This window comes from Enterobacter oligotrophicus (assembly GCF_009176645.1).
Classification (GTDB): Bacteria; Pseudomonadota; Gammaproteobacteria; order Enterobacterales; family Enterobacteriaceae; genus Enterobacter; species Enterobacter oligotrophicus.
The window spans coordinates 112,874-342,052 of sequence record NZ_AP019007.1; the positions used below are offsets into that span (position 1 = coordinate 112,874).

At 54.3% G+C, this 229,179-nt stretch carries 215 protein-coding genes and 1 pseudogene (2 of these 216 only partly in view); 121 read left to right on the forward strand and 95 right to left on the reverse strand.

Annotated elements, in window-relative coordinates; translation table 11 throughout:
• The 7 genes from clcB to EoCCA6_RS00605 form a co-directional block, all read right to left on the reverse strand.
• Positions 1–800: the 5' portion of a voltage-gated ClC-type chloride channel ClcB gene (gene clcB / locus EoCCA6_RS00575; RefSeq protein WP_152080979.1), read on the reverse strand. The gene continues 511 nt to the left of window position 1, outside the view; 800 of the gene's 1,311 nt are visible here — the first part of the coding sequence; its start codon is at positions 798–800; its stop codon lies off the left edge, out of view.
• Positions 801–903: 103 nt separating this feature from the next.
• Entirely contained in the window at positions 904–2,052 is a 1,149-nt protein-coding gene (osmV, locus tag EoCCA6_RS00580) for an osmoprotectant ABC transporter ATP-binding protein OsmV (protein ID WP_152080980.1), read from the reverse strand.
• Complete coding sequence (osmW, locus tag EoCCA6_RS00585) at positions 2,052–2,699, reverse strand: osmoprotectant ABC transporter permease OsmW (RefSeq protein WP_152080981.1); 648 nt, start codon at positions 2,697–2,699, stop codon at positions 2,052–2,054. Before osmW ends, osmV begins: the two co-directional genes overlap by 1 nt.
• 8 nt (positions 2,700–2,707) lie before the next feature.
• Positions 2,708–3,607, reverse strand: coding sequence for an osmoprotectant ABC transporter substrate-binding protein OsmX (gene osmX / locus EoCCA6_RS00590; RefSeq protein ID WP_152080982.1), 900 nt, complete (start codon positions 3,605–3,607; stop codon positions 2,708–2,710).
• Positions 3,608–3,625: 18 nt separating this feature from the next.
• On the reverse strand, positions 3,626–4,336 hold the full coding sequence (gene osmY / locus EoCCA6_RS00595; protein WP_152080983.1) for an osmoprotectant ABC transporter permease OsmY: 711 nt from the start codon (positions 4,334–4,336) through the stop codon (positions 3,626–3,628).
• A gap of 333 nt (positions 4,337–4,669) precedes the next feature.
• Entirely contained in the window at positions 4,670–5,863 is a 1,194-nt protein-coding gene (locus EoCCA6_RS00600; RefSeq protein WP_152080984.1) for an MFS transporter, read from the reverse strand.
• A gap of 60 nt (positions 5,864–5,923) precedes the next feature.
• Entirely contained in the window at positions 5,924–7,051 is a 1,128-nt protein-coding gene (locus tag EoCCA6_RS00605; RefSeq protein ID WP_152080985.1) for an alpha/beta hydrolase, read from the reverse strand.
• Positions 7,052–7,165: 114 nt separating this feature from the next.
• Here EoCCA6_RS00605 and EoCCA6_RS00610 point away from each other — a divergent pair, with 114 nt between their 5' ends.
• Positions 7,166–8,050: a LysR family transcriptional regulator gene (locus EoCCA6_RS00610; RefSeq protein WP_152084371.1), complete on the forward strand. Its 885-nt coding sequence runs from the start codon at positions 7,166–7,168 to the stop codon at positions 8,048–8,050.
• 109 nt (positions 8,051–8,159) lie between these two features.
• On the opposite strand, the gene EoCCA6_RS00615 is transcribed toward EoCCA6_RS00610, so the two are convergent.
• A complete protein-coding gene (locus tag EoCCA6_RS00615; protein WP_152084372.1) occupies positions 8,160–8,603 on the reverse strand; it encodes a cell envelope integrity TolA C-terminal domain-containing protein in 444 nt (147 codons plus the stop codon).
• A gap of 111 nt (positions 8,604–8,714) precedes the next feature.
• On the reverse strand, positions 8,715–9,383 hold the full coding sequence (locus tag EoCCA6_RS00620) for an epoxyqueuosine reductase QueH (RefSeq protein ID WP_152080986.1): 669 nt from the start codon (positions 9,381–9,383) through the stop codon (positions 8,715–8,717).
• Between the two features lie 192 nt (positions 9,384–9,575).
• Here EoCCA6_RS00620 and EoCCA6_RS00625 point away from each other — a divergent pair, with 192 nt between their 5' ends.
• Together EoCCA6_RS00625 and EoCCA6_RS00630 are read left to right on the forward strand one after the other, a co-directional pair.
• Positions 9,576–9,890, forward strand: a complete 315-nt coding sequence (locus EoCCA6_RS00625) for an ArsR/SmtB family transcription factor (protein ID WP_152080987.1) — start codon at positions 9,576–9,578, stop codon at positions 9,888–9,890.
• Positions 9,891–10,418 (forward strand): rhodanese family protein, encoded by a 528-nt coding sequence (locus EoCCA6_RS00630; protein WP_152080988.1) that lies wholly within the window; start codon positions 9,891–9,893, stop codon positions 10,416–10,418.
• A 150-nt stretch (positions 10,419–10,568) separates the two neighbouring features.
• Here the strand turns inward: EoCCA6_RS00630 and dmsD are convergent, their stop codons facing one another.
• The 5 genes from dmsD to EoCCA6_RS00655 all read right to left on the reverse strand — a co-directional run bounded on the left by dmsD (position 10,569) and on the right by EoCCA6_RS00655 (position 15,587).
• Positions 10,569–11,183 (reverse strand): Tat proofreading chaperone DmsD, encoded by a 615-nt coding sequence (gene dmsD, locus EoCCA6_RS00635; protein ID WP_152080989.1) that lies wholly within the window; start codon positions 11,181–11,183, stop codon positions 10,569–10,571.
• A 40-nt stretch (positions 11,184–11,223) separates the two neighbouring features.
• The gene (locus EoCCA6_RS00640) at positions 11,224–12,078 is read right to left on the reverse strand and encodes a dimethyl sulfoxide reductase anchor subunit family protein (protein WP_152080990.1); all 855 of its coding nucleotides are present in this window, start codon (positions 12,076–12,078) and stop codon (positions 11,224–11,226) included.
• A 1-nt stretch (position 12,079) separates the two neighbouring features.
• A complete protein-coding gene (locus EoCCA6_RS00645; RefSeq protein ID WP_152080991.1) occupies positions 12,080–12,697 on the reverse strand; it encodes a DMSO/selenate family reductase complex B subunit in 618 nt (205 codons plus the stop codon).
• Between the two features lie 10 nt (positions 12,698–12,707).
• Complete coding sequence (ynfE, locus tag EoCCA6_RS00650; protein WP_152080992.1) at positions 12,708–15,146, reverse strand: selenate/tellurate reductase subunit YnfE; 2,439 nt, start codon at positions 15,144–15,146, stop codon at positions 12,708–12,710.
• Between the two features lie 135 nt (positions 15,147–15,281).
• The gene (locus EoCCA6_RS00655; RefSeq protein ID WP_152080993.1) at positions 15,282–15,587 is read right to left on the reverse strand and encodes a DUF1161 domain-containing protein; all 306 of its coding nucleotides are present in this window, start codon (positions 15,585–15,587) and stop codon (positions 15,282–15,284) included.
• Positions 15,588–15,725: 138 nt separating this feature from the next.
• Here EoCCA6_RS00655 and EoCCA6_RS00660 point away from each other — a divergent pair, with 138 nt between their 5' ends.
• Complete coding sequence (locus EoCCA6_RS00660; RefSeq protein ID WP_420841613.1) at positions 15,726–16,403, forward strand: YnfC family lipoprotein; 678 nt, start codon at positions 15,726–15,728, stop codon at positions 16,401–16,403.
• Between the two features lie 16 nt (positions 16,404–16,419).
• On the opposite strand, the gene speG is transcribed toward EoCCA6_RS00660, so the two are convergent.
• On the reverse strand, positions 16,420–16,980 hold the full coding sequence (gene speG, locus EoCCA6_RS00665) for a spermidine N1-acetyltransferase (RefSeq protein WP_152080994.1): 561 nt from the start codon (positions 16,978–16,980) through the stop codon (positions 16,420–16,422).
• A gap of 15 nt (positions 16,981–16,995) precedes the next feature.
• Complete coding sequence (locus EoCCA6_RS00670; RefSeq protein ID WP_152080995.1) at positions 16,996–17,334, reverse strand: DUF1283 family protein; 339 nt, start codon at positions 17,332–17,334, stop codon at positions 16,996–16,998.
• Between the two features lie 153 nt (positions 17,335–17,487).
• On the opposite strand from EoCCA6_RS00670, the gene EoCCA6_RS00675 reads away from it, so the two are divergent.
• The 7 genes from EoCCA6_RS00675 (at position 17,488) to EoCCA6_RS00705 (ending at position 26,294) form a co-directional block, all read left to right on the forward strand.
• The gene (locus tag EoCCA6_RS00675; protein WP_152080996.1) at positions 17,488–17,814 is read left to right on the forward strand and encodes a YnfA family protein; all 327 of its coding nucleotides are present in this window, start codon (positions 17,488–17,490) and stop codon (positions 17,812–17,814) included.
• A gap of 111 nt (positions 17,815–17,925) precedes the next feature.
• Complete coding sequence (rspA, locus tag EoCCA6_RS00680) at positions 17,926–19,140, forward strand: starvation-sensing protein RspA (RefSeq protein ID WP_152080997.1); 1,215 nt, start codon at positions 17,926–17,928, stop codon at positions 19,138–19,140.
• Positions 19,141–19,152: 12 nt separating this feature from the next.
• Positions 19,153–20,169, forward strand: a complete 1,017-nt coding sequence (locus tag EoCCA6_RS00685; RefSeq protein WP_152080998.1) for a Zn-dependent oxidoreductase — start codon at positions 19,153–19,155, stop codon at positions 20,167–20,169.
• A 75-nt stretch (positions 20,170–20,244) separates the two neighbouring features.
• A complete protein-coding gene (locus tag EoCCA6_RS00690; protein WP_152080999.1) occupies positions 20,245–21,630 on the forward strand; it encodes an MFS transporter in 1,386 nt (461 codons plus the stop codon).
• Entirely contained in the window at positions 21,627–23,033 is a 1,407-nt protein-coding gene (gene uxaC / locus EoCCA6_RS00695; RefSeq protein WP_152081000.1) for a glucuronate isomerase, read from the forward strand. Before EoCCA6_RS00690 ends, uxaC begins: the two co-directional genes overlap by 4 nt.
• Before the next feature lie 28 nt (positions 23,034–23,061).
• On the forward strand, positions 23,062–24,606 hold the full coding sequence (locus EoCCA6_RS00700; protein WP_152081001.1) for an MFS transporter: 1,545 nt from the start codon (positions 23,062–23,064) through the stop codon (positions 24,604–24,606).
• A gap of 224 nt (positions 24,607–24,830) precedes the next feature.
• Positions 24,831–26,294, forward strand: a complete 1,464-nt coding sequence (locus tag EoCCA6_RS00705) for a mannitol dehydrogenase family protein (protein ID WP_152081002.1) — start codon at positions 24,831–24,833, stop codon at positions 26,292–26,294.
• A 42-nt stretch (positions 26,295–26,336) separates the two neighbouring features.
• Here EoCCA6_RS00705 and ydfZ read toward each other — a convergent pair whose 3' ends face one another.
• On the reverse strand, positions 26,337–26,540 hold the full coding sequence (gene ydfZ, locus EoCCA6_RS00710) for a putative selenium delivery protein YdfZ (RefSeq protein ID WP_152081003.1): 204 nt from the start codon (positions 26,538–26,540) through the stop codon (positions 26,337–26,339).
• Between the two features lie 289 nt (positions 26,541–26,829).
• Here ydfZ and EoCCA6_RS00715 point away from each other — a divergent pair, with 289 nt between their 5' ends.
• Positions 26,830–27,261, forward strand: a complete 432-nt coding sequence (locus EoCCA6_RS00715; RefSeq protein WP_152081004.1) for a universal stress protein — start codon at positions 26,830–26,832, stop codon at positions 27,259–27,261.
• Positions 27,262–27,294: 33 nt separating this feature from the next.
• Here EoCCA6_RS00715 and EoCCA6_RS00720 read toward each other — a convergent pair whose 3' ends face one another.
• Positions 27,295–27,981, reverse strand: coding sequence for a GntR family transcriptional regulator (locus tag EoCCA6_RS00720; RefSeq protein WP_152081005.1), 687 nt, complete (start codon positions 27,979–27,981; stop codon positions 27,295–27,297).
• A 90-nt stretch (positions 27,982–28,071) separates the two neighbouring features.
• Positions 28,072–28,818 (reverse strand): bifunctional NADP-dependent 3-hydroxy acid dehydrogenase/3-hydroxypropionate dehydrogenase YdfG, encoded by a 747-nt coding sequence (gene ydfG / locus EoCCA6_RS00725; RefSeq protein ID WP_152081006.1) that lies wholly within the window; start codon positions 28,816–28,818, stop codon positions 28,072–28,074.
• A gap of 143 nt (positions 28,819–28,961) precedes the next feature.
• Here ydfG and dcp point away from each other — a divergent pair, with 143 nt between their 5' ends.
• The 8 genes from dcp (at position 28,962) to EoCCA6_RS00765 (ending at position 39,598) form a co-directional block, all read left to right on the forward strand.
• Entirely contained in the window at positions 28,962–30,992 is a 2,031-nt protein-coding gene (gene dcp, locus EoCCA6_RS00730; RefSeq protein ID WP_152081007.1) for a peptidyl-dipeptidase Dcp, read from the forward strand.
• A gap of 238 nt (positions 30,993–31,230) precedes the next feature.
• On the forward strand, positions 31,231–33,729 hold the full coding sequence (locus EoCCA6_RS00735) for a type VI secretion system Vgr family protein (protein ID WP_152081008.1): 2,499 nt from the start codon (positions 31,231–31,233) through the stop codon (positions 33,727–33,729).
• Positions 33,726–35,864 carry a T6SS effector phospholipase Tle3 domain-containing protein gene (locus EoCCA6_RS00740; RefSeq protein WP_152081009.1) on the forward strand — a complete coding sequence of 713 codons (2,139 nt, stop codon included), beginning with the start codon at positions 33,726–33,728 and terminating at the stop codon, positions 35,862–35,864. The genes EoCCA6_RS00735 and EoCCA6_RS00740 overlap by 4 nt, the downstream gene beginning before the upstream one ends.
• Positions 35,865–35,872: 8 nt before the next feature.
• Positions 35,873–36,577: a T6SS immunity protein Tli3 family protein gene (locus tag EoCCA6_RS00745; RefSeq protein ID WP_167515517.1), complete on the forward strand. Its 705-nt coding sequence runs from the start codon at positions 35,873–35,875 to the stop codon at positions 36,575–36,577.
• Complete coding sequence (locus EoCCA6_RS00750) at positions 36,574–37,269, forward strand: T6SS immunity protein Tli3 family protein (RefSeq protein ID WP_420841607.1); 696 nt, start codon at positions 36,574–36,576, stop codon at positions 37,267–37,269. Before EoCCA6_RS00745 ends, EoCCA6_RS00750 begins: the two co-directional genes overlap by 4 nt.
• Entirely contained in the window at positions 37,266–37,964 is a 699-nt protein-coding gene (locus EoCCA6_RS00755; protein WP_167515518.1) for a T6SS immunity protein Tli3 family protein, read from the forward strand. The genes EoCCA6_RS00750 and EoCCA6_RS00755 overlap by 4 nt, the downstream gene beginning before the upstream one ends.
• Positions 37,965–37,973: 9 nt before the next feature.
• Positions 37,974–38,231: a PAAR domain-containing protein gene (locus EoCCA6_RS00760; RefSeq protein ID WP_152081012.1), complete on the forward strand. Its 258-nt coding sequence runs from the start codon at positions 37,974–37,976 to the stop codon at positions 38,229–38,231.
• On the forward strand, positions 38,231–39,598 hold the full coding sequence (locus EoCCA6_RS00765; RefSeq protein WP_152081013.1) for a hypothetical protein: 1,368 nt from the start codon (positions 38,231–38,233) through the stop codon (positions 39,596–39,598). The genes EoCCA6_RS00760 and EoCCA6_RS00765 overlap by 1 nt, the downstream gene beginning before the upstream one ends.
• Before the next feature lie 54 nt (positions 39,599–39,652).
• On the opposite strand, the gene EoCCA6_RS00770 is transcribed toward EoCCA6_RS00765, so the two are convergent.
• Complete coding sequence (locus EoCCA6_RS00770; RefSeq protein ID WP_152081014.1) at positions 39,653–40,642, reverse strand: 2-hydroxyacid dehydrogenase; 990 nt, start codon at positions 40,640–40,642, stop codon at positions 39,653–39,655.
• Positions 40,643–40,852: 210 nt separating this feature from the next.
• On the opposite strand from EoCCA6_RS00770, the gene EoCCA6_RS00775 reads away from it, so the two are divergent.
• From EoCCA6_RS00775 to EoCCA6_RS00785, 3 genes are read left to right on the forward strand one after another with little or no spacing between them, the layout of a single operon-like run.
• Positions 40,853–43,492: a YdbH family protein gene (locus tag EoCCA6_RS00775; RefSeq protein ID WP_152081015.1), complete on the forward strand. Its 2,640-nt coding sequence runs from the start codon at positions 40,853–40,855 to the stop codon at positions 43,490–43,492.
• Positions 43,489–43,680 (forward strand): YnbE family lipoprotein, encoded by a 192-nt coding sequence (locus tag EoCCA6_RS00780; RefSeq protein ID WP_152081016.1) that lies wholly within the window; start codon positions 43,489–43,491, stop codon positions 43,678–43,680. Before EoCCA6_RS00775 ends, EoCCA6_RS00780 begins: the two co-directional genes overlap by 4 nt.
• A 7-nt stretch (positions 43,681–43,687) precedes the next feature.
• On the forward strand, positions 43,688–44,011 hold the full coding sequence (locus EoCCA6_RS00785) for a YdbL family probable chaperone protein (protein WP_152081017.1): 324 nt from the start codon (positions 43,688–43,690) through the stop codon (positions 44,009–44,011).
• Here the strand turns inward: EoCCA6_RS00785 and feaR are convergent, their stop codons facing one another.
• Positions 44,012–44,923: a transcriptional regulator FeaR gene (gene feaR / locus EoCCA6_RS00790; protein WP_152081018.1), complete on the reverse strand. Its 912-nt coding sequence runs from the start codon at positions 44,921–44,923 to the stop codon at positions 44,012–44,014.
• Between the two features lie 241 nt (positions 44,924–45,164).
• Here feaR and EoCCA6_RS00795 point away from each other — a divergent pair, with 241 nt between their 5' ends.
• Positions 45,165–46,664 carry an aldehyde dehydrogenase family protein gene (locus EoCCA6_RS00795; protein ID WP_152081019.1) on the forward strand — a complete coding sequence of 500 codons (1,500 nt, stop codon included), beginning with the start codon at positions 45,165–45,167 and terminating at the stop codon, positions 46,662–46,664.
• Positions 46,665–46,700: 36 nt separating this feature from the next.
• Here EoCCA6_RS00795 and EoCCA6_RS00800 read toward each other — a convergent pair whose 3' ends face one another.
• From EoCCA6_RS00800 to paaZ, 5 genes are all read right to left on the reverse strand, one after another.
• The gene (locus EoCCA6_RS00800) at positions 46,701–47,807 is read right to left on the reverse strand and encodes a GGDEF domain-containing protein (RefSeq protein ID WP_152081020.1); all 1,107 of its coding nucleotides are present in this window, start codon (positions 47,805–47,807) and stop codon (positions 46,701–46,703) included.
• Positions 47,808–48,014: 207 nt separating this feature from the next.
• Positions 48,015–50,291 carry a primary-amine oxidase gene (gene tynA, locus EoCCA6_RS00805; protein WP_152081021.1) on the reverse strand — a complete coding sequence of 759 codons (2,277 nt, stop codon included), beginning with the start codon at positions 50,289–50,291 and terminating at the stop codon, positions 48,015–48,017.
• Between the two features lie 161 nt (positions 50,292–50,452).
• A complete protein-coding gene (locus EoCCA6_RS00810; protein ID WP_152081022.1) occupies positions 50,453–50,848 on the reverse strand; it encodes a hypothetical protein in 396 nt (131 codons plus the stop codon).
• Positions 50,826–51,272, reverse strand: a complete 447-nt coding sequence (gene tssD / locus EoCCA6_RS21705) for a type VI secretion system tube protein TssD (RefSeq protein ID WP_152084375.1) — start codon at positions 51,270–51,272, stop codon at positions 50,826–50,828. Before tssD ends, EoCCA6_RS00810 begins: the two co-directional genes overlap by 23 nt.
• 174 nt (positions 51,273–51,446) lie before the next feature.
• Entirely contained in the window at positions 51,447–53,486 is a 2,040-nt protein-coding gene (paaZ, locus tag EoCCA6_RS00820) for a phenylacetic acid degradation bifunctional protein PaaZ (RefSeq protein ID WP_152081023.1), read from the reverse strand.
• Between the two features lie 285 nt (positions 53,487–53,771).
• Here paaZ and paaA point away from each other — a divergent pair, with 285 nt between their 5' ends.
• The 14 genes from paaA (at position 53,772) to EoCCA6_RS21610 (ending at position 65,229) form a co-directional block, all read left to right on the forward strand.
• On the forward strand, positions 53,772–54,701 hold the full coding sequence (paaA, locus tag EoCCA6_RS00825; protein WP_152081024.1) for a 1,2-phenylacetyl-CoA epoxidase subunit PaaA: 930 nt from the start codon (positions 53,772–53,774) through the stop codon (positions 54,699–54,701).
• Between the two features lie 12 nt (positions 54,702–54,713).
• The gene (paaB, locus tag EoCCA6_RS00830; protein WP_003857353.1) at positions 54,714–55,001 is read left to right on the forward strand and encodes a 1,2-phenylacetyl-CoA epoxidase subunit PaaB; all 288 of its coding nucleotides are present in this window, start codon (positions 54,714–54,716) and stop codon (positions 54,999–55,001) included.
• A gap of 8 nt (positions 55,002–55,009) precedes the next feature.
• Positions 55,010–55,756, forward strand: coding sequence for a 1,2-phenylacetyl-CoA epoxidase subunit PaaC (paaC, locus tag EoCCA6_RS00835; protein WP_152081025.1), 747 nt, complete (start codon positions 55,010–55,012; stop codon positions 55,754–55,756).
• 14 nt (positions 55,757–55,770) lie between these two features.
• Positions 55,771–56,268, forward strand: a complete 498-nt coding sequence (paaD, locus tag EoCCA6_RS00840) for a 1,2-phenylacetyl-CoA epoxidase subunit PaaD (RefSeq protein ID WP_152081026.1) — start codon at positions 55,771–55,773, stop codon at positions 56,266–56,268.
• A 7-nt stretch (positions 56,269–56,275) separates the two neighbouring features.
• Entirely contained in the window at positions 56,276–57,346 is a 1,071-nt protein-coding gene (gene paaE / locus EoCCA6_RS00845; RefSeq protein ID WP_152081027.1) for a 1,2-phenylacetyl-CoA epoxidase subunit PaaE, read from the forward strand.
• Positions 57,343–58,110: a 2,3-dehydroadipyl-CoA hydratase PaaF gene (gene paaF / locus EoCCA6_RS00850; protein WP_152081028.1), complete on the forward strand. Its 768-nt coding sequence runs from the start codon at positions 57,343–57,345 to the stop codon at positions 58,108–58,110. Before paaE ends, paaF begins: the two co-directional genes overlap by 4 nt.
• A gap of 38 nt (positions 58,111–58,148) precedes the next feature.
• On the forward strand, positions 58,149–58,898 hold the full coding sequence (gene paaG, locus EoCCA6_RS00855) for a 2-(1,2-epoxy-1,2-dihydrophenyl)acetyl-CoA isomerase PaaG (protein ID WP_420841614.1): 750 nt from the start codon (positions 58,149–58,151) through the stop codon (positions 58,896–58,898).
• A gap of 1 nt (position 58,899) precedes the next feature.
• Positions 58,900–60,324, forward strand: coding sequence for a 3-hydroxyacyl-CoA dehydrogenase PaaH (paaH, locus tag EoCCA6_RS00860; RefSeq protein ID WP_152081030.1), 1,425 nt, complete (start codon positions 58,900–58,902; stop codon positions 60,322–60,324).
• Positions 60,314–60,736, forward strand: coding sequence for a hydroxyphenylacetyl-CoA thioesterase PaaI (paaI, locus tag EoCCA6_RS00865; RefSeq protein ID WP_152081031.1), 423 nt, complete (start codon positions 60,314–60,316; stop codon positions 60,734–60,736). Before paaH ends, paaI begins: the two co-directional genes overlap by 11 nt.
• Positions 60,736–61,941 carry a 3-oxoadipyl-CoA thiolase gene (pcaF, locus tag EoCCA6_RS00870; protein ID WP_152081032.1) on the forward strand — a complete coding sequence of 402 codons (1,206 nt, stop codon included), beginning with the start codon at positions 60,736–60,738 and terminating at the stop codon, positions 61,939–61,941. The genes paaI and pcaF overlap by 1 nt, the downstream gene beginning before the upstream one ends.
• Positions 61,942–61,967: 26 nt before the next feature.
• The gene (paaK, locus tag EoCCA6_RS00875; protein ID WP_152081033.1) at positions 61,968–63,284 is read left to right on the forward strand and encodes a phenylacetate--CoA ligase PaaK; all 1,317 of its coding nucleotides are present in this window, start codon (positions 61,968–61,970) and stop codon (positions 63,282–63,284) included.
• 91 nt (positions 63,285–63,375) lie between these two features.
• Positions 63,376–64,308: a phenylacetic acid degradation operon negative regulatory protein PaaX gene (gene paaX / locus EoCCA6_RS00880; protein ID WP_152081034.1), complete on the forward strand. Its 933-nt coding sequence runs from the start codon at positions 63,376–63,378 to the stop codon at positions 64,306–64,308.
• A gap of 9 nt (positions 64,309–64,317) precedes the next feature.
• Positions 64,318–64,911 carry a phenylacetic acid degradation protein PaaY gene (gene paaY / locus EoCCA6_RS00885; RefSeq protein ID WP_152081035.1) on the forward strand — a complete coding sequence of 198 codons (594 nt, stop codon included), beginning with the start codon at positions 64,318–64,320 and terminating at the stop codon, positions 64,909–64,911.
• A 153-nt stretch (positions 64,912–65,064) separates the two neighbouring features.
• A complete protein-coding gene (locus tag EoCCA6_RS21610) occupies positions 65,065–65,229 on the forward strand; it encodes a YnfU family zinc-binding protein (RefSeq protein ID WP_215722009.1) in 165 nt (54 codons plus the stop codon).
• 95 nt (positions 65,230–65,324) lie between these two features.
• On the opposite strand, the gene EoCCA6_RS00890 is transcribed toward EoCCA6_RS21610, so the two are convergent.
• The 4 genes from EoCCA6_RS00890 to EoCCA6_RS00905 form a co-directional block, all read right to left on the reverse strand.
• The gene (locus EoCCA6_RS00890) at positions 65,325–66,098 is read right to left on the reverse strand and encodes a hypothetical protein (RefSeq protein WP_152081036.1); all 774 of its coding nucleotides are present in this window, start codon (positions 66,096–66,098) and stop codon (positions 65,325–65,327) included.
• A gap of 1 nt (position 66,099) precedes the next feature.
• Entirely contained in the window at positions 66,100–66,297 is a 198-nt protein-coding gene (locus EoCCA6_RS00895; RefSeq protein WP_152081037.1) for a hypothetical protein, read from the reverse strand.
• 141 nt (positions 66,298–66,438) lie between these two features.
• A complete protein-coding gene (locus tag EoCCA6_RS00900; RefSeq protein WP_152081038.1) occupies positions 66,439–67,470 on the reverse strand; it encodes a methionine synthase in 1,032 nt (343 codons plus the stop codon).
• A gap of 24 nt (positions 67,471–67,494) precedes the next feature.
• Positions 67,495–68,478 carry a DUF1852 domain-containing protein gene (locus tag EoCCA6_RS00905; RefSeq protein ID WP_152081039.1) on the reverse strand — a complete coding sequence of 328 codons (984 nt, stop codon included), beginning with the start codon at positions 68,476–68,478 and terminating at the stop codon, positions 67,495–67,497.
• A gap of 172 nt (positions 68,479–68,650) precedes the next feature.
• On the opposite strand from EoCCA6_RS00905, the gene EoCCA6_RS00910 reads away from it, so the two are divergent.
• Complete coding sequence (locus EoCCA6_RS00910) at positions 68,651–69,190, forward strand: DUF2058 domain-containing protein (protein ID WP_152081040.1); 540 nt, start codon at positions 68,651–68,653, stop codon at positions 69,188–69,190.
• Positions 69,191–69,197: 7 nt separating this feature from the next.
• Here EoCCA6_RS00910 and EoCCA6_RS00915 read toward each other — a convergent pair whose 3' ends face one another.
• Together EoCCA6_RS00915 and azoR are read right to left on the reverse strand one after the other, a co-directional pair.
• Positions 69,198–69,884: an RluA family pseudouridine synthase gene (locus EoCCA6_RS00915; protein WP_152081041.1), complete on the reverse strand. Its 687-nt coding sequence runs from the start codon at positions 69,882–69,884 to the stop codon at positions 69,198–69,200.
• A gap of 89 nt (positions 69,885–69,973) precedes the next feature.
• Positions 69,974–70,579 (reverse strand): FMN-dependent NADH-azoreductase, encoded by a 606-nt coding sequence (gene azoR, locus EoCCA6_RS00920; RefSeq protein ID WP_152081042.1) that lies wholly within the window; start codon positions 70,577–70,579, stop codon positions 69,974–69,976.
• A 204-nt stretch (positions 70,580–70,783) separates the two neighbouring features.
• On the opposite strand from azoR, the gene hrpA reads away from it, so the two are divergent.
• Positions 70,784–74,686 (forward strand): ATP-dependent RNA helicase HrpA, encoded by a 3,903-nt coding sequence (hrpA, locus tag EoCCA6_RS00925; RefSeq protein ID WP_152081043.1) that lies wholly within the window; start codon positions 70,784–70,786, stop codon positions 74,684–74,686.
• Between the two features lie 82 nt (positions 74,687–74,768).
• Here hrpA and EoCCA6_RS00930 read toward each other — a convergent pair whose 3' ends face one another.
• The 4 genes from EoCCA6_RS00930 to EoCCA6_RS00945 all read right to left on the reverse strand — a co-directional run bounded on the left by EoCCA6_RS00930 (position 74,769) and on the right by EoCCA6_RS00945 (position 79,667).
• Complete coding sequence (locus tag EoCCA6_RS00930) at positions 74,769–75,428, reverse strand: O-methyltransferase (protein ID WP_152081044.1); 660 nt, start codon at positions 75,426–75,428, stop codon at positions 74,769–74,771.
• A 96-nt stretch (positions 75,429–75,524) separates the two neighbouring features.
• Positions 75,525–76,904: an efflux transporter outer membrane subunit gene (locus EoCCA6_RS00935; protein ID WP_152081045.1), complete on the reverse strand. Its 1,380-nt coding sequence runs from the start codon at positions 76,902–76,904 to the stop codon at positions 75,525–75,527.
• Positions 76,901–77,983, reverse strand: coding sequence for an HlyD family secretion protein (locus EoCCA6_RS00940; protein WP_152081046.1), 1,083 nt, complete (start codon positions 77,981–77,983; stop codon positions 76,901–76,903). The genes EoCCA6_RS00935 and EoCCA6_RS00940 overlap by 4 nt, the downstream gene beginning before the upstream one ends.
• 31 nt (positions 77,984–78,014) lie before the next feature.
• Positions 78,015–79,667 (reverse strand): MFS transporter, encoded by a 1,653-nt coding sequence (locus EoCCA6_RS00945; RefSeq protein WP_167515519.1) that lies wholly within the window; start codon positions 79,665–79,667, stop codon positions 78,015–78,017.
• Between the two features lie 220 nt (positions 79,668–79,887).
• Between EoCCA6_RS00945 and EoCCA6_RS00950 the strand changes: the two genes are divergently transcribed.
• Positions 79,888–80,682 carry a YdcF family protein gene (locus EoCCA6_RS00950; RefSeq protein WP_152081047.1) on the forward strand — a complete coding sequence of 265 codons (795 nt, stop codon included), beginning with the start codon at positions 79,888–79,890 and terminating at the stop codon, positions 80,680–80,682.
• 198 nt (positions 80,683–80,880) lie between these two features.
• A complete protein-coding gene (gene aldA, locus EoCCA6_RS00955; RefSeq protein ID WP_152081048.1) occupies positions 80,881–82,320 on the forward strand; it encodes an aldehyde dehydrogenase in 1,440 nt (479 codons plus the stop codon).
• Positions 82,321–82,357: 37 nt separating this feature from the next.
• On the opposite strand, the gene gap is transcribed toward aldA, so the two are convergent.
• A complete protein-coding gene (gene gap / locus EoCCA6_RS00960) occupies positions 82,358–83,359 on the reverse strand; it encodes a type I glyceraldehyde-3-phosphate dehydrogenase (protein WP_152081049.1) in 1,002 nt (333 codons plus the stop codon).
• Between the two features lie 190 nt (positions 83,360–83,549).
• Here gap and cybB point away from each other — a divergent pair, with 190 nt between their 5' ends.
• A complete protein-coding gene (gene cybB / locus EoCCA6_RS00965; RefSeq protein ID WP_152081050.1) occupies positions 83,550–84,080 on the forward strand; it encodes a cytochrome b561 in 531 nt (176 codons plus the stop codon).
• 44 nt (positions 84,081–84,124) lie between these two features.
• Here cybB and EoCCA6_RS00970 read toward each other — a convergent pair whose 3' ends face one another.
• From EoCCA6_RS00970 to ycgZ, 5 genes are all read right to left on the reverse strand, one after another.
• Complete coding sequence (locus EoCCA6_RS00970; RefSeq protein WP_152081051.1) at positions 84,125–85,198, reverse strand: oxidoreductase; 1,074 nt, start codon at positions 85,196–85,198, stop codon at positions 84,125–84,127.
• A 16-nt stretch (positions 85,199–85,214) separates the two neighbouring features.
• Complete coding sequence (locus EoCCA6_RS00975; protein ID WP_152081052.1) at positions 85,215–85,955, reverse strand: DeoR/GlpR family DNA-binding transcription regulator; 741 nt, start codon at positions 85,953–85,955, stop codon at positions 85,215–85,217.
• 185 nt (positions 85,956–86,140) lie between these two features.
• Entirely contained in the window at positions 86,141–86,419 is a 279-nt protein-coding gene (locus EoCCA6_RS00980) for a biofilm development regulator YmgB/AriR family protein (RefSeq protein WP_152081053.1), read from the reverse strand.
• 23 nt (positions 86,420–86,442) lie between these two features.
• Positions 86,443–86,742: a hypothetical protein gene (locus tag EoCCA6_RS00985; protein ID WP_152081054.1), complete on the reverse strand. Its 300-nt coding sequence runs from the start codon at positions 86,740–86,742 to the stop codon at positions 86,443–86,445.
• 121 nt (positions 86,743–86,863) lie between these two features.
• Positions 86,864–87,103, reverse strand: a complete 240-nt coding sequence (ycgZ, locus tag EoCCA6_RS00990; protein WP_152081055.1) for a regulatory protein YcgZ — start codon at positions 87,101–87,103, stop codon at positions 86,864–86,866.
• A gap of 181 nt (positions 87,104–87,284) precedes the next feature.
• On the opposite strand from ycgZ, the gene EoCCA6_RS00995 reads away from it, so the two are divergent.
• Positions 87,285–87,488: a hypothetical protein gene (locus EoCCA6_RS00995; protein WP_152081056.1), complete on the forward strand. Its 204-nt coding sequence runs from the start codon at positions 87,285–87,287 to the stop codon at positions 87,486–87,488.
• 43 nt (positions 87,489–87,531) lie between these two features.
• Here the strand turns inward: EoCCA6_RS00995 and EoCCA6_RS01000 are convergent, their stop codons facing one another.
• Positions 87,532–87,804 (reverse strand): CsbD family protein, encoded by a 273-nt coding sequence (locus EoCCA6_RS01000; protein WP_152081057.1) that lies wholly within the window; start codon positions 87,802–87,804, stop codon positions 87,532–87,534.
• 498 nt (positions 87,805–88,302) lie between these two features.
• On the opposite strand from EoCCA6_RS01000, the gene EoCCA6_RS01005 reads away from it, so the two are divergent.
• From EoCCA6_RS01005 to EoCCA6_RS01015, 3 genes are all read left to right on the forward strand, one after another.
• Positions 88,303–88,578 (forward strand): metal/formaldehyde-sensitive transcriptional repressor, encoded by a 276-nt coding sequence (locus EoCCA6_RS01005; protein ID WP_152081058.1) that lies wholly within the window; start codon positions 88,303–88,305, stop codon positions 88,576–88,578.
• Between the two features lie 30 nt (positions 88,579–88,608).
• Positions 88,609–89,727: an S-(hydroxymethyl)glutathione dehydrogenase/class III alcohol dehydrogenase gene (locus EoCCA6_RS01010; RefSeq protein WP_152081059.1), complete on the forward strand. Its 1,119-nt coding sequence runs from the start codon at positions 88,609–88,611 to the stop codon at positions 89,725–89,727.
• Between the two features lie 162 nt (positions 89,728–89,889).
• Positions 89,890–91,581, forward strand: a complete 1,692-nt coding sequence (locus tag EoCCA6_RS01015; RefSeq protein WP_152081060.1) for a methyl-accepting chemotaxis protein — start codon at positions 89,890–89,892, stop codon at positions 91,579–91,581.
• A 90-nt stretch (positions 91,582–91,671) separates the two neighbouring features.
• Here EoCCA6_RS01015 and EoCCA6_RS01020 read toward each other — a convergent pair whose 3' ends face one another.
• Complete coding sequence (locus EoCCA6_RS01020) at positions 91,672–94,056, reverse strand: glucose/quinate/shikimate family membrane-bound PQQ-dependent dehydrogenase (protein WP_152081061.1); 2,385 nt, start codon at positions 94,054–94,056, stop codon at positions 91,672–91,674.
• A gap of 284 nt (positions 94,057–94,340) precedes the next feature.
• Positions 94,341–95,264: a LysR substrate-binding domain-containing protein gene (locus tag EoCCA6_RS01025; RefSeq protein ID WP_152081062.1), complete on the reverse strand. Its 924-nt coding sequence runs from the start codon at positions 95,262–95,264 to the stop codon at positions 94,341–94,343.
• Positions 95,265–95,491: 227 nt separating this feature from the next.
• Between EoCCA6_RS01025 and hglS the strand changes: the two genes are divergently transcribed.
• Complete coding sequence (gene hglS / locus EoCCA6_RS01030; protein WP_152081063.1) at positions 95,492–96,835, forward strand: 2-oxoadipate dioxygenase/decarboxylase HglS; 1,344 nt, start codon at positions 95,492–95,494, stop codon at positions 96,833–96,835.
• A gap of 42 nt (positions 96,836–96,877) precedes the next feature.
• Entirely contained in the window at positions 96,878–98,383 is a 1,506-nt protein-coding gene (locus tag EoCCA6_RS01035; protein ID WP_152081064.1) for a carboxylesterase/lipase family protein, read from the forward strand.
• Here EoCCA6_RS01035 and EoCCA6_RS01040 read toward each other — a convergent pair.
• Positions 98,370–99,212 (reverse strand): LysR family transcriptional regulator, encoded by an 843-nt coding sequence (locus EoCCA6_RS01040; RefSeq protein WP_152081065.1) that lies wholly within the window; start codon positions 99,210–99,212, stop codon positions 98,370–98,372. The genes EoCCA6_RS01035 and EoCCA6_RS01040 overlap by 14 nt on opposite strands.
• 112 nt (positions 99,213–99,324) lie before the next feature.
• On the opposite strand from EoCCA6_RS01040, the gene EoCCA6_RS01045 reads away from it, so the two are divergent.
• The 3 genes from EoCCA6_RS01045 (at position 99,325) to EoCCA6_RS01055 (ending at position 103,165) form a co-directional block, all read left to right on the forward strand.
• Positions 99,325–100,494, forward strand: coding sequence for a pyridoxal phosphate-dependent aminotransferase (locus EoCCA6_RS01045; RefSeq protein WP_152081066.1), 1,170 nt, complete (start codon positions 99,325–99,327; stop codon positions 100,492–100,494).
• Positions 100,495–100,504: 10 nt separating this feature from the next.
• Complete coding sequence (locus EoCCA6_RS01050; protein ID WP_152081067.1) at positions 100,505–101,278, forward strand: ABC transporter substrate-binding protein; 774 nt, start codon at positions 100,505–100,507, stop codon at positions 101,276–101,278.
• 231 nt (positions 101,279–101,509) lie between these two features.
• Entirely contained in the window at positions 101,510–103,165 is a 1,656-nt protein-coding gene (locus tag EoCCA6_RS01055) for a glucan biosynthesis protein D (protein WP_152081068.1), read from the forward strand.
• Between the two features lie 67 nt (positions 103,166–103,232).
• Here the strand turns inward: EoCCA6_RS01055 and ydcK are convergent, their stop codons facing one another.
• Complete coding sequence (ydcK, locus tag EoCCA6_RS01060; RefSeq protein ID WP_152081069.1) at positions 103,233–104,213, reverse strand: YdcK family protein; 981 nt, start codon at positions 104,211–104,213, stop codon at positions 103,233–103,235.
• 122 nt (positions 104,214–104,335) lie between these two features.
• On the opposite strand from ydcK, the gene tehA reads away from it, so the two are divergent.
• Positions 104,336–105,337 carry a dicarboxylate transporter/tellurite-resistance protein TehA gene (gene tehA / locus EoCCA6_RS01065; RefSeq protein ID WP_152081070.1) on the forward strand — a complete coding sequence of 334 codons (1,002 nt, stop codon included), beginning with the start codon at positions 104,336–104,338 and terminating at the stop codon, positions 105,335–105,337.
• Entirely contained in the window at positions 105,337–105,930 is a 594-nt protein-coding gene (gene tehB, locus EoCCA6_RS01070) for a tellurite resistance methyltransferase TehB (protein WP_152081071.1), read from the forward strand. Before tehA ends, tehB begins: the two co-directional genes overlap by 1 nt.
• On the opposite strand, the gene pepT is transcribed toward tehB, so the two are convergent.
• A complete protein-coding gene (gene pepT, locus EoCCA6_RS01075; protein ID WP_152081072.1) occupies positions 105,927–107,156 on the reverse strand; it encodes a peptidase T in 1,230 nt (409 codons plus the stop codon). The two genes, tehB and pepT, sit on opposite strands and share 4 nt — an antisense overlap.
• A gap of 111 nt (positions 107,157–107,267) precedes the next feature.
• Here pepT and EoCCA6_RS01080 point away from each other — a divergent pair, with 111 nt between their 5' ends.
• Together EoCCA6_RS01080 and EoCCA6_RS01085 are read left to right on the forward strand one after the other, a co-directional pair.
• Entirely contained in the window at positions 107,268–108,860 is a 1,593-nt protein-coding gene (locus tag EoCCA6_RS01080; RefSeq protein WP_152081073.1) for an ABC transporter substrate-binding protein, read from the forward strand.
• A 138-nt stretch (positions 108,861–108,998) separates the two neighbouring features.
• Positions 108,999–109,673 (forward strand): DUF3313 domain-containing protein, encoded by a 675-nt coding sequence (locus tag EoCCA6_RS01085; RefSeq protein ID WP_152081074.1) that lies wholly within the window; start codon positions 108,999–109,001, stop codon positions 109,671–109,673.
• A 33-nt stretch (positions 109,674–109,706) separates the two neighbouring features.
• On the opposite strand, the gene EoCCA6_RS01090 is transcribed toward EoCCA6_RS01085, so the two are convergent.
• Positions 109,707–110,603 (reverse strand): DMT family transporter, encoded by an 897-nt coding sequence (locus EoCCA6_RS01090; RefSeq protein WP_152081075.1) that lies wholly within the window; start codon positions 110,601–110,603, stop codon positions 109,707–109,709.
• 173 nt (positions 110,604–110,776) lie between these two features.
• On the opposite strand from EoCCA6_RS01090, the gene EoCCA6_RS01095 reads away from it, so the two are divergent.
• Positions 110,777–111,649 carry a helix-turn-helix domain-containing protein gene (locus tag EoCCA6_RS01095; RefSeq protein ID WP_152081076.1) on the forward strand — a complete coding sequence of 291 codons (873 nt, stop codon included), beginning with the start codon at positions 110,777–110,779 and terminating at the stop codon, positions 111,647–111,649.
• Here the strand turns inward: EoCCA6_RS01095 and EoCCA6_RS01100 are convergent.
• Entirely contained in the window at positions 111,629–112,795 is a 1,167-nt protein-coding gene (locus tag EoCCA6_RS01100) for a benzoate/H(+) symporter BenE family transporter (RefSeq protein WP_232623266.1), read from the reverse strand. The genes EoCCA6_RS01095 and EoCCA6_RS01100 overlap by 21 nt on opposite strands.
• 91 nt (positions 112,796–112,886) lie before the next feature.
• Here EoCCA6_RS01100 and EoCCA6_RS01105 point away from each other — a divergent pair, with 91 nt between their 5' ends.
• Together EoCCA6_RS01105 and EoCCA6_RS01110 are read left to right on the forward strand one after the other, a co-directional pair.
• Positions 112,887–113,414, forward strand: coding sequence for a helix-turn-helix domain-containing protein (locus EoCCA6_RS01105; protein WP_152081078.1), 528 nt, complete (start codon positions 112,887–112,889; stop codon positions 113,412–113,414).
• A gap of 80 nt (positions 113,415–113,494) precedes the next feature.
• Positions 113,495–115,459, forward strand: coding sequence for a peptidase U32 family protein (locus EoCCA6_RS01110; RefSeq protein ID WP_152081079.1), 1,965 nt, complete (start codon positions 113,495–113,497; stop codon positions 115,457–115,459).
• On the opposite strand, the gene EoCCA6_RS01115 is transcribed toward EoCCA6_RS01110, so the two are convergent.
• Entirely contained in the window at positions 115,460–115,690 is a 231-nt protein-coding gene (locus EoCCA6_RS01115; protein WP_152081080.1) for a DUF2554 family protein, read from the reverse strand.
• 246 nt (positions 115,691–115,936) lie between these two features.
• Between EoCCA6_RS01115 and EoCCA6_RS01120 the strand changes: the two genes are divergently transcribed.
• The gene (locus EoCCA6_RS01120; RefSeq protein ID WP_152081081.1) at positions 115,937–116,299 is read left to right on the forward strand and encodes a hypothetical protein; all 363 of its coding nucleotides are present in this window, start codon (positions 115,937–115,939) and stop codon (positions 116,297–116,299) included.
• A gap of 149 nt (positions 116,300–116,448) precedes the next feature.
• On the opposite strand, the gene ftrA is transcribed toward EoCCA6_RS01120, so the two are convergent.
• Complete coding sequence (gene ftrA, locus EoCCA6_RS01125) at positions 116,449–117,450, reverse strand: transcriptional regulator FtrA (RefSeq protein WP_152081082.1); 1,002 nt, start codon at positions 117,448–117,450, stop codon at positions 116,449–116,451.
• A gap of 73 nt (positions 117,451–117,523) precedes the next feature.
• Here ftrA and EoCCA6_RS01130 point away from each other — a divergent pair, with 73 nt between their 5' ends.
• The 8 genes from EoCCA6_RS01130 (at position 117,524) to zinT (ending at position 125,543) form a co-directional block, all read left to right on the forward strand.
• Entirely contained in the window at positions 117,524–117,937 is a 414-nt protein-coding gene (locus tag EoCCA6_RS01130; protein ID WP_152081083.1) for a rhodanese-like domain-containing protein, read from the forward strand.
• 156 nt (positions 117,938–118,093) lie between these two features.
• The gene (locus tag EoCCA6_RS01135; protein ID WP_152081084.1) at positions 118,094–119,197 is read left to right on the forward strand and encodes a cobalamin-independent methionine synthase II family protein; all 1,104 of its coding nucleotides are present in this window, start codon (positions 118,094–118,096) and stop codon (positions 119,195–119,197) included.
• A gap of 203 nt (positions 119,198–119,400) precedes the next feature.
• Complete coding sequence (urtA, locus tag EoCCA6_RS01140) at positions 119,401–120,672, forward strand: urea ABC transporter substrate-binding protein (RefSeq protein ID WP_152081085.1); 1,272 nt, start codon at positions 119,401–119,403, stop codon at positions 120,670–120,672.
• Between the two features lie 24 nt (positions 120,673–120,696).
• Positions 120,697–122,271: an urea ABC transporter permease subunit UrtB gene (gene urtB / locus EoCCA6_RS01145; protein ID WP_152081086.1), complete on the forward strand. Its 1,575-nt coding sequence runs from the start codon at positions 120,697–120,699 to the stop codon at positions 122,269–122,271.
• Positions 122,271–123,344: an urea ABC transporter permease subunit UrtC gene (gene urtC / locus EoCCA6_RS01150; protein WP_152081087.1), complete on the forward strand. Its 1,074-nt coding sequence runs from the start codon at positions 122,271–122,273 to the stop codon at positions 123,342–123,344. The genes urtB and urtC overlap by 1 nt, the downstream gene beginning before the upstream one ends.
• Positions 123,344–124,141 (forward strand): urea ABC transporter ATP-binding protein UrtD, encoded by a 798-nt coding sequence (gene urtD / locus EoCCA6_RS01155; protein WP_152081088.1) that lies wholly within the window; start codon positions 123,344–123,346, stop codon positions 124,139–124,141. The genes urtC and urtD overlap by 1 nt, the downstream gene beginning before the upstream one ends.
• A 9-nt stretch (positions 124,142–124,150) precedes the next feature.
• Positions 124,151–124,849 carry an urea ABC transporter ATP-binding subunit UrtE gene (gene urtE / locus EoCCA6_RS01160; RefSeq protein ID WP_152081089.1) on the forward strand — a complete coding sequence of 233 codons (699 nt, stop codon included), beginning with the start codon at positions 124,151–124,153 and terminating at the stop codon, positions 124,847–124,849.
• 52 nt (positions 124,850–124,901) lie between these two features.
• A complete protein-coding gene (gene zinT, locus EoCCA6_RS01165) occupies positions 124,902–125,543 on the forward strand; it encodes a metal-binding protein ZinT (protein ID WP_152081090.1) in 642 nt (213 codons plus the stop codon).
• An 85-nt stretch (positions 125,544–125,628) separates the two neighbouring features.
• Here the strand turns inward: zinT and ydeE are convergent, their stop codons facing one another.
• Positions 125,629–126,822, reverse strand: a complete 1,194-nt coding sequence (ydeE, locus tag EoCCA6_RS01170; RefSeq protein ID WP_152081091.1) for an efflux MFS transporter YdeE — start codon at positions 126,820–126,822, stop codon at positions 125,629–125,631.
• Between the two features lie 189 nt (positions 126,823–127,011).
• Between ydeE and eamA the strand changes: the two genes are divergently transcribed.
• Positions 127,012–127,911 (forward strand): O-acetylserine/cysteine exporter, encoded by a 900-nt coding sequence (gene eamA, locus EoCCA6_RS01175; RefSeq protein ID WP_152081092.1) that lies wholly within the window; start codon positions 127,012–127,014, stop codon positions 127,909–127,911.
• Positions 127,912–127,949: 38 nt separating this feature from the next.
• Here the strand turns inward: eamA and marB are convergent, their stop codons facing one another.
• The 3 genes from marB to marR are packed head-to-tail and all read right to left on the reverse strand — an operon-like array spanning position 127,950 to position 129,036.
• Entirely contained in the window at positions 127,950–128,168 is a 219-nt protein-coding gene (marB, locus tag EoCCA6_RS01180) for a multiple antibiotic resistance protein MarB (RefSeq protein ID WP_152081093.1), read from the reverse strand.
• Between the two features lie 32 nt (positions 128,169–128,200).
• Positions 128,201–128,581 carry an MDR efflux pump AcrAB transcriptional activator MarA gene (gene marA, locus EoCCA6_RS01185; protein WP_001303241.1) on the reverse strand — a complete coding sequence of 127 codons (381 nt, stop codon included), beginning with the start codon at positions 128,579–128,581 and terminating at the stop codon, positions 128,201–128,203.
• A gap of 20 nt (positions 128,582–128,601) precedes the next feature.
• A complete protein-coding gene (gene marR / locus EoCCA6_RS01190; RefSeq protein ID WP_020884159.1) occupies positions 128,602–129,036 on the reverse strand; it encodes a multiple antibiotic resistance transcriptional regulator MarR in 435 nt (144 codons plus the stop codon).
• A gap of 256 nt (positions 129,037–129,292) precedes the next feature.
• Between marR and EoCCA6_RS01195 the strand changes: the two genes are divergently transcribed.
• Entirely contained in the window at positions 129,293–129,958 is a 666-nt protein-coding gene (locus EoCCA6_RS01195) for a MarC family NAAT transporter (protein WP_152081094.1), read from the forward strand.
• A gap of 40 nt (positions 129,959–129,998) precedes the next feature.
• Here EoCCA6_RS01195 and EoCCA6_RS01200 read toward each other — a convergent pair whose 3' ends face one another.
• On the reverse strand, positions 129,999–131,195 hold the full coding sequence (locus EoCCA6_RS01200) for a sugar transporter (protein ID WP_152081095.1): 1,197 nt from the start codon (positions 131,193–131,195) through the stop codon (positions 129,999–130,001).
• A 176-nt stretch (positions 131,196–131,371) separates the two neighbouring features.
• Here EoCCA6_RS01200 and EoCCA6_RS01205 point away from each other — a divergent pair, with 176 nt between their 5' ends.
• Entirely contained in the window at positions 131,372–132,163 is a 792-nt protein-coding gene (locus EoCCA6_RS01205) for a PhzF family phenazine biosynthesis protein (protein ID WP_152081096.1), read from the forward strand.
• A 3-nt stretch (positions 132,164–132,166) separates the two neighbouring features.
• On the opposite strand, the gene ptrR is transcribed toward EoCCA6_RS01205, so the two are convergent.
• The gene (gene ptrR / locus EoCCA6_RS01210) at positions 132,167–133,045 is read right to left on the reverse strand and encodes a putrescine utilization regulator PtrR (RefSeq protein WP_152081097.1); all 879 of its coding nucleotides are present in this window, start codon (positions 133,043–133,045) and stop codon (positions 132,167–132,169) included.
• 99 nt (positions 133,046–133,144) lie between these two features.
• On the opposite strand from ptrR, the gene sad reads away from it, so the two are divergent.
• From sad to EoCCA6_RS01260, 10 genes are all read left to right on the forward strand, one after another.
• Positions 133,145–134,524, forward strand: coding sequence for a succinate-semialdehyde dehydrogenase (sad, locus tag EoCCA6_RS01215; RefSeq protein WP_152081098.1), 1,380 nt, complete (start codon positions 133,145–133,147; stop codon positions 134,522–134,524).
• Between the two features lie 108 nt (positions 134,525–134,632).
• Positions 134,633–136,222 (forward strand): methyl-accepting chemotaxis protein, encoded by a 1,590-nt coding sequence (locus EoCCA6_RS01220; protein ID WP_152081099.1) that lies wholly within the window; start codon positions 134,633–134,635, stop codon positions 136,220–136,222.
• 86 nt (positions 136,223–136,308) lie between these two features.
• On the forward strand, positions 136,309–137,211 hold the full coding sequence (glsB, locus tag EoCCA6_RS01225) for a glutaminase B (protein ID WP_225903377.1): 903 nt from the start codon (positions 136,309–136,311) through the stop codon (positions 137,209–137,211).
• Entirely contained in the window at positions 137,211–137,567 is a 357-nt protein-coding gene (locus EoCCA6_RS01230; RefSeq protein WP_152081101.1) for a DUF4186 domain-containing protein, read from the forward strand. Before glsB ends, EoCCA6_RS01230 begins: the two co-directional genes overlap by 1 nt.
• Before the next feature lie 114 nt (positions 137,568–137,681).
• Positions 137,682–139,121 carry a GGDEF domain-containing protein gene (locus EoCCA6_RS01235; protein ID WP_152081102.1) on the forward strand — a complete coding sequence of 480 codons (1,440 nt, stop codon included), beginning with the start codon at positions 137,682–137,684 and terminating at the stop codon, positions 139,119–139,121.
• 190 nt (positions 139,122–139,311) lie between these two features.
• The gene (locus EoCCA6_RS01240; protein WP_152084377.1) at positions 139,312–140,304 is read left to right on the forward strand and encodes a sensor domain-containing diguanylate cyclase; all 993 of its coding nucleotides are present in this window, start codon (positions 139,312–139,314) and stop codon (positions 140,302–140,304) included.
• 52 nt (positions 140,305–140,356) lie between these two features.
• Positions 140,357–141,322 (forward strand): sensor domain-containing diguanylate cyclase, encoded by a 966-nt coding sequence (locus EoCCA6_RS01245; protein WP_152081103.1) that lies wholly within the window; start codon positions 140,357–140,359, stop codon positions 141,320–141,322.
• Between the two features lie 81 nt (positions 141,323–141,403).
• Complete coding sequence (locus EoCCA6_RS01250) at positions 141,404–141,931, forward strand: GNAT family N-acetyltransferase (protein ID WP_152081104.1); 528 nt, start codon at positions 141,404–141,406, stop codon at positions 141,929–141,931.
• A 117-nt stretch (positions 141,932–142,048) separates the two neighbouring features.
• On the forward strand, positions 142,049–143,500 hold the full coding sequence (locus tag EoCCA6_RS01255) for a tagaturonate reductase (protein ID WP_152081105.1): 1,452 nt from the start codon (positions 142,049–142,051) through the stop codon (positions 143,498–143,500).
• Positions 143,501–143,700: 200 nt separating this feature from the next.
• Entirely contained in the window at positions 143,701–144,615 is a 915-nt protein-coding gene (locus tag EoCCA6_RS01260; RefSeq protein WP_152081106.1) for a bestrophin family protein, read from the forward strand.
• On the opposite strand, the gene EoCCA6_RS01265 is transcribed toward EoCCA6_RS01260, so the two are convergent.
• On the reverse strand, positions 144,603–145,151 hold the full coding sequence (locus tag EoCCA6_RS01265) for a GNAT family N-acetyltransferase (RefSeq protein WP_152081107.1): 549 nt from the start codon (positions 145,149–145,151) through the stop codon (positions 144,603–144,605). The two genes, EoCCA6_RS01260 and EoCCA6_RS01265, sit on opposite strands and share 13 nt — an antisense overlap.
• Positions 145,152–145,267: 116 nt before the next feature.
• Between EoCCA6_RS01265 and EoCCA6_RS01270 the strand changes: the two genes are divergently transcribed.
• From EoCCA6_RS01270 to EoCCA6_RS01290, 5 genes are all read left to right on the forward strand, one after another.
• Positions 145,268–145,708: a GNAT family N-acetyltransferase gene (locus EoCCA6_RS01270; protein ID WP_152081108.1), complete on the forward strand. Its 441-nt coding sequence runs from the start codon at positions 145,268–145,270 to the stop codon at positions 145,706–145,708.
• A gap of 145 nt (positions 145,709–145,853) precedes the next feature.
• Positions 145,854–146,849 (forward strand): alpha/beta fold hydrolase, encoded by a 996-nt coding sequence (locus EoCCA6_RS01275; protein ID WP_152081109.1) that lies wholly within the window; start codon positions 145,854–145,856, stop codon positions 146,847–146,849.
• A 44-nt stretch (positions 146,850–146,893) separates the two neighbouring features.
• Complete coding sequence (locus EoCCA6_RS01280; protein ID WP_152081110.1) at positions 146,894–147,634, forward strand: response regulator; 741 nt, start codon at positions 146,894–146,896, stop codon at positions 147,632–147,634.
• Entirely contained in the window at positions 147,631–148,929 is a 1,299-nt protein-coding gene (locus EoCCA6_RS01285; RefSeq protein ID WP_152081111.1) for an ATP-binding protein, read from the forward strand. Before EoCCA6_RS01280 ends, EoCCA6_RS01285 begins: the two co-directional genes overlap by 4 nt.
• 136 nt (positions 148,930–149,065) lie before the next feature.
• Positions 149,066–150,256, forward strand: coding sequence for a cytochrome c biogenesis protein/redoxin (locus EoCCA6_RS01290; RefSeq protein ID WP_152081112.1), 1,191 nt, complete (start codon positions 149,066–149,068; stop codon positions 150,254–150,256).
• 8 nt (positions 150,257–150,264) lie between these two features.
• Here the strand turns inward: EoCCA6_RS01290 and tam are convergent, their stop codons facing one another.
• Entirely contained in the window at positions 150,265–151,023 is a 759-nt protein-coding gene (gene tam, locus EoCCA6_RS01295; protein ID WP_152081113.1) for a trans-aconitate 2-methyltransferase, read from the reverse strand.
• A 177-nt stretch (positions 151,024–151,200) separates the two neighbouring features.
• Here tam and EoCCA6_RS01300 point away from each other — a divergent pair, with 177 nt between their 5' ends.
• Positions 151,201–152,493, forward strand: coding sequence for a glycoside hydrolase family 28 protein (locus EoCCA6_RS01300; RefSeq protein ID WP_152081114.1), 1,293 nt, complete (start codon positions 151,201–151,203; stop codon positions 152,491–152,493).
• A 136-nt stretch (positions 152,494–152,629) separates the two neighbouring features.
• On the opposite strand, the gene EoCCA6_RS01305 is transcribed toward EoCCA6_RS01300, so the two are convergent.
• The 5 genes from EoCCA6_RS01305 to EoCCA6_RS01325 form a co-directional block, all read right to left on the reverse strand.
• A complete protein-coding gene (locus EoCCA6_RS01305) occupies positions 152,630–152,935 on the reverse strand; it encodes a hypothetical protein (RefSeq protein ID WP_232623267.1) in 306 nt (101 codons plus the stop codon).
• A 312-nt stretch (positions 152,936–153,247) separates the two neighbouring features.
• On the reverse strand, positions 153,248–153,541 hold the full coding sequence (locus EoCCA6_RS01310) for a helix-turn-helix domain-containing protein (RefSeq protein WP_152081116.1): 294 nt from the start codon (positions 153,539–153,541) through the stop codon (positions 153,248–153,250).
• A 181-nt stretch (positions 153,542–153,722) separates the two neighbouring features.
• Positions 153,723–154,718 (reverse strand): DUF2891 domain-containing protein, encoded by a 996-nt coding sequence (locus tag EoCCA6_RS01315; RefSeq protein ID WP_152081117.1) that lies wholly within the window; start codon positions 154,716–154,718, stop codon positions 153,723–153,725.
• Positions 154,719–154,744: 26 nt separating this feature from the next.
• A complete protein-coding gene (locus tag EoCCA6_RS01320) occupies positions 154,745–155,731 on the reverse strand; it encodes a DUF979 domain-containing protein (protein ID WP_152081118.1) in 987 nt (328 codons plus the stop codon).
• Positions 155,728–156,450: a DUF969 domain-containing protein gene (locus EoCCA6_RS01325; protein WP_152081119.1), complete on the reverse strand. Its 723-nt coding sequence runs from the start codon at positions 156,448–156,450 to the stop codon at positions 155,728–155,730. Before EoCCA6_RS01325 ends, EoCCA6_RS01320 begins: the two co-directional genes overlap by 4 nt.
• Positions 156,451–156,696: 246 nt before the next feature.
• Between EoCCA6_RS01325 and EoCCA6_RS01330 the strand changes: the two genes are divergently transcribed.
• Entirely contained in the window at positions 156,697–157,245 is a 549-nt protein-coding gene (locus EoCCA6_RS01330; RefSeq protein WP_152081120.1) for a winged helix DNA-binding protein, read from the forward strand.
• 2 nt (positions 157,246–157,247) lie between these two features.
• On the opposite strand, the gene glgX is transcribed toward EoCCA6_RS01330, so the two are convergent.
• Genes glgX through treZ form a run of 3 tightly spaced genes read right to left on the reverse strand, consistent with a single transcriptional unit; the run spans position 157,248 to position 163,591 of the window.
• Entirely contained in the window at positions 157,248–159,323 is a 2,076-nt protein-coding gene (glgX, locus tag EoCCA6_RS01335) for a glycogen debranching protein GlgX (RefSeq protein ID WP_152081121.1), read from the reverse strand.
• Positions 159,324–159,338: 15 nt separating this feature from the next.
• Complete coding sequence (gene treY, locus EoCCA6_RS01340) at positions 159,339–161,807, reverse strand: malto-oligosyltrehalose synthase (protein ID WP_152081122.1); 2,469 nt, start codon at positions 161,805–161,807, stop codon at positions 159,339–159,341.
• Positions 161,804–163,591: a malto-oligosyltrehalose trehalohydrolase gene (gene treZ, locus EoCCA6_RS01345; protein ID WP_152081123.1), complete on the reverse strand. Its 1,788-nt coding sequence runs from the start codon at positions 163,589–163,591 to the stop codon at positions 161,804–161,806. The genes treY and treZ overlap by 4 nt, the downstream gene beginning before the upstream one ends.
• A gap of 173 nt (positions 163,592–163,764) precedes the next feature.
• Between treZ and EoCCA6_RS01350 the strand changes: the two genes are divergently transcribed.
• The 3 genes from EoCCA6_RS01350 (at position 163,765) to EoCCA6_RS01360 (ending at position 166,373) form a co-directional block, all read left to right on the forward strand.
• A complete protein-coding gene (locus tag EoCCA6_RS01350; RefSeq protein ID WP_152081124.1) occupies positions 163,765–164,649 on the forward strand; it encodes an SDR family oxidoreductase in 885 nt (294 codons plus the stop codon).
• A 136-nt stretch (positions 164,650–164,785) separates the two neighbouring features.
• A complete protein-coding gene (locus tag EoCCA6_RS01355) occupies positions 164,786–165,073 on the forward strand; it encodes a VF530 family protein (protein ID WP_152081125.1) in 288 nt (95 codons plus the stop codon).
• Between the two features lie 7 nt (positions 165,074–165,080).
• The gene (locus tag EoCCA6_RS01360; RefSeq protein WP_152081126.1) at positions 165,081–166,373 is read left to right on the forward strand and encodes a glycoside hydrolase family 10-like protein; all 1,293 of its coding nucleotides are present in this window, start codon (positions 165,081–165,083) and stop codon (positions 166,371–166,373) included.
• A 44-nt stretch (positions 166,374–166,417) separates the two neighbouring features.
• Here the strand turns inward: EoCCA6_RS01360 and dsbG are convergent, their stop codons facing one another.
• From dsbG to EoCCA6_RS01380, 4 genes are all read right to left on the reverse strand, one after another.
• Positions 166,418–167,176, reverse strand: coding sequence for a thiol:disulfide interchange protein DsbG (gene dsbG, locus EoCCA6_RS01365; RefSeq protein ID WP_152081127.1), 759 nt, complete (start codon positions 167,174–167,176; stop codon positions 166,418–166,420).
• A 48-nt stretch (positions 167,177–167,224) separates the two neighbouring features.
• Positions 167,225–168,775, reverse strand: coding sequence for a methyl-accepting chemotaxis protein (locus EoCCA6_RS01370; RefSeq protein WP_152081128.1), 1,551 nt, complete (start codon positions 168,773–168,775; stop codon positions 167,225–167,227).
• A gap of 92 nt (positions 168,776–168,867) precedes the next feature.
• Positions 168,868–170,079: a diguanylate phosphodiesterase gene (locus EoCCA6_RS01375; protein ID WP_152081129.1), complete on the reverse strand. Its 1,212-nt coding sequence runs from the start codon at positions 170,077–170,079 to the stop codon at positions 168,868–168,870.
• A gap of 94 nt (positions 170,080–170,173) precedes the next feature.
• Positions 170,174–171,655 carry an alpha/beta hydrolase gene (locus EoCCA6_RS01380; RefSeq protein WP_152081130.1) on the reverse strand — a complete coding sequence of 494 codons (1,482 nt, stop codon included), beginning with the start codon at positions 171,653–171,655 and terminating at the stop codon, positions 170,174–170,176.
• A gap of 266 nt (positions 171,656–171,921) precedes the next feature.
• On the opposite strand from EoCCA6_RS01380, the gene EoCCA6_RS01385 reads away from it, so the two are divergent.
• The 7 genes from EoCCA6_RS01385 to EoCCA6_RS01415 are packed head-to-tail and all read left to right on the forward strand — an operon-like array spanning position 171,922 to position 178,759.
• Positions 171,922–172,776 (forward strand): MurR/RpiR family transcriptional regulator, encoded by an 855-nt coding sequence (locus tag EoCCA6_RS01385; protein WP_152081131.1) that lies wholly within the window; start codon positions 171,922–171,924, stop codon positions 172,774–172,776.
• Positions 172,777–172,788: 12 nt separating this feature from the next.
• Positions 172,789–173,364 carry a D-alanyl-D-alanine dipeptidase gene (ddpX, locus tag EoCCA6_RS01390; protein WP_152081132.1) on the forward strand — a complete coding sequence of 192 codons (576 nt, stop codon included), beginning with the start codon at positions 172,789–172,791 and terminating at the stop codon, positions 173,362–173,364.
• A gap of 15 nt (positions 173,365–173,379) precedes the next feature.
• A complete protein-coding gene (locus tag EoCCA6_RS01395; protein WP_152081133.1) occupies positions 173,380–174,912 on the forward strand; it encodes an ABC transporter substrate-binding protein in 1,533 nt (510 codons plus the stop codon).
• 23 nt (positions 174,913–174,935) lie between these two features.
• Positions 174,936–175,958: an ABC transporter permease gene (locus tag EoCCA6_RS01400; RefSeq protein WP_152081134.1), complete on the forward strand. Its 1,023-nt coding sequence runs from the start codon at positions 174,936–174,938 to the stop codon at positions 175,956–175,958.
• Positions 175,955–176,848, forward strand: a complete 894-nt coding sequence (gene ddpC, locus EoCCA6_RS01405; protein ID WP_152081135.1) for a D,D-dipeptide ABC transporter permease — start codon at positions 175,955–175,957, stop codon at positions 176,846–176,848. The genes EoCCA6_RS01400 and ddpC overlap by 4 nt, the downstream gene beginning before the upstream one ends.
• Positions 176,848–177,834: an ABC transporter ATP-binding protein gene (locus EoCCA6_RS01410; protein WP_152081136.1), complete on the forward strand. Its 987-nt coding sequence runs from the start codon at positions 176,848–176,850 to the stop codon at positions 177,832–177,834. Before ddpC ends, EoCCA6_RS01410 begins: the two co-directional genes overlap by 1 nt.
• A complete protein-coding gene (locus EoCCA6_RS01415) occupies positions 177,827–178,759 on the forward strand; it encodes an ABC transporter ATP-binding protein (protein ID WP_152081137.1) in 933 nt (310 codons plus the stop codon). Before EoCCA6_RS01410 ends, EoCCA6_RS01415 begins: the two co-directional genes overlap by 8 nt.
• Positions 178,760–178,782: 23 nt before the next feature.
• Here EoCCA6_RS01415 and EoCCA6_RS01420 read toward each other — a convergent pair whose 3' ends face one another.
• Together EoCCA6_RS01420 and EoCCA6_RS01425 are read right to left on the reverse strand one after the other, a co-directional pair.
• On the reverse strand, positions 178,783–179,211 hold the full coding sequence (locus tag EoCCA6_RS01420; protein ID WP_152081138.1) for an OsmC family protein: 429 nt from the start codon (positions 179,209–179,211) through the stop codon (positions 178,783–178,785).
• Positions 179,212–179,286: 75 nt separating this feature from the next.
• Positions 179,287–180,168 carry a LysR family transcriptional regulator gene (locus EoCCA6_RS01425; RefSeq protein WP_232623268.1) on the reverse strand — a complete coding sequence of 294 codons (882 nt, stop codon included), beginning with the start codon at positions 180,166–180,168 and terminating at the stop codon, positions 179,287–179,289.
• 111 nt (positions 180,169–180,279) lie between these two features.
• Here EoCCA6_RS01425 and EoCCA6_RS01430 point away from each other — a divergent pair, with 111 nt between their 5' ends.
• From EoCCA6_RS01430 to adhP, 6 genes are all read left to right on the forward strand, one after another.
• Positions 180,280–181,131: a Vmh family MBL fold metallo-hydrolase gene (locus EoCCA6_RS01430; RefSeq protein WP_152081140.1), complete on the forward strand. Its 852-nt coding sequence runs from the start codon at positions 180,280–180,282 to the stop codon at positions 181,129–181,131.
• Between the two features lie 370 nt (positions 181,132–181,501).
• Positions 181,502–181,717, forward strand: coding sequence for a biofilm-dependent modulation protein (gene bdm, locus EoCCA6_RS01435; protein WP_152081141.1), 216 nt, complete (start codon positions 181,502–181,504; stop codon positions 181,715–181,717).
• Positions 181,718–181,812: 95 nt separating this feature from the next.
• Positions 181,813–181,950 (forward strand): stationary-phase-induced ribosome-associated protein, encoded by a 138-nt coding sequence (gene sra / locus EoCCA6_RS01440; protein WP_013096533.1) that lies wholly within the window; start codon positions 181,813–181,815, stop codon positions 181,948–181,950.
• A 175-nt stretch (positions 181,951–182,125) separates the two neighbouring features.
• Complete coding sequence (locus EoCCA6_RS01445; RefSeq protein WP_152081142.1) at positions 182,126–183,823, forward strand: NAD-dependent malic enzyme; 1,698 nt, start codon at positions 182,126–182,128, stop codon at positions 183,821–183,823.
• Positions 183,824–184,453: 630 nt separating this feature from the next.
• Positions 184,454–186,163, forward strand: coding sequence for an ABC-F family ATP-binding cassette domain-containing protein (locus EoCCA6_RS01450; RefSeq protein WP_152081143.1), 1,710 nt, complete (start codon positions 184,454–184,456; stop codon positions 186,161–186,163).
• Between the two features lie 219 nt (positions 186,164–186,382).
• On the forward strand, positions 186,383–187,393 hold the full coding sequence (gene adhP, locus EoCCA6_RS01455) for an alcohol dehydrogenase AdhP (protein ID WP_152081144.1): 1,011 nt from the start codon (positions 186,383–186,385) through the stop codon (positions 187,391–187,393).
• Between the two features lie 40 nt (positions 187,394–187,433).
• Here adhP and EoCCA6_RS01460 read toward each other — a convergent pair whose 3' ends face one another.
• Positions 187,434–187,943 (reverse strand): RrF2 family transcriptional regulator, encoded by a 510-nt coding sequence (locus tag EoCCA6_RS01460; protein ID WP_152081145.1) that lies wholly within the window; start codon positions 187,941–187,943, stop codon positions 187,434–187,436.
• A 132-nt stretch (positions 187,944–188,075) separates the two neighbouring features.
• Here EoCCA6_RS01460 and EoCCA6_RS01465 point away from each other — a divergent pair, with 132 nt between their 5' ends.
• On the forward strand, positions 188,076–189,278 hold the full coding sequence (locus EoCCA6_RS01465; RefSeq protein ID WP_152081146.1) for an NAD(P)/FAD-dependent oxidoreductase: 1,203 nt from the start codon (positions 188,076–188,078) through the stop codon (positions 189,276–189,278).
• 40 nt (positions 189,279–189,318) lie between these two features.
• Here the strand turns inward: EoCCA6_RS01465 and araJ are convergent, their stop codons facing one another.
• Entirely contained in the window at positions 189,319–190,491 is a 1,173-nt protein-coding gene (gene araJ, locus EoCCA6_RS01470) for an MFS transporter AraJ (RefSeq protein WP_152081147.1), read from the reverse strand.
• A 333-nt stretch (positions 190,492–190,824) separates the two neighbouring features.
• Between araJ and EoCCA6_RS01475 the strand changes: the two genes are divergently transcribed.
• Complete coding sequence (locus EoCCA6_RS01475) at positions 190,825–191,013, forward strand: type II toxin-antitoxin system CcdA family antitoxin (protein WP_152081148.1); 189 nt, start codon at positions 190,825–190,827, stop codon at positions 191,011–191,013.
• Entirely contained in the window at positions 191,013–191,336 is a 324-nt protein-coding gene (locus tag EoCCA6_RS01480; protein WP_152081149.1) for a CcdB family protein, read from the forward strand. Before EoCCA6_RS01475 ends, EoCCA6_RS01480 begins: the two co-directional genes overlap by 1 nt.
• A gap of 68 nt (positions 191,337–191,404) precedes the next feature.
• Here EoCCA6_RS01480 and fdnI read toward each other — a convergent pair whose 3' ends face one another.
• The 3 genes from fdnI to fdnG are packed head-to-tail and all read right to left on the reverse strand — an operon-like array spanning position 191,405 to position 195,997.
• Positions 191,405–192,061, reverse strand: a complete 657-nt coding sequence (gene fdnI, locus EoCCA6_RS01485) for a formate dehydrogenase-N subunit gamma (RefSeq protein ID WP_152081150.1) — start codon at positions 192,059–192,061, stop codon at positions 191,405–191,407.
• A complete protein-coding gene (gene fdxH / locus EoCCA6_RS01490; protein ID WP_152081151.1) occupies positions 192,054–192,938 on the reverse strand; it encodes a formate dehydrogenase subunit beta in 885 nt (294 codons plus the stop codon). The genes fdnI and fdxH overlap by 8 nt, the downstream gene beginning before the upstream one ends.
• An 11-nt stretch (positions 192,939–192,949) precedes the next feature.
• Entirely contained in the window at positions 192,950–195,997 is a 3,048-nt protein-coding gene (fdnG, locus tag EoCCA6_RS01495) for a formate dehydrogenase-N subunit alpha (protein ID WP_152081152.1), read from the reverse strand.
• Between the two features lie 221 nt (positions 195,998–196,218).
• On the opposite strand from fdnG, the gene yddG reads away from it, so the two are divergent.
• Positions 196,219–197,097, forward strand: a complete 879-nt coding sequence (gene yddG / locus EoCCA6_RS01500; RefSeq protein WP_152081153.1) for an aromatic amino acid DMT transporter YddG — start codon at positions 196,219–196,221, stop codon at positions 197,095–197,097.
• 30 nt (positions 197,098–197,127) lie between these two features.
• Here the strand turns inward: yddG and EoCCA6_RS01505 are convergent, their stop codons facing one another.
• A complete protein-coding gene (locus tag EoCCA6_RS01505) occupies positions 197,128–198,615 on the reverse strand; it encodes an MFS transporter (protein ID WP_152081154.1) in 1,488 nt (495 codons plus the stop codon).
• A 116-nt stretch (positions 198,616–198,731) separates the two neighbouring features.
• Between EoCCA6_RS01505 and EoCCA6_RS01510 the strand changes: the two genes are divergently transcribed.
• The 6 genes from EoCCA6_RS01510 (at position 198,732) to narI (ending at position 207,587) form a co-directional block, all read left to right on the forward strand.
• The gene (locus tag EoCCA6_RS01510; protein WP_152081155.1) at positions 198,732–199,307 is read left to right on the forward strand and encodes a TetR family transcriptional regulator; all 576 of its coding nucleotides are present in this window, start codon (positions 198,732–198,734) and stop codon (positions 199,305–199,307) included.
• Between the two features lie 210 nt (positions 199,308–199,517).
• Positions 199,518–200,903, forward strand: coding sequence for a NarK family nitrate/nitrite MFS transporter (locus EoCCA6_RS01515; RefSeq protein WP_152081156.1), 1,386 nt, complete (start codon positions 199,518–199,520; stop codon positions 200,901–200,903).
• Between the two features lie 30 nt (positions 200,904–200,933).
• Entirely contained in the window at positions 200,934–204,674 is a 3,741-nt protein-coding gene (locus EoCCA6_RS01520) for a nitrate reductase subunit alpha (protein WP_152081157.1), read from the forward strand.
• Positions 204,671–206,215, forward strand: coding sequence for a nitrate reductase subunit beta (gene narH / locus EoCCA6_RS01525; protein ID WP_152081158.1), 1,545 nt, complete (start codon positions 204,671–204,673; stop codon positions 206,213–206,215). The genes EoCCA6_RS01520 and narH overlap by 4 nt, the downstream gene beginning before the upstream one ends.
• Positions 206,215–206,910, forward strand: coding sequence for a nitrate reductase molybdenum cofactor assembly chaperone (narW, locus tag EoCCA6_RS01530; protein ID WP_152081159.1), 696 nt, complete (start codon positions 206,215–206,217; stop codon positions 206,908–206,910). The genes narH and narW overlap by 1 nt, the downstream gene beginning before the upstream one ends.
• Positions 206,907–207,587: a respiratory nitrate reductase subunit gamma gene (gene narI, locus EoCCA6_RS01535; RefSeq protein WP_152081160.1), complete on the forward strand. Its 681-nt coding sequence runs from the start codon at positions 206,907–206,909 to the stop codon at positions 207,585–207,587. The genes narW and narI overlap by 4 nt, the downstream gene beginning before the upstream one ends.
• 77 nt (positions 207,588–207,664) lie before the next feature.
• On the opposite strand, the gene nhoA is transcribed toward narI, so the two are convergent.
• The 4 genes from nhoA to EoCCA6_RS01555 form a co-directional block, all read right to left on the reverse strand.
• Positions 207,665–208,510 carry an N-hydroxyarylamine O-acetyltransferase gene (gene nhoA, locus EoCCA6_RS01540; protein WP_152081161.1) on the reverse strand — a complete coding sequence of 282 codons (846 nt, stop codon included), beginning with the start codon at positions 208,508–208,510 and terminating at the stop codon, positions 207,665–207,667.
• A 72-nt stretch (positions 208,511–208,582) separates the two neighbouring features.
• Positions 208,583–210,238, reverse strand: a complete 1,656-nt coding sequence (locus tag EoCCA6_RS01545; RefSeq protein ID WP_152081162.1) for an ABC transporter permease — start codon at positions 210,236–210,238, stop codon at positions 208,583–208,585.
• Between the two features lie 39 nt (positions 210,239–210,277).
• Positions 210,278–211,246: an ABC transporter substrate-binding protein gene (locus EoCCA6_RS01550; protein WP_152081163.1), complete on the reverse strand. Its 969-nt coding sequence runs from the start codon at positions 211,244–211,246 to the stop codon at positions 210,278–210,280.
• Entirely contained in the window at positions 211,243–211,935 is a 693-nt protein-coding gene (locus tag EoCCA6_RS01555) for an ABC transporter ATP-binding protein (RefSeq protein WP_152081164.1), read from the reverse strand. Before EoCCA6_RS01555 ends, EoCCA6_RS01550 begins: the two co-directional genes overlap by 4 nt.
• A gap of 136 nt (positions 211,936–212,071) precedes the next feature.
• Here EoCCA6_RS01555 and EoCCA6_RS01560 point away from each other — a divergent pair, with 136 nt between their 5' ends.
• From EoCCA6_RS01560 to EoCCA6_RS01570, 3 genes are all read left to right on the forward strand, one after another.
• The gene (locus EoCCA6_RS01560) at positions 212,072–212,644 is read left to right on the forward strand and encodes a flavin reductase family protein (RefSeq protein WP_152081165.1); all 573 of its coding nucleotides are present in this window, start codon (positions 212,072–212,074) and stop codon (positions 212,642–212,644) included.
• 126 nt (positions 212,645–212,770) lie between these two features.
• The gene (locus tag EoCCA6_RS01565; RefSeq protein WP_152081166.1) at positions 212,771–213,133 is read left to right on the forward strand and encodes a CHAP domain-containing protein; all 363 of its coding nucleotides are present in this window, start codon (positions 212,771–212,773) and stop codon (positions 213,131–213,133) included.
• Positions 213,133–213,585 carry a DUF3828 domain-containing protein gene (locus EoCCA6_RS01570; RefSeq protein ID WP_152081167.1) on the forward strand — a complete coding sequence of 151 codons (453 nt, stop codon included), beginning with the start codon at positions 213,133–213,135 and terminating at the stop codon, positions 213,583–213,585. The genes EoCCA6_RS01565 and EoCCA6_RS01570 overlap by 1 nt, the downstream gene beginning before the upstream one ends.
• A gap of 89 nt (positions 213,586–213,674) precedes the next feature.
• Here the strand turns inward: EoCCA6_RS01570 and fusA are convergent, their stop codons facing one another.
• Positions 213,675–215,777 carry an elongation factor G gene (fusA, locus tag EoCCA6_RS01575; RefSeq protein WP_152081168.1) on the reverse strand — a complete coding sequence of 701 codons (2,103 nt, stop codon included), beginning with the start codon at positions 215,775–215,777 and terminating at the stop codon, positions 213,675–213,677.
• Between the two features lie 160 nt (positions 215,778–215,937).
• On the opposite strand from fusA, the gene EoCCA6_RS01580 reads away from it, so the two are divergent.
• Positions 215,938–216,237 (forward strand): ArsR/SmtB family transcription factor, encoded by a 300-nt coding sequence (locus tag EoCCA6_RS01580; RefSeq protein ID WP_152081169.1) that lies wholly within the window; start codon positions 215,938–215,940, stop codon positions 216,235–216,237.
• A gap of 42 nt (positions 216,238–216,279) precedes the next feature.
• Here EoCCA6_RS01580 and pptA read toward each other — a convergent pair whose 3' ends face one another.
• The 9 genes and pseudogenes from pptA to EoCCA6_RS01630 all read right to left on the reverse strand — a co-directional run bounded on the left by pptA (position 216,280) and on the right by EoCCA6_RS01630 (position 224,715).
• Positions 216,280–216,510, reverse strand: coding sequence for a tautomerase PptA (pptA, locus tag EoCCA6_RS01585; protein WP_152081170.1), 231 nt, complete (start codon positions 216,508–216,510; stop codon positions 216,280–216,282).
• Positions 216,511–216,547: 37 nt separating this feature from the next.
• Positions 216,548–217,165: a glutathione S-transferase family protein gene (locus tag EoCCA6_RS01590; protein WP_152081171.1), complete on the reverse strand. Its 618-nt coding sequence runs from the start codon at positions 217,163–217,165 to the stop codon at positions 216,548–216,550.
• A 41-nt stretch (positions 217,166–217,206) separates the two neighbouring features.
• Positions 217,207–218,094, reverse strand: a complete 888-nt coding sequence (locus tag EoCCA6_RS01595; RefSeq protein ID WP_152081172.1) for an ABC transporter substrate-binding protein — start codon at positions 218,092–218,094, stop codon at positions 217,207–217,209.
• A gap of 9 nt (positions 218,095–218,103) precedes the next feature.
• Positions 218,104–218,877, reverse strand: a complete 774-nt coding sequence (locus EoCCA6_RS01600; protein WP_152081173.1) for an amino acid ABC transporter ATP-binding protein — start codon at positions 218,875–218,877, stop codon at positions 218,104–218,106.
• The gene (locus tag EoCCA6_RS01605; protein WP_152081174.1) at positions 218,861–219,787 is read right to left on the reverse strand and encodes an amino acid ABC transporter permease; all 927 of its coding nucleotides are present in this window, start codon (positions 219,785–219,787) and stop codon (positions 218,861–218,863) included. Before EoCCA6_RS01605 ends, EoCCA6_RS01600 begins: the two co-directional genes overlap by 17 nt.
• Positions 219,788–219,796: 9 nt before the next feature.
• Positions 219,797–220,306, reverse strand: a complete 510-nt coding sequence (locus EoCCA6_RS01610; protein WP_152081175.1) for a GNAT family N-acetyltransferase — start codon at positions 220,304–220,306, stop codon at positions 219,797–219,799.
• 9 nt (positions 220,307–220,315) lie between these two features.
• Positions 220,316–222,579, reverse strand: a pseudogene (locus EoCCA6_RS21615) (NtaA/DmoA family FMN-dependent monooxygenase).
• Positions 222,580–222,595: 16 nt separating this feature from the next.
• Positions 222,596–223,717 carry an amidohydrolase gene (locus tag EoCCA6_RS01625; RefSeq protein ID WP_152081178.1) on the reverse strand — a complete coding sequence of 374 codons (1,122 nt, stop codon included), beginning with the start codon at positions 223,715–223,717 and terminating at the stop codon, positions 222,596–222,598.
• Positions 223,714–224,715 (reverse strand): MsnO8 family LLM class oxidoreductase, encoded by a 1,002-nt coding sequence (locus EoCCA6_RS01630; protein WP_152081179.1) that lies wholly within the window; start codon positions 224,713–224,715, stop codon positions 223,714–223,716. The genes EoCCA6_RS01625 and EoCCA6_RS01630 overlap by 4 nt, the downstream gene beginning before the upstream one ends.
• A 432-nt stretch (positions 224,716–225,147) precedes the next feature.
• On the opposite strand from EoCCA6_RS01630, the gene EoCCA6_RS01635 reads away from it, so the two are divergent.
• Positions 225,148–226,683 carry a methyl-accepting chemotaxis protein gene (locus EoCCA6_RS01635; protein ID WP_152081180.1) on the forward strand — a complete coding sequence of 512 codons (1,536 nt, stop codon included), beginning with the start codon at positions 225,148–225,150 and terminating at the stop codon, positions 226,681–226,683.
• Here the strand turns inward: EoCCA6_RS01635 and EoCCA6_RS01640 are convergent.
• Positions 226,680–227,078 (reverse strand): (R)-mandelonitrile lyase, encoded by a 399-nt coding sequence (locus EoCCA6_RS01640; RefSeq protein ID WP_152081181.1) that lies wholly within the window; start codon positions 227,076–227,078, stop codon positions 226,680–226,682. The two genes, EoCCA6_RS01635 and EoCCA6_RS01640, sit on opposite strands and share 4 nt — an antisense overlap.
• A gap of 113 nt (positions 227,079–227,191) precedes the next feature.
• Here EoCCA6_RS01640 and EoCCA6_RS01645 point away from each other — a divergent pair, with 113 nt between their 5' ends.
• Both EoCCA6_RS01645 and ansP read left to right on the forward strand, forming a co-directional pair.
• On the forward strand, positions 227,192–228,082 hold the full coding sequence (locus EoCCA6_RS01645) for a LysR family transcriptional regulator (RefSeq protein ID WP_152081182.1): 891 nt from the start codon (positions 227,192–227,194) through the stop codon (positions 228,080–228,082).
• A 387-nt stretch (positions 228,083–228,469) separates the two neighbouring features.
• A protein-coding gene (gene ansP, locus EoCCA6_RS01650; protein ID WP_152081183.1) for an L-asparagine permease crosses the window boundary here: on the forward strand, positions 228,470–229,179 show its 5' end (the start). The gene runs 787 nt beyond the window's last position; only the first 710 of its 1,497 coding nucleotides appear in the window; its start codon is at positions 228,470–228,472; its stop codon lies beyond the right edge, outside the window.

Consider the following 229,179-nt stretch of genomic DNA (forward strand, 5'->3'; position numbering starts at 1 on the left):
AGTTTAAGACGCAGAAACAGGGAGTGGCTGGAGGTCATCAGCCACATCAATAGCGGGCCGCACAGCCCGGCCAGAAGGCCCATGCCGACTATCAGGGAATAATCCACTGCGGTGAGGAGCTCGCTGAGCTGGACTTGATAAAGGGTGTTTGCGCCGGGGCTGAGCAGACGTGTTGTGAGTAACGCCACCACCGCAGCAATCACCACCGGACCGAGCGAAGCCAGCATCAGCGTGCCAAAGAGGATCTCAGCGATAAAGAGGCTTCCGGCCAATGGCGCGTGGTAGGCGCTGGCCATCCCCGCGGCAGCTCCGCAGGCTATCCACAATTTCCATTCCGCTTTTGGTGTGAAGCGTCGGGCGAACAGGGAGGCGGCGAGGGCAGCAAGCAGGATCATCGCCCCTTCGCGTCCGATGGCGCTCCCGCTGGCGACCACCAGCAGTGACGCGAGTGATTTTACCAGGCTGGCCCCGTAGTCAAACTGTCCATCTTCCGTCTCCAGCGCTTCCATATAGTCGGTTGGGGCATGGGGGCGTTGCGCGTTAAATCGTTGCCATCCCCAGAGCAATAACCCGGCGGCCATGCCGCCCAGCGCGGGGGTTAGCGCCCGTCGCCAGGGCGCTAATGCGGCGGCGGCATTAACCAGGCTGCCGCTGTCGTTGCTGAGAAACAGCCATTCGAGCAGATACATGGCATGACGAAATACCGCAACGGCTAACGCCGCCAGCACGCCGGTAACGGTGGCGATCAGGAGGCGGCGAAACATTGCGCGAATGTCGGGGTAAGCGTGAAGACGTTGCATGGGTCGCGATTAAACGGGAAAGATACAATATTGTGGCGGGAAATCGCGGGGTTAGCAAAAGGTATGCGTGCGAAAAAAAGCCGGGCGAACCCGGCTGAGAGAATTAACTGTCACTATGAATATTCAGCGCCCGACGTGTACGGCCAGAACTCAAATACTCCGCAATATAGTCCTGCGAAATTTCGCCATTGTAACGCCCGTCCTCATCCACAATCGGCATCCAGCTGGTGTTGCTCTCATACAGGCGGGAGAGCACCACGCGCAGGTTGTCTTCGGCTTTTCCGGTCATGCGGAACGGGTGAAGGATATCGGCACAGACGCCGCTGGCGTTACGCGCTTCCCGACGCTTCACAAAGCCCAGTGGTTTACCGTGTTCATCGACCACGGTGATGGCGCGGATATCGTTATCGTCCATCGTGACAAACGCCTCCGGTAGCGGAGTAGACGCCCGAACCGTAATCGTGGGCTGTTGATCGGTCACGTCGCCCGCCGATACCAGCAGCAAGCGCTTCAGGGTGCGGTCCTGGCCGACAAACGAGCCAACAAACTCATTGGCCGGTTTAGCCAGCAGTTCGTCCGGGCTGGCACACTGGACGATGCGTCCCTGGCGGAAAACGGCGATACGGTCACCCAGTTTCAGAGCTTCATCAATATCGTGGCTCACCAGCATTACCGTTTTTTTCAGCTTGCGTTGCATCTCAAGGAACTGGTTCTGGATCACTTCACGGTTGATCGGGTCGACCGCGCCGAAGGGTTCATCCATCAGCAGTACCGGAGGATCGGCCGCCAGGGCGCGGATCACGCCAATACGCTGCTGCTGCCCGCCAGACATCTCGCGCGGGTAGCGGCTGAGGAACTTGTGCGGGTCCATCGCCACCATATCCATCAGCTCTTCCGCACGGGTTTTACAGCGCGCTTTATCCCAGCCCAGCATGCGTGGCACAACGGTAATGTTCTCTTCAATGGTCATGTTCGGGAACAGGCCAATCTGTTGGATCACGTAGCCGATGTTGCGGCGCAGCGTCACCGTATCCATTCCGCTGGTGTCTTCGCCGTTAATCAGGATCGTTCCGCTGCTCGGTGTGATCAGGCGGTTAATCATTTTAAGGGTGGTGGTCTTGCCGCAGCCGGATGGACCAAGCAGGACGCACATTTCCCCTTCAGGTACATTCAGGTTGACGTTGTCCACGGCCTTAAAGGTCTGGCCGTGCTTCTGTGAAAATTGTTTGGTGAGGTTTTCCAGTTTTATCATTATCGAATCCCCTTTGGAGTCAGAACGACCTGCAGACGGTGCAATAACCAGTCGAGCACAATCGCTAAAAGGCAAATCATCAGCGCGCCAGCAATCAACATACGAATATCGCTTCCGCCAATGCCGTTAAGCAGCAGCAGGCCCAGGCCGCCCGCACCAATGACGGCGGCAATCGCCATCACGCCGATATTCATCACCACGGCGGTACGGATGCCGCCAAAAATCACCGGAAGCGCCATTGGAATTTCAACCCAACGCAGACGCTGCCAGAAGGTCATGCCGATGCCGCGTCCGGCCTCACGCAGGCCCGGCGGCAGGCTGTCGAGCGCCGTGTGTGTGTTACGCACAATGGGTAACAGAGAGTAAAGAAAGACGGCGGTGATGGCGGGTAGCGCGCCAATACCCTGACCGATCAGCGAAAAGAGCGGGATCATCAGCCCAAACAGGGCAATGGATGGGATAGTCAACACGATGGTGGCAATCCCCAGCACCGGCGTTGCCAGCCATTTGTGGCGAACAATCAAAATACCCAACGGCACGCCGATAATAATGGCTAAGCCCACGGCCAGTGCTACCAGCCACAGGTGCTGCAGCGTCAGGGTTAACAGGTAATCCCAGTTATCAATAATGTAGTGAATCGTCTCCATAGCGCCTCCTACAGCAACTGTTTGCTACGCAGGAAATCACGGGCGACCTGCTGCGGTGACTGATGGTCGATATCCACCTTCTTGTTCAGTTCGGTGATAACGTCGTTGTTGAGCTGAGAGGAGAGCGTGTTGAGTGCCTCTTCCAGACCGGGATTCGCCTCCAGCGTGTCTTTGCGTACCACCGGCGTCACCGCATAGCTAGGGAAGAAGCCTTTATCATCTTCCAGAACCTTCAGGTCGAAGCCCTTCACGCGGCCATCGGTGGTGTAGATCAGTCCGGCATCAACGAATCCGTCGCGCACCGCGTTGTAAACCAGTCCGGGGTCCATCTGGCGGATCTGCGGACGATCCAGCTCCATGTTGTACGCCGCCTGCAGCGGCTTCATGCCGTCACTGCGCCCGGCAAATTCCAGGTCTAAACCCAGCAACCAGTTGTTGTCCGGGTCGGTTTTGCGGATCTGTTCTATTTTCGCCACCATCTCCGACATGGTGTTGATATGCTCCGCTTCGGCACGCTTGCGCTGCATAGCAAAGGCATAGGTATTGTTCATATCCGCAGGCTTAAGCCATACAAGACCGAGCTTCGCATCCAGGCGTTTTACTGTTTCGTAAGACTCCTGCGGCGACATGCGTTTGTTAATGTGGTTAAAGATGATTAATGACGTACCGGTGTACTCCCAGGTCATATCAATCTGCTTGTTGATCATCGCGTTACGGGAGATGACCGTCGCAATATTGGTCTGCGGCTGCACCTGAAACCCTTTCTTTTGCAGGTACTGCACGGTCATGGCCGAGAGAATATGCTGTTCGGTAAAGCTCTTGGTCGCCAGAATCAGCGGGGCAGCCAGCGTCTGGCTGGTAAAGAGCGCGGCGGCGAACAGTGCCATCAGGCCGGAAAACAGTCTCATAAAAGCTCCTTGTTATTGTTATCGAGCGAGATGCGGGCTCATCACGCGACCCAGCGCTGCCAGCAAGGTATCCAGAATCAGCGCAAACAGGGCGGTGGCCGCCGCGCCCAGGATCAGCGTCGGGAAGTCGTTCAGGTAAATACCGGGGAAAATCAGCTCGCCATAGCTGCTGGCACCAATCAGAAACGCCAGCGGTGCGGTTCCCACGTTAATGGCGGTGGCGATGCGAATACCGGAGAGCATCACCGGCCAGGCGTTGGGAATTTCGACCTGGCGCAAACGCTGCCATTTGGTCATGCCGATGCCGTTGGCGGCCTCCAGTAATGACGGCGGGACGGAGCACAGCCCTGCGTAGGTGTTACGCACAATCGGCAGTAACGAGGCGAGGAAGAGCGCAATAATGGCGGGTTTATCACCAATACCGATGACCACCATCGCCAGCGCCAGCACGGCAAGCGGTGGCAGCGTATTGCCGACGTTAAAGATTTGCATCACATATTCGGCAATACCGCGCGCGGCCGGACGGCTCAGCAGAATTCCGCTCGGAATACCGACCAGCAGGGCAAAGAACATGGAGGAGAAAACCAAAATCAGATGCTGTTGCCCAAGATAGATCAGGTCAACCTGGCGTGCTTTGATTGTCTCAAGTCCAATTCCCCAGATGAGGAGGGCGAGAACCACGATAATCGCGCCGATAAAAAGCAGCGAACGTTTAAGTAATGGGTGCATTGCGGTGTGTCTCCCTGTGCGCATGCGTTATAGCAACCAACGGTTGCCTGTTGTTATGCCATGTTTCGGCAGGGGTCATTGAGCTATAGCAAGGGATTGGGAAGGGTTCCAGCAAAGGATAAAAATCAATAACCTTATGAAAGTAGTGAAGACCTTGTGTTAAGCCTTATGGAGTAAGGGCTGACTGCAGGGCAGGCAGAATAGTCCTAAAGACGATTCAGTCAAGTGACACTGTCACATGCTTTTTGATGAAATTCAGAGTGTGGAAGGGGGACGTTCCGTGCGCAGTGATATTGCGCTGCCCACCTTCCTGGCGCGTGGCCCTTCTTCCGACTACTGCGCGTTGGCCCGGTGACGCGATGTGACACCGGTCAGCACTACGGCACACAGGAGCAATATGCCACTCAAGGCAAACGTGCTTTGCCAGCCAAGCGAGTCGAATACGATGCCGCCCGCCGTTGATCCAAGCGCAATGGAGAGTTGGATCACTGCGACCATTAACCCGCCGCCTGCCTCGGCATCCTCTGGCAGAGCACGCGCAAGCCACGTCCACCATCCCGTCGGTGCTGCTGTTGCCAGCATGCCCCAGAAACCTAACAGCAAAGCAACGATCCACACGCTATGCCCGGCCAGGATTAACATCCCGGCGATGGCAGCCATCAGCAGTGGGATCATCATTAACGTCAGGAAAAACGCGGTGTTCAGGAACAGGGCGACGATCAGAGTGCCAGCAAAACCGGCGATACCGATGGTCAATAAAATCAGCGATAAGCCGGAGGCGCTGACAGATGTAACGGTTTCCAGAAACGGACGGACATAGGTAAACAGCGCAAACTGCCCCATAAAGAACAGTCCGCAGGCCGTCAGACCAACGGAAACCGCAGAGTGACGGAACAACCGCAGTACGCTCCTGCGCGGTGATGAGTGAGGGTTCCTGTGCATATCAGGCAAGCTAAAACACTGCCAGATGAAGGCCGCTATTGCCACCGGGACCAGGCACAAGAAGGCTCCGCGCCATCCGATGGTTGCGCCAAGATAGCTGCCAAGCGGGGCGGCCACCACCGTCGCCAGCGCGTTGCCGCCGTTGAATATCGCCAGCGCGCGGGATACCTGATGTTCAGGCACCAGGCGAATGGCCGTTGCGGCAGACATAGACCAAAATCCACCAATTGCGATACCGATTAACGCGCGGCCTGCCATATAGACCAGATAGCTGGATGCAAAGGCAATGACGATCCCCGATATCGCCATTACCAGGGTCATTCCCAGCAGGAGATGTTTACGATTCATATTCCCGGCAAGCTGAGAAAGACACAGACTGGTCAGGACCGCCAGCACGCCGGAGATGGCAATCCCCTGGCCTGCAAGCCCTTCCGGGACGCCCAAATCGCTGGCCAGAGGGGTTAGCAGGCTGACAGGCATAAATTCAGAGGCAATCAGGACAAATACGCACAAGGTCATGGCAAAAATACCGCTCCAGTGTGCATGGCCGGTATTCTGTGGTGGGGTATGGCTCAATGCAGGCATAATCAGATTTCACAAAAACGAGAAGCGAAGCCACCCGTAAAACACAGGTGGCTGAGAGGATTATTTCAGGCTGGTTTTGAAGAACTGTTCAAACTGTGCAAAAGGGATCTTCCCGGCGACGTTGTCGTATAAGTCGACATGGTTTGCGCCTGGGACAATCACCAGTTCTTTCTGTTTGCTGCCGACAGCGTTATAGGCATCTTCCGCAAAATAGCGGGAGTGGGCTTTTTCACCGGTCACGATAAGCGTCGGGATGGTGATCTCTTTGGCATAACTCAGCAGTGGCATGTTCATGAATGATAACGGCATTGTCGCGGTCCATGCGCCTGTAGAGTTAACGGAACGCGCATGGAAGCCTCGCGGCATCCGGTAATAATCAAAGAACTCCTTCAGCACCGGATTCGGGTTTGCCGGTAATGCTTCTGGCAGAATACGCTCAGCGGCGGTCACTTTGCCGTTCTCATCGACATAAATATCATGACCACCATGCGCAACGGTTCCACTTTCGGCGTCTTTCCAGCGCTGCTCGTTCAGATAGTGTAAAACCGCGCGGCGGTCAGCTGTTGAATAACGGTCTTTCCCGTCGCCGACGCCATGGCCCATTGCCCGGCTCATGTCATACATCACGCTGGTCGCGACTGCTTTCACGCGGGTGTCCATGGAGGCCGCGTTCAGCGCCATGCCGCCCCAGCCGCAGATGCCGAGGATACCGATACGATTACGGTCGACTTCCTTTTGTAAACCCAGGAAATCCACCGCTGCGCTAAAGTCCTCGGTGTTGATATCCGGAGAGGCGACGTTGCGCGGTTGACCGCCACTTTCGCCCGTGTAGGAAGGGTCGAATGCCAGCGTCACAAATCCTTGTTCAGCCATTGTTTGCGCGTAAAGACCACTGGATTGCTCTTTAACCGCGCCAAACGGTCCGCTTATGGCAATCGCTGCCAGTTTGCGCGCTCCACGGTCTTTTGGCAGGTAAAGATCGCCCACCAGGGTGATCCCGTACCGGTTCTGGAATGACACCTTACGGTGATCAACCTTGTCACTCTCCGCGAAGGTTTTGTCCCAGGTGGTAACCATTGAAACCGGCGCGTTCGGGTTGGTTGTTTCTGCATAACTCATTGTCGTCACTCCACTTAATGATGTGCATAACAGCATCGCAACTGTCAGTTTTTGGGTGAATATTTTCATAAGAGGTACCGTGTGTTGTTGTGATGGGGCCAGTATAGTTAGCAGGAATAGTGCTGATTAGAGGGCGAAAGCTGCTAAGATTCATAGCATATTGTTATAAATAGCGGAGCCATGATGGCGAAACGGGAAAACTATAATGAGCTGTACCTGTTTATGCAGGTGGTGCGGGAGGGCAGTTTCACTGCAGCAGCGCAACGGCTCGGGCTGGCGCAATCCGGGATCAGCCGTTCGGTGCGCGAGCTGGAAGAGCGGCTTGGCGTCCAGCTTCTGGTCCGCACCACGCGAAAACTGTCGCTGACTCACGCGGGGGAGCAGCTCTACAAGACAGCAGAGTCGGGATTTGATGCGCTCGATACGGGTCTGGCGACCCTGGCACATTATCGCCAGACACCGGCCGGCACGGTTCGCATTAATGCCAGCCAGCACGCTATTGATAAATGCCTCCTGCCAAAGCTCGCAATTTTCAAACAGCGTTACCCTGACATCCGGCTGGAGCTGATGAATGAGAGCCGCTTTGTCGACATTATTGCTGAGCGCTTCGATGCGGGTGTCCGGCTGGGACCAGAGGTAGGCCAGGGCATGATCGCGGTGCGCATCACGCCCGACATGGAGATGGCCGTAGTTGCCACTCCGGATCACTTTCGACGCTACGGTTTCCCGCAAACGCCTGCAGATTTAGTGGCTCATCCCTGCATTGCCTATCAGTTTGCCGACGGCAGTTTCTATCAGTGGGAACTCGTTCAGGACGGTAAGAAAATAACCCATCGGCCAGAAGGACAATGGGCCCTGTCTGACAGCTATATGGAAGCCGAAGCCGCCCGGCAGGGGTTGGGGCTGGCTTATGTTCCGGTGGAGCTGGTGGCGGATGATTTAGAACGTGGAGCGCTGATCAGAGTGTTGCAGCGCTATAGCCTGCGCATGGATGGATTGTACTTGTATTATCCGCACCGCAACGTGTCGCCAGCCCTGAGAGCGGTGATTGATACGCTGAAAATTTAGGGTAAGTCCCGGCATGAAGTGCTGATTTTCTGGGACGTGGCGTTGAATGAAAAAGGAAGTTGATCGCGTTTATGTGATTGCGATGAGCGAGGAGGTGACATTTAGATAGCTAACCGCGCATGTCGAAGCCGGATTGTTGAAAATCTCTATAGACTTCCGGATTGTTGAAGGCCGGGAATTTGGCTTTATGGGCTGCTGATTTGATCGCTTCGCAATAGGCTTTATTGCCGTTGCTGGTTGATATTTTTAAAGCCGTGCCATCCTGAGAAAATTCCATATGCAACCTGCATTTTTTCCCTTTCCAGTTTTGTGGATCATCAAGTTTGGCATTTATTGCTGCCCTGATTGCCCGCGCTTGCGCACCCCATTCATCCTGATCATCCCAGCGTCCTGAACTGCAATTACCCGTTGCCGTGGTCTTATGGCAGCCGGAAGGATGTAACGGAGCGCATCCCGCGGCCAGGCTGACCGCAATGGTCAGCAGAACGATTTTCCTTACTGTCTCAGACGATCCCACTTCTTGCCTCTCAATCCATTTGAACCTCAGCAACATTGGCATATTCTTCCGTCATTCCTGCCATATTTTCAACCACTAATTATCTGCATCAACGGGATGTTCCGAATGGGTTTTCTGAATATGTAGAGGAAATAAACGCCTCTCGTATTATTGCCCTTCATCTTCCTTACCGTAGTAAAGTTGACCGAGTTTGATGAGCGGCCTGCCTTGCGATTTACGGTGCATATTAGTATCGCGCAGTGAATAGACGCAGCCACAATACTCCTGCTGGTAAAACTGTTCGCGCTTGCTGATCTCAATCATGCGCGATGACCCTCCCTGTTTACGCCAGTTGTAATCCCAGTACACCATTCCCGGATAATGTGAGGCAGCGCGTTGTCCGCAGTCGTTAATCTGCTGCATATTCTTCCAGCGGGAAATCCCGAGCGAACTGCTGATCACGCTGAACCCATTTTCTGCGGCATACAGCGCTGTGCGCTCAAAGCGCATATCAAAGCACATGGTGCACCGAACGCCGCGCTCAGGCTCCCACTCCATTCCTTTCGCGCGATCAAACCAGTTGTCGGTGTCATAATCTGCATCGACAAAAGGCACACCATGTTTCTTGGCGAAACGAATATTCTCCTCCTTACGGATGAGATATTCTTTCTGCGGATGAATGTTCGGATTGTAGAAGTAAATGGTGTAATCAATGCCCGACGCCTGGATGGCTTCCATTACCTCACCGGAACAGGGGGCGCAACACGAGTGCAACAACAATTTATCTGCGCCGTTTGGAAGTTGTAGTTTCGGTCGTTCAAATTTAGCTATAGCCATCAGTCATTTTATTCAGGAAAAGTATGGTTGCAGAAATTGTAGCATTTAAAAGAGTGCTGTAAGAAATGCGATAAGTATCAGGAAGGTCCGCTGTGAGCGAACAGTAAACATCCTGAGACCCTAAATTTTTTGATTGCGTGTGTACCCTCTTTGATTTAGGGTATTCTAAATTTAGATAAATCTAAAATTAAGATGAAAGAGACTCAACTTTTCCAATTACAAGAAGGCGCTTCACAGGCAACAACGTTGCTTAAGTCGATGAGTAACAGCAATCGTCTGCTAATTCTTTGTGTTCTCATTGATAAACCAGGTACTTCATCGGGTGAGTTAGGGCAACTGACCGGCCTTACGCCTTCCGCAACCTCTCAACATCTGGCGAAAATGAAAGAAGATGGTTTGGTTGAGTCAAAAAGAGTGGCGCAAAGAGTGAACTACTTCATCAAAAACGATGCGGTGGAAAAAATTATCTCCACTTTGAAAGACATTTACTGTCCTGAGGGTTTTTAAATGACATCAGAATCAGTATCTCCACAAGAGGCCCAAAGACTTATTGAGCAAGGCGCTGTGCTCATTGATATCCGAGACCGCGCTGAATACTTGCGTGAGCACATACCCTATGCGCTCTCACTTCCACTCGCTGATATTACAGCGGATAAAACGGTAGTAAGTGCAGAGCGCCAGCCTGTCATTTTTCATTGCCTGACAGGAATGCGTACAGCTCAAAATGCCCATGTACTCACGAAAGCAGCTAGCCCTGCGCCGGTTTTACTGATGGCAGGAGGTATTAATGCGTGGAAGAGCGCCGGCCTCCCTACTATTGAAGACAAAAAGCAACCGTTGCCTGTCATGAGGCAAGTTCAGATTGTTGCGGGCACCCTTATTCTTACGGGGGTTGTTTTGGGGTACACCATTGATAGCAGGCTATTTCTTCTGTCAGGCTTTGTAGGTGCAGGATTACTTTTTGCAGGGTTGAGTGGTCTATGTGGGATGGCGAGTTTGTTGTTAAAAATGCCATGGAACAGACCTGCGAAATAGAAATTAATTTAAGTCACTGTAATAAATTTTATGCTCGCTGTTGGCTGTGAGTTCAACTGGTCGATGTAATGCCACCAGAGTGCAAAAGTTTTCGGTATTCAGTAGCTGGAAGGCCTGGCTTGCCCACCATCAGTGGGCAAACCAGGGTGATTAACGGTATAACGGCTTATCCGCAACCGGAATAAACAAGGTGGATTGCCAGTCCGCGAGCGTGAGCTGCGCGAGTTTGCCAAGCGCCGTGTAGAACGGATGAGCGGCATTTTCGACAAAGACTGAAAGAAAACGCGTGCTCCACGGCAGTAAATGCCAGGCCAGAAGCTGGTCACGTTCTGTATGGTGACCATTTTCCGCAAGCCATGCAGCCAGCAGCAGTAACGTACCAAAGTGATCTTCCGGCTCGTTCTGCTGCATTTCAAAAGCAATATTGTTTTCGCGCATCCACTGGCGTAGCGCCAGAGTGGAGTCGCCAAACAGGACAGATTCGCGGTCTAACCAGACGGAGCCCCACGGCGGCGCGGGCAGGGCGTAGGGGCCAATAAACAGACGTTGCCAGGCGTCTGTCAGCGTTTCACTGGCAGGGGTTTTAAAACCTTCCGCAACGGGGTGCAGCACTTCCTGTGCCAGTGGCCAGTCCTGCACCCAGTCACCGTGGGTAAGGGCATTTACCAGCGGTGCGGTTTGCTCGCTGGTCGGGGAAAAATAAAAAAGCGCACCCAGCACCCTGGCGCTGAAAGCGAACAACTCACGATCTGATACTTCATTCATTACAACGTTCCTTACTCACGCACGGCTTGCCGCGCGTATGTTAACCCGCAATTGCCACACCTGTGGTCATGTGCAGTCCATAGAATAGCCCACGGCCAATCAGCTCACCCAGCACCACCAGTACCACACCTGCACAAAGGCCGAGGGTTTTTGGCTCCTGACGACGAATAAGCGGGCACAGCCAGCAGCCTAATCCGGCGGCGACCAGCACGAGACGCCAGATCTGCAATGAACCATAATCAGGTAGCAGGGCGCTTGCCTGCTGAACCGAGCTGTGGATCGTCGCCAGATCGTTACTTTGCAGCACAATGACAGCCACGCTGATTAACAACGCCAGCGCGCTTAGCGCTGCGGTACGTGTGCCTTTAAAACTCGCTCCGGCGACGCGAAGTAACAGAGCGGCAAACAGCGGCCCTCCCAGAACCAGCGTCAGGAAGAAGGCCAGCGTGGTGTAACCTGTATACCAGGTTGGCACGGTATCGATTTGATACACACGGGTCATGGCCCAGACAAAGACAATCCCCAGAACCTGGCTGACGATCATCCAGATTTTCCCCAGAGCTGCGGGCATTTTACCGATGACGGAGACCAGCCACCAGAATCCGCCGACGGCAAAGAAAACGGAACCTGCGGCGATCTCATTACTGAGCGCTGAGGCACCGACGCGGTTCAGGGAGTTAAATGCGCGTAGCGGCGAACCGAGATGCAGCACCGAGGCCAAAAAGCCAATCGCCATCACCACCCAGAGAAAGAACATGCTACGTACAATGCGTAATTTTATCGCCTCGTCTTTTTCTTTGAACCAGGCAAAGCCGCTTACGATTAACGCGCCGGCCACGCATTGCCCAAAGACGGTGAAGATCACCAGCGGCCATTCATGCCATCCACTTCCCATCTCACACCTCCTTCGGGTTTGCCAGATAGCCGGTGGTGTCACCCGTCGGGCGGCTGTTGGCGTTAGGTTTAATCACAATGCCCGGCTTCGTGAAGTGCGCGGACGGCAGCGGTGCCACCGCAGCAAGCTGGCCGTGTTTTTTGCGCAGTTCGTCTATCGGGCCAAAGTCCAGCGCACGCAGCGGGCAGGATTCCACGCAGATCGGCTTTTTACCGTCCGCCACGCGGGTGTGGCAGCCATCGCACTTGGTCATATGCCCTTTGGCGGCATTGTACTGCGGCGCGCCGTACGGGCAGGCCATATGGCAGTAGCGACAGCCGATGCAGACATCTTCATCCACCACCACAAAACCGTCGTCGCGCTTGTGCATCGCACCGCTCGGGCAGACTTTGGTACACGCCGGATCTTCGCAGTGGTTACAGGCAATCGACAGGTAATAGGCAAAGACGTTCTGATGCCAGACGCCGTTGTCCTCCTGCCAGTCACCGCCCGCGTATTCATAAATACGACGGAAACTGACATCCGGCGTTAAGTCTTTGTAATCTTTACAGGCCAGCTCGCAGGTTTTGCAACCGGTACAACGGCTGGAATCAATGAAAAATCCATACTGGGTTGTCATCGGTTACTCCTTACACCTTCTCGATCTGCACCAGGTTCGTGTGCTGCGGGTTGCCTTTCGCCAGCGGTGACGGGCGGTGCGTGGTTAACGTGTTGATGCACGAACCGTGATCAATGCGATCGCCGTTCATGTCAGCGTCGTGCCAGGCTCCCTGGCCCATCGCACTCACGCCGGGCATGATGCGTGGCGTAACTTTCGCCGGAATACGCACCTCGCCGCGATCGTTAAAGACGCGGACCATATCACCGTTCTTAATGCCGCGTTTGTCGGCATCAAGCGGGTTAAGCCAGACTTCCTGGCGGCAGGCGGCCTGAAGGACATCGACATTGCCGTAGCTGGAATGCGTGCGGGCCTTGAAGTGGAAACCGAACATCTGTAGCGGGAATTTGCTGCGCTCAGGGGCATCCCAGCCGTCAAAGGTGGAGGCATAAACGGGCAGTGGGGTGATCGTTTCATCTTTTTCCAGCTCCCAGGTGGCAGCGATAGTTGCCAGCTTGCTGGAGTAAATCTCAATCTTACCCGACGGGGTTTTTAATGGATTCGCGTCCGGGTCATCGCGGAATTTCTTATAAGCCACAAAGTGTCCAGCCGGATCTTTGCGCTTGTAGATGCCCATTTTTTTCAGCGCGTCATAGGACGGCAGTTGCGGATCTTTTTCGAGCATTTTGGCGTACAGATACTGCAACCACTGTTCCTGAGTCCGGCCTTCGGTGAAACGCTGGTGGATATCCGGCCCGAGGCGTTTCGCCACCTCGCTCATGATCCAGTAGATTGGTTTACGCTCAAACTTCGGCGCGGTAACGGGCTGCAGGAAAATCAGATAGCCCATATTGCCTGCATAATCGTTAGGAATGATGTCTTCCTGCTCAACGGTCATTAAATCCGGCAGCAGAATATCGGCATATTTTGCCGATGAGGTCATGAAGTTGTCGATCACCACGATCATTTCGCACTTGCTCTCGTCCTGCAAAATGTCGTGAGTTTTATTGATATCGGAGTGCTGGTTAATGATGGTGTTACCGGCGTAGTTCCAGATGAACTTGATCGGCACATCCAGCTTGTCTTTGCCGCGCACACCATCGCGCAGGGCGGTCATTTCCGGGCCACGGGCGATGGCATCTGTCCAGCTAAAACAGGAGATCTGCGTTTTCACCGGGTTATCCGGTAACGGCATACGTTCGATGGTGATGGTGTAGGTGGATTCACGCGCGCCGCTGTTCCCGCCGTTGATCCCCACATTACCGGTGAGGATCGGCAGCATTGCGATGGCGCGAGAGGTTTGCTCACCGTTGGCCTGGCGCTGTGGACCCCAGCCCTGGCAAATGTAGGCCGGTTTAGCGGAGCCGATTTCGCGAGCCAGCTTAATGATTCTGTCTGCAGGAATGCCGGTAATGCGGGCGGCCCACTCCGGCGTTTTGGCCGTGTTGTCATCACCCTGACCGAGGACCCAGGCTTTGTAGTGTCCGTTTGCTGGCGCACCTTCCGGCAGCGTTTTTTCATCGTAGCCGACGCAGTATTTATCGAGGAAAGGCTGGTCGACAAGGTTTTCGGTGATCAAGACCCACGCAAGCGCGCTTACCAGCGCGGCGTCCGTCCCCGGACGGATAGGTATCCACTCGTCCTCACGGCCTGCGGCAGTGTCGGTATAGCGTGGATCGATAACAATCATCCGCGCATTAGAACGTTCACGCGCCTGTTCAAGGTAATAGGTAATCCCGCCGCCGCTCATACGCGTTTCCGCCGGATTGTTGCCGAACATCACCACCAGTTTTGTGTTTTCGATATCCGAGGTGCTGTTGCCCTCATTACTGCCGTAGGTGTAAGGCATCGCGCAGGCGATTTGCGCGGTACTGTAGGTTCCATAGTGGCTTAAAAAACCGCCGTAGCAATTCATCAGACGTGCCACCAGCGAAGCATAAGGGGAGGAGCGGGTGATATTGCCGCCAACAATTCCGGATGAGTAGTTAATGTAGACCGCTTCGTTGCCGTATTTGTCTACCACACCTTTCAGGCTGTGGGCGATCGTATCCAGCGCTTCTTCCCAGGAGATGCGCTCGAACTTACCTTCACCCCGTTTCCCCACGCGCTTCATCGGGTAGTTCAGACGGTCCGGGTGGTTGATGCGGCGGCGAATGGAACGACCGCGCAGGCAGGCGCGCACCTGGTGGTTGCCGTAAATATCATCACCGGTATTGTCGGTTTCGACCCAGTATACTTCGTCATCACGCACGTGAAGGCGCAGCGCGCAACGGCTCCCGCAGTTTACAGAGCAGGCACCCCAGACGACTTTATCTTCAGCCGGTTGCATGGCGTTTTGCACCGCGGCAGCGGCACTTTTCAAACCAAACGGTAATGACAGCCCTCCGGCGGCAAGCGCCAGTGAACTTATTGCGGTGGATTTAACCAGAGTTCGACGGCTAATCCCGCCGTGATGTTCAACATCGGACATGACTCACCCCATCATTGTTATTACGTATTATTTTCACCCGTGATTACAACCGGGCTAATGATGGGGTGAATGTTACTTATTTGGGGGTATTAAATATTAATCCTCGTCAACTGAAAGGGTATTGAGTCGAGAAAATCATTGTGGTTCAGCGGGGGCGTTATCCTGAGTACCCGCGCCGCTGACCGGATAGTTACCGCTACTTGTGCGGGTGTACAAAATTTTGAAGGTATCATTGGCACAATGCCCAACCACCTGTGCATCAGGCTGATCGGCCTGATCGTTAGGGACGATGTTGAGCGTAAAGCCGGACTCCGGCACGCCGTTGTTAATGATCTTCTGCTGGATGTCGCTTTTCACGCGCTCGCAGGAATCGGGGGCAGCCAGTACGGCCGGTGATGCACTCAACATCAGCAGGGCGGTAATCCAGGTTAACCGTTTCATCTGTAGCTCCTTTTCTCTGTGTGTAGATTAATTTTAGCAGGGTTCGTGTAAACATCTGTATTTGCTAATATGATTGGGAATAATCTTTCTGTATCGGTAAATGATGTGAAGAAATACGCAGCAATAGCGCTTTTGACGATGGTACTGGTGGGATGTGATAACAATTCCGCGCCGTTGTCATTTACGCCGGAAATGGCCAGCTTCTCAAACGAATTTGACTTTGATCCTCTGCGCGGACCGGTCAAAGACTTTACCCAGACCCTGTTTAACGACAAGGGGGAGGTCTCAAAACGCGTGACCGGCACCCTGTCGACGGAAGGGTGTTTCGATACCCTGGAGCTGCACGATCTGGAGGCCAATACCGGCGTCGCACTGGTACTGGATGCGAACTATTATCTTGATGCTGAAACCCAGCAGCAGAAAGTGAAGCTGCAGGGGAAATGCCAGCTTGCGGAATTACCTTCAGCGGGTGTGACGTGGGACACCGACGACAATGGCTTCGTGGTGGCGGCGCACGGTAAAGAGATGGAAGTCAAATATCGCTACGACACCGACGGCTATCCGCTGGGCAAAACGACCGTATCCGGAGATCAACACTTATCCGTCCAGTCGACGCCATCAAAGGATCTGCGTAAACGAATGGATTACACGGCGGTGAGTGTGCTGAACGATAAACCAATGGGCAATGTGAAGCAGAGCTGCGACTACGACAGGCATAACAACCCGGTGAGCTGCGATCTGGTGATCGTCGATGACAGCGTAAAACCTGCCATTGAGCGCAAATACACCATTAAAAACAGCATTGATTACTATTGAGTAAGAGCCGCGCAGATTACTGCGCGGTCGGTTTCAGCAGGCTGGCACCTGACGATTTATGCCCGGCCAGATGTTGATGCTGGAAGATGCACATGCGAATGGTGTTGCGATACTCGCCATTGATAAAGAACTCATGGATCAGTTCGCCCTCTACCATAAAGCCCAGTTTACGGTAAATGTGGATCGCTTTTTCGTTCTCTTTATCCACGATGAGGTAGAGCTTGTAGAGATTCAGGACGTTAAATCCGTAATCCATCGCCAGCTTTGCCGCCCGTGTGGCGAGACCTTTTCCCTGATGTTCCGGGGAAATAATGATCTGGAACTCTGCCCGACGATGAACGTGGTTAATCTCAACCAGTTCGACCAGACCGGCTTTTTCACCTTCGCACTCCACCACAAAACGACGTTCGCTTTGATCGTGAATGTGTTTGTCATAAAGATCGGACAGCTCGACAAACGCCTCGTAAGGCTCTTCGAACCAGTAGCGCATCACACTGGCATTGTTGTCGAGCTGGTGGACGAAGCGCAGATCCTCGCGCTCCAGCGGACGAAGTTTAACGTCTGATATATCAGCCATTTTCACTCCGCGAGATTAAGGTGCAACCGTGCGGCCGGTACGACGATCCAGGCAGCGCAGGGTGTTTGGCTCCCAGTAGGCATTGACGTTAGCACTTTGCTGGCACTTATCACGCGCATCAAAGGCGACATCTTCTTTATCCCACTCTTTTTCAGCACGTTTGTTCACTTTCTGACGAAGGCTGCGGGTGTCATTCCATTGTTCTTTGTCCATGGCGGCGTTCTGACGGCTTTGCGCACTGTCACCAGATTCAATAATGAGCTTGCTGGTTTCGGCAGTCGCTGCTGCGGCAAAGGTGAACGTTGACAGCGCGAGCAGCGCTGTCAGACAAAGGCGTTTGCTTAATGTAGTCATAGCGTGTTCCTTTAAAAACGATGCAGATATGCGGTATACCCAATCCGAATTCTACACCAAACCGAAATGTCGGCATACCCGCGCCGCAGGTATGGAAAAGTAAAGGCTATTATCGGGTATGATGTTTAAATCAATCCTCACATAACCTCAAACATGTTCAAAACGACACTGTTATTTTTTGCCACCGCGCTGTGTGAAATCATCGGTTGCTTTTTACCCTGGCTCTGGCTGAAGAAGGGGGGAACGGTGCTGCTGCTTGTCCCGGCGGGTGTGGCTCTGGCGCTGTTTGTCTGGCTGTTAACGCTGCATCCGGCCGCCAGCGGGCGGGTCTATGCTGCTTATGGCGGCGTGTATGTCTGCACAGCGCTGCTATGGCTGCGCGTGGTCGATGGCGTCAAACTTAGCGTATACGACTGGGCTGGTGCAGGGGTTGCGCTGTGCGGCATGCTGATCATTGTGGCAGGCTGGGGGCGCGCTTAAGCGCCCTCGTTTTGTGATCGCTCGCTGATTTTATGATCATTATACTTGTATGGTAGTAGTGTAGTTGCGTAAATTTCCTGCATCACAACGAACGATGTAAGGAACTGGATTATGAAGATTGTCGGGGCTGAAGTTTTTGTTACCTGCCCAGGGCGTAACTTTGTCACCCTAAAAATCACCACCGACGAGGGGATCGTCGGTCTTGGTGATGCCACACTGAACGGACGTGAACTCTCCGTTGCCTCTTACCTGAAAGACCACCTCTGCCCGCAGCTGATTGGCCGCGATGCGCACCGTATCGAAGATATCTGGCAGTTCTTCTACAAAGGCGCTTACTGGCGTCGCGGCCCGGTCACTATGTCGGCGATCTCCGCTGTGGATATGGCGCTGTGGGATATCAAAGCGAAAGCCGCCAACATGCCGCTGTACCAGCTTTTGGGCGGCGCATCCCGCGAAGGGGTGATGGTCTATTGCCACACAACCGGCCACACCATTGATGACGTGCTGGAAGATTACGCCCGTCACAAAGAGATGGGCTTTAAGGCTATCCGTGTTCAGTGCGGTGTGCCAGGGATGAAAACCACCTACGGCATGTCCAAAGGGAAAGGGCTGGCCTATGAGCCTGCCACCAAAGGTAACTGGCCGGAAGAGCAGCTCTGGTCTACTGAGAAGTACCTCGACTTCACGCCGAAACTGTTTGATGCGGTGCGCAGCAAATTTGGTTTCCATGAACATTTGCTACACGACATGCACCACCGCCTGACGCCTATCGAAGCGGCGCGCTTTGGTAAAAGCATTGAAGAGTTCCGCATGTTCTGGATGGAAGATCCAACCCCTGCGGAAAACCAGGAATGTTTCCGTCTCATCCGCCAGCACACCGTTACGCCGATCGCCGTGGGCGAGGTGTTCAACAGCATCTGGGACTGCAAACAGCTTATCGAAGAACAGCTTATCGACTACATCCGCACCACCATTACTCATGCGGGCGGCATCACGGGGATGCGTCGTATTGCGGACTTCGCCTCACTCTACCAGGTGCGTACCGGTTCACACGGCCCGTCAGATCTGTCGCCGATTTGCCACGCTGCCGCGCTGCATTTCGACCTGTGGGTGCCGAACTTTGGCGTACAGGAATATATGGGCTACTCCGAGCAGATGCTGGAAGTCTTCCCGCACAGCTGGAGCTTCGACAACGGCTATATGCACCCAGGCGATAAACCAGGGCTGGGCATTGAGTTTGACGAAAAACTGGCGGCGAAATATCCATACGACCCGGCTTACCTGCCCGTAGCTCGCCTTGAAGATGGCACCCTGTGGAACTGGTAAAAGGAGTGAACGATGAAAAGCGTAGTCATTCAACAGCCGAACGAACTGGCAATTGAAGAACGCCCGCTCCCTGAGCCTGCCGCCGGGGACGTGCGCGTCAAAATCACGCTGGCGGGGATCTGCGGTTCAGACAGCCATATTTACCGTGGTCATAACCCGTTTGCCAAATACCCGCGCGTCATCGGCCATGAGTTCTTCGGCGTGATTGATGCCGTAGGCGAGGGCGTTGAGCGTTCCCGCCTGGGCCAGCGCGTTTCGGTCGATCCGGTGATCAGCTGCGGCCACTGTTACCCATGCTCGGTGGGTAAACCCAACGTCTGTACCTCGCTGGTGGTGCTGGGTGTTCACCGTGACGGCGGTTTCAGCGAATATGCCGTGGTTCCGGCAAAAAACGCCTGGCCTATTCCGGATGCTATTTCAGACAAACACGCCGTAATGGTGGAGCCGTTTACCATTGCTGCGAACGTGACGGGCCAGGCAAAGCCAACGGAGCAGGATGTTGCGCTGATCTACGGCGCAGGTCCGATGGGGCTGGTCACCGTACAGGCGCTGAAAGGCGTCTACAAGGTGAAGCAGGTTATCGTGGTCGACCGGATTGACGAGCGGCTGGCGATGGCGCAGCGCAGCGGCGCGGATTGGGTATTTAACAATGGCGAACAGCCGTTACAGGCTGCCCTGGAAGAAAAAGGGATCAAACCGACGTTAATTATTGATGCCGCCTGTCATCCGTCGATTCTGCAGGAGGCGATCGCGCTGGCTTCGCCGGCGGCACGTATCGTGCTGATGGGCTTTTCCAGTGACTCAAGCCAGATTGTCCAGCAGGGGATCACCGGGAAAGAGCTGTCGATATTCTCCTCGCGCCTGAACGCCAACAAATTCCCGGTCGTTATCGACTGGCTGGAAAAGGGGCTGATCGACCCGGAAAAACTGATTACCCATACCTTTGACTATCACCACGTAACAGACGCAATCGAACTGTTTGAAAAAGACCAGCGGCAGTGCTGCAAAGTCTTGCTCACGTTCGGCTAATAAAAACACAGCGGTTAAGAGCCTGCATAGACAGGCTCTGAGTGGTACGCATCTTACCTTTCAGAGATAGCTATTATGACTCAAGCACAACCTCAAAGAACGACTTCAGATCTGGTGAAAGCCGCCGTTTCTGGCTGGCTGGGCACCGCTCTGGAGTTTATGGATTTCCAGCTCTACTCGCTGGGCGCTGCTTTGGTATTCCATGAAATCTTCTTCCCTGAACAGTCAGCTGCAATGGCGCTGATTCTGGCGATGGGGACCTACGGCGCGGGCTATATTGCGCGTATCGTCGGAGCCTTTATTTTCGGCAGAATGGGCGACAGTATCGGTCGTAAGAAGGTGCTGTTTATCACCATTACCATGATGGGGATCTGTACCACGCTGATCGGTGTGCTGCCGACCTATGCGCAGATTGGGATTTTCGCGCCGGTGCTACTGGTGACGCTGCGTATTATTCAGGGGCTGGGTGCAGGGGCGGAAATCTCCGGTGCGGGAACCATGCTGGCGGAGTATGCGCCGAAAGGGAAACGCGGCATCATCTCGTCGCTGGTGGCGATGGGGACTAACTGCGGGACGCTGAGCGCGACGGCGATTTGGGCGGTTATGTTTTTTGCCCTCGATCGTGAAGAGCTGGTTGCCTGGGGCTGGCGTGTGCCTTTCCTCGCAAGCGTGGTGGTGATGATTTTTGCCATCTGGCTGCGAATGAACCTCAAAGAGAGCCCGGTATTTGAAAAGGTGAACGATGCTGACGCGGCGACACCAGCGGTTGCGCAGGAGACATCCCTGGGGGCAATGTTCAGAAGCAAATCCTTCTGGCTGGCGACCGGCTTGCGCTTTGGTCAGGCGGGCAATTCAGGTTTGATCCAGACGTTTCTTGCCGGTTATCTGGTGCAGTCATTACTGTTCGATAAAGCAATTCCTACCGACGCGCTGATGATCAGTTCCATCCTCGGCTTTATCTCTATCCCGCTGTTGGGCTGGCTGTCTGACAAAGTCGGGCGTCGTCTGCCGTACATCATTCTCAACATCTCCGCCATTATTCTGGCCTACCCGATGCTGTCGATTATCGTTGATAAAAGCTATGCGCCGGGTGTGATCATGATGTCCATCATCGTTATCCATAACGTTGCGGTGCTGGGGTTATTCGCGCTGGAAAATATCACTATGGCGGAAATGTTTGGCTCACGTAATCGCTTTACCCGCATGGCTATCTCGAAAGAGGCGGGGGGGCTTGTGGCGGTCGGCTTTGGCCCGGTGCTGGCGGGGATCTTCTGCAATATGACCGGTTCCTGGTGGCCCATTGTTGCGATGCTGGTGGCGTACTCGCTGATTGGGTTGATCTCTGCGGTGTTAATGCCGGAAGTACGTGACCGCGATTTGAGCGAGGCGGAAGATGCGGCTGAAGCAAAAGCTCACAAAGGCAAGGCCGGAGAGAATCAAAAATATGGAGCGCTGTTATGAGTTTTATTAACGATAATTTTATGATTGGCAATGCAACGGGCTTACGCTTATATCAAAACGTTGCCAAAAACTTACCCATTATCGACTATCACTGCCATCTTGATGCCAAAGAGATATTCGAGAATAAAAACGCAGAGAATATGACTCAGCTCTGGCTGGGTGGCGATCACTATAAATGGCGAGCGATGCGTGCGAACGGTATTGATGAAAAATACATTACCGGAAATGCCTCACCGGAGGAAAAGTTCGCTGCATGGGCGGAAACGGTAGAAGCCAGTTTTGGTAATCCGCTTTATCACTGGACGCATTTAGAACTGAGTCATTACTTCTTCTGTGACGAGCAGCTTGGTAGCCATAACTGGCGCGACATTATGGAGCACTGCAATCGTTTATTGCAACGCCCCGATTTTGCGCCTCGGGAGCTGATTAACCGTTCAAACGTCGAAGTGATCTGTACCACAGATTCACCGCTGGACACATTGCACTACCACCAGCTATTACGTGACGACGAAACATTTTTAGTGAAGGTGCTGCCTACGTTCCGTCCGGATGATGTTTTTGCAGAAAGTCCGGCGCAGTTTGCCACCTTTGTTGAACGATTATCCGCGCTGACAGGGGTAAATATTCATTCGTTTTCTGATTTCTCTACCGCGCTCGGAATGCGTATTGATTATTTCCATGAAATGGGATGCCGTATTTCGGATCACGGCCCGGTCGAAATACATTATCAGGCTGCCGATGAACAATCGGTTGAAGCCATTTTTGCGCGCAAATGCAAAGGGGAGGGGATTAATCATCTGGATAATGCGGTTCTGGACAGTGCCATATTTATTATGCTGGCAAAGCACTATAAACAGCACAACTGGGCGATGCAAATTCACTTTGGTGCGATTCGCAATAATAATACCCGGATGTACCAGACGTTGGGGCTGAATACCGGGTTCGATTCCATAACCGATCAGTCTCATCTGGCTTCAAGCCTGAACGGGCTTTTAGATGCCATGTCACAGAATGGAGGGCTACCCAAAACAATACTCTATAACCTTAATGCCAGTTATAACGATATCGTTGCCTCTACCATTGCCAATTTCCAGTCTGCTGAACTCGGCGTGAAGTCGCCGATGCAGTTTGGTTCCGGTTGGTGGTTTAACGACACGCGGCGGGGGATGGAAAATCAACTTAACAGTCTTGCCGACCAGGGTTTGTTAATGAATTTTGTCGGTATGCTCACAGATTCAAGAAGTCTGGTTTCTTATACCCGGCATGATTATTTTCGCAGGATCTTGTGTAATTTAATTGGCGGTTGGGTAGAAAAAGGGGAAGTCCCCGATAATAACAAGATACTCACAAAAATGATAAGCAATATTTGCCACGATAACGCTCATAACTATTTTAAATTTTAAATAACTACTCTTAGAGTGGGGATAGAACATGTTACGCAAAAATAAAAATGTAACCATCCCGGTCAGTATTGGGTATGGATTAACAGACATTATGGGCGGTGGTGCATTTACCGTCATTGGTGCCTGGCTACTGTTTTTTTATACGACATTTGTGGGTTTGTCACCTGTCGAAGCGGCATCGATAGTTGCTATTGCCAGGATTGTCGATGCTGTCGTCAGTCTTTTTATGGGGAGTTATACCGATCACTTTTATAAGAATTATTTCGGGAAGAAATTCGGTCGCCGTCGTTTCTTCTTGCTGATCGGGGCACCGCTGATGCTGGTGTATGCCTTGCTCTGGCTTGATGGCATGACGTATGGTTTTTATCTTGCAGTCTACCTGGCGTTTGAAATTATTGCCGCGATGGTCTTGATCCCCTGGGAAACATTACCTTCGGAGATGACCAAAGATTTTAACCAGAGAACGAAGCTGTCAACCTGTCGCATGTTTCTCTCTGCATCTGGAACATTTCTGGCAACGTTTATTCCAGGCTTACTCATTGGCTACTTTGGTGAAAAAAGTGCCGAAGCCTATCTTATTAACGGTGTGATCTTTGCCGTGTTGTTTATGATTTGCGTATTTATCTCCTGGAAAGTGACATGGGAACGCGAACTGACTCCTGAAATGCTGGCTGAGCTTGAAAAAACCGAGCGGCAAAAAACGCTGGCTGAAAAGTTAGCTGCATTTGGACGTCTGTTTAAAGATTATGGTTCCACCCTTAAAATTCGTGCATTCAGAAAACATCTGGCGATATACCTGCTCTCTTTTACCGGAAAGGATGTTTACAACACCGTATTCGTCTTCTTCTGTGTTTATTGCCTGAATGTTTCTTCTTCGCTGGCAGGCAGCCTGCTGTCGATGAGTATCGTCGGGTTGCCGGTTACCCTGATTGCCGGTATCGGGATCATTAAGTTTGGCCCGTCGAAACTGTATGTCTTTGCCTACTCTCTGATGATGCTCTGCCTGGGCGGGTTCTTTGCTGTGTACCAGATCCCGGCACTGAATACTGTCGCGACGCTGGTTATTCTGGCGGGTTTGTATCAGGTTGGGCGCTGCGTACTGGAATTTACGCCGTGGAACGTATTCCCGTTTATTCCAGACATCGACGAAATGGTAAGCCACCAGCGTCGGGAAGGGCTGTTTGCCGCCGTGATGACCTTCTCCCGCAAAACCACCGTTGCTATCGCCACCTTTATTGTTGGCCTCCTGCTGCAAAACGGTGGGTTCGTGAAAGGAAGCCAGACGCAACCGCCGGAAGCTATTCACACTATCGCTATGTTGATGTTTATCGGCACTGCGGGGCTGCTGATCCTTGCTCTGTGGCAGGCATTAACATTCCATTTGAACAAACGCACGCATAAAATTTTTGTTGATGAACTGGACCGACTGAAAGCAAAAGGTTCACCGCAGCATGCCACACCTGAGGCACGTCGCGTGGTGGAAGATCTTACTGGCTATTCCTACGATTCGTTGTGCCGTGAGCCTGAGCATGCAGAAGATAGCGTGGCAGTCCGGTCGTCGTCAGTGAGCTAACATGGTTTACATCTATTGCCTTAGATGTCACACAACTTGAAGTTTGTATCACACCAATTAGAAGAAAGTTAACGTAAATCAATATTCAGACCAGCACATTCAGTATGGTTACGGGTAAAGAAATAACGCATTAACTACCATTCTAGTTGGTGTAGTCAGCAGGTCGAGCGGTAACGTGGCCGCGGCGGCAAAACGATCCTCAATTACATTTACGAGTCACAATCATGGAAAACCGATTATTACAGGCGAAGGCGACACTTCCTCATTACGACCGTGAGCGTCTCAACGCACGTATTGTGCATTTAGGATTTGGTGCGTTTCACCGTGCGCATCAGGCAGTCTATACCGATATCCTTGCTGCTGAACACGGCAGCGACTGGGGCTACTGCGAAGTAAACCTGATTGGCGGCGAGCAACAGATTGCCGATCTTAAGGCGCAGGACAACCTCTATACCGTGGCGGAAATGTCAGCCGATGCCTGGACTTCACGCGTAGTCGGCGTGGTGAAAAATGCGCTGCACGCGCAGGTTGACGGGCTGGAGAGCGTGCTGGCGGCGATGTGTGAACCGCAGGTGGCGATTGTATCACTGACTATCACAGAGAAAGGTTACTGCCACTCACCGGCCACCGGGCAATTAATGCTCGATCACCCGTTTATCGCTGCTGATTTGCAAAATCCGCACCAGCCTAAATCTGCGCCGGGCGTTGTGGTTGAAGCACTGGCGCGTCGTAAAGCGGCGGGTTTGCCAGCCTTCAGCGTGATGTCCTGCGACAATATGCCGGAAAACGGTCACGTCATGCGAAACGTCACCTGTGCTTATGCACGCGCTGTGGACGGTGAGCTGGCAGACTGGATTGAAGCCAATGTGACCTTCCCGTCAACGATGGTGGATCGTATTGTTCCGGCGGTGACTGCGGAAACGCTGGATAAAATCGAACAGCTGACCGGCGTGCGTGATCCGGCAGGTGTGGCCTGTGAACCGTTCCGTCAGTGGGTGGTAGAAGATAATTTTGTCGCCGGACGACCAGAGTGGGAAAAAGCCGGTGCTGAACTGGTGTCTGACGTTATTCCGTTTGAGGAAATGAAGTTGCGTATGCTCAACGGCAGCCACTCTTTCCTGGCGTACCTTGGGTATCTGGCTGGTTATCAGCACATTAACGACTGCATGGAAGACGCGAACTACCGTACAGCCGCGCACGCGCTAATGCTGAAAGAGCAGGCCCCTACGCTCAAAGTGAAAGGGGTCGATTTAGGTCACTATGCCGATCTGCTGATCGCGCGCTACAGCAACCCGGCTCTGCGTCACCGGACATGGCAGATTGCGATGGATGGCAGCCAAAAGCTCCCGCAGCGTATGCTCGATTCCGTGCGCTGGCACCTGGTGCACCAGAAAGACTTCCCGCTGCTGGCACTTGGTGTGGCGGGGTGGATGCGCTATGTCGGTGGCGTGGACGAGCAGGGGAACGCCATTGAAGTGAGCGATCCGCAGCTGGCGGTGATCCAGGCAGCCGTAAACGGCAGTGCAGAAGGTGAAAGCCGCGTGAAGGCGCTGTTGGATATCGAGGCTATCTTTGGAACAGAATTACCGAAGGAAGCGGTGTTTGTTGACGCGGTGATGGCGGCATACCAGACATTACTTCAGAAAGGCGCGAAAGCAACGGTTGCGCAGTACGCGGCGCAGCTGTAACCCATCACATGCCGCCGTTCACGGCGGCATGATTTGCACGTTTTAGTGCATTCCCAGGCGAATCAGTTCGATCGGTTCAAACTTACCTTCGCATCCTTCCACTTCAACCGTTTTGCTGCGACGCACCTGTGCGGCATCAAGGCCGTTGCTGTGAATCGCTTTAATTACACCAGTGTGTCCTGTGCCGTTGATCATGACCCGGCTGCCGGTCGTAATTGCGTTGCGGTTTCGGTCGTATGTCATCATGGTATTTTCTCCTCTCTAACGTATCCGTTACGGCGCTATTCTGGTTTTGCCGTTCACGGGGCACTATAAATACGCCTGTCTGCACTTCGTTTTTTTGTTTTTGATCAAACTCACACTTTTTTCTCAATATTGGTGGCTGCTGACAGTTCAGGGCAGCAATTTACAAACTGGACAGTTATTTTCGCAGAATGATAGTTTCTGCAGGTAAGTGTTGAGGCTTCGTTTATATTGCAGATGTCAAACTTAGATCAGGAAATAATCCTTTCACTGGAATAAGGGAGTCAGGCTTATGTACAAAAAGATTTTGATGCCTGTTGATGTGTTTGAAATGGACTTGAGCGACAAAGCGGTACGCCACGCGGCTAATCTGGCAAAGACGGAAGGTGCGTCGATTACGCTGGTTAATATTCTGCCGGGCAGCAGCCGGTCATTGTTACGTGGATTTAATGCCGATATCAGAAAGTTTGAAGCGTATATGACCGCCGAGTCCGAAAAAAAGATGACGGACCTCAAGCGGTTATTCGATATTGCCCCGGAAGATATTCACTGCGTAGTACGCTTCGGTAATGTGCGCGATGAAATAATCAAGCTAAGCAAAGAAGGGGAATATGATGTTATCGTCATCGGATCAAAAAATCCGAGTATCACCACCCATCTGCTCGGCTCGAACGCCGAATCCATCTTGCGCTATGCCAGCATCCCGGTATTAGTCGTTCGTTAATCACCACGCCGCAACCGAAAGGGGGCGGCGAATTTAGTCTTCGCTGAACCAGTCGCTATTTTCCTGACGAATTAACTGCACAGATTCGCTAATTTCCTGCAGGTGCAGCGTCATGGCTTTTTCAACAGCGTCGGTGTCACGCTTTTCCAGCGCATTAAAAATATCATGGTGTTGTCGAAGTAACATTTCCGGTGGTGAGACATGATCAAGGCTCATGTAGCGCACGCGGTCAATGGTGGCTTTGATATTTTCAATGGTATCCCAGGCCAGCTGACAATCAGCGATTTGGGCCAGCTTCTGGTGAAACTCATCATCAAGCTGGAAAAAGTCGTTCAATTGCTTACGGTCGATGGCGATGCGCTGCTGATGAAGATTCTGTTCCAGCAGGTAACACTGGTTGTCATTAATCAGCGAGGCGGCGCGGCGTACCACTGCGCACTCAATCGCCTGACGGACAAAACAGCCGTTTCGCACCTGAGAAAGGGAAATTTTATTTACATAGCTGCCGCGTTGCGGGCGGATCTGAATCAGACCGTTCTCTGCAAGTTTAATGAATGCTTCGCGCACAGGCTGACGAGAGACATCAAAACGGACGGATACCTCTTTCTCAGAGAGCGGCGTTCCTGGCGGGATCAGGCAGTGAACGATATCACGTCGCAGAATGCGATAGATTTGCTGATTAACAGGCTGGGTAGGATTGAGTTGCGATTCAGCGGCCATGTGTTGTGGTTTCTCAGAGAGTTAACCTGCACATACTACCATTCTTTTGTCTGTCATCACATCCCCGGCCCGCAGGCCGGGAAGGGTAAATTAACCACGATGGACGCTAAGTCCGGCAAAACTCTGGCTGACAGGCATCATTTCAACGGTGTTGATATTAACGTGTTTTGGCAAGGTCGCGACCCACCAGACGGTCTCGGTAACATCTTCCGGCGTCAGCGCATTGGCATTTTCGTAGGTTTTATCCGCTTTTGCGTCGTCGCCTTTGAAACGGACGTTAGAGAACTCCGTACCACCAACCAGACCAGGCTCGATATCGGTCACGCGAATCGCAGTGCCGTGCAGGTCGGTGCGCAGATTCAGGCTGAACTGGCGTACAAACGCTTTGGTCGCACCATAGACGTTACCCCCCGCGTAAGGCCAACTGCCCGCGGTTGAACCGATGTTGATGATATGGCCGCGATTGCGTTCAACCATGCCAGGCAACACGGCGCGGGTCATATACACCAGCCCTTTATTGTTGGTGTCGATCATATTTTCCCAGTCTTCCACGCTGGCTTTATGGGCAGGTTCCATACCCAACGCCAGACCGGCATTGTTCACCAGCACGTCGATGTCACGCCATTCGGCAGGCAGGTTAGCTATCATCTCTTCAATGGCGGCACGGTTACGCACGTCCAGCTGTGCGGTCAAAATGCTGTCACCCAGCTCATCTTTCAGCTCCTGCAGACGTTCCTGACGACGGCCTGTCGCAATCACTTTATGACCGTTGGCGACGAAGCGGCGCGTGATGCATTCACCAAAACCTGCTGTCGCCCCGGTAACTAAAATAATCATCTCACTGTTCCTCAACGCTTTTTGTGTTTTACTACCATAGCACGCTCTCAGGTACCCCGTTAAGGCAACATTTGTATGACGGCATTGCAGGGCGCGGCGGCCTGGCCTACTCTGGGGAGATATACCGTTCTCAGGAGTAAACGATGTCGGTCAACAATCCTTTCTTTGAAATCAGCCCGTTACCTTATCAGGCTCCTCGTTTCGACGAGATTACCGATAGCCACTATCGCCCGGCATTTGACGAAGCCATGCGCCAGAAACGCGCGGAAATCGACGCTATCGTCGCGCAAACGACAGAACCGGACTTTAAAAACACCGTGCTGGCGCTGGAAAAAAGCGGGGCCATGATGTCCCGCGTCAGCAGCGTGTTCTTCGCGATGACTTCCGCGCATACCAATGATGTTTTACAAGCGCTGGACGAACAGTTCTCGACGGAACTGGCAGCGCTCGCGAACGACATCTGGCTTAACGAGTTGCTTTTCTCCCGCGTGGAGGCTGTCTGGCGGGAGCGCGCGGCGCTGGATGCCGAGTCCCGCCGTCTGGCAGAAGAGACGTATCAGCACTTTGTTCTGGCGGGGGCTCGTCTGAATGATGCAGAAAAAGCGGAGCTGAAGGCGTTAAATACCGAGTCGGCTTCCCTGACGAGCCAGTTTAACCAGCGACTTCTGGCGGCAAATAAAGCGGGCGGGCTGGTTGTGGACTATGTTCACCAGCTTGATGGACTCAGCGCCGATGAGATTGCAACGGCGGCGCAGGCCGCGGCAGAAAAAGGGCTGAACGATCGGTGGCTGATCCCCTTGCTTAATACCACGCAGCAGCCCGCGCTCTCTGCACTTCGCGATCGTCAGACCCGCGAAAATTTATTCAACGCGGGCTGGGTACGTACGCAGAAGGGTGATGAAAATGATACCCGTGCGTTGATCCGCCGTCTCACGGCATTACGCGCGCGTCAGGCGCAACTGCTCGGCTTCGAAAACTATGCCAGCTGGAGCATTGCCGATCAGATGGCGAAAACGCCAGCCGCGGCGCTGGCGTTTATGCGGGGTATTGTTCCTGCGGCGCGCTCGCGCGCAGAGCGTGAGCAGGCCGACATTCAGAAAGTGATTGACGATGAGCAGGGCGGATTTACGGTTCAGGCATGGGACTGGGCGTTTTATGCTGAGCGCGTGCGTCTGGGGCAATATGCGCTGGATGAGTCGCAAATAAAACCGTACTTTGCGCTCAATACCGTGCTGCATGACGGCGTATTCTGGGCCGCGAACCAGTTGTTTGGGATCAGTTTCGTGGAGCGTTTTGACATTCCTGTCTATCACCCGGACGTTCGCGTATGGGAAATCTTTGACCACACCGGCGAAGGAATGGCGCTGTTCTACGGTGATTTCTTCGCCCGCGACTCCAAAAGCGGCGGTGCGTGGATGGGGAATTTCGTTGAGCAGTCATACGAATTTTCCGCGCGTCCGGTCATATACAACGTGTGTAATTACCAAAAGCCGGCGCAGGGGCAGACAGCGCTCCTCTCCTGGGATGACGTCATCACCTTGTTCCATGAATTCGGACATACGCTGCACGGCCTGTTTGCAACCCAGCGGTACGCCACGCTCTCCGGTACTAACACGCCGCGCGATTTTGTAGAGTTTCCGTCGCAAATTAACGAGCACTGGGCCAGCCATCCGCAGGTATTTGCGCATTATGCGCGTCACTATGAAACCAACGAACCAATGCCGGACACGCTACGGGATAAGATGCTTAGCGCGACCCAGTTCAACAAAGGCTACGACATGACGGAGCTGCTGAGCGCCGCGCTGCTGGATATGAACTGGCACGAGATCAGCGAGCCAGTGGAGGATGTTGAGGCTTTTGAAGCGCATGCACTGAAAAAAGAGGGGCTGGATCTCCCCGCCGTACCGCCTCGCTATCGCAGCAGCTATTTCGCCCATATTTTTGGTGGCGGCTATGCAGCAGGGTACTACGCGTACCTTTGGACGCAAATGCTCGCGGACGATGGCTATCAGTGGTTTGTTGAGCAGGGCGGCCTGACGCGAGAAAACGGGCAAACGTTCCGCGAGGCGATTTTATCACGCGGGAACAGCAGCGATCTGGAAGCACTATACCGCGACTGGCGCGGGCACGATCCGAAGCTGGAGCCGATGTTGAAGAATCGTGGGTTAAGTTAACGAGTTAACGCTTTCACTTTGCCTCTCTCCCACAAGGAGAGGGGCGTCTGAATTAAAAAAGCGAAAAGAGTTAGATATAATATAAAAAGCCCCCCTGTAATTAATATATTTAATTTTTATTGTTGGGGGTAAATTTATTCTTTTGATAAATGTATTGAATTAATAGTAGATGAAAACGTATTTCTCTCCGGGAAAAGTGGTCGTATAATTTTTGCGGCTTACTTAAACGGATGTTCCTATGAAAGAGCAATTTCCCCTACAACAGCAGGACACATTAAACAGGTATCTCCTTTTTTTTTATAGTAAGGATGTGATAGCCGATGTCCATTCCTTTATAGCAACGGAAGCGCTTAGTACCCCTTATCGTTACACGATACGTTTCACCTCTAAAGAATCAAATATCCCGGTAGAAAGAATACTCAATCATTGTGCAGAATTTCATATTCGCGAGCCTAACCCTAAAGCCGCCTGGCATGGACAAACCCCCTGGCTTCCTGTCAGACGGGTAAATGGCACCATCACCTCGTTGGCGCGTATCAAATCATCGGCTGATGAAGCGTTTTATGAATGTGTTCTGGAACACGAACTTTCGTTACTGAACAGAAATTATCGCTCCGCTGTTTATATGAATTTGTCTGTACCGGAACTGGTTAAAAAATTAATGACAGACAGTGGCTACTTTGAAGGGTTTAACATCGATTTTGATAAGCTCAGCCACCATTACCCTCGGCGCGAAATGGTCATCCAATGGAAAGAGACGGATCTCCAGTTTATTCAACGTTTACTGGCCGAAGTAGGGATCTTTTTCCGTTTTGAAAATCACGAAAAAGTGCAAAGCGAAGTTGTCGTCATTTTTGGTGATTCCTCCGGCCAGTATGTGTTTTGTGACCGGGCTATCCCTTATGTACGCCGTTCAGGCATGACTAGCTACAACGAATATATTACCGACCTGGAAGAAAAACATACTCTGGTTTCCGGAAGCGCATTGGTCCGAAGCTATAACTACCGAATTCCCTTTTCACCGCAAAAAAATAAAGCAATAGCCTCTCATGACATACCAGAGGGAATTACTTGCGGACAGGAATACCACTATGCCGATCCCTTCAGGGAAGAAGGTGATTTGTTTGGCGATGAAACCGAAACCGCCGCATTCTACGCACGCGTCCGGCATGAGCGACTCCTTAACGAGCAGTGCCTCCTGAGCGCAACCACCAGCGATCCTGTTCTAATTCCAGGCACTGTGTTTACGCCTGGCGGCCCTGTACCTCAATCGTTCACACGGGGCCTGGTGGTGACAAGGCTGACAATTACAGGCAGTCGCTCAGAATATTATCAGAGTGTCATCAACGGCATACCCTACGTTGACGGTTATAGCTATCGTCCAGCTTATTCTTCCCGCCCTGTGATTACCGGAACCGTACCTGCACGCATAGCCTCCCTGGGCAGCAATAAAACCTATGCAGGGATAGACGCTCAGGGCCGCTACCGGGTGAAGTTTGATTTTGATTTAGCTGAAAAGCGTGAAGGGTTTGAAAGCGCATTGATACGGTTAGGCCGTCCTTATGGGGGCGAGACTTACGGTTTTCATTTCCCGCTACTCAATGGCACCGAAGTGGCTGTTTCGTTTGAGGGAGGCGATCCGGACAGGCCGTTTATCGCGCATGTTTTGCATAATGGCAGAGCGCCGGACCTGGTGACAAACAGTAACAACACCCGCAACGTTATTCGCACTGCTGGCCTGAATAAAATCCGGCTTGAAGACAAGCGGGGGCAGGAACATATCAAGATTTCCACAGAGCACGGGAAAAGCCAGTTAAGCGTAGGCAATCTCGTCGATGCGCAAGGGAAACCGCGCGGAGAAGGTATTGAGGGGCGTACTGATGACCGCATAGCGCTACGTGGCGGTAAAGGCGTTTTAATTACAACAGAGCCTCAGCCTCGCGCGCAGGGCAAGCAACTGGATATGGCCGCTGCCATTACGCAGCTTGAGAAAGCGTTAAGCATCGCAAATACGCTTCAACAATGCGCCGCCGCGGCCGGAGCCAGTGAGACGGAGACGGCGTCACAACATGAACTAAAGGCCATGCTTGATAAGCTGACGGGAGCGGGGCTTCTGAGCTATGCCGACCAGGGGCAAGCGCACGTAACTCCACAAACTCTGCAGCTTTCAGCGGGTAACGATTTGGTTGCCACGGCGGGGAATAACGGCAGTGTGAATATTGTCAAAAAACTGTCGGTTGCCGCAGGCGAAAAATTCTCTTTATTTGTGCGCAAACTTGGCATTCAGTTGATCGCCAGCAAAGGCGATATCACTACTCAGGCACAACGCGGCGCAGTACATCTGTTTTCACAGCAGGATTTCACGCTGATGAGTTCAGAAGGGCGGATGAACGGCAGCGCGAAAAAAGGGATTCAACTTAGCTGTGGCGGTGGCGGGATTCGTATTAATCCCAATGGGCTTGTAGAAATATTTTCGCCGACAGGCGTAGAAATAAAAGCCCCTGGCTTTAAATACGATGGCCCTGAAAGCGTTCAGGTGCAAGCGCCGGCATTTAAAGAGGGGACTTTCCAGAAACGCTATCAACTGCAGACGGACGGGCAACCCATTGCGAATCAAAAATTTAAACTGACAAGTTCCTCCGGCCAGGTCACGGAAGGTATGACTGACAGTAACGGCAATTCGCCGCTACTTGATGCCACAGACTTAGATACCTACATCATGGAGTTAGTTGAATGACGGAACAGAATAAAAGCCCTTATCGGCCTCGTGTTGTTTCTCAGGGGGATATTCCGGCACATAAAGGTGCCGGACTTGCAGCCTGTACCACCGTCGTGAGTATCCCTCGTCCTATGCCAGGGATCGTCATCCTTATTCATGGTGTGAATGATGTAGGTGAAGCCTATCAGAATCAGGAAAAAGGTATTATTGCCGGATTATCGAAGCGGCTGAATCGCGATGATATGTATCCTCATGGATGGAATCATTTTCAGATTTCAGACGCTGGCGAAAATTGTGCAAAAATCTGTAAGCCGGGCAGAAGCCCCGTTATTCCTTTTTATTGGGGATATAAACCCGTCACATATGCAGACTGGAAAACAGACCAGCAACGCTACCGTGATGAAGTGGGTAAACTTTCCGGAGATGCCAGGCTGCCTTATGACGCTTATCAGGAGTTTGACCCTGAGAAAAAAGCCGCCGCGGGTAATGATGGTAAAGGACCATTTAAATTTCAAAATGATAACTTTGCTAACGCACTTGATGAGAACTATGCCAAAGGCGGTGGTGTGTTCGCCAATGCGACAACCTGCATTCCGGATATGTTAGGCCCTGGTTCCGCTGGGTTAAGTTATGATTTGGTAGCGAAAATGTCTCGTAATCCCTCAGACGGGGATTACACCCATGCGATGTATTCCAACCCGCACCGGATATACCAGTTTTTTGCGGCGCAACGGCTTGCTGATTTAATACTCCAGATTAGACGTGAGCCCGTAACCAAAGATGATGTAATTAATATAGTTGCCCATAGCCAGGGGACAATCATTACTATGCTGGCGAATATGCTTGTTAAAAAAGAGGGGGTAGATCCCGTTAACTGTGTCATTTTGAACCACTCCCCTTATTCACTGGAAAGCCGGATTCTGGAGGATGCCTCACCGGGTTACCAGCAAGATGAAGACGCCAGAGTCCAGACCTTTAAAAATTTTTGCGCACTTATGCAGACAATGTACAAAGGTGATTATTTTTCAGACGCTGAATTACTGGCGATGGAAAGCACTATCACACTGCGGAAACCGTCTGACAATCCATTGCGTAAGGATGAAAAGTTCAGGCGAAATAACAGTGGCAAAGTCTATAACTATTTTTGTCCTCAGGATGGCACAGTATCACTTCTGCCAGTTCAGGGTTTCGGCTGGCGTGGGATACCGCACGCTATTGCAGATGGAATTCCCAACTTACGGCAACGGGTATTTTGCCAGCACCACAAAGTCGGTGTTAAAGAGACTGAAATGTTTAAAATGCCGCCTGAGCAGGAGAATGATTTTTCTTATTCCATTGCGAAAAATGCCGCCTATAAATTTAATGACATCAGGATAAACGGAGAGGAATTACCTGAACCGTTTGATTTTGAATTGCAGGGCCAGGGGAATCATAAGGATAACGATCCAAAAACGAGCGATAAGCCCTATACCGCCTATATCGATCCGGACAGCCCGGATGCTTATATCTCTTATTCTGCCAAAGCCTACGCGCTTAAACGTACCGAATCTGCAACCTATTCCGTTAACAGTTATCAGAGTATTGGCTGGTTCCCCGGTCATGTGCTGTCAAAAGAAGAACTGGCAGTGGAGAGCATCAGCCACAAGAAAACAATGATCCACGGCATTGTGACCGGGACCAGAGATTTCCAGAATCTCCGACTGACGTGGATGAAATCAGAGGAAGACCTACGTAAGGAATGGCAGAGGACCGACCCGGTGGGTTACAGCCAGCATTCATCGATTGTTATGAGCAAATATGCACCATCTCACGCAATAGCCTACGACCTGGCAATTGGTCAATGTAAAGCATTCGATTACAGGGCTGGAAAGTTTTGGGAAGATTTATTGCATCGTGCTGACTGGCGGGATCATCAGAATAAAAATCCGCAAGCGAGAGAGTATTTCCTTACGGGAAGGTTAAATGCAGCACTAACCAAAGATTTCATGAATAAACCTGATGGTGCTTTACCCGTAGGTAAATATGGTGTAGTGAACTCCTTCAAAGGTGGTAAAAAAGTTATCCCGTCACGTGATCTCGCCGCCGGGAATCAGGAGGTGTCGATCCTACAATGGGATATGCCAGAACCAAAAAGTGACAGTGAATTAATCTAAGGAAAGATATGAAAAAATTAACCAATGTGCTAATCCTTGCGGCTAGTATGCTGGCAATGAACAGCCAGGCCAGACAATTACAGGAGCCGCCTACACAGGTTATTTATCGGTTCGACGATCACCGCTATCTTGAATTGAAAGGCTGGGATTGTGAGGGAGAACTCTGGTTTACCGATACAAAAAGAAATATACATTCACAAATTTATTATCAGTTTTACCGGATATTTACACGAAATTTCGTACATCCGTCCGAGCGTTATTTAGCAGTCACTGGCTGGGGGGGAGGAGCATTTCGGGTTTCTAAGGATTATGGAAAAACATGGCAACTCGTACAGTTTTCACCCGGTGAAAATGAACCGAATGGAGATTCATCCCCACCCTACGACGATATTATTTCGTTCACGGTGGTAAACGATCAGGGATTTTTACAGACAAAACACAGTCTTTATATGTCCTCAAAACCATTTGATGATCCTCGTCTGGCTGCTGGCGGACCAGGGATAACTTATACGCTTGATGACGGGGATGTATATCATATCGATCCGCGTTCACCGGGACCTGCCTGGGGACTGGATTACATTACAAAACGCGCATTAAAAAACGATATAGCGAAATATCATACCAATTATCAGAACTTGCCAGATAAAACTCCGGAAGTGAAAAACTACACCGGGTGGGATCATATGCGCTGCGATATGGATGCGGGCCGATGATAAAAAGACTACTTTCCGGACTGATACTTATGGTCGCAGTGAACAGCCAGGCCAGACAACTACAGGAGCCGCCGACACAGATCGTCTATCGGTTTGACGATCACCGCTACCTTGAATTAAAAGGCTGGGATTGTGAGGGGGAACTCTGGTTTACAGATACAAAACGAGGCATACATAGTCAGGTATGGAGTCAGTTTTATCGGATATTCACTAAGAGATTCGTTCATCCATCAGAACGCTATATTGCCATATCCGCATGGGGAGGAGGGTTTACAGTATCAAAGGACTATGGACGAACCTGGAGCGGTGCTCATTATTCTCCCGGAGAAAATGAACCAGACGGAATGAACTTACCACCTTACGACGATATTATTTCGTTCACGGTAGTAAACGATCAGGGATTTTTACAGACAAAACACAGCCTTTATATGTCCTCAAAACCATTTGATGATCCTCGTCTGGCGGCAGGCGGACCAGGGATAACTTATACGCTTGATGACGGAGATGTATATCATATCGATCCGCGTTCACCGGGACCTGCCTGGGGACTGGATTACATTACAAAACGCGCATTAAAAAACGATATAGCGAAATATCATACCAATTATCAGAACTTGCCAGATAAAACCCCGGAAGTGAAAAACTACACCGGGTGGGATCATATGCGCTGCGATATGGATGCGGGCCGATGATAAAAAGACTACTTTCCGGACTGATAGTTATGGTTGCAGTGAACAGCCAGGCCAGACAATTACAGGAGCCGCCGACACAGGTTATTTATCGGTTCGACGATCACCGCTATCTTGAATTAAAAGGCTGGGATTGTGAGGGCGAGCTTTGGTATATCGATACGCAACGAGGAATTCGTTCTGAACCAGTGAGCCAATTTTACCGAATATTCACGAAAAAATTCGTCCATCCGTCTGAGCGCTATATTACCATTACTGGATGGGGGGCTGGTGGTTTTATGGCATCAAAGGATTATGGAAAAACCTGGCAGCTTGTACAGTTCTCCCCTGGAGAAAATGAACCAAATGGTGATAACCATGCGCCTTACGACGATATTATTTCGTTCACGGTGGTAAACAATCAGGGATTTTTACAGACAAAGCACAGCCTTTATATGTCCTCAAAACCATTTGATGATCCACGCGTTGTAACTGGTGGACCGGGAATACCTTACACAGCCTCAGATGGCTCCGTTGGTCGCTTAGAGCCCGGCTCTGCTGGTGAAGCATGGGGAATGGTATATATGACGAAACGAGCGCTGGTGAACAGTATCCATCAGTTTAAATCCAACTATCAGAATATGCCTGATGCAGTCCCGAAAGTAATAAACTACACCGGGTGGGATCATATGCGCTGCGATATGGATGCAGGGAAATAAGGATAAAAAATGAAAGGTGTTATTAGATTAGGTGATCCGCTGGTAAGCGGTGGAAAAGTTATCAACGCATCCGGTGCTGATTTTATGGGTAAACCTGTCGCGCTTAAAGACGATTTAGTCGAGTGTCCTCTTCATAAGGGAACATTTGCAATATCTGAATGTGATCCTTCCTGGACAATGCACGGTCGCGGAGTCGTGATTGATAAATGCAAGGCTGAATGCGGTTGCGAAATAATATCAACCTTACCCGTTGCAGGAGTTGTCTGATGAAATGGTGGCTTTACCCTGAACAACCGGAACCGAATCGTAACGGGCTTCCATTGCTCGTTACCGGCACTGTTATGTTAGTTGTTATCATTATCTGTATTGGCATTCAGGCTGTTGTCTGGCCTGAAAATAAGCATGTGGATCTGTCATTTTTCTTGCGACCTGTGGTTTTTCCTTTTTTCCTTATGCTTGCATTGATCAATTTTGTATTGATATTTGAGAATACGGTCAGGCATTACTACGAAACAAGAGTTTACAACGAGAAAGTACGCGAGTATGGACTCAAACAATATGCCCATATGCGGTTGTTTCTGGCCGGATGGTCGACGTTAAGTACGCTCGATGAACCCGCGTTGAATATGCTTAAACTTGAGGGCGAGTTTCCTCTTTCACCGAAAACTCCTTTAACAATTCCACTGGAAGAGACGTTTGAGCTTACCCGCAATCAGCAGATTTTTAATCAACTGTTAACGCCACTGGTGGATAAATTAAAAGCATCCTGTAATGGCTTCAGGGCCTGTCTCTGGGTCCGCGGCGGGAATGAAAGCTGTAGTGAAGAATTAAAATATTCCTTAGAAAAGCTCAATATCCCGGCAACGGAAATCTCTTATCTGGCTGAATGTCCCGGCTACACGTTGTTAAATGAATGGATGAGGAGTGATTATGTAATCAAACGCCTGCTCATCATCATTGATATGCATGAGGAAGATAAACCGTCAAAATCGATGGAGAATGCAACGGCATTATTATTGACAAACAGTTATGGGAAAGTAGAAGGCGAAAAGACGATATATATTTTTCGTCCGATAACTGACATAACCGATCCGGAAGAAACGATACCTGTTTACCTTAAAACCGAGCAGGTGAAGGAACCAAAGACGTTATGGTATACCGGTTTAACTAAATCGCAAAAATATCCGCTGTTGAAGATATTAGACGACTGGAAAATGGCAACAAACAGGCTGGAGCTGGAAGGATCATTCGGTTCGTCAACGGAAGGTTATCGGTGGTTTGCGCTGGCTCTGGCGGCAGATGGCGTAAAATATGCTCAGGGCCCGCAATTCATTGCGGCGTCAACAGATAATAAACTATCACTGGTTGCCTTATCCTCAAAAATCCCCAAGGCATTAATAACAAAAGTTAATACCAGCTATCGTAGCCCGTGGGAAGCAGGGGGAATGTTTGGAGTTTGCACTATGGTGACTATTTTAATTGGGTTAGCAGCATTTGCTCCACAGGTTGTAGAGCATATGTCAGGATGGCTTTTTATATTTATTATCGTTCTGCCCTTATTTGTTGGGCTTACAACAGGAGCAGTATTGACATCGATCGCAGATAATAAAGCAGATCAAGATATGTGGTTATAACCAATGGCAGATAATATTGCAAAACGGCAACCCTCGGTTGCCGTTTATGTTTACCTACGCAATTGCGTTAGGGCACTCTTCACCGCTTTCCAGCTGCTGCAAATTCCCCAGTGTCGTTTCGGAAATGCTGATCAGCGCTTCGGCGGTCAGGAAGGCCTGATGACCGGTAAACAGCACATTATGACAGGCGGACAGACGACGGAACACGTCATCCTGAATTACGTCATTAGACTTATCTTCAAAGAACAGATCGCGTTCATTCTCATACACGTCCATGCCCAGTGCGCCAATTTTCTGCGTTTTCAGTGCTTCGATGGCGGCCTGAGAATCAATCAACCCCCCACGGCTGGTATTGATGATCATCACACCATCTTTCATCTGGTCAAATGCGGTCTGGTTGAGCAGATGATAGTTTTCCGGCGTCAGCGGGCAGTGCAGTGAGATCACGTCTGACTGGGAGAACAAGGTTGGCAGGTCGACATACTCTACGCCGAGATCCAGCGCAGCAGCGCTTGGGTAGGGATCAAATGCCAGCAGACGCATGCCAAAGCCTTTCAGAATGCGAAGGGCGGCCACACCGATTTTACCCGTACCGATAACGCCAGCAGTTTTACCGTACATGGTAAAGCCGGTCAGACCTTCCAGAGAAAAGTTGGCATCGCGGGTACGCTGATAAGCGCGGTGAATACGACGATTCAACGACATCATCATACCGATGGCGTGTTCGGCCACCGCTTCAGGCGAGTATGCCGGAACACGAACGACCTTCAGACCCAGCTCTTTCGCTGCGTCAAGATCCACGTTGTTGAAACCTGCACAACGCAGGGCAATATACTTCACCCCGTGTTTTTTCAACTCTTCCAGCACCGGGCGGCTACCGTCATCGTTCACAAAGATACAGACGCCTTCACAGCCGTGCGCCGTTTTGGCGGTTTTTTCGGTCAGCAGAAAGTCGAAAAATTCGAGATCGAATCCGTAATCCTCGTTAACATGTTGCAGATACTTTTTATCGTACTGCTTTGTGCTATATACCGCGAGTTTCATAAGACTTTCTCCAGTGATTTTGCATTCACGTTAGCATGATTAAAATAATCTTACAATTTATAAAATATTATTGAATTCAATAAGTTCTATGAATCATTGTAGAGCATCTATCCTTAAAAATGGCGTTCACTTCAACTGACTGGCTAAACATGCGACAATGATCGGCAATGTCGGCTTATTTTTCTCGCTAAATCAGGATATTAACCGCCCATGAAGGGTAAATACAAAGCCGCGATTGCGCTCTTACTGCTGTTGATACTCGTGCCGCTGACGCTGCTGATGACGCTTGCCCAGTGGGTGCCCACGCTTGCCGGGATCTGGCTGCCGGTGGGAACGCGTATCGCCTTTGAAAAAAGTCCCCGTCTGACGCGTCACTCCCTCCAGATCCCCGATCTCCGTTATCTGGTGGAAGACTGCGAAATTGCCCGAATCGACAATATCACCTTATCGCATCCCAGCCGTTGGAATCTCGATATTGGTGCGCTTGAGCTTAACTCGGCGTGCCTGAGTCAATTGCCCCAATCTGCGCCGTCAACCGTCGCGCCAAAAACGCTGGCGCAGTGGCAGGCCATTCTGCCCAACACCTGGCTGACTATTCATCGTCTGACGCTTGCGCCCTGGCAGCAGTGGCAGGGAGAACTGCGAGCCTCGTTGACGCCTGCCAGTCAGTCGCTGAGCTACAAAGGCGAGCAGGTGAGCATCAAAGGTCAACTGCGCGGTCAGATGCTCTCCATCAGTCAGTTTGATGTGCAACTTCCGAATCAACCTCAGCCGCTGAAACTGGTGGGTGAGTTTACAATGCCGCTCGTACCGGACGGTGTGCCGGTCAAAGGCCATGCGCTGGCAACCTTTAACGTGCCACAGATCGATTCGCTGGTCGATGCCGAACTGGACTGGGAGAACAGCCAGGGGCAACTGGTGGTCATGGCGCGGGATAATCCCGATCCGCTGCTCGATCTGCCGTGGCAAATCACCGCGCAGCAACTGACTATTAGCGATGGGCGCTGGAGCTGGCAACAGTCCGGGATGCCGCTGAGTGGACGCCTGGGCCTTAAGATCGACAACTGGCAACACGGGCTGGAGAAGGCCACTTTCGCCGGACGACTGAACGTATTAACCGAGGGCGATGCCGGTAAAGGTAACGCCGTTCTGAATATCGGGCCCGGCACGCTGAGCATGGAAAACAGCAACATGCCGCTGCATCTGAGCGGTGAAGCCAAACAAAACGATCTGATCCTCTATGCAAAACTCCCGGCCAGGCTGACGGGAAGCCTTAACGAGCCGCTGCTCACTTTCGAGCCAGGGGCGCTGCTGCGCTCGCGTGGTCGCATTATTAACTCGCTGGATATCGATGAAATACGCTGGCCGCTGGCAGGTGTAAAGCTGACGCAGAAGGGAGTGGATGGCCGTCTGCAGGCCATTTTACGGGCGCATGAAAACGAGATGGGGGATTTTGAACTTCATCTGGACGGCCAGGCCAGCGATTTTTTACCGGATAACGGCCTGTGGCAGTGGCGCTATTGGGGGAAAGGGAACTTCACGCCAATGAACGCGCGCTGGGATGTGGCGGGTAAAGGGGAGTGGCGTGATAACGTTATTGAGTTGACGGATCTCTCTACCGGCTTCGATAAACTCCAGTATGGCACCATGCTGGTCAGCAAACCGCGCCTGGCGCTGGACACGCCGGTGCGCTGGTATCGCGACCCTGACAGCCCGACATTTAGCGGCGCGTTATCGCTCAATGCCGGGCAAACGACATTTTCCGGCGGAAGCGTGCTACCTCCATCGGTACTGACTTTTCGCGTTGACGGCACTGACCCGACGATCTTCCAGTTCAAAGGCGATCTCCATGCCGATAAAATCGGGCCAGTGCGGGTGAATGGACGCTGGGATGGCGAGCGTCTGCGCGGGCAGGCCTGGTGGCCGAAACAGTCTCTCACCGTTTTCCAGCCTTTGCTTCCACCGGACTGGAAAATGACGTTGCGTGAAGGTTCGCTGTACGCGCAGGTGGCGTTCTCAGCGGCGGCGGAACAAGGTTTTGAAGCGGGTGGCCACGGCGTGCTGCAATCCGGCAGTGTGTGGATGCCCGATAACCAAATCAACGGCGTCGATTTTGTTCTGCCGTTCCGCTTTAGCGAGGGCACCTGGTCGCTGGGCACGCGTGGCCCCGTGACCTTACGCATTGGTGAAGTGCAAAACCTGGTAACCGCGCGCAATATCACGGCGGATTTGCAGGGTGATTATCCATGGTCAGAGAACCATCCTCTGTTGCTCTCCAACGTGAAGGTCGAGACGCTCGGCGGGAAGATCACTCTGCAGCAATTGCGTATGCCACAGCACGATCCGGCACTACTGCGCGTAGACAATATCTCCTCCAGCGAGCTTATCAGCGCCATCAATCCGAAGCAGTTCACTCTGTCTGGTCCGGTGAGCGGGGCGCTGCCATTCTGGCTGGACAATGAAAAATGGATCATCAAAGATGGCTGGTTAACCAACCCAGGGCCAATGACGCTGCGTATCGACAAAGACACGGCAGATGCCATTGTGAATGATAATATGGTGGCGGGGGCGGCGATTAACTGGCTACGCTATATGGAAATTTCCCGGTCATGGACGAAAATCAATCTGGATAATCTGGGTGAATTAACGATGCAGTCGACCCTTAAGGGAACCAGCCGCGTGGAAGGTAAAAGCGGCTCCGTGAACCTTAACTACACTCACGAAGAGAATGTTTTTACGCTCTGGCGCAGCCTGCGCTTTGGGGACAATCTGCAAACCTGGTTTGAGCAACATGCGACGATACCCGGTATCCGCAGTTCGGCTGGCAAGGAAAGTGAGGAACAACAATGAAAAAGAGGGCTGGTGTACTCACCGTCGCCGTTGTCGGGTTGCTGACAGGCTGTACGCCGCGCATTGAAGTCGCAGCGCCGAAAGAACCGATAACCATCAATATGAATGTCAAAATCGAACACGAGATCCATATCAAGGTCGATAAAGACGTTGAAGCCCTGCTGAAATCACGCAGCGATCTGTTCTGAGGACGCCATGAAACGACTCGCTTTAGCTTTGATTCTACTGGCGCTGGGGATGAACGTGCAGGCTGCAACGCTCACGCTGAACGACGCCCGTGCCCAGGGGCGTGTTGGCGAAACCCTGAGCGGCTATATCGCGCCGATTAAGCAGGATGCAGAAACGCTGGCGCTGGTGAAGCGTATTAACGCGGCACGCACGGAGAGCTACCAGCAACTGGCCGACAGCAATAATCTGCCTGTTGATGAAGTGGCGAAAATGGCGGGGCAAAAGCTGGTGGCACGCGCACAGCCGGGCGAATACGTGAAGGGTATTAACGGTAAGTGGCTGAAAAAATAGTTAGCGAAAACGCTTACGATATTCGCCAGGTGAGACGCCAAAACGTTGCTTAAAGGCCGTCGAAAAATGGCTGTGGTCAGAAAAACCCCAGCTAAAACCAATTCCCGCCAGTTTTTCGTCATCGCTGGCGGTGCGCAGTACCTGAGCGCACAGGTCGAGACGACGATTCTTAATGTACTGGGCGACCACCAGACCTTTATCGGCAAACATACGGTATAAGCTGCGCACCGACATGCCGCTCTCCGCGGCAATCCACTCCGGGCGCAATGCTTCAGACTGGATATGGTCATCAATCAGAGCAAGCACGTTGCGGAACTGACGCTCCTTGCGCGGCGGCTGCGCGGGCTCACGTTGCACAAACGCCGGACGCAGCAGACAGACCATCGCTGCCAGCGCGGCTTCGCTCTCAAGATCGCTCAAATCAGGATTTCCCATACTCTCCTGCAACAGTCGGTGGCTCAGTTGCACGGTAGGTAATGTGCGTGGGAGGGGCAGCGCACAGTGCACCTCCTGGAAACGGTATTGTTGCTCAACAATCTGGCGGGGCAGCAGAAGTGAAATCTGGCGCGATTTGTCGTGCCAGGATATCGAGCAGGGGCGCGATGCGTCGAGAAGGGTAATGTCACCGGTTTTAAGAATGGCGCGACGGTCGTCCTGTTCAATTTCCGCGCTTCCTTCCAGCTGGAACACGGTATAGAACCAGGCATCATTGCCGTTTTTAATCTCATGGCGGCTACGGAACAGGTTTACGCCAGCGGTGGTCACGGTGCTTAACTTCAGACTACGGGCGTAGCTGGTCTCCAGTTCGCCAATAAACTTACCCTCCAGCGGACGGGCCGCAAAGCGTCCACACACCTGGTTTATTTGCGCCAGCCACTGTTGATATTTTTCCTGTTCGCTTGCACACGCCATTGTTTATCCCGATGCATCGTCAATGTTTTTGCATTGTTGCATTTATGTTGCAATTTGTCAGAGCCATGAGGCTGACTATAGGAAAGAACACTCACTGGTAACAGCGTAATAAGCGGGAATTATCACGAATTGCGGAGCCTGTCACAGGTGGCAAAGCGAATGTCACACAGACAAAAGCGGGAATGCGAAAGCCCTCGTAGACTGCATTAACACCCTGCGAAGAATAACAAAGGAGTTCCCGATGTCTGAATCACAGGTAGCCGTCCTGCCTGCCGTACAGCAGTTTTTAGACCGACACCACGGCCTGTGGATTGAAGGCCGCCAGGTGGCGTCAGAGAGCGAGAAGCGCCTGAATATCTTCAACCCGGCCACGGGCGAGGTTATTGCGTCGACGGCGGATGCGAGCGTGGACGATGTGGATCGCGCTGTGATGTCTGGCTGGCGTGCCTTTGTGGCCCGAAGCTGGGCGGGAAAATTACCGGCGGAGCGTGAGCGCATCCTGCTGCGTTTTGCCGATCTGCTGGAACAGCACAGCGAAGAACTGGCGCAGCTTGAAACGCTGGAGCAGGGGAAATCCATTAACATTTCCCGCGCCTTTGAAGTGGGCTGTACCCTGAACTGGATGCGTTATACCGCCGGGCTAACCACCAAAATTGCGGGCAAAACCCTCGATCTTTCGATTCCCCTGCCGCAGGGCGCGCGCTACCAGGCGTGGACACGAAAAGAGCCGGTTGGCGTGGTGGCCGGAATTGTGCCGTGGAATTTCCCCCTGATGATCGGCATGTGGAAAGTCATGCCTGCGCTGGCGGCTGGCTGCTCCATTGTGATTAAACCGTCTGAAACCACGCCGCTGACCATGTTGCGCGTGGCGGAGCTGGCAAGTGAAGCCGGTGTACCGGACGGTGTATTCAATGTTGTTACCGGCAGTGGTGCCGTCTGCGGCGCGGCGCTGACCTCGCACCCGCGCATTGCCAAAGTGAGCTTTACCGGTTCGACCGCCACGGGCAAGCAGATTGCACGAACGGCGGCGGATACATTAACGGGCGTAACGCTGGAGCTGGGAGGTAAAAACCCGGCGATCGTGCTGAAAGATGCCGATCCCGCGTGGGTCATTGAAGGGCTGATGACCGGAAGTTTCCTCAATCAGGGGCAGGTATGCGCGGCCAGTTCCCGTATCTATATTGAAGCGCCGTTGTTCGATACGCTGGTGAGCGGGTTTGAACAGGCAGTGAAATCCCTGAGCGTCGGGCCGGGCATGTCGCCGCAGGCGTTTATTAACCCGCTGGTTTCCCGTGCCCACTGCGACAAAGTGCAGACTTTCCTTGATGAGGCGACGTCGCGCAATGCGGAGCTGATCACCGGTAATAAAGGGCCGGAAGGGAACGGTTATTACGTCTCGCCGACGCTGGTGGTGAACCCGAATGCCAGTCTGCGACTGACCCGCGAAGAGGTGTTCGGCCCGGTGGTTAACCTGGTGCGCGTGGCCGACGGGGAAGAGGCGCTGGCACTGGCGAACGATACCGAATACGGGCTGACGGCCAGCGTCTGGACGCAAAATATCAGCAAAGCGCTGGAGTACACCGACAGGCTGCAGGCCGGAACGGTGTGGGTGAACAGCCACACGCTGATCGACGCTAACCTGCCATTCGGCGGTATGAAGCAGTCCGGCACCGGGCGCGACTTCGGCCCGGACTGGCTGGACGGCTGGTGTGAAACCAAATCGGTATGTGTTCGCTACTGATATCTGGCCGGGTCGCGCTTTGTTGACCCGGCAGGCTTATCGTGACCAGCGATCCCGTCCGGCCTCTTTCGCCCGATAAAGCGCCGCATCGGCGCGGGCGATAATCTCTGTACCAGCCAGACCTTCGGCCATTTCCGCAATTCCCATGCTGACAGTGACATAATCGCTGACCTTTGAGGCAACATGTGGCACTGCCGCTTTGCGTAGACTTTCCTGAATACGTGCAGCAATCTGCTCGGCCATTTTCGCCGGACAATCAAAGAGGATCACCACAAACTCTTCGCCGCCGTAGCGGGAAACGACATCATCAGGCGTCCGCACCGACGTTTTTAGCACCTGCGCCACGCGCGTCAGACACTCGTCTCCCGATTGATGGCCATATGTGTCGTTGTAGAGTTTGAAGTAATCGACATCCAGCATAATCAGTGAGAACTTTTTTTTCTGCTCGACGGCATTTTCCAGCACCAGTTCCATCGATCGGCGGTTCGCGGTTTTGGTCAACGGGTCCTGATGGGCCAGCGCATCCAGGCGCGAAATCAACAGCTGATTCTGCTGGTTACGTCGCCAGGCCTCTTCAAACCAGCTTAAGAGTATAAAGCGGCCGCAGATAAGGATGAGGGTAAAAACACCCCAGACGCCAGCAAACCGAATATTAACCCCATGGTTCAGCGTCATGCTGGCGATTGGCAGTGAGAGCCAGAGGGGGAGAATAAAACACAGCAGTCCCGCCGGGTAAAAATAGAGTGCGGTCATTCCCGCCATCAATAATGTGATAAACATCGGCCACGCATGGGGAAGCTGTAATTCGGTAATAAACCAATAGCAACAGACTGACCAGATCAGGCTGCATAAGAACAGAACAACGCTAATACCGGGGATGTGCCGCCAGATCATGATGATTAAGGCGACGGACAGCACAATGATCCCCAGCATTGATGCATCGACAACCAGAATAAGTTGCTGACGTACACGCAAAAGGGTGTCGATATCACCGAACAACATATTGCGCAGCAAGAGCATGAGGGCAAAGCTGACGTTCACAAACGCCAGCCATGGGAGGTTCATCACCAGCCCGTGCAGTACCATTGATTTGCGCGTGGGCCAGGTGGCCAGCTCTGGTGCCGTTGTGTGTCGTTTTTCCATAAAAATTGTTTTCCTGAAACGGGCGGAAGATCCGCCCGTAAATACGCGTTACGGTGTCACAATGTGGTCGCCAAAAAACTTCTCTGGTGTCCTGGCTGAAAATGTTTCAAGAGATGCAAAGGGAATACGCGAGGTAAAATAACTATAATCTGGATGCGGTATACAGCAAGTCAGCCGATGAAAACCGGGCATTGCGCCCGGTCTGTTTTATTTCTGTTCGTCTTTCTTCTTGCCGAGCGTTGGTGTCTCGTCAAAGAAGTTCCACGGTTTGAGCAGGGTATGAACCCACTCCGTTGGCATGATAGGCCACTCTTCGGCGCGGGCGACGTGGGTTGTTCCCGTTGTCATCCAGACGACGTCGTCCTGGTCGTTCAGCGACTCGTTATCCTTGCTGTACTGGCCTAGCCCCGTGTCATGCGTCGAACGGTTCGGGAATTTCCCTTCCGGGTACAGCTCATTCTGATGATAACGCGTCACCCACAGTTGCTTATCCATAAAGCTCAGACGGTGGTAAATCCATTCGTCCGGGGCGAATTTCGCGCCGGTGGCGACCGGATGTGTCCCCCCTGCATACGGGATAATCTGATACGAAACCGGGTTACCCATGCGGTTCTCTTTGCTGGTGTTGCTCAGCAGGCGAATCGTGCCGGGGTCAAATTTCTGCGCTGCCTGCTGCTCGGTATCAATGTCGTACTGATTGACCTGCATGGTACTGGTACGTGGGCCGCCCGCCGTGTTTGGCTTCACTTCAGGGTCCATCGCCACCAGTTTGTTGTTAATACCATCCACGTCCAGATCCAGGCGGAAGTTATAGATATGCTGGTGCGTGGTGCCCACAATATTATGGTCGATCAGTGTTCCGTATCGGGTGTCATCTTTGGCGGTGGCATCGTGCATGGTTTTTGCCATAACGCCTTTTACCGCTTCAATACCGGTTGCACCGGCATCAATGCCAATGGTGCCATTTTCGTGGAACACCCAGTCGAAGATATAGTCGTAATTACCCACGGTGCTTACCCAGCGCACCACCAGTTCGCGACGTTCGGTGCTGACGTTTGGCTGGCCCATCTCCTGGTGCTTATACTCCGGCCCGGCATAGCGCTCGAAGATAGCGATCGCGCGAGGGATTTCCATCGGCGTGCCGGTGTAATCCGGGATGGTTTCATTGAGCAGCACGGCGTTAGACGGCACATCTTTGCCGCGTACCAGCGGGGAGGTCAGGGTGCCCATGCCGTAGTCGCCGGAATCCAGATAGGCTTTGAAATACCAGCCCACGTCCGGATCGCCGTAGGGAACGATCATCCCGCCAAGCGATCCCTGATACATAATCTGCCGCTTTTTGCCGTTGTCGTTGTAGGTTACGGTAGAAATCATCGGGCCGACGCGGGAGTCCAGGCTCAGGTGGAAATCCCAGTTCTGCCAGTGCACCATATCACCGGTGATCGTGTAGTTCTTGCCTTCTGGTTCGATGATCTCCAGCGGTTTTTTCGCCGTTTCTACGCGATCGCGGCCGTCATAAGGCCGCGGGGTGAGCGGAACCGGCACCACCGGACCTTCTTCAATTTTCTGGATTTTTTTCTGCTCCAGATCAACCACGGCGACCAGGTTTTCAATCGGATGCGCCCAGTAGTTACCGTCGCCCACATCCAGATAGCTCACCACTTTCAGCAGGCGATCTTCCTGCCTGAGACCGTCTTTGCCGTCAAAGTAGCCGACGGTCAGCGGCGTGGTGATCACTTTCTTCGTGTCGGTAATACCGCGTTTTTTCAGCACGTCGGCAAACTCTGTGCTCTCGTTAATGATCTGCTGAACGGCGGTAAAATCATCCAGCAGCACCATGCCATGTGCGTCTTTGACGGGCTCCTGGCGCAGGATTTTTTTCTCTTTCAGATCCACGAGGCTTTCAATTACATGTTTGCCATCCAGCATGGTGATATTCGCCTGACGTGGAGCGTCAACAGCGGTGCCGTTCAGCACGAAGTCCCAGACTTTGGTTTTTTCCGGCTCGGCAAGGGCGATCTGGGTAAAGCGGGTATTCGGTTTAAAATCCGCAGAGGCTTTTACAATCTCTACGGCCTGCTTAATTTCGTCAGCCGTCAGTGCGTTTAACGGGTGAGGGCGTTTTTCCACCTGAAATGTCTGGTCGAGACCGGACTGAAAAACATCGTTGATGAAGGTCTCAGAGATAAAGGCTTTTTTGTTTTTCATCACCACCGGCACCTGTAGCGTCAGGGGCTTGCCGTTGACGATCGCGGTTTTCGCGCCCGGTTTGACCTTCACAAAGGCACCGTCTTTGGCGATGGTGAACATCTGAGCGTAATCATCCCACTGCACGTCCGCGCCAAATTCCTGCAGCGTTTTGTCCATCGGAACCATATGCGCTTCGCCGCCGTGGGCGAAAACAGGGGATTGCCAGGCGCAACACAGCGCAACGGCCATAGCCAGTGCCGTTCTACGGGCAGAAAAAGAAGAATTGCTTCCCATCGCAGACCTCATCTTGTTGTGTTTATTGTGTTGTGACAGCCTTATCCTGACAGGAGCCCACGCAAAACGTTTGCCTGCATCTGCCAGGTTGTTTGTCAGTCTTGCCAGGTTAAAAAAAGACCGGGAGTGGATCACATCCCGGTTAACGTGAAATGTCGTGTTCAGTGCGGTGAGCTATCAAGATGTATGCGTACGTCATAACCAACTGTTGTGAAAGAGTACACATTGCCGTGAACGCGTAGATAAATCTCTCCGTCTGTTGCTGTGGCCGTGGCCTTTTCATCATTGGTGATCATGACAGGTTTGATGTCTTTAACGTGAGACATGAACTCTTCGGTGCTTTTTCTCGCATCATAGAGATAAAAGTGAAATGTATCCCTGGATAGTGAGCTAGCCTCTACCTGGGTGATGTACAGGGTTAATTGATCATTAACTTTAATCTCCCCCCGTAAATTTTCATACACGGTAAACAGATCGCGGAACGGGTATACAATAAAACCCAGGAAAATCAAAAAAAGCAGCCCGACTCGCCAGTTAAAATCCCGACTTTCGCGCATAATCTATTCCCGTCCTTATCCATAACTGATCAACCGGATCATCGCCGTATGAATTACCATCCTGGTATTTTGCGAATTCTACCGGATCGCTTGTGCCAGCGAGAATCTGTGCGGTACCCGCACCACGTAACAATACTCCATCTGGAATGCCCGCAGCCGCACCGACAGCACCGTAATTAAGTGTTTGTCCAGTCGCTACGGCTTTCATCAAATAAGGGGAAGAGGAGTCAATCTCTTTTTGAAAAATGACAGGAGCGTGGCTGCGTTTACTGGTAATTTTTCCAGTCAATGGATCTGTTGGCTGGCGTAGGTTATGAGTAAAACCAGATACTTCAATGCTCCCCTCACGGCCACGGACATCTACCGAGCCTGTGATTTTTGCGCCGCCATCGTCAGTTAAGAAAAGATAAACAGGAATTGCCATATATCTATCATCCATGTGATTTCACCGGGGAACATTCCCGGACGCAAATCATATCCCTGCATTCTGTATGGTCAATTTCTGTAGTGTTTCTGGTTGTAAGTTAAACAAGTTGTTCAGTCTGGATGGTTTGGTTACCCAAAGCCATCCAGACCATCTTTCTCTCTTATACTTGCCTTACAAGTCACCCTGCTGGCGTGCCACCAGCGTCAGAATGGAGTAGAGCGCAACCGCCTGGTGATGCTGGTTGAAGATCTCCACGGACCACTCCACCACGCCGGTCGGTTTCTCGTCGGCGCTGCGCTGTTTCTTCAGCGTTTTACGTTTACAGGTCAGGCGTACCTGAATGGTGTCGCCCGGTTTAACCGGCTCGATGAAGCGCAGGTTTTCCATGCCGTAGTTGGCGATCACAGGCCCCACGCCCGCATCGACAAACAGCCCGGCGGCAGCGGAAATCAGGAAGTAACCGTGTACCACGCGCTCGCCAAAGATCGACTCAGCCGCACCAATCTTGTCCATGTGAGCGTAGAAATGGTCTCCGCTCAGGCAGGCAAAATTAACGATATCCGCTTCCGTCAGGGTTCGCCGCGGCGTCAGCAGGCTGTCGCCAGGCTGCAGCTCCTCGAAGTATTTGCGGAACGGATGAACGCGATCTTCCTGCACCTTTGCGCCCCGTACCCACTGCTTGCCGATGGCGGCCAGCATTGTCGGACTGCCCTGAATGGCGGTGCGCTGGAGGTAGTGCTTCACGGCGCGCAGCCCGCCCAGCTCCTCACCACCGCCCGCACGTCCCGGACCACCGTGTACCAGCTGCGGCAGAGGAGAACCGTGCCCGGTCGACTCTTTGGACGATTCTTCGTTGAGGATCTGAATACGTCCGTGTGAACGCGCAGCCCCGGCAATAAACTGGCGAGCAGTCCCCGGATCAGCCGTCACCAGCGTTCCCGCCAGACTACCGCCGCCCGCGCGGGCAAGCTGCAACGCGTGGTCTGCGTTGCGATACGGCATCAGCGTGGCGACGGGGCCGAAGGCTTCGGTAGCATGCACGGCTGGCGTTTCGTCCGGCTGTGGACAGAAAAGCAGCGTTGGCGGGAAGAATGCACCGGCCGCCCGCAAATCCGCTTTGCCACCCAGACGGATCTGGCAGCCTGCGGCAACCAGAGAGTCCACTTTTTCCTGTACGTCGGCGCGCTGATCGCTGTTGACCAGTGCGCCCATCTTCACACCGTCCTGTGCCGGATCGCCCATTACCACCTTTTCCAGCCGCGCAATCAGCGCCTGGCTGACGGCTTCCGTCTGGCTTTGCGGAACGATGATGCGGCGAATGGCGGTACATTTTTGTCCGGCTTTGGCGGTCATCTCGCGCACCACTTCGCGGATAAACAGGGCAAATTCCGGTTGCTCTGGCGTAACGTCTTCACCCAGCACGCAGCAGTTCAGGGAGTCGGCCTCCATGGTGAAGGGAATGGCGTTCGCCACAATATTCGGGTGAATGCGCAGGCTCTGGCCGGTGGAGGCGGAGCCGGTGAAGGTCACCACGTCCTGGCTGTCGAGATGGCTCAGCAGATCGCCCGCACCGCCGCAGATCAGACTGATGGCACCGTCCGGCACCAGACCGCTTTCCACGATGGATTTCACCATCGCTTGGGTCACCTGCGCGGTAGCGGTCGCGGGTTTGATAATGGCGGACATCCCGGCAAGCCAGGTCGGTGCCAGTTTTTCCAGCATGCCCCAGCAGGGGAAGTTAAAGGCGTTGATATGCACCGCCACGCCGGATTTTGAGGTTAATACGTGGCGTGCCGCAAAGCCGCCTTCTTTCGACAGGGGGATCAGCTCGTCTTCCGGCCACAGCGTGTCGTCCGGCAGTTCACGGCTGCCGAGGCTGGCGTAGGTGAAAAGCGTACCGATCCCGCCTTCGATATCCACCCAGCTATCGGCCCTGGTTGCCCCGGTCTGGGCAGACAGCGCGTAAAACTGTTCTTTCTGGCTGAGCAGATGTTTCGCCACCGCCTTCAGCATGGCGGCGCGTTCAATAAAACTCATTGCACGAAGTGCTTCACCGCCGTGTTCAATGGCGTAACGGCGAGCGGCTGCCATATCCAGCCCTTCGCTGGTCACGGTCCATAAGGCTTCGCCGCTAATGGCGTGATGAATGTTGCGTTCGCGGCCCCGGCCAGACTGCCAGGCACCGGACAAGAAGCTGGCTAACTGCTGCATCGCTTATCTCCAGATGTTACGTGATTTCACTATAGATAGTTTAATCATGAATCATAAAAATCAAGCTGAGTTTTAATGAATTGTTAACATTGTGATCTGGCTTGTTGGGATGAAACCGCCAACACTCCAGAATTCAAGGCATTTGCGAAAAGCCTTGCGAGCGACATCACAAAATAAACAAACACTCCTTGGGGTTATGTTTAACCTTTGTGTAACTTTTACGAAACAAAGTGATTCGTATTGTCGCGATGTTAAATGTTTTGGTGAATCATAAAGGGTGAGGGTGTGATGCAAGAACAACGCTTTGAGCAGCGCATAGCGCAGGAGACGGCCATTGAGCCTCAGGACTGGATGCCGGATGCCTACCGCAAAACGCTGATCCGCCAGATCGGTCAGCATGCACACTCCGAAATTGTCGGCATGCTGCCGGAAGGAAACTGGATCACCCGTGCGCCAACGCTCAGGCGTAAAGCGATCCTGCTGGCAAAAGTGCAGGACGAAGCCGGACACGGCCTGTATCTCTACAGCGCAGCAGAAACGCTCGGCTGCGCGCGGGAAGACATCTACCAGAAGATGCTCGACGGCAAGATGAAATACTCCTCCATCTTCAATTACCCGACGCTCAGTTGGGCCGATATCGGGGTGATTGGCTGGCTGGTGGACGGCGCGGCCATCGTCAACCAGGTGGCGCTGTGCCGCACCTCCTACGGCCCGTATGCCCGCGCGATGGTGAAAATCTGCAAAGAGGAGAGTTTCCACCAGCGGCAGGGCTTTGAAGCCTGTATGGCGCTGGCGCAGGGCAGTGAATCCCAGCGTCAGATGCTGCAGGACGCCATCAACCGTTTCTGGTGGCCCGCGCTGATGATGTTCGGGCCAAACGATGACAACTCGCCAAACAGCGCTCGCAGCCTGGCCTGGAAAATCAAACGCTTTGGTAACGATGAGCTTCGTCAGCGTTTTGTGGATAACACCGTCCCACAGGTGGAAATGCTCGGCATGACCGTGCCGGACGCGGATCTGCGTTTCGACGAAGAGAGCGGACACTACCGCTTCGGTGAGATCGACTGGCACGAATTTGAGGAAGTGATTAACGGGCGCGGCATCTGTAACCACGAACGTCTGGCGGCGAAACGTAAAGCCTGGGACGACGGGGCGTGGGTACGCGAAGCCGCCCTGGCTCACGCAGAAAAACAACGTGCCCGTCAGGCCGCATAAGAGGAAAGAGCAATGAGCAATGTCTACTGGCCGTTATATGAAGTTTTTGTGCGATCCAAACAGGGTTTGTCCCATCGTCATGTGGGCAGCCTGCATGCTGCTGACGATCGCATGGCGCTGGAGAACGCGCGAGACGCCTACACCCGTCGCAGCGAAGGCTGTTCCATCTGGGTAGTGAAGGCGAGCGAAATCGTGGCTTCACAACCGGAAGAGAGCGGTGAATTCTTCGACCCGGCGGAAAGCAAGGTTTATCGCCATCCGACGTTTTACACCATCCCTGATGGCATCGAGCACATGTGAGGTTGGGGATGAAAACAGTATCTGCATATGCCCTGCGTCTGGGCGACAACGGTCTGGTGCTCTCCCAGCGTCTGGGGGCCTGGTGTGGCCACGCGCCGGAGCTGGAAATTGATCTCGCGCTCGCCAATATCGGCCTCGACCTGCTGGGGCAGGCGCGCAATTTCCTGACCTATGCCGCCGAACAGGAAGGCAAGGGCGACGAAGACACGCTGGCCTTTGGCCGCGATGAGCGGCAGTTCCACAATCTACTGCTGGTGGAGCAGCCAAACGGCAGCTTCGCCGACACCATCGCCCGCCAGTATTTCATGGACGCCTGGAACGTCGCGCTGTACGAGCGCCTGATCCACAGCAGCGACAGCCAGATTGCCGCCATCGCTGCAAAAGCGATTAAAGAGGCGCGCTATCACCTGCGCTTTAGCCGCGGCTGGCTGGTGCGTCTGGGGGACGGCACCGAAGCCTCCTCGCTAAAAATGCAGCAGGCGGTAGACAACCTGTGGCGCTTTACGGCCGAGCTGTTCGAGGCCGATGACGTTGAGCTGGAACTGATTGCCTCCGGCGTGGCGGTTGACCCGCGCACCCTGCGCCAGCCGTGGGAAAACGAAGTGTTTGCCGGTCTGAATGACGCCACCCTGAATGTGCCTTCTGAAGTGGCGTATCGCACGGGTGGCAAGAAAGGGCTGCATACCGAACATCTGGGGCCGATGCTGGCAGAGATGCAATATCTCCAGCGCGTCTACCCAGGCCAGCAGTGGTAAGTGCGGAGGTCGCAATGCAACGTTTTGCTGAGATTGCCCCTGCGGAGATCCCGCAGATCTGGTCGCTGTTAAGCCAGATCCCGGACCCGGAAGTCCCCGTGCTGACCATTACCGATCTGGGCATGGTGCGCAGCGTGAAAGCGCAGGGCGAGGGCTGGGTTATCGGCTTCACACCAACCTATTCAGGCTGTCCGGCCACGGAACATCTGCTGGGTGCCATTCGTGAAACGATGACCGCGCATGGCTTTGCCCCGGTGCATATCGTGCTGCAGCTTGATCCCGCGTGGACCACCGACTGGATGACTGCCGATGCCCGTGAACGTCTGCGCCAGTATGGCATCAGCCCGCCCGTGGGCCATAGCTGCCACGCGCATGCACCTGCAGAGGTGAGCTGCCCGCGCTGTGCCAGCACCGATACCTCGCTTATCAGTGAATTTGGCTCAACGGCCTGCAAAGCGCTCTATCGCTGCAATACCTGCCGTGAGCCCTTCGACTATTTCAAATGCATCTGAGGCTGCCATGACAACGTTTCATTCATTAACAGTGGCAAAGGTGGAACCCGAAACCCGCGACGCGGTGACCATTACTTTTGCGGTGCCACAGGCTTTGCAGGAGGCGTACCGCTTCCGCCCAGGGCAACACCTGACTCTGAAAGCCACGCTTGACGGTGATGAACTGCGCCGCTGCTACTCCATCTGCCGAAGCGCCGCGCCGGGTGAGATCAGCGTGGCGGTTAAAGCCATCGAAGACGGGCGTTTCTCCCGCTATGCCCGTGATGAAATTACACAAGGTATGGCGCTGGAGGTGATGGTTCCGCAGGGGCATTTCGGCTACCAGCCGCAGGCCGACCGGGAAGGCCACTATCTGGCGATTGCCGCAGGCTCCGGGATCACGCCGATGCTGGCGATTATCTCCGCCACGCTCGCCACCGAACCGAACAGCCATTTCACGCTGATTTACGGCAACCGCAGCAGCCAGAGCATGATGTTTCGTGGCGCGCTGGCAGACCTGAAAGACAAATACCCGCAGCGGCTGCAACTGGTCTCCATCTTCAGCCAGGAGCGGCTTGACAGCGATCTGCTTTATGGCCGCATCGACGGTGAAAAACTGCAGGCGCTGGCAAAAACGCTGATCAACTTCCGCCAGTACGACGAAGCCTTTATTTGCGGCCCGTCGGCGATGATGGATGACGCGGAAGCGACACTGAAAGCACTGGGTTTGCCGGAAAAAGCGATTCACCTTGAGCGCTTCAACACGCCGGGTGCTGGTGTTAAACGCGCGGTGAGCGTACAGGCCGAAGGACAGAAAGTCACCGTGCGCCAGGACGGACGCGACCGCGAAATCACCCTGACCGCGGATGACGAAAGCATTCTTGACGCAGCCCTTCGCCAGGGCGCGGATCTGCCGTATGCCTGCAAAGGCGGCGTCTGCGCCACCTGTAAATGCAAAGTGCTGCGCGGCAAGGTGGACATGGCCACCAACTACAGCCTGGAGCCGGACGAACTGGCCGCCGGGTATGTGCTGAGCTGTCAGGCGCTGCCGTTAACCGCCGACGTGATGGTTGATTTTGATGCGAAGGGGATGGCATGAGCGAACTGATTGTCACCCGTCATGGCCGCGTGCTGCAACTGACGCTGAATCGTCCGGCGGCACGTAATGCACTCAACAATGCGCTGTTATTGCAGATTGCCGACGCGCTGGAAGCCGCTGCAGTGGATAGCGAAATCTCCGTCTGTGTGATCCACGGCAGCGAGCGCTGCTTTGCTGCCGGGGCAGATCTCAACGAAATGGCGGAAAAAGATCTGCCCGCCACCCTGAATGACATTCGCCCTCAACTGTGGACGCGGATCAACGCCTTTAACAAACCGCTGATCGCCGCCGTGAACGGCTTCGCACTGGGAGCCGGGTGCGAACTTGCGCTTTTGTGTGACGTGGTGATTGCTGGGGATAACGCCCGTTTCGGCCTGCCGGAAATTACCCTCGGCATTATGTCGGGCGCAGGCGGCACTCAGCGTCTTATCCGCTGCGTCGGTAAATCCCTTGCCAGCAAAATGATCCTCACGGGGGAAAGCATTACCGCGCAGCAGGCGCAGAACGCCGGTCTGGTCAGCGATGTTTTCCCACCCGCCCTGACGCTGGAATATGCCCTGAAACAGGCGGCACTGATGGCGCGTCACTCTCCGCTGGCGCTTCAGGTGGCGAAACAGGCGCTGCGTCAGTCTCAGGAAGTCCCGCTGCAGGCGGGGCTGGCTCAGGAGCGGCAACTGTTTACGCTGCTCTCAGCGACCGACGATCGCCGGGAAGGCATCGACGCCTTCTTACAAAAACGCACCCCCGACTTTAAAGGACGCTAACTGTGGAATGTATTCTGAGTCATGTAGAGCAAGGCGTGATGACCCTTACGCTGAACCGTCCGGACCGTCTGAACAGCTTTAACGATGTGATGCACCAGCAGCTTGCTGAGTGCCTGAAACAGGCCGAGTGCGATGACACTATCCGCTGCCTGCTGATCACCGGCGCGGGGCGCGGCTTCTGCGCAGGGCAGGATCTTAACGACCGCAACGTAGACCCGAATGGTCCTGCACCGGATCTGGGCATGTCCGTTGAAACCTTCTACAACCCGCTGGTGCGTCGCCTGGCAAAACTGCCGAAACCGGTGATTTGTGCCGTCAATGGCGTGGCGGCCGGAGCCGGTGCCACGCTGGCGCTCGGCTGCGACATGGTGATTGCGGCCCGCTCAGCCAGCTTCGTGATGGCCTTCAGTAAACTGGGCCTGGTGCCGGACTGTGGCGGGACCTGGCTGCTGCCGCGCGTTGCCGGACGCGCCCGCGCCATGGGGCTGGCGCTGCTCGGTGACAAACTCAGCGCGGAGCAGGCACAGGCCTGGGGGATGATCTGGCAGGTGGTGGATGACGAGCAACTTTCCGCTACGGCACAGCAGATGGCGCTGCACTTTGCGTCGCAGCCCACCTTTGGACTGGGGCTGATCAAACAGGCGATCAATGCTGCTGAAACCAACACCCTGGATGCCCAGCTTGACCTGGAGCGCGACTACCAACGCCTGGCCGGGCGCAGCGACGACTACCGCGAGGGCGTTAGCGCGTTCCTCGCGAAGCGCGCGCCGAACTTTACGGGGAAATAAGATGCTGAACATAGGTACTGTCGCCGTGATTGGCAGCGGCACGATGGGGGCGGGTATCGCTGAAGTGGCCGCAAGTCATGGGCACCAGGTGCTGGTTTATGACATCGCCGCAGAGGCGATTTCTCGTGCCATTGACGGTATTCGCCAGCGCCTGACGTCGCGTGTGGCGCGCGGAAAATTGTCTGCCGATGCCAGCGAACAGATCCTTGCACGTTTGCTCCCGGTAACGGATATCCAGGCCCTGGCCGCAGCGGATCTGATCATTGAGGCTGCTTCTGAGCGTCTTGAGGTGAAAAAAGCGCTGTTTGCGAAACTGGCCGCTATCTGCCCGCCGCAGACGCTGCTCACCAGCAACACCTCATCTATTTCTGTTACTGCTATCGCGGCAGACATTCACCATCCTGAGCGTGTCGCCGGGCTGCATTTCTTCAACCCGGCACCGGTAATGAAGCTGGTGGAAGTGGTCAGCGGGCTGGCGACGTCGCCAGAAGTGGCAGACGCGCTGTGCGAGCTGGCGATGAACTGGGGTAAACAGCCGGTGCGCTGCCAGTCGACGCCCGGTTTTATCGTCAACCGCGTGGCGCGACCATTTTATTCCGAAGCCTGGCGTGCGCTGGAGGAGCAGGTGGCAACACCTGAAGTGATTGACGCTGCGCTGCGCGAAGGCGGTGGCTTCCCGATGGGGCCGCTGGAGCTGACGGACCTGATTGGTCAGGACGTTAATTTTGCGGTGACCTGTTCCGTGTTTAATGCCTTCTGGCAGGAGCGTCGTTTTCTGCCGTCGCTGGTGCAACAGGAGCTGGTGCTGGCGGGGCGGATGGGTAAAAAAAGCGGGAAAGGCGTTTACGACTGGCAGGGCGATAAGCCTGAAGTCGGATGGTCAGAGACGGTCAGCAAGCGCTTTAGCCCGATCCACGTGGAACGAATAAGTGACGGTGTCACGGAAATTGACGACGTGCTGTTGATTGAAACGCAGGGGGAGACGGCACAATCGCTGGCGCTGCGTCATCAGCGTCCGGTTGTGGTGGTGGATCGGATGGAGCGTGAGGTCGCCGTTATCGCGGTGGCGTCCAGTAATCCAGATGCGGCCACGCAAAAAGCCATCTGTTACCTGCAACAGCAGGGAAAACGGGTGGTGCAGATAGCGGATTACCCTGGTCTGCTGGTCTGGCGCACGCTGGCGATGATTGCCAACGAAGCGCTGGACGCCCTGCAAAAAGGGGTTGCCAGCGAGAAGGATATCGATACCGCCATGCGTCTCGGCGTGAATTACCCGAACGGTCCGATCGCCTGGGGCGAACGCCTGGGCTGGCAACGCCTGTTAACGCTGCTGGAAAACCTGCAACGTCACTACGGCGAAGAACGTTATCGCCCCTGTTCACTGCTGCGCCAGCGTGCGCTTCTGGAGAGTAGCTATGAGTCATAACGCCTGGCACAACGCCCGCACCATGTATGAACAGGACGCCTGTGCGCAGGCGCTCGGCATCGACATTATCGACATGGACGAAGGCTATGCGGTGGTAACCATGACCATCACCCCGCAGATGCTCAACGGCCATAAAACCTGTCACGGCGGACAACTGTTCTCGCTGGCCGATACCGCGTTTGCCTACGCCTGCAACAGCCAGGGTCTGGCGGCGGTGGCCTCTGGCTGCGCGATTGATTTTCTGCGTCCGGGCTTTGCCGGTGACACGCTGACCGCCACTGCGCGGGTGAAGCACCAGGGCAAACTGACCGGCGTGTACGACATTGAAATTCAAAATCAACAACAGAAAACCGTCGCTCTCTTTCGCGGAAAATCTCACCGCACTGGCGGCAGTCTGACAGGAGGAGCCTGATGCGTGACGCATTTATTTGTGATGGTGTTCGTACCCCGGTCGGTCGTTATGGCGGGGCGTTATCGGGAGTGCGCGCAGACGATCTTGGCGCGGTGCCACTGCGTGCGCTTTTGGCGCGCTACCCACAGCTGGATGCGGAGCGCATTGATGATGTGATCTTCGGCTGCGCTAACCAGGCCGGGGAGGACAACCGCAACGTGGCACGCATGTCGGCGCTGCTGGCCGGACTGCCGCAGACGGTTTCCGGTACCACCATTAACCGTCTGTGTGGGTCGGGTCTCGATGCGATTGGTTTTGCGGCACGCGCTATCAAGGCGGGGGATGGTGACCTGCTGATCGCGGGCGGCGTGGAGTCGATGTCCCGCGCGCCGTTTGTGATGGGCAAAGCTACCACCGCGTTTCAGCGTCAGGCGGAGCTTTTCGATACCACCATCGGCTGGCGATTTGTGAATCCGCTCATGCATCGGCACTTCGGAACTGACAGCATGCCAGAAACGGCAGAGAATGTAGCTGAATTGTTAAATATCAGCCGAGCCGATCAGGACGCCTTCGCGTTGCGCAGTCAGCAACGTACCGCGCAGGCGCAGCAAAACGGCATTCTGGCGCAGGAGATCGTGCCGGTGAGCATCACGGGTAAGAAAGGGGCCGTCAGCGAGGTTTCTGTGGATGAGCATCCGCGCGCCGATACCACGCTGGAACAACTCGCCGCGCTGAAAACGCCATTTCGTCAGAACGGTGTGGTCACGGCGGGGAACGCCTCCGGCGTGAACGACGGCGCAGCGGCGCTGATTATCGCCAGCGAGCAGATGGCGCGTGCGCAAGGGTTAGTCCCGCGCACGCGTATCGTGGCGATGGCGACGGCAGGCGTTGAACCGCGTCTGATGGGATTAGGCCCGGTGCCCGCCACCCGCAAAGTGCTGGAGCGCGCCGGACTCAGCATGACTGATATGGACGTCATTGAGCTTAACGAAGCCTTCGCTTCGCAGGCGCTGGGTGTGCTACGCCAGCTGGGCTTGCCGGATGATGCCGCACACGTCAATCCGAACGGGGGGGCCATTGCGCTGGGCCATCCGCTGGGAATGAGCGGTGCCAGGCTGGCGCTGGCCGCGAGCAATGAATTGCATCGACGCAACGGACGCTATGCGCTGTGTACGATGTGCATCGGTGTGGGTCAGGGCATTGCCATGATCCTTGAGCGTGTTTGAGCGAATAACAATGTGAGTACCCTGCAATGACAAATACAACAACGGTAGATCCGATCGAAACCGCGTCCATTGATGAATTACAGGCTCTGCAGACCGCGCGCCTGAAGTGGACGCTGCACCACGCTTATAACAATGTCCCGATGTACAAACGCAAGTTTGATGCCGCGGGCGTTCACCCCGACGATTTTAAAGAGCTTGCCGACCTGCAAAAATTCCCGTGCACCACTAAACAGGATCTGCGCGATAACTATCCGTTCGACACCTTTGCCGTACCGATGGAGCAGGTGGTGCGTATCCACGCGTCATCCGGCACCACCGGAAAACCGACCGTGGTGGGTTACACGCAAAATGACATCGACAACTGGGCCAATATCGTTGCCCGTTCCCTGCGTGCTGCAGGCGGCAGCCCGAAAGATAAAATTCATGTGGCTTATGGCTACGGCCTGTTTACCGGCGGGCTGGGTGCGCACTACGGTGCAGAGCGTTTAGGGGCAACAGTGATCCCGATGTCCGGCGGCCAGACCGAAAAACAGGCGCAGTTAATTCGCGATTTCCAGCCGGATATGATCATGGTGACGCCGTCTTATTGCCTGAACCTGATTGAGGAGCTGGAGCGCCAGATGGGTGGCGATGCCAGCCAGTGTTCACTGCGCGTCGGTGTGTTCGGTGCAGAGCCGTGGACGCAGGCGATGCGCCGCGAGATCGAAAAACGCTTAGGCATTACGGCGCTGGATATCTATGGCCTGTCCGAAGTGATGGGGCCGGGTGTGGCGATGGAGTGTCTGGAAACCGCCGACGGCCCGACCATCTGGGAAGATCATTTCTACCCGGAAATCGTTAACCCGAACGATGGCACGGTGCTGAGCGACGGCGAGCAGGGCGAACTGCTGTTCACCACCCTGACCAAAGAGGCGCTGCCGGTGATCCGTTATCGCACCCGCGACCTGACGCGTCTGCTGCCGGGAACCGCGCGCACCATGCGCCGTATGGACAGGATCAGCGGGCGCAGCGACGATATGTTGATCATTCGCGGCGTGAACGTCTTCCCGTCGCAGCTGGAAGAGGAGATCGTCAAGTTCGAACACCTGTCCCCGCATTATCAGCTGGAAGTGAATCGCCGTGGACATCTTGATTCGCTTTCTGTGAAGGTTGAGCTGAAAGAGAGCAGCTTAACGCTGACGCACGAACAGCGCTGCCAGGTGTGCCATCAGCTTCGCCATCGCATTAAATCAATGGTCGGGATCTCTACCGACGTGATGATCGTCAACTGTGGCAGCATACCGCGCTCCGAGGGGAAAGCCTGCCGGGTGTTTGATTTGCGAAAAGTGGCGGCTAACGGTTGAATTTTCCCCTCACCCCGTGGGAGTGCGCCGGGGTGAGGGTATACCTCTGATTCCTATGCTATGATTCATCCAGGACAAAAAATACAACAGAATGAATCACATGAAACTTGATGCCTTTATCCAGCATGCTGTCAGCTCTGTTCCCATCAGTGGAACCTCGCTCATCGCGTCTTTATACGGTGATGCACTTTCCCATCGCGGCGGCGAGATCTGGCTTGGTAGCCTGGCGGCGCTGCTGGAAGGGATGGGATTTGGCGAACGTTTTGTACGTACTGCGTTGTTTCGCCTGAACAAAGAAGGCTGGCTGGATGTCTCCCGCATTGGTCGGCGCAGCTTTTATCGTCTGAGCGATAAAGGGCTGCGTTTAACCCGTCGTGCGGAGAGTAAAATCTACCGCGCGGAACTGCCCGCGTGGGACGGAAAATGGCTGCTGCTGCTGTCTGAAGGCCTGGATAAAACCACGCTCGCGGACGTTAAAAAACAGCTAGTCTGGCAAGGGTTTGGTACATTAGCGCCGAGCCTGATGGCCTCGCCGTCACAGAATCTGGCGGATGTGCAATCGCTGCTTCACGATGCAGGCGTGGCGGAAAATGTCATCTTCTTCGAAGCGCATTCTCCGCTGGCGCTGTCGCGCGCCGCGCTGCGCTCGCGGGTTGAAGAGTGCTGGCAACTGACCGAACAAAACACCCTGTACGAAACGTTTATTGATTCATTCCGTCCGCTACTGCCATTACTGAAAGAGGCCGCGCCGGACGATCTTACGCCGGCGCGCTGCTTCCAGATCCAGCTGTTATTGATTCATTTTTACCGCCGCGTGGTGCTGAAAGATCCGCTCCTGCCGGAGGAGTTGCTCCCTGCGCACTGGGCGGGGCAAAGCGCGCGGCAGTTGTGTATCAACATCTACCAGCGCGTTGCGCCGGGAGCGCTGGCGTTTGTCAGCGAAAAAGGTGAAACCTCTGTCGGGGAACTGCCTTCGCCCGGCACGCTCTATTATCAGCGTTTTGGTGGTCTGAATATCGCATAAGGAGAAGGTATGCCTGTTTATCAAATTGACGGCCTGACGCCGGTGGTGCCTGAAGAGAGCTATGTTCACCCGACGGCGGTACTGATTGGCGACGTGATTCTGGGCAAAGGCGTTTATATTGGCCCCAACGCCAGCCTGCGCGGTGATTTTGGCCGTATCGTGGTGAAAGATGGGGCGAACGTCCAGGATAACTGCGTGATGCATGGTTTTCCGGATCAGGATACAGTAGTGGAAGAGGACGGGCACATTGGTCACAGCGCCATTCTGCACGGGTGTATTATCCGCCGTAATGCGCTGGTGGGGATGAACGCGGTGGTGATGGATGGCGCAGTGATCGGTGAAAACAGTATTGTCGGTGCGGCGGCGTTTGTTAAGGCGAAAGCGGAAATGCCGGCCAACCATTTGATCATTGGCAGCCCGGCGAAAGCGATTCGTGAGCTGAGCGAGCAGGAGCTGGCATGGAAGCAGCAGGGCACGCGGGAGTATCAGATGCTGGTGGAGCGTTGTAAACGAACGATGCACCAGGTGGAGCCGTTGCGAGAGATCGAGCCAGAGCGTAAGCGGCCAACGTTTAGTGAGAATTTAAAACCGAAGTCTTCCTGAACGGGCAGGTAAGCGGGCGCATAACGTCAACCGGATGCCGGAAAGAAAAAGGCAGGGGGTATTTTGGCCCTGTTGTACGTTATGGCGTAACAAATACAAGCAACATTCTCATGAAACGTGTATGGTGGCAGTCCCTTAAATCAGGAGATGCCTATGTCTGGACGTAAAAATACACAAGCTCGTCGAAATCACTTAGTTAAATGCCCATGCCCGAACTGCTCAAAAGATTCTGAACATAGTTTTAGCCGTGTCCAAAAAGGATCTCAACTTGTCTGCCCGTACTGCAGCACTCTCTTTAAATCAACACAACGACTCTAAAAAGCCCGTACTTGCCAGATGATGATGTGAATAAATTCAGGAACCGACTCATTTGGCAACGAACAAATAGATCGTTGCTCTCGTCGGGCTGAGATTTAGCGCTTCAGATTTTCCCCGCGTTGCGCCATCGATAATGCGCTGGCACTCGCCGGATCAAACAGTGAAAGACTCTCGATTTGATCCAGCATAATCACTTTTCTGAAGGCCATTGCACTTTGTGGCTCGGAATCAAGCGTAATATCATGTTCGGCGTACCACTTACTGTAATTATGCTCAATGCACAGGTTCATGGTTTTTCCGTCACGGTAGCCACTGAGCATCGGAATGAGCACAATATTGGCTGTCTTTTCATATTCCAGCGTCGCGGTATGGATCATGCCGACATATATTCGCCTCGACTTAAGCGTTACCTGCGCCAGTTCACCTTCCTCCATGCACTGATAAAGCAGTTGTTCGATACCGCTCGACTGTGCCAGGCGCTTATACAGCTTTTTTCTGCCTTCACCATCCAGCCTGGCGCTGCCAGCCCAGTTAGAACGGTAGAGGCAAAACAGTATGGCGAACGCCAGCATCACGACCACCGGAGCCTGGATACCCAGAAAACTCCAGTTCATAAAGTCAATTTGCCAGTCGGCATACTTTTGAGACGTCAGATGGAAAGTATTGTCCGCAGCGGAAAGCGCGAGCAGCAGTAGCCAGAGCAGGCCGGTTGCGAGCACGCCCTGCAGAACGAAAATACAGCCATACAGCGCGACGAGAAAATAAACATCCCATCCGAAGGAACGCTTGATTTTGAAGCGGGTGGAGAGATCGCGGCTGGTGTACCAGTAACCACACACCATCAGCACCATAAATATCGCCGTTCCCATATTACGCCCTCTTCAGTGCGTTAACATGGCGCAGGAAGTCTTGTCGCACGTCGTTGCTTTTATAGTTAACGGAGGCGTTACCGTCCTGGTCAATAATAATACGGTCACCATCCTCCACGGCTTCAATGATTTCCTGCTGGCTCATCACCTGTAGCAACGATTCCGGGCTTGAAAACAGTGCTAAAAATATACGTCTCATCGTGAGGCATCCTTATGAACAAAAAGGATAAGCCTGGTAGATAAATGATAAAGTTGCACTAAGGTAATGCTGAAAGGTTATCCGTTCATGGACTGATAACCTGCCTCAGCATTAACCTTGTGCGGCACTTAAATCGCCGTGTTATTGCGACGAGAGTTCCCTGCGGATAATGTCAGCGCCTGCGCTTAGCGCGTTGAGCTTGCCATTGGCAACCTGACGAGATAACGGTGCCATACCGCAGTTTGTGGAAGGATAGAGCTTATCGGCATCGACAAACTGAAGTGCTTTTCGCAATGTATCCGCGACTTCCTCTGGCGTTTCAATGCTATTTGTGGCGACGTCGATAGCTCCAACCATCACTTTTTTACCGCGGATCAGTTCAAGCAGATCCATGGGAACGCGGGAGTTATGGCACTCCAGTGAGATGATGTCGATATTCGAGGTTTGCAGCTTCGGGAAGGCCTCTTCATATTGTCGCCACTCTGAACCCAGCGTTTTTTTCCAGTCGGTATTGGCTTTAATGCCATAGCCATAGCAGATATGTACCGCGGTTTCACATTTAAGTCCTTCAATGGCCCTTTCTAATGCGGCGATGCCCCAGTCATTGACCTCATCAAAAAAGACATTAAAGGCGGGTTCGTCAAACTGGATGATATCGACGCCTGCCGCTTCTAACTCTCTGGCTTCCTGGTTAAGGATTTTGGCGAATTCCCAGGCCAGCTTTTCGCGGCTTTTATAATGGGCATCGTACAGCGTATCGATCATCGTCATTGGGCCCGGCAATGCCCACTTTATCGGCTGCCGGGTAAGCTGACGTAAATATTTTGCATCGTCAACGAAAACGGGTTTTTGACGCGCCACGGCGTCAACCACGGTGGGGACACTCGCATCATAGCGATTACGAATTCGCACGGTCTGACGGTTTTCAAAATCAACACCGCTGAGGTGTTCGATGAATGTTGTCACGAAGTGCTGGCGGGTTTGCTCGCCGTCACTGACAATGTCGATACCCGCGCGTAGCTGGTCATCCAGGGACAGACGCAGAGCATCCTGTTTGCCTTCAGTTAATATTTCATCGTGCAATTTCCAGGGTGACCAGAGTGTCTCTGGCTGAGCAAGCCAGGACGGCTTCGGTAAACTGCCGGCCGTTGAGGTGGGGAGCAATGTTTTCATAATAAAAGACCTTGGATAAGTGAATTAAAGCGGGTAGTTATTAGACCACTGCTCAAGAATATGTTTATAAGGTTTGATAAAGCACTCTTCAGTGAATTTACCCTGTTCAATGGCTAACCGGCTGCGTTCTTCCCGGTCATACACAATTTTGGTTAATGAGTGATCCTGGTGGTTCAGATCTGGCTGATAATAATAACCCGCTGTCGAGTTCGCATTATAAATTTCAGGACGATAAATCTTCTGGAATGTCTCCATCGTGCTGATAGCGCCGATCAGTTCAAGATTGGTATAATCGCTCAGCAAGTCGCCGGTAAAATAAAAGGCAAACGGCGCGGCACTGTTTTCAGGCATAAAATAACGAACCTGCAGCCCCATTTTACCGAAGTATTGCTCAGTCAACGATGTGCCCTCTGGCTTATACTCAATGCCCAGTATAGGGTGCAGGTTTCCTGTGCGACGGTAGATGTCTTTACTCGAAACGCTCAGGCAGATCACCGGCATTTTTTTAAAGTTCTCTTTATATTCACTGGAGTGAATGAAATGCCTGAAGATGTTGCCATGCAATTTACCGAAATCGTCCGGAATGCTGAAGCCGGATTGGCCCTTATTGTGTTCTGGCAGAACAACACTGAAGTCATAATCCCGTACATAGGAAGAGAAATTATTTCCTGTTATGCCTGCAATACGCGAATCGGTTTTTTTATCTACGATGTAGGTTTGCAATATTTCGATTGCCGGAAAAGAATGGTGACCGCCCTCATGCGCAATGTTAAGATCAACAGAAATGATTTCAAGCTCAACAGAATAACGATCGGATTTTGGGTTATCCCAGCAGGCTAATGCATTAAAACGATTGTTAATCATTGCAAGCGTATTGCGCAAATTTTCCTGCCGCTTTTCCCCTCTGGCAAGATTGGCAAAATTAGTCGTCGTACGCGTTCTTTCTGACGGATTATAATTCTCATCAAAGCCGCTTCGCTTCAGCGTAAATGTAAAAGCGTTACTCATCGTGATCGTGTATCCTGGGTTTTCATGTTACTAAAGAGTTAATAATGCACATTTATGCCTGAGTCACCGGGGGAGGGGAAGTGACTTAATTTCACTGCAACATGAGCTATCTTCATGAACGGCTCAGTTCCAGGTATAATCCTTAAAATTTCCAACCGGTTTAGAAACGATCATGACAAAACTCACCCTACAAGAGCAGATGCTGAAAGCAGGCTTAGTCAGCAGCAAGAAAATGGCTAAAGTGCAGCGCACGGCGAAAAAATCACGCGTACAGGCGCGTGAGGCCAGAGAGGCGGTAGAAGAGAACAAAAAAGCGCAGATTGAGCGTGACAAACAACTGAGCGAACAGCAAAAACAGGCTGTGCTGGCGAAAGAGTTTAAAGCGCAGGTGAAGCAGCTGATTGAGATGAACCGCATTACCATTTCAAAAGGCAGCATCACGTTTAACTTCACCGACGGTAATCTTATCAAAAAGATCGAGGTGGATAAGCAGACTCAGGCACAGCTGATCAACGGCCGTCTGGCGATTGCGCGTCTGGTGATGAATGCCAACGGTGATTGTGACTATGCGATTATTCCGGCGGTAGTGGCCGATAAAATAGCCCAGCGCGATGCCGACAGCATTGTGTTAAACAGTGCGCTAAGCCAGGAAGAGCAGGACGAAGACGATCCTTACGCGGATTTTAAAATCCCTGACGATTTAATGTGGTAAACCCGTTTTAAAACGGGGCGGCGTGACGGGCGTTGATCGCCTGTCCGCTGACAGGGTGGACAAAATCCAGCTCGCTGGCATGCAGCATCAGCCGCGGCGTCTTTTCGGTGCCGGGCCACGCAAGACCGCCATACAGATCGCAGCCTAAAATAGCGTGACCCAACTGCTGGCAGTGAATGCGCAACTGGTGAGTACGCCCCGTCTCCGGAATCAGTTTCACCCGCGTCAGCGGCAGTTCCGTTCCCTGATAACACCGCACTACCACCTGATAACGGGAGCGGGCAGGTTTACCGTTGATGGCGCAAATCGACATCAGCGGGAACAGCGCCGGGTCTTTGGCAATCGGCGCATCGATGATCCCTTCGTCCTGTTTCACATGCCCGCAAAGCAGGGCGGTATAGATCTTTTTCACGGTGCGCTGGCTAAACTGGTGACATAGCGCGGCATTTATCGTTTTATTACGGGCAATCACCATCAGCCCGGATGTACCAAAATCAAGACGATGCACCAGCGCGCAGCCAGGAAAGGTTTGCACCAGACGGTGATGGACGGAATCGAGATTTTGCGGGTTCTTACCCGACAGGCTTAGCAGGCCGGAAGGCTTATTGATCAGCAGCAGATGCTCGTCCTGCCAGAGAACGTCGATCTCATCAGGACAAGGTGGGGCAATAAAGGTATCGACAATGACTGACATCAGGCTGCCCGGCTGGAGAGTGGGAGCGGATGATAACGAAATACAGGGAAAAGAAAAACCCTCCCACCGGGCGGTGAGAGGGGAAAATCTTATGCTGCAACCAGGCTGTCGATTGCCGCTTTAGCATCGGTCTGCGCTTTGGTCGCCACTTCAGGACCGTAAGCGATACCTTCCGCGAACACAAAGTTCACGTCGGTAATGCCGATGAAGCCCAGGAACAGGCTCAGGTACGGAGCCACCAGATCCGTTGGGGTGTCTTTGTGAATACCGCCGCGGCTGGTCAGCACAATCGCACGTTTACCCTTCACCAGACCTTCCGGGCCGTTCTCGGTGTAACGGAAGGTTACGCCAGCACGTGCCACCAGGTCGAAGTAGTTCTTCAACTGGGTAGGGATGTTGAAGTTGTACATTGGCGCGTTGATGACGATAACGTCATGCGCCTGCAGTTCAGCAATCAGCTCGTCAGAGAGCGCCAGGGCTTCCTGCTGACGTGGCGTCAGCGGCGCATCGCTCGGACGCAGCGCACCAACCAGTTCGCCATCCAGTACAGGAATCGGGTTCGCCGCCAGATCACGGACGGTGATTTCGTCAGCGGAATGCTGCTCACGCCACTGTTCAACAAAATAGTCGGACAACTGACCAGACTGTGAGTACCCTGCCAGAATACTGGATTTCAACACTAATACTTTGCTCATGGGTGATTCCTGTTTTGTATTTGATTGAAGGGGGTTGCCCCGTTGCTTGTTGACACTCTATTCACAATCCTGCCACAGGGATAGCGCAATATATCGAATTCTATGTTCGAAATTTTTGAATAAGGCGCTAAAAGCGCCGATGTGGTACTCTATATCAATCATTAAAAAGAGAATTTATCCGGCAGTGCACTGCCCGTTAACGCTATGACAGATCAACAAAAATTCACCTTCCCGATGCTCCTGCAACAGCTTGATTCCCTGATGCTGCGCGACAAACAGCGGTTTGCGCGCCGTCTGCACGGCGTTAAGAAGGTTAAAAATCCTGATGCACAACAGGCCATTTACCAGGAGATGGCGAAAGAGATAGCTCAGGCGGCAGGGAAGGTTGTGCTGCGCGAAGCCGCACGTCCGGCGATCGCCTACCCGGAAAACCTGCCTGTCAGCCAGAAGAAACAGGACATTCTCGACGCCGTGCGCGATCACCAGGTGGTGATTGTCGCGGGGGAAACCGGGTCGGGGAAAACCACGCAGCTACCGAAGATTTGTATGGAGCTGGGGCGCGGGGTGAAAGGGCTGATTGGCCACACCCAGCCGCGTCGTCTGGCGGCGCGTACCGTGGCGAACCGCATTGCCGAGGAGTTGCAAACGGAGCCGGGTGGCTGCATCGGGTATAAGGTGCGCTTCAGCGATCACGTCAGTGATAACACCATGGTCAAGCTGATGACCGACGGTATTCTGTTGGCGGAAATCCAGCAGGATCGCCTGCTGATGCAGTATGACACCATTATCATCGATGAAGCGCATGAGCGCAGCCTGAACATCGATTTCCTGCTCGGCTACCTGAAAGAACTGCTGCCGCGTCGCCCGGATCTGAAAATCATCATTACCTCCGCGACCATCGACCCGGAACGCTTCTCGAAGCATTTCAACAATGCGCCGATTATTGAGGTGTCAGGACGCACGTATCCGGTCGAAGTGCGCTATCGCCCGATAGTCGAAGAGGCGGACGATACCGAGCGCGATCAGCTACAAGCCATTTTTGATGCCGTCGACGAGCTGGGTAACGAAAGTGCGGGTGACATTCTGATCTTTATGAGCGGTGAACGGGAAATCCGCGATACCGCCGATGCGCTCAGCAAGCGCGACCTGCGCCATACCGAGATCCTGCCGCTGTATGCCCGCCTGTCGAACAGCGAACAAAACCGTGTGTTCCAGCCCCACAGCGGGCGTCGCATTGTACTGGCGACCAACGTGGCGGAAACCTCGCTTACCGTGCCGGGCATAAAATATGTGATTGACCCTGGTACGGCGCGTATCAGCCGCTACAGCTACCGCACCAAAGTCCAGCGTCTGCCGATTGAGCCGGTTTCACAGGCTTCAGCGAACCAGCGTAAAGGCCGCTGCGGTCGTGTGTCGGAAGGGATCTGTATCCGTCTCTACTCCGAGGATGATTTCCTGTCGCGCCCGGAATTTACCGACCCGGAAATTCTGCGTACTAACCTGGCGTCCGTTATCCTGCAGATGACTGCGCTGGGGCTGGGCGATATTGCCGCGTTCCCGTTCGTCGAAGCGCCGGACAAGCGCAACATCCAGGACGGTGTGCGTCTGCTGGAGGAACTCGGTGCGATCACGACTGACGAGCAGGCGACGGCCTACAAACTGACGCCGCTGGGCCGTCAGCTCAGCCAGCTTCCGGTCGATCCGCGTCTGGCGCGGATGGTGCTGGAGGCGCAGAAACACGGCTGCGTGCGTGAGGCGATGATCATCACCTCGGCGCTCTCGATTCAGGACCCGCGTGAACGTCCGATGGACAAACAGCAGGCATCTGACGAGAAACACCGTCGCTTCCACGACAAAGAGTCCGATTTCCTCGCCTTCGTGAACCTGTGGAACTACCTCGGCGAGCAGCAGAAAGCGCTCTCCTCGAACCAGTTCCGCCGTCAGTGCCGCGTGGATTTCCTCAACTACCTGCGCGTGCGTGAGTGGCAGGATATTTACACTCAACTGCGTCAGGTGGTGAAAGAGCTGGGGATTCCGGTCAACAGCGAACCGGCGGAGTACCGCGAAATTCATATCGCGCTGCTGACCGGCCTGTTGTCCCATATCGGGATGAAAGATGCCGACAAGCAGGAATTTACCGGCGCGCGTAACGCCCGTTTCTCGATTTTCCCTGGATCGGGCTTATTCAAAAAACCACCGAAATGGACAATGGTTGCCGAGCTGGTGGAAACCAGCCGCCTGTGGGGGCGTATTGCGGCGCGTATCGATCCTGAGTGGGTTGAGCCTGTCGCACAGCACCTGCTGAAACGCTCGTACAGTGAACCGCACTGGGAGCGGTCGCAGGGCGCGGTGATGGCAACAGAAAAGGTGACCGTTTATGGCCTGCCGGTGGTGGCCGCGCGTAAGGTCAACTACAGTCAGATCGATCCGGCCCTGTGTCGCGAGCTGTTTATCCGTCATGCGCTGGTGGAGGGCGACTGGCAGACGCGTCACGCGTTCTTCCGTGAAAACCTCAAACTGCGCGCCGAAGTGGAAGAGCTTGAGCATAAATCCCGCCGCCGCGACATTCTGGTGGATGACGACGCGCTGTTTGAGTTTTACGACCAGCGCATCAGCCACGATGTCATTTCCGCCCGCCATTTCGACAGCTGGTGGAAGAAAGCCAGCAAAGAGACGCCGGACCTGCTCAACTTTGAAAAGAGCATGTTGATCAAAGAGGGCGCGGAGTCGGTCAGCAAGCTCGACTACCCGAACTTCTGGCATCAGGGCAACCTCAAGCTGCGGCTGACTTATCAGTTTGAACCGGGCGCAGATGCGGATGGCGTGACGGTACACATCCCGCTGCCGCTGCTAAACCAGGTGGAAGAGAGCGGGTTCGAGTGGCAAATTCCCGGCCTGCGTCGCGAGCTGGTGATTGCGCTGATTAAATCGCTGCCTAAACCGGTGCGCCGTAACTTTGTGCCCGCGCCAAACTATGCGGAAGCGTTTTTAGGCCGCGTGACGCCGCTGGAACTGCCGCTGCTGGACGCGCTGGAGCGTGAATTCCGGCGCATGACCGGCACCACCATCGACCGCGACGACTGGAACTGGGATCAGGTGCCCGATCACCTGAAAATCAGCTTCCGCGTGGTGGACGATAAAAATAAAAAACTGCAGGAAGGCCGTTCGCTGACTGAACTTAAAGACGCCCTGAAGGGCAAAGTGCAGGAGACGCTCTCTGCCGTGGCGGATGACGGCATTGAGCAGAGCGGCTTGCATATCTGGAGCTTTGGTCAGCTTCCAGAAAGCTACGAGCAGAAACGCGGCAACTACAAGGTGAAAGCCTGGCCAGCGCTGGTGGATGAACGCGACAGCGTGGCGATCAAACTCTTTGATAACCCGCAGGAGCAGCAGCAGATGATGTGGCGCGGGCTGCGTCGCTTACTGCTGCTGAACATCCCGTCGCCGATTAAGTATCTGCATGAGAAGTTACCGAACAAAGCCAAGCTGGGTCTCTACTTCAACCCTTACGGGAAAGTGCTGGATTTGATTGACGACTGCATCTCCTGCGGCGTGGACAAGCTGATCCACGAGGCGGGCGGTCCTGTCTGGACGGAAGAGGGTTTTGCGAAGCTGCATGACAAAGTGCGCGCCGGGCTGAACGACACCGTGGTGGATATCGCCAGACAGGTCGAGCAGATCCTCACCGCCGTATTCAATATCAATAAACGCCTGAAAGGGCGTGTGGATATGACCATGGCGCTGGGGCTGTCTGACGTGAAGGCACAGATGGCGGGGCTGGTGTACCGTGGGTTTGTCACCGGCAACGGCTTCAAACGCCTCGGCGATACGCTGCGTTATCTGCAGGCGATTGAAAAACGTCTGGAGAAAATGGCTATCGATCCGCATCGGGATCGTGCGCAGATGCTGAAAGTGGAAAACGTGCAGCAGGCGTGGCAGCAGTGGCTGAACAAACTGCCTCCGGCGCGCCGCGATGATGAGGACGTGCGGGAGATCCGCTGGATGATTGAGGAGCTACGCGTCAGCTTCTTCGCTCAGCAACTGGGTACACCGTATCCGATTTCGGATAAGCGTATTTTGCAGGCGATGGAGCAGATTTCCGGTTAAAACCCTTGCCCGGTGGCGCTGCGCTTACCGGGCCTACGGAAGAAAATGTAGGTCGGGTAAGGCGTAGCCGCCACCCGGCTGGTTATCGTTCCACCATTGCCAGCGTAAACCCGTCCCAACCCTTAACCCCCACCGTTTGCAATGCGGTGGCGGTTAAACGCGGATTATCCCCAGTCATCTCGATAAACCGTCGCACCCCCTGCACGCGCGGGTCGTCGCTTTGCCCGTTAATCACTTCGCCATCGCGCACCACGTTATCGCCGATAATCACCGTGCCGGGGCGGGAATAGTACAGCGCCCATTCCAGATAACCGGGGTTGTTCGGCTTATCTGCATCGATAAAAATCAGATCAAACGGAGGAATATCGCCAAGTTGCTCCAGCGATTTGAGCGCTGCGCCTTCAATTAACTCTATACGATCGTTCAACCCCGCCAGGCTGATATTCTGGCGTGCAACCTCGGCATGCGTGGGGTCAGCTTCAAGCGTAATCAGCTTACCGTCCGGTGGCAGGGCGCGCGCCATCCAGATTGAACTGTAGGCACCGAGCGTACCGATCTCCAGAACACGCCTTGCCTGAGTCATACGAACAAACAATGCCAGCAGTTGCCCCTGATTGGCGGCAACATCGTGCTCAGGCAAACCAGCGCGTTTGTTGTTTTCAAGAACCTGCTGGAGTACCTCATCCTCAGGGATAAGCGAAGAAATCATGTAATTATCTACTGCAGACCACGGTTGTTGCATAGATTGACTCCTTAGGGGAAATTGCCGGGTGCCGGTTTTCTCCCTCTCCCATTGGGAGAGGGGCGGGGTGAGGGGCGGGGTGAGAACACTTCTGATTCACGCGTTCTTCCATCCGCCGCCCAGCGCTTTATATAAATCAATCTGCGCCAGCAGCAGGTTATTTTTCACTTGTACCACGCTGGTCTGCACCGAGAACAGCGTGCGCTGGGCATCCAGTACATCCAGATAAGACGAGTAGCCATTGCGATAGCGGTTCTGCGCAATGCGCAGCGTCTCCTGCGCCACATCCTGCTGCGCCAGCAGCTCCGTCAGTTGTTCCTGATAGCGCGTAATGGCGTCGAGACTGTCGTTCACCTCAGCAAACGCATTGCGCACGGTTTTTTCATAGCTGTAGAGCGCCTGATTGCGCTGGGACTGGGAAATATCCACCTGTGCGTTCAGCGCCTGACGGTTCAGCAGTGGGGCGAGAATACTGCCACCCACGCTCCAGAGCTGCAGCGGGTTATCCAGTAAACCGGAGAGCGTGCGATCCTGTATCGATCCCGTTGCCGTCAGGTTGATCGACGGCAGCAGGCTGGCGCGCGATGCCGCAAGTGTGGCATCTGCCGCAATCAACTGCCGTTCGGCCTGAACGATATCCGGACGACGGTTAAGCAGCGTGGAAGGTAATTGCGAAGGGAGTTTCAAGGGCGTCAGTGAGTCGAAATGTTTACTGCGTACCACGTCGCCGGGGTTACTGCCCAGCAGCAGGCTCAGGGCGTTCTCCTGCTGCGCAATCTGGTGCTGCAGCAGAGGAACCTGCGCCCGCGTGGCGCGTAACTCAGAATCTGACTGCATCAATTCCAGGCGTGAGCTGTAGCCCGTTTCAAACTGACGTTTGGCGAGATTGAACGCCTCTTCGCGGGATTTCAGCGTGGATTCAGTAACGCGAAGCTGTTCATCCAGCGAAAGCAGGGTGACATACCCGGAGGCCACCGAGGATGCGACGGTCAAATCAGCCGCGACCGCCGCCGCTTTTTGTGCCTCCAGCGACGCTTCGGCGGCATTAGCGGTGCTACGGTTTACGCCCCAGATATCGACGTCATAGCTTGCGGTCAGGCTACCTTTGTACAGCGTACCGTATACAGGCAGCCCGGTGGCGGCAGATTGTGAACGAGCGCGCGAGCCCGTCACACCGGCATCCAGCGACGGAAACAGGCTGCCGTCAGCAGCGTACACCCGTGCCTGATACTCATTGATACGTTCGCGGGCAATCAGCACGTCGCTGTTGTTCTTAAGCGCCTGATCCACGTAGCGGTTAAGGTCGTTGTCGTGAAAATTGCGCCACCAGAGTTGCTCCGCCGGGCTGGTCGGCCCGGTAGCCGCACGCCACTGGGCGGGGATTTGCAGGGACGGTTGCACAGGTTTAACGTCGACCGACTGGCATCCGGCCAGCGTTACGGCGATTATCAGGCCAGCTATCGGGCGAAGCGTCATTGTTGCGCCTCGCGTGTGTCAATGGTCACCTGCACTGACATACCGGGGCGGAGCCGCGCTGACTCTTCGGGTTTACCCAGCACTTCGATGCGCACCGGAATGCGCTGGGCGATTTTCACAAAGTTGCCTGTGGCATTATCTGGCGAAATGGCGCTGAATTCGACGCCGGTTGCCGGAGAGATACTTTCTACCCGGCCAGTGTAGGCTTTATCGTTTAACGCATCGACGGTGAAGGTTACCGGCTGGCCGACGCGTAAATTCGCGAGCTGCGTCTCTTTAATATTGGCGATCACCCAGTGCTGCGGCGGTACAAGTGTGGTGAGGTGAGTACCCGCGGTGACGTAAGCTCCGAGGCGGACGGCAATCTGACCAAGCTGGCCGTCACGCGGGGCGACAATTCGGGTGTTTTGCAGGTCAATCTGCGCCAGTTCCAGCGCCGCTTTAGCGTTTTCAACATCCGCCTCCAGCGAACCGCGATTCACAATGACCGTCTGCAGATCCTGACGCGACATCTCAAGCGTGGCTTTGGCCTGGTCGATATCAGCATTGCCCTGAGCGGCACTTGCCAGTGCGGCGTCGCGCTCACGAACGGAGAGTGAGCCGTCTGCTGTCAGATCTTTTACGCGCTTTAAATCCGCCTGGGTTTTCAGACTCTGGGCGCGGGCATTTTTCAACGCCGCCTCGTTTCTGGCGATGACGGCTTCAGCGCTTTTACGTTGCTGGAGATTGTTATTAAGCGCGGCAATTTTCATTGCCAACTGGGCTTCGGCCTGATGCACGCGCTGGCGATAGATGCGGTCATCAATCTGCAGCAGCAGGTCACCTTTTTTAACCTGCACAAAATCCTTCACCTTCACCTCGGTGATATAGCCATTAACCTGCGGACTGATAAACGTCGTCTGGCCGCGCACGTAGGCGTTATCGGTAAACTGCGCGTGCCGGGTGAAGGGCGGTAGCTGCCAGGCGTAAAGGATCACCAGCACGCCGACAATCCCGATTGCCGCTGCGGTGAAAACAGAAACAATGCGCACATTTTTGCGGGTATTGGCCTGCTCTTTGGCGGCATCCTGCTGACTCATAACATCTCCAGAGAAATCATTGTAATATCCATCATTTATTGCCAGTAGCCTTCTTCAGGGCCATACGGGCGGTGATGCGCAGGCGCAGCAAGCGCCATAAAATCCACACCAGCGTGGCGGCGGCAATGGCTGCCGTCAGAAGGTAAGTATCGTTGTAAGCCAGAATGTTTGCCTCAAGGGTTGTGACCGTCTGAAGCTGAGTGATGGCCTGCGTGCTGAGCAGCGAGCTGTCACCAATCAGGCTCCGGTACAGCTGGGTGTAAGCCTGAATCCGCTCATTCACCAGCGGGTTCAGCGTTGTGAGTTGATCCGCCAGCAGGCTGGAGTGGTATTTTTCGCGCCAGGTCTGGAACGTGCCCAGAACGGCTGAGCCGAGAAGCCCGCCGATATTCTGACTCATGCCGAACAGCACAGAGAAACTGACCAGATTACGCGGGTCGGCAATCACGCCACCAATGCCGGCCAGCATCGCCGGGGCGAGGAAGAACGCGCTACCGAAGCCGAGCAGGAACTGGCTGAGCATCAGTTGATCCGGGCGGGTGAGATTGCTGGAATGGCTGTCCAGCAGCGAGGCGATAATCATGAGCAGCAGCGAAGTGACTATAGGCCACGCCAGTTTCGTCGGTTTTATCGTGAGACAGCTGGCGACGATACCGCAGACGATCCCGGCGAAAATCGACCATGCCAGGTGGGTCATCTGCTCATTTTGCAGCCCGACAAACTGTAGCCAGCCAATCACACCGGTGTTCTGTTCCGCCAGGACGATGCGGATCAGCAGCATAATCAGCCCCAGGCGCACGATACTGCCGCTCGACAGCCAGCGGGTATTGAGCAGGGGATTGCTGCGGTTATGCTCAAACACAATGGCGGAGACAATTAAGACCAGCGAGAGCGCCAGCGACCAGCCAATCCACGGCGCTTCAAACCACCAGTCAAGGCGGCCTAGCGACAGCACCGCGCACAGGAGCGCCATCCCCGGAGCCAGCAGAAAGAAGGTAATGAAATCTTTTTTCTCGAATACCTTGCGCCTGTCACCCGGCGGCAGCTTCAGCGCCATCACGCAGGCCAGCGATATCAGCGCCAGGCCCAGCTCAAAGAAGTACAGCCCGCGCCACTCGTCAAGCTGCAACAGTTCGGTGGAAAACAGCCGGGCCAGGGGGATAGCAAGAGATGAGCCGGTGATGCCGATGGTCAGTGCCTTCAGGCGGTGCTTCGCGGGCCAGGCCTGAATTTGATAGTAGATGCCCAGCGAACTAAGCGCGGCGGCCACCATGCCGTGCGCCGCGCGGACCATCAGGGCGGAGCTAAGATCGTTCACAAACAGGTGGAAAAAGGTCACCAGCACATACAGCACCAGAAAACCTTCGGTAAACGCCCGCAGACCGTATTGCTGGCGAAACTTCACCAGTAAAAGGTTAATCGAGACGTTAGTCATCACATAGACAGCAGGCAACCAGGCGATCTCGGTAGACCACGCCGCAAAAGTGCCCTGCAGATTTTGCAGATTGGCGGTGACCACCGCGTTCCCCAGCGCACCCGTCAGGCACACCAGTAAACCGACGACGCCATAGGCAACCCGTTTCGGCGTGCTGTGCACCGGCGTGGAAGGCGAACCGAGCAGAGCGGGTTTTTCATGTGGCTGCCACTCGCGAGGAGCATAAGGATCGCGTTGGGGCAGGCGCATAACGTCGTTTACCTTTGAAAAATGGAATAGTTAGTGGGCTAATGATTCTACGTCTGACGCAAATCATAATTCAAGTGAATATGATTATGACATGTTACGCCATTGAAGCAGAAAAATGAGAGAATAGCGGTATGACGGGCGCGCTGGCTTTCAGAGAGATCTCCTTTTCAGCGCTAATGAATGCGGTACGCTTTTCCCTGAAAGCTGTAAGGAGGTAACGATGATACCGACAATTTTCCCTTGTCTCCCGGATGCGACGCTCAGCGCCGTTAATACGGTGGGGCAGTGGCTGGCGCAGGATGACCTGCAAAGCGATCGGCCTGTGGATGTGGTCATTCTGACAGGTAACGCCGTGATCCCAACTATAGACGCGGCCTGCAGAGTGTCGGCAGAACAGAATGTGCCGCTACTCATAAGCGGTGGGATTGGGCATTCCACTACCTTCCTGTATGCCGCCATTGCGAAGCATCCCCGCTATAACACGCTTCCGACCACAGGCCGCGCTGAGGCAGCGATCCTGGCGGATATCGCAACGCGTTTCTGGAAAATCCCGGCGGAGCGGGTGCTGGTAGAAGATCAGTCCACCAACTGCGGCGAGAATGCACGCTTTAGCTGGGATATGATCAAACACCGCGGGTTGGAAGCTGAGCGTGTGCTGGTGGTGCAGGACCCAACCATGCAACGCCGCACGATGGCGACCTTTGCGCGCGTATGTCAGGACGAACCGGCCTCTCCGACGTGGGTGAGCCATCCGGGGCTGACACCCGTGCTGCAAAATGGCGATAACGGTCTGCGGTTTAGCGGCGTGAATAAAGGACTGTGGCCCGTTGAACGCTATTTGTCGCTGGTACTGGGTGAACTCCCGCGTCTGCGGGATGACATTAACGGCTATGGTCCCGCGGGGCGCGATTTTATTACCCATGTGGATATTCCTGCCGATGTTGATGCCGCGTGGCATGTTTTGCGTAATGACGTCATTCTCACCGACGCGCTGGCAAGCCGTTCTCTGCTTTAATCTGTTGCCCGTTTGCGCTCTCTTTTTCGCAAACGGGCACTTTATGTTGCCGGTTTGTAACTTAAATATTCGGCTGACCCGATTCTTCTATGAGATATCTCACAAAAACAGCCTGATAGAGTAGGAATGTGACGCTGTAATTGTAGTTTTTAACAATGAATTTACTTGTTGAAAACAGCGTAATTACAGGAGCAGGTCATGACAGTACCCGTACAACATCCTATGTATATCGACGGACAGTTTGTTGCCTGGCAGGGTGATGCCTGGATTGATGTGATCAATCCGGCCACCGAAGAGGTCATTTCCCGTATTCCCGATGGTTGTGCCGACGATGCGCGCAAAGCGATTGACGCGGCCGAGCGCGCGCAGGCTGGCTGGGAAGCGCTGCCCGCCATCGAACGTGCTCACTGGTTGCGTAAAATCTCTGCCGGGATACGTGAGCGCGTCAGTGAGATCAGCGCCTTAATTGTGGCCGAAGGCGGCAAAATTCAGCAACTGGCGGAAGTCGAAGTGAATTTTACCGCCGACTACATCGACTACATGGCCGAGTGGGCGCGCCGTTACGAAGGGGAGATTATCCAGAGCGATCGTCCTGGCGAAAATATCCTGGTCTTTAAACGTGCGCTCGGCGTCACTACCGGCATTCTGCCGTGGAACTTCCCGTTCTTCCTGATTGCCCGCAAGCTCGCTCCGGCACTGCTGACCGGCAATACCATCGTCATCAAACCGAGCGAATTTACGCCGAACAACGCCATTGCGTTCGCCAAAATTGTTGACGACATCGGGCTGCCGAAAGGGGTCTTTAACCTGGTGCTGGGGCGCGGTGAAACCGTGGGGCAGGAACTGGCAGGTAACCCGAAAGTGGCGATGGTGAGCATGACCGGTAGCGTCGTTGCGGGCGAAAAGATTATGGCGGCGGCAGCAAAGAATATCACCAAAGTGGGTCTGGAACTGGGGGGGAAAGCACCGGCGATTGTGATGGACGATGCCGACCTTGAGCTGGCGGTGAAAGCCATTGTTGATTCCCGTATGATCAACACAGGGCAGGTGTGTAACTGCGCTGAACGCGTTTATGTGCAAAAGGGGATTTACGATCGCTTTGTGAACCGTCTGGGCGAGGCGATGAAAGCCGTACAATTTGGCAACCCGGCTGAGCGCACCGATATCGCTATGGGGCCGCTGATCAACGCTGCTGCACTTGAGCGCGTCGAGCAGAAAGTGGCGCGCGCGGTACAGGAGGGGGCGAAAGTGGTGCTCGGCGGTAAAGCGGTTGAGGGGAAAGGGTACTTCTATCCGCCAACGCTGTTGCTGGACGTGCGTCAGGATATGGCGATCATGCATGAAGAGACGTTTGGCCCGGTTCTGCCGGTGGTCGCCTTTGACACGCTGGAAGAGGCACTGAAGATGGCCAACGACAGCGATTACGGTTTAACCTCTTCTGTTTATACGCAGGATCTTAACGTTGCCATGAAAGCGATTAAGGGGCTGAAGTTCGGTGAAACCTACATTAACCGCGAGAACTTTGAAGCGATGCAAGGGTTCCACGCCGGCTGGCGTAAATCCGGTATTGGTGGCGCGGACGGAAAGCACGGGCTGAATGAGTACCTGCAGACGCAGGTGGTCTATTTGCAGTCTTAATCAGATGATCCCCTCTCCGGTGAGAGGGGATCGCGAATTATAGCGCGGCGTATTTATCCAGCGTGCGCACCAGTTGCGTCACAAAGCCGTATTCGTTGTCGTACCACGCGACGGTTTTCACCAGCTGGATCTCTCCGGCCTCGGTCACTTCGGTTTGCGTCGCGTCAAATACGGAGCCAAAGTGCGAGCCGATCACATCAGACGAGACAATTTCTTCATCGGTGTAGCCAAATGAGTGATTGCCCTGAGTCGCTTTTTTCAGGGCATCATGGATCTCATCTACCGTCACTTTTTTCTCCAGGATCGCCACCAGTTCGGTCACAGAACCGGTTTTCACCGGCACGCGCTGCGCGTGGCCTTTCAGTTTGCCGCTAAGCGCCGGGATCACCAGCCCAATCGCTTTTGCCGCCCCGGTAGTATGCGGAATAATGTTTTCTGCCGCCGCGCGTGAGGCGCGAAGATCCTTCCCGCGTGGGCCATCCACCAGCGCCTGCGTACCGGTATAGGCATGAATGGTGGTCATCGTCCCCGCTTTAATACCAAACGCGTCATGCAGGGCTTTTGCCAGCGGTGCTAAGCAGTTAGTGGTGCAGGAGGCCACGGAGATAATGGTGTCACTGCTGTCAATGGTGTCGTCATTTACGTTGAACACAATGGTTTTCATCTCGCCCGCCGGGGCCGAGATCAGCACTTTTTTCGCGCCTGCATCCAGATGCGCGCGGGACTTCTCTTCCGAGGTATAAAAACCGGTACATTCCACAACGATATCCACGCCTGCCGCTTTCCACGGGATGTGTTTGGCCTCTTTTTCGGCGTACACCGAGATTGTTTTACCGTCGACAATCAGTGCGTCTTCGGTGAAATCCACGCTCCACGGAAAACCACCGTAGTTTGAATCGTGTTTGAGCAGATAGGCGAGCACTTTGGGGGAGGTGAGGTCATTGATGGCGACGACGGTGTTGCTGTCCTGGGTTTCAAGAAGACGACGTAATACAAGGCGTCCAATGCGTCCAAATCCGTTAATGCCAATTTTACTCATGATTTGCTCCTGTTGAACGTGTCGATACGACAGTTTGAACTTATCCAGGCTTAGACCATGACGGGGAGTGCGGCAATTGAAGATGCTTCATGCCAGGCGAAGTAATTGAAAAACCATACAGAAAAGTTAATGAATTTTTAAGGAAAGCTGGTTATGTTGGCGCTGTATTTGTCTTTTATCAGGAAACCATATGCGCACTAAATATACAGGCCTGCAAATTGGCATTCACTGGCTGGTGTTTCTGTTAGTTATCGTGGCCTATTGCGCCATGGAGTTCAGGGGCTATTTCCCGCGTAGCGACCGCCCGCTGATTAATATGATCCACGTTTCATGCGGTATCTCTGTCCTGGTACTGATGGTTGCGCGTTTGCTTATCCGTCTTAAGTTCCCGGCACCGCCTATTACGCCAAAACCGAAAGCGATGATCACCGGCTTGTCGCACCTCGGGCATCTTATTATCTACCTGCTGTTTATTGCGCTGCCCGTGATTGGCGTGGTGATGATGTATAACCGCGGCAATAACTGGTTTGCCTTCGGTATGGTGATGCCCCATGCGGCGGAAGGGAATTTTGACCTGGTGGATGTGCTGAAAGAGTGGCACGTCACGCTGGCAAACCTGGGCTATTTTGTGATTGGTCTGCACGCACTGGCAGCGCTGATGCATCACTATTTCTGGAAAGACAACACGCTGCTGCGCATGATGCCAAAAAAACGTCAGTAGCGGTCAACCTGTGCCGGGCAAGCGCAGCGCCACCCGGCATTTTTTTATTGCAGCAGAGCACGCTCTTCAGCGCTTAATTCCAGCGCCTGGGTTGACCCCGTTTCAGAAGACTTCACCGCTGCCTCCAGTACCGCCATCACCGCCAGGGCTTCGACCGGGTGTACCGGATTCTCGCTCTTCCCGGTCAGTGCATCATGTACGTTGAGGTAATACTGACGTTGATCGCCCTTCGGGGTTTTAACGCGCGAGGTTTCGCCGTTGGCATCAAACAGCACCATGTCGTCGCTGTCTTCCCCCCAGTGCTCACTGCCCGGAATCACACCTGCCAGTAACTGCACTTCCTGTTGATCGATGCGCCCTTTGAGCACGCTGGCTTTGTCGCCATGAACAGTGAAGCGGGATGTTCCGCCAGCAACCAGCATACTGCAGTGCAGAACGACTTTGTGTTCCGGATAATTCAGGACCACATGCGCCCAGTCGTTAATTTCCGCGCCGTCGCGCAGCGTGGCGATATTGCCCTGCACAGACTGCGGCAGGCCAAAAAGCTGTAGCGTCTGGTCAATCAGGTGTGGCCCCAGATCAAACCACAGGCCGCTACCGGGGACGTTTTGCTCCCTCCAGCGCACACGGACTTCCGGGCGGAAACGGTCAATATGTGACTCAAAATGTTTAACGTTGCCCAGCGTCCCTTGTTCGATAACCTGCTTAATGCCGAGAAAATCGCTGTCCCAGCGGCGGTTGTGAAAGACAGACAGCAACAGCTGCTTTTCTTTTGCCAGAGCAATCAGATCGCGCGCTTCCTGCATATCAAGGGTGAAGGGTTTATCCACCACCACATGTTTGCCCGAATGTAGCGCCAGCGTTGCCAGCGGCGCATGGGTGGCGTTAGGGGAGGCAATGACCACCAGGTCAATGTCCGGATGCTGAATGGCCTCTTCAGGCGTCCCAACGACGATGACGTCGGGAATATCACGTTTGACCTTTTCTTCATCACGAGAAGAAACCACCGCCAGCTTAAGCCCGTCGACGGACTGGATAAGTGGGGCATGGAAGGTTTTGCCCACAAAACCATACCCGATCAGCGCAACGTTAATTGTCTTACCGCTAACTTTATTCATGACTTTCTCCACGTTATTACGCGCAAACAGTGACGTGCAATGCGCTGTTGTCCCCAAGCTCTGCCCACGGACGATCTAAAAACAGTTGATGAATCCCGGATAATCCGGAAACCAGATAGGGCTCGCAATGGTTCAGTTTCAGATGATCGGCAACGATCCAGTGTTCATGGCTTGCCGCCAGCATCGCCCGTTTGACTTCCGCATCGGCCTCTTTGCTGGCGCTTAGGCCAAGCTGCGCATGAATGGCGCAGGCTCCGAGGATCGCGATATCCGCCCGGTAGCGGGAGAGCAGCGACAGCGTGGCGCTTCCGGCGAACAAGCGTTGCTTCTGGTCCCATCTCCCACCGAGCAGGATGAGCTCAATATCATCGCGATCGCTAACGTGTTGGGCGATATCCAGCGAGGTGGTGATCACCGTCAGCGGCCCTTTAAGAAAGCGTGCGACGGCCATTACCGTGCTGCCCGCGTCCAGAAATAGCGTTGAACCGGCTGGAACGCGTTCCGCCACCTGTTGACCAAGACGCTGTTTGGTTTGCGGCAGTAACGTGTTTCTGCTTTGACGATTCATAGCGGAAAGATTCAGTGCGATAGCGCCACCGTGGTTCTTTTGCGCCAGTCCCTGTTTTTCCAGCTCGGTGAGATCGCGGCGGATGGTATCAGCAGAAACCTGCAACTTCTCTGCAAGCTCCGTAATGCTGGCCTGGCCTTTCTCACTAATGATATCAAGCACATAATTTTGTCTGGCGGTTTTGTGCATGGGGGCTGAAATCCTGCAAAATGTCGCAATAAATTGCATATTACAGCATTTGTCAGAAAAAGGAATCGTTCATGGCAGGGGATATAAAGGAAGGCTTAAGGACAGCCTGAACGCTGGTGGCGATTGAAAATATCCACCAACGCCTTAACTGAATCGGTTGGTTTGGCTGGCTTTCCCGTCGGGCGTTAAATGTCGTCTCGGGTATAGCCGACAACAATTTCAAGGGTATTACGAATGACATCACAGGCTTCAGGCTCTTTTGTGATTTCGAGAGCATGAATCAATTGCAAAATAAGTTCTTTATTGGTGAGGTTATCCCCGCAGAGCATAATACAGCGTATCGCGGAGCCTAATACTTCTGCCTCATCATTGAGATGACTTCCCGCGTTGAGAAAATGTTCGGCCAGTCCTTTATCCTGTAGCGCTTCAAAAATGTTATTCTGCTGTCTCATGGCCTTACTCATGATTATCACCATATCCGTATTAATTAGTGTTTCTTGTCCGGGGGAATCAGGGTCTCTTTTTTGAACAGAGAGCGAATTCTTCCGACGTTATAATCGCCAATAACGCTTCCGCGATCGTGCGGGACGCCAGCGATCCTCTGGCGAACTTCATCTTCAGCCGCAATCAATGCATTTTTACGTTCATGATTCGATTCAACATTTGCCATCGTATGCAGTCGATTAGCCAGAGATGTAAAGGTGATTGGCCCGTGCTCTTTCAGTATCAATAATACGGCTTCACCAATTAAGTCATCTTTCAGTCGTTCAAACTTAGTTCTGTGCATAGCTTCAGTCTCACTCTGCTACACCCTGCAGGCTGTAACATTGGGTTAGTTAGCGCGTAATGGTGAATATATTCTCTTTCTCTGCGTAACCAACTTAGTAAGTTAAAAATCAGTATTCAAGTTAACGCTCGAAGAAGAGTGCGATGAGACCGTTATAGTGCGCCTTTTCAACCTCACAGGATGACTCTTCAATGCGACGCAACAGCTTTGTACAAATTGTCATTCTGCTCAATTGTACATTTTCTTTGATGATTTCACTGACGAGCAGCCCCAGCGTCTCCTGCTGAGTGGGTAAATTATTTTTGTTAAAATATAAGTTGATAGCGTTCTCTGCAGAAGAGGGAGCCTGATTGCGACGCATGATTAAACCACCGTTATCGAACATTTCATTAACATTGTTGTGATTGAATCTATACCATGAACAGAAATCTGTACAGTTAAATTGTACAAGTTTTTTTCGGGCAGGAGAAAAGATCCCGGCCTCGTCACATATTTTCTGGATCTCTGCAATACTTTAACCATGCCATAAAGGAGGGTATGCCATGCAAGACGGTTACTATTGGATTAAGTTCAGAGGCATTGTTCAGAAAGCCTATTATTCAGACGTTCTTATTACCGACGTTGAAAATGGTGGAACGTCGCGGGGAGTCTGGCACTTGCTGGGCGAAGAGATCGACGTCTGCTCGGGTGCGGAGGCCGTTATTTTGTCCGGTCTGATAGGTACAGGTGTTTCTGGTCAGCGGTGATCCTGCAGGGAGCGTAAAGAATAAGGCCCCGCGGGGCCTGATATTATTTGCGACCCAGTAACAGCCCCAGAACCACACCAACTGCACCTGCAGCAATTAACCCTGACAGAGGGTTATTTCTGACGGCTTCAGTTACATCGGAAACGGCGTCACTGGCCTGTGCAGCGTATTTTTTAGCCGCACCTTTAACCTGATGTTTTGGTGAATCAACAAATTCGCCAAACTGCTGTTGCGCAGAGCCTGCCAGTTCGTCGAGTTTATTTTCCGCTTTATCACCTGCGTATTTAGCATGTTTATCAGCTTCGAAATCAGACATTGTTACCTCCTTTTGTTAATACATTCTTTTGTTAATACACTAAGGATAGACTCTCTTTGCTGAACGGGGAGGCTGAACGTTGAAATCCATCCTTTTTAGGATATGTCTCCATCGCAATGCTGGCTGACGACGCACGTGTTCACAGGGGACGACCCTTTTCTGAGGGAATCAGTATGTCATGAAGTGACGACCTGATTATTTTTTTGCATAAGCAAATATATGGCTGTACTGAAAAAAACGTACAAAACAAAATCCATAATTAATTCGTCTCTATATATTTCAAAATTGCTCAGCAATAGCATACTGCGTGTCAGGCGGAATAACTTTATAGAGTGTGAGTAGTGACAGAAATACGACCGCACACCATAGAAGTGCCATCTTCATTAATAAACCCGCACAACGCCATGAGCGATCGTATCGTTTCCCAGGTACTGTTCGGCTTTACATCAGGACTATAAAAAATTACTATACCCCCCTATAGTATATAAAGGAGTGCATATGCCGCATTCACCGCAGGATAAAAAACGCATCCTGACTCGCGTCCGCCGCATTCGGGGCCAGGTTGATGCCCTCGAACGTGCGCTGGAATCCGGCGATCCCTGTCTGGCCATCCTGCAGCAAATTGCCGCCGTGCGCGGGGCTGCCAATGGTCTGATGGGCGAAATGGTCGAAATTCACCTCAAAGATGAGCTGGTGACGGGGGAGACAACTCCCGATCAGCGGGGAGTACGAATGGCAGAAGTCGGCCATTTGCTGCGCTCTTATCTAAAATAAACCCACAGACATCACATAAGGGAAGTCATTATGAAATCTCGCGCAGCTGTCGCATTTGGCCCAGGCCAGCCGCTTAAAATCGTTGAAATCGACGTTGCACCGCCAAAAAAAGGCGAAGTGCTGATCAAAATCACCCACACCGGCGTATGTCATACCGATGCGTTTACCCTGTCAGGTGATGACCCTGAAGGCGTGTTCCCGGCGGTGCTCGGCCATGAAGGGGGCGGTATCGTGGTGGAAGTGGGTGAGGGCGTCACCAGCCTGAAACCGGGCGACCATGTTATTCCGCTCTACACCGCTGAATGTGGCGAGTGTAAGTTCTGTAAATCCGGCAAAACCAACCTCTGCCAGGCGGTGCGCGCCACGCAGGGGAAAGGCCTGATGCCAGACGGCACCACCCGTTTCTCTTATAACGGTGAGCCAATCTACCACTACATGGGCACCAGCACCTTTAGCGAATACACCGTTTGCGCGGAGATCTCGCTGGCGAAGGTCAACCCACAGGCACCGCTGGATAAAGTCTGTCTGCTGGGCTGTGGCGTGACCACCGGTATTGGCGCGGTGCATAACACCGCGAAGGTTAAAGAAGGTGATACCGTTGCGGTATTCGGTCTGGGCGGGATTGGCCTGGCGGTGATCCAGGGCGCGGTACAGGCAAAAGCCGGTCGTATCATCGCAGTGGATACCAACCCGGAGAAATTCAAACTGGCTGGCGAAATGGGCGCGACCGATTTCGTGAACCCGAAAGATTACGATAAACCGGTTCAGGACGTGATTGTTGAACTGACCGACGGCGGCGTTGACTTCAGTTTTGAATGTATTGGTAACGTCAATGTGATGCGTTCTGCGCTGGAATGCTGCCATAAAGGCTGGGGCGAGAGCATTATCATTGGCGTGGCGGGGGCAGGCCAGGAGATCAAAACCCGTCCGTTCCAGCTGGTGACAGGGCGCGTATGGCGCGGGTCGGCATTCGGGGGCGTGAAAGGTCGTACCCAGTTGCCGGGTATGGTTGAAGAGGCGATGGCCGGGAAAATCCAGCTCGATCCTTTCATCACTCACCGCCTGCCGCTGGATCAGATCAATGAGGCGTTCGACCTGATGCACGAAGGCAAATCCATTCGTACCGTTATCCATTTCGGTGACAACTGATTATTCTGCCAGCGGTTTTTTTACCGCTGGCTTTTCTTTAATAATCTTCTCTAAAGTGTGACCTGTCTGGCGCTTTTAGCCGTAATCTAATTTCCCGTTGTGCCGATGACTATTTCACAGGCGTGTTTTTACGCATCTTACCTATAAAGAGAGTCGACGGTCATGGACAACACAACATCGGTGCAGGCGCAGCACAAGCTGAGCTTCCTGCATCATATCAGGCTGGTTCCGCTGTTTTCCTCCATTCTCGGTGGCATCATTCTTCTGTTTGCTTTGAGCGCTGGTCTGGCAGGATATTTCCTGTTACAGGCCGATAACGATCAGCAGGATGTCACATCTGAAATCCAGGTGCGTATGGGGCTATCGAATAGCTCGAACCATTTGCGTACCGCACGCATCAATATGATCCACGCAGGTGCTGCGAGTCGTATTGCTGAAATGGACGCAATGAAGAAGAACATCAGCGAGGCAGAAACCCGCATTAAGCAATCGCAGGACGGTTTTGCCACGTACATGAATCGCAGTGTTCGTAGCCCTGCGGACGAAGCGCTGGATGCCGACCTGAAAGCGCGTTACGAGGCGTATATCGCGGGTCTTCAGCCGATGCTGAAATTCGCCAAAAACGGCATGTTTGAAGCCATCATCAACCACGAAAATGAAACCGCACGTCCGCTGGATGATGCCTACAATGACGTGCTGATGAAAGCCATTAAAATCCGCACCGACCGCGCTAACGCCCTCACGAAACAGGCTCATACCCGTACACAACTGGGCCTGATGTTTATGGTGGGGGCTTTCGCGCTGGCGCTGGTGCTGACGGCAATGACCTTTATCGTACTGCGCCGCACGGTGATTAACCCACTGCAACGCGCCGCCACGCGCATCGCGAACATTGCGAAGGGTGATCTGACGATGCCGGATGACGCGGCAGGACGCAGTGAAATCGGCCGTCTGACGCGTGATCTGCAAACCATGCAGCATTCACTGGTGACGACGGTAGGCACTGTGCGTCAGGGGGCGGAAGAGATCTATCGCGGTACCAGCGAGATTTCAGCCGGGAATACCGATCTCTCATCACGAACCGAGCAACAGGCCGCCGCCATTGAGCAGACGGCTGCGAGCATGGAACAGCTGACGGCCACCGTGAAGCAGAACGCCGATAACGCTCACCATGCCAGCAAACTGGCGGAAGATGCGTCCGGCAAAGCCAGCCGTGGCGGTCAGATGGTGTCTGGCGTGGTGAAAACGATGGGGAACATCTCCACCAGTTCGAAGAAAATTTCTGAAATCACGGCGGTTATCAACAGCATCGCCTTCCAGACCAATATTCTGGCGCTTAACGCGGCGGTAGAAGCAGCGCGAGCCGGTGAGCAAGGTCGTGGTTTTGCGGTGGTGGCGAGTGAAGTGCGCACCCTGGCAAGCCGCAGTGCGAATGCGGCAAAAGAGATTGAAAGCCTGATCAATGAATCCGTCTCGCTGATTGACCAGGGTTCCGGTGAAGTCGTGGCGGCGGGTAACACCATGAATGAAATCGTCGAGGCGGTTAAACGCGTCACCGATATCATGCTGGAAATTGCCGCTGCGTCTGATGAGCAGAGCCGTGGAATCGTGCAGGTCAGCCAGGCGATTTCAGAGATGGATAAAGTCACCCAGCAGAACGCCTCGCTGGTGGAGGAAGCCTCCGCCGCCGCCGCGTCACTGGAAGAACAGGGCGCACGACTGACCGAGGCGGTCGGGGCGTTTCGTCTTAACGGGGCGAAGACTGGCCGCACGGTGACGTCTGCGCCAGTGGCAATGAGCGCGCCATTGCGCCCGGCGACGACGGTTTCCGGGGATAACTGGGAGACGTTCTGAGTGGCGTGTTGTGTCGGGTGGCGGCTTCGCCTTACCCGACCTACATACCGGCCTACAAAAAAGGGACCTCTCGGTCCCTTTTGTCATCTGTTACTTCTTATCCGGTAACGCATACGCAATCACATAATCACCCCGATCCGGGGACTGGCGCGCGCCGCCCGCATTAATGATGATGTACTGTTTGCCGGTTTTCGGTGAAACGTAGGTCATCGGGCCGGACTGGCTGCCCACAGGCAGGCGGTCTTTCCAGATCTCTTTCCCGGTTGCGGTATCAAACGCACGCAGGTAGAAGTCCTGAGTCCCGGCAAAGAACAGCAGGCCAGACTGCGTCGACAGTGACGCGCCCAGTGTCGGCATCCCGATTGGGATCGGCATATGCATGCGAATGCCGAGCGGACCGGTATCTTCCACGGTGCCGACCGGAACCTGCCACACCAGCTTGCCTGATTTGAGGTCAACCGCTGACAGGGTGCCAAACGGTGGCTTCTGACACGGAATACCCAGTGGCGACAGGAAACGCTCGCGCATTGCGCCGAACGGCGTGCCGTCCATTGGTACAATCCCCATCTCAATGCCGCTGGCGTTTTTCGCGACGTTCGCGCGTGGCACCATATAGTTTGCCAGCCCCAGACGCATATCATTAACGAACATCAGGCTATTGTTCGGATCAACCGACACGCTGCCCCAGTTCATACCGCCGAGCGAGCCAGGGAACTGCAGGGAGCGGTCCAGCCCAGGCGGCGTAAAGACACCCTGGTGACGCATCTCTTTAAACTGAATGCGGCACAGCAGCAGGTCGACAGGCGTGGCACCCCACATGTCGGACTCCGTCAGCGTCTGGTTACCAATCATCGGCATACCAACAGAGTAAGGCTGAGTGGGTGAGTAGCGCTCACCCTCAACGTTACCGGCAGGAACAGGGCGCTCTTCCACTTTGGCAACCGGCTTACCGGTTTCACGGTTGAGCATAAAGATCATGCCCTGCTTACTGGTCTGCACCAGCACAGGCGTTGTGCCACCTTTACCGTCTGGCAGATCGTACAGCAGCGGCTGAGAAGGCAGGTCAAAGTCCCACAGATCGTGATGGGTGGTCTGGAAATGCCAGCGCACCTGACCGGTCGTTGCGTCAACCGCAACAATGGACGAACTGTATTTATCATCCAGCGCAGTACGTTCACCCGCCCAGAAGTCTGGCGTGGCATTTCCGGTCGGCAGATAGATCAGATTCAGCTTTGCGTCGTATGCCATAGCAGACCAGACGTTCGGCGTACCACGCGTCCAGGTCTGGCCTTCCGGCGGCAGGCCGGTCAGCGCGGGATTGCCTGGGTCCCACGCCCATGCCAGCTTACCGGTATGCACGTCATAAGCTCGCACCACGCCCGGCGGTTCACCGGTGGAGAAGTTATCCGCCACGCGTCCGCCGATCACCACCACGTTCCCCGCCACCAGTGGCGTAGACGTCTGCTGGTAATAGCCCGGTTTGATTTCACCCATGCCCACGCTCAGGTCAACGGTGCCGTGGTCGCCAAAATCGTCACAAAGGTTGCCGTTGTCGGCATTGATGGCAATCAGGCGTGCATCGGTCGTCGGGAGGAACAAACGACGGGAACAGGCCGCAGGCTTTGTTTCTGTTTGTGACGTTGTCACGGTTGAGCGATCTTCGAAATAGCCCAGGCCACGGCAGCGCTGCCAGTTAGGAGCCGTGGCTTTTGAATCGTAACGCCATTTCTCTTTACCGGAGTCCACATCCAGCGCCAGCACTTTACTGTATGGCGTACAAACATACAGAGTGTCGCCAACCTGTAACGGGGTGTTCTGGTCTTCCGCGCCGGAGCCGTTGCTCTGTGGAATGTCACCCGTGTGGGCAACCCAGGCCACTTTCAGTTCGCTGACGTTCTGTTTGTTGATTTGATCCAGTGCGGCGAAGCGATCGCCGTGGGTGGTGTTGCCCCAGTGTTCCCAGTTTTTTTGCTGTTCACCGGGCGCAACCGGTTTTACCGGAACCGGCTCGTTAGCCGCCACAAGCGTTTGTGGTTTAAACATCCAGCCAAGGCTCACCAGCATCGCCACGGCCAGCACGGCGGCTATGCTAAATGCAGGGGCTTTGTTGATCGGTGTACTGCTGTTTGCTGCCCGCAGGAAAGGCCAGACAATGGCGCACAGCAGGGCGAGAACGGCGAAGGTAAACAGGCGCGAGAAGAGCGGCCAGAAATCCCAGCCCGCATCGCTCACCGCCCAGAATAGTGATGCAATAAACGCAATTGCGTAGAGAATGATCCCGCTAATCCGACTGGCGAAAATCAGGATAGCAGCAATCACCATCACCACGCCCATGATCAGGAAGTACCTACTTCCGCCTGCTGTGGCGAGCCTGAAGCCCAGCCCGCCAACTGCCAGACCGATGAGCGCCATCAGTCCGGCAAGAAGCCACTGCAGGATACGAGGTATCCCACGCGGCGCGTTGCCAAAAGCCATTTCTGTCTCCTTAAATACTCCCACCTCTTCAGGTTTATGCTGTGCGGCATCTGTACCAGTTGGATAACTGAAGGCGAGAGTTACGATGGTTTACGGTTGAAAACCGTTTAAATAGCGTAGGAATTCACGACTAAAAAATCACATGCGAACCATTTGGTGAATTCGCCGCTATGATAAAACTGTTAAATTGTTTTGCGCAATTGTTAATGAAAGATTTCGCATTATTTGATTAAAGGGCAGATATACCCGCCGTGGCGGCGGGCGAAGGAAGGATGAAGCGATGATCAGGCTGGCATGGACTTGCGGATGGCGCTGAGTAGCGTCTGCGCGCCTGAGGAGAGCGGGGCATCCACACGGGTCAGGACCCCAATTGGTTCACCTGCGCCAGGGGAAGTAACCGGCAAGGCGGTGAGCGTACCACGGCGTAAATCGTCTTTGACTGCACCGGATGGCACGAACCAGACGTAGTCATAATCCACGGTAAGCTGACGAGAAAGGGAAGCCGACAGGGTTTCAATGCACCCGGCAGGTAGCGAACAGCCCTGCATTTGCAGCAACGCCTCGGCATTCTGACGCGGCACTGTTCCTTTTGGTGATACCACAACAGGCCACTCCATTACTCGGCTTAACGTGACGGTATCATGTAAAAGCGGATGATTGGGACGCACGACCAGCTTCAGCGATTCCAGGAACAAAAGTTCATAGTTAAGCCCGCTCATCAGTTCAGGATCGGACATCCGGCCGATACCGAGATCCAGCTCTCCTGATTTTAGCCCCGCAAGCAGCATGGTGTTATTCATGGTTGCGACCTGAAGCGTGGCGTGCTTTTGCTGCTTGTGGAACTGACCAATTACAGCAGGCAAAATGCCCAGCGCCGCCGTCGGGAGAGCCCCCACACGCACAATATCGCTGGCCGGCTCCTCTTTGCGGTTTAACGCCTGACCCGCCGTATTAAGCGCATCGAGAACTTTCACCGCGTGCGTCAGAAATTGCTCGCCCACAAGCGTAAGTTGCGCGCCAAGGCGACCACGATCGAACAATCGGGTTCCGGTAAGCTGTTCCAGCTCGTTCAGTGTTTTCGACAACGCGGGCTGACTGAGGTTAAGGGTTTCAGCCGCTCGCCCCAGCGTTCCCTGTTGAGCGACGGCCACAAATGTATGTAAATGGCGCAAGCGTATGCGCTGACTGAACAGACCATTTTTTTCCATAGGCGATGTTAAAAACAGAGCGATGCGGGTGACAAGTTAAGTTGTTTAATTTTGATAACTTGATAGCAAAATATTTTTAACATTTGATCTGTTTGAGTTACAACCTGTTTTCGACAACGCGCAGGCTTTGACCACTCGCCTGCCTGGATCACAATTCGTAAATTCTTCCCGCCAGTGAGGGCGGGCTTCTCTACACTCCAGGTAATATTCACTGGAGGCATGACATCATGGCGAACACCATCACGGCTGATGATATTCGGGAACACTTTTCGCAGGCTATGTCGGCGATGTACCAGCAGGAAGTTCCGCAGTACGGCACGTTGCTGGAACTGGTGGCGGACGTGAACCTGGCGGTTCTGGAAAATAATCCGCAGTTACATGAACAACTGGCGAACGCCGATGAACTGGCGCGGCTGAATGTTGAACGTCACGGAGCCATTCGCGTGGGCACCGCGCAGGAACTCTCCACCTTACGCCGGATGTTCGCGATTATGGGCATGTATCCGGTCAGCTATTACGATCTCTCGCAGGCCGGTGTTCCTGTTCACTCAACAGCGTTTCGTCCGATTGATGATGCGGCTCTGTGCCGCAATCCGTTTCGTATTTTTACCTCGCTGCTGCGTCTGGAGTTGATTGATAACGCCGACCTGCGCCAGCGTGCGGCTGATATTCTCTCCCGGCGTAACATCTTTACCCCGCGTTGTCTTGAACTGATCGCACTGCACGAGTCAGAAGGGCAATTTACCGAAACGCAGGCGCGCGAGTTTGTTCATGAAGCGCTGGAAACGTTCCGCTGGCACCGCCATGCAACGGTCGATCAGGATACGTACCTGGCCCTGAGCAATGAGCACCGCCTGATTGCCGATGTGGTCTGCTTCCCCGGCTGCCACATTAACCATCTTACGCCGCGCACGCTGGATATCGACCGGGTGCAGGAACTGATGCCGAAGTACGGCATTGAGCCGAAAATTCTGATTGAAGGGCCACCGCGTCGTGAAGTGCCTATTTTGCTGCGCCAGACCAGCTTTAAGGCGCTGGAGGAGCCGGTACTTTTTTCCGGCGAACATAAAGGCACGCACACGGCGCGTTTCGGTGAGATTGAACAGCGGGGAGTGGCACTCACGCCAAAAGGCCGTGAGCTGTACGACAGCCTGCTCGGACAGGCCGGGACGGGCAAAGACAACCTGACGCACCAGCTTCACCTGCGGGACATGTTCAGTGCCTTCCCGGACAGCGAGATGTTTCTGCGCCGACAGGAACTGGCCTATTTCCGTTATCGTCTGACACCTGCAGGCGAGGCGCACCGTCACGCCTTTCGTCCTGGCGACGATCCGCAACCGCTGATCGAGCGGGGCTGGGTGGTGGCGCAGCCGATCACGTATGAAGATTTTCTGCCCGTCAGCGCGGCAGGGATTTTCCAGTCAAATCTCGGCAACGAAACCCAGGCACGCAGCCACGGCAATGCCAGCCGCGAGGCTTTCGAAGCGGCGCTGGGCCGCCCGGTGCATGACGAGTTCACGCTCTACCAGGAGGCGGAAACCCGCAGCAAACAGCGTTGCGGTTTGCTCTGAAATCGTTACTCTTCAGGGGTGTGATGGAAAAAGAAGGCCGGTATGCAAAATCCCTCCGCCCCTGTGGTTGAAACGCGCCAGGGCGCACTGATTGGTTTCACTGATGACGATGTGTATGCGTGGTATGGCATCCCTTATGCCGCACCGCCTGTTGGTCAATGGCGCTGGCGCGCTCCGCGGCCGCCCGAAAACCGGGAGGGCGTGCGCCAGGCGACGGCATTTTCTGCATCAAGCTGGCAAAACAGCGAATATTGCCAGGAACTGGGGGGCGGCGATCCCGGCCAGTTCTCCGAAGATTGTCTTTACCTTAACGTCTGGTCGCCCGTCTCGCGTGCTTCTCCACTGCCGGTGATGGTCTGGCTGCACGGCGGAGGGTTTACCATCGGCGCGGGTGGCCTGCCTCCCTATCACGGCAGGGCGCTGGCAAAGCGTAATGTGATCGTGGTGACGATCAATTACCGGCTCGGCCATCTCGGTTTTTTTGCGCATCCTGCACTGGAAGGTGAAGACGATCGCGTGGTGCATAACTTTGCACTGCTTGACCAAATCGCGGCCCTTAACTGGGTGCGAGACAACATTGCAGCGTTTGGTGGCGATCCTGACAACATCACGCTGTTTGGGGAATCTGCCGGTGCGCGCAGCGTGCTCTCGCTGCTGGCATCCCCTCTGGCGGAAGGATTGTTCCACAAAGCCATTGTGCAGAGCGGGTATACCTTGCCGGATACGCCGCGTGAACAGGCGCTGAAACAAGGGGAAGCGCTGGCCCGCCATTTTGGGCTTGAGAATGCCACTGCAGAACAGCTACGCGCCATTCCTGCTGACGCGTTCTGGCCGCTTGAGTCACCGCTGAATATCGCCCCGGCTCCCATTGTGGGGGATTGCGTTCTGCCGGAGGCCATGCTTGATGTCTTCTTTGCTGCCCGCCAGCATCCTGTTCCGGTGATGATCGGTTCGAACAGCGATGAGGCGAGCGTGATGGCGGTGTTCGGCGTTGATCTCGCCGGGCAGATTCAAAAACTTCGCCGCGAAAGACGTTTTGGTCTGGGGCTGATTAAGCTGCTTTATCCTGGCGTGAAGGGGGATGAAGAACTGGGGCGGCAGGTTTGCCGGGATATGGCTTTTACCACTATGGGCTACGTTGTCATGCAGGCGCAGCAGCGCGTTGGCGGGCTGTGCTGGCGCTACTGGTTTGACTATGTGGCAGAAGCCGAACACGCGACCTACATTAACGGTGCCTGGCACGGCAACGAAGTGCCTTATGTGTTTGACACACTCGGTGAAGTGGAGCCTTCGCGCCACTATGTGAACGAACGCGACCGCCAGTTTTCTGCCCAGGTCGCGGATTATTGGGTGAACTTCGCACGTGAAGCAGGGACTCGCGATATCTTACCGGGGCCAACGCACTGGCCTGCGTGCCGTAAAGGACGTGACGTTCTGTTACGTATAGGTGTGAATAAACATGCAGGTTTCAGGCTTGAAAACCGTTTTATGCGCGCCCGAATGAGCCTTTTCAAACGGGTAATGAAACACCACGTCAGTCTCGACTAAGCAGGCAGTCGCGAAACGCAATAAGGCCATTCTCGTCGCTTTGCGTGTCGCGCATTACCAGGCGGTAACTGGCACCCGTTTTAATGCTTGAGTCAAAAGGCCGCGACAGCCGTCCGGCGCGGATATCTTCCGCCACCAGCGTTTCATCGGCAATGGCCACGCCCAGTCCCTGGATGGCGGCCGTAATGGCGAGATCCATCGTATCGAAGTGTTGATTTTTGTGCATGGTAAAAGTCGGTATCGCCTGTTTTGCTAGCCACAGCGACCAGTCGGTCTTATCCCTTGTGGGATGCAGGAAGGTGAGCGACTCCAGCGCCACGCCCGACCGCAGCGGGCTAATTACCGGCGTTAACGCCTCTTCAAACAGCAGATCGCCCGCACTCATATGTGTGCCAAAGACAATGGCCGCGTCATAGGACTCCGTTTTGAAATTGACGTTATGATCGGTCGTTGTAGTGAGTGCAATTTGCAGGTCCGGCTGCTCACGCTCCACCTTTAACAGACGCGGCACCAGCCAGCGCATGGCGCAGGTCGGCGCTTTCAGGCGAATCACGGTCTGGTGAGCGCGGGCCCGGTCGGCGATGGTCAGCAGGTGCTCAAAGGCTGATTGCAGCTCCGGCAGCAGGGCGCTGCCCTGAGAAGAGAGGCGTAAACCGCGCGCGTGGCGTTCAAAGAGCGGAAACCCGAACCACGCTTCAAGAGAGGCAATTTTACGGCTCACGGCCCCCTGCGTCAGACACAATTCTCCGGCGGCATGGGTGAGATTCAGATGCCGCGCAGTGACTAAAAATGCGTCTACGGCATTGAGCGGGAATGAACGGCGCGACATAAACACCTCAGGTATGCATTTTTCTCATGGCTATTATGACAACAATTCGATTGTCCCGACAACTGACTTGTTGTTTGAATAGTTATGCAATATTCATGAGAAGGGATAGAGGATGACTTTACGAACGCCGGTGCAGACACGTTCAAAACTGCCTGATGTGGGTACGACCATTTTTACCGTTATCGGCCAGCTTTCCGCGCAGCATAACGCCATCAACCTTTCTCAGGGCGCGCCTAATTTTTCCTGCGATCCAAAACTGGTGGCCGGCGTGACCCGAGCCATGGAAGCCGGGCACAACCAGTACGCGGCGATGACCGGCCTGCAGCCACTGAAAGAACGTATCGCAGAAAAAATTGCTACGCTCTACGGCACGCAGTATGACCCGGCCAGTGAAGTGCTGGTGACCGCCAGCGCCAGTGAAGGGCTTTACTCGGCCATCAGCGGGCTGGTGCATCCGGGCGATGAGGTGATTTACTTTGAGCCGTCGTTTGACAGCTATGCGCCGATTGTCCGCCTGCAGGGCGCAACGCCCGTAGCGATCAAACTGACGGTGCCGGATTTTGCCGTCAACTGGGATGAAGTGCGCGCGGCGATCACGCCAAAAACGCGGATGATCATCATCAATACGCCACATAACCCGAGCGGCCAGGTCTTCTCTGCGAATGACCTGCAACAGCTGGCGGCGCTGACGCGCAACACCGATATCATTATTTTGTCTGACGAAGTGTATGAACACGTGGTATTTGATGGCGAGCCGCACCACGGAATGGCGACGCATCCCCAACTGGCGGAGCGTAGCGTTATTATCTCATCTTTCGGAAAAACCTATCACGTGACCGGCTGGCGTGTGGGGTATTGTGTTGCACCAGCAGACCTGATGGACGAGATTTGCAAGGTCCATCAATTTTTGATGTTTTCTGCCGATACCCCAATGCAGTACGCGTTTGCCGAGCATATGACCGATCCGCAAACCTGGCTGTCCCTGGCGGCGTTTTATCAGCGCAAGCGCGATCTGCTGCAAAATCTGCTGACGGATTCACCGTTTAAGCTGTTGCCGAGCGCCGGATCGTTCTTCCTGCTGGCAGATTACAGCCACTTCAGCGATGAGCGTGACAGCGACATGGTGAAACGGCTGATTATCGAGTGCGGCGTTGCCACGATACCGCTGTCGGCGTTTTATGCGGATGGCACAGACAATAAATTCATTCGTCTCTCTTTTGCGAAAGATGAGGCGACGTTACGGGCAGGTGCCCAGGCCCTGTGTCGGGTTAAACCACGCTAAGGAGTTTGAGATGAAATTACGCGCGTTAGTTGTCGGCATGGGACTGCTGTGTGCATTTTCTTCGTTCGCTGCCACCGAGTTACGTTACGGCCTGGAAGCTGAATACCCGCCGTTTGAGAGCCGCAACGCCTCCGGCGAACTGGAAGGGTTCGACATTGAGCTGGGTAATGCGATTTGTAAAGCTGCAGCTCTGAAATGCACCTGGGTTGAAACGTCGTTTGATGCACTGATCCCAGGTCTGGTGGCGAAGAAATTCGATGCCATTAATTCGGCGATGAACATCACCGAGCAACGTCGTCAGAGTATTGATTTTACGCAGCCTGTCTACCGTATTCCGTCACAGTTAGTGGGTAAAGTTGGTACGGCGGTAGAGGCGACGCCTGAAGGGCTGAAAGGTAAAACCATCGGCGTTCTGCAGGGTTCCATTCAGGAAACCTATGCAAAAGAGCACTGGGAAAAGCACGGTGTCACCGTGGTGTCTTATAAAGATCAGAATATGGCCTGGGGAGACTTGCTGAATGGCCGTATTGATGCCTCGCTGGTAATGTCAGCGGCCGGGCAGGCGGGTTTCCTGAGCAAGCCGCAGGGGAAAGGGTTTGGCTTTATCGGCAAACCCGTGTCTGACGACACGATCCTCGGCAGTGGTATCGGCTTTGGGTTGCGTAAGGGGGATGAGGCCACCAAAAAGCAACTTGATGCCGCAATAGATAAAGTACGTGCCGACGGCACGATCGCTAAACTCGCTGATAAGTACTTTCCGGGTATCGATGTCAGCGTAAAATAACCGCCTCGTTTGGCCCCAGTTACTGATGTCTGACTGGGGCTTTTTTATACCTTTCTTTACACCACTTTCAGGCCGTTCTGGTCGACATAAAATATTTCTTAGTTTGTGCATATAATCGCCGGTCAACAATTGGATTCTTAACCGTTTTTGTTTAGGCTGTGCGTTCTTTCTTGCCGTCATTTCGCCGGGCGCGAAACTCATTCACACGACCATAAGGACGTTTTCTCAGGCATGAATCGCAGACGTTTTCTAAAAGGCTCGCTGGCAATGGCTGCCCTGAGCGGCACTTCTGGCCTCGCTTCACTGTTTTCCCAGGCAGCATATGCTGCTGATTCCGACATCGCCGACGGTCAGAGCCGTCGTTTTGACTTCTCCGTGCTGCAATCCATGGCTCACGACCTGGCGAAAACTCCGTGGGGAGGTGCGCCGCGTCCGCTGCCGGAAACCCTGGCGACTATGACGCCACAGGCTTATAACGCCATTCGGTACGATGAGAAACAGTCGCTGTGGAACAACATTGAAGGCCGTCAGCTGGACGTGCAGTTCTTCCATATGGGAATGGGGTTCCGCCGCCGCGTGCGCATGTTCTCCCTGGATCAGGCGACCTCCCAGGCGCGTGAGATCCATTTCCGGCCGGAGCTGTTCAGCTATGGCGATACGGGTGTTGATACCCGGCAACTGGAAGGGCAAAGCGATCTCGGTTTTGCGGGCTTCCGCGCCTTTAAAGCGCCTGAACTGGCGCGTCGCGATATCGTCTCTTTCCTGGGGGCAAGCTATTTCCGTGCTGTGGATGATACTTACCAGTACGGCCTGTCTGCGCGTGGTCTGGCGGTAGATACCTTTACCGACACGCCGGAAGAGTTCCCGGATTTCACCGCATTCTGGTTTGAAACCGTCAAGCCAGGCGACACGACCTTTACCGTTTATACGCTGCTGGACAGCCCGAGTATCACCGGTGCCTATAAGTTTGTGATCCACTGCGAGAAGAACCAGGTGATCATGGAGGTGGAAAACCATCTCTATGCGCGTAAAGACATCAAACAGTTGGGCATCGCGCCGATGACCAGTATGTTTAGCTGCGGCAATAACGAACGCCGCATGTGCGACACCATTCACCCGCAAATCCACGATTCTGACCGCCTGGCCATGTGGCGCGGTAATGGCGAGTGGATCTGCCGCCCGCTGAACAATCCGCAGAAACTGCAGTTCAATGCTTACATGGACAAGAACCCGAAAGGCTTTGGTCTGCTGCAGCTTGACCGCGATTTCTCGCACTATCAGGACATCATGGGCTGGTATAACAAGCGTCCAAGCCTGTGGGTGGAGCCGCGCAACAACTGGGGGAAAGGCTCTGTGGGTCTGATGGAGATCCCGACCACCGGTGAAACACTCGATAACGTGGTGTGCTTCTGGCAGCCGGAAAAAACGGTGGAAGCGGGTGATGAGCTTAACTTCAAATATCGCCTCTACTGGAGCGCGCAGCCTCCGGTCCGTTCACCGCTGGCAAATGTCTACGCCACACGCACCGGTATGGGTGGGTTCCCGGAAGGGTGGGCACCGGGTGAAAATTACCCGAAAGTGTGGGCTCGTCGTTTTGCCATTGATTTTGTCGGTGGCGATCTGAAGGCGGCGGCACCGAAGGGGATTGAACCGGTGATCACCCTCTCCAGCGGCGAAGCGAAGCAGGTTGAGATCCTCTACGTTGAGCCATTTGACGGGTATCGTATTCTGTTTGACTGGTATCCAACGTCGGATTCAACGGAGCCGGTAGATATGCGCATGTTCCTGCGCTGTCAGGGTGATGCCATCAGTGAAACATGGCTGTATCAGTATTTCCCGCCCGCACCGGACAAACGTAACTACGTTGACGATCGCATCATGCGTTAATCTCGTGAAATGTGCCGGGTAAAGGCTTCGCCATACCCGGCCTGAATGAGGTTAGCGTCGACAGGCGTTATAGCGCGCCCAGCAGGGGCGTGCGGGTGATCCGCTGAGTCCCATTGATCACCTTTTCCCCGCGAAGATGAATGCTTTCTCCCGCAAAGGCTTCGATAACCGCATCATCGGTGATTTCAACCCGATGCTCGATCAACACGTTGCCGAAGATGCGCGCGCGCCCCTGAATAACGACTTTATCGTCAATCAAAATGGGCCCTCCGCGTAGCCACGCCTGTCCGCCAATCAGTACATGATGTTTGATCACGCAGTTACCCTCGATAACGGCGTTTTCCGCCACCTGAGAGCTGTAGCGCAGGGTGGGGATAGCGTCATCGTCCTGGCCTGCAATCAGACGCGCATTGCCATAAACTTTGGCACAGTCGCAAACCCAGACGTTATTGAGATCGTTTCCGTCGAGAACCGCGCGATCAAACACCTCTGCGCGGTGCTCAATAAAGGCATAATTCACCATGGCGTCGCCGTAGATTTGCGCCTGATGTACAACACGGGACTGGCTCACCGTGGCGTTATCGTAAATCTTAAGGATCTGTTCGTGGTCGGGCGTAAGCCCTTTCGCCGCGATGACCTGGCTGTGATGAAGAATGCGGGCGTTGCCATAAATGTGGCACTCGCCGCGGATAGCGGATTGCTGTATAGTGACGTTGTCACTTATTTTTGCACCGTGGCTGACCTGCGCGGCATCCAGCCAGCTATTGCCGCCAACCTCAGCATGATGGCTGATCACGCAGGGCTGGGTGAGACGGGCATTATCGACGATTTTTGCCCCGGCAAAAACCACGCTGTTTTCATCGTATATCCAGCAGTTTCCGTCCTGTGCGAGGGCGCTCTCATCCTCGATCCAGCCGCCTTTCGTCCCGCTGACGATATCGTTAAAATCAGCCGTGGCAATAATCTGCCTGAGCGTGGCCGTTGATACTGTCTCGCCGTTTTGCCAGTGCCAGAGACGAGTTTCCTCGCTGAGTCGGTACTTTTTCATTATGTGATCTCTGATAAGCGTCTTAACTAAACGTAGCAAAGATTAGGGTTTTCGAAGTGCTGGCATCCACTGTCGAAACCCCTTAAAATGGCATTTAAAATACATTTTAAACTTTAAAATAAATGCATAAATCTAACAATCCTCAACAGGTCCTTAACATGCCCGCAGGCTACTTTGGCATGGTGTTGGGGATCATCGGGATGGGCTTCGCCTGGCGCTATGCCAGCACGCTCTGGCCAGTCACTCGCTGGCCAGGGGATGTTCTGGTTGGGCTGGCGGTGGCCGTCTGGTTTTTGCTGACGGTGGCGTTTATCAGCCGTGCGGTGCGTTTTCCGCATAGTGTCATGGCAGAAATGCGTCATCCGGTGATGAGCAGTTTTGTGAGTCTTTTTCCGGCCACGACAATGCTGGTCGCGATCGGTTTTGTGCCCTGGTGTCGTGCCATTTCTCTGGTGCTGTTCGGCACTGGCGTGGTGATACAACTGAGCTATTCCGCCTGGCAAAGCGCCGGACTCTGGCGTGGCAAGCACCCGGAGGAGGCCACCACGCCGGGCTTGTATCTGCCGACCGTGGCAAACAACTTTATCAGCGCAATGGCCTGCGGTGCGTTAGGGTTCAGGGATGCCGGTCTGGTATTTCTGGGGGCAGGCGTCTTTTCCTGGCTCAGCCTTGAGCCGGTGATTTTGCAGCGCCTGCGCAGCGCCGGAGAACTGCCTCCAGCCCTGCGCACTTCATTGGGCATTCAACTGGCCCCCGCGTTGGTGGCCTGTAGCGCCTGGTTTAGCGTCAACGGTGGTGAGGCCGATACCTTTGCCAAAATGCTGTTCGGCTATGGTTTGTTGCAACTGCTGTTTATGCTGCGCCTGATGCCGTGGTATTTGTCGCAGCCGTTTAATGCTTCGTTCTGGAGCTTCTCGTTCGGTGTATCAGCCCTGGCAACCACCGGCCTGCATCTGGGACAGAGCAGCCCGTCGGGTTTCTTCCATGCGATAGCGATCCCGCTGTTTATTTTCACCAACATCATCATTGCGATGTTGTTGGTTCGTACATTTATCTTGCTGATGCAGGGCAAACTCCTGGTGCGCACTGATAAAGCACTGCTTATGCAATCTGAGGAAAAATAATGACTGTTGATGAAAGCTACTTCACCGATAAGTATGGTCTGACGCGTACCCATTCAGAGGTGCTGTACAGCGCGGAGATCGTTAAACCGGGCAAAACCCTCGATCTGGGCTGCGGAAATGGCCGTAACAGCCTCTACCTCGCGGCTAACGGTTACGATGTGACGGCGTGGGACAAAAACCCGATGAGCATCGATAACATCGAGCGCATTAAAGCGGCGGAAGGCATTACCAGTCTGCAAACGGCGATTAAAGATCTCAACAGCCTGAGTTTTGACGGCGAGTATGATTTTATTCTCTCCACCGTGGTGCTGATGTTCCTGGAAGCAAAGACCATCCCTGGTCTTATTGCCAATATGCAGCGTTGCACCAAACCGGGCGGCTATAACCTGATTGTCGCCGCGATGGATACGCCGGATTACCCGTGCACCGTGGGCTTCCCGTTCGCCTTCAAACCTCAGGAACTGAGCCACTACTATGAAGGCTGGTCGTTGCTGAAATACAACGAAGAGGTCGGTGAACTGCACCGCACCGACGAGAACGGTAACCGCATCAAGCTGCGTTTTGCCACCATGCTGGCGCGTAAGCCCGCTTAACGGGCGGCCAGCAGGCAAAGCTGCAGGGCGGTGTGGTAAGACGCCTCGAACGACGACAGCGGTAAAAACTCAAACTTCGAATGGAAGTTGTGCGCGCCGGTGAAGAAGTTCGGGGTGAGCAGCCCTTTAGCTGAAAGTGCGGCTCCGTCTGTGCCTCCGCGCATCGGCGTTGGTTTCGGGGTGATCCCGAGCGTTTTCATTGCCTCAAACATCAGGTCGATAGCGCGGCGGTCTTCGCCAATGGCATTGCTGATATTGCTGTAGGTATCCTCAATGTGGTATTCCACTTTGGCTGTTGGATACTGTGCGGCGATCGCCGCTGCGACATCGGCAATGTGCTGCTTGCGGGCAGCAAATTGCGTTTTATCAAAATCACGAATATTCGCTTTCAGCACGGCCTCGTTTTGCCCCGCCTGGATGCCGTTAAACCAGATATAGCCTTCACGCCCTTCGGTGCACTCAGGCGTTTGCTGTCGGTCGAAATGGCTGATGAAGTCAGTTGCCATGAGCAGTGGATTCACCAGCACGCCTTTGGCGGACATCGGGTGCGCCGTCACGCCGGTAAAGCGTACTTCGGCGGCTGCCGCGTTAAAGTTTTCGTAAACAATTTCCCCCCGCTCGCAGCAGTCAATTGTCCAGGCAAAATCGACGTCGAAGCGTTTCAGATCCAGCGCCTTTGCGCCGCAGAGGCCGATCTCTTCATCCGGCACAAACGCGACCACAATATCGCCATGCCGATCTTCCGGCGTCAGGTTTTCCAGCAGGGTCATTACCACGGTTACCGCCGCTTTATTATCTGCGCCTAATACGCTGGTCCCGTCGCTGAAAATAATCTCTTCGTTGGGATAGGCCAGAATTTCCGGGTGCTCTTTCACCCGCAGCCAGATCGCTTTCTCTTTATTCAGACAGAGGTCTTCACCGGTGAACGTTAATATTTGTGGATGAATATCCGGTGATAAACCGACGTCAACCGTATCGATATGGGTAATAAAACCAATACGCGGCGCGCCCGCAACATTGCCTTTTTTTACGGCCGTTACCGTGGCAAATTCATCAATCACAATGTCGTCTAAACCCAGCTGTGCCAGCTCTTTCGCCAGCTCTCGCGCCATGTCGTGTTGGCCTGGCGTTGAGGGAAGGGTTTTCACTTTCGCATCGCTCTGGCTGGTGATGGCGAGATAGCGGAAAAAGCGGTGCGTTAATTGTCTGGAAAGTGCGGAGCGCATAGTGATTCTCTCTTTTTTGTTTTATCAGGTGTTTGCATTCTCACTTTAATGTTATTTATGAAATGGCAAAAGAATTAATTAGCCGTCGAATTAAAAAGACAGGAATAAACGATGAAAAGCAAACTGACAACATTCACGCTGGCGCTTGCTGCACTGACGGTCAGTTCCACCGTCGCCGCAAAAACGCTGGTGTATTGCTCCGAAGGGTCACCGGAAAATTTCAATCCTCAACTGTATACCTCTGGCACCAGCGTGGATGCCAGCGCGGTGCCGGTCTATAACCGTCTGGTGGATTTTAAACCGGGAACCACGGAGCTGGTGCCGAGCCTGGCGGAACGCTGGGAGGTAAGCGAGGATGGCAAGGTTTATACCTTCCATCTGCGCAAGGGCGTGAAATTCCAGAGCAACAAAGCCTTTAAACCGACGCGCGACTTTAACGCTGACGATGTGATCTTCTCCTTCATGCGTCAGAAAGACGTCAACCACCCGTACCATAACGTCTCCAACGGCAGCTATTCCAACTTCGAAAGTCTGGAGTTTGGCAGCCTGATTACCGCCATCGACAAGGTAGATGACCACACCGTGCGCTTTACGCTGGCACACCCGGAAGCGCCGTTCGTGGCGGATCTGGCCTGGTATTTTGCCTCGATACTCTCAGCAGAGTACGCCGACGCGATGCTGAAAGCCGGAACGCCGGAAAAGGTCGATATGGAGCCGATTGGCACCGGACCATTTAAGCTGGCACAGTACCAGAAGGATTCCCGTATCCTGTTTACTGCCTTCCCGGACTACTGGCAGGGCAAATCAAAACTGGATCGCCTGGTGTTTACCATTACGCCCGATGCGTCAGTGCGTTTTGCGAAAGTGGAGAAAAATGAGTGTCAGGTTATGCCGTTCCCGAACCCGGCCGATCTGCCGCGTATGAAGGCGAACAAAGACATCAACCTGATGAGTAAGGACGGGTTGAATACCGGTTTCCTTGCGTTCAATACCCAGAAGCCGCCGCTGGATAACGTCAACGTTCGCCAGGCACTGGCTATGGCGATCAATAAACCGGCCATTATTGACGCGGTGTTCCACGGCACGGGGACAGCGGCGAAGAACCTGCTGCCGCCGGGCGTCTGGAGTGCGGACAGCGAACTGAAGGATTACGACTACGATCCTGAAAAAGCAAAAGCCCTGCTAAAAGAGGCCGGATTTGCTGACGGCGTGAGTATCGATTTATGGGCAATGCCAGTTCAGCGCCCGTATAACCCGAACGCCAAACGTATGGCCGAGATGATTCAGGCAGACTGGGCGAAAATCGGCGTCCACGCGAAGATTGTCACTTACGAGTGGGGTGAATACCTCAAACGCGTGAAAGGCGGTGAACACCAGGCAGCCCTGATGGGATGGACAACGGCGACAGGCGACCCGGATAACTTCTTCGGCCCACTCTTTACCTGTACCTCTGCGAATGGCGGCTCGAACTCATCGAAATGGTGCTATAAGCCGTTTGATAAGATTATCGCCGAGGCAAAATCGATAACCGATCATGATAAACGTGTGGCGCTATACAAAGAGGCGCAGCAGATGATGCACGATCAAATGCCCGCGGTGATGATTGCCCATTCGACGATTTTCGAACCGGTGCGCAAAGAGGTCACAGGCTATGAAATCGATCCGTTTGGCAAACATCTGTTCTGGCAGGTGGATATAAAATAGTCGTTTTTCACTGCCCGGCACATGGCCGGGCACTCTTTTCGCAATTTGTGCTGCCATCGTCATTTTTTGCCACAACAAGTCCTCCTCGTTTTTGCTATAACTTCAAATGCATACTTGCAGATAACATGGAATTCCATCATGCGTACCCACACTTTTTTTAAAGTTGCAGTGCTTTCTGGTCTGTTGGCGTTAGCGGGTTGTTCATCAAAAGTCGCGGCTCCCGAACAGTATTCAGGCTTTTTAAAAGATTATTCCGGCTTGCAGCAAACAACGTCTGCGACAGGTAAACCGACCCTGCGTTGGGTAGATCCTTCCTATAACGAAGCAAATTACGACAGTATTATCTGGACGCCGATTACCTACTATCCGGTGCCAAAACCGACCACCCAGATTGGTCAAAAAACGCTGGATGAGCTTCTGGCGTACACCAATACCAAAATGAAAACAGCGATTGGCCAGCGTAAGCCGATTGTGACGACGCCGGGTAAACATAGCCTGATTTTCCGTGGGGCTATCACCGGGGTGAGTTCGCAGAAAGAGGGGCTGCAGTTCTATGAAGTGGTTCCCGTCGCGTTAGTTGTTGCGGGGACGCAGATGGCAACCGGTCACCGCACGATGGATACCCATCTCTTCTTTGAGGGGGAACTGATTGACGCCGCAACCAACAAGCCCGTCATGAAAGTGGTGCGTAAAGGCGAAGGTAAAGAGCTGGCGAACGAAAATACGCCGATGGGCTTCGCCACGCTGAAACAGGTTGTTGACGACCTGGCGACCGATGCCACCATGTTTGATCTGCATAAAACGGCACAATAATAAAAAGGGCCTGCAATATTGCAGGCCCTTTTTTTACGCCATACGAAGGCGTCTGAACCAGGTTTCTGGTTTCGTAAACATCACCATATTTCCGCCCAGAATCAGCAATAACCCAATAATCCCGTTTATATGCCACACATAGCCTTCATAAACCGTTGAGATAGAGAGTGCCACTAACGGGAACAGCAGGGTGCTGTAGGCGGCTTTGCCGGGGCCAATACGGCCTACCAGCGTAAAGTACGCGCCAAAGGCGATCACGGAGCCAAACAAGGCAAGGTACAACAGCGCGCCAATGTAGCTCACGGTCCATTCCGGCATAAAGCTGTCGCCTCTGACGAGCGCGATCGCGCCCATTACGGCTGTCCCGTAGAGCATCGCCCAGGCGTTGGTGGTCATCGTCTCCAGCCCGTTGCGCTGGTGGCGCATGCTGATCATATTCCCCAGCGAGAAGCCATAAGTGCCGAGGGCAGAAAGGCCAATTCCCGTCAGTAGCGAGGCACTCCAGCCGCTTGCCAGCAGATCGTCCCAGAAGAGGGTGATGATCCCAATGAGACCCAGCGCTGCCGCCGTCCAGAACCGCGCAGGAGGGCGCTGGCCGAAGAAGATAAAGCTATTGATGGCGTTATAGAGTACAGCCATGGAAAAAATGACCGATTCCAGCCCGGTATTGATGTGTGCGGCGGCAGTATAAAAACACCAGAAGTTAAAGCAGAACACGCAGCAGCCCTGAAGCATACAGAAGAGATGATCCCTGAACGCTAGCCTGCGCAAGCGGCGGAGAGCAACTAAGACTATCATCATCGCGGCGCTGGCGACGGCGAAGCGCCAGAAAATGGAGACCGGTGCGGCAACGGGGCCCTGCTGGAGGAAAATGGCGATCCAGGTGGTTCCCCAGATAACGACGACCAGACCATAAAGTAATGCGTTCATTGTTTCTCTCTTTTCACACGGCGAAAACCCTATTGTGGCGAGAGGACAGGTGCCTGGCTTTCACCCGTTTGCGGTGGACTTGCAAAATCTTGCGCTTTTTTATTCCGGGAGATCTGGCAACGCGCAGCAACACTTCTTAGACTGACAGTCTGATTAATCACTTGTTAACGGCTATGTCTCGCGCTTACGACACCTTTGAAACGTTACGCCAACAGAATGCGGTGCTCCGGGAAACCGTCGCGCTTAACTCAGGCATCCAGCTGGCGGCGTGGTACAACAAGCACGATACAATAACGGTTAAAAGCAACCATCATACCCTGAGCCTGTATGTGGCAGACGGCTATGAGAGCTATCAAAAGACACCGGGTGGCTGGAAGAACGGTGGCGGGCCCGATCGTTTTTGTCTGATGCCAAAAGAGAGCGAATCCACGTGGGATATTCGTGATGACCTGTCGTTTGTCCATCTTTACTGTACTGATGAACATCTGCGGGATGTCGGGGAAAAGATCTGGGACAAGCGCCCGCTGTCGCTGACCCTGGATGAAAAAATCTTTGGCAGTGATGCGAAAATTACCGCGCTGTATCGTCAGTTTCTGCTTGGCTGTGACTGGCAGCAAAAGGCCAACCAGCTCACCCTGAGCACGGCCTCTACGCTACTGCTGACGCATTTGTTGCAGAATTACTCCAGCGTGCAGTGGAAGCTGCCGGTGGTCACCGGCGGGTTATCGCCGTTTGTACTGCGCAACGTGCTGGCTTTCATTGAGGAGAACCTTGCGCAGCCGCTGACGCTGGCGGAACTGGCCGATCAGGCTGCGCTCAGTGAGTACCACTTCGCCAGAATGTTTCGTCAGTCGATCGGGCTGGCACCCCACCAGTATGTGATGCAGCGGCGGATGGAGAAAGCCAAATCGCTGGTGCAGAATACGTCGATGCCGCTAACCGACATTGCGCTCGCCTGCGGGTTTAATTCTGCCAGCCACTTCAGCAACCGCTTTCGCAGCGTCATAGGTATCACACCTTCCCGGTTACGTGCGGCGAACGCGTAAAAGCACGGCGTAGCACAACCCTCCCAGCACCAGCCCCCAGAATGCCGAACCGATGCCCAGTAGCGTGATGCCGCTGGCAGTCATCAGGAAGGTGACGATTGCCGCATCGCGTTCCGCTTCGTGATGCAATGCCTGATATAAACTCCCGCTGATGGTGCCGAGAAGCGCCAGCCCTGCCAGTGTCTGGACTCCGCTCAGCGGCAGGGCGGACATCAACGCAGTGATTGACCCCCCGAACAGCCCCGCCAGCAGATAAAACACGCCCGCTGCAGCGGCAGCCAGCCAGCGCTTGCTGGCATCCGGATGCGCGTCCGGGCTCTGGCAAATCGCAGCGGTGATAGCGGCGATACAGATGGAATAGACGCCGAAGGGCGATAACAGCAGCGCCAGCCCGCCGGTAAAGATCATCAGCGGCGAAACGGGTAAGGGAAAGCCTGAGGCTTTCATCGTGGCAAAGCCGGGCGCATTCTGCGAGGCCATCGTGACCAGAAAGAAGGGCAGACCAATGCTCACCAGGCTGGTGAGGGTGAACGTGGGGGCGATAAATTCTGGCATAACGACAGTCAGGGTGAGATTTTTAGTGACAACGTCACCTGCCGCCCATGCCACCATACCGCCAGCCAACAGGGTGGCAACCATGGCGTAACGGGGTGCAAACGCCTTTGCCATCAGCCAGGCCATCAGCATACTGCCACACAGCAGAAGATTTCCTTCAAGATGGCTAAACGCCTGCAGACCAAACCGCAGGAGCACGCCTGCCAGCATGGCAGCGGCAAGCGAATGGGGGATCAGCTTCATCAGGCGAGCAAATAACCCGGTTACGCCACAAAACAGAATGAGTGCGTTGGCAAAAATAAAGACGCCGATAGTTTCAGCAAGCGTGACACCGTGCAGGCTGGTGGCAAGCAGCGCTGCCCCTGGCGTAGACCAGGCGGTGAGCACCGGGGCTTTATACCACCATGACAGGGCGAGCGTACTCAGGCCCATTCCGAGCCCGAGGGCGGTCATCCACCCGGCGATCTGTTGCGCGCTGGCACCCGCTGCGGCAGCCGCTTGCCAGATAATGGCGGCAGAGCTGGCGTATCCCACCAGGACGGCAACAAACCCGGCAAGCACGGCGGGAAAGAGATGCGTTGAGGTGCGCATGAAAACTCCATTGTGCGTTATAACGTCCACGCTAAGGTAACACTGTGCGTTATAGCGTACAAGTGGTATGCTTACCACAACGGGAGGCTCCATGGATATTACACAACACCTTGCATACACGCTGAAATCACTGCGCCAGGCGCGTGGGTGGAGTCTGTCGAAGCTGGCGGAAGAGACGGGCGTGTCAAAAGCGATGCTTGGACAAATTGAGCGCAACGAATCCAGCCCGACGGTCTCGACGCTGTGGAAAATCGCTACCGGGCTGAATGTGCCGTTTTCCGCGTTTATCACGCCGGAAACCGATCCGCAGGCGGTGTTTGATCCCCAGCAGCAGGCAATGGTGGTGAAACCCTTGTTTCCCTGGGACGATGCGCTGAAGTTCGACCATTTCTCTATTACGCTGGCACCTGGCGCGTTCAGTGAGTCGACACCGCATGAGGCGGGGGTCATTGAGCATGTGGTGGTGATAAGCGGTGAGCTTGAGATGAATATTGAGGGAAGCTGGCGCACGCTTTACGCCGATTCCGGGGTCCGTTTCGCAGGCGATAAACCGCACGCATACCGCAACAGCGGCACCCGGACGGTACATTTTCACTCCCTTATCCATTATCCCCGCTGAAGGCACGCAAAACTGTTTCGCTGACGCAGACTTCTGAATACAATAGCCGCCATTTTGACCATAACGGATAACGACGAAGTATGCGCCTGCACGCCCATCATCTTGAACTTTTGAGTCCGGCCCGCGACGCCGACATTGCCCGTGAAGCGATCCTTCACGGTGCTGATGCCGTCTATATCGGTGGCCCAGGCTTCGGTGCCCGCCATAACGCCAGTAACAGCCTGCGCGACATAGCCGGGCTTGTGCCGTTCGCCCACCGCTTTGGGGCGAAAGTGTTCGTCACCCTGAACACCATTCTTCATGATGATGAACTGGAGCCTGCGCAGCGTCTGATCACCGATCTCTACCAGACCGGTGTTGATGCCCTGATCGTACAGGACATGGGCGTACTGGAGCTGGATATCCCGCCAATTGAACTGCATGCCAGTACCCAGTGCGATATCCGTACCGTGGAAAAGGCGAAGTTTCTTTCCGACGTGGGTTTTTCTCAGATTGTGCTGGCGCGTGAACTGAACCTGAACCAGATCCGCGATATACACCAGGCGACCGACGCGACCATTGAGTTCTTTATCCACGGTGCGCTGTGTGTGGCCTATTCCGGACAGTGCAACATCTCCCATGCGCAGACAGGCCGCAGTGCCAACCGCGGCGATTGCTCGCAGGCCTGTCGTCTGCCGTATACCCTGAAAGACGATCAGGGCCGCGTCGTGGCGTTCGAAAAACACCTGCTTTCCATGAAGGACAACGATCAGACCGCCAACCTCGGTGCGCTTATCGACGCAGGCGTGCGCTCCTTCAAGATTGAAGGGCGTTACAAGGACATGAGCTATGTGAAGAACATCACCGCGCACTATCGCCAGATGCTGGATGCCATCATTGAAGATCGTGGCGACCTGGCGCGCGCATCTGCCGGGCGCACCGAACACTTCTTTATCCCGTCAACAGACAAAACCTTCCATCGCGGCAGCACGGACTACTTTGTGAATGCCCGTAAAGGCGATATTGGTGCGTTTGATTCGCCGAAGTTTATCGGTCTGCCCGTCGGTGAAGTGCTGAAAGTGGCGAAAGATTATCTGGACGTGGAAGTGACGGAGCCGCTGGCAAACGGCGATGGCCTGAACGTGATGATCAAACGCGAAGTGGTGGGTTTCCGTGCCAATACAGTGGAAAAAACCGGCGAAAATCGTTACCGCGTGTGGCCAAATGAAATGCCTGCCGATCTCTTTAAGGCGCGCCCGAACGCCGCGCTGAACCGCAACCTTGACCACAACTGGCAGCAGGCGCTGCTGAAAACCTCCAGTGAGCGCCGTATCGCGGTGGATATCGAGCTTGGCGGCTGGGAAGAGCAGTTGATCCTCACCCTGACCTGCGAAGATGGTATCAGCGTAACGCATACGCTTGACGGTCAGTTTGAGGTGGCAAACAATGCCGAAAAAGCGCTTAACAACCTGAAAGACGGCGTGGCAAAGCTGGGTCAGACGATCTATTACCCGCGCACTATTGAGGTGAATCTGCCTGATGCGCTGTTTATTCCGAACAGCCTGCTGAACCAGTTCCGCCGTGAAACGGCAGAGATGCTGGATAACGCTCGCCTGGCAAACTATCCGCGCGGCAGCCGTAAAGCCGAAGCGGTGCCTGCACCGGTTTATCCTGACACGCATTTATCCTTCCTGGCGAATGTTTACAACCATAAAGCGCGTGAATTCTATCATCGGCACGGCGTGCAGCTGATCGACGCGGCCTATGAGGCGCATGAAGAGAAGGGCGATGTGCCGGTGATGATCACCAAGCACTGTCTGCGTTTTGCGTTCAACCTTTGCCCAAAGCAGGCCAAAGGGAATATCAAGAGCTGGAAAGCAACGCCGATGCAGCTGGTGAATGGGGACGAGGTGTTGACCCTGAAATTTGACTGCCGCCCGTGTGAGATGCACGTGATAGGCAAAATGAAAAATCATATCTTCAAAATGCCGCCGCCAGGCAGCATTGTGGCCTCTGTCAGTCCTGAAGATTTGCTGAAAACATTGCCAAAACGCAAAGGCAATTAATCAGCGAATGTGAGTGTCTGGTTTGCGCGACTTCTGCCAGTGGTGATGTTCGCGTAAACCCTCTGCAGACTCCTCTGCGGCGTTACGTATTTCGTCACTGTCGGCTTCATGACGAAGCTGATGGTCGACGTTTTGTACCCATAAATATTCATGCCCTTTATGCCCCGCCATCAGCTGCCCGGAAAATAACGCGCAGATCAGCAGAATAAGCGTTAATCCTTTTCTCAACATGATTTCACCCGTGAATGATAATTCCCCGCTATCATGCAGATAATTTCCTTGAGTTATTATTCGAAATTTCAAATTAGCGCAAAGGGATTGTCAGAAACTGTGGTACAGGCTTAACCGTTATTAAGATAATTCCTAATTTAATTGGTTGGGTCTGTAAACAACCATATTTAGTACATTTTCAGTCATTAGATTTAAAGATAAATCCTATATAATGGCGTTTTCTGGCAAAGGAATGGGTCGAATTCAATGAAGAAAGTATTCACTGCTGCGCTTCTGATTGTTGCCGCAGGAGCAACCGCCTGTGTGAGTTACAGCTTGAATGATAAACCGGACTATATTCAGTCTGCTGAAGTGCGGGTCGGTTCATATTTAACCAGTTATTACGGCAAAGTGGCGTGTAATAGCGCAAAAGTTACTGAACAGCGCTGGGAATTAGGTTGTACCAGTCGCGCGAAAGGCAAAACGTTCCAGTATGCCGTCTATTCAGCCGACCAGGCCCCGTATTCTGTGTCGCGTTCGTTCTACCTGGAAGCCATTAATGATGAGGCCAGACAGAGCGCAAAGCAGGGATTAATGCAATATCTGCAAATTAATACCAAAGCGGGTTAAAGGGTTTGTTTAACTGCCGTTGATAATATGGGTGTTAGGTTATCAGGGTTCCGCTGCCCGGCATGACGTGTCGGGAACGTAGAGACGAAAATACAAATCTATCCATGCAAGCATTTACCGCCAGTTAATGGCGGTATTTTTTTGCCTGTTTATCGGGGTGTTGCCGCAAACTGTTTACGATACCGGGCAGGAGAAAGGGCAAAATGCTGGCGGAAGTGGTGACGCAATGTTGCTGCCTGGCCAAATCCCGTTTGTTCGGCAATGCTATCGATACTTAACCGACTGTTTTCCAGATAATCTTTGGCCCGCAGCAGACGTTCATTCAGCAGCCAGCGCGCGGGGGTTGTACCGGTGGCATCCCGAAAGCGTCGTAAAAACGTTCGCTGACTCATACCCACCCGATGAGCCAGCGAATCAACGGTATGCGTTTTAGCCAGATGCTGGTGCAGAAAATCAAACAGCTGGCCCAGTCGCTGGCTTTCCCGCAGCTGTGCTACCGGACGGCTAAGCTGCTGCGTTTGTGAACCGTCCCGGTGTGGCGGGATAACCAGACGACGAGCGACGCAGTTCGCCGCCTCCATGCCGTAATCCCGGCGCACGATATGCAGACACAAATCGATTCCGGCCGCACTGCCTGCGGAAGTCAGAATATCGCCTTCGTCCTGATACAAAACATCGTCAACCACGTTGATGGCCGGGAAGCGCGTTTTAAGTGCCTCAATGTAGCGCCAGTGAGTGGTGGCTTTACGGCCGTTAAGCAGGCCGGAGGCGGCCAGCACAAAAACGCCAGAGCAGATAGAAAGTAGCTGGCAGCCACGGGCACTGGCCTGCCGTAATGCCTCGCAAAGCGCGTCCGGTACGGGTTCATCCAGCCCGCGCCAGCCGGGGACAACAATCAAATCCGCAGCGTCAAGCAGGCTAAGATGGCCATCGGTCAAAATGCGAACGCCTCCCGTTGCCCGCAGTTCACCGTCCTCGATACCCGCTACGGCAAACCGATACCACGCGTCGCCCATTTCCGGACGCGGAAGGCCGAAGATCTCTACCGCCACGCCAAACTCAAAGGTACATAAGCCGTCATATGCCAGCACAACCACGCGCGGGGGAGCGCCGTGTCGTAACGTTGTCATCTTTTTGCTGTTTTCTGGCATAAGCAGGCGCATTCACTGGCTGAATTTATAGATAGAGTAGTGTTAACACAAACACAACAGATGAGGAAGGATCATGAGCTATGTTACTGAATTCCCGGCAGCAGAACCGCAGGAAGCCGTTGCGTATTTTCTGCGTCGCCTGAGTGTCGAGACGGACTGTGCTGATGTGCATCACGCGCTGACGAACAATGAACAGGATTTTGTTTTATTGCATGTGGTCGGGAATATCGAGCAGTTTGCGCGTCGTCATGTTCCCGGTGCGTTGCACCTGCCCTGGAGCCAGATCACAGCGGAGCGGATGGCACAGTGGCCTGCGGACACGCTGTTTGTGGTGTACTGCGCCGGTCCGCACTGTAACGGCGCGGACCGGGCCGCGTTGAAGCTGGCGCGCCTGGGGTTACCGGTAAAAATTATGCTCGGTGGGATCACCGGCTGGGAAGATGAACGCTTTGATTTTGCCGGGCAGGTTTCATCGCTGACGTCGTGAAGATGAATTTTTTTCAACACACGTGAATTTTTCTCGTTTGTCGTCATCGGCCAGGTATGACATCTTTTTTGGACATTTAGACATCCAGAAGTCTAAAAGTTCAAATAATGAATTATCACTGTTGGCAATTATCGCCAGCAGACAGAGGAGATTTCGATGCAACGACAACACACCCCGTACCGCGCCGATGTAGTAGGCAGTTTCTTACGCCCGGATGCCATCAAGCAGGCTCGCCTGAAATTCGCCAGCGGCGAGATTGATGCCGGGCAGCTTCGCGCCGTGGAAGATGAGGCTATCCGCCATGTTGTCGAACAGCAGTGTGCCTGCGGTTTGCACGTGGTAACCGACGGTGAGTTTCGTCGCGCCTGGTGGCATTTCGATTTCTTCGATGGCCTGCAGGGCGTCGAGCGTTACGATTCACAGCAGGGGATTCAGTTCAACGGTGTTCAGACCAAAGCTCACGGCGTGCGCGTCACGGGTAAACTGGGCTTTGGCGATCACCCGATGCTGGAAGACTTCCGTTATCTGAAAAGCATTAGCGGTAACGCTCAACCGAAGATGACCATTCCGAGCCCGAGCGTGCTGCATTTCCGCGGCGGTCGCAAAGACATTGATGCGACGGTTTACCCGGATCTGAATGCGTATTTTGACGATCTGGCCACCACATGGCGTGATGCGATTCGGGCCTTTTACGATGCTGGTTGCCGCTACCTGCAACTGGATGACACCGTCTGGGCGTACCTTTGCTCGGACGACCAGCGTCGTCAAATCCGCGAGCGTGGCGATGACGCAGATGAACTGGCGCGTATCTATGCCCGCGTGCTGAATAAAGCACTGGAAGGCAAACCGGACGACCTGACCATCGGCCTGCATGTTTGTCGCGGTAACTTCCGCTCAACCTGGATTTCAGAGGGTGGCTATGAGCCGGTCGCGGAAGTGTTGTTCGGCACCGTTAACGTCGACGCCTTCTTCCTGGAGTATGACAACGACCGTAGCGGGGATTTCGCGCCGCTGCGTTTTGTCCGCCCCGGCAAGCAGCAGGTGGTGCTCGGTCTTATCACCACGAAAAACGGTGAACTGGAAAACCCGGACGGCGTGAAAGCGCGTCTGGAAGAGGCGGCGAAATATGTTGCCAAAGAGCAGATCTGTTTAAGCCCGCAGTGTGGTTTTGCCTCAACTGAAGAGGGCAACAGCCTGAGTGAAGCTCAGCAGTGGGATAAAGTGCGTCTGGTGACGCAAATCGCCAGCGAAGTCTGGTAAACCCAGGGCACAGCGCTGCATTATTTAAGTGCAACGCTGTGCCATTCTGAGTCGTTCCCGCCCGATCCGCGTCTCCATCCCCCGAAAATCCGCTCTCCCCATTCTGGCATCCTTTTTGCTCTCCTTAAGCTGACACTCGTTTATTTTCTGCGTCCACGCCGTAACGGACGTATTCGCACAGCTTACTTTTCAGGAGTGAAAATATGCACCGTCGTACCTTATTAAAAGCCTTTGCGCTATCAGCCTCGGTTGTTGCCATGGGGATGAGCTTTGGCGTGCAGGCGGCTGATACCATCAAAGTGGGGATCATGCACTCGCTGTCCGGCACCATGGCCATTTCTGAAACACCGCTGAAAGATGTTGCTCTGATGACGATCGACGAGATCAATGCCAAAGGGGGCGTGCTGGGGAAAAAGCTGGAACCCGTGGTCGTTGATCCGGCCTCAAACTGGCCGCTGTTCGCGGAGAAAGCGCGTCAGCTTCTGAGCCAGGATCACGTGGCTGTGGTATTTGGCTGCTGGACGTCGGTATCTCGCAAATCGGTTCTGCCTGTGTTCGAAGAGCTTAACGGGCTGCTGTTCTATCCGGTGCAATACGAAGGTGAAGAGATGTCGCCTAACGTCTTCTATACCGGCGCGGCACCAAACCAGCAGGCGATCCCGGCGGTGGAGTACCTGATGAGCGAAGACGGCGGCAGTGCCAAACGCTTCTTCCTGCTGGGGACGGACTACGTCTATCCGCGTACCACCAACAAGATCCTGCGCGCTTTCCTGCATTCGAAAGGGGTGGCCGATAAAGACATTGAAGAGGTCTATACCCCGTTCGGCCATAGCGACTACCAAACGATTGTTGCCAATATCAAAAAATTCTCCGCTGGCGGTAAAACGGCCGTGGTCTCAACGATCAACGGCGATTCTAACGTGCCGTTCTATAAAGAGCTGGCGAATCAGGGGCTGAAAGCGACCGATGTACCGGTAGTGGCGTTCTCCGTGGGTGAGGAAGAACTGCGTGGGATCGACACCAAACCGCTGGTCGGCAACCTTGCGGCATGGAACTACTTTGAGTCCGTCGATAACCCAACCAACCAGGCGTTTGTGGCGGATTACAAGGCGTATGCCAAAGCACACAAGCTGCCGAACGCCGATACCGTTGTCACGAACGATCCTATGGAAGCGACCTATGTAGGCATTCATATGTGGGCGCAGGCGGTGGAAAAAGCGGGTACGACTGATGTGGATAAAGTCCGCGCGGCAATGGCCGGGCAATCCTTTAAGGCACCGTCGGGCTTTACCCTCACCATGGACGCCACCAACCACCACCTGCATAAGCCAGTCATGATTGGCGAAATTGAAGGCAACGGCCAGTTCAACGTGGTCTGGCAGACTGAACAGCCGGTTCGCGCCCAGCCGTGGAGCCCGTTCATCGACGGGAATGACAAAAAACCCGATCAGCCGATGAAAACCGCCAGCAACTAAGCCATTACCGCAGGGAGAAAAGTCATGAACGCCATGCGCATGATCATCGCTATTGTGTGGCTTACCGGACTGCTGCCAGGGATGGCGCAGGCATCGGATGCCGATAATTTTGTTGCCGCGAATCGCAGCCAGCAGGCAGCGATGTTGACACAATGGGCGGCATCGCCGGAACCGGCGCGGCTGGCATTGCTACACGCGCTGCAAACCGAAAACCTGTTTATCGACAGTCAAAAACATGCCTTTACGCGCAGCCAGGGCCACATGCTCGCGCTGGGCGACGCAAAAGCGGCAGCAGGGCAAACTAAAGCGGTACGCCTGACCAACCGGCTACGCGTTTTGTCTGCCACCGCATTGGCAACTCATCAACTTGTCAGTGACAACGTCACGGAAAGACGCGCAGCAGCGAAACAACTTCAGCGCGATGCCCAGCCAGAAATGCTCGATTTCCTGCAAAAGCGGGCAAACAGCGAGACGGACGACGTTGCGCGACAGTCGCTTCTGCTGGCACTGGCGAACCTGCAGGTAAACAACCCTCAGGCAGAGGTGCGCCGCAAGGCCGTTGAACTGCTCGGCCAGTCCGACGACCCGGACGTTCAGTCCCGGCTGATGCCCTTTACCCAGCCACAAAACGAACCGGATGCCAGCGTGCGTGCGGCTGCCGAAGAGAGCCTGAAGCATATTAAGTACCGTCTGATGTGGGGCGATCTGCTGGGGCAGGCGTTTATGGGCCTTTCGCTGGGGTCGGTGTTGCTGCTGGCAGCGCTCGGGCTGGCGATCACCTACGGCTTGCTGGGTGTCATCAACATGGCGCACGGCGAGATGCTGATGCTGGGAGCCTATGCCACCTGGATGGTGCAACAGATGATGGCGCAACTGGCACCGCAGTGGCTGGCGCTCTATCCCGTGGTGGCGCTGCCAGTCGCGTTTATTCTGACCGCATCCATTGGGATGGTGCTGGAACGCACGGTGATCCGCCATCTGTACGGTCGACCACTGGAAACGCTGCTGGCCACCTGGGGGATCAGCCTGATGCTGATCCAACTGGTGCGCATGACCTTTGGCGCACAGAACCTTGAGGTTGCCAACCCAGCCTGGCTTTCGGGTGGCGTACAGGTATTCGCCAACCTGACGTTGCCGTGGAACCGTATCGTGGTGCTGGGTTTTGTGTTGCTGGTGCTGTTCTTCACCTGGCTCATTCTGAATAAAACCCGTCTTGGCCTTAACGTGCGCGCGGTTACGCAAAACCGCAGCATGGCCGCCTGCTGCGGCGTACCGACGGGGCGTATTGATATGCTGGCCTTTGGTCTTGGCTCAGGGATTGCGGGTTTAGGCGGCGTGGCGTTATCCCAGTTAGGTAATGTCGGGCCGGAACTGGGTCAGGGCTACATTATCGATTCGTTCCTGGTGGTGGTGCTGGGCGGCGTAGGCCAGCTGGCAGGAAGCGTGGCTGCGGCATTTGGCCTGGGGATTTTCAACAAAATTCTGGAGCCACAGATGGGCGCGGTTCTTGGCAAAATCCTGATTCTGGTGGCGATCATTCTGTTTATTCAGAAACGCCCGCAGGGGTTGTTTGCACTCAAAGGGAGGGTTACTGATTAATGAGCCAGCCACTGACCTTAACGCTGGCGCGTAGCGCGCCACGGACCACGCAAATTATTGGCAGCCTGCTGGTGGCGATCCTGCTGGTATTACCGTTTCTCGCCTTGCTGCCCGCCAGCCACCCGCTGGCACTCTCGACCTGGATGCTAACGCTCCTGGGTAAGATCCTCTGTTACGCCATCGTGGCCGTCGCGCTCGACCTTGTCTGGGGATATGCGGGCATGTTGTCTCTGGGGCACGGTATTTTCTTCGCGCTGGGCGGCTATGCAATGGGAATGTATCTGATGCGCCAGGCGGCGGGTGACGGTCTGCCTGCGTTTATGTCGTTTCTTTCATGGAGTGAACTGCCCTGGTTCTGGTGGGGAACGCAACACTTTGCCTGGGCGCAGGTGTTGATTGTGATGGTTCCCGGCCTGCTGGCGCTGGTCTTCGGCTGGTTTGCCTTTCGCTCGAAGATCAAAGGGGTCTATTTCTCCATCATGACTCAGGCGTTGACCTACGCGGGCATGTTGCTGTTCTTTCGCAATGAAACCGGCTTCGGTGGAAATAACGGCTTTACCGGCTTTACCACGCTGCTCGGTTTTTCCGTAACGGCAACGACTACGCGCATAGCGCTGTTTCTGGCGACCGTGCTGTTGTTGCTACTGGCACTGGGCATCGGTTTTGCGCTGGCGAAGAGCAAGTTTGGCCGCATTCTGACGGCCGTTCGCGATGCTGAAAACCGCCTGACATTTTGCGGCTACGATCCACGCGGATTCAAACTGCTGGTCTGGACGCTTTCTGCCGTGCTGTGTGGCCTGGCGGGGGCACTGTATGTTCCGCAGGTCGGCATCATTAACCCCGGCGAAATGTCGCCGACTAACTCGATAGAAGCGGCGATCTGGGTGGCGCTGGGCGGGCGTGGCACGCTGGCAGGGCCGGTGATTGGCGCGGCGCTGGTGAACGGGGCGAAAAGCGTGTTTACCGTCACAATGCCGGAATACTGGCAGCTGTTTCTGGGGCTGATATTTATCGCGGTCACGCTGTTTTTACCGCGCGGCGTCTACGGTCTGTTGCGTAAGGGAGAGAAATAATGCAGCCAGCAGAAGGATTGTTTACCCGCCAGTTGCCCGGCGACCGCTATCGCGACCAGACCGATCCGGTGCTGCAACTGGAGGCCATCAACGTGAATTTCGATGGATTTCAGGCGCTGACGGACCTTTCACTGAATATCGGCGTCGGCGAGCTGCGCTGCGTGATTGGGCCAAACGGTGCAGGGAAAACCACGTTAATGGATGTCATCACCGGTAAAACCCGGCCAAAAAGCGGGAAAGCCATTTACGACCAGTCTACCGACCTGACCACGCTGGAGCCCGCCGCCATTGCCCGACAGGGGATCGGGCGAAAATTTCAGAAACCGACGGTGTTTGAAGCGTTAACGGTGTGGGAAAACCTCGAAATTGCGATGAAAACCGACAAGTCTGTCTGGGCGAGCCTGCGGGCTAAACTCACTGGTGAGCAACGCGATCGTATCGATGAGATGCTGGTTTTGCTGCGCTTGACCACAGAACGTGACCGCCGCGCGGGGCTGCTTTCTCACGGGCAGAAGCAGTTCCTGGAGATTGGCATGCTGCTGGTGCAAGACCCGCATCTGTTACTGCTGGATGAGCCTGCCGCCGGGATGACCGACGCGGAGACTGAATATACGGCTGAACTTTTCAGAACGCTGGCGGGCAAGCATTCCCTGATGGTGGTTGAGCACGATATGGGCTTTGTGGAAACCATTGCCGATCACGTTACGGTACTGCATCAGGGACGCGTACTGGCGGAAGGATCGCTTCGCGAGGTGCAGGCCAACGAGCAGGTGATTGAAGTCTATCTGGGACGCTAAGGAGCCGCGATGTTACAGGTTAATGAACTGAATCAGTATTACGGCGGAAGCCATATTCTGCGCGGTGTGAGCTTTGAGGCTGTTACCGGTGAGGTGACCTGCCTGCTGGGACGCAACGGTGTCGGGAAAACCACGCTGCTGAAGTGTCTGATGGGGCTGATCCCCGCCAGAACAGGTGATATCGTCTGGCAGGGCAAAAAGATCACCCACAGTAAACCGCACCAGCGTGTGCAGTCTGGCGTGGCGTATGTGCCTCAGGGACGCGAGATTTTCCCGCGTCTTACCGTCGAAGAAAATCTGCTGCTGGGACTGTCACGCTTCAGCGCGCGAGACGCGAAAAGCGTGCCGGATGAAATCTGGCAACTTTTCCCGGTGCTAAAAGAGATGAAGCACCGCCGCGGGGGCGATCTCTCCGGCGGTCAGCAGCAGCAACTGGCGATTGGTCGTGCGCTGGCGAGTCGGCCGCAGTTATTAATTCTGGATGAACCGACAGAGGGCATCCAGCCGTCGGTCATTAAAGAAATTGGACAGGTGATCCGCAAGCTGGCAGACAGAGGCGATATGGCTATTCTGCTGGTTGAACAGTTCTACGACTTTGCGGCGGAGCTTGCCGACAGCTATCTGCTGATGTCTCGCGGCACCATCATCCAGCGGGGGCGGGGTGAAAATATGGAGCAGGAGGGGGTTCGCGGGCAGGTTGCGATCTGAAATGTTATAATATAACATCCTCATTCTCATAAAACGGAGTGAGGGTTTTATTTTGGCTATACGTATTGGAAAATTTGCAATGACTCTGGGGGCGCTGCTGGTCAGCGGCCAGCTGTTTGCCCACTCGCACGGTCACCAGATGACCGAAGCGGAACAGAAAGCGGCGAACGGCGTTTTTGAAGATAAAGACGTTAAGGACAGAAAACTGTCCGACTGGGACGGCGTCTGGCAGTCGGTCTATCCGTTTTTGCTGGATGGCTCGCTGGACCCGGTCTTTAAAAAGAAAGCGGAGAAGGATAAACATAAATCCTTTGACGAGGTGAAAACCTATTACCGCGCCGGTTACGCGACCGATGTGGATTCGATTGGCATTGAAAATAACGTTATGGAATTCCATAAAGGCAACGCGGTGAGCAGCTGCCAGTACGATTACAACGGCTACAAAATCCTGACCTATGCCTCAGGCAAAAAAGGGGTTCGCTACCTGTTCGAGTGTAAGGCTGCTGACAGCAAGGCACCGAAATTTGTCCAGTTCAGTGACCATATCATCGGGCCGAAAGCCTCGTCACACTTCCATATCTTTATGGGCAACACCTCTCATGAGGCACTGCTGAAAGAGATGGATAACTGGCCGACGTATTACCCGAACGAGATGGAGAAAGAGCAGGTCGTGGAGGAGATGTTGCACCACTAGGTTTTTGCTGTTGCCGGGTGGCGCTGCGCTTCAAGAACGCGAACGTAGGCCGGGTAAGCGCAGCGCCACCCGGCAGTTAAACGGCTCACACTACGTCAGGCGTTTCGCACCACGCCTTCATGCTCATCCCACGCAAAATCATCAGCCAGGCAATGACAATGGCCGCCATCATAATGGCAAACAACGACCAGTGTGGCAGATGGGTCAGGATAATCCCGGTGATCATCGGGTTGGCCGCCGCGCCCAGCCAGCCCAGCGCCTGCGCAGAGAAGTAGCTCGCCTTCATCCCCGGCGGGGCAATGTTATCAATCAGCATATATTCCCCCGGTGCATAAATAATCTCGCCCAGCGTAAAGATGGCGGCGGCAATGCCCCAGTAAACCAGATTCTCCCCGGAGAGCATAAACCCGCCGAGTCCCGCGATGAAAAACAGGGTGGCGACAGTCATTAGCGGACGAATGTTAGTGGCTGAAATTTTGCGTCCAACGACGTACTGCAGCGTCACCACCACGGCGGCGTTCACCGGAAGCACGACGGCGACGACATTCTGGGCAAAATCGCTGTCGGCATTTGCCGCCAGTACGTACTGCGAAATGCAGCTGGCGAATGAGCCGCCAACGTAAGAAGCAAGGAGGCCGGACAGCGTGAACCAGAACAGGGCGCGGTCGCGCAGCAGCAAGGACGGCTGCCAGGGCGCTGTCGGCTGTGTCGTATCCAGTGCCACGCTTTTCTGCACGAAGAAGTGGATAAACCCGAGCGGGAGCGCGGCACAGAAGGCTGCGAGCCAGAACGGTAGTTGCAGGCTGTACATCACCAGCAGCGTGCCGATGGGCGGCCCGACCGTCCAGCCAATGTTCAGGAAACTGTAGTTCAGCGAAAACACGCGCGCTTTTTCGCTGGAGGTTAGCACATCGGCAAACCAGGCTTTCAGCACCGTTGAAAAAACAGAATAGGCGCAGTTGATCAGGGCAAAGAACAGCACCACCAGCGTAACGTTATTTACCAGCGGGATCGCCACAAAACCGGCAATAAACGCCAGGATAGCGATCAGCATGTAGCGTTTTTTATCAAACTTATCGGCCAGAATGCCAAACCCTAAGCTGAACACCACGCCAATGGTCAGGGCGATGGTCAGGGCATAACCAATATTCTCAACGCTCATGCTGTAGGCGCGCGTGAGATAGATGGTCATGAACGGCAGCGTTGCCCCTCGACCAATGGTTAATAGCAATGACGATGCCAGCAACGCTGCAGTGGAGCGCCTGAGAGATGGTTTCATATTCTTGCCCAGAAAATCGTTATGTTTTTTTTATGTTATATCAGGAGTACCACGACATAAGGGGCTTGTATAGCACCTGATTTATCCGTAAGTGCTTCACCTGACTGCCAGAAATAATGATCTTCTCGTGACGCGTTTTTTTCGTTACCTTGAAGTGTTTACAAAAATTTAATAATTCAGGGGCAGGGTATGACATGTAAAGACGGGCTGCTGGCGATGCTGGTGGTCGTAGTATGGGGGCTGAATTTTGTGGTCATTAAAATGGGTTTGCACAATATGCCCCCGCTGATGCTGGCCGGTTTGCGTTTTATGCTGGTGGCGTTCCCGGCACTCTTTTTTGTCGCCCGTCCCAACATACCGTTTAAATTGTTGCTGGGTTACGGCCTGACTATCAGCTTTGGTCAATTCGCCTTTCTGTTCTGCGCCATTAAGTTCGGTATGCCTGCCGGTCTGGCTTCGCTGGTATTACAGGCCCAGGCCTTCTTTACCATCATTCTCGGCGCATTTGTATTTGGCGAACGTCTGCAGGGCAAACAGCTTGCAGGGATCACGCTGGCGGTATTTGGCGTACTGGTGCTGATCGAAGCCAGCCTTAATGGACAACACGTGGCGCTGCTCGGCTTTATGCTGACGCTGGCGGCAGGGCTAAGCTGGGCGTGCGGGAACATTTTCAACAAACTGATTATGCAGCATGATGCGCGTCCGGCGGTGATGTCACTGGTGGTCTGGAGCGCCTTAATTCCGATTGTGCCGTTTATGGCTGCCTCATTCATTCTTGACGGGCCAGACGCCATGCTGAGTAGCCTGGTTGAGATCGACATTACGACCATTATGTCGCTTATCTATCTGGCGTTTGTGGCAACCATTGTAGGCTATGGGATCTGGGGCTCGCTCCTGGGGCGCTATGAAACCTGGCGTGTTGCGCCACTGTCGCTGCTGGTGCCGGTGGTCGGGCTGGCAAGCGCCGCCATTTTGCTGGATGAGAAGCTCAGCGCCCTGCAACTGCTTGGCGCAGTGCTGATCATGGCCGGGCTCTATATCAATATCTTTGGTTTACGGGTGCGTCGTACCGCGCGGGTGAAGGGATAAGGCAAAAAAAAGCCCCGCACCTGCGGGGCAAAAACGAATCAGAAGTCGTGCCGGTTGTAATACGGTACGCCTAATTCGTCGGATTTATCGCTGCCAGCCCCCATGTGGTTGAAATCAAAGGGGGACTGGTCATGTGCGGACGGCAGGGTAATCGCATCACGATTGTTCTGCTGTGCTGCACGGGGTGTTTGCTCCGCGAAGGCCTGGCTGGAGACAAGCACCAGCAAGGCGAGGGCGGCGGAGGCGATAACGTTCATGATTTCCTCGGTTACGTCTTTACAGGCGATGATTAACTACAATGTTTTAACGGATAAAGGTATCGGGATTCACCCGGCATGCTGGTGATACGATACTTATGAGGCGGCACGTCGAAGTAGTTCTTGAACGTGCGCGTCAGGGTTTGTTGGGATTCAAAACCGTAACGCTCCGCCAGATAAAGGATCGGCTCATTGCTTTCTTTCAGTTTTTGGGCAATTTCCGTCAGCTTACGGCTGCGAATATATTGACCTAATGAATGGCCGGTCTCTTTTTTGAACATCCGTTGCAGGTGCCATTTTGAGTAACCTGAACGCTCTGACACTTTCTCAAGGGAGAGCGGCGATTCCAGGTTATCTTCGATCCAGTCCAAAATGCTATGAATAGTGATAGCGTCAGTATTGCGTCTGGACATCGTCATACCTCTTTTTCTGTTTACGGCAGGATTTTCTTAAGCAAAAGCTCAAGTGTTGCCACTTCATCTGCCGTTAAGTTTTTTGTTAGTTCCTGGTGCAGTGTTTGTCCTACTAGTTGATGACATTGCTCACACATGGCCGCGCCGTCGCTGGTCAGTTTCACCAGTACGCCACGTTTGTCATTCGGGTTAGGGCTTCGTTCTATCCATCCCTTGCAGACGAGACGATCCAGCATGCGGGTTAACGCACCCAGATCGACAGAGAGCACCTTTTTCAGCTCAACCGGCGTGATACACACTTCGCAGCGAATAGAACACAGCACTTTGAACTGTGTTGCGGTGATATCCAGCGGTGACAGGTAGTCATTGAGCAGGCGATCTTTTTTCTGGTTAACCATATGAATAAGACGACCCAGTGGAATTATGTCGTTGAAGAGATCACTGGTGCTTTTCACAATGGTTGCCCTGGCAAGTAGTTTAGTCACGGCAGATATTATTGCTCAGGCAAGTATAAGTCAACTGAATGAATCAGCCGATGCCACGAATTGCTAAAACGTTTCGTGAACCTTTTTTTGCGGCTTTCAAATCATAAACATAACGGAGTGTTATGGTTCAGGCGTGAAAACAATCCTTACGTCGTGACGATAGCTGAATCATGAGATTTCCCCCTATAATTGCGGAGTTGAAAATGGATAAGGACAGCGACGCGTTATGGTGGATTTGATTAAAGCAATTGGTCTTGGGTTGGTCGTTTTGCTGCCCCTGGCGAACCCGTTAACCACGGTGGCTCTGTTTCTGGGGCTGGCCGGGAACATGAACAGCGCGGAGCGTAATCATCAGTCGATGATGGCTTCCGTGTATGTGTTTGCCATCATGATGGTTGCGTACTACGCCGGGCAACTGGTGATGAACACGTTTGGGATCTCCATCCCTGGGCTGCGTATTGCCGGCGGTCTGATCGTCGCCTTTATCGGTTTTCGGATGCTGTTCCCGGCGCAAAAAGCCCATGATTCGCCGGAAGCTAAAAGTAAATCCGAAGAACTTGAAACCGAGCCGAGCGCCAATATTGCCTTCGTGCCGTTAGCGATGCCGAGTACGGCAGGGCCGGGAACGATCGCGATGATTATCAGTTCCGCCTCGACGGTTCGTGATGGCTCCACCTTCCCGGACTGGGTTGTGACTGTCGCACCGCCGATCATTTTTGCCCTGATCGGCATTATTGTGTGGGGGTCATTGCGCAGTTCTGGGGCGATTATGCGCTGGGTGGGCAAGGGCGGTATCGAAGCGATCTCGCGTTTGATGGGCTTCCTGCTGGTGTGTATGGGCGTGCAGTTTATTATTAACGGCGTGCTGGAAATTATTAAAACCTACCACTGAGGTTATTGCCGGGTAGCGCTGCGCTTACCCGGCAAAACACTCACCCGTGATGCACCTGTTCTTCCATCGCTACCGGCCATTTACGGAAAATCAGTACCGACCAGATAAGCGCCACGAGTGCCGGAATCGCCCCCAGGTAGCCAATCGCCGACATCGATACATGAAGGCTGATCTGATTGCCCACCAGCGCACCCGCGCCAATACCCAGATTAAAAATGCCTGAGAATAGCGACATCGCCACGTCGGTGGCATCCGGGGCCAGGGCCAGCACTTTTACCTGCATACCAAGCCCGATAATCATGATCGCTATGCCCCAGAAGATGCTGAGGATCGCCAGATGACTTTCACTGCCCGCTGCGGGCATCAGTAATACCAGACACACCAGCAGCAGGCCGATGGCACCGCTTACCAGCACCGAAGCATGCTGATTGCCGAGTTTACCGAAGAGGATGCTGCCAATAATGCCCGCGCCGCCTAAAATCAGCAGCAGGACGGTGGCAAAGTTAGCGCTAAAACCGGCAACAACCTGTACAAACGGCTCAATATAGCTATACGCCGTGTAATGCGCGGTCACGACAATCACGGTCAGCAGATAGATGCTCATCAGCGCCGGACGGCGAACCAGCAGCGGCAGGCTTTTCAGCGAACCGGAATGTTCACTTGGCAGTTTTGGCAGCAATTTAATCAGGCAAACCAGTGTGATTAGCGCGCCCATACCGATAGCGAAGAAGGTGGTGCGCCAGCCGAAGTATTGCCCGACGATGCGGCCAATCGGCAGACCCAGCACCATCGCCAGCGCCGTTCCGGTCGCAATCAGGCTCAGCGCCTGAGCGCGTTTGCCCGCAGGGGCGAGACGAATGGCGAGCGACGCGGTGATCGACCAGAACACGGCATGCGCAAATGCGATCCCCACACGGCTAATGACCAGCACGGTAAAGTTCCAGGCCATAAACGACAACACATGGCTGGCGATAAACACCACGAACAGGCCAATCAACAGTTTTCGCCGCTCCATCTGGCTGGTCAGTAGCATAAACGGCAGCGACATCAGCGCCACGACCCACGCGTAGATGGTCAGCATAATGCCCACCTGAGCCGTCTCCATCTGGAAACTCTTTGCGATGTCAGACAACAGCCCAACGGGCACAAATTCTGTGGTATTAAAAATAAACGCGGCAACAGCAAGCGTGACCACACGTAGCCACGCGACCTTGCGGGAAACAGTGTTTATTGTCATAGGGATGTCTGGGATTCGTTGGATAAAAGATGAGAGGCCGATCTTAAGGCTTTAAACGGCGAAAACTCAACCATTATGTGACTCAGATCCCAATATTTACCTTATCACAACGGTAGCGGACGCGGTTGTTTTCATCGAATATAAAGACCAACACAATAAAAACAGGCGGTAACAGAATGCAGGAGATTGATTTTTATCTGGTCGATGCTTTTAGCAACGAGGCGTTCGGCGGTAACGCGGCGGCGGTATGCCCGCTGGAAGAGTGGTTACCGGATGAGACACTACTCAGGATGGCGCAGCAGCATAATCAGTCTGAAACGGCGTTTTTCGTCCGCACCGACGAGGGCTTTGCGCTGCGCTGGTTCACCACGCAATATGAAATAAATCTGTGCGGCCATGCGACGCTGGCGGCATCCCACGTCATTTTTGAATACCTTGATTATCCTCATACGGAAATTACCTTTTCGACGCGATTCGTGGGCAACCTGACGGTGAAACGCAACGGCGACTGGCTGACGCTAAACTTCCCGGCCTGGGCGACGGAAGTGGTCGACACGCCACCGGCCTTGCTTTTCAGTTCACTGGGCATTGACGGTGCAGCAGAGGTGCGCGTCGGGCGCGATTATATGGTGGTGCTGGAGAACCAGCAGCAGGTGGAAGCCTTAACGCCGGATATTGCCGCCATGATCCCGCTGGGGAAAATGGTCTGCGTAACGGCACCGGGCGAACACGACGATTTTGTCAGCCGCTTCTTCTGTCCTGGCGAAGGCGTGCCGGAGGACCCGGTCACAGGGTCAACCCACAGCATGCTGATTCCGTACTGGAGCAAAAAACTAGGGAAAACGCAGATGAAAGCCCGTCAGGTGTCGGCGCGAGGGGGTGACTTGCGCTGTGAGTTAACCGGTGACCGCGTACTGATTGGCGGCCAGGCCTCGCTGTACCTGAAGGGTAAAATCTATATGCGCTAATCGTTATGCAGAAGGCGCAGGTGCCTGACGTTCGTTCAGCAGCGCGATAAAGGCTTCGAGCTGGCGGGTCATCGCGCCGCGACGCCACACCAGCCAGGTGGTAAGCCAGCGCCAGTTCTCCGCCAGCGGCCACGCCTCAACCTGATGATGTCCTGGCATACTTTCCAGCATTGAGCGGGGCATCAGCGCAATGCCTGCCCCTGCGATCACGCAGGCGAGCATCCCGTGATACGACTCCATCTCATGAATGCGCCCCGGTGTTGCTCTGTCTGCATGAAACCAGCTTTCCAGATGTCGACGATAGGAGCAGTTAGCGCGAAAGGCATACACATCGCTGCCGCTTACCTGCGTTGCGCGGGAGACTTCACGGTGTCCAGCAGGCGCTACCAGCATCATCTCTTCCCGGTAGACCGGCATGCCGTCCAGTTCAGGGTGCGATAACGGCCCGTCGACAAATGCGGCACTTAACGTTCCCTCCAGCACGCCGTCGATCATCGTTCCTGAGGGGCCGGTAGAGAGGGCAAACTGAATACGGGGATAGCGCTGGTTAAATAAGGCCAGGCTTTCGGGGATGCGCACAGCGGCGGTGCTCTCCAGCGCGCCGAGGGCAAACAATCCCTGGGGTTCATCACCGGCGACAACCATCCGCGCCTCGTCAACCAGCGCCAGGATCTGCTTACTGTAGCGCAGAAAGTTATGTCCGGCTGGCGATAGCCGCAAACGCTGATTTTCACGAATAAACAGCTCTACGCCGAGATCCGCCTCCAGCTGGCGGATGCGGGTCGTGAGGTTTGACGGAACGCGATGCACTTTCTGCGCCGCCTGGGTGATGCTGCCGGTCTGCGCAACGGCGTTAAACATTTCAAGCTGAGTTAAGTCCATGCCATTCTCGTTTTGTGAATAAGGTGGTCATTATTATTCATTTTTAAGAAATAGCAGAGTGAGCCACACTGAAGCAACTGTTATTGCGTGGAGAATATTATGACTCAGTCAGTTGCTACATCTGTAAACCCGGCGACCGGCGAAACGCTGGCGTCTTATCCGTGGGCGACCGCCGAAGAGGTTGAACAGGCTATCGCGCAGGCGGACGCCGGTTTCCGTCAGTGGCGGCGTGAGAGCGTGTCCCACCGCGCTCAGAAGCTGCGCGATCTCGGTGTGGCGCTGCGTAACCGGGCGGAAGAGATGGCCCAGATGATGTCCCGCGAAATGGGAAAACCCATTTTGCAGGCGCGCGCGGAGGTGACGAAATCGGCCAGTCTGTGTGACTGGTATGCCGAACACGGCCCGGCAATGCTGCGTGCCGAACCGACGCAGGTGGAAAACCAGAATGCGGTAATTGAGTACCGCCCACTGGGGCCTGTTCTGGCGGTGATGCCGTGGAATTTCCCGCTCTGGCAGGTACTGCGTGGTGCAGTGCCGATCCTGCTGGCGGGGAACAGCTATCTGCTCAAGCATGCGCCTAACGTGCTGGGCTCAGCCGAACTCATTGCCCGTATTTTTGCCGACGCCCGTTTTCCTCAGGGTGTTTTTGGCTGGGTCAATGCCACTAACGACGGTGTGAGCCAGGCGATTAACGATCGTCGTATCGCTGCCATCACCGTGACCGGGAGCGTGCGTGCCGGTGCGGCAATAGGAGCACAGGCGGGGGCGGCGCTGAAAAAATGCGTGCTTGAACTGGGAGGCTCCGATCCGTTTATCGTCCTGAATGATGCCGATCTGGATCTGGCTGTAAAAGCCGCAGTGGCCGGACGTTACCAGAATACCGGGCAGGTTTGCGCAGCGGCGAAGCGTTTTATCGTTGAAGCGGGCATTGCCGATGCCTTTACCCAACGCTTTATCGATGCCGCCTCTGCGCTGAAGGTCGGCGCGCCGGATAAAGAAGAGAGCGATATCGGCCCGATGGCGCGTTTTGACCTGCGTGATGAGTTGCACCAGCAGGTACAGGCGACACTGTCAGAAGGTGCAACATTGCTGCTGGGCGGAGAGAAAATCGCCGGCGAGGGGAATTACTACGCGCCAACGGTACTGGGGAACGTCGCGCCGGAAATGACGGCGTTTCGTCAGGAGCTGTTTGGCCCTGTCGCGGCCATCACGGTTGCAAAAGATGCCGAACACGCGCTGCAACTGGCTAACGACAGTGATTTCGGTTTGTCTGCGACCGTCTTTACCGCCAACAGTGCGCTGGCGGCATTATTCTCACGCGAGCTGGAGTGTGGCGGCGTGTTTATTAACGGTTACAGCGCCAGTGATGCGCGTGTTGCCTTTGGCGGCGTGAAGAAAAGCGGGTTTGGCCGTGAGCTTTCACACTTTGGTTTGCACGAATTCTGTAATGTGCAGACGGTATGGAAAGATCGCGTTTAACGAAAAAGGGCCTTCATTGCGAAGGCCTTTGTCACGTTTTTGCAATGGTTCTGTCATTTTTCTCTCGTAGACTCCATCGCGTCTAACGCATTGTTACAGAAGAAAATTATGAACCTAACGCAAATTTTACGCCGTATTGCGCAGCGCATCATCCCACGTCAGTTTGGTCTGCTGGCCGGTATCTTTTGTATTATTGGGCTTTTCTCCGCACTGCAACTCTCCTCATCCTTTCTGTTAACCGCTTCTCTCAAAGAGGCCCAGCGCAACGAGCAGCACAATCAGCTGGCATATCAGCAGCAGGGAAAGCTGGATCTGGCGCGCGTCTCTCTGCTGGCGGCAAGCGATCTGCTTAACCGTTCGGGCGTTTGGTTTATGCAGGATAAAGAGACCGGCTCAGAAGGAAGCTGGCACAGCCTGATGGACGAGGCGCAAAAATCGCTGGAGGCGTCTCAGCAGGCATGGAATGCCTGGCTTGCACTTAATCCGCCGAAGGACGAAGCGTTGATAAACAGTTACCAGCTATTCTATGGAGCCATTAAAGAGCAGGCCGAAGGGCTTATCAAAACTAACTCAATTGATGCCTTTTTCGCGGTGCCCGCCCAGGCGTTCCAGACTGATTTTAACGATAACTATGCTCGCTATCAGCAGGTAAGCGAGAAACAGGCAGTACAGGGACGGCAGGCGCTGATGGAGCAGCTTTCAGGGCTGCAAACGCTGTTCCTGCTTGCGCCGGTTGTGCTGCTGGCGATAGCGATTGTCGTCTGGTTCGGGATGGCAAAGTGGGTCATTACACCGCTGCGTCGGTTGATCGCACACATCAACCTGCTGGCTGCGGGGGATTTGTCGGGCACACCGCCTGGCGTAATGCGCTTTAACCGCGAAATTGGGCAACTCAGCGACAGCGTTGTCACCCTGCAAACGGGCCTGCAGCAGCTGGTGATGCAGGTCAGTGATGCCACTACCTCAATGGTTGAAAATATTGGATCGCTGGCACAGGGCAATCAGAAGCTGTATCAGCAGTCGGCTCGTCAGGCGAAGGAACTGGAAGATGTCACGTCACATATTGCTGTGCTGGAGACACACGTCGAAGGCAATACCGGCTATGCGAGGCTTGCCAGTACGCGCGCGGATGAGGCGAGGCAGGCCGCAGCAGGTGGCGATCACATGATGTCGACCGTCAATGAATCCATGCAGGCGATCGTTGACCGATCTTCTGAGATGCGAGGGATCGTCGCGATGATCGACAGCGTGGCGTTTCAGACCAATATACTGGCTCTCAACGCAGCCATTGAAGCGGCGCATGCGGGGGAGCAGGGCCGCGGCTTTGCGGTGGTTGCCAGAGAGGTTGGGCTGCTTGCCAGAAAGAGCAGCCACTCAACCCAAACCATTCAGGAGCTGATCAACCACTCCTTGCAGGGCATTGAAGATGGTTCGAAAGCCGTGACGCGCCTCGAAGATAACCTCCAGCAGGTGACCGGGCTGGTGGCGAATTTAAGCAGCCTGCTGAATGATATCTCGACCGCCACGCTGAGCCAGGGGGAGAGCATTCACCAGATGACCCGCCAGCTTCAGGCGCTGAACCAGGTGTCACGCCAGACTGACGCGCTGGTCACTGATGCGTCACAAGCCTCCGAGCGTCTGCAGCAGGAGTCCGATCTTTTGCTGCACGCCGTTTCGCGTTTTCGTCTCCCTGCCTGACGCGACATATCAGCGTCTGTTATACTCGCAGCCCGTTTTAGCCTGAGGGCAAGGAGCAAAGTGTGGCTGCGGTCATCCATAATGAGATGCTGGACGAGATTCTGGCGCAGGTTCGTCCGTTACTGGGGCAGGGTAAGGTTGCCGACTATATTCCGGCGCTGGCGTCGGTCAGCGGTAATAAGCTGGGCATCGCCATTTGTACGGTAGACGGCCAGCGCTATCAAGCCGGTGATGCCCGTGAGCGCTTCTCGATTCAGTCAATTTCAAAAGTGCTGAGCCTGGTGGCGGCCATGCGTCAGTATGATGAAGATGAAATCTGGCAGCGCGTGGGTAAAGATCCGTCCGGCCAGCCGTTTAACTCTCTCCTGCAGCTTGAAATTGAACAGGGTAAACCGCGTAACCCCTTTATCAACGCCGGGGCGCTGGTGGTGTGCGATATGCTGCAAAGCCGCCTCAGTGCGCCTCGTCAACGTATGCTTGAAATTGTGCGCCAGCTTTCCGGTGTGCAGGATATCGCCTATGATCCGGTTGTGGCACGCTCTGAGTTTGAACACTCCGCCCGTAACGCGGCAATTGCCTGGCTGATGAAATCGTTTGGCAATTTTCATAACGATGTTGCCACCGTTCTGCAAAACTACTTTCACTACTGTGCGCTGAAGATGAACTGCGTTGAGCTGGCCCAAACGTTTTTGTTCCTCGCTCACCAGGGCCACGCGCCGCATCTCTCTGAAGATGTGGTTTCCCCGATGCAGGCTCGCCAGATTAACGCCCTGATGGCGACCAGCGGGATGTATCAGAACGCCGGAGAGTTCGCGTGGCGTGTTGGTTTGCCAGCCAAGTCGGGCGTTGGCGGGGGCGTCGTGGCGATTGTACCGCACGAGATGGCGATAGCCGTCTGGAGCCCGGAACTGGATGAGACGGGAAATTCACTTGCCGGTGTGGCAGTGCTGGAGCAACTGACACAACGCCTGGGGCGGTCGGTCTACTGATGTCAACGCTGGAGCCGTTATTTATTCGTTTGTCACGTTCAACCTTTCGTTCCCGTTTTCGCTTAGGGCCGAAAGAGCGGCAATACTGCTGGGACAAAGGGGCCGACACCATCGATCAACATGCCGCAGATTTTGTTTCTAAGCGGCTGGCCCCGGCACATCCTGCCAGGGATGGAAAGCAAACGCCGATGCGCGGACATCCGGTATTTATCGCGCAGCACGCTACCGCCACCTGTTGTCGGGGCTGTCTGGCAAAATGGCACAATATCCCGCAGGGGGAGCCACTCACTGCGCAACAGCAGCACTACATTGTCAGCGTGATCCATCACTGGCTGGTGTTACAGATGAACGCCTGAAACTGGCAGGTTATGATCGTGTTGTGTATGTGTTATAGATGCATGCTAAATTATTTCCATTCATGCTAATGGCCGCAAATACGTGCCATAAGTGATTATATGGATCGATATTTCATGCGTTCTGCTATCGCTTCGTTCACACTTTTTCGACCAGAAAGCCCGCTACGCAATGCGGTGGGTATCTTTCTCCTCACCACATTGTTCTATTTTATCGGTGCAGAGTTGCGTCTGGTGGAAGCATTATCTCTTTTCTGGCCGCTGAACGGGGTCATGGCGGGCGTATTTTCCCGTTATCTGTACCTTAACCGCCTTCGCTATTACACGGTCTCTTACGTCGCCATGCTGATGTACGATGCGGTAACCACTAACTGGGGAATGGCTTCTCTGGTGATCAATGCATCGAATATGGTCTTTATTGCTACCGTGGCGCTGCTGGTGCTGCGTGATAAGCGGTTAATGAGGGCTACGCAGGAACCGATCAACGCGCTGCGGCTGTTTAATTATTGCCTGGTTGCCGCCTTGCTGTGTGCACTCCTGGGGGCGACAGGCTCGGACGGGATAGACAGCCTGACGTTCTGGCCGCTCTTTGCCGACTGGTTTAGTGAGCAGTTCTCGACAGGTGTGTTGATTGTGCCGTGCATACTTACGGTGAAAATACCGGAACGCTTTATCCGGTTCCGTCCTGAGCAGCTCCTGCCGGTGCTGGCGTTGATCGTTTCTGTTGCGGCGTCGGTCATCATTGGCGGAGCGGGGAGCCTGGCCTTTCCGTTGCCCGCGCTTATCTGGTGTGCTGTACGGTATTCCCTGCCAGCAACCTGTTTGTTGACATTTGTTACCGGAGCGGCAGAGATCATACTGGTTGCTAACTCTGTTATTGATATTGCGGTCGACGCGCCGCTGTCGACACCGATGATGTTCTCGGCGCGCCTCGGGATTGCGACGATGGCGATTTGCCCGGTAATGGTTTCCGTGAGCGTGGCAGCCATTAACTCGCTTATCCGGCAGGTCTCATTGCGGGCGGATTACGACTTTCTGACGCATGTCTATTCGCGCTCCGGTCTGTACGAAGCACTCAAACATGAAGGGGCGCACCGGCACTCACGCTTTCTGACGGTTATGCTGCTGGATATTGATTATTTCAAGAGTATCAACGACAACTACGGCCACGAGTGTGGCGACCGTGTGTTGGCGTCTTTTGCGCAGAAAGTGCAGCAGGTCGTGGGTGAGGATGGGCTGGTGGCGCGTATGGGGGGTGAAGAATTTGCGGTGGTCGTGAACTCCGGCGATGCGCAACACGGTTTTACCCTGGCTGAACGTATCAGGCTCTCCATAGCAAATCATCCGTTTACCTGGCGGCAGCAAACCTTGTACTTAACGGTCAGTATCGGGCTGGGGAGCGGAAAATCGGAGTCCTGGGAGTTAACAGAGGTCTTTAACAGGCTCATGGCTGAGGCAGACGATTATCTCTATCGTTCGAAAAAAGCAGGCCGAAATCGTACCAGTGCGCGGTTGTCGGCGGATCTGATCGTCGCCGAACCGGAGCGGGGGGCGTAGTGGGCGAAAATGTCATCCGTTCAGTCAGAATGCGGTATGCGTCTGAATGATTAGCGGATAAATTGCTTGCTACGTATTTTTAAGCTCAATAAGATTACCGCAAGAAATATATCGGAAAAATCTTAGCATGAATGCCACTGACAAACTCAGCTCCACGCCCCGCGTACCCGGCAGTCGGTTTGTCAAACGTATGTATCTGATGCGTATTCTCGGTACGCTGCTCTGTTTTTTCCCCGTGCTGTCCGTGCTGGCCGAGCACCAACGTTCAGTCTGGCTTATGGTATTGCTGGGGATGAATGCTTTTATCTGGCCCACTGTTGCCTGGTATCGCGCGCGTCAATCACCGGTTCCTCTGGTCACGGAACAGCAAAACCTGCTCCTTGATGCCGGAGCCGGGGGATTCTGGATCGCCATGATGGCGGTGAATCCGCTGCCATCTGTGGTGATTGCCACGATTCTGCTCGCAGACAGGCTCTCAGCGGGAGGACTTCCGCTGATGAGGAAGGCGGCGGTTCTGATGCTGGCGGTTTTTCTGGTGAGCTGGCTAACACAGGGGATGGCTGTAGACCTGATCGTCTCGCCGCGAACGCTGTTTGCCACGTTGCCCCTGATTGCGATCTACATGATTGCCCTTAGCGTGCTCACGGACAGTATTGCGCGGCGTCTTCGGATCAAGAGCCGGGAGCTTGAGCGGATCGCCATGATGGACCCGTTGCTCGATATTGCCAATCGACGCCTGCTTGAAAAGCGTATCGATCACGAGCTGAATAAACTTCGCCAGTCCTGCCGTGAGTCCGCGTTGATGTTTATTGATATCGACAATTTTAAAGAGGTTAACGACCGTTTTGGCCATAAGGTAGGGGATGCGTTGCTGGCTACGGTATCGCAGATCCTGCATCTGGCGACACGGCCTACGGATACGCCAGCGCGTCTGGGCGGCGATGAGTTCGTGATCCTGCTGCCGAATACCACCCTTGATGAAGCCCATATCGTGGCTACCCGTATTATGGATGCCGCTGCGGTGATGAAAGATGTCGCTCAGGAGGCCGTGCATTGTACGCTCAGTATCGGTATAGCCTGCGCCACGCGCGACATGGACAGCGTGACCGACTGGCTGCAGGCAGCCGATAATGCCCTTTACCAGGCCAAGCGTGAGGGTAAGAACAGAATTTTCGCCCACTGATAATGTCGCTGTAAGCTACGCTTTTAATAACGTAAAAGCGTCAGGAGACGTTATGAAAATACCCGCCATCCCTGTTAATGAAACGGATCGTCTGAACGCTTTGCGTGAATCCGGCCTGCTGGAACTCGACACCTCTCCGGCGTTTGACCGGCTGACGCGGCTGGCTAAACGCTTTTTTAACGTGCCCCTGGCGATGGTTAACCTGATCGATGAACATTCGCTTATCGTCAAATCGGCTGACGGAGAGGCTCCTGCAAGCATTCCCCGCGATATCTCATTTTGCAGTCATACCATTCTGAGCGACGCGCCGCTGGTGGTGCCAGATATGCTTCGGGATGTTCGCTTCACGGATAATCCGCTGGTGGCCGGTGAGCCCGGCGTTCGCTTTTACGCAGGGTTTCCGCTGCGCTTGCGTGGCGGGGTAAATGTTGGTTCGCTCTGCCTTATTGATTACGCTCCCCGTGAATTTTCAGCGGCCGATCTCGCCGTATTAAGCGATCTGAGTGCTCTGGTTGAGGGCGAATTCGCGGCAGTGAGTGCGGCGACGACAGACGAACTGACGGGCCTGTACAATCGTCGCGGTTTTAATCAGTTTGTTCCGTTTGTGCTTTCTGTGGCCAGACGACGGGCAGAGCCATTAACTCTGGGCTGGCTGGATCTGGATCGCTTTAAACAGATTAACGACCGCTATGGGCATGATGAAGGCGACAACGCACTGAAGGCGATGGCAACCCTGATGCGTACCTCCTTCCGTGAGGCCGACCTTTTAGCCCGCTTTGGCGGGGATGAGTTCGCGGTGCTGTTTGCCGATACGGATGAGCAGGGGGCCTGGATAGCAATGCAGTATCTTGCCGAGCAGGTAGAAAACTATAACGCCGGTAAGCAGCACCCGTGGTCTTTACACTTTTCGTGGGGGCTGAGTGAATTCGATCACACCAGCAATGATATGCAGCGGTGGTTGAAAACGGCTGATGAGAAAATGTATGCCATGAAACAGCAGCGCCAGGCCAGACGCTGACATAACAAAAACCTATGTCCGACGCTATTGCGTTACGAGAATGTAAATAGCAAAGTGGGGAATTCATCAAAAGGAGCAATAATGACCTCCCCACTGCACATCAAAACCCTCTCGCGGGAAGAGATACTCTCCCATCTTTCTGCTCTGACCGACATTCTCTTTAACTGTGTGAACGGCGGTGCATCCGTCAGCTTTATGCTGCCTTTCAGCCATGAAAAAGCCCGCTCATTCTGGCTCGGTGTTGCTGAAAGCGTCGGGCGAAACGAACGTACCGTACTGGCCTGTATCGATAATCAGCAGGGGGTTATCGGTACGGTACAGTTGATAACGGATCAGCCGGAAAATCAGCCCCACCGCGCAGATGTGGCAAAGCTGCTGGTTCACGAAAAAGCCCGTCGTAAAGGGGCAGCGATGGCCCTGATGGAGGCACTTGAAGCCGTGGCTCGCGAAAAAGGGCGCACAGTGCTGGTACTGGATACCTCCACCGGGAGCGGAGCGGAAACCTTTTACCAGCGTGCAGGCTGGCAAAAAGTGGGAGAGATCCCGCGTTACGCTCTAATGCCAGACGGCGAGATGAATGGGACATCGGTCTTTTATAAGTTCTTGTGATTATTTTTCACAATTGCGTCATGAATTGATCAAAACAGGGTTCCCGGTCGTAAAGTTTTGGTAAGTTATCACACCAATCTTATCAGGCTGTATGACTAATCATAAAAGGACCCCAACGTGAACACACTCAACCGTCGTGATTTCCCCGGTGCGATCTACCCTGAACGTATCATTCAGTTTGGTGAAGGCAACTTTTTACGTGCGTTCGTTGACTGGCAAATCGACCTGTTAAACGAACATACCGATCTCAACGCTGGCGTGGTCATTGTGCGCCCGATTCAAAGCGACTTCCCCCCGTCACTGAGCACTCAGGACGGGCTGTACACCACTATTATTCGTGGTCTGAATGAGAAGGGCGAGGCCGTCAGCGATGCCCGTGTTATCCGCTCGGTTAACCGTGAGATCAGCGTCTACAGCCAGTACGATGAGTTTCTGAAGCTGGCTCATAATCCGGATATGCGTTTTGTCTTTTCAAACACGACAGAAGCGGGGATCAGCTACCACGCGGGTGATAAGTTTGATGATGCGCCTGCGGTTAGCTATCCGGCGAAACTGACGCGGCTGCTGTTTGAGCGCTTCAGCCATTTCAATGGCGCTACGGATAAAGGCTGGATCATCATTCCATGTGAACTGATTGACTATAACGGTGATGCGCTGCGCGAGCTGGTGCTGCGTTATGCGCAGGAGTGGGCGTTACCGGCGGCATTTATTCAGTGGCTGGATGATGCCAACAGCTTCTGTTCCACGCTGGTTGACCGTATCGTAACTGGCTATCCGCGCGATGAAGTGTCCGCGCTGGAAGCGGAACTCGGTTATCACGATGGTTTCCTGGATACCGCTGAACACTTCTACCTGTTTGTGATTCAGGGGCCCAAAACGCTCGCCAGTGAACTGCGCCTGGATAAATTACCGCTGAACGTGCTGATTGTTGATGACATTAAACCGTACAAAGAGCGTAAAGTCGCGATCCTGAACGGTGCGCATACGGCACTGGTGCCTGTGGCATTCCAGGCCGGGCTGGATACGGTAGGTGAGGCGATGAACGATGCGGAAGTTTGCGCATTCGTTGAAAAGGCGATCTATGAGGAAATTATTCCGGTGCTGGATCTGCCACGTGATGAACTGGAATCCTTTGCCAGCGCGGTGACCGGGCGTTTCCGTAACCCGTACATCAAGCATCAGTTACTGTCGATTGCGCTGAACGGGATGACCAAATACCGCACGCGTATCCTGCCGCAACTGCTAGCGGGGCAGAAGACCACCGGCAAACTGCCTCCACGCCTGACCTTTGCACTGGCGGCGCTGATCGCCTTCTACCGTGCGGAACGTAACGGTGAAAGCTACCCGGTACAGGACGATGCACACTGGCTGGAGCGCTACCAGCAACTCTGGACACAGCACAATGATAAGCAGATCAGCACGAGCGAACTGGTTAACGCGGTTCTGAGCGTCAGCGAGCACTGGGAGTATGATCTCACTCAGGTTAGCGGATTGGTAGAACATGTTACGCGGGATCTGGATGCAATTCTGCACCAGGGAATGCGAGCAGCGGTCAAACCGCTTTGCTAAACGTTTAACGCCCGGCGTCAGCCGGGTTTTAATGTCACATTAATTAGTTACAACATACTATTTTCTCTGTTTTTAAAAAATGCAGCACCGTGCGGTTTTTGTCTGTTCAGGGTAGAAAATGCAATGTTCCATTAACATGCTTGCAACCGTGAGCACGATCACGTTTAATAGCCGCGCACTTTCCTTTCCTGAAGCTGACTATGATTGTTCGTCCTCAACAGCACTGGCTACAACTGATTTTTGTCTGGCACGGCTCTGTACTGCCAAAAATCTATACCCGATTGCTGCTTAACTTCCTGCTTTCAATTGCCGTCATCCTGATGCTGCCGTGGTATACCTCGCTGGGCGTCAGGTTTACCGTGGCACCGTTCAGTATTCTGGGGGTAGCCATCGCCATCTTCCTGGGGTTTCGAAACAACGCCTGCTATTCACGCTACGTTGAAGCTCGCCAGCTGTGGGGGCAACTGATGATAGCGGCACGCTCGCTGTTTCGCGAGGTAAAAAACACCTTGCCTGACGATCCGCAGCTTGGGGAATTTGTTCGCTTGCAAATTGCTTTCGCACATTGCCTGCGAATGACGCTCCGCCGTCAGCCACAGGCAGAGCAGCTTTCCGGTTATCTGTCAGCAACACATTTGCGCGATGTGATGAACGCGAACTCACCGGCCAATCGTATCTTGCTGATTATGGGAGAATGGCTGGCGGTAAGACGTCGGGAAGGGCAGTTGTCCGATATCCTGTTCCACAGCCTGAATAACCGCCTGAACGATATGTCAATTGTTCTGGCCGGCTGTGAGCGTATCGCCAATACACCGGTTCCGTTTGCTTATACGCTGATTTTGCATCGCACCGTATATCTGTTCTGTATCATGCTGCCGTTCGCGCTGGTTGTGGATCTGCACTATATGACTCCGTTCGTCTCGGCGCTGATTTCATACACCTTTATCTCGCTGGATACGCTGGCAGAAGAGCTGGAAGATCCGTTTGGTACGGAAGATAACGACCTGCCGCTGGACGCCATCTGCAACATGATGGAACGCGATCTGTTGCAGATGAACGATGAAGACGCGATACCCGAACGCATTATGCCGGACAAGCATTATCAACTGACGTAACGGGCATTCCACTCATCGCGGGTGATCTCCCACAGCCCGGAATCCAGTAGTCCACTAACATATTCTTTCTTTTCCGTTCTGATAAGCCGCATGCCGCTACTTTCTGAGATCCGTTGAGAGCGGCTGTTGGCTGCCGCTTTCGGAGCGCGCAGTACCGTTTTGTTCAGCGTATTAAACCAGTAGTCCGTTGCTGCCATGCTGGCTTCGCGCATATAACCTTGCCCCTGAAACTCCGGGGCCAGCCAAAATCCGCGGTTATTATCTTCGACGTCATACAGGCAGATGATCCCCATTAATTCCTCCGGTGCCGCCTGGCGGCGAATACTCCAGAACCAGGCGATGCCCTTTGCCATATCCGGCAGCGCAACCTTGTTAACATAATATTCTGCGCCGTTATCCGGGTAGGGCCAGGGGACGGAAGCGACCATATAGCGCACAACCTCCCAGCGGGGAAAGCGTTGCTGGATCTGGACAGCATCTTCGGCAACCAGCGGTTTTAACACTAAGCGTTCCGTTAAAAGTGTGGGCATCGACATCTGGATCTCCTTTTTTAAGCGTTATGCTTTTGTTTGCCTTCTGCTATTTTCATGATTACCACAATCTATTCCGGCTTGCTGTAAATCATTTACTACTGAAATTTTCCGAGGACACAATGGCGGTAACGGTTAGAGCCTTACACGAAGACGATTATTCCCGGTGGCGACCCCTCTGGGATGGCTATACGCAGTTTTATGACTGTGAACTGGATGAATCCGTCACGGCATTTACCTGGGAAAGGGCGCTCAATCCGGGCTCGCCAATGTTTTGTCGGGTCGCAGAAATGGACGGTCACGTTATTGGTTTTGCGCTCTGTATTTTGCATGAAGGGACCTGGTCAACAGCGCCGATCTGTTATCTGGAAGACCTCTTTGTGGATGCCTCTGTCCGTGGCATCGGGGCCGGAAAGGCGTTGATTAATGCCCTGATGGCCGAAGGGAAACGCGAAGGGTGGTCAAAACTTTATTGGGTCACCCGGCAAAATAATCCGGCGCGTAAACTGTATGACCAGTTTGGCGAAGCTGACGATTACGTTCGCTACCGCCTTTCCCTGTAATGCTTAATCGCCTGTGTTTGTATCACACTGTATCCGTGCCTGAGATACATACACAGGCTTGCAAATAACCGTCTTTCGCACATATCCGCTATACAAAAAGGTGTTGTTATATCCCCGTGAATTGTACTCAACCGGAGATACCAACATGTTTAGCAAACTCATTTGTTCAACCCTGGCGTTAACCGCATCTCTTGGCACCGTCTTGTTCTGCCAGGCAGAAGTAACGGGTAAAGATTATTCTGCTGCGTTTAACCAGGTACACCAGATTAATGCGGGGGATCTGAACGTCGGTTACGTCGATATCGGCCCGAAAGAGGGTCAACCCGTGATCCTGTTGCATGGCTGGCCTTACGATATTCACAGTTACGCCGAGGTCGCACCAGCACTGGCCGCTAAAGGCTACCGCGTCATTGTGCCTTCACTGCGCGGGTACGGCACCACACGGTTTATTTCCGACAACACGCCGCGTAATGGCCAGCCTTCAGCCCTGGCGAAAGACATCGTGAACCTGATGGATGCTCTCAACATCAAACGAGCGGTGTTTGCGGGTTATGACTGGGGGGCTCGCACAGCTGATATCATCGCGGTGCTGTGGCCGGAGCGTGTGAAATCGCTGGTATCGGTCAGCGGTTATCTGATCGGTAGCCAGGCGATTGGTAAACAGCCGTTGCCGCCAAAGGCGGAACTGCAATGGTGGTATCAGTTCTATTTTGCCACGGAACGCGGCGCTCAGGGTTATGCCCAAAATACGCATGACTTCGCCCGCTTAATCTGGTCACAGGCATCGCCTGACTGGAAATTTAGCGATGCGACCTTCAACGCCAGTGCCAAATCCCTTGATAACCCGGATCATGTAGCGGTGACACTCAGCAATTACCGCTGGCGTTTAGGGCTGGAAAAAGGGGAGCGCAAATACGATATCTATGAGCAGAAACTGGCGACATTACCCGATATCACTGTTCCAGCCATCACCATTGAAGGGGGTAACAATGGTGCTCCACATCCGGCACCGCAGTCCTACGCCAGTAAATTTACAGGAAAATATGAACACCGTACCTTCGGGCCAACGATAGGACACAATCCACCGCAGGAAGATCCCCAGGACTTTGTTAAAGCGGTAGTCGACGCGGATAAGCTCTGAAATGTGCTATTTTCAATCCGTTACCCTTCATTCAGGAGCCTTCGGTGGAGCATATTGATCACATCCTTGTCGTCGACGACGACAGGGATATTCGTGAACTGATTGTTGATTATCTTGTGAAATCTGGTTACTACGCCTCCGGTGCGGCTAACGGCAAAGAGATGCGCGTGGTGCTTGATAAACAGCATATCGACCTGGTGGTGCTTGACGTAATGATGCCCGGTGATGACGGGCTGACGCTGTGCCGCCAGCTGCGCAGTAGCAAACATAAAGATCTGCCGATCCTGATGTTGACGGCGCGTAACGACGATACCGATCGGGTTCTGGGGCTGGAGATGGGGGCGGATGACTACGTCGTGAAGCCATTTGTGGCTCGCGAATTGCTGGCACGCATCAAAGCCATTTTGCGCCGGTTTCGCACTATGCCGCCCAATCTGCAGGTGACCGAGGCAGGGCGACTGGTTGAATTTGGGGAATGGCAACTGGATACCGTTGCGCGTCAGTTGGTTGACAGTGAAGGCATGATTGTGGCCCTGAGTGGCGCAGAATACCGCCTGCTGCGCGTGTTTCTGAATCACCCGCAGCGCGTTCTGACGCGCGACCAGTTGCTGAACCTGACTCAGGGGCGGGATGCCGAACTTTTCGAACGTTCGATAGATCTGCTGGTAAGCCGGGTGCGCCAGCGCCTGAATGAAGATGCCCGGACGCCTGTTTATATCAAAACCGTGCGCAGCGAAGGTTATGTCTTTACCATGCCGGTGACCATCAAAGAGGCGAATGAATGACGCTTTGGCCGCGATCGCTTCTGGCCCGGCTGCTGATCATCGTACTTCTCGGGCTTTTGCTGGCCAATTCACTCAGCCTGACGCTGGTAATGTATGAGCGAATGCGCAGCGCGCGCACCGTCATGCTGGGCAATCTGGAATATGACGTTGCCACAAGCGTCGCTATTCTCGACAGGCTTCCGGCCAGCGAGCGGGCAGGGTGGATCTGGCGGCTTGATCGGGGCAATTATCGTTATATTCTTGGTCCTGGAGCATCGGGTGGCGCGCCCCAGGACAGGCGCTCGCAAGATGCTATCCGTACCTTAAAGGAGACGCTCTCAGCGAAATATCCGCTCAGTTTTACGGCCATTCTTGGGCCGACATCCCACATTCAGGCGCATCTTACGCTGAGCGACGGCGCACCACTCACCATCGATCTGATCCCGCGTATGCCGCCAGTTGCCCGCTGGCTGCCTGTCGTGCTGGTATTGCAATTATTACTGGTCGCACTCTGTTCATGGATCGCCGTGCGCCAGGTGGTGCGGCCATTCTCGCAGTTTACCCGTGCGGTGGATGCTCTCGACCCGGCGGCAAACACACCGATGGCCGAGCAAGGTCCCGTAGAAGTGCGCAGAGCCGCGCACGCATTCAATGCGATGCAGTCGCGTATTCAGTCCTATTTGCGGGAACGCGCCCGGATACTCGCATCGATTTCTCACGATCTCCAGACCCCGATCACGCGCATGAAACTTCGCGTTGAAATGGCGGAGCAGCCTGAACTGCGTGACAAATTGCTAAACGATCTGGATAACATGTCGCGTCTGGTCCGCGAGGGAATTGCGTATGCCCGATCGGCAGAATCGCTGGAAGAGACCGCACTAAAAATGGAGCTGAACGCCTGGATCAACAGTATGGTCAGTGATTACCAGGACATCGGTAAAAACGTGCAATTTCATGCGGGGGATACACGCTTGCCGATTGTCACGCGGCCGCAGGCGTTGCGCCGGGTAATGACAAATCTGCTGGATAATGCCCTTAAGTTTGGTGAGTACGCCCTTGTTGAGATTGATGATACCCATGCCGGAGAGATTGTCATTCATATTATGGATGGTGGGCCCGGTATCCCTGACGCGGAACGTGACGCGGTATTACAGCCATTTTACCGGATAGAAACCTCACGTAACCGGGAGACCGGAGGAACCGGATTAGGCCTGGCGATTGCCGCACAGCTGACGGCGCAGCTCAACGGCACGCTGCGCCTGACGAACCGCACGACAGGCGGCCTGGATGTTAGCATCACGCTGCCACGCCAGTAATTGTACGGTTTTGTATCCTGCGCCGCGAGGATACCTAAGCAGACAAAACCAGCCTGTTTGCACATATCCTGAACATATCCGCACGCTGAAATAACCTCACTGCAGCTTCGCAGAAAATCTGTCATGTGAGGTCATTATGTTTCTGATAATTGCTTTTTTAGGGGGGATGATTAGCCTGCTTAGCCCATGCACACTCCCCGTTATCCCACTGCTTTTTGCGGGTTTCCACGGACAACGGCGTCATATTCTGGCACTCCTGGCTGGCATGATTGTCATGTTTACCTTTGTGGCTCTGGTTGTCACTGCTTCCAGCGAATGGATCGTAAACGCGACCCTTACAGGCCGCTGGATTGCGCTTTCCATACTTGCGGTAGCGGCTCTGGCCCTGATTTTTCCTCAGTTTGCACAACGCCTTGCCGGGCCTGCGGTCGGTGCCGGTAACATCCTTAATGACCGAAGCCGCCAGACGCGGGGCATGCTGTCCGCTTTTCTGGCCGGGCTGGCGGTTGGATTGCTCTGGTCACCGTGCGCCGGGCCTATTCTCGGCGCTATCTTCAGCATCAATATTACCGGACATTCAGCCATTACAACCGGTGCACTGCTGGCTGCGTACGGCGGTGGTTGTGCTTTCATGCTGGGTATTCTGGTTGCAGGAGGGCGCAAATTGCTGGCACCGCTACGCGCACGATCGGCGCTGATGGAAAGAGTACGCACAGTAGCGGGAGTGGTGATGTTGACGGCGGTTGTATTCAATGCCGTGGGGGTGAACCCACAATTAAAAGGGGCTAACGGCGTGACTGACCGCCTGGAAACGATACTGCTGACGCTGGCGAAACCCGCCACCACACCGATGAAACGACAACCGGTCATTGAGCCCGTTTCAAGTAACAAACTCCCTTCGTTCAGCGGTGGAACAGGGTGGATCAATGGTGACCCTGTCACGCCTGAGTCCTTAAGGGGTAACGTTGTTCTTGTTGATTTCTGGACGTGGGACTGCATCAATTGCCAGCATACGCTCCCGTATGTTCGCGACTGGGCGAATAAATACCAGGGGCAGGGCCTGGTGGTAATAGGCGTTCACACGCCAGAATACCCGTGGGAAAAACCAATAACGTCTGTAAAAAATGCAGTAAACAAATGGCAACTCCCGTACCGAGTCGTCACGGATAACAACTATCAAATCTGGAACAGATTTGGAAACCAGTACTGGCCTGCACATTACATTTTTGATGCCAGTGGAGAGCTGCGATACATCTCGGCAGGCGAAGGAAACTACGACAAACAGGAGCAGGTTATCCGGCAATTACTTAAAGACGCGCGTTCCTGATCAGCGTCTCACGGCTCACGTTTTGCGACGATAAACAGTCGAGGAAATGCCAGCAGTATCTGCCCGTTCTCCTGGAGCGGATACTGCTCTTCCAGCAGTTCGCGATACCGTTCCAGAAAACGTTTTTGCTCACTCTCATTTAACTCCTGTAACCATGGGCGCAAGCCGGTCGCACTAACCCAGTCGATTATCGCCTGATGCGAACTCATCTTGTGGTAGTAGGTTGTCCGCCAGATATCAACATCGCAACCTGCCTCCGTCAGAATATCGTAGCAGGCATGAACGCCAGGTAGTGGTTCACGTCCACGATCCGGGTAACCTTGTTCGTATGCCACTTCACGCATTGATACATGCGTCGGTTCAAGCCAGTTATCAGGCATTTGAATTGCCAGCACGCCGTTCAACTGCAGCAACGAAACAAGATGCGGCAGGAGATCGTAATGGTCTGGAATCCACTGCAGCGAGGCGTTTGCGTAGATCAGGCTGAGCGGTTGATTTGGCTTGTAATGACGGATATCCGCTTCCACAAACTGGCAATCTGGCAAGGCTCTGCGCGCTTCTTCCAGCATGGCCGGCGAATTATCCACGCCGGTAATCTGTGCTGATGGCCAGCGATGTTTCAGCAACGCGGTGCTGTTTCCTGGTCCACAACCCAGATCAACGATGGACGTGACGTCATCAAGTGTGACCCGAGCAAGTAACTCTGCGGCAGGGCGTGTACGCTCTGCGCTGTATTGCAGATAAAGCGAGGGATTCCAGTCGGCCATATTTGCATCTCCGTTTTGCATTATTCAGCAAGGATAGCACAGGCAGACATCGGTACTGGTGTCGTCAGTGCAATGACCGTAATTTTGCCAGCGTAACGGTGTGGCTGGCTTTGAGACAAAGGTTATCTTTGTTGCAGATTCTTATACTGATATTTTTCATCAGGATAAGGACAACTCATGAAAAGCATTTCAATCCTTGCGGCAGGCGCAGATCCAACCGGTAAACGCATTTCAACCGCTGCTATTCAGCAGGCTATCGCTGAAGCGCAGCACAATGATACGGTTGTGATACCCGCCGGGCGTTTCCTTACTGGCGCATTTTTCCTGAAAAGCGGCATCACATTGCAGCTTGAAGCCGGTGCAGAGCTTATTGGCAGTCAAAACCTGGATGATTATCCGCTCATTGATACCCGTGTCGCTGGCATCGATATGCGCTGGCCCGCAGGGATAATAAACATCATTAACTGTGACGATGTCAGCATCACCGGAACGGGAGCGCTAGACGGGCAGGGGAAATTCTGGTGGCAGCGGTTCTGGGGTGAGGATGAACAGAGCGGCATGGCAGGCGATTACAGCGCCAGAGGACTGCGCTGGGTCGTAGATTATGACTGTCAGCGACCACGCAATATTCTTGTTTATGAAAGCCAGCATATTATGCTACAGGATTTCACCAGCCGTGAGTCTGGTTTCTGGAATCTGCATCTCTGTTATTCGCATAATGTTACGGTTGAAAGCGTTAAGATCAGTAACTCAGCGGGCCCAAGCACGGACGGAATTGATATCGACTCCTGCGAGCAGGTACAGGTTGAACGTTGTGTGGTTTCCTGCAATGACGACAATATTTGCATTAAAGCAGGCCGTGGGCTTGAGGCGGCGCAAAAAGCGCGTACTGCCAGAAATATTGTTATTCGCGGCTGCACGCTGAACAAAGGTTCCGGTATTACGCTGGGCAGCGAAACATCTGGGGGGATTGAAAATGTGCTGATTGAACATAACCGTTTCAACGGCACGGGTGTAGGGTTCCGTATCAAATCGGCCCGTAATCGGGGAGGGTTTATTCGTGATATTACGGTCAGAGATTTACAGCTCCTGGACGTACGTTTTCCCGTACTGATTCAGCTAAACTGGTTCCCGCAGTACAGCTATGGCGATAAAAGCAACCTGACGGATAAACCTGAGCACTGGCGCAAGCTCGCCGAAGGTGTGGAAGGCAACGCGGGTCTGACGCATGTCAGTCGTCTGACAATAGAAAACATTACAGCGCGTCGTTCGACTGAAAAACCATTTTCCCGCGCGTTTTTTATTGAAGGGTATCCTGAGCGACCGATTTCTGAGTTATCGCTGACATCCATTGAGATCGACGCCTGTGAGTTCGGCAAAATTTCCGGCGTTGACGGATTGATGTTTAACGACGTCAAGGTGAATGCCGCGGCCATCACTGATGACAAGAACGACAGTTATGAACGTTAGGGAAATGATACAGGTAAAGGCTGGTTTTCTCGTACATATACGTTAGTGCGCATAATGTATATTATGTTAAATAAGATCGATGCCGCACACACCGTCACCGACAAACTTCTTCTTGGTTCACTCATCTTGATCCCTATTAGCTCTGGCCTGGGAAAAACGGATATTGAGGACCATATTCATAGTCGTGCGGGCTTGGCTCAACTTCCCAGAATGGACGCCCGTTAATAGTCTTAGGGCCGCGCTCGTTTACGATGTCCTCTACATCCTGGATATGAGACGGCATCATTGCCAGCAACAGTTGATCTTCGGTGGTCAGCGTCACGGTTGCACCGTCGAGGCGGCTATAAAGTTCGGCAAACTGTTTACCCGCGCCGTGTAATCGGTGCTCCGCTACGCTGCGGATTGCGTGCAAGTCCAGTTCTGCCGCCTCCATACGATCCATGTATAACTTCATTTCCTTACGTAATACGCTCAGTTCGCGGGCTTTAATAAATCCGTATGCGTACCCGCCCAGGGCGATAACTGCGATGATTGCTAAAACTGCCATTTGTGTACTCTCATTTCAGTCATACTGCATTCTCTGGGTTAAACAACGAGATATCCGCACCATACTCTTACGTTTAAAACGAGCACCTGAAGCTCATCGCCTCTACTGTTGTTTACTGAGGCCGGTCATCTCCCTATGCTTGATCCAGTGCCGTCTTTGTATTCAGTAAATCTGGTAATAAAACGCTGCTGTTTCCGGCTCATATCGTTACCATTTCTCCAGTCGCGCAGGTGAATTTAACTCTGGGTTTTCTTCCGTCTGCGTCTTCTCTGATGTGATGGTCGAAGAGGAAAAGCTGATTTCGACACCAAGGACGGAAAACACCTTAAACAGGCGCTCAATGCTCGCACTGGCAGGATTGGCCTCCAGGCGAGCGTAATTCTGCTGAGTAACACCTAACCTTTCGGACACGTCTTTTTGCGTCAGACCATTCGCCTTGCGAAAACCAAGGAGTAATGGACGCAGCTGGTTGAGCGTTTTCAATGGGTAAACATTATTCATAATAAGATGGCCGCTGTAATGGACTCTCATACAACTTATAGGCTGTTTTCATAAAATACACCCTATAGGCTGTTTTATCAACATTACAGCTTAAAGGTTGTATTTATTGCTTAACAACCTTTAAGTTGTTAGAAAGGAATTATAGCAGGTGCAGCATCGTAAATACTGCACCCTCCTTCCATCACTCCAGCGCCAGCAACGCAAAACTGGCCAGCCAGTGCCCGCCGCTGTAATGGCTTCCCACCACGTGCTCCACGCTTGCAGACAGATGCCGCGCCACAGAATCCTTCAGCGCCCTTTGCTGTGCATGGTTCGCAGGCAGCGCCTGAGCAATATGCTTCATACACCAGGCGCGACTCAGGTTTAATCCGTCCAGGTGTGCAATTTTCGGGTCTGTCCGATCGCTCACTTCCGCCGGTTCCATAAGAGCGTTCACTGCCCCTACCTCAGGAAGGAACTGATCAAACCATGCCGGGAAATCTTCCGCCACCTTACTCATCAACAACGCTTCGGTGAGCGCACCGGAAATGTACTCATCTCCACCGGGTTCATAATGTGCAGGATAATGAGTGTCCGCGAGATAAAACCGGTTCGCTGCTGCCAGAATGGATTGCTCCAGAGTGTTGTCATTTACCTCGCGGGCATAATCCAGCCCCAACGCCAGCGCGAATGCGGTGTTGTAATGCGTACCGACCCGAATTGGATAAGTCAGCTTGCTGAGATAATCAACCAGCCGGTTACGAATATCCTGCGTTAAGGGCTGCAGCGTCTGATACCAGCGCTCAGCCTGCGGCAACGATGACTGCTTCAGCTCCTGAGCCAGCGCCAGCAGCCAGCCGTACCCATACGGACGCTCAAAGGAGGCGCGGTACGGCGCGTTAAAATACGCCAGCTCCCGCGCAACCTTCTCTTCCGTCATGTGTTCATTAAACAGTGTGGTTATCTCTTCCCGGCACGGCAGTTCAGGATAAAGGCGAACGCAGCGCAACAGCAGCCAGTAACCGTGTACCGCCGAGTGCCAGTCAAAACAGCCATAAAAAACAGGATGCAGTTCCCGCGGTGGCAACACATCACCATCGTCATTAAGCAAATGCATAATGTGGTTCGGGTATTCCTGTCGCAAATAGGTCAAAGGCATCCGGGCAAAAGCGTCAGCCTGATGTTGCGTTAATTCCATATCAGCTCCTTAAGTCGTTGCCGCTCTCAGCGAAACACGAGGAAATACATTAAAAAGACATTCACCACCAACAGCGTTAACGCGGTCGGGATCTGGATCTTGATCACCTGATATTTATCTTTCAGTTCCAGTAACGCTGCGGGAACGATATTGAAATTCGCGGCCATCGGCGTCATCAACGTGCCGCAATAGCCCGCATACATGCCAATTGCCAGTAGCGGAGCCGGATTACCATGATGGACGTTAATCAAAAAGGGTAAGGCAATGCCCGCGCTCAATACCGGGAATGCTGCAAAGGCATTGCCCATAATCATGGTGAAAAGCGCCATGCCGACACAATAAATCACCACCAACATGAAGCGGCTATCAGGATTAACAAACAGGCTCACCACTTTCTGAACAGAATCGCCCGTGTTGGCGACCACAAACACACCGCCCAGCATGGCGAGCATCTGTGGCAGAATGATCGCCCAGCCAATGGTATCCACCAGTCGCCGGGATTGACGAATTGCATGCAGTGGCGTACCCCGCGTCAGCCACCATCCCGTCAGGATCGCGGCGACACACGCCACGCACAGCGCCGCCAGCGTAAGCTGTTTCTGGTCAAGCAGGTAGACACCGCCAATCGAGACGCCTTTGAGGAACAGCGTGCCGATCACCGTCACTACCGGGATCATCAACGCCGGTAAAAAGAGCCAGTTTTTCAGGCGCTCAGACGAGGCGACGCGTTCAGGCTCCGTAGACATTTTGTAATGGCCCTTCCCGACCAGCCCGAAACCTGCCAGCAAGGCAATAACGATCACGCAGCCGCCAATAATCCGGTACGCCAGCGACCTGCCCAGCTCCTGCACCATAAGGTCGCCAAACAGAAAGATCCCGCCGAATAAAAACCAGAACAGTGCGGTCGTAAAGCGCTTAGGATTACCACGATCGCGCAGGGTCATAACGACCAGCAACATCACGACAAAGCCAATCAGGTAGTAAACGCGGTTAATGGTGATCAGTGTCATCATGATGCGATCTCCTGCGTACCCTGCTCTGCTTTCCAGGCCATAACATCGCGACGAATGCTGGCGTCAAGGCGCAGCAAGCGCGTCATATGAATAATCAATGCCGCAATGGCAGTCGGAATGGCCCATAAACCGATGTGCAGCGGTTCGATGCCCTGAATGCCATTCTCTTTCAGGAACGCGTCGATCAGTAATACCGCGCCAAAGGCGATAAAAATATCTTCACCAAAGAAGACCGCGATATTGTCGCACGCGGCAGCATGGGCTTTGATTTTATCGCGGATGTGTTGCGGTAACTCGCCGTATTCATTGAGTGCCGCCCCTTCGGCCATTGGCGCAAGCAGCGGACGCACCGTCTGTGCATGGCCGCCAAGCGACATCAGCCCCAGCGCGGCCGTCCCCTCGCGCGCGACAAAATAGAGCATCAGAATACGTGCCGAGGTCGCACTGGCAATCTTCGCCACCCAGGCCTGGGCACGCTCTTTCAGCCCGTAATATTCCAGCAGACCAATCACCGGCAGGATCAAAATGAAGGTGGCCAGCGAACGACTGTTGACGAACTTCTCGCCAAAGGTTTCCAGCAACATTCCGAAATCCATGCCGACTAACAGACCCGTCGCCAGCCCCGCCACCACGACAACCAGCAGCGGGTTGAAGCGCAGTGCAAAACCAATAACCACTACCGGTATCCCGATAAGTGGCAACAGTGTAGAACCGTCCATAAACGTTTACCCTATCCAAAGTGAGCGTTGCGCGCCGACGGCTATTTTTTTAATACTTCGCATCAGGGCGAAGCGGGTGCATTGCGGCGAGCGATGTTGTGTTTTGCGCCAGGCTCAGGAGAACCTGCACTAAAAAGCTATATCTGAACCACAAAAACATGTAAACAATTTATCAATAAAATGTTCTTATTTTATCGTTTCCCATTTACATTTTTAGGTGACAGTCACATTCGCGAAAGGAACGTTATGACCGCAAAAAAGAGTGCTACCCCAATTAATCACGACGATATTACTGACGGCCGTATCGTTTCCTCTCGCCATCTGGTGTCTGAGCGTTGCGCTGAGCTATCGGAGCTGGAGTACGCGCTGATCATGACCAGCAATGCCTTCAACAAATGGATGGTTCGCTGCATGACGGCAGCCGGTGAGCCGGATATGGGCGCTTTCGATGTTTCGCTTCTGCACCATGTTAATCACCGCGACCGCAAGAAAAAGCTGGCCGATATCTGTTTCGTTTTGAACGTGGAAGATACCCACGTGGTGACGTATGCGCTGAAAAAGCTGGTAAAAGCGGGCTATGTGACAAGTGAGAAAGCAGGTAAAGAACTCTATTTCTCGACAACAGATGAAGGAAAAGCGCTGTGCATGAAATATCGGGACGTGCGTGAAGCCTGTCTGATCAACATTCATGCAGAAAGTGGTATTTCGGGCACCTCTATCGGGGAAACCGCGCAGTTGCTCAGAACGATATCGTCACTGTATGACACCGCCGCGCGGGCGGCGGCATCACTGTGATATTAAGGACGCCTGAAGAGGGTAATACTTCGTCCGGGCAGCTCGTAATCCACGGTGCTGGTGAAGACCTCTCCGGGAGTCGTATCCGCAGCCGTTGACAGTTCCAGCACCCAGCCCCCTTCACCAAACTGCGGGATCTGGAACGGGACGCTGCCTTCAAAGGGGTTAAAGAGCATCAGCACATCGTGCCAGATGCCCTCTTCCTGTTTAAGGTCCGGCCGGCTGATAGAGACACCGAGCGTCGAGCCTTCATCCCACTGTTCAGACTGCTGCGGGCCGCCACCGGCATTGAACCAGCGGATTTCAAGCCCGTCACGCCAGCTTTCACGACGTAACAGCGGCTGTTCTGCACGCAGTGCAATCACACGCCGGGTAAAGTCGCGAAGCGCAGTGTCGTTTTCAGACAGCCCTTTCCAGTTAATCCACGAGATCTCGCTGTCCTGGCAATAGCCGTTATTGTTGCCCTTTTGCGTCCGGCCAAATTCATCCCCCGCCAGCAGCATTGGCGTACCGTGGGAGAAAAAGAGCGTCGTCAGGAAATTACGTTTTTGTCGCTCACGGGTAGCGATAATATCCGGATTTTCTGTCGGCCCTTCCTCGCCATAGTTGCAGGAGAGGTTTTCGTTATGTCCGTCGTTATTCTCTTCGCCATTATCGGCATTATGCTTCTCGTTAAAGGAAACCAGATCGTTTAGCGTAAAGCCGTCATGGGCGGTAATAAAATTGACGCTGGCCCAGGGGCGACGGCCGCGCAAATCATACAAATCACCGGAGCCGAGCAGTCGTGCGGCAAAATCGGTGGAGACATTATTGCCCTTCCAGTATTCCCGCACGGTATCGCGATATTTATCGTTCCACTCCCCCCAGCCTGGCGGAAAACCGCCCACCTGATAACCCCCAGGACCTATGTCCCAGGGCTCACCGATGAGCTTGAGTCTGGATAAAACAGGGTCCTGACTGATGGCATCGAAAAAGCCACCGCGCGGATCAAAACCTTCAGGTTCACGCCCAAGTATGGTCCCCAGATCGAAGCGAAAACCGTCAATATGCATGGATTCAGCCCAATAACGCAGCGAATCCATAACCATCTGCAACACGCGCGGGTGCGATGTGTTTACGGTATTTCCCGTACCGGTATCATTGATGTAGTACCGGTGCTGATCCGGCAACGTGCGGTAGTAACAGAAGTTATCAATGCCCTTAAATGAAAGCGTCGGCCCCAGTTCATTCCCTTCCGCCGTGTGGTTATACACCACGTCAAGAATGACCTCGATGCCCGCGTCGTGGTATGCACGCACCATGTCGCGAAACCCCTGAATACCCGCAGGTCCGTAATAGCGAGACGCCGGGGCAAAAAAGCCCAGCGTGTTATAGCCCCAGAAGTTCTTTAACCCTCGGTCGAGCAGGTGCTGATCGTCCGGGAACCAGTGAACGGGAAGCAGCTCAACGGACGTAATGCCCAGACTTTTGATGTAATCAACTGAGGCTTTATGCCCCATCCCCTCGAACGTGCCGCGCAGTTCAGGCGGAATGGCCGGATTAAGCTGGGTGAACCCCTTCACGTGGCTCTCATAAACGACGGTATTCGGCCAGGGAACGTTCGGCCGGTTGTTATCCTGCCAGTCAAAAGCATCCGGGTCGATGACCTTGCATTTTGGCGTGAAGGGCGCGCTGTCACGCGTATCAAAACTCAGGTCCTTGTCTTCATGCCCCAGTTCATAGCCGAAATGGGCCTCGTTCCACTCGATATCACCCACCAGTTCGCGTGCATACGGGTCAACAAGCAGTTTATGCGGGTTGAATCGGTGGCCGTTCTCCGGGTCGTAAGGCCCGTAAACACGATACCCATAAAGCGCACCCGGCTTCAGATCGGGCACGTAGCCGTGCCAGACTTCATGGGTATATTCCGGCAGCTCCAGACGGGCGATTTCCGTTTTACCCGTGGGATCGAACAGGCACAGTTCCACGCGCTCGGCGTGAGCGGAAAAGAGAGCGAAGTTAACGCCCTTGCCATCATAATTAGCGCCTGGCTGCTGGCCATGACCGGCCCGGATTTCAAACGTTTGATCCTTTAGCATTGTTATTCTCCGTGTTTATTCGCAAGTAAGCAGAACCAGCAGGTATCCCGATTCAGAGGTCAAATCCAGCGTTTCCTCCAGCATCCTGCTTTCACCGGTAAACAGATCCCGGTAGCGCTTCCCGGTCAGTTCTTCGGGTATGGCGACCGTGGTATTGGCCCACAGCGTGTCGGGGGTTGTTACATCAAAAACCAGACGCGGCACGGCGACAATCAATGCAGAGTCGTCTTTGACGCGAGCATAGACAATCAGGTTATTTTCGCGCTCGCCGCTCACTTTTAACGGCAGCCAGTCACCGTAGCGGAAAAGCGCCGGATAATGCGGCCGGAGCCGTAATAGCGTCGCCGTGACGTACTGCTTCACACTTCCGTCTCGCCAGCGCTGTTCGTGATGAAACAAACCCGAATCGCCGATACTGAGGTTAGCCCTGAGCACCGCAAAATCCGGCTCGCGGCGGTTATCCGGATCGACCAGGCTACAATTGAGCGCTTCACTTCCCTGATAGATATCCGGCACACCGGGCGCGGTCAGCTTGATGACCGTCTGGCTCAGGCTGTTCATGAGCCCGGCGCGGATGAACGGTTGCAGAGATTCACAAAAATCATGCAGGAACAGCGTGTTATCCGAAGAAAGCAGATGCCGCACATAATCCAGCACCACGTTTTCATAGCTTTCGTTGCTGTCGATCCAGTCGGTACGTTGCTTGGCCTCGCGCAGTGCTTTTTCAATGAAGCCGAGAAAACGATCTTCGAGTGATTTCAGCCCGTCGCGATCGTCCGGCGATAACGTTGCAGGCCAGACGCCAGCAAGTGCCTGATAGATCATCCAGGTATCGGCCGCGTTCGGCGCGGTGCCGTCATTAAGAAAACGCACCTGCGTCTGGTTCATTTGCCGCCAGCGCGCCAGGTTTTCGCCCCACTGCTCCGGTGCTTCCGTCAGCGTGTAAAGGCGCGCACGCGCATCCTCGCCGCGCTTGGTATCATGTGTTGACGTCCCCAGCAGCGCGTCAGGCTGACGGGCAAGACGGATGCGCATCTCCTGGTGAAAACGCGCCAAAGAGAAAGCCTGCGGAGTCGGGTCGGCCCCCACTTCATTCAACGCAAGCTCCAGGTTATGGCGAAAGAACAGCGTATCTTCTACCGATTTCGCCATCAGTGGCCCGGTCAGCTGTTGAAAGCGGGTTCTGAAAAGTGCTGCCGCGTCTCGGCTGTGCGGCTGCACGTCGCCGGTCAGGATACGCATGATCAGGCTAAGTGCGGGTTCAGGGGTAGTAATGCGGGCGACAACGCGATTAAGCAGCGCAACATCGGACGGCGTTAACCCTTCAGCCGTGCCGTAGGTACGGTAAACCGGAAAAGCGATAAGCAGTTCCCGCAATGTGTGCCGGATGTCGTCACTGTGGAGCGCAAGTCCGTTTTGCCGGGCCAGATCCGTGGCGATGGTCAGTAACGTCGTGAATTCACCCTCAAAGTTGCGATCGGTCATCAGACCTTTGGCGTCACGCAGCGCATCATGACGATCAACCGTTCCGCCCACCGTCTGGTCATGAATATTTTCGAGGCGTTCCAGGTTGTTGTCGTCCACCAGCACTTCGGCAAGCGAGGCGATAAATTCATACCCGGTCGTGCCCGATACCGGCCATTCGGCGGGGAGTTGCTCCCCCTTCGCCAGGATTTTCTCAACCGTGATGTAACACGCCGGGCCGGTGGCCTGGCGCAGACGCTGCAGGTAACCTAATGGATCGGCAAGCCCATCAACGTGATCAATCCTCAAGCCATCAACAACGCCAGCGTGGACAAGATCCAGGATCAAACGGTGCGTATCGTTAAAAACTGCTTCATCTTCAACTCTGACACCCACAAGGCCTGTGATCTCGAAGAAGCGCCGCCAGGAGAGCTGCTTCGATGCCTCTCGCCAGGACATCAGCCGCCAGCTTTGCGCCTCGTGCAGCTCTGCAAGGGTTTTATCATCCGCAACGGTTGCCGGGTTAAGAGGATAGGCGGTGTCATAATAGACCAGTGCTGCCTTTCCGGTGACAGTGTCACGTTTTAACGTGATTGCCCCCTTCTCCAGCTCCGCCTCAAAAGTATCGCCGAGAAACGGTAACGTCAGCGGGCGCGACCAGTCGATATCAAAATAGCGTGCATAGCGGCTCTGCTGACCATACTCAATGACGTCCCGCCACCAGCGGTTTTCAAGGGATGTCGACATATGGTTAGGGACAATATCCAGGATCAGCCCCATCCCTGCCTGACGGAGCGCGCTTGCCATCCGATCAAAACCCGCGCGCCCGCCTATAGCGGGCTCTATCTCATTCGGGTCGACCACATCATAGCCATGCGTGGAATCATGGGTGGCCGTAAACACCGGTGATGCATAAAGGTGACTAATGCCGAGATCTTTCAGATACGGCACCAGTTCAACAACGCGATCAAAGGTCATTCCATTGCGAAACTGAATACGGTACGTAGCGGAAGGGATCATAACGAGGCGTCTCCGGCAGCAAAGCGAACAACGACGCTGTTCGGAAGCAAAACGTCGTCTGCCTCCGGCCAGGTAAAGAGGGTTTCTCCCGGCAGTTCGGGTAATTCAACGCTTTTTTTACCGATATTGAGCGCCAGCGACAGCGTACCTGACGGGAATCGCCAGCTCACCGCAACCATGCCAGGCACCGCCTGCAGAACGCTTCCCTCCACGGCACCGGTTTGTCGAAGTAGTGGCACAATATAGCGATGACGCAATAAAAGCAGGTTTCTCGTCAAACGCAGCCATGCTTTTCCTTCGTCGGTTGTCGCCTTATTCCAGTCGAGTTTTGAACGTAAGAAGGTGCTTATCGCATTCGGGTCCGGGACGGATTCATCGTGACCGGCATGGCCCGTAAACTCTTTTGCGCGCCCTTCCCGCACGGCGTTAGCAAGATCGCCGTGGAAATCGGTGAAAAAGAGAAACGGATGGGTTTCACCATACTCTTCCCCCATAAACAGCAAAGGAATGTGGGGCGAAAGAAGCAGTGCGGCAAGTAAAACGCGTGTTTTATCAGGACCAGCAAGCGTGATGAGCCTGTCTCCCTGCGCGCGATTACCGATCTGGTCGTGGTTTTGAATAAAATCGACAAAGAATGTTGGCGGCTGAGTATGGCATTCCACGCCGCGCGATTTCCCCGTCTGAAGCGAAATTTCGCCCTGGTATACAAACCCTTCTGTAAGCGCCCGCGCGAATTTTTTCTCAGGCTCAAACGCAAAGTCCTGGTAATAAGCGTGCGTCTCGCCAGTGGCAAATACATGTGCGGCGTTGTGAAAGTCATCATTCCACTCGGCGGTAAAGAGCGGCGTCTTGCCCTGTTCATCCCGTGGATGCAGGAAAATGACGTTGCGGCTATCTTCCGTGGTGAGATGGATATGACGCTCAGGGATCACCTCACGAATACGTTCAGCGATCGCCTGTAAGATATGTGTTTCTGAAGAATCAATAATCTGATCAATGGCATCGAACCGTAACCCGTCCAGATGATATTCCGTTAACCAGAATAACGGTGCTTCAGTGATATATTGCCTGACGGGTTCCACGTCATAGGCAATGCCGTTGCCCCACGGCGTCATGCGATCCTGGTGAAAAAAAGCCGGTGACAGCAGTGGCAGATAGTTACCTTCGGGGCCGAAGTGATTCAGAACGATATCCAGAACCACCGAAAGCCCGAGCCCGTGGGCGGCGTCGATAAAGGCATGAAAATCATCCGGCGTGCCATACGCTGAATGTGGCGCATAGAGCAACACGCCGTCGTAACCCCATCCCCGTGTCCCGCCAGACTGAGAAACGGGCATCACTTCCAGTTGCGTAATACCCAGTTCTGCCAGCCAGGGGAGTTTATCGATAGCGGCCCTGAACGTCCCTTCCTGAGTAAACGTCCCCACGTGCAGTTCATAAATGACCGTCTCTTCCCACGGACGCCCTTTCCAGGCCTGGCTTACGTGATGCGAAACGCGCGAGTCAATAACCACAGAAGGCCCGTTCACATCACCTTTCTGCGCCCGCGAGGCAGGATCGGGTATCGTCATGCCGTCCTGTAAAACGAACTGATACTCCGCGCCGTGATTAACGCCTGTAACGTCAACCTGAAACCAACCGTCGCCTGCAGCCACCATCGGAATATCCTTTTCCGCAAGCCGCAACGTAAGCATTTTTTGCCCTTCAGCCCAGACGCGAAAACGTACAACGTCATCGGAAATAAACTCAGCACCCCAGTGTTTTTGAAACATTCTGGATTCCATTCATTGTCCTCGAATGAGCCACGCTTTACGCGCAACGAAGTACAAGTTTAGTCCAGGATGAAAAGAGTGTTATGGCTGCGGTTTAATCACCAGATTTGTCTGAATGTGTTATTTTTGCCCGCTCACGCACATTTAGCGGCTAATCTTGAAATTCACTCGTTAAGGAGGCCGGTATGTCTGCAGGAAATAACCCCACACTTCATTATCCTCGCCCACCGTTTGTGGAACAACCGCAACAGGCCCCAGGGCTGGCATCAGAAATGAAACCCTTACCGGATCATGGCGAAACAAGCTATATCGGCTCAGGGAAACTTTCAGGGAAAAAAGCCTTAATCACCGGCGGAGACTCCGGTATTGGCCGGGCCGTTGCCATCGCCTATGCGCGTGAAGGTGCAGACGTCGCCATTGGTTACCTGCCGGAGGAAGAGGCCGACGCAGCGTCGGTGATTGCCCTAATCCGGGCTGAGGGCCGCAAAGCCATAGCGATCCCCGGCGATATCCGGGTTGAGTCTTTCTGCGATACCCTGGTGGAAAAAGCGGTCGCTGAACTGGGCGGGCTGGATATCCTGGTCAATAACGCCGGACGCCAGCAATACTGCGAATCTATCGACAATCTCACCACGGCGGACTTCGACGCGACATTTAAAACCAACGTCTATGCCCCTTTCTGGATAACGAAGGCCGCCCTACGTCATCTTTCCGCCGGTGCCGTTATCATCAATACCTCATCCGTCCAGGCGTTTAAACCCAGTGGAATTCTGGTGGACTATGCCCAGACCAAAGCCTGTAACGTTGCATTCACCAAATCACTGGCGAAACAGCTTGGACCGCGCGGGATTCGGGTTAACGCTGTTGCGCCAGGGCCGTACTGGACACCGCTTCAGTCGAGTGGCGGCCAGCCACAGTCAAAAGTGCAGAAGTTTGGTGAAGATACGCCGCTGGGCAGGCCGGGCCAGCCGGTTGAAATCGCTCCGCTTTATGTCCTGTTCGCATCCGATACCTGCTCGTTTGCGTCCGGGCAGGTATGGTGTTCCGACGGCGGAACGGGTGTCGCATAATCCGCTATCTCAGGCCTGTCCGTCATGGACAGGCCTGAGCGCGCAGGAATGTTAATAAGTAAAATTGCCGCTTACCCGCCTTTCTTGTACCCTTTCATCGTTTATCCCCCCATAAAAACTGAGACAACCGGGCCACATGACTGCACACATTTCTAAAGATCCTTTGCATGGCGTAACGCTGGAAATGCAGGTAAACGCGCTGGTTGCGCGATATGGCTGGAGCGAACTGGGCAACCGAATCAAAATCAACTGTTTCAGAAAAGACCCCAGCGTCAAATCGAGTTTGAAATTTTTGCGCCGCACCCCGTGGGCGCGTGCAGAAGTTGAAGCGCTGTATCTGGATTCCCTGAGTGATAACACAGACGTTGAAGCGGATGTCCCGGCCTTTAACCCGTGGACCAACAACAGATTGACCAGGAACTAAAACATCCATGTCGCGACATGTAAAACGGATTGGTGCGCTGGCTGGCTGCGCACTTTTACTTGTTAGTTGCTCCTCAACGCCGCCGAAATCTCTGGTTACGCCGCTGCCGTCCGTGAATAAACCGGCTCAGCAGGCAAATGTGCCTGTCCGTGGCGTCTGGCTGACGACGGTTTCGCGTCTTGACTGGCCACCGGTCTCGTCGGTGAACGCCATCAGCGCCGATCAACGTATTCATCAGCAGCAACAGGCGCTGAAAGATAAGCTCGATAAGCTGAAAAGCCTCGGTATCAACACCGTGTTTTTTCAGGTGAAGCCAGACAGCACCGCGCTCTGGTCGTCTAAAATACTGCCCTGGTCCGATATGCTGACAGGCAAAATTGGCGAATACCCAGGGTATGACCCCCTGCAATTTATGCTCGACGAAGCGCACAAGCGCGGCATCAAAGTCCACGCCTGGTTTAATCCGTATCGCGTATCGACGAATACCAGGCCCTCAACCATCGCCGAGCTAAACCGAACCTCGTCGTTACACCCTTCCAGTGTTTTCGTGCAGCATCCGGAGTGGGTTCGCACAGCGGGCAATCGCTTTGTGCTTGATCCGGGCATCCCGGACGTTCGGGACTGGATCACCCAGGTGGTGGCCGAAGTCGTGTCTCACTATGCGATAGACGGCGTCCAGTTTGATGACTACTTCTACGCAGAATCGCCCGGTTCAACCCTGAACGACTCGCAGACCTACAGGCGCTACGGCCAGGGATTTACCTCAAAAGCGGACTGGCGTCGTCACAATACACAAGAGCTTATTGTGCAGGTTTCCAGAGCCGTTAAGCAGTTGAAACCCGATATTGAATTTGGCGTGAGTCCGGCAGGCGTCTGGCGCAATCGCTCCTTCGACCCGGCGGGTTCTGACACGCGCGGTGCGGCCGCGTATGATGAGTCCTACGCCGACACGCGTAAGTGGGTACAGCAAGGACTGCTGGATTACATCGCGCCACAGATCTACTGGCCTTTCTCACGAGACGCTGCGCGGTATGACGTGCTGACAAAATGGTGGGCAGAGGTGGTGAAGCCAACCCATACCCGCCTTTATATCGGTATCGCATTCTATAAAGTGGGCGCACCTTCCAGAAATGAGCCGGACTGGACGGTGAACGGCGGCGTACCGGAACTGAAAAAGCAGCTTGATTTGAATGACTCACTGCCGAACGTCAACGGCACGATCCTGTTCCGTGAAGACTATCTCAACCAGCCGCAAACGCAGGACGCAGTCAGCTATCTCAAAGGCCGTTGGGGAAGCTAAGCGTTAAAAATCGGGCAGAAACAGCACACTTCTGCCCGATTTAACTACGGCTTCGGTCCAAACATGTCCAGCAATTGCTTTTCGTCCGGCATCCCTACCACCTGCTGAAGCTCATTTTGCCCATTCATATAGTAAATGGCCGGCGTGGCACTGGCTCCCAGACTGTCCATTAATGTCTGGTGTTTTTGCAGTGTCTCAACGGTTTCACGGGACGCACTGCCCTCCGGTTTTGGCAATGTTTTACCGCCAGAAAGCTCGTACTCTCGCCAGGCCGCAACCGGATCTTTCGCCGTCAAAATTGCAGAAGCATATCGCCCGCTATCAGAATTAAGAAAAGCCACCAGTAGCGTATTCAGTTGAACCTTCCCTGCCTTCACCCACGGCTGAGCCTCGGACCAGAAGGCTTTGCAGTACGGACAGAACGGATCGGCAAAGACGAAGACTCTGCGTGGCGCGTTATCTGCCCCCTCTTTCAATGGGTGTGCTGCATTAAGTGTCTTCCACATCTCGCGTCCCAACGGGGCGTAAATCTCTTTCTGAAAATACGCCTCACTGAGGTTTTTCCCTTTTTCATCGTACAGATAGCCGGAAACAACATGTTTTCCGTCAGGTGTCAGAAAAAGGGTAACGCCCATGTCCTGATATTTCCCCAGCCAGGCAGGGGCACCGCCGGGAGCGTCAATCTTTTTAATGATCGTGATATCTTGCTGCTCGCTGAAGTTCTTCACTGCATCCGGTATATCATCAGCGGCCTGGGTTAGCCCTGACGCCATCAGCAGTGAAAGTAACAGTAATTTTTTCATAACTCATTTAGCCTCTTGCGATGTGCAGATATCACTTTCTCATGACGTTCAGGCGTGAGCGGGCAAACTGAAGCTCGAAATGCTCTGCGTTAAATGCTGCGCCTGCTCTTCCAGAGACGCGGCAGCGGCGGCGGACTCTTGTACCAGCGCGGCGTTCTGCTGCGTGACACCGTCCATCTCCGTCACCGCCTGACCAACCTGGCCAATACCACGGCTCTGCTCTTCAGAGGCAACGGAAATCTGCTCCATCAGGGTATTCACTTTATTGACAGAATCAATGATTGAATTGATAACCTCTCCAGATCGATTCACCAGTTGCGCGCCATCTTTGACGCTGGCGACAGACTGCGCAATCAGGTTCTCGATATCTTTCGCGGCTACCGCACTCTTCTGGGCCAGGGTGCGCACTTCGCTGGCCACCACTGCAAATCCACGCCCCTGGGTACCGGCTCGTGCCGCTTCAACGGCCGCGTTGAGCGCCAGGATGTTGGTCTGGAACGCAATGCTGTTAATGACGTTAGTAATGTCCTCAATACGCTTTGAGTTTGCGGCAATGGTATTCATCGTTTCGATGACTTCACGGGTCACGGCTTCCCCGGTGTGGGCATTTTTCACCGCGTCCTGAACCAGTTTACCCGCCTGACAGACATTCTCGGTGTTGTTCGCTACGGTAGCACTCAGCTCTTCCATGCTGGCGGCAGTTTGCGTCAGCGCAGACGCCTGCTGCTCAGTACGGGAAGCCAGGTCGATATTCCCGGATGCAATCTCCTGTGCCGCGTGAGTCACCGTATGGCTGGCATCACGCACCTGCGAAATGGTGGTGAGCAGCGCCAGACGCATCTGCTCCATTGAGCCCATCAGGTGGTCGATCTCGTTGCCGGAATGGGCTTTCACGGGAACAGGAATGTTCAGCTTACCGGCTGCAATCTGGCTACAGTGTTCGCGCGCAAGGTTGACCGGCGTAAAGACAAAGCGTTTCATCAGCAGGCTAACCGCGATAATAACCAGCACAAACAGTAGCGCAATCGCAGCAATAATCACCAGACCGGAAACAAAATTGCTGCTCGCATCTTCATTCAGGCTTTTGGCATATTTCTGGTGTACCGACAGCACCTGGTCGAGCACAATCTCATACTGCCGATCAAGCCGGGAAACGTCAGGGATTAACGCGTTAAATTTCGCAATATCATGCGCGGCGGCGGCATTAATCAGCGGCTCAAGCCCCTGATTACGATAGTTTCGCCAGGCATCCTGATAAGCGCTCACCAGCGGAGCTTCATCCGTCAGACGCGGCGAGTCCATAAAGGCGGCAAACGCATTGTCCGCTTTCACCAGGGCTTCTTTGACAGCCTCCAGCTTCGCAGACGCATCCGTAGTGTCCCCCGCTTCCACCATTTTCACATACTCCATCACCCTCACGCGCAGGGTGCGGCTATGGTTGATGGGATCAATAATTGATAACACAACCTGAATTTCTTTATTCACGTTATCCAGTGAATTATTGCTTTTGATGATGAGTCCAACGCTGGTGATGGTGCTGGCAACAAAGAAAAATAACAGAGAGAACAAAATAATCAGGGACGATTTTTTCAACGACATAAACACCTCAGGGATAAAATTTCCCTTTGGTTATCGGCCAGTTCAGATCTTTTATTAATTAAAGTTATTGAAGTGTTGAAATAACCACCAGGCTAGCGTGAAAAATGGGGCCAGTTAATATCACCGACGCCGTTAAGCTGCGGACGCGCAAACAAAAAACCCTGGAAGCGTCGAATACCGGCGGATTCAAGCCAGCACCACTCTTCTATCTTCTCAATGCCTTCCGCCACCAGCGTGATTTCGAGATCGGTACAGCAACTGACGATTGATTTCACAATCGCCTGTTTCGGCCCACTAAGGTGGATGTCGCAGACAATCTCCCGGTCGATCTTAATTTTATCCGGCTGAAATCGTGTGAGCAGCGAAAGCCCGGCATAGCCCGAACCAAAGTCGTCTATCGCCAGGCCGATCCCTTCCGCACGCAGTTGTTTAATGGCGCTATTAAATTTGTTAAAGCCGGAAATCATCTCGTTTTCGGTGACTTCTATGATCACCTGCTCCGGCTGAAGGCCATGTATCTTGATCTGGTGAACCAAAAATTCCACGGCCCCCGGCACATTCACCAGTGACATCGGCAGAAGGTTCACCGCCAGTTTATGGCCGCCGATACCCAGTTTTTCCGCCAGGGCAAAGGCGTAGGCTTTGGTCTGCAAATCGACTTCGTAAATTTTGTCCTGATCGAGCGTACTGAAGAAATGCTCCGGGCTACCGCCGTCATTGCCGCGGATCAGGGCTTCGAGTGAGCTGATTTTCCCTTCGGTAGGTTCGACAATCGGCTGCAGGGCAAACTGGCATGACTGATTGGCGATAAGCCCAATACCCTCTCCAAACGGCAGATTTTCCCGTGAAAGCGTCCATTTATCCGCGTCGAACATTGCACCGGACTGAGGCGGCATTTTCCCGGTAATGAACGTCTGGATAAATTTAAACACCCGGTCATCAGAAGCCAGATAACTTTCAAGTTTGCTGTAATGCAACACTGACTGAAGAACGTCTTTGGCCGATTTGACCTGCAGATCAAACAGCAGCATGCCGACATTTTCGAAGCGTCGGCGCGGCCCATAGTCCCGCATCAGTTCAACCACATTACAATGCCGCTTATCACCGCGAATTTTATGAAAGAGGTTAACCACGCTCTCTTCCGATCCTTCCAGGATTTGCAAAATTTCGCGGCCGTCAGAAAGCAAAATACCGGTGATATTCAACCCGGTATTACGGCTCCGGGCCTGTTCAACCAGCGAAACCAGCTGAGCGGATTTGCAGGATGGATGTAACTGGCTTCGATAAATGAGTGTAGTCAGCACAGTAACGGGTCCCAATGTGAGATATGCGCCTATAAGCTATTGTTTAGCATACTTCAACAGTGCTCACTAATATATAAGCCATACAAATGATTCATCACTTTTTCTGCGGCTCGGTATGCCTGTTGATCCGCGCCTGCATATAGTCATAGAACGGATTCGACGTCACGCGCATAAGCGCATCCTTTCCGACGCTTAGTACAGACGTTTCTCCCCACAGTGCAATTGTCCCGAGACTGATGCCATAACGGTTTTTAACCTCAGGATGGCGGCCATACAGATCGTCATCCGGTGGAAATGGCACGGCCACATGCGACAACGAGTAGACCTCTTGTGGATACCGAAGCGATAGCGGTACGACCGTTTCACGCGTACTGCCTGCGGGCGTGGTTTTCGCCACCGTATCGAAACTGTTTGCGTTAACGTTTGTCACAAGCGTGACACTGTAACGCCGCAGAGCAACAGGCAATAACCCGGATAGTGCTGTCCATGACGACGGTTTAAACAGCGGACGGAAACTTGCTGCCTGGTTAATATCAAACATCACCAGTTCACTGCCGTTTTCCGGGAGCTGATCAAACAGCCCGGTGACGACGGCACGCGTGCTGACCGTTGAGTCCATCACCGACTGAAACGCCAGAACCGGAGGGAACCCGGCAAGTTTATGCTCCCGCACATCGCGGCTGAGCTGCTGCTGTAATGCCTGCGTCAGCAACCAGGACTGGCGCGCCGCGTTAACCGGAAAGGAGTTATATTTGTATGGGTTATATTCCGGCGCGATATTAAGCCACGCTGCTTTCGCAAACGCGGGCAGCATCGCTGGCAACCCGGCCATTCCGGCAAAGCGGGCAAACGCGGTCACGCCAATCATGGGTGAAAGTAAGACCAGTTGCTGAGGCTTGCGAAGCACCGGCGTTTCCTGCGCATCAAGAGCATATTTCATCGCCAGCGCCCCGCCGTTGGAATACCCCACCAGATGCAGCGGCACATCTTCACCCGCCAGGCGCGTTGCTTCACGCACGGCAAGGCGTGTCGCTGCCAGCCACCTCTCCCAGTCAACGTCCGTCAGCGCACCGGGAGCAGTCCCGTGTCCTGGCAGGCGGGGAACGACCGCCACAAACCCTTGTCGCTGATAATTAAGGGCCAGGTGTCTTACGCTGTAGGGGGAGTCCGTCAGCCCGTGCAGCAGCACAACCGAACCACGCGGTTTTCCGGCTGGCATCAGCACAAACGAACGGTTGGCATCGGGCGAAAACTGACCGGGCCACACCAGGCTCTGGCGGTAATAACGGTTCAGCGCTGTACGCTCCTCACCTTTCGTTTTCGCCGTCACGTTCGCGTCTAAATCAGCAAAGATAGCGTTTTCTCTGGCGACATACTGCGTAAAGCTCGCGTTATCCATCTCCCGGACGGACATTTCATGTGCGCTCCAGGTGTGCCACAGATGAAGGTCAGGCCCTTGCTGCGAAAGGTACACGCGCACCGCGAGCAGCACAACCACCACGATCCCCAGCACCAGTGCCATTTTCTTTATGAGCGCCATCAGGCGCACGCTGATCCGCCAGGGCAGATTCGCCATGCCGCTATTCCTTTCATATTCACAGAGGCTATATCTTATCAAAAATGTGAAGGCACTGACGTATTCGCCAAATTCCCCCTTTCCTGATCCGACATTGCACCAAAAGTGAACTACGCTGCACAAATGTTGATCATTCGTTAAACATATATTGCATTAACTTTGTAGCACAGGCGGTTTTATGCGCCCTGTGAACATGGCACGCGTCATGCATTGTTAATCGGGTAACAAAAAACCGGCGTTTGACAGCCTGTTAACAGCGAGGCGGTATGACGACAAAACCCGAAGTGCTGAACCGTATCGAAACAACCTTCAGCCAGCTCACGCCCAGCGAAAAGCGGGTGGCGAGCTGGATGCTGGCCCATGCGGCACAGATCCCGTTTGAAACGGCGGAAAGCGTCGCGCTGATGACCGGAACCAGCGGGATCACCGTCGGACGATTTCTGCGTAAGCTGGGCTATCGCAATCTGGACGATGCCAAAAAAAGCCTGCGCGATCCGTATCAACCCTGGGGAATGAACGATCGCCTCGACTCCTGGCAGCAGCAGCGTCCGCTGTCCGACCGCATGCAGCACTCGTTGTCGCTGGAGGTGGACGCCATTACCCATGTTTATCAACTGGCGCAAAGCGACGCATTTAAGCAGATTGTCCATCGCCTTACGCATGCAGACGCCGTGTTCGTGCTGGGCATTCAGTCCACACGCGGGATCGCTAACGCGTTCTTCAGCCATCTGGAATATCTGCGTCCTCGTGTGAGCTACTCCGAAGGGTCGTCCGGCAGTTGGGTGGAATCGCTGAACTCCGGTTTTGCGCGTCCCTACATTGTACTGACCGACACCCGCGCCTACTCCGCTATCGCCCGCCAGTATTGCCGTGTGGCGAGTGAGAAAGCGATCCCGATGGCGCTCATTACTGATATCTGGTGTCCGTGGGCGCGGGATTACCCCATTGATTTACTCCAGGTGAAAACCGATACCGGCCATTTCTGGGATTCGCTGGCACCCGTGAGTTGTCTGTTCAACCTGTTGCTGTCGGGCGTGGTGGAGGCGCTCGGTGATGCGCTGCCGGACCGCCTGGCGGTAAACCGACAATTACAACAAGAGTTTGGTCAATTCGAACGCTAAAGGAGCGGAGCTATGCCCGAAGAGAGTCCACTGATTGACGTGGCGAAGACCTTTCCCACGCTGCATATCGATCTGAAATACGCGACCGCCGACAACATCACAGGCCGCCCGATTTATCAGGAGGCGCTGTGTTTGCTTCATGCCGATGCCGCCACCGCGCTGGCGAAAGCCGTCAGTATTGCCACGCTCGCAGGGCTGAAACTGGTGGTCTATGACGCCTACCGCCCACAGCAGGCGCAGGCACAACTGTGGGATGCCTGCCCGAACCCGAAATACGTAGTGGACGTGGCGATTGGCTCTAACCACAGTCGTGGCACCGCCATTGACGTGACGCTGATGGATGAGCACGACAATGTGCTGGATATGGGGGCCGGGTTTGACGAGATGCATGACCGTTCGCATCCGTACCACCCGTCCGTTCCGCCGCATGCGCAGCGTAATCGTCTGCTGCTCAACGCCATTATGTTTGGCGGCGGTTTTGTGGGGATCGGCAGCGAATGGTGGCACTTTGAGCTACCCGAGGCCGCCAGCTATCCCCTTCTTGACGATCGTTTTGACTGTTTTCCGTTGACGCACACATCCCTTTAAACCCGGAGCACTGCCATGAAAACAACGCTTCTCACAACCTTGATCGCCGCTACGCTGGCACTGAGCGCGCCTGTTGCGCTGGCTGCCGTCCCGAAAGATATGCTGGTCATTGGTAAAGCGGCCGACCCGCAAACGCTCGACCCGGCGGTGACCATCGACAACAACGACTGGACCGTCACCTATCCGTCTTACCAGCGTCTTGTTAAGTACAAGCCAGGCACCACCGAGGTTGAGGGCGATCTGTCGACGGGCTGGAAGGCATCCGATGACCAGAAGGAGTGGACCTTCACTCTGACGGACAAGGCAAAATTTTCCGATGGCACGCCCGTCACCGCCGACGCGGTGAAACTGTCGTTTGAGCGCCTGCTGAAAATCAGCCAGGGTCCTTCGGAAGCCTTCCCGAAAGATCTCAAAATTGATGCTGTAGACGAACATACGGTGAAGTTCACCTTAAGTCAGCCGTTCGCGCCGTTCCTCTATACGCTGGCGAACGACGGAGCCTCCATTATTAACCCGGCGGTGCTGAAGGCCAATGCTGCCGATGATGCGCGTGGTTTTCTGGCGCAAAACACGGCTGGCTCCGGCCCGTTTATGCTGAAAAGCTGGCAGAAAGGTCAACAACTGGTGCTGGTGCCGAACCCGCACTGGGCGGGTGACAAGCCGCACTTTAAGCGCGTTGCGGTGAAAATCATTGGTGAAAGTGCGTCGCGTCGCCTGCAGCTTTCCCGTGGTGACCTGGACATTGCCGATTCCCTGCCAGTGGATCAGCTTGCGGCCCTGAAACAGGAAGGCAAAGTAGCCGTGGCGGAGTACCCGTCCCTGCGCGTCACTTATCTGTATCTCAACAACAGTAAAGCGCCGATGAATCAGGTGGATTTGCGTCGGGCGGTCTCCTGGGCGACAGATTATCAGGGGATGGTGAAAGGGATTCTGAGCGGTAACGGCAAACAGATGCGCGGCCCGATCCCGGACGGCATGTGGGGCTTTGACGCCAACGCCATGCAGTACAGCTTTGATGAGGCCAAAGCCAAAGCCGCGCTGGAGAAAGTGAAAGATAAACCCGCCAGCCTGACCTTCCTTTACTCCGATAACGACCCGAACTGGGAGCCGATCGCCCTCTCCACCCAGGCGAGTCTCGGCAAACTTGGCATTAACGTCAAGCTGGAGAAACTGGCGAACGCCACCATGCGCGATCGCGTGGGCAAAGGCGATTACGACATTGCTATCGGGAACTGGAGCCCGGACTTTGCCGACCCGTACATGTTCATGAATTACTGGTTTGAATCGGACAAAAAAGGGCTGCCAGGAAACCGTTCGTTCTATGAGAACAAAGAGGTCGACGCCCTGCTGCAGGCCGCGCTGAAAACCACCGACCAGGCTGAGCGCACCAAAGACTACCAGCAGGCGCAGAAAATCGTGATCGACGAGGCGGCCTACGTTTATCTGTTCCAGAAGAACTACCAGCTGGCGATGAACAAAGAGGTCAAAGGCTTCACCTTTAATCCGATGCTCGAACAGGTGTTCAACATCGCCACCATGAGCAAGTAACGGTCCGCGCCGGGGGAAAGTGTATGACGTTCTGGAGCATTGTGCGCCAGCGCTGCTGGGGGTTAATCCTGGTGGTGGCCGGTGTCTGTATTATCACCTTTATTATTTCACACATGATCCCCGGCGATCCGGCCCGCCTGCTGGCCGGAGACCGCGCCAGCGACGACATTGTGCAAAGTATCCGCCAGCAACTGGGGCTGGACCAGCCGCTGTATATCCAGTTTGGCCGCTATGTAGATGCCCTTGCGCACGGTGATTTGGGCACCTCCATTCGTACCGGCCGCCCTGTGGTGGATGATTTGAAAGCCTTTTTCCCCGCCACGCTGGAGCTGGCGTTCTGTTCCCTGCTGCTGGCGCTGGTCATCGGCGTGCCGCTGGGAATTTTATCCGCAGTTTATCGCAACCGCTGGCTGGATCACCTGGTCCGGCTGATGGCGATGACCGGGATCTCGACGCCAGCGTTCTGGCTGGGGCTGGGTGTCATTGTGCTGTTCTATGGCCAACTGCAAATCCTGCCTGGCGGCGGCAGGCTGGACGACTGGCTCGATCCGCCTGCGCACGTTACCGGGTTTTATCTGCTGGATGCGCTGCTGGAGGGCAACGGTGAGGTGTTCTTTAACGCCCTTCAGCATCTGATTTTACCTTCGCTGACGCTGGCGTTTGTTCATCTGGGCATTGTGGCGCGTCAGGTTCGTTCCGCCATGCTGGAACAGCTTAGCGAAGATTACATTCGCACCGCCCGCGCCAGCGGGTTGCCGGGCTTGTACATCGTGCTGCGCTATGCCTTACCTAACGCAATGATCCCGTCCATTACCGTGCTTGGGCTGGCGCTGGGCGATCTTCTGTATGGCGCAGTGCTCACCGAAACCGTCTTTGCCTGGCCGGGAATGGGAGCCTGGGTGGTGACCTCCATTCAGGCGCTCGATTTCCCCGCCGTGATGGGGTTCGCGGTGGTGGTTTCGCTGGCCTATGTGTTGGTCAACCTGGTGGTTGATCTGCTTTATCTGTGGATTGATCCACGAATCGGGCGCGGAGGTGCCGAATGATGCTGACTCAGGAAACGCCCGTCCCCGTCAAAACCGCGAAACAGCGCATCGACTGGGCAAAACTGTTCTGGATGCTGCGTAAAAGCCCGCTCACGCTGGCTGGCGGCGTGATCATGATCCTGATGCTGTTGCTGATGGTCCTGTCGCCGTGGATCGTTCCGCACGACCCGAACGCGCTGGATCTGACCGCACGTTTGCAGGCCCCGTCTGCACAACACTGGTTTGGCACCGATGAAGTCGGGCGCGATCTGTTCAGCCGCGTGCTGGTGGGCAGCCAGCAGTCCATCGCTGCCGGGCTGGCGGTGGTCGCCATCGCCGGAGGAATTGGCTCGCTGCTCGGCTGTTTGTCCGGCGTGCTCGGTGGACGCGGCGACGCCATTATTATGCGGGTGATGGACATTATGCTCTCCATTCCTTCTCTGGTACTGACCATGGCGCTGGCAGCCGCGCTCGGTCCCAGCCTGTTTAACGCCATGCTGGCGATCGCCATTGTGCGCATTCCGTTTTATGTGCGTCTGGCACGCGGGCAGACGCTGGTGGTGCGCCAGTTTATCTATGTTCAGGCCGCCCGAACTTTTGGGGCCTCGCGCTGGCATCTGATCAGCTGGCATATCCTGCGCAACGCCCTGCCGCCGCTGATTGTGCAGGCGTCGCTGGATATCGGCAGCGCAATACTTATGGCGGCAACGCTCGGCTTTATTGGGCTGGGTGCGCAACAGCCCACGGCTGAATGGGGGGCGATGGTGGCCGTGGGCCGTAACTACGTGCTTGACCAGTGGTGGTACTGTGCATTTCCGGGCGCGGCCATTCTGATCACCGCAGTGGGTTTCAATCTGTTTGGTGATGGCATCCGCGATCTGCTTGACCCGAAATCGGGAGGAAAACAGTGATGAGTCAACCTGTTTTATCGATAGAAGATTTGCACCTGAGCTTTCCGATCTACCGTGGTGAAGTCCATGCGCTCAATCACGTCTCGCTGGAGATCCAGCGCGGAGAAATTGTCGGCGTGGTGGGCGAATCCGGTTCGGGCAAATCGGTTACGGCGATGCTGGCGATGCGCCTGCTGCCGGAAGGCAGCTACCACGTTCACAACGGGCAGGTAAAACTGCTGGGTGAAGATGTGCTGAATGCCCCGGAAAAGCAGCTTCGCCAGTGGCGTGGCGCAAAAGTGGCGATGATTTTCCAGGAGCCGATGACGGCGCTGAACCCGACGCGACGGATTGGTAAGCAGATGGTGGAGGTGATCCGCCAGCACCAGCCCCTTTCACGCCGCGAAGCGCAACACAAGGCAATAACGCTGCTGGAAGAGATGCAAATTCCGGATGCGGCTGAAGTGATGGCCCGCTATCCGTTTGAGCTTTCCGGCGGGATGCGCCAGCGGGTGATGATCGCCCTGGCCTTCTCCTGCGAGCCTGAACTTATCATCGCTGACGAACCGACCACCGCACTGGATGTGACCGTGCAGTTGCAGGTGCTGCGTTTGCTGAAACATAAGGCGCGGGCCAGCGGAACCTCGGTGCTGTTTATCAGCCATGATATGGCCGTCGTCTCTCAGCTCTGTGATCGTATGTACGTGATGTATGCGGGCAGCGTCATTGAAAGTGGTGATACGCAGACACTGATCCGGCATCCCGTCCACCCCTATTCCATCGGCCTGCTGCAGTGTGCCCCGGAAAACGGTGAACCTCGCGAAATGCTGCCGGCCATTCCCGGTACGGTGCCCAACCTCAGCCAGCTCCCGCGCGGCTGTGCGTTTCGCGAGCGCTGTTTTGCTGCCGGAGCAAAATGTGGCGAAACGCCGCGCCTGAAACCTCATGGTGCTGAGGGGCAACACGCCGCCTGCTGGTATCCGCAACGGGGAGAGTGTCATGTCTGATGTGTTACTGGAACTGGATCGCGTGCATGTGAACTTTACTGCGCGGAAAAACTGGCTCGGCCGCGTCACCGAACAGGTGCATGCCCTCAACGGTCTTGATCTGCAGATCAATCGCGGTGAAACGCTGGGTATTGTTGGCGAATCCGGCTGTGGCAAAAGCACGCTGGCGCAACTGCTGATGGGGATGCTCAGGCCGAGCACCGGTGCCTGTCTGAGGACCCGTAGCGCAGGCGGCATGCAAATGGTGTTTCAGGACCCGCTCTCGTCACTCGATCCGCGTCTACCCGTCTGGCGGATTATCACGGAACCGGTGTGGGTGCAAAAGCGTAGCAGCGAACGCGAGCGCCGCCAGCTGGCGGAAAACCTGGCGCAGCAGGTTGGCATTCGCCCGGAGTATCTGGATCGGCTGCCGCATGCTTTTTCCGGTGGTCAGCGTCAGCGTATTGCCATTGCACGTGCGCTCTCTTCAGACCCGGATATTATTGTGCTGGATGAACCGACCAGCGCGCTGGATATTTCCGTACAGGCGCAAATCCTGAATTTGCTGGTGACGCTGCAACAGCAGCGTAATCTGACCTATGTGCTGATTTCACATAACGTCTCGGTAGTCAGGCATATGAGTGACCGTGTGGCGGTGATGTACCTCGGGCAGATTGTCGAGCTGGGCACTGCCGCTCAGGTACTGGGCCAGCCGCGGCACCCTTATACGCGCCTGCTGCTTGATTCTGTACCGCGTACCGGCGAACCGCTGGACGAAACCCTGGCATTGCGTAAAACGGAACTTCCCGGAAATCGCCATCTGCCCACAGGCTGCTATTTCCGCGACCGCTGTCCGCAGGCGACGGAAGGATGTGAAAGACCGAAGCCGTTACAGGCGTCAACGGAAGGACGGGCTGTACGCTGCTGGCGTAATCTGGAGGGCTAGCCGGGCATACGCCCGGCTCTGACTTAGTTCAGCTTATAATCCAGCGTGATTTCCGCTTTCAGCAGCTGTGAAACCGGGCATCCCGCTTTCGCTTTCTGGATAATGCCGTCGAACTGCTGCGGATCAATACCCGGCACCGTCACCTTGCTTTGCAACGCAATTTTGGTGATCGCAAAACCGCCATCGGTTTTATCCAGGGACACATCTGCTGTGGTATCAATGGAATCTGCCGTATAACCCGCCTCACCCAGCATCAGCGACAGCGCCATCGAGAAACAGGCGGCGTGCGCTGCACCAATCAGCTCTTCCGGGTTGGTGCCTTTTTCGCCTTCAAAACGGGTATTAAAGCCGTAAGGTTGTTGGTTGAGGACGCCGCTTTCGGTTGAGACCGTCCCTTTTCCGCGCTTAATGTCGCCAGACCAGTGTGCTGAACCGTGCTTATGAATCGTCATTCTTGCTCTCCTTTTGGCTTACAAAGGGTTAAGTATAGAACGCCGATCGTATTCTGCAGTTAAGACAGACGAGTCTTAGCGGATTGTCAGATATCGGGCCAGCGCATCCAGAAAGACGCGTTGAGCCGCAGGCTGATAATCTCGCGACTGATAAATCCCATAAATGCCAATTGATTTGGGCGTAAATGCGCTCAGTACGGGGACAAGAAAGCCCTGACTGAGCGCGGTTTGTGCCTCGCTTTCCGGTAGCATTGCAATCCCGCAGTGGTGAATTGCCGCCTCCATCAGTAGTGACGAAATGCTCGCACTCAGATTGCCGCTGACGGCAGCTGACACAACCTCTCCCTCAGCGGTAACAAAATTCCATGATTGCCCGGCAAAGAAGCTGTAATGCAGACAGTTATGCTGTTCCAGCTCCTCCAGCCGCTGAGGTGTACCGTTCGCGGCAAGATACTGCGGCGACGCGCAGAGTACCGAACGGCACTCCCCCAGCCGGCGGGCGATCATGCCCGGCTCCGGGTTATCGGTGATACGTATCGCCACATCAATACGTTCTCCAACCAGGCTCACCGGATGGTTATTCACGTCCAGCTCAATCCGTAACTGTGGATAACGCGTCAGCAGTTCGGGCAACACCGGCGCAATCATGTGCATGGCGGTAAAATGCGCGCAGGCCACGCGCAGCGTCCCCGCAGGGAGATCTTTCGCTGACTGATCTTCTATTTCCTGAGAAATCTGCGAGAGCGTGCGCGTTTTTTGCAGCACTTTTTCCCCTGCTACGGTCAGCGTGAGCTTACGCGTTGAGCGATTCACCAGCCGGGTGCCAGCCCATTTTTCCATCTGCTCCAGATACCGGCTGACCATCGGGCGAGAAATACCCAGCGCCCGCGCCGCAGCGCTCAGGCTCCCCAGTTCGCATATGCGGTTATAGACCTGGGCGGCGATAACGCGATCCATGTTGTGCTCCATCTGCTCGATTTATGAAACTAAGCATGTCGTGTTTCAGGAATTCTGGCAAATGCTGATATCCGTACAATAGAGCCTCCCCTGAAAAACAGAGACATTCCAATGAAGTTCACTCACCTTGCCGCACTGTGTACCCTTTTTACGCCAGCCGTTTTTGCCGCGCCGCTCACCATTGAAACTTACAACCCGCAGGAGAAAGGCATTTTTGCGGTCTCCTCCACGCTGGTTTACGGGCCTGAAGAGGCCGTGCTGTTTGATGCTCAATTCAGCGTGAAAGATGGCGAAGCGCTGGTCGAAAAAATCCGCCGCAGCGGCAAAATGCTCAACAAGATTGTGATCACCTCCGGCGATCCGGATTTTTACTTTGGTCTGCAGCCGCTGGTTAAAGCCTTCCCCAATGCCAAAGTGGTAGCGACACAGCAGGTCGTTGATCATATCAACGCCACTAAAGACGCCAAACTCGCCTTCTGGGGGCCACAGATGAAAGACGGCGCGCCGACGACGATTGTGGTGCCGCAGGTCATCGCCTCCACCACGTTTTTGATCGATGGTGAGAAAGTGGATATCGAACATGCTGACAGCTATGCGGCTTTTGTGTGGGTCCCTTCGGCCAAAACCATTTTAGGGGGTACGGGTGTATCCTGGGGCATACACGTATGGACGGCGGACACGCAGACAAAAGCGAGCCGCCAGCAGTGGCAGCGCACGCTGGACGCAATGGCGGCCCATAAGCCAGAGCGCGTGATCCCAGGCCATTATCTCGGCACGCCTCCAGCGGGAACCGGGGCCATCGATTTTACGCGCCAGTATTTGCAGCAATTTGACGCTGCTCTGGCTAAAAATAAAGATTCGGCTGGCGTAATCAACACCATGAAAAAAGAAAATCCCGATCTGGCGGAAGAGAGCTCTCTGGCGTTAAGCGCCAAAGTAAATACTGGCGAGATGAAGTGGTAATCGCGTAAACTTCTCCTGCTATATTTTTATAGCAGGAGAAAAAAACGAGAATCAACGGCAAGCAATATTACCCCTATTCTATTTTTCTAAACTCAAAAAATAATGATACGGCCCACGAGTCCCAACGCCCGTGCCAGCTACAAGCCCGCCGCACCCTGAGCTGGCAGTGTTCTCCTGACTTCTCCCGCCCCTTACAAAAAAAGACAAATTTACGTCACTGGACACCAAAAATTTAATTTTGTGCTACACAATGTGTTATTAATATTTCCAGGATGAATCTGAACCACATCAGCAGAAATATTTGTCACTCTGTTTGTGAATTACGTTTTTGCGAGCCGTACCATTAAACAGACAACGACACGGAGGCAGCATGTTTACTTATTACCCGGCAAATACCACAGCAGCACAACCCGAACTCGTTAACGCGATTGCACAGGGTCTCCACGCTGAGCATGGAGCTGTGACTGAAGATGACATTTTGATGGAACTGACGAAGTGGGTGGAAGCCACAGACAATGACATCCTCAGTGACATCTATCAGCAGACCATCAACTATGTTGTCAGCGGGCAAAATGCCCCTTTGTAAAAACCTGCTATGCTGGATCTGCAACCTAAGGGGTTACATTTCGTTTGCGAAAGCAAACTTGTCCTTAAAACTATCAACAGGATTGAGGAGTTAACATGAAATCGAACCGTCAGGCACGCCATATTCTGGGACTGAACTACAAGCTCTCTAATCAGCGTAAAGTGGTGATTGAGGGCGACAGCGAAACGCAAGTCACCCACGCCACCGGCAGGAAACGCCACGCAGGCAAGTAAGTTCCGGTAAGAAATCCACGACACCATCGGTAATCCCGATGGTGTTTTTTTTATGGGTTGCGGTAATTAACATTTAGCTCCTTTATAATACCGCCCGACCGCCCCCCGCAGAACAGGCCAGAAAGATGACAAACAGCAGTGTCAGGGACGGATCTTCAAAAAAAGAGTGAGTGACATGGACAACAAACTGAAAAAACATCGTTCCTTATATATCCCGTATGCCGGACCGGTTTTACTTGAATTCCCCCTGCTGAACAAAGGCAGTGCCTTCAGCATGGAAGAGCGCAGCAGCTTTAACCTGCTTGGCCTGCTGCCGGAGGTTGTTGAAACCATCGAAGAACAAGCAGAGCGCGCCTGGATACAGTATCAGGGCTTCAAAACCGAAATCGACAAGCACATCTACCTGCGTAACATCCAGGATACCAACGAAACCCTCTTCTACCGCCTTGTGCAAAACCATCTCGAAGAGATGATGCCGGTGATCTACACCCCTACGGTTGGCGCAGCCTGTGAACGCTTCTCTGAGATCTACCGTCGCTCCCGTGGCGTGTTCATCTCGTACCAGAACCGTCACAACATGGACGATATTCTGCAGAACGTGCCAAACCACAACATCAAAGTGATTGTGGTGACCGATGGCGAACGTATTCTGGGGCTAGGCGATCAGGGCATTGGCGGGATGGGGATCCCAATCGGGAAGCTCTCCCTGTACACCGCCTGCGGCGGCATCAGCCCGGCGTATACCCTGCCGGTGGTGCTGGATGTCGGCACCAACAACCAGCAGTTGCTCAACGACCCGCTGTACATGGGCTGGCGTCATCCGCGTATTACTGATGATGAATACTATCAGTTTGTCGATGATTTCATTCAGGCCGTGAAGCATCGCTGGCCGGACGTTCTCCTCCAGTTCGAAGATTTCGCACAGAAAAACGCCATGCCGCTGCTGAACCGCTATCGCGACGAGATCTGCTCGTTTAACGACGACATTCAGGGCACTGCGGCCGTAACCGTCGGCACTTTGATCGCTGCCAGCCGCGCGGCAGGAAGCCAGCTGAGCTATCAGAAAATTGTCTTCCTCGGCGCAGGCTCGGCCGGATGTGGTATCGCCGAGCAGATTATCGCCCAGACGCAGCGCGAAGGCTTAAGCGAAGAGCTGGCCCGTTCACGCGTCTTTATGGTTGACCGCTTCGGCCTGCTGACCGACGGCATGCCAAACCTGCTGCCGTTCCAGACCAAACTGGTGCAAAAGCGTGACAACCTGAAAAACTGGGATACCGACAACGAGGTGCTCTCCCTGCTGGACGTGGTGCGCAACGTGAAGCCGGATATTTTGATTGGCGTTTCCGGGCAGACGGGTCTTTTCACCGAAGAGATCATCCGCGAGATGCACAAACACTGTGCCCGCCCTATCGTAATGCCACTGTCTAACCCGACTTCCCGCGTTGAAGCGACGCCGCAGGACATCATCGCCTGGACCGAAGGCAATGCGCTGGTCGCCACCGGCAGCCCGTTCGATCCGGTTCTGTGGAAAGACAAACTTTATCCTGTCGCCCAGTGCAACAACTCCTATATCTTCCCCGGTATTGGTCTGGGCGTTATCGCCTCTGGCGCGTCGCGGATCACCGATGAAATGTTGATGTCTGCGAGCGAAACGCTGGCTAAACATTCACCGCTGGTGAATAACGGTGAAGGACTGGTGCTGCCGGAACTCAAAGATATCCATACGGTGTCACGTGCTATCGCTTTCGCGGTCGGCAAAATGGCCCAACAGCAGGGTGTCGCAGTAAAAACCTCTGCCGATGCGCTGCAGCAAGCGATCGACGATAACTTCTGGATGCCGGAATACCGGAGTTATCGACGCACATCAATATAATTGTTAGGACAGATGGCCCCTCTCCCACGGGGAGAGGGACGTTCAAAATCATTGGCTATATTTCAATCATTCACTATGTGTGACATCTGGAACATAACGGAATAGTTATTAATAGTATTGTCGAAAAAGAAGCTGAGTCGTAAATAAAAATTTAAAACATTCAAAGCCCCTTTTAAATTTCATGTTCCGAATAGCATATCAATGCGATTCGGATTTTATTTGTGGTTAATAAATTGCAGTTACGGCTTCTTTTATTTTTCATTAATTTCTCCATTTGGTTGTTGCGTATCAACAGCGCCAAAGGCATCTTCGACAATAAACATTAGTAATTGATAATGGTCCCAAAACCAACTCAATGACTAGCCAAACGCCGTTTCCCCCGCTACACTCACCTCATCCATTAACCTACTGAATATATAAGGAGGCCAATTATGCTGTACTGTGAAATTTTCAATGTTTCACATACATTTGGTGATCGCACCTGCTCAGGCGTTATCGATATCGTGCTGCGATAACTTCTGCTTGAGCGAAGACACCAACCCCTGAAATCCCTTCCCTCGGGCTTACTGAGTTATCGTCAGCGATGTTTGGCGAGGCATAAACATGCCTGTAACTCCTGGGTAAGCAACAATGAGCACTTTACTCACTGCACAATCTTTACGTGTTGATACGGCGTTTGGCACGCTCTTCAATTCTCTCTCCTTTACGCTGAAAAAAGGCGACCGCATTGGTTTGCTGGGCGATAACGGCTGCGGCAAAAGTACGCTTTTGAAGGTACTGGACGGCACAGTCTCCCCCGTAGCCGGAACGGTAGCACTGGCCGGACACTGCCTGCTGGCGCGCGTTGAGCAACATTTGCCGGAGGCGGTTTATCCGCTCACTTTGCGGGATGCGGTACTGGCGCAATTATCACCCGGCGAACGTGACAGCCTGCGCTGGAAAGCCGAAACGCTGCTGGCGGGCATGGGTTTCACGTCACAGGACATGGCGCTGCAAGCGGCCACGCTGAGCGGTGGCCAGCACACCCGCCTGCTGCTGGCGCGCGCGTTGATTAGCGAACCGGATCTGCTGTTACTGGATGAACCGAGCAACCATCTCGATCTCCCCACTATGCTCTGGCTGGAGCAATTCTTACAGAACTGGTCCGGCAGCTTTGTCCTGGTTTCGCATGACAGGCAACTGCTGGATGCTGTCACCAACGGAAGCTGGATCATGCGGGATAAGACGCTGCACTATTTTGCGCTTCCCTGCACGGTCGCACGCAAGGCGCTGGTTGCAAAAGACGAAAGCGATGCGCTGCGCCACAAAGCGGAGCAAAAGGAGATCGACCGCGTCGCCGCCAGCGCCAAAAGACTGGCGACCTGGGGCAAGGTCTACGACAACGAAGATCTGGCCCGCAAAGCGAAACAGATGGAAAAACAGGTCGAACGGCTGAAGGAGAGCCAGACGGAGGTCACGACAGGTAGCCCGTGGACACTCACCCTGCGCGGCGACGCGCTACGGGCTGACCGTCTGCTGGAGATGGAAAGCCTCGGCGTGCCGCCCGCGCCAGGATTACCTGACCTGTTCAACATCGACATTGCTCGTCTCAAAAGCGGCGATCGCATCGCGATTGTCGGCCGTAATGGCTGCGGAAAATCGTCGCTGATGAAACTGATCTGGCGGCATTTTACTGGCGAACAGGCGGAAGCTGGGCTGAAAATCCATCCGCGCGTATCGCCAGGCTATTACGACCAGACACTGCACCAGTTGCCGGATGATGCTTCGCTGCTGGATGCGCTGGAGCCGTTTGCACCCGATCCGCAAAATCGTAAGATGGCGCTCATTAGCGCTGGTTTCCCGTGGGCGCGTCACGGGCAAAAAGTCAGCAAACTGAGCGGCGGTGAACGCTCTCGCCTGCTGTTTGTCGGCCTGACGCTCGCCCGCTATAGCCTGCTGATGCTCGATGAGCCCACTAACCATCTGGACATGGAAGGCAAAGAGGCACTGGCAGAAACCCTGCAACAGTTCGAGGGCGGCGTGCTGCTGGTCAGCCACGATCGTCAGTTAATTAGCCAGAGCTGTAACCGTTTCTGGCTGATTGAAGACGGAATGTTGAGCGAATGGCACGACTCTGAAGCGGTATTTGAACGACTGCGAGAACGCGCGGGCCAGACATTACCGACGGCTTCGCCAGCGGCGGCAGACGCTCACTCTTCGAACGTTGACGATCTGCTGGAACGTCTTGTTGCGCTGGAAACGCTGCTGGAAGACGATTTGGCGCGTAAGCCGAAGCACCAAAAGCCGCATTTACAGGCGCAATGGCGTAAAGAAATTGAGCGGATAGAAACACAACTGTAAGTCTGCGCCCGGCGGTCCCCCGCCGGGCCAGTTAATTTCTGCGGTTTCTGGCAGAATTTTCCACCCTTTATTGTTAGTAGAACGCTGTATTCTTTATCCGAAATCGAATCAAATGATGACATTATGTTGCTGTCGCCTTGCATTACAGCGCCAAAGTATTAATCCTTAAGAGGTATTACACCTGCTATGCAGATTCTTATCATGAACAAGGAGATACACATGAAGGCTGCTGTTGTTACTCAGGATCATCAGGTCAATGTTGCCGAAAAAAACTTACGCCCTCTTAAGCATGGAGAAGCGCTGCTGAAGATGGAATGCTGTGGCGTTTGCCATACCGATCTTCACGTAAAAAATGGCGATTTTGGCGACAAGACTGGCGTGATCCTGGGCCATGAAGGGATTGGTATCGTGAAAGAGATTGGTCCTGGCGTCACGTCACTGAAAGTGGGCGATCGCGCAAGCGTGGCATGGTTCTTCGAAGGTTGTGGACACTGTGAATATTGTAATACCGGCAACGAAACCCTGTGTCGCGCCGTGAAAAACGCAGGATATTCCGTTGACGGCGGCATGGCTGAAGAGTGCATTGTTACTGCCGATTACTCGGTAAAAGTACCGGATGGTCTCGATTCTGCCGCTGCCAGCAGCATCACCTGTGCCGGGGTCACCACCTACAAAGCGGTGAAAGTTTCCGATATTAAACCAGGCCAGTGGATTGCGATTTATGGTCTGGGCGGGCTGGGTAACCTTGCCCTGCAATACGCTAAAAATGTCTTTAACGCCAGGGTCATCGCTATCGACGTGAATGATGAACAGTTGAAGCTGGCGGCCAGCATGGGTGCGGATTTGACCGTGAACTCCCGCAGTGAAGATGCCGCGAAAGTCATTCAGGAGAAAACCGGCGGCGCACACGCTGCAGTCGTCACGGCTGTCGCGAAAGCGGCATTTAACTCCGCAGTAGATGCCGTGCGTGCCGGAGGACGTGTGGTGGCCGTCGGCCTGCCGCCGGAAGCGATGAGCCTTGATATTCCACGTCTGGTCCTGGACGGTATTCAGGTCGTAGGGTCGCTGGTCGGCACTCGTCAGGATCTGCTGGAAGCGTTCCAGTTTGCTGCGGAAGGCAAGGTTGTACCGAAAGTCACAATGCGTCCATTAGAGGACATTAACGCCATCTTTAAAGAGATGGAACAGGGCCAAATCCGTGGCCGTATGGTGATTGATTTACGCTCGTAAACCGTTAAAAATGCCCTCTCTCCAGGGAGAGGGCAAGCAATCAGGACGCGCTGCGTCTGTCTGCAATCCACTCCTGTACTTCAATCTGGAAGGTATCCGGCGCTTTGCGGTACATTTTGCGAGCCAGGTCGAGAATAGTATGGCGCGCTAACTCCTCTTCCATCCGCTGCTGTGCGCTGTCCATAACCGAGCGCACACCACACGGGCCGTCACACACCCACGCCGGAGGAGCGTCGTCAAATACGGCCAGCCGCTGACGCACTTCCCGACACTCAAACATATTCTTCTCTCCGTCAATGGCATGCGCCACATCCAGTACGGAGATCAACTCCGCCGGACGCGCCAGCTTAAAACCACCGCCCTTGCCTTCGGTACTGATCACCAGCCCGGCACGCGACAAACGGGTGAAGATCTTTCCCAGGTAGTCATATGGCACACCCTGCAGGGCCGCCATTTCCCGGACGCTCATCTCACGTTCGTTGCCTCTGGCATCCACCATACACATCAGACTATGGATGCCGTATTCCACACCGGAACTGTAAAAAGCCATGGTTAACTCCGAAGTTACTGTTGCGGCCATTATAACGATTTTTAACTCAGAAAGAAGTTGTCGCAGTTAACTCCGACAAGTATAGTGGCAGTTATGTCAGACATACAGCCTGACTGTTAAAAAGGATCGAACATGAAGAAGCAAATTTTAATTGTGGGTAGTGGTTTTTCCGGAATGTGGGCTGCGGTGAGTGCCGCGCGACTGGCAGAACAGGAAGGCAATAACGGCCTCAAGATTGCCGTGCTGGCTCCCGCCCCGGAACTGCGCGTTCGCCCACGCTTCTATGAAGAGAAAGTTTCATCGCTGGTCGCCCCGCTCACCGACCTGTTTACCAAACTGAATATTGAATTTATCGCCGGCAGTGCTGAACACATTGATGCAAAAGAGAAAACTGTATCATACCGCGATGCAAACGGCGCTAAGGCAACGGTGTCCTGCGAACGCTTAGTGCTGGCGACAGGCAGCCAGACCAGACGCCCTCCGGTTGCCGGACTGGCCGAATACGCGTTTGATATTGACCAGCTGGAATCAGCCCGGCGGTTCGAACAGCACCTTGATTCGCTGGTCGATCGCCCGTCCACTCCTGAGCGCAATACCGTTGTGGTCTGCGGTGGTGGTTTTACCGGTATTGAACTGGCAACCGAACTCCCTGCCCGCCTTCGCGCACGTTTTGGTGATGAAACAAAGACTAATATTATCGTAGTTGAAAGAGGTGCAGTCATTGGCGGTCGCTACAGCGAAGCGTTGCGCAAAACCATAGAAGATGCCAGCAACGAACTGGGCATTGAATGGCGTCTGAACAGTGAAATCGAGGCTATTGACGCAACAGGCGTGACGCTGAAAAACGGTGAGCGAATTGCATCATCGACGGTTGTCTGGACGGCGGGCGTTGAGGCGAATCCCCTCAGCCAGCAGATCGCGGGCGAACGTGACACGCAGGGCCGTCTCATCGTTACTGAGTATCTGCAGGTGCCAGCACATCCTGACGTTTACGCCACCGGCGACATGGCGCACGCCAAAACAGACGACAAGGGCAATACCGCGCTGATGACCTGCCAGCACGCAATCCAGTTGGGTAAGTTTGCCGGTCACAACGCTGCAGCCAGTCTGTTAAACGTCGAACCCTATCCTTATCGTCAGGTGAACTACGTCACCTGCCTGGATTTAGGTGCCTGGGGCGCGGTGTATACCGAAGGGTGGGAACAGGTGGTGAAATCGGTTCGTGACGACGCGAAGAAGATCAAAATCGCCATTACCAATGAGCTGATTTACCCACCAGCAGCCGATCGCACCCTCGCGTTTGCCGCTGCCGATCCGCTGGCAAAATTTGTCTAGTCTCCTGCTACCGCTCCTTAACGGGAGCGGTTTTTAAGGCTCATGCCGTGCGTTCACTCGCGTGACGAGTTTTTACTTTCAGATGGGCATAAAGCAGCAGTGAGGTCATCGCGGAAAACGACAGGATAGCCGCGGGTAACGTGACATAGCTCCAGCTAAAACCGAGGGTGATCATCATCCCGCCAAAATACGCACCGATCGCACTTCCCAGATTAAACGCCACCTGCCCTCCGGCAGCGCCTAACAGTTCGCCCCCTTTTGCATTTTGCAGCAGCAGAATTTGCAGCGGTGCAGAGAGCGCGAAAAGCCCGGCGCAACAGATGAAGCCCATCACCAGCGAGGCCGTTTTCTGTTCACCGAAAGCAAAGAGCAGCAGCAGTGAAGCGACAATCACCAGATCGGTCGTCGCGGCGATGCGCAGCGGGCTATAACGGCCGGATAGTTTCCCGCTCATAAGATTACCGAGCACCATGCCCAGCCCCATCAGCATCATAATGATGGTCATCCCCCCTTCGGAGAAGCCAGACACATTGACCATAAACGGCTTAACAAAGCTGAACCAGGCGAACACCCCGGCATTGCCAAACATGGTGGCGGCAAAAATCAGCCACGGTTCCGGTTTTTTCAGAAAGTGAAACTGCTCGGTGAGCCTGGTTTCTGTTTTATCGTAAAGTTTCGGCACCCACAGCAGCACGGAAAGGATGACCAGCGCGTCGAACGCAGCGATCAGGAAGAAAGTGTAACGCCAGTGATATTCATGGCCCAGCCAAGTGCCGAGGGGAACACCGACCAGGTTGGCCACCGTCATTCCCGCCACCATCCCGGCCACCGCCACCGTGACCTTACCCGGAGGCGCGATTTTCGAAAGAATAATCGCCCCGACACCGAAAATGGCACCATGAGGGAAACCTGAGATCAAACGCCCCGCCGCCAGCCCCAGATACGAGCCAGACACGCTGAAGAGGGCATTACCGATGACGCACATCGTCACCAGAAAAAGCAGCGTCGATTTTAATGAGAACCTGCTGGAAAATAGCGCCACGATCGGCGCGCCGATCACCACGCCGAAGGCGTAAAAGGAGATCATATTCCCGGCGGAGGGAATCGAAATGCCGGTGTCATGCGCCAGCTCCGTCAACACACCCATAATGCCAAACTCAGCCATTCCGAGGCCAAACGTACCAAGCGCCAGCGAGAAAATTGTCTTTTTCATAACACAACCAGGCGTTAAAAGTTTATAGCGGGCATTATTGACCAATCTTGTATGGTGAGCCAGTTCAAATCAGTTTACTGACACATTAATCCATTAATTCAGGTGGATCACACGCCTGTTGCGGCCTCGCTCTTTATCGTGCCGGACAACCTGAGGATGACAATCATGGTGAGTAAGAGCAGCTGTTGATGTCGTAAATATCCTTTCAGGGATGTTGCTGAGCGATTGTGATATTACTGGAAGACGCCTCGCATAATTTATATTACCAGGGTAAACGGTATTGTCTTTTATTGGCGGCGGTTGATAATGACCGCACCAACAGAGGAGACGAGAATGAAACAATCTGCCATAACCAATCAGCCAGCTCATGGGCTGACTCATACATCATCCGGTCCTGCTGAACCTGGCCCGACTTCAAAACATAAGCTATCAGAGGAGGACCGCGCATTTATACGATCAATGAATGAATTTGTGGAAAAACATGGAACGATTACTGACGATGATTTTTTCAGGGTGCTTTGATGCTTAAACAATTTAATATCTATCGTAATCCTTCAGCAGCAACCAGGGATTGTCTTCCTTACTATATGCTCATCCAGGATGATTGTTATGATGATCTTGCCACACGCGTTATTGTGCCATTAATGAGAAAAAGTCAATTACCCTTATGGCAAAGCCATCTGGCACCGAGAATAAATATAGATTTTGAAACCTTTCTAATTTATTCGCCAATGATAAGTAATATTAATAATCAGAAAATTAACAATAAAGACTTTGTTTGTAATTTACGCAATGCTCGTCATGATGTTATAGCTGCAGTAGATCGTTTATTGACTAACACATGACTTAAGACCCCCCAGATAGACCCGCGCAAGCGACGCGCCGCCAGACAAAGCCGACGGCGCAGGAGAACTTACTTCATCCCTTCCGTACTCTCATTTTTCGCTTCCAGACGCTCAACATCACGATACCAGCGCGGATGATGTTTCTGCGCCCAGCGGCGACTCACCTTCCCTTCAATCATTCCTTTGATCGACCCTTTCACCCAGAACGCCATATACATGTGGATCAGGATGGCGTGGATCAAAATGATGGCCGAGGTCGCGTGGATCAGTAGCGCGTAACGAATCACCTGAATCGGGAAATAGTGCGCAAAATATGGACGCCAGATGATAACGCCGGTAACCAGTAGCACGAATATCATGCTCATGATGGTCCAGAACATCATCTTCTGTCCGGCATTGTATTTGCCCACTTTCGCGACTTTATGCTCGTTCCCTTTCAGAACTTCGACAATCCCTTTCACCCACGGAATATCCTGCTTGTCCGGGATGTTGTGGTGTACGAAGCGCACAAACATAAACATCAGCACCACGAAAATCAGTACGCCGAAGAACGGGTGCAGAATGCGCCCCATCTGCGGTGTCCCGAAGGTTTCGGTCAGCCATTGCAGGGTCGGGAAGAAAAACGAAATCCCCGACACCGCCACCAGGAAGAAGCAGATCACCACCGTCCAGTGACAGGCGCGGTCAATAAACTTCGTGCGCACTATCATTTTCGACTTACTCATGATGTTCCTCCTCGTCCTCATCCACCTCTTTGTTTGGCCCGATACCGATATAGTGATAAATCAGCCCGGCAAAGGTGGCGATAAAGCCCGCCGCAGAGAGCGGTTTCAATGCACCTTTCCACAGATTGATCGAGGTATCGATCGCCGGATCTTTCGGCAGATTGTGGTACAGCTCCGGCTGGTCGTTGTGGTGCAGCACATACATGACGTGTGTACCGCCCACACCCGGCGGGTTGTAAATGCCCGCATTGTCGTAGCCGCGCGCTTTCAGCTTGTCCACCCGCTGTTGGGCCACCTCCAGCATCTCTTTCTTCGTTCCGAAGTGGATCGCGCCGGTTGGACAGGTCTTCACGCAGGCAGGCTCCTGCCCGACGCTGACGCGGTCCACGCACAGAGTGCATTTATAGACCCGGTTATCCTCTTTATTGAGGCGCGGGATATTAAACGGACATCCCGCGATGCAATAACCGCAGCCGATGCAGTTATCCTGCTGGAAGTCGACGATCCCATTGGCATACTGAATAATCGCCCCGGCAGACGGGCATGCCTTCAGGCAGCCCGGATCTTCACAGTGCATACAGCCGTCTTTGCGAATCAGCCACTCCAGTTTGCCGTTCTGGTCGGTTTCGCTAAAGCGCATCACCGTCCAGGATTTGGCGCTCAGATCGGCCGGGTTATCGTAAACCCCGACACAGTGTCCCACTTCGTCGCGGATATCGTTCCACTCCGAGCAGGCCACCTGGCAGGCTTTACAGCCCACGCAGGAAGAGACGTCAATAAGTTTGGCAACTTCGGCCTTGTAATCCCGCACGCGAGGCGCGGGAGTAATCGGGTTCGTCGCGGAGCGCTTAATAATGTCTTGTGTTTCCATCGCCATTTAATCGCTCCTTACGCTTTCTCGATGTTGACCAGAAACGCTTTGTATTCCGGCGTTTGCGAGTTGGAATCGCCGACGTTTGGCGTCAGGGTATTGGCGATGTAGCCTTTCTGCGCCACGCCTTCAAAGCCCCAGTGCAGCGGAATACCGACGGTTTCCACCTGCTGACCATGCACGTTCAACGACTGCAGACGACGGGTGACCACCGCGACAGCGCGAATAAAACCACGCTTGCTGCTTACCTTCACGCGATCGCCGTTGGCAATGCCTTTCGCTTTCGCCAGCGTTTCGCTTATCTCCACAAACTGTTCCGGCTGCGCGATGGCATTCAGCCGCGCGTGCTTGGTCCAGGTGTGGAAATGCTCGGTCAGGCGGTAGGTCGTTCCGACATATGGGAACTTGTCCTTTTTGCCTAAACGCAGCACGTCGTCCTCGTAAATACGCACAACCGGGCTGGAGACCACGTTCGGGTGCAGCGGGTTGGTGCCGAGCGGCGTTTCCATCGGCTCGTAGTGTTCCGGGAATGGCCCCTCTGCCAGCTTGTCGAGCGCGAACAGACGCCCCAGACCTTCCGGCTGCATGATAAACGGCCCGGTGTTACTTCCCGGCGGTGCGGTATTGAAGTCCGGGATATCGTTACCCGTCCACTTCGAGCCATTCCACTGGATCAGCATCCGTTTCGGGTCCCACGGCTTACCGTTGATATCTGCCGACGCGCGGTTGTAGAGCACGCGACGGTTCAGCGGCCATGCCCATGCCCAACCCAGCGTATTGCCAAGTCCTGACGGATCAGCGTTATCGCGGTTAGCCATCTGGTTACCCTGCTCTGTCCAGCTACCGGTGTAGATCCAGCAGGAAGACGCCGTAGTACCGTCATCACGCAGCAGCGCAAAGCTGGTCAGCAACTGGCCTTTTTTCGCCACGAGGTTACCATTCGCGTCATAGAGATCGGCCAGCGCCACGCCGTTATTCTCTTTCGCCACTTCTTCTGACTCAGGATGATCCGGCTGTTTGTAGCTCCAGCTCATCTTCAGCAGCGGCTCAGCGCCTTTACCGCCTTCAGTGCGGTACATCTCGCGCAGGCGATGGTAAATCCCGGCCAGGATCTCCCCGTCGTTGCGCGCTTCACCCGGTGCGTCCTGCCCTTTCCAGTGCCACTGCAGCCAGCGACCAGAGTTGGCAATCGAACCGTCTTCTTCCGCAAAGCAGGTGGATGGCAGGCGGAACACTTCGGTCTGAATCGACGCCGGATCGACATCGTTCGATTCACCGTGGTTCTGCCAGAAAGTGGAGGTTTCCGTCACCAGCGGGTCGATGACGACCATGTATTTCAGCTTGCTCAGGCTGCGAACAACCTTGTTTTTATCCGGGAACGACGCGACCGGGTTAAAGCCCTGGCAGATATAACCGGTGACGTTACCCTTATCCATCATGTTGAAATATTTGATGACGTCGTAGGCCTGGTCCCACTTCGGCAGCCACTCAAAGCCCCAGTCGTTCTCTTTCTGCGCCGCATCACCGTAGAAGGATTTCATCAGGCTGACGGCGAACTTCGGATAATTGCTCCAGTAGTTCACCTGATCCGGCAGCGTGGCTTTCGGCGTATTCGCCGTGAGCCAGGTCTGGAAATCAGTCTGTTTTTCCGATGGCAGCGTCAGGTAACCCGGCAGGCTGGTCGACAGCAGACCGAGGTCAGTTAAGCCCTGAATGTTGGAGTGACCACGCAGCGCATTCACGCCGCCACCGGCCATCCCCATGTTGCCGAGCAGCAACTGGATCATCGCCATGGTACGGATGTTCTGCGCGCCCACGGTGTGCTGCGTCCAGCCGAGCGCATACAGGAAGGTGGTGGTTCGGTTTGCTGCACTGGTCGAGGCCAGCACTTCACACACCTTCAGGAAGTCCGCTTTTGGCGTACCGCAGATGTTTTCCACCACGTCCGGCGTATAGCGGGAAACGTGCTGTTTCAGCAGATTCCACACACAACGTGGGTGCGTTAGCGTTTCATCACGCATCGCATAGCCGTTTTCATCGAACTGATAGTTCCAGGAGGACTTATCGTACTGGCGTTTTTCGGCGTCATAGCCGCTAAACAGCCCGTCATCGAAGGCAAAATCATCCCGCACCAGCAGATTCGCGTTGGTGTAGTGCTTAACGTATTCCGCGTTAATTTTGTTGTTTTCGATCAGGTACAACAGCACGCCAGACAAGAACGTAATGTCCGTACCGGAACGAATCGGCGCATAGATATCGGCAACCGATGCCGTACGCGTAAAGCGCGGATCGACGACGATAAGCGTCGCATCGTTGTTGTTTTTCGCTTCCATCGCCCAGCGGAACCCCACCGGATGGGCTTCAGCGGCGTTACCGCCCATCACCACCACGACGTTAGCGTTTTTGATATCAACCCAGTGGTTGGTCATCGCACCGCGACCAAATGTTGGAGCAAGACTTGCTACCGTTGGTCCGTGTCAGACGCGCGCCTGGTTGTCTACCGCCAGCATGCCGAGGGAACGCACAAATTTTTGCGTCAGCATGCCGGTTTCATTACTTGCCGCCGAGGCGCACAGCATCCCGGTGGAGAGCCAGCGGTTGACCGTTACGCCCTGCTCGTTCTTTTCAATAAAGTTGGCGTCTCGGTCGGCTTTCATCAGTTTCGCAATGCGAGAGAAAGCCTCGTCCCAGGAGATGCGCTGCCATTTGTCGGAACCCGGTGCGCGGTATTCCGGGTAGCGCAGGCGGTTTTCGCTGTGAACATAGTCCAGCAGTCCCGCCCCTTTCGGGCACAGTGCCCCACGGCTCACCGGATGATCCGGGTCTCCTTCAATATGATAAATCGCTTCTCTGGCGTTCTTCGCGCCATCACCCAGGCTATACATCAATAGCCCACAACCCACGGAGCAGTATGTGCAGGTGTTACGGATCTCTTTGGCACGCAGCAGTTTATAGTTGCGTGCCTGAGCCAGCGCCATTTTGGGAGCAAATCCCAGCATCGCGGCTGTTGTTCCGGCCATACCGCCCGCGCAGATTTTGAAAAATTGTCTGCGGCTGACGTCCATTGCTGTCCTCGTTATCTGATAAGACTTCGCGCCGCAAACTAACAGTAAAGCCCCTGATTTTTTTGCGTCAAATCAAGGACACCAGCCTTCGCCCCCTTAATAGTCAGCGCTGGCGGGTTTGAATACTCCTTACGGGTTAAAGACTTAACAGAATTATTCGCGAGAAGGCGCGGATTAGTGCTATAAGTTTTTCCTTTGATTTTTAAAACGATGGCAAGGTAATGGACAGAAAGAAAGCAACGCTCACTGGACTGGCGGCAATTCTTTTGTGGAGCACGATGGTTGGACTTATTCGCAGCGTGAGTGAGGGGCTGGGTCCGGTTGGCGGTGCGGCCATGATCTACACCGTCAGCGGGTTATTGTGTCTGGTGACGGTTGGCTTTCCTGATGTTCGACGCTTCTCCCCCCGTTATCTTATTGCGGGAAGCGTGCTGTTTGTCAGCTATGAAATATGCCTGGCGCTGTCGCTGGGCTATGCCGCAACGCGCGCTCAGGCTATTGAGGTCGGGATGGTTAATTACCTTTGGCCTAGCCTGACGATTGTCTTTGCGATTCTGTTCAATGGACAAAAATCAAACCTGTGGGTGATCCCCGGATTAGCCATTTCACTGTTGGGCGTGTGCTGGGTATTAGGCGGTGAGAACGGATTGCACGTTGATGAAATAATCCGCAATGTGGTTTCAAGCCCGCTCAGCTATGCGCTGGCTTTTGCCGGTGCTTTTATCTGGGCGGCTTACTGCACCGTGACCAGTAAATTTGCCAAAGGGCAGAATGGCATTACCCTTTTTGTTTTACTCACTGCACTCAGCCTGTGGGTGAAATACGCCGTGAGCGACCAGCCAGACATGGTGTTCAGCATTCCTGTCGTGGTGAAACTCTTCATGTGTGGCGTGGCGCTTGGCTTTGGCTATGCTTCGTGGAATATCGGTATCCTTCACGGTAACGTCACCGTGCTTGCCGCCGTGTCCTATTTCACGCCGGTATTGTCTGCAGTACTGGCAGCTGCCCTTCTTAGCTCCCCGCTCTCATTCTCCTTCTGGCAAGGAGCATTGATGGTGTGTGCCGGCTCGCTGCTCTGCTGGTACGCCACCCGAAAATAGGCCTGCATAAGCCAGCATTATTGGCTGGCTTTACTGCTTCGGCACCTTCGCCAGGCTAAACCAAATCCCGACCGCAAGAATCAACAACATTCCCCCCGCGCATGCCAGCGCCACGCTGTGCGAGGTAATAAACGCGTTTTTCGCCGCCACGATCACCGACTCCGACAGTGTCGGCGTCAGATCCTGCGCCACCTTCACCGCTTCACCAATGGACGACGAGGCTTTATCAACCAATGAAGCGTTTAACCCCTGCGGCAGCACGATCGATGCCGAAAAACTGCGGGTTAGCAGCAGGCCGAAAATCGCGATCCCCAGTCCGGCACCCAGTTCATAGGACATAGTTTCAATCGCCCCTGCGGCGGCAGCTTTCTCTTTCGGCGCGGCGGCCATAATGGCGGAGGTCGAGGCCAGCAGCGCGCTGGCGGCACTGAAGCCAAGCAGCACCATCAGGCACCACGCCTGCCACTGTTGAGTGCTGAAATCGAGCATCGACAGGCCGAGAAAACTGACCGCGCTCAGGCTCATGCCTCCGGCTGCGACAATGCGCAACCCCAGTTTTCCGACCAGTACGCCCGCAATCGGGCCACTGAACCCACTCGCCACCATCAGCGGCAGCATAAACATTCCCGCATCAAACGGTGTGAAACCGTGAACAAACTGCAACTCCTGCGCCATCAGCAGTTCAAAACCGACCAGCGCAATCATGGCGGTCATAGCCATCACGACGCCGCTTAAGATAATGCGGTGACAGAAAAGACGCATATCGATCATCGGTACGCGCGCGCGCAACTGTATACGCACAAAGATAAACAGCAATACCGCACCCGCGAGCAACGCAGAGGCCACCAGCCACGGAGAAAGTACGCCTTTCAGCGCCGTTTTCGCGCTGTAGACCAGCAGTAAAATCGCGACAATTAACATTATCGCATGGCTGATATTGAGCGGCTGTTCAGGGCGTCCCTGCTGAGCTGGCACGAAACGCGCGGCGAGCGAGACCACCATCACCACGATCGGCACGTTGATCAAAAATACCGATCCCCAGTAGAAATGTTCAAGTAGCATACCGCCAATCAGCGGGCCAAACGCCGCGCCACCCGAGCCCACTGCGGCCCAGACACCCAGCGCAATATTCCGATCCCGCACGTCAACAAACAGCGTGCGAATTCCCGCAAGCGTGGCAGGAATGATCATCGCCGCCCCAATCGCCAGCGACGCGCGCGCGGCAATCAGCCAGCCTGCAGAGGGCGCAAGGGCAGCCGCCAGCGACGACAGACCAAATAAAGCACTGCCGATCATCAGCAGCCGTTTAAAGCCAATACGATCCCCCAGTGCGCCCATCGGCAGCACCATTCCCGCCATCACCAGCGAGTAAATATCTATAATCCACAGCAATTCATTGCCGCTGGCTCCCAGCGTCATGCTCAATGTCGGCGCTGCCACGTGCAGCACCGTCGCGTCAATCGCCACCGGAATATAGACCAGCACGATAATCACTAACGCTAACCACTGACGAAACATAAATATCCTTTTCACTCTAAACCTGGACACATGTCCAGAATGCGATCCTACGTAAAGTTGAACACTTGTCCAGCGCTTTGTTACACTCGTTTCATGACCATTAAGAGTGAGCAAAAATGCCTTATTTGAGCAAGGACGAGCGTCGGGAAGCGATCTTACAGGCAGCCATGCGCGTAGCGCTGGCGGAAGGGCTGGCGGCGATGACAGTGCGCCGTATTGCCGCGGAAGCCGGTGTGGCGGCCGGGCAGGTTCATCACCACTTTGCTTCAGGCGGCGAGCTAAAGTCATTGGCCTTTGTTCGGCTGATCCGCGAGCTGCTTGATGCCGAAGTCGCTGGCGAAAACGCCAGCTGGCGTGAACGTCTGCACGCCATGCTCGGCAGCGATGACGGTGGGTTCGAGCCCTACATCCGCCTCTGGCGGGAAGCGCAAATCCTGGCGAGCCGTGACCCTGAAATTAAGGGGGCCTATGTGCTGACGATGGAAATGTGGCATCAGGAGACGGTGGCGATTATTAACGCTGGTACAGCAGCCGGTGCATTTACCCTCAGCGATCGGGCAGAAAATATTGCCTGGCGGCTGATTGGCCTGGTATGCGGGCTCGATGGTATTTACATATTAAATATGCCAGAGATGGATGACGCTGCGTTTAATAAACATCTCGACAAATTAATCTCTCTGGAATTGTATTAATACTCCCTTGTGAGTAATTAAATCCGTCAAAAGTTACAATTAGTAACACATAAAGCGAGCCCTCATTCCCTTTCTAAACTCAGGGGTTCGCTTTTTTATCTATCCTTTCAGAAGCATCCTAAAACATCCAATAAATTACGCGACACGCTTACAGGCATCTGTCTGTTTTAACTTCTTTTTTTCCTTAAACTGGATAAGCAAGAGGGCGATATGTCACATCAAAGTGAGAAGAATAATCATTATCTGTTGAGTAACTGGAAACCAGAAAACGAACAGTTTTGGGAAAATAAAGGGAAACATATTGCACGAAGAAATCTTTTGATTTCGGTTGCTTGTCTGCTGCTCGCGTTTTGCGTCTGGATGTTATTTAGTGCCATTGCGGTCAATCTCAATAAAGTTGGATTTAATTTTACTACCGACCAGCTTTTCATGTTAACGGCACTCCCTTCTCTTTCCGGCGCAATATTACGTGTCCCCTACTCTTTTATGGTGCCAATATTTGGCGGTCGTTACTGGACTGTATTAAGTACGGTGATCCTGATTATTCCCTGCATCTGGCTGGGGATCGCCATTCAGAACACGGCCACGCCATACTGGGTGTTTATCATCATTGCGCTGCTGTGTGGATTTGCAGGTGCCAACTTTGCCTCCAGCATGGGCAACATCAGCTTTTTCTTTCCAAAATCCAGACAAGGCAGTGCGCTGGGCATTAACGGCGGGCTGGGGAACCTGGGTGTCAGCGTGATGCAGCTCGTTGCGCCGCTGGTCATTTTCCTGCCGATGTTCACCTTCCTCGGCGTGCACGGTGTGCCGCAGGATGACGGCTCAACGTTATGGCTGGCGAATGCCGCCTGGATATGGGCTCCCCTTCTGCTGCTGGCTACCATCGCGGCGTTCTTTGGGATGAATGATATCGCCAGCTCTAAGGCCTCGATTGCCAGCCAGCTTCCCGTTCTGAAGCGCTTTCATCTCTGGCTGCTGAGCCTGCTCTACCTGGCGACATTCGGCTCGTTTATTGGTTTCTCGGCCGGTTTCGCCATGCTGTCGAAAACCCAGTTTCCTGACGTCAATATTCTCCATCTTGCCTTTTTTGGCCCCCTGATAGGTGCGCTGGCGCGCTCGGCGGGCGGGATGATCTCAGACAGGCTTGGCGGTGTGCGCGTCACGCTGATCAACTTTATCTTTATGGCCGTGTTCAGCGCCCTGATCTTCCTGACGCTGCCCGGCTCTGGCTCAGGCAGCTTTATCGCCTTCTATCTTGTCTTTATGGGCCTGTTCCTCACCGCAGGGCTCGGCAGCGGCTCCACTTTCCAGATGATTGCGATCATCTTTCGCCAGATCACCCTCGCCCGCGTAAAGCAGCAGGGAGGCACTGACGAGCAGGCGCAGCATGAAGCGGTGACCGAAACTGCCGCCGCGCTGGGCTTTATCTCCGCCATTGGAGCCGTCGGCGGGTTCTTCATTCCGAAAGCCTTTGGCACCTCGCTGGCAATGACCGGTTCTCCGGTGGGTGCCATGAAAGTGTTCCTCGTGTTTTACATCGTCTGTGTGTTCGTTACCTGGCTGGTATATGGCCGCAAATCCGCAAAAAAATAATAACTAAACGTCCGAAGCAGGAGAAATGTCATGAGCAAACTGTTGGACCGCTTCCGTTACTTCAAAACAAAAGGCGACAGCTTCGCCAATGGACACGGGCAGGTGTATGCCACCAACCGTGACTGGGAGGACAGCTACCGTCAGCGCTGGCAGTTCGACAAAATTGTGCGCTCCACCCACGGCGTAAACTGTACCGGCTCCTGTAGCTGGAAAATTTACGTTAAAAACGGTCTGGTCACCTGGGAAACTCAGCAAACCGACTATCCGCGCACCCGCCCCGACCTGCCCAACCACGAACCGCGCGGTTGCCCGCGTGGTGCCAGCTATTCCTGGTATCTCTACAGCGCTAACCGCCTGAAGTATCCGCTGGTGCGCCGCAAGCTGATAGAACTCTGGCGCGACGCGCTGGCGCAGCACACCGATCCGGTGCTGGCCTGGGATGCCATCCAGAACGATCCGCAAAAAGCACAAAGCTACAAACAGGCACGCGGACGCGGCGGGTTCATCCGCTCGAGCTGGAAAGAGCTGAACCAGTTAATTGCCGCCGCGAACGTCTGGACGATTAAAAACTTTGGCCCGGATCGCGTGGCCGGTTTTTCGCCGATTCCGGCAATGTCGATGGTCTCTTACGCCGCCGGTACGCGTTATCTCTCCCTGCTCGGCGGCACCTGCCTGAGTTTTTACGACTGGTATTGTGATTTACCGCCTGCGTCACCGATGACCTGGGGCGAGCAGACCGACGTGCCGGAATCTGCTGACTGGTACAACTCCAGTTATATTATCGCCTGGGGCTCGAACGTCCCGCAGACGCGCACGCCAGATGCCCACTTCTTTACTGAAGTCCGTTATAAGGGCACCAAAACCGTTGCTATCACACCTGACTTTTCTGAGGTCGCCAAGCTGAGCGACCAGTGGCTGGCACCTAAACAAGGGACGGACAGCGCGCTTGCGATGGCCATGGGCCATGTGATCCTGAAAGAGTTCCACCTGGATAACCCAAGCGACTACTTCCTCAACTACTGTCGCCGCTACACCGACATGCCGATGCTGGTGCTGCTGGATGAACAGGCTGACGGTCGCGTAGTGCCAGGACGGATGCTGCGCGCGTCCGATCTCGCCGATGGTCTCGGTGAAGCCAATAATCCGGAGTGGAAAACCATCGCCTTCGACGTGGCCGGTAATCTGGTGGTGCCGAACGGCTCCATTGGCTTCCGCTGGGGCGAAAAAGGCAAATGGAACCTGGAATCGCTTGCCGCAGGCCAGGAAACCGAGCTGACGCTTTCTCTGCTGAACATCCACGACAGCGTGGCGGAGGTCGCCTTCCCTTACTTCGGCGGCAACGAAAACCCCCACTTCCGCAGCGTGAAACAGGAGCCGGTGCTAACGCGCCGCGTGCCGGGCAAAACCCTGACGCTGGCCGATGGCAGCCAGAAACGCGTGGTCAGCGTGTACGATCTGGTGCTGGCAAACTACGGCCTCGATCGCGGTCTGGAAGACAGCAACGCGGCACACAGTTACGCCGAAATCAAAGCCTACACTCCCGCCTGGGGTGAGCAGATCACCGGCGTACCCGCGTACCTGATTGAAAAAATTGCCCGTGAGTTTGCCGACACGGCGCACAAAACGCATGGCCGGTCGATGATCATCCTCGGTGCTGGTGTGAACCACTGGTATCACATGGACATGAATTACCGTGGGATGATCAACATGCTGGTCTTCTGCGGCTGCGTCGGACAGAGCGGCGGCGGCTGGTCGCACTATGTCGGCCAGGAGAAGCTGCGCCCGCAAACCGGCTGGCTGCCGCTGGCCTTCGCGCTGGACTGGAACCGCCCTCCGCGCCAGATGAACAGCACCTCGTATTTCTACAACCACGCCAGCCAGTGGCGCTATGAGAAGCTGACCGCACAGGAACTTCTCTCTCCGCTGGCGGATGCCTCGAAATTCACCGGGCACCTGATCGACTTCAACGTGCGTGCCGAACGCATGGGCTGGCTGCCCTCTGCCCCACAGCTCAACCTCAATCCGCTGCACATTAAAGCCCGCGCGGAAGCCGCAGGCATGACGCCGCAGGAGTATACCGTTCAGGGGCTGAAATCGGGCGACGTTCGCTTCGCCTGCGAACAGCCGGACAACGGCAAGAATCACCCGCGCAACCTGTTCGTCTGGCGCTCTAATCTGCTCGGCTCGTCCGGCAAAGGCCATGAGTACATGCTGAAATACCTGCTCGGTACCGAGAGCGGCATTCAGGGTGAGGACTTAGGCTCGACCGATGACGTCAAGCCTGAAGAGGTGGAGTGGCAGACCAAAGCCATTGAAGGCAAGCTCGACCTGCTGGTAACGCTCGATTTCCGTATGTCCAGCACCTGCCTGTTCTCCGATATCGTGCTGCCAACCGCCACCTGGTATGAAAAAGACGACATGAATACCTCGGATATGCATCCGTTTATTCACCCGCTCTCCGCCGCCGTCGACCCGGCGTGGGAATCCCGCAGCGACTGGGAGATCTACAAAGGTATTGCCAAAGTCTTCTCCGAGGTGTGCGTCGGCCATCTGGGGACCGAAACCGACGTGGTGCTGCAACCGCTCCAGCATGACTCTCCCGGCGAACTGTCGCAGCCGTTTGATATTCAGGACTGGCGCAAAGGTGAATGCGATCTGATCCCCGGCAAAACGGCACCCAACATTGCGGTGGTCGAACGTAATTATCCGGAAACCTATGAGCGTTTTACCTCCCTCGGCCCGCTGCTGGACAAGCTCGGCAACGGCGGAAAAGGCATTTCCTGGAACACGCAGAATGAAGTCGATTTCCTTGGCAAGCTGAACTACGTCAAGCTCGACGGCCCGGCGAAAGGCCGCCCACGTATTGAAACGGCGATTGACGCCTCCGAGGTGATCCTCGCGCTGGCCCCCGAAACCAACGGACAGGTGGCGGTAAAAGCCTGGGAAGCGCTCGGTGAACTGACCGGACGCGATCACACCCATCTGGCACTGAACAAAGAAGATGAGAAGATCCGCTTCCGCGATATCCAGGCGCAGCCGCGCAAAATCATCTCCAGCCCGACGTGGTCCGGTCTTGAGAGCGAGCACGTCTCGTATAACGCCGGATACACCAACGTTCACGAGCTGATCCCGTGGCGCACGATTTCTGGTCGCCAGCAGTTATATCAGGATCACCCGTGGATGCGTGCCTTCGGGGAGAGCCTGGTGGCCTATCGTCCGCCGATTGATACCCGCAGTGTGACCCACATGCGCGAGATCCCGCCGAACGGCTTCCCGGAAAAAGCGCTCAACTTCCTGACGCCGCACCAGAAATGGGGCATTCACTCCACCTACAGCGAAAACCTGCTGATGCAGACGCTGTCGCGCGGTGGGCCGATTGTCTGGATCAGCGAAACCGATGCGCGTGAGCTGGGCATTGAGGATAACGACTGGATCGAAGCCTTTAACGCCAACGGTGCGCTTACCGCCCGCGCGGTGGTCAGCCAGCGTGTGCCACCGGGCATGACCATGATGTATCACGCCCAGGAGCGCATTCTGAATATTCCGGGTTCCGAAGTGACCGGGCGACGCGGTGGTATTCACAACTCCGTCACCCGCGTCTGCCCGAAACCGACGCACATGATCGGCGGCTACGCGCAACTGGCCTACAGCTTCAACTATTACGGTACCGTCGGCTCTAACCGCGACGAGTTCATCATGATCCGCAAAATGAAAAACATTAACTGGCTGGACGGCGAAGGTCGGGATCAGGTACAGGAGGCGAAAAAATGAAAATACGCTCACAGGTTGGCATGGTACTGAATCTCGATAAATGCATAGGCTGCCACACCTGCTCGGTCACCTGTAAGAACGTCTGGACCGGGCGTGAAGGCATGGAATATGCGTGGTTCAACAACGTTGAGACCAAACCGGGCATTGGTTACCCGAAAAACTGGGAAGACCAGGACGAGTGGCAAGGCGGCTGGATCAGAGGTATTCACGGTAAACTCACGCCGCGCCTCGGCGGTAAAATGGGCGTATTGTCGAAAATATTCTCCAATCCCGTCATGCCGCAGATTGACGATTATTATGAGCCGTTCACCTTCGATTATCAGGATCTGCACCGCGCGCCAGAGGGCGATCATCTCCCTACCGCACGCCCTCGCTCACTGATCGACGGCAAACGCATGGATAAAATCGTCTGGGGACCGAACTGGGAAGAACTGCTGGGCGGCGAGTTCGAAAAACGCGCCCGCGACCGTAACTTCCAGAAGATCCAGAAAGAGATGTACGGTCAGTTTGAAAACACCTTCATGATGTACCTCCCGCGCCTGTGCGAGCACTGCCTCAACCCAAGTTGTGTAGCAACCTGCCCGAGCGGCGCAATCTACAAACGTGAAGAGGATGGCATTGTCCTCATCGACCAGGACAAATGCCGCGGCTGGCGTCTGTGCATCAGCGGTTGTCCGTACAAAAAAATCTACTTCAACTGGAAAAGCGGCAAGTCGGAAAAATGCATCTTCTGCTACCCGCGCATTGAGTCGGGTCAGCCAACCGTCTGCTCCGAAACCTGCGTCGGGCGCATCCGCTATCTCGGCGTGCTGCTCTACGACGCGGACCGCATCGAAGAGGCCGCCAGCACCGAACATGAAACCGATCTCTATGAGCGCCAGTGCGACGTATTCCTGAACCCGCACGATCCGGCTGTGATTGAAGAAGCGGTGAAACAAGGGATTCCACAGAACGTGATTGACGCCGCCCAGCGTTCGCCGGTCTATAAAATGGCGATGGACTGGAAGCTCGCCCTGCCGCTGCACCCGGAATACCGCACCCTGCCGATGGTCTGGTACGTACCACCGCTGTCACCGATCCAGTCCTACGCGGACGCGGGCGGCCTGCCGCAGAGCGACGGCGTGCTGCCTGCGGTGGAGAGCCTGCGCATCCCGGTGCAATACCTGGCAAACATGCTCAGCGCGGGCGATACCGGCCCGGTGCTGCGCGCCCTGAAACGTATGATGGCGATGCGCCACTACAAACGTTCCCAGACCGTAGAAGGCGTAACCGACACCCGCGCTATTGAAGAAGTAGGCCTGACGGAAGCACAGGTTGAGGAGATGTACCGCTATCTGGCGATCGCCAACTACGAAGACCGCTTCGTGATCCCGACCAGCCACCGCGAGATGGCCCGCGACGCCTTCCCGGAGAAAAACGGTTGCGGCTTCACCTTCGGCGACGGCTGCCACGGCTCCGACACCAAATTCAACCTCTTCAACAGCAGCCGCATCGACGCCATTAACATCACCGAGGTGCGCGAACACGGGGAGGGAGAATAATGCAGATCCTCAAAATCATCGCGCTGCTGATTGAGTACCCCGATGAAATGCTGTGGGAAAGCCGCGATGAAGCCCTTTCCCTGATTGAACAGGACGCGCCCATGCTGCTGCCGTTTGCGCAGCAGCACCTGAGCGCTCCGCTGCTGGATAAGCAGGCCGAATGGTGTGAAGTGTTTGAACGGGGCCGCGCGACGTCGCTACTGCTGTTCGAGCACGTTCATGCCGAGTCACGCGATCGCGGTCAGGCAATGGTCGACCTGATGAGCCAGTACGAGAAAGCCGGGCTGCAGCTGGACTGCCGCGAGCTGCCGGACTACCTGCCGCTCTATCTGGAGTATCTCAGCATCGTTACCGATGATGAGGCGCGGGACGGTCTGCAAAACGTTGCGCCGATCCTGGCGCTGATTGGTGGGCGGTTAAAACAGCGCGGCGTGGCGCATTTCCAGCTATTCGATGCGCTGCTGACGCTCGCGGGCACCCGCCTTTCCAGCGACAGTGTTGCAACTCAGGTGTCTGGTGAAAAACGGGATGACACCCGTCAGGCGCTGGACGCCGTGTGGGAAGAGGAACAGGTGAAGTTTATCGAAGACAACGCCACATCGTGCGACAGCTCGCCGATGCAGCAATATCAACGACGCTTTAGCCAGGACGTCGCACCGCAGTACGTTGACGTCGGCGCGGGAGGCACAAAATGATCCACTACCTCAACGTGTTTTTCTATGACATCTACCCGTATATCTGCGCGACCGTTTTTTTCCTCGGAAGCTGGTTGCGCTATGACTATGGGCAATACACCTGGCGCGCCTCATCCAGCCAGTTGCTCAGCAAACGCGGGATGAACTGGGCTTCAAACCTGTTTCATATCGGCATTCTGGGGATCTTCTTCGGCCATCTGTTCGGCATGTTAACCCCGCACTGGATGTACGCCTGGTTTTTGCCCGTTGCCGTCAAACAGCAGCTGGCGATGATTGCGGGCGGGATTTGCGGTGTGCTGACGCTGATCGGTGGCTCCATGCTGCTGATCCGTCGCCTGTTTAACCAGCGGGTACGCGCCACCTCCACCACGCCGGATATCATTATTATGAGTATCCTGCTGATCCAGTGCATCCTGGGGCTTTCAACGATCCCCTTCTCAGCACAGTACCCGGACGGAAGCGAGATGATGAAGCTGGTCGGTTGGGCGCAGGGTATCGTGACGTTCAAGGGCGGTTCATCTGAAATGTTGAGCGGCGTCGCACCAATCTTCCGCGTACATCTGGTGTTGGGGATGACCATCTTCCTGATCTTCCCGTTCACGCGGCTGGTGCACGTCTGGAGCGCGCCGTTTGAGTATTTTACCCGTCGGTATCAGGTGGTGAGATCGCGCCGTTGATTTTGTCGGGTGGCGGCTGCGCCTTACCCGACCTACTCAAGCACCTGTAGGCCCGGTAAGGCGCAGCCGCCACCGGGCTATTTCCCCGCCTGCGGATGCGTGTCAAACCCTGCCATTACCGCCGTCAGTTCCGCCAGCGTAAAGCCATGTTTTGGATCGTCCACACCCAGCCCAAACCGTTCCTGCATCAGCTGATACAGCGCCTCTGCATCCGGCAGATGGATCTGCTCCTCCACATGGCCATTCTGCCAGTGGGTAAAGTTGAAGTTGGTCAGCGTCAGCTTGCCACCGTCCGGCAGATGACGACACATCAGCAAATGGTGACGAAAATGCGACTGCGGCCAGTGGGCCGACCAGAAGTTCCCCATCACGTAATCGGTAAAATACTGCGTCGCCAGGTCAAAATGATACATCGACTGCCAGTGCTCATGGTGGCGGAACTGCAGTACCCAGTCGTTACCCTCGCTCAGGAGGCGATAATGTCCGTGCGGCGTGGCCTGTTCTTCGTTTGCGATTAAGCGTATCGGTGCCGTCAGCGTCTGCCCGCCAAAGCCAACGTCAGCAATCCAGCGCTCGCCGTTAAGCTCAACCAGCAGCAGCCGGTGCGTGCGCGGCGGCATTTGCGGCGGATTCGCCAGAACCACACGACCCAGCACGCTGCGTACCGTGAAGCCGACCTCGCGCAGCACCCGCTCAAACAGGCCGTTTTGCTCGAAACAATACCCGCCGCGGCGCGCCGTCACCAGTTTGTCGACCAGACACTGATCTTCAAGGTGGATCTCACGCGGCAGAACGACGTCGATATTCTCGAAGGGGATCGCACAGTTGTGGTGTAGATGCAGCGCTCGCAGGGTATCGATATCAACCGATGCGGGCTGTGTCCAGCCCGTACGGGAAAAATAGGCACTCAGAAATGGGGACATGATTCGCTTCCTTGAAGTGATATTCCTTGTTTATAAACTATTTTGTCGTACTGAGATGCGCAAAAGTGCTTTTTAAGGCCGGGCGTTGCGCTGCAGGATACCGAATGCGCTCAGCATTAACACCAGCCCGGTGATGAGCGTCAGTGTCGCCATCGCCATTCCTTGTCCAACAGAGCCTTGCTCGAACTGACGCCAGATAAAGACCGACACCGTCTGAGTCCCCGCGGGTGCCAGTAACAGAGATGTCACCAGCTCACGCGAGGCAATCGCGAACACCATCAGCATCGCCGCCAGCAGCGCAGGGGAAACCAGCGGCATCACGATAAACCGCAGCACCTGGAACGCGGATGCCCCGTGTACGCGCGCGGCAGGTTCCAGATTACTCCCCAGTTGACGCAGCGCACTGCCGACGTAACGCACCGGCCACGGCAGTAAAAGACAGCAATAGGAAAGTAACAGAATAACCCAGGTATTGTAGGGCGAGAGCGGCCAGAAAGGACGGTTCCAGAGCAGGATTAACCCGACACCGACTACGATACCCGGTAGTGCGGCTGGCATCAGCGAGAGCGCGTCCAGTATGCTGCGCCCTTTTATCTTTTGCACTACCGTCAGCCATGAGACCAATAACCCTGACACGCCGGTTATGCACGCCGTAGCCAGCGCCAGTGATAAGCTGGTGCCCAACGCTGACAATGCATCGCCCTGTTGATTAAACAACGCAGCGTAATGTGACAACGTCACGTTAGATATTGCCACACCGCCGGACAGGGTTCTTAACACACCCGACAACGCCATCGACAGCCCTGGCAGGATCACCGCGATGATTCCTGCGGATGCCATCAGGAGCACAATCGGCAGCGTGAATACGCCCGCCTCTGCCCCCGTATTCTGCATCGGTTTACCGGTAATGCTGGTGACATCATGATGTCCGGTCAGTTTTTTCTGTACTCCCCAGGCGCTGAGCGCAATCATCACCAGTACCACAGAAAGCATTGAAGCCCCGGACAGATCGACCGGCCAGTCTGCCAGCTTCTTTTCGATGTCGGTAGTCAGCATCAATACACCTGCTCGCGTTCCCAGTGCGGCAGGCACACCGAACTCCTCAATCGCCAGCGTGAATGCCAGCAGCATCCCCGCCGCCAGCGAAGGCGATAGCATCGGCAGCGTAATGTGCCAGAACGCCCTTCCCGCGCTCGCGCCGTGTACACGGGCAACCAGCGCCAGGCGTTGTCCACTCGCCAGTAAACTGCGCGAGACAGCAAAATAGATCACCGGAAAAATGTTCAGCGCCATCACCAGCACAATGCCGGTTTTGCTGAACAACACATCATTCAGGTTGATACCCGTTAACTGCTGCAAGTAACCATTGGTTTGCAGCACCAGCATCCACGACAGCGCAGCAATGTAGGGCGGCGTTAAAAATGGGATCAGGAACAGCAGATCCCACAGGCGTGGCAGCGGCAGGTTCAGCAAACCCCGCGCCACGCCGAGAGGAAAACCGATCAGGGCGCTGACCAGCGCAACACCGATACCGACCTGAAGCGTTCCTCCCAGCATACCGGGCAAGTGTGGCTCAGCCAGTAACGCCTGAATACCGCTAAATGCCCCCGTCAACTCGCCTGCGCTGAACTGCGGAAATACCGCCTGCAGAGCAATAAAGGACAACGGAAACGCCACCAGAATAATCAGCAGCGCCAGCGTCATAACCGACAACGTTCGTTGATTCACAAGGCAATCCTGAAGACGGGGTTGCCCCCGCCGGGTGAATTACAGGGAGAAAAGCGTGTTGAAGCGCTTAAGAATATCGCTGCGTGCGTGAGTGCCATCGCTTTTGGTCGGCAGGATATTAAGCTCGTTCAGCAGCGGACGCTTCGCCTTGACGTCACCACGCGCTGGCATCAGCCACGCGTCCGCCACCATCGCCTGACCTTCCGGGGAAAGCACATAATCGATAAAGGCCTTCGCATCATCCGGATGCCGGGTTGTTTTCAGGATCATCATCGGACGCGGAGCAATTACCGTACCGCTCGCCGGGAAGATCACCTTCAGGGATTCGCCCTGGCTGATGTTGCCATAAGAAACATAATCCACCGCGCCAAACACGGCTGCTTTTGCCCCCTGCATCACTGGCGTCACCGCTTGTGCGTTCGGACCGCTTACCACCATGCCGTTCTTTTTCAGCGCATCAAACAGCGTCCAGGCGTTGTCACCCATGCCGTTTTGCAGACCGATCAACAAATCCAGTGACGCACCCGACAGCGACGGGTTCGGCGTGGTCACTTTGTCTTTAAACGCATCGGTCGTCAGATCCTGCCACTCTTTCGGCTCCGGCGTACCGCTTTTGGTATTCCAGACGATCCCCAACGCCGAGACGCCCTGCGCCACATAATCCGCAGATTTCAGTTCGGCAGGAACTTTTTCAGCGTTAGCACTCTGGAACGGCAGCAGCCAGCCGCGTGCGTGCAGATCTTCAGCCGTGTCCCAGGAGGCGGAGATCAGAACATCCGCCTGCGGGTTGGCTTGTTCCGCCTCCAGGCGCGCCATCACCTTCCCGGTCGTTGCCTGGAAGATATCAACTTTCACACCGGTTTTCTTTTCAAAGCCGGTCGCCAGATTTTTGGCAAGCGATCCCGGCCCGGCGGTGTACACCGTCAGCGCATGGGCACTGGTGATCATGACAGACGATAACGCCATGGCGAGCAGAACTCCTTTTTTCACAGACATGGTGGCTTTCATGCAAACTCCCCTGAGGATGAAATCAAACGATCGGCAGCGACGCTGCCTGCAGACAAATGCACGATGCGATCGGCCAGGATTTCAGCCTCCCGGCGGTCGTGGGTAACATACACAGCGGTTGTCCCGAGCTGACGCAGCAGCGTGGTTATCTCCTGACACAGTGATTCACGCAGTTCGCTGTCGAGATTAGAGAGCGGCTCGTCAAAAAGCAGCACGCGAGGTTCAGCGACGATCGCCCGAGCCAGCGCCACGCGCTGCTGCTGCCCGCCGGATAGCCCGGCAGGTTTGCGGTCAGTAAAATCGCTTAACCCGACACGTGAAAGCGCCTGAGCAACGCGGGTATCGCGCTCCTGACGAGGGATATTGCGCATCTTCAGGGGAAAGGCCACATTCTGTGCTACCGTCATATGCGGCCACAGCGCATAGTCCTGAAAGACCATGCCGATATCCCGCGCTTCCGGCGGCAGCGACCAGCCCGCTTTTGCGACCTGACGTTCGCCAAAGTGGATTTCTCCCGCGGCTGGCTGCGTTAACCCCGCCAGCAGCCGAAGCAGCGTACTTTTCCCGCAGCCTGATGGCCCCAGCAGCGCAACCACGCTGCCCGCATCAATGTGCAGATCGATTTGATTCAAAACGGTATTCGTCCCAAACGCGTACGAGACGCCTTTGTGCGTAATGGAGGTCAGCATATTGTTATCCTCTTTGGGATTTACTGTCCGCCACTGTAGGGAGACTGTATGACGAACACATGACGCTACTGTTGCGTCTTGATTTCACCCGCCCTTCAGTCGTTTAATGCCGTAAACCCTGCAAAGAGGAATGTCTATGCATCCGTTTCGCCCCGTCGAGTTAAAGCATGCCAGCCGTTTGTTGAACCATGGCCCTACTGTTCTGATTACCAGCCGCGATGAATCCATTGATCGCCGTAATGTGATGGCGGCAGCCTGGTCAATGCCGGTTGAATTTGAACCGCCGCGTATCGCGATCGTGGTGGATAAAAGTACCTGGACGCGTGAGCTGATCGAACGCAGCGGGAAGTTTGGTATCGTCATTCCCGGCGTGGCAGCGGCCAACTGGACCTGGGCGGTGGGCAGCATCAGCGGACGCGATGAAGACAAATTCAACTGCTACGGCATTCCAGTAGTGAATGGTCCAGTCCTCGGCTTGCCGGTGATTGAAGAGAAATGTCTGGCGTGGATGGAGTGCCGTTTACTGCCAGTAACCTCTGCGGCAGAGAAATATGACACGCTGTTTGGTGAAGTGGTTTCTGCGGCAGCCGATGAACGCGCGTTTGTCGAAGGGCGCTGGCAGTTTGACGGCGATAAGCTGAATACACTGCATCATCTGGGGGCCGGGACATTTGTGACGAGTGGGAAGATAGTGAAGGCGCTGGATTAATTTCACTGATTCTATTTGGCTTAATTATCATGATTTTGTATGGCATTTTATGTTTACCATGACGGTATAAAACGGAGGATATTTTCGGAGTTGTTGCATCAGCAATTTCTCCTTAAGGAAATATTTATGTCATGGAATAAAAGCGAAGCCGTTTCATATGCCCGTAGTCACGCTCACCATGAAAGTATGGGTTATTGTGCCCGCGCTGTGGCCGCGGCGATACGCGCTGGCGGATTGAAAATTGAAGGTGCAGACGCTAAAGATTTTTGGCGCTCTCTAGAAAAGGCGGGTTTCAGTAAAACCTACGGCACACCCATTGAAGGGGATGTTGCAGTTATAGATGCATTACCCGGTGATAACCAGCATGGACATACCTGCATCTATGACGGCTCCGGTAACTGGTATTCTGATTTTAAACAAAGGACACTTTACCCCGGTCCAACATACCGAAAAATTCAGCCAAAAATTACACTCTACAGGCATCCATGATGAAAAAAATATTACTTTTACTCTGCATGCTGTCACCTATTGTTAATGCCAGTCAGTCCAGTCCGGCCAAACAAGCCGAGGAATTCAATAAATGGTATGTTGGCCAGATAGCAAAAGATATTTACCCGATCATTACCGGTCGGGAGATCGATAAATACGTCACAGCCTCAACAATGAAAAAACTTCGTCATACGCAAGAACCAGGATATGGAGAAGAAAGTGACGTATTTTACGATGCAGATTTGTTTTTAAAGGCCCAGGATATTCGCGATGATTGGCTCTTGAATGTCACTGCGATCGCAGTAGACACCGATCCAGTGTGCGTGAACGTATACATCGCATTCGGAAAAAAACAGGATCATATTGTCATTGATTGTATGGTCAAGGAGAACGGAGACTGGAAGGTGCAATCAGTCGCTAACGTTGAATTTTCACGAAATATGAAAAATTAACAGAGCGACCATATGTCACGGGGCCTTTACGAATCCCTGTCGTAGCAATAAAAGCACATGGTAGCCCAACGACTACCATGTGTGATTAATTAACTCTTCACTCGCCGCGCAATAATCTCATCCGCAACATTACGCGGTGCTTCCGCGAAATGATGGAACTCCATCGTATACGTCGCGCGCCCCTGCGACATCGAGCGCAGCGTGGTGGCATAGCCAAACATCTCCGCCAGCGGCACGTCCGCACGAATAATCTGGCTGCCGTACTGCTCTGCCATCCCCTGCACCATGCCGCGGCGGGAGGAGAGATCGCCCATAATATTCCCGGCGTACTCTTCCGGCGTTTCGACCTCAACGTGCATTACCGGCTCAAGAATAACCGGGTCCGCTTTGCGCGCGCCCTCTTTAAAACCGAGGATCGCCGCCATGCGGAAGGCCATCTCTGAGGAGTCCACGTCGTGATACGAACCAAACGTCAGGGTAGCTTTCACATCAACAACCGGATATCCCGCCAGCACGCCGGTATTCATGGCTTCGCGCAATCCTTTTTCTACGGATGGAATATACTCACGCGGTACCACGCCGCCTTTGGTGGCATCTTCAAACGTAAAGCCACTGCCGGGTGCTGTCGGTTCAAGGCTCAGTACCACATGACCGTACTGCCCTTTACCACCGGACTGGCGGACAAATTTGCCTTCAATATCTTTCACCGCTTTACGCAGCGTTTCACGGTAGGTCACCTGTGGACGACCAATGTTCGCCTCAACGCCAAACTCACGCTTCATGCGGTCGACGATAATTTCCAGATGCAGTTCCCCCATCCCGGAAATAATCGTCTGTCCGGATTCCTCGTCAGTATGGAGACGGAACGACGGATCTTCCGCCGCCAGACGCTGCAACGCGATACCCATTTTTTCCTGGTCGGCCTTCGTTTTTGGCTCGATCGCCAGGGAGATGACCGGGTCCGGGAACTCCATCCGTTCAAGGGTGATCACGGCATTCGGGTCGGTCAGGGTATCCCCCGTGGTGACATCTTTCAGCCCCACGCAGGCCGCGATGTCGCCCGTTCGCAGTTCATCCACTTCATGACGATCGTTAGCATGCATAAGCACAATGCGTCCGATGCGCTCTTTCTTCCCTTTCACCGGGTTATACACCGCGTCGCCTTTTCTCAGCACGCCGGAGTAGACGCGGATAAAGGTCAACTGCCCGACGTACGGATCGCTCATCAGTTTGAAGGCCAGCGCCGAGAACGGCTCGTCATCAGACGGGTGACGCTCTGCGTGCTCCCCTTTTTCATCCACACCATCAATAGCAGGCACATCCAGCGGCGACGGCATCAGCTCAACAACCGCGTCGAGCATCCGCTGTACCCCTTTGTTTTTAAAGGCACTGCCGCACAGCATCGGCTGGATTTCACCGGAAATGGTCCGAATACGCAGCCCCTGGATAATTTCAGCCTCGTCGAGATCGCCCGTCTCCAGATATTTATCCATCAGGGCCTCACTGGCTTCTGCTGCGGCAGAGACCATTTTTTCCCGCCATTCCTGGGCGGTGCTGAGCAGCGCGTCAGGCACAGGAGCATAGCTAAACACCATGCCCTGCGTCGCGTCGTCCCACACGATGGATCGCATCTTGATCAGATCCACCACGCCGGAGAAGTGATCTTCTGCGCCCACCGGGATCACAATCGGCACCGGATTGGCTTTCAGACGCTCCTGCATCATCCGCACCACGCGGTAAAAATCGGCTCCCGGACGGTCCATTTTATTCACGAACGCCAGCCGCGGAACGTGGTATTTGTTCGCCTGACGCCAGACGGTTTCGGATTGCGGCTGCACGCCACCCACGGAGTCATACACCATCACGGCACCGTCGAGCACACGCATGGAACGTTCCACCTCAATGGTGAAATCCACGTGCCCTGGCGTGTCGATAATGTTGATCCGGTGCGGTTCAAAACCTCTGTCCATACCTGGCCAGAAGCAGCTGACAGCCGCAGAGGTGATGGTGATCCCACGCTCCTGCTCCTGCGCCATCCAGTCGGTAGTTGCCGCGCCATCGTGTACTTCACCCAGCTTGTGGCTCATCCCGGTGTAAAACAGGATGCGCTCAGTGGTGGTTGTTTTACCGGCATCGATATGCGCGGAGATACCGATGTTGCGATAACGTTCGAGAGGGATGGGTCGGGGCATAATAGATCCTTAGTCATTAAGACATCTGTGTGACGACCGGGATGGTCGCGTGTTCGTTCGTTTGCTATAATAGTCCCATTGTACGAGTATTATCGAACTATTTTTTAACACCATGCCTATTGTTGATATAGCTCAATCTGACTTTTAACGCAGGAAAACGATGACCCCAAACCACCCGGAACCTGAACAAATACTGCTGGAAAATGTGCTTTTCGCGCTCGGTAACCCGCTCCGCCTCTCGATTATCCGCAGGCTCGCCGATGGCAGTGAGCTAAGCTGCAACGCGCTACGCCCGGACGATGTGGTGAAATCCACCATGACTCACCACTGGCGCGTATTGCGTGACAGCGGCGTGATCTGGCAGCGCCCGCAGGGGCGAGAGAATATGATTTCACTGCGCAGAGACGATCTGGATGCCCGTTTTCCAGGGCTAATGGCGATACTGCTGAAGGTTCGGTGATCATGCCGGGCGATCATTCTGGCGTACCCGGCATAAACCGCCTTACATCGAATACCCAGGCTTTTTAATCAGCTCATCCAGTTTGGGCCCAATCTCCGTATCCCAGACCTGCGCTTTCCAGTCTTCCGGCTGCACCTGATTCAGGGCAACAGACACGGAACTGTCTTTGCTGTCGAAATGGCGAATAATCACCTTCGCGATATCTTCCGCCAGCGCGGTTTTTTGTTGGTCATTCAGATCGCGGGGGAAACATTTAATATCAACGTGTGGCATGTGCAGGCTTCCTGTTGTGAGTGAGCGTTCCACGTTATCAGATTATCTCGTTGGCTTTTAACACCTTGTGCAGTTCAGGAAGCTGACAAACCGTGTCCGCAATGGCCGTTATCTTCGGTGTATTTACCGCAAACCATTCATGCCGTGGCCCCCAGGTACGCGCCACTGCGATATAGACGTCAAGCAGGGTCAACCGTTCGCCAAACGCAAAGGGCGAGGCTTTCAGCTGACTGTCAAACCAGAGATAGAGTGACTTCCGGTACTCAATGCAGTTTTTCTGTAGCTGTTCCGGCGCATCGGGCACCCAGCGTTCCGGGTAATCGGCATAGGTAAAGGTGGGATAGACGTTCGCCACAAACCAGATGAGCAAACGCTGAAACTGCTGGCGCTCGGCCTGCCCCACAGGTGGTGCAAGATCCGGGCATCTGTCCAGTACCATCAGGGCAATCGCCGCTGTTTCGGTCACGATCGCCCCGTTCTCCAGCTCCAGAGTCGGCACCTGACACAGCGGATTGAGTTTTTGCAGCAGCTCGCGCTGCGGGCCGGGCTGATCAAACCCATCCACGTTGATAAACTGGTAAGGAATGTCTGCCAGGGTCAGCATCACTTCACTGATTGCCGAGCCCCAGCCGGGTACGCCATAGAGTTTAATCATGTTGCCCCCTCAGGGATGAAAACCCTAAGTGTAGAGCACGATTAGTAGGTTATCCCTGGCGGGTTAACGTCCGATGTTGCCACCGCTTCGCCCTGCTCGCCCCAGCGCGCCAGCACCTTCTGGTACTCTCCACGCTGAATCGCACCATCCAGCGCGGCCTGCAATGCGTACACCAGTCCGTTGCCTTTTTTGGTTGTCGTGGCGACATACGCTTTCTTCGGCCCTAGGCCCACCACGCGGGTTTTACCGGTCAGCGCCGCTTTATAGGCGGAGACCGACTGCGGCCCGAAGAAAACATCCGCCCTGCCGGACTGAATGTACAAATTGCCTGAGGCATCATCGGTAAGATAGACCGGCAACGCAGGCTCACGCCCGGCCTTTTTGTTCTCTTCGTTCCAGCCCAGCAGAATGCGCTCCTGATTAGTGCCGGAGCCTACAATCACCTTTTTACCCGCCAGATCTTCAGCGCTCTTGATTGACCGGACATCGCTGGTGGATTTCACCGAAAACGCCAGCGAATCGACGCGGTAGGTCGCAAAATCAAATTTCTCTTTGCGCTGTTCGGTGACGGCAATGTTCACCAGCGCCACATCATAGCGTCCGGATGTTATTCCCAGCGGCCAGTCCTCCCACGCCGTTGGCACCAGTTTCAGCTTCAGCCCTAAACTGCCCGCCAGTAAACGGGCGATATCCGGGTCGCTGCCGATGCGCGTGCGGTTATCGCTGGCGAGCAGCGCCAGCGGCGGTGAGTTAAGCGCTGAAATGGCGACCGTGAGCGTGCCCGGCTCAACAAATTTGTAGTTCGCCGGGATCTTCGCCACCGCCTGCGGATCGACCGTTACCGGCAGCGGCCGTTCGTTGGCATTCAAATCGATACTGGCATAGCTCGCTGTGGTAAACACCAGACCAGCCAGAAGTCCATATTTCATCTGCACTCCTTACAGCACTTTAGAGAGGAACTGGCGCGTTCGCGCGTGTGACGGACGGTTCAACACCTCGTCGCTGCTCCCCTGTTCAACAATTTTACCGTCGACCATAAACACCACCTGATCCGCCACTTCACGGGCAAAGCCGATCTCATGGGTGACCACCACCAGCGTGGTGCCGGAGCGGGCGAGCTTTTTAATCACGTCCAGCACTTCACCAACCAGTTCCGGGTCGAGTGCGGAAGTCGGCTCATCAAACAGCATTACGCGGGGACGCAGCGCCAGCGCGCGGGCAATGGCGATACGCTGCTGTTGACCACCGGAAAGATGGCGCGACCAGGCGTCGGCCTTATCGCGCAATCCCACCACATCCAGCAGACTGTATGCCCTTTCCACCGCCTCTTTTTTGCTGAGTTTCTTATGCGCGACAGGCGCTTCAATCAGGTTTTCCAGCACCGTGAGGTGCGGAAAAAGATTAAAGTTCTGGAACACGTAGCCCACATTGACGCGCTGTTTGAGGATCTCTTTCTCTTTCAGCTCGTAGAGTTTGTCACCCTGACGGCGATAGCCGATGTAATCCCCGTCTATCTGGATAAATCCCTCATCGACGCGCTCCAGGTGGTTGATGGTGCGCAGCAGCGTCGATTTTCCCGAGCCGGAAGGCCCGAGGATCACCGTGACCGATCCCGGCGGGATCTCAAGCGAAACGTTATCAAGTGCTTTGTGACGGCCAAAAAACTTACTGACCCCGGTAATGGAAATGTGTCCTTCAGGAGAGGCTTGCATGGACGGGCTCCTGTGTTTGCGTGTTCGGGACGGTGCGGGTACGGCTTGGCGAACGGCTCTGGTTCACCGCCGAACGGCGTTCACTGCGGGCGAGCCCGCGCTCGACAACATGCTGAATGGCAGACAATACGGTGGTAATGACCAGATACCACACGGCACCGACCATCAGCAGCGGGATCACCTCCTGGGTGCGGTTGTAGATCATCTGAATGGTATAGAACAGCTCCGGCATCGCCAGCACGTACACCATCGCCGTACCTTTTGCGAGGCTGATAATCTCATTAAAACCGGACGGCAGAATGGTGCGCAGCGCCTGCGGTAAAATGATGCGCACGGTGCGACGCCAGGCAGGCAGACCGAGCGCGGCGGCGGCTTCATACTGACCGTGATCGACGCCGAGAAAACCGCCGCGGATGATTTCTGCGGTATAAGCGCTCTGCACCAGCGTCAGCCCTACGACTGCCGTGGAAAACTGCCCCAGCACGTTGATGGTTTCAAAACTGCCCCAGGTAATACCCGTAAACGGCACGCCGAGGGAGAGCGTGTCGTAGAGATAGGAAAAGTTGTAAAGGATGATCAACACCACAATCAGCGGCAGCGAACGAAACAGCCAGATGTAACCCCAGGCCAGGCTGCTCAACAGCCACGATGAGGATAATCTTGCCAGCGCCAGCATGCCGCCGAACGCCACGCTCAGCACGGTGCCAATCAGCGTTAACAGCAGCGTCTGCCCCACGCCCTCCAGGATCACCGGATCAAAGAACCAGCGGGCAAACACCGCCCACTCCCAGCGTGGGTTAAAGGCCACGGACTGAATCACGACCGCCAGCACAAACAGCGCCACCACTGCACCAACGGTTCGCAGCGGATAACGCGCCGGGACCACCTTAATGGTTTCAACGTTGCTCATCGTCGTTCCTCATGCGGTTTTGCTGAACGCTTCGCGTACCAGCGTTTTGGTGAAACGCAGCCGACCGTCAAACGGCGGCAGGCTGTACTCTTCCGGATCGCGCTCAAGATCGAACTGCGGCTGATACCCCTGGCTGATATAGAGCCTGACCGCTTCCGGCTGACGAAAACCGGTGGTGAGGTAGATTTTGCTATATCCTGCCAGCACCGCCCTGCGCTCCAGCTCCTGCACCACGCGGGCAGCAAGCCCCTGCTGACGCAGGGATTTATCCGTCCAGATGCGTTTAATTTCGGCTGTCTGTTCATCAAAGGGTTTGTATGCGCCAGTGGCGATAATTTTCCCGTCGCGCTCCAGCACGATAAACAGCCCCTGCGGCGCTAAATACCACTCGGTGAGTTCCACTTCCGCGTCTTTAGAGAAGTAGTCTCCGTAACGGGCCGCATATTCACCGAACAGCCCCTCAATAATGGGCTGGAGTTCGGCATCTTCCGGTGAAACATCGCGAAATTGTTCATTCATGGTGCCTCCTTAGTCTCCCAGGCCCGCCGGGTTCACTTCTGATTGAGGAATGCGCTCAACGCCTTCCCCCCAGCGGTTCAGCACTTTGTCGTAATCCCCGTTTTTGATCACCCCGTTAAGCGCGGTTTGTACCGGCTCAACCAGTCCGCTGCCCTTTTTAAGCGTCACCGCGATATGCGCCGCTTTCGGCCAGCCGCCATCGACGCTGCCGACCAGTTTGGTTTTCCCGGTTAATGCTGCTTTCCATGCGCCAATCACGTTCGGACCAAAGTACGCATCCGCACGGCCTGACTGAAGCGCCAGCGTTTGCGCCGCATCGTCTTTGGTGTAGACAGGGGTAAAGGCTTTGAGACCTTTTTTGAGGTTCTCGTCATTCCACGCCAGCAGGATCGCTTCCTGGTTGGTGCCGGAGCCGACGATAATCCGCAGCCCGGCGATGTCTTCTGCCTTCTGGAGCGACGCGATCGGGCTGGTCGATTTCACGTAGAAACCGAGGGAGTCTTTACGGTAGGTGGCGAAGTCAAACTTCGCTTTGCGCTCTTTGGTGACGGTGATATTGCTGATGGCCGCGTCATATTTGCCGGATGCCACGCCCAGCGGCCAGTCCTCCCAGGAGGTGGGTACCACGTTCAGCTCCAGCCCCAGGCTGTCGGCCACCAGGCGGGCGATGTCGACTTCACTCCCCAGCAGCGTTTTGTTGTCATCGGAGAAAACCGTCAGCGGCGGTTGATTCAGACCCGCCACCGCGACGGTAAATTTCCCCGGTACGGCAAAGCGATAATCTTTCGGCAACTGTGCGACCGCATCGTTATTTTTGGCGGTATTGACCGGCATTTTATTCGCCTCAATGCTCACACCCGTTCCGTTAATATTCACATTCTCTGCCCAGACGGCAGGCGTAAAGGCCAGCGCGAGCGCCAGAATAAGCGAGGTTTTCTGCATAGCGGTGTTCTCTTTTATTGTTGTGTGAACTGATTTTTCGGTTCGTCTAAGCCCAGGCTTTCGCGCAGCGTGGTGCCAGGGTATTCGGTGCGGAACAGGCCACGGGACTGCAGAACAGGCACCACCTGCTCAACAAAGCGCGGGAAAGTATCCGGCGTGCCGCCCTGAATGATGAAACCGTCAGCCGCATAGTGCTCAAACCAGGCCTGCAGCCCATCCGCCACCTGCTCTGGCGTGCCGGAAAACCGCGGGCGCGGTGATGCCGCTTCAAGCGCGACCTGGCGCAGAGTTAAGCGGCGCTCACGGGCATTGCGCTTAATTTCATCGGTAGTGCTGCGGAAGCTGTTTTTACCCAAATCGCCGATGTCCGGGAACGGTTCGTCGAGCGGATACTGACTGAAATCATGATGTTCAAAATAACGCCCGAGGTAATTCAGGGCATCCTTAATCGACACCAGCGCCGCCGTGGTTTGATACTGGTTTTCCACGTCATCGGCGTCTTTACCCACAATCACGCTCACGCCCTGGAAAATATGCAAATCAGACGCGCGACGGCCATTGATTTCCAGTTGCTGTTTCACATCGCGATAAAAGGCTTTTGCCTCGTCTAACGTTTCATGATGGGTAAATATGGCGTCGGCGTGTTTCGCGGCCAGCTTTTTCCCGTCATCCGACGCGCCAGCCTGAAATACAATCGGGCGTCCTTGCGGGGTACGGCCAATATTCAGCGGCCCGGCGACCTGGAAGAAATCACCGTGGTGATTGAGAGTGTGCAGTTTTGCAGGATCAAAAAACTGACCACTCTCCTTATTTCGCACAAAGGCATCGCCCTCCCAGGAATCCCACAGCCCTTTCACCACTTCCAGATACTCATCCGCAATGCGGTAGCGCAGCGCATGCTCCGGGTGTTTATCGCGCGAGAAGTTTTTCGCTGATCCTTCCAGTGGCGAAGTCACCACATTCCAGCCAGCCCGCCCGTTGCTCAGGTGATCAAGGCTGGCAAACTGGCGTGCCACGGTAAACGGCTCGCTGTAGGAGGTGGAGAGCGTCCCGACTAAACCCAGACGCGAGGTAATACTGGCCAGCGCGGATAATACCGTCAGCGGCTCAAAGCGGTTTAAAAAATGCGGTATAGATTTCTCATTAATATAGAGACCATCGGCTACAAATAAAAAATCGAGTTTTCCCTCTTCCGCTTTTAACGCCGTCTCTTTGACGAAATCAAAATTGATACTGGCATCTGCGACGGCCGCCGGATGACGCCAGGCAGACATATTTCCGGATGCACCATGCAAAATGGTTCCCAGCCGCAATTGTCGGGTTGCAGACATATTCACCTCTTATGAATTAAATGTGTTGCAGTGCTTTTTCCGCGAGCTGTGCAAAATAGCGGGCAGCGGGTTCAATTAATGCTTCGTCCGGGTTAAAGGCCGGATGATGTAAACCAAACGGGCTATTGCTGCCAATGCTGACAAAGGCTCCGGGGATATTTTGCAGATAGACCGCGAAATCTTCCCCGCCCATATGCAATTCGGCGTGCCGGGTTTCATATCCCACTTCACGCGCCACCGACGTGGCGAACTCCGCCCAGCGCTCGTCATTCACCAGGGCGGTTGGCCCGGCGTACCAGGTAATATCAATCTGAGCGTTAAAGGCGCTGGCAAACCCGGCGGCAATTTCCCCCACCCGCACTTTTACGTTCTGCTGCACTTCCATGCGGTGCGTGCGCAGCGTGCCTTCCAGCTCAACGCTTTCGGGCAGGACATTCCAGGTATTACCACCGGCAATACGCGTTACGCTCAGCACCACAGAATCCAGCGTATTGACGTTGCGGCTGGCCACACTTTGCAGCGCCGTCACCAGCTGGCTCGCCAGAACAATCGCGTCGTTGCCTTCGTGTGGACGCGCCGCGTGGGCACCTTTGCCGGTGATGCGGAACACAAACCGGTCGACATTGGCATAAAAGGGACCACCGCGGGTGGCAAACTCGCCTACCGGCAGCGACGGCTCGTTATGCATCCCGAAGATTGCGCGAACGTCATGTAACGCACCGGCCCGCACCATGCTTTTCGCACCACCAAAGTTCTCTTCCGCGGGCTGGAACAGAATGCGCACGCGTCCGTTAAGCGAGGCGGCGCGCGCTTTCAGCCTCAGCGCCGCACCGAGGATCACGCTGGTGTGGATATCGTGTCCGCAGGCATGCATTACGCCGGGCCGCTGCGAGCTAAATGGCACACCGCTGCGCTCCTCAATCGGCAAGGCGTCAATATCTGCCCGTAGCGCAATCAGCTTTTTACCGCTCCCGATTTCCGCCACCAGACCGGTAGAGAGTTCGTAAGGCAGCGGCGTGATACCCGCGTTTGTCAGCCAGTCGCGCAGACGCGCAGTGGTTTCGACTTCCTGACCAGACAGCTCAGGGTTCTGGTGCAGCTCGCGACGCCAGGCGATCAGTTGCTCAGCAAAACTCATGCAGAAACCTCCTTGCTGAGTCGTGCCTGCCCCAGCAGACGCAGTGACTGTACGCGCGTCGCCCCCTCCGACACTGGTGTATCGATAATAAATTCGTCGATACCCCACTGTTGATGCAGGGCATCGAGTTGCGCCAGCACCGACTCCGCCGTCCCGGCCAGTAAAGATTGCGCCCGGCGGGCAATGCGTACCGGCTCACTGCCAGCCTGACGCGCAAAGGCGTAGGCTTGTTCTTCGCTTGCCACGGTGACGCGCTGTCCGTTTGCCAGTTCCACGCCCCATACTTCCACCTTTTGTGCAAGCGCATCCGCCTGAGCCTGTGTCGCGGCGACGATAACCTGCACCGCCACAATGACGTCGTGGGCACTGTTTTCACGCCAGGTGGTGATAACCTCGCGCAGCAGTTCCGGATCGCCATTCAGGTGAGCGGCAAAGACAAAGTGCCAGTTGAGCTTTGCGGCCAGCAGCGCGCTTTCGGTGCTCGCGCCCAGCAGAAAACCCTGCGCAGGTTCGGGCGGCAGCGGCGTGGCGCGCGCGATCTCCTCCGCTGAGTGATTTTCAGGTCGCAGCCAGCGATTCAGTTGCGCCAGTTGTTCGGCAAAACTGCCCTTTTCCTGCTGATTCAGTCCGAGTTGTAGTGCGCGGGTAGAGAGCGGCAATCCGCCTGGGGCTTTCCCGACACCCAGATCCACGCGACCCGGTGCCAGCGCAGCCAGCACGTTGAAGTTTTCAGCCACTTTGTAGGGGCTGTAGTGCTGGAGCATGACGCCGCCCGATCCCACGCGGATACGCCTGGTTTGACCCAGAACCCAGGCAATCAACAGTTCCGGTGAGGGGCTGGCCAGTTGCGGGGTGTTGTGGTGTTCGGCAATCCAGAAGCGGTGATAGCCCAGTGTTTCCGCCTGTTGCGCCAGGCTTAAGGTTCGCGCCAGCGCATCGGTCGCCGTTTCGTTTTCAGCTATAGGGCTTTTATCCAGAATGCTGATTCGCCAGGACATGTTGCTTTCTCGTTTGACTTAACATGTCGTCATTATTAAAGGTGGATTTCACCTCTGAGAAACAATTAATTTACATTTGGTTTGCCAGAAATCAGAAATGCAAAGCCGGGTGGCTTCAAAAGAGAGTGGTTTCAACCCTGTAAATGAAACCATACGTCGGTTTGCCAGTTTGCCTGAAAAGTGCATTTCTCACTTTTTATTTCACTTAAGTGATTTGTTTTCGTTGACGTTAAAAATATCTCACCTTGTTTATTTTCAATTTTATTACACTGACTTAATTAAACCGCTAAAAATTATTTAATTCAGGGTATTTCACACAACATAATATTCAGAGAGAATATGCCCACGGTAAAACAAAAGAATAACGTTTTAATCTTGCTTGAATTTTTATTGGCGGCTTCTTTTTACTTATACATCACCATGGAGTTACTCATGAGGCGTAACACCCCCGTTACACAAAACGAGTATTTGCTTAACGAAGGTACGACGTTAATGTCGACAACCAATACGCAAAGCCATATTACCTACGCAAATTCAGCCTTTATTAAAGCCAGTGGATATCATGAGGACGATCTTCTGGGTGAGCCTCATAATGTTATCCGCCATCCTGACATGCCTGCCGGGGCCTTTGGCGATATGTGGTTTACTCTTCAGCAAGGCGAGAGCTGGACGGGGTTGGTCAAAAACCGTCGCCAGAATGGGGATCACTACTGGGTGCGGGCCAACGTCACGCCGGTGTATCAACATGATGCATTAACTGGCTATATTTCAGTACGTAATATTCCTGCCCGTGAAGAGATCGATGCCAGTGAAAAACTCTACCAGAAAATTCGCAACAACGAATTAAAGCAGTATCGTTTTTATAAAGGATTATTGGTGCGTAAGGGGATATTTTCCTTTCTGTCACTGTTTAAACGTCTCAGCACCCGCAAACGGATCAATTATGGCATCGTGGTTACCGCCCTTCTCTCCGGCTCACTGATTTATTTATTGCCTGCAGGAATAACTCAAATGTGTGGGCTGGTCGCTCTTTTTATTGCGCTGGCGTTTTATTTGCACGTTCAAATCTCAGGCCCACTTAACACCATTGTTTGCCAGATGCAGCGCATCGTTTCTGGCCGTAAAACGGACTACGTTCATTTTAACCGGGTCGATGATATTGGCCTGATGATGCGGCTGGTGAATCAGTCCGGGTTAAATCTTAGCTCACTGGTAGACGATGTCGGCACGCAAATCAGCGGTATTGGAACCATTAGTCAGCAGGTGGCGAAAGAAGGTACCGCATTACAGGCACGCTCTGAAGAGACTGCCGATGATCTCCGGCAAACCGCAGCGGCGGTTGAAGAAATTGCCAGCGCCGTACAGCAGACGGCAGAAACAGCCAGGGAAGCAATGCAGATGGCGGATCGCACCCGCGCCAGTGCCCACAGCGGCGAAGCGATGATGAAAGAGACTATTGGCATGATGCAGTCGGTGTCGCGGGATAACAGCCAGATTGTCGATATCATCGGCGTGATTGACCGTATCGCCTTCCAGACCAATATTCTGGCGCTAAATGCCGCCGTTGAAGCCGCACGCGCAGGTGACGCCGGACGAGGTTTCGCCGTTGTGGCAGCAGAAGTGCGTAACCTCGCGCAGCACTCCGCAACAGCGGCAAAAGAGATCAAAACGCTTATCGAGAAGAATGTCTCCAGCGTTAATTCCGGCGTGGAAATGGTGGAACAAACCGAAACGCAGTTGACGGTGATGATTGGCAACGTCCTGCGGATGTCTTCCCTGATTAAAGAGATCGGCCATGCCACGCAGGAGCAAACGCAGGCCTTAGCGCTCATCAACGCATCCATCTCCCGCATCGGCATGATGACGCATAACAATACGGGGATGGTAGATAGCGTCACCAGCGCCGCCAATCACCTGACGCAGCGCACCACGCGTCTGAAACAGGCCATTTCGGTCTTTGGCGGTTAGCGGTTCGGATACTGCTCGTCGGTCACTTTTTCCAGCCATTCAACCGGGCTGCCGTTTACCGCTTCGGCGATGGCAATATGCGTCATCGCCGTTTCGGCGCTCGCCCCGTGCCAGTGTTTAACGCCAGGCGGTATCCACGCGATATCGCCCTGATTCAGCGGTTCCGCCTCTTTGCCCCACTCCTGTAACCAGCCGCGCCCCTGGGTAACGATCAGCGTTTGTCCGAGAGGATGCGTGTGCCACGCGGTACGTGCAGCCGGTTCAAACGTCACCGTTGCGCCCCCCACTTTTGCAGGCTCTGTTGCCTGAAACGGCGCATCAATACGCACGGCACCGGTGAACCAGGCTTCCGGTCCCTTAACTGAAGGTAATGAACCGCTACGGATAATTTTCATGGTGTACTCCTTCGTTTGCTGTTGCGCTAACAGTAGCGCAAAGGTGCCGTAAGCATTAGACTGCATAATCAGAAAGGAACCATGAATACAATTCATGAATGGGTGAATCCACGATGCTAAAAGACAATTTTAACGACCTGCTCTCTTTTATGGTGGTTGCCCGCGAGCGAAGTTTTACGCGTGCGGCTGCGCAGCTCGGCGTGTCGCAATCTGCGTTGAGCCATGCCATGCGCAATCTGGAAGCCCGGCTGGATGTCCGTCTGCTGACCCGCACCACCCGCAGCGTTGCGCCCACCGAGGCTGGTGAACAACTTTTCATGCGCTTAAGCCCGCATCTGCTGGAAATCGAGCAGGAACTGACGGCCCTGCGTGATACGCGCGATCGACCGGCGGGAAATATCCGCATCACCGCAGGCGAGCATGCGATGTCCGCCGTGCTGTGGCCCGTGCTTAAACCGTTTATGGCGCGCTATCCCGACATCAACGTCGAAGTCACGGTGGATAACGGTCTGACGGACATCGTCGATGGGCGTTTCGACGCCGGGGTGCGTCTGGGTGAACAGGTGGCGAAAGATATGATTGCCGTGCGGATCGCGCCGGATATGCGTATGGCGGTAGTGGGCTCGGCGGATTATCTTGCCCGTTTCGGCGTACCCGAGACTCCCGAGCAGCTTAACGCGCACCGCTGCATTAATATGCGCCTGCCAACGCGCGGGGGACTGTACGCCTGGGAATTTGAACGTGACGGCCGCGAACTGCGTGTACGGGTTGAGGGTCAGCTCACGCTGAACAGCCTGCCACAGCGCATTGACGCCGCAGAAAATGGTCTGGGGCTGGCCTATGTACCGGAAGACACTGTCCAGGACGCGATTGCGAAGGGGCGGTTAATCCGCGTGCTGGAGGCGTGGTGCCCGGCATTTGACGGCTATCATCTTTACTACCCAAGCCGCCGCCAGCACACCACTGCGTTTGCTTTGCTGGTTGACGCACTGCGCAAACCGTAATCGGGATACTGAACGTTATTTGTGACAACGTCACGTTAACCGCCTCCCGTTTCTCGCTGAGTCGATGCTTGATACCACCGTGTGATCATTAAGCAAAGCTGATGATTAAAGCAGCACCTTTCTCGCCGTTTTGCCTAAAAAAACGCCACGATTCAGCGCATTGTGATCCCCGTCTGCTCTGACCACACAATTTCCTTCGACATGCATCACTTTCGGCACGGTTATATTTTGCGTCGCTTATCGATTGCGGGTAGGATGCCTCGCCATGTTTCGCCTTATCCATACGCAGAATGACTGGAAAGGCAGCATGTGTCTGCGCAGAGGCAATCGTTTGTTTCGCCCCTGCCAGGGACGACTATCATGACTATGGTTCAGACAGGTAACTCAATGAAAACAAGCAATAAAAGCGCAGCCGATCATCATGCTGCGAAACGTCGCTGGTTGAACTCTCACGAAGAGGGCTATCACAAAGCGATGGGCAACCGTCAGGTTCAAATGATCGCCATCGGCGGCGCTATCGGTACGGGTCTGTTTTTAGGTGCAGGCGCACGACTGCAGATGGCAGGCCCTGCTCTCGCCCTGGTTTATCTGGTGTGCGGGATTTTCTCTTTCTTCATTCTTCGTGCGTTGGGCGAACTGGTTCTTCACCGCCCTTCCAGCGGCAGCTTTGTCTCTTACGCCCGCGAATTCCTCGGTGAGAAAGCCGCTTACGTGGCGGGCTGGATGTACTTCGTCAACTGGGCGATGACCGGTATCGTCGACATCACCGCCGTTGCGCTGTATATGCATTACTGGGGCGCGTTTGGCGATGTGCCACAGTGGGTGTTTGCCCTCGGTGCGCTGGCAATCGTCGGGACCATGAACATGATTGGCGTGAAGTGGTTCGCTGAGATGGAGTTCTGGTTTGCGCTGGTGAAAGTGCTGGCGATCGTGGTGTTTCTGGTGGTCGGTACGGTATTCCTCGGCAGCGGTAAACCGCTGGATGGCAATACCACAGGCTTCCATTTGATAACCGATAATGGTGGTTTCTTCCCGCACGGCCTGCTGCCTGCGCTGGTACTGGTTCAGGGCGTGGTGTTTGCCTTTGCGTCGATCGA

Excerpts from the sequence above, each read along its gene's own strand:
- EoCCA6_RS01610 (WP_152081175.1), bottom strand. The coding sequence starts at position 220,306 with ATGAATGAACAATTTCGCGATGTTTCACCGGAAGATGCCGAACTCCAG.
- urtB (WP_152081086.1), top strand. The coding sequence starts at position 120,697 with ATGAACGCCATGCGCATGATCATCGCTATTGTGTGGCTTACCGGACTG.
- paaK (WP_152081033.1), top strand. The coding sequence starts at position 61,968 with ATGACAAATACAACAACGGTAGATCCGATCGAAACCGCGTCCATTGAT.
- EoCCA6_RS00905 (WP_152081039.1), bottom strand. The coding sequence starts at position 68,478 with ATGAGTAACGCTTTTACATTTACGCTGAAGCGAAGCGGCTTTGATGAG.
- EoCCA6_RS01630 (WP_152081179.1), bottom strand. The coding sequence starts at position 224,715 with ATGTCCTGGCGAATCAGCATTCTGGATAAAAGCCCTATAGCTGAAAAC.
- paaF (WP_152081028.1), top strand. The coding sequence starts at position 57,343 with ATGAGCGAACTGATTGTCACCCGTCATGGCCGCGTGCTGCAACTGACG.
- treY (WP_152081122.1), bottom strand. The coding sequence starts at position 161,807 with ATGATCCCTTCCGCTACGTACCGTATTCAGTTTCGCAATGGAATGACC.
- pepT (WP_152081072.1), bottom strand. The coding sequence starts at position 107,156 with ATGCGCTCCGCACTTTCCAGACAATTAACGCACCGCTTTTTCCGCTAT.
- EoCCA6_RS01265 (WP_152081107.1), bottom strand. The coding sequence starts at position 145,151 with ATGTCGATGCCCACACTTTTAACGGAACGCTTAGTGTTAAAACCGCTG.
- EoCCA6_RS01135 (WP_152081084.1), top strand. The coding sequence starts at position 118,094 with ATGCAACGACAACACACCCCGTACCGCGCCGATGTAGTAGGCAGTTTC.
- EoCCA6_RS01110 (WP_152081079.1), top strand. The coding sequence starts at position 113,495 with ATGCGCCTGCACGCCCATCATCTTGAACTTTTGAGTCCGGCCCGCGAC.
- EoCCA6_RS01415 (WP_152081137.1), top strand. The coding sequence starts at position 177,827 with ATGTCTGATGTGTTACTGGAACTGGATCGCGTGCATGTGAACTTTACT.
- EoCCA6_RS01045 (WP_152081066.1), top strand. The coding sequence starts at position 99,325 with ATGACTTTACGAACGCCGGTGCAGACACGTTCAAAACTGCCTGATGTG.
- gap (WP_152081049.1), bottom strand. The coding sequence starts at position 83,359 with ATGAGTAAAATTGGCATTAACGGATTTGGACGCATTGGACGCCTTGTA.
- EoCCA6_RS01505 (WP_152081154.1), bottom strand. The coding sequence starts at position 198,615 with ATGTTTCGTCAGTGGTTAGCGTTAGTGATTATCGTGCTGGTCTATATT.
- ydeE (WP_152081091.1), bottom strand. The coding sequence starts at position 126,822 with ATGAAACCATCTCTCAGGCGCTCCACTGCAGCGTTGCTGGCATCGTCA.
- paaY (WP_152081035.1), top strand. The coding sequence starts at position 64,318 with ATGCCTGTTTATCAAATTGACGGCCTGACGCCGGTGGTGCCTGAAGAG.
- urtD (WP_152081088.1), top strand. The coding sequence starts at position 123,344 with ATGCAGCCAGCAGAAGGATTGTTTACCCGCCAGTTGCCCGGCGACCGC.
- EoCCA6_RS01395 (WP_152081133.1), top strand. The coding sequence starts at position 173,380 with ATGAAAACAACGCTTCTCACAACCTTGATCGCCGCTACGCTGGCACTG.
- ptrR (WP_152081097.1), bottom strand. The coding sequence starts at position 133,045 with ATGGACTTAACTCAGCTTGAAATGTTTAACGCCGTTGCGCAGACCGGC.
- EoCCA6_RS01200 (WP_152081095.1), bottom strand. The coding sequence starts at position 131,195 with ATGACAATAAACACTGTTTCCCGCAAGGTCGCGTGGCTACGTGTGGTC.
- treZ (WP_152081123.1), bottom strand. The coding sequence starts at position 163,591 with ATGGAATCCAGAATGTTTCAAAAACACTGGGGTGCTGAGTTTATTTCC.
- EoCCA6_RS01480 (WP_152081149.1), top strand. The coding sequence starts at position 191,013 with ATGCTTAAACAATTTAATATCTATCGTAATCCTTCAGCAGCAACCAGG.
- EoCCA6_RS00715 (WP_152081004.1), top strand. The coding sequence starts at position 26,830 with ATGTACAAAAAGATTTTGATGCCTGTTGATGTGTTTGAAATGGACTTG.
- paaZ (WP_152081023.1), bottom strand. The coding sequence starts at position 53,486 with ATGCAGCAGTTAGCCAGCTTCTTGTCCGGTGCCTGGCAGTCTGGCCGG.
- EoCCA6_RS01000 (WP_152081057.1), bottom strand. The coding sequence starts at position 87,804 with ATGTCTGATTTCGAAGCTGATAAACATGCTAAATACGCAGGTGATAAA.
- EoCCA6_RS01580 (WP_152081169.1), top strand. The coding sequence starts at position 215,938 with ATGACCCCAAACCACCCGGAACCTGAACAAATACTGCTGGAAAATGTG.
- EoCCA6_RS00935 (WP_152081045.1), bottom strand. The coding sequence starts at position 76,904 with ATGACGCTTCGCCCGATAGCTGGCCTGATAATCGCCGTAACGCTGGCC.
- osmY (WP_152080983.1), bottom strand. The coding sequence starts at position 4,336 with ATGCACCCATTACTTAAACGTTCGCTGCTTTTTATCGGCGCGATTATC.
- EoCCA6_RS01130 (WP_152081083.1), top strand. The coding sequence starts at position 117,524 with ATGAGCTATGTTACTGAATTCCCGGCAGCAGAACCGCAGGAAGCCGTT.
- azoR (WP_152081042.1), bottom strand. The coding sequence starts at position 70,579 with ATGAGCAAAGTATTAGTGTTGAAATCCAGTATTCTGGCAGGGTACTCA.
- EoCCA6_RS00675 (WP_152080996.1), top strand. The coding sequence starts at position 17,488 with ATGTTCAAAACGACACTGTTATTTTTTGCCACCGCGCTGTGTGAAATC.
- EoCCA6_RS01010 (WP_152081059.1), top strand. The coding sequence starts at position 88,609 with ATGAAATCTCGCGCAGCTGTCGCATTTGGCCCAGGCCAGCCGCTTAAA.
- paaX (WP_152081034.1), top strand. The coding sequence starts at position 63,376 with ATGAATCACATGAAACTTGATGCCTTTATCCAGCATGCTGTCAGCTCT.
- EoCCA6_RS01195 (WP_152081094.1), top strand. The coding sequence starts at position 129,293 with ATGGTGGATTTGATTAAAGCAATTGGTCTTGGGTTGGTCGTTTTGCTG.
- fdxH (WP_152081151.1), bottom strand. The coding sequence starts at position 192,938 with ATGGCGATGGAAACACAAGACATTATTAAGCGCTCCGCGACGAACCCG.
- EoCCA6_RS00625 (WP_152080987.1), top strand. The coding sequence starts at position 9,576 with ATGAAAGAGACTCAACTTTTCCAATTACAAGAAGGCGCTTCACAGGCA.
- eamA (WP_152081092.1), top strand. The coding sequence starts at position 127,012 with ATGACATGTAAAGACGGGCTGCTGGCGATGCTGGTGGTCGTAGTATGG.
- EoCCA6_RS01430 (WP_152081140.1), top strand. The coding sequence starts at position 180,280 with ATGAAGTTCACTCACCTTGCCGCACTGTGTACCCTTTTTACGCCAGCC.
- ynfE (WP_152080992.1), bottom strand. The coding sequence starts at position 15,146 with ATGTCCGATGTTGAACATCACGGCGGGATTAGCCGTCGAACTCTGGTT.
- EoCCA6_RS01245 (WP_152081103.1), top strand. The coding sequence starts at position 140,357 with ATGAAAATACCCGCCATCCCTGTTAATGAAACGGATCGTCTGAACGCT.
- EoCCA6_RS01285 (WP_152081111.1), top strand. The coding sequence starts at position 147,631 with ATGACGCTTTGGCCGCGATCGCTTCTGGCCCGGCTGCTGATCATCGTA.
- marA (WP_001303241.1), bottom strand. The coding sequence starts at position 128,581 with ATGTCCAGACGCAATACTGACGCTATCACTATTCATAGCATTTTGGAC.
- EoCCA6_RS01235 (WP_152081102.1), top strand. The coding sequence starts at position 137,682 with ATGCGTTCTGCTATCGCTTCGTTCACACTTTTTCGACCAGAAAGCCCG.
- EoCCA6_RS01270 (WP_152081108.1), top strand. The coding sequence starts at position 145,268 with ATGGCGGTAACGGTTAGAGCCTTACACGAAGACGATTATTCCCGGTGG.
- EoCCA6_RS00765 (WP_152081013.1), top strand. The coding sequence starts at position 38,231 with ATGAAATGGTGGCTTTACCCTGAACAACCGGAACCGAATCGTAACGGG.
- EoCCA6_RS01220 (WP_152081099.1), top strand. The coding sequence starts at position 134,633 with ATGAACCTAACGCAAATTTTACGCCGTATTGCGCAGCGCATCATCCCA.
- ycgZ (WP_152081055.1), bottom strand. The coding sequence starts at position 87,103 with ATGCGTCGCAATCAGGCTCCCTCTTCTGCAGAGAACGCTATCAACTTA.
- EoCCA6_RS01555 (WP_152081164.1), bottom strand. The coding sequence starts at position 211,935 with ATGCTGACCTCCATTACGCACAAAGGCGTCTCGTACGCGTTTGGGACG.
- paaH (WP_152081030.1), top strand. The coding sequence starts at position 58,900 with ATGCTGAACATAGGTACTGTCGCCGTGATTGGCAGCGGCACGATGGGG.
- EoCCA6_RS01050 (WP_152081067.1), top strand. The coding sequence starts at position 100,505 with ATGAAATTACGCGCGTTAGTTGTCGGCATGGGACTGCTGTGTGCATTT.
- EoCCA6_RS00940 (WP_152081046.1), bottom strand. The coding sequence starts at position 77,983 with ATGAGTCAGCAGGATGCCGCCAAAGAGCAGGCCAATACCCGCAAAAAT.
- tssD (WP_152084375.1), bottom strand. The coding sequence starts at position 51,272 with ATGGCAATTCCTGTTTATCTTTTCTTAACTGACGATGGCGGCGCAAAA.
- EoCCA6_RS01635 (WP_152081180.1), top strand. The coding sequence starts at position 225,148 with ATGAGGCGTAACACCCCCGTTACACAAAACGAGTATTTGCTTAACGAA.
- narW (WP_152081159.1), top strand. The coding sequence starts at position 206,215 with ATGCAGATCCTCAAAATCATCGCGCTGCTGATTGAGTACCCCGATGAA.
- EoCCA6_RS00930 (WP_152081044.1), bottom strand. The coding sequence starts at position 75,428 with ATGCAACAACCGTGGTCTGCAGTAGATAATTACATGATTTCTTCGCTT.
- EoCCA6_RS01120 (WP_152081081.1), top strand. The coding sequence starts at position 115,937 with ATGAAGAAAGTATTCACTGCTGCGCTTCTGATTGTTGCCGCAGGAGCA.
- EoCCA6_RS00985 (WP_152081054.1), bottom strand. The coding sequence starts at position 86,742 with ATGCACAGAACTAAGTTTGAACGACTGAAAGATGACTTAATTGGTGAA.
- ydcK (WP_152081069.1), bottom strand. The coding sequence starts at position 104,213 with ATGAAAAAGTACCGACTCAGCGAGGAAACTCGTCTCTGGCACTGGCAA.
- EoCCA6_RS01595 (WP_152081172.1), bottom strand. The coding sequence starts at position 218,094 with ATGAAATATGGACTTCTGGCTGGTCTGGTGTTTACCACAGCGAGCTAT.
- EoCCA6_RS01475 (WP_152081148.1), top strand. The coding sequence starts at position 190,825 with ATGAAACAATCTGCCATAACCAATCAGCCAGCTCATGGGCTGACTCAT.
- osmV (WP_152080980.1), bottom strand. The coding sequence starts at position 2,052 with ATGATAAAACTGGAAAACCTCACCAAACAATTTTCACAGAAGCACGGC.
- EoCCA6_RS01305 (WP_232623267.1), bottom strand. The coding sequence starts at position 152,935 with ATGGATCGTATGGAGGCGGCAGAACTGGACTTGCACGCAATCCGCAGC.
- tehB (WP_152081071.1), top strand. The coding sequence starts at position 105,337 with ATGACTGTTGATGAAAGCTACTTCACCGATAAGTATGGTCTGACGCGT.
- EoCCA6_RS01355 (WP_152081125.1), top strand. The coding sequence starts at position 164,786 with ATGACTGCACACATTTCTAAAGATCCTTTGCATGGCGTAACGCTGGAA.
- ddpC (WP_152081135.1), top strand. The coding sequence starts at position 175,955 with ATGATGCTGACTCAGGAAACGCCCGTCCCCGTCAAAACCGCGAAACAG.
- fdnI (WP_152081150.1), bottom strand. The coding sequence starts at position 192,061 with ATGAGTAAGTCGAAAATGATAGTGCGCACGAAGTTTATTGACCGCGCC.
- EoCCA6_RS00690 (WP_152080999.1), top strand. The coding sequence starts at position 20,245 with ATGACTCAAGCACAACCTCAAAGAACGACTTCAGATCTGGTGAAAGCC.
- EoCCA6_RS00615 (WP_152084372.1), bottom strand. The coding sequence starts at position 8,603 with ATGTTGCTGAGGTTCAAATGGATTGAGAGGCAAGAAGTGGGATCGTCT.
- EoCCA6_RS01260 (WP_152081106.1), top strand. The coding sequence starts at position 143,701 with ATGATTGTTCGTCCTCAACAGCACTGGCTACAACTGATTTTTGTCTGG.
- glgX (WP_152081121.1), bottom strand. The coding sequence starts at position 159,323 with ATGCTAAAGGATCAAACGTTTGAAATCCGGGCCGGTCATGGCCAGCAG.
- fusA (WP_152081168.1), bottom strand. The coding sequence starts at position 215,777 with ATGCCCCGACCCATCCCTCTCGAACGTTATCGCAACATCGGTATCTCC.
- EoCCA6_RS00620 (WP_152080986.1), bottom strand. The coding sequence starts at position 9,383 with ATGGCTATAGCTAAATTTGAACGACCGAAACTACAACTTCCAAACGGC.
- narI (WP_152081160.1), top strand. The coding sequence starts at position 206,907 with ATGATCCACTACCTCAACGTGTTTTTCTATGACATCTACCCGTATATC.
- EoCCA6_RS01590 (WP_152081171.1), bottom strand. The coding sequence starts at position 217,165 with ATGATTAAACTCTATGGCGTACCCGGCTGGGGCTCGGCAATCAGTGAA.
- EoCCA6_RS00945 (WP_167515519.1), bottom strand. The coding sequence starts at position 79,667 with ATGCGCCTGCCCCAACGCGATCCTTATGCTCCTCGCGAGTGGCAGCCA.
- cybB (WP_152081050.1), top strand. The coding sequence starts at position 83,550 with ATGCGCACTAAATATACAGGCCTGCAAATTGGCATTCACTGGCTGGTG.
- EoCCA6_RS01350 (WP_152081124.1), top strand. The coding sequence starts at position 163,765 with ATGTCTGCAGGAAATAACCCCACACTTCATTATCCTCGCCCACCGTTT.
- EoCCA6_RS21610 (WP_215722009.1), top strand. The coding sequence starts at position 65,065 with ATGTCTGGACGTAAAAATACACAAGCTCGTCGAAATCACTTAGTTAAA.
- rspA (WP_152080997.1), top strand. The coding sequence starts at position 17,926 with ATGAAGATTGTCGGGGCTGAAGTTTTTGTTACCTGCCCAGGGCGTAAC.
- EoCCA6_RS01315 (WP_152081117.1), bottom strand. The coding sequence starts at position 154,718 with ATGGAATTAACGCAACATCAGGCTGACGCTTTTGCCCGGATGCCTTTG.
- dcp (WP_152081007.1), top strand. The coding sequence starts at position 28,962 with ATGTCGGTCAACAATCCTTTCTTTGAAATCAGCCCGTTACCTTATCAG.
- EoCCA6_RS01465 (WP_152081146.1), top strand. The coding sequence starts at position 188,076 with ATGAAGAAGCAAATTTTAATTGTGGGTAGTGGTTTTTCCGGAATGTGG.
- EoCCA6_RS01360 (WP_152081126.1), top strand. The coding sequence starts at position 165,081 with ATGTCGCGACATGTAAAACGGATTGGTGCGCTGGCTGGCTGCGCACTT.
- tynA (WP_152081021.1), bottom strand. The coding sequence starts at position 50,291 with ATGGGAAGCAATTCTTCTTTTTCTGCCCGTAGAACGGCACTGGCTATG.
- sra (WP_013096533.1), top strand. The coding sequence starts at position 181,813 with ATGAAATCGAACCGTCAGGCACGCCATATTCTGGGACTGAACTACAAG.
- EoCCA6_RS00645 (WP_152080991.1), bottom strand. The coding sequence starts at position 12,697 with ATGACAACCCAGTATGGATTTTTCATTGATTCCAGCCGTTGTACCGGT.
- paaG (WP_420841614.1), top strand. The coding sequence starts at position 58,149 with ATGACCCTTACGCTGAACCGTCCGGACCGTCTGAACAGCTTTAACGAT.
- urtA (WP_152081085.1), top strand. The coding sequence starts at position 119,401 with ATGCACCGTCGTACCTTATTAAAAGCCTTTGCGCTATCAGCCTCGGTT.
- EoCCA6_RS01565 (WP_152081166.1), top strand. The coding sequence starts at position 212,771 with ATGTCATGGAATAAAAGCGAAGCCGTTTCATATGCCCGTAGTCACGCT.
- pptA (WP_152081170.1), bottom strand. The coding sequence starts at position 216,510 with ATGCCACACGTTGATATTAAATGTTTCCCCCGCGATCTGAATGACCAA.
- glsB (WP_225903377.1), top strand. The coding sequence starts at position 136,309 with ATGCTGGACGAGATTCTGGCGCAGGTTCGTCCGTTACTGGGGCAGGGT.
- EoCCA6_RS01640 (WP_152081181.1), bottom strand. The coding sequence starts at position 227,078 with ATGAAAATTATCCGTAGCGGTTCATTACCTTCAGTTAAGGGACCGGAA.
- EoCCA6_RS01420 (WP_152081138.1), bottom strand. The coding sequence starts at position 179,211 with ATGACGATTCATAAGCACGGTTCAGCACACTGGTCTGGCGACATTAAG.
- EoCCA6_RS00795 (WP_152081019.1), top strand. The coding sequence starts at position 45,165 with ATGTCTGAATCACAGGTAGCCGTCCTGCCTGCCGTACAGCAGTTTTTA.
- EoCCA6_RS01115 (WP_152081080.1), bottom strand. The coding sequence starts at position 115,690 with ATGTTGAGAAAAGGATTAACGCTTATTCTGCTGATCTGCGCGTTATTT.
- EoCCA6_RS01560 (WP_152081165.1), top strand. The coding sequence starts at position 212,072 with ATGCATCCGTTTCGCCCCGTCGAGTTAAAGCATGCCAGCCGTTTGTTG.
- dsbG (WP_152081127.1), bottom strand. The coding sequence starts at position 167,176 with ATGAAAAAATTACTGTTACTTTCACTGCTGATGGCGTCAGGGCTAACC.
- EoCCA6_RS01385 (WP_152081131.1), top strand. The coding sequence starts at position 171,922 with ATGACGACAAAACCCGAAGTGCTGAACCGTATCGAAACAACCTTCAGC.
- EoCCA6_RS00890 (WP_152081036.1), bottom strand. The coding sequence starts at position 66,098 with ATGGGAACGGCGATATTTATGGTGCTGATGGTGTGTGGTTACTGGTAC.
- paaB (WP_003857353.1), top strand. The coding sequence starts at position 54,714 with ATGAGCAATGTCTACTGGCCGTTATATGAAGTTTTTGTGCGATCCAAA.
- EoCCA6_RS01645 (WP_152081182.1), top strand. The coding sequence starts at position 227,192 with ATGCTAAAAGACAATTTTAACGACCTGCTCTCTTTTATGGTGGTTGCC.
- EoCCA6_RS00760 (WP_152081012.1), top strand. The coding sequence starts at position 37,974 with ATGAAAGGTGTTATTAGATTAGGTGATCCGCTGGTAAGCGGTGGAAAA.
- EoCCA6_RS00995 (WP_152081056.1), top strand. The coding sequence starts at position 87,285 with ATGCAAGACGGTTACTATTGGATTAAGTTCAGAGGCATTGTTCAGAAA.
- EoCCA6_RS01380 (WP_152081130.1), bottom strand. The coding sequence starts at position 171,655 with ATGGCGAATCTGCCCTGGCGGATCAGCGTGCGCCTGATGGCGCTCATA.
- osmW (WP_152080981.1), bottom strand. The coding sequence starts at position 2,699 with ATGGAGACGATTCACTACATTATTGATAACTGGGATTACCTGTTAACC.
- EoCCA6_RS00755 (WP_167515518.1), top strand. The coding sequence starts at position 37,266 with ATGATAAAAAGACTACTTTCCGGACTGATAGTTATGGTTGCAGTGAAC.
- EoCCA6_RS00605 (WP_152080985.1), bottom strand. The coding sequence starts at position 7,051 with ATGAAAATATTCACCCAAAAACTGACAGTTGCGATGCTGTTATGCACA.
- hglS (WP_152081063.1), top strand. The coding sequence starts at position 95,492 with ATGGCGAACACCATCACGGCTGATGATATTCGGGAACACTTTTCGCAG.
- adhP (WP_152081144.1), top strand. The coding sequence starts at position 186,383 with ATGAAGGCTGCTGTTGTTACTCAGGATCATCAGGTCAATGTTGCCGAA.
- EoCCA6_RS00720 (WP_152081005.1), bottom strand. The coding sequence starts at position 27,981 with ATGGCCGCTGAATCGCAACTCAATCCTACCCAGCCTGTTAATCAGCAA.
- EoCCA6_RS01055 (WP_152081068.1), top strand. The coding sequence starts at position 101,510 with ATGAATCGCAGACGTTTTCTAAAAGGCTCGCTGGCAATGGCTGCCCTG.
- paaC (WP_152081025.1), top strand. The coding sequence starts at position 55,010 with ATGAAAACAGTATCTGCATATGCCCTGCGTCTGGGCGACAACGGTCTG.
- EoCCA6_RS01460 (WP_152081145.1), bottom strand. The coding sequence starts at position 187,943 with ATGGCTTTTTACAGTTCCGGTGTGGAATACGGCATCCATAGTCTGATG.
- hrpA (WP_152081043.1), top strand. The coding sequence starts at position 70,784 with ATGACAGATCAACAAAAATTCACCTTCCCGATGCTCCTGCAACAGCTT.
- EoCCA6_RS01230 (WP_152081101.1), top strand. The coding sequence starts at position 137,211 with ATGTCAACGCTGGAGCCGTTATTTATTCGTTTGTCACGTTCAACCTTT.
- osmX (WP_152080982.1), bottom strand. The coding sequence starts at position 3,607 with ATGAGACTGTTTTCCGGCCTGATGGCACTGTTCGCCGCCGCGCTCTTT.
- EoCCA6_RS01290 (WP_152081112.1), top strand. The coding sequence starts at position 149,066 with ATGTTTCTGATAATTGCTTTTTTAGGGGGGATGATTAGCCTGCTTAGC.
- EoCCA6_RS01015 (WP_152081060.1), top strand. The coding sequence starts at position 89,890 with ATGGACAACACAACATCGGTGCAGGCGCAGCACAAGCTGAGCTTCCTG.
- bdm (WP_152081141.1), top strand. The coding sequence starts at position 181,502 with ATGTTTACTTATTACCCGGCAAATACCACAGCAGCACAACCCGAACTC.
- EoCCA6_RS00810 (WP_152081022.1), bottom strand. The coding sequence starts at position 50,848 with ATGCGCGAAAGTCGGGATTTTAACTGGCGAGTCGGGCTGCTTTTTTTG.
- EoCCA6_RS00670 (WP_152080995.1), bottom strand. The coding sequence starts at position 17,334 with ATGACTACATTAAGCAAACGCCTTTGTCTGACAGCGCTGCTCGCGCTG.
- EoCCA6_RS01510 (WP_152081155.1), top strand. The coding sequence starts at position 198,732 with ATGCCTTATTTGAGCAAGGACGAGCGTCGGGAAGCGATCTTACAGGCA.
- EoCCA6_RS00660 (WP_420841613.1), top strand. The coding sequence starts at position 15,726 with ATGGTACTGGTGGGATGTGATAACAATTCCGCGCCGTTGTCATTTACG.
- EoCCA6_RS00750 (WP_420841607.1), top strand. The coding sequence starts at position 36,574 with ATGATAAAAAGACTACTTTCCGGACTGATACTTATGGTCGCAGTGAAC.
- araJ (WP_152081147.1), bottom strand. The coding sequence starts at position 190,491 with ATGAAAAAGACAATTTTCTCGCTGGCGCTTGGTACGTTTGGCCTCGGA.
- EoCCA6_RS01515 (WP_152081156.1), top strand. The coding sequence starts at position 199,518 with ATGTCACATCAAAGTGAGAAGAATAATCATTATCTGTTGAGTAACTGG.
- EoCCA6_RS00770 (WP_152081014.1), bottom strand. The coding sequence starts at position 40,642 with ATGAAACTCGCGGTATATAGCACAAAGCAGTACGATAAAAAGTATCTG.
- EoCCA6_RS01625 (WP_152081178.1), bottom strand. The coding sequence starts at position 223,717 with ATGAGTTTTGCTGAGCAACTGATCGCCTGGCGTCGCGAGCTGCACCAG.
- EoCCA6_RS00740 (WP_152081009.1), top strand. The coding sequence starts at position 33,726 with ATGACGGAACAGAATAAAAGCCCTTATCGGCCTCGTGTTGTTTCTCAG.
- ddpX (WP_152081132.1), top strand. The coding sequence starts at position 172,789 with ATGCCCGAAGAGAGTCCACTGATTGACGTGGCGAAGACCTTTCCCACG.
- EoCCA6_RS01250 (WP_152081104.1), top strand. The coding sequence starts at position 141,404 with ATGACCTCCCCACTGCACATCAAAACCCTCTCGCGGGAAGAGATACTC.
- ftrA (WP_152081082.1), bottom strand. The coding sequence starts at position 117,450 with ATGCCAGAAAACAGCAAAAAGATGACAACGTTACGACACGGCGCTCCC.
- EoCCA6_RS00610 (WP_152084371.1), top strand. The coding sequence starts at position 7,166 with ATGGCGAAACGGGAAAACTATAATGAGCTGTACCTGTTTATGCAGGTG.
- ydfZ (WP_152081003.1), bottom strand. The coding sequence starts at position 26,540 with ATGATGACATACGACCGAAACCGCAACGCAATTACGACCGGCAGCCGG.
- EoCCA6_RS00685 (WP_152080998.1), top strand. The coding sequence starts at position 19,153 with ATGAAAAGCGTAGTCATTCAACAGCCGAACGAACTGGCAATTGAAGAA.
- sad (WP_152081098.1), top strand. The coding sequence starts at position 133,145 with ATGACTCAGTCAGTTGCTACATCTGTAAACCCGGCGACCGGCGAAACG.
- EoCCA6_RS01600 (WP_152081173.1), bottom strand. The coding sequence starts at position 218,877 with ATGCAAGCCTCTCCTGAAGGACACATTTCCATTACCGGGGTCAGTAAG.
- EoCCA6_RS01310 (WP_152081116.1), bottom strand. The coding sequence starts at position 153,541 with ATGAATAATGTTTACCCATTGAAAACGCTCAACCAGCTGCGTCCATTA.
- EoCCA6_RS00630 (WP_152080988.1), top strand. The coding sequence starts at position 9,891 with ATGACATCAGAATCAGTATCTCCACAAGAGGCCCAAAGACTTATTGAG.
- EoCCA6_RS01330 (WP_152081120.1), top strand. The coding sequence starts at position 156,697 with ATGACCGCAAAAAAGAGTGCTACCCCAATTAATCACGACGATATTACT.
- EoCCA6_RS01025 (WP_152081062.1), bottom strand. The coding sequence starts at position 95,264 with ATGGAAAAAAATGGTCTGTTCAGTCAGCGCATACGCTTGCGCCATTTA.
- EoCCA6_RS00735 (WP_152081008.1), top strand. The coding sequence starts at position 31,231 with ATGAAAGAGCAATTTCCCCTACAACAGCAGGACACATTAAACAGGTAT.
- dmsD (WP_152080989.1), bottom strand. The coding sequence starts at position 11,183 with ATGAATGAAGTATCAGATCGTGAGTTGTTCGCTTTCAGCGCCAGGGTG.
- tam (WP_152081113.1), bottom strand. The coding sequence starts at position 151,023 with ATGGCCGACTGGAATCCCTCGCTTTATCTGCAATACAGCGCAGAGCGT.
- EoCCA6_RS01550 (WP_152081163.1), bottom strand. The coding sequence starts at position 211,246 with ATGAAAGCCACCATGTCTGTGAAAAAAGGAGTTCTGCTCGCCATGGCG.
- EoCCA6_RS00775 (WP_152081015.1), top strand. The coding sequence starts at position 40,853 with ATGAAGGGTAAATACAAAGCCGCGATTGCGCTCTTACTGCTGTTGATA.
- EoCCA6_RS01520 (WP_152081157.1), top strand. The coding sequence starts at position 200,934 with ATGAGCAAACTGTTGGACCGCTTCCGTTACTTCAAAACAAAAGGCGAC.
- EoCCA6_RS00600 (WP_152080984.1), bottom strand. The coding sequence starts at position 5,863 with ATGCCTGCATTGAGCCATACCCCACCACAGAATACCGGCCATGCACAC.
- EoCCA6_RS00975 (WP_152081052.1), bottom strand. The coding sequence starts at position 85,955 with ATGCACAAAACCGCCAGACAAAATTATGTGCTTGATATCATTAGTGAG.
- EoCCA6_RS00950 (WP_152081047.1), top strand. The coding sequence starts at position 79,888 with ATGATACCGACAATTTTCCCTTGTCTCCCGGATGCGACGCTCAGCGCC.
- EoCCA6_RS00800 (WP_152081020.1), bottom strand. The coding sequence starts at position 47,807 with ATGGAAAAACGACACACAACGGCACCAGAGCTGGCCACCTGGCCCACG.
- pcaF (WP_152081032.1), top strand. The coding sequence starts at position 60,736 with ATGCGTGACGCATTTATTTGTGATGGTGTTCGTACCCCGGTCGGTCGT.
- EoCCA6_RS01320 (WP_152081118.1), bottom strand. The coding sequence starts at position 155,731 with ATGATGACACTGATCACCATTAACCGCGTTTACTACCTGATTGGCTTT.
- EoCCA6_RS01410 (WP_152081136.1), top strand. The coding sequence starts at position 176,848 with ATGAGTCAACCTGTTTTATCGATAGAAGATTTGCACCTGAGCTTTCCG.
- nhoA (WP_152081161.1), bottom strand. The coding sequence starts at position 208,510 with ATGTCCCCATTTCTGAGTGCCTATTTTTCCCGTACGGGCTGGACACAG.
- EoCCA6_RS01445 (WP_152081142.1), top strand. The coding sequence starts at position 182,126 with ATGGACAACAAACTGAAAAAACATCGTTCCTTATATATCCCGTATGCC.
- EoCCA6_RS01605 (WP_152081174.1), bottom strand. The coding sequence starts at position 219,787 with ATGAGCAACGTTGAAACCATTAAGGTGGTCCCGGCGCGTTATCCGCTG.
- EoCCA6_RS01400 (WP_152081134.1), top strand. The coding sequence starts at position 174,936 with ATGACGTTCTGGAGCATTGTGCGCCAGCGCTGCTGGGGGTTAATCCTG.
- EoCCA6_RS00655 (WP_152080993.1), bottom strand. The coding sequence starts at position 15,587 with ATGAAACGGTTAACCTGGATTACCGCCCTGCTGATGTTGAGTGCATCA.
- EoCCA6_RS00785 (WP_152081017.1), top strand. The coding sequence starts at position 43,688 with ATGAAACGACTCGCTTTAGCTTTGATTCTACTGGCGCTGGGGATGAAC.
- speG (WP_152080994.1), bottom strand. The coding sequence starts at position 16,980 with ATGGCTGATATATCAGACGTTAAACTTCGTCCGCTGGAGCGCGAGGAT.
- uxaC (WP_152081000.1), top strand. The coding sequence starts at position 21,627 with ATGAGTTTTATTAACGATAATTTTATGATTGGCAATGCAACGGGCTTA.
- paaE (WP_152081027.1), top strand. The coding sequence starts at position 56,276 with ATGACAACGTTTCATTCATTAACAGTGGCAAAGGTGGAACCCGAAACC.
- feaR (WP_152081018.1), bottom strand. The coding sequence starts at position 44,923 with ATGGCGTGTGCAAGCGAACAGGAAAAATATCAACAGTGGCTGGCGCAA.
- urtC (WP_152081087.1), top strand. The coding sequence starts at position 122,271 with ATGAGCCAGCCACTGACCTTAACGCTGGCGCGTAGCGCGCCACGGACC.
- EoCCA6_RS01105 (WP_152081078.1), top strand. The coding sequence starts at position 112,887 with ATGGATATTACACAACACCTTGCATACACGCTGAAATCACTGCGCCAG.
- EoCCA6_RS01275 (WP_152081109.1), top strand. The coding sequence starts at position 145,854 with ATGTTTAGCAAACTCATTTGTTCAACCCTGGCGTTAACCGCATCTCTT.
- EoCCA6_RS00745 (WP_167515517.1), top strand. The coding sequence starts at position 35,873 with ATGAAAAAATTAACCAATGTGCTAATCCTTGCGGCTAGTATGCTGGCA.
- EoCCA6_RS01035 (WP_152081064.1), top strand. The coding sequence starts at position 96,878 with ATGCAAAATCCCTCCGCCCCTGTGGTTGAAACGCGCCAGGGCGCACTG.
- EoCCA6_RS00970 (WP_152081051.1), bottom strand. The coding sequence starts at position 85,198 with ATGAATAAAGTTAGCGGTAAGACAATTAACGTTGCGCTGATCGGGTAT.
- EoCCA6_RS01325 (WP_152081119.1), bottom strand. The coding sequence starts at position 156,450 with ATGGACGGTTCTACACTGTTGCCACTTATCGGGATACCGGTAGTGGTT.
- EoCCA6_RS01095 (WP_152081076.1), top strand. The coding sequence starts at position 110,777 with ATGTCTCGCGCTTACGACACCTTTGAAACGTTACGCCAACAGAATGCG.
- urtE (WP_152081089.1), top strand. The coding sequence starts at position 124,151 with ATGTTACAGGTTAATGAACTGAATCAGTATTACGGCGGAAGCCATATT.
- narH (WP_152081158.1), top strand. The coding sequence starts at position 204,671 with ATGAAAATACGCTCACAGGTTGGCATGGTACTGAATCTCGATAAATGC.
- EoCCA6_RS00900 (WP_152081038.1), bottom strand. The coding sequence starts at position 67,470 with ATGAAAACATTGCTCCCCACCTCAACGGCCGGCAGTTTACCGAAGCCG.
- EoCCA6_RS01100 (WP_232623266.1), bottom strand. The coding sequence starts at position 112,795 with ATGCGCACCTCAACGCATCTCTTTCCCGCCGTGCTTGCCGGGTTTGTT.
- EoCCA6_RS01450 (WP_152081143.1), top strand. The coding sequence starts at position 184,454 with ATGAGCACTTTACTCACTGCACAATCTTTACGTGTTGATACGGCGTTT.
- EoCCA6_RS00895 (WP_152081037.1), bottom strand. The coding sequence starts at position 66,297 with ATGAGACGTATATTTTTAGCACTGTTTTCAAGCCCGGAATCGTTGCTA.
- EoCCA6_RS01300 (WP_152081114.1), top strand. The coding sequence starts at position 151,201 with ATGAAAAGCATTTCAATCCTTGCGGCAGGCGCAGATCCAACCGGTAAA.
- EoCCA6_RS01425 (WP_232623268.1), bottom strand. The coding sequence starts at position 180,168 with ATGGATCGCGTTATCGCCGCCCAGGTCTATAACCGCATATGCGAACTG.
- EoCCA6_RS01205 (WP_152081096.1), top strand. The coding sequence starts at position 131,372 with ATGCAGGAGATTGATTTTTATCTGGTCGATGCTTTTAGCAACGAGGCG.
- EoCCA6_RS01570 (WP_152081167.1), top strand. The coding sequence starts at position 213,133 with ATGAAAAAAATATTACTTTTACTCTGCATGCTGTCACCTATTGTTAAT.
- paaD (WP_152081026.1), top strand. The coding sequence starts at position 55,771 with ATGCAACGTTTTGCTGAGATTGCCCCTGCGGAGATCCCGCAGATCTGG.
- paaI (WP_152081031.1), top strand. The coding sequence starts at position 60,314 with ATGAGTCATAACGCCTGGCACAACGCCCGCACCATGTATGAACAGGAC.
- EoCCA6_RS01370 (WP_152081128.1), bottom strand. The coding sequence starts at position 168,775 with ATGTCGTTGAAAAAATCGTCCCTGATTATTTTGTTCTCTCTGTTATTT.
- EoCCA6_RS00705 (WP_152081002.1), top strand. The coding sequence starts at position 24,831 with ATGGAAAACCGATTATTACAGGCGAAGGCGACACTTCCTCATTACGAC.
- yddG (WP_152081153.1), top strand. The coding sequence starts at position 196,219 with ATGGACAGAAAGAAAGCAACGCTCACTGGACTGGCGGCAATTCTTTTG.
- EoCCA6_RS00700 (WP_152081001.1), top strand. The coding sequence starts at position 23,062 with ATGTTACGCAAAAATAAAAATGTAACCATCCCGGTCAGTATTGGGTAT.
- EoCCA6_RS01040 (WP_152081065.1), bottom strand. The coding sequence starts at position 99,212 with ATGTCGCGCCGTTCATTCCCGCTCAATGCCGTAGACGCATTTTTAGTC.
- EoCCA6_RS00910 (WP_152081040.1), top strand. The coding sequence starts at position 68,651 with ATGACAAAACTCACCCTACAAGAGCAGATGCTGAAAGCAGGCTTAGTC.
- EoCCA6_RS00780 (WP_152081016.1), top strand. The coding sequence starts at position 43,489 with ATGAAAAAGAGGGCTGGTGTACTCACCGTCGCCGTTGTCGGGTTGCTG.
- EoCCA6_RS01085 (WP_152081074.1), top strand. The coding sequence starts at position 108,999 with ATGCGTACCCACACTTTTTTTAAAGTTGCAGTGCTTTCTGGTCTGTTG.
- EoCCA6_RS01240 (WP_152084377.1), top strand. The coding sequence starts at position 139,312 with ATGTATCTGATGCGTATTCTCGGTACGCTGCTCTGTTTTTTCCCCGTG.
- EoCCA6_RS01080 (WP_152081073.1), top strand. The coding sequence starts at position 107,268 with ATGAAAAGCAAACTGACAACATTCACGCTGGCGCTTGCTGCACTGACG.
- marB (WP_152081093.1), bottom strand. The coding sequence starts at position 128,168 with ATGAACGTTATCGCCTCCGCCGCCCTCGCCTTGCTGGTGCTTGTCTCC.
- EoCCA6_RS01020 (WP_152081061.1), bottom strand. The coding sequence starts at position 94,056 with ATGGCTTTTGGCAACGCGCCGCGTGGGATACCTCGTATCCTGCAGTGG.
- ydfG (WP_152081006.1), bottom strand. The coding sequence starts at position 28,818 with ATGATTATTTTAGTTACCGGGGCGACAGCAGGTTTTGGTGAATGCATC.
- EoCCA6_RS00640 (WP_152080990.1), bottom strand. The coding sequence starts at position 12,078 with ATGGGAAGTGGATGGCATGAATGGCCGCTGGTGATCTTCACCGTCTTT.
- tehA (WP_152081070.1), top strand. The coding sequence starts at position 104,336 with ATGCATAAATCTAACAATCCTCAACAGGTCCTTAACATGCCCGCAGGC.
- EoCCA6_RS01005 (WP_152081058.1), top strand. The coding sequence starts at position 88,303 with ATGCCGCATTCACCGCAGGATAAAAAACGCATCCTGACTCGCGTCCGC.
- EoCCA6_RS01090 (WP_152081075.1), bottom strand. The coding sequence starts at position 110,603 with ATGAACGCATTACTTTATGGTCTGGTCGTCGTTATCTGGGGAACCACC.
- EoCCA6_RS00915 (WP_152081041.1), bottom strand. The coding sequence starts at position 69,884 with ATGTCAGTCATTGTCGATACCTTTATTGCCCCACCTTGTCCTGATGAG.
- aldA (WP_152081048.1), top strand. The coding sequence starts at position 80,881 with ATGACAGTACCCGTACAACATCCTATGTATATCGACGGACAGTTTGTT.
- EoCCA6_RS00980 (WP_152081053.1), bottom strand. The coding sequence starts at position 86,419 with ATGAGTAAGGCCATGAGACAGCAGAATAACATTTTTGAAGCGCTACAG.